Annotated in this window: 132 protein-coding genes and 2 pseudogenes; 68 read left to right on the top strand and 66 right to left on the bottom strand. The window is 55.1% G+C overall.

Going from position 1 to position 162,882, the window contains the following annotated elements; all coding sequences use genetic code 11:
* Window positions 1-104 (top strand): annotated as a pseudogene (locus CFN46_RS17470) (IS5/IS1182 family transposase); the annotation flags it as partial.
* Window positions 105-114: 10 nt separating this feature from the next.
* On the opposite strand, the gene CFN46_RS14440 reads toward CFN46_RS17470, so the two are convergent.
* From CFN46_RS14440 to CFN46_RS14400, 9 genes are all read right to left on the bottom strand, one after another.
* A complete protein-coding gene (locus CFN46_RS14440) occupies window positions 115-2,112 on the bottom strand; it encodes a beta-galactosidase (protein WP_088743884.1) in 1,998 nt (665 codons plus the stop codon).
* A 64-nt stretch (window positions 2,113-2,176) separates the two neighbouring features.
* Entirely contained in the window at window positions 2,177-4,420 is a 2,244-nt protein-coding gene (locus tag CFN46_RS14435; RefSeq protein ID WP_088743883.1) for an alpha-galactosidase, read from the bottom strand.
* Between the two features lie 115 nt (window positions 4,421-4,535).
* Window positions 4,536-5,459: an SMP-30/gluconolactonase/LRE family protein gene (locus CFN46_RS14430; RefSeq protein WP_088743882.1), complete on the bottom strand. Its 924-nt coding sequence runs from the start codon at window positions 5,457-5,459 to the stop codon at window positions 4,536-4,538.
* A 74-nt stretch (window positions 5,460-5,533) separates the two neighbouring features.
* Window positions 5,534-6,148: a 2-dehydro-3-deoxy-6-phosphogalactonate aldolase gene (locus CFN46_RS14425; protein WP_024952930.1), complete on the bottom strand. Its 615-nt coding sequence runs from the start codon at window positions 6,146-6,148 to the stop codon at window positions 5,534-5,536.
* Between the two features lie 27 nt (window positions 6,149-6,175).
* Window positions 6,176-7,213 carry a 2-dehydro-3-deoxygalactonokinase gene (locus CFN46_RS14420; RefSeq protein ID WP_088743881.1) on the bottom strand — a complete coding sequence of 346 codons (1,038 nt, stop codon included), beginning with the start codon at window positions 7,211-7,213 and terminating at the stop codon, window positions 6,176-6,178.
* Window positions 7,210-8,001 carry an SDR family NAD(P)-dependent oxidoreductase gene (locus tag CFN46_RS14415; RefSeq protein WP_088743880.1) on the bottom strand — a complete coding sequence of 264 codons (792 nt, stop codon included), beginning with the start codon at window positions 7,999-8,001 and terminating at the stop codon, window positions 7,210-7,212. Before CFN46_RS14415 ends, CFN46_RS14420 begins: the two co-directional genes overlap by 4 nt.
* A gap of 75 nt (window positions 8,002-8,076) precedes the next feature.
* Complete coding sequence (dgoD, locus tag CFN46_RS14410) at window positions 8,077-9,225, bottom strand: galactonate dehydratase (protein WP_024952929.1); 1,149 nt, start codon at window positions 9,223-9,225, stop codon at window positions 8,077-8,079.
* A 41-nt stretch (window positions 9,226-9,266) separates the two neighbouring features.
* Complete coding sequence (locus tag CFN46_RS14405) at window positions 9,267-10,058, bottom strand: FadR/GntR family transcriptional regulator (RefSeq protein WP_088743879.1); 792 nt, start codon at window positions 10,056-10,058, stop codon at window positions 9,267-9,269.
* Window positions 10,059-10,385: 327 nt separating this feature from the next.
* Complete coding sequence (locus CFN46_RS14400) at window positions 10,386-12,581, bottom strand: cache domain-containing protein (RefSeq protein ID WP_176426484.1); 2,196 nt, start codon at window positions 12,579-12,581, stop codon at window positions 10,386-10,388.
* A gap of 516 nt (window positions 12,582-13,097) precedes the next feature.
* On the opposite strand from CFN46_RS14400, the gene CFN46_RS14395 reads away from it, so the two are divergent.
* Together CFN46_RS14395 and CFN46_RS14390 are read left to right on the top strand one after the other, a co-directional pair.
* Window positions 13,098-13,382 carry a hypothetical protein gene (locus tag CFN46_RS14395; RefSeq protein WP_088743877.1) on the top strand — a complete coding sequence of 95 codons (285 nt, stop codon included), beginning with the start codon at window positions 13,098-13,100 and terminating at the stop codon, window positions 13,380-13,382.
* A gap of 375 nt (window positions 13,383-13,757) precedes the next feature.
* The gene (locus tag CFN46_RS14390) at window positions 13,758-13,931 is read left to right on the top strand and encodes a DUF2970 domain-containing protein (protein ID WP_084488139.1); all 174 of its coding nucleotides are present in this window, start codon (window positions 13,758-13,760) and stop codon (window positions 13,929-13,931) included.
* Between the two features lie 132 nt (window positions 13,932-14,063).
* Here the strand turns inward: CFN46_RS14390 and CFN46_RS14385 are convergent, their stop codons facing one another.
* The 6 genes from CFN46_RS14385 to metH form a co-directional block, all read right to left on the bottom strand.
* Window positions 14,064-14,618: a DUF934 domain-containing protein gene (locus CFN46_RS14385; RefSeq protein WP_088743876.1), complete on the bottom strand. Its 555-nt coding sequence runs from the start codon at window positions 14,616-14,618 to the stop codon at window positions 14,064-14,066.
* Window positions 14,611-16,263 carry a nitrite/sulfite reductase gene (locus CFN46_RS14380; RefSeq protein ID WP_088743875.1) on the bottom strand — a complete coding sequence of 551 codons (1,653 nt, stop codon included), beginning with the start codon at window positions 16,261-16,263 and terminating at the stop codon, window positions 14,611-14,613. The genes CFN46_RS14385 and CFN46_RS14380 overlap by 8 nt, the downstream gene beginning before the upstream one ends.
* Window positions 16,264-16,512: 249 nt before the next feature.
* Window positions 16,513-18,936, bottom strand: a complete 2,424-nt coding sequence (locus CFN46_RS14375) for a bifunctional diguanylate cyclase/phosphodiesterase (protein ID WP_088743874.1) — start codon at window positions 18,934-18,936, stop codon at window positions 16,513-16,515.
* Window positions 18,933-20,195 (bottom strand): ABC transporter substrate-binding protein, encoded by a 1,263-nt coding sequence (locus CFN46_RS14370; RefSeq protein WP_176426483.1) that lies wholly within the window; start codon window positions 20,193-20,195, stop codon window positions 18,933-18,935. Before CFN46_RS14370 ends, CFN46_RS14375 begins: the two co-directional genes overlap by 4 nt.
* A gap of 144 nt (window positions 20,196-20,339) precedes the next feature.
* Window positions 20,340-21,668, bottom strand: a complete 1,329-nt coding sequence (locus tag CFN46_RS14365) for an MATE family efflux transporter (RefSeq protein ID WP_088743872.1) — start codon at window positions 21,666-21,668, stop codon at window positions 20,340-20,342.
* A gap of 318 nt (window positions 21,669-21,986) precedes the next feature.
* Window positions 21,987-25,694 (bottom strand): methionine synthase, encoded by a 3,708-nt coding sequence (gene metH, locus CFN46_RS14360; protein WP_088743871.1) that lies wholly within the window; start codon window positions 25,692-25,694, stop codon window positions 21,987-21,989.
* A 330-nt stretch (window positions 25,695-26,024) separates the two neighbouring features.
* On the opposite strand from metH, the gene nfuA reads away from it, so the two are divergent.
* The 6 genes from nfuA to CFN46_RS14330 all read left to right on the top strand — a co-directional run bounded on the left by nfuA (window position 26,025) and on the right by CFN46_RS14330 (window position 33,757).
* Window positions 26,025-26,615 (top strand): Fe-S biogenesis protein NfuA, encoded by a 591-nt coding sequence (gene nfuA / locus CFN46_RS14355; RefSeq protein ID WP_024952624.1) that lies wholly within the window; start codon window positions 26,025-26,027, stop codon window positions 26,613-26,615.
* Window positions 26,616-26,900: 285 nt separating this feature from the next.
* Window positions 26,901-28,724, top strand: coding sequence for a sensor domain-containing diguanylate cyclase (locus tag CFN46_RS14350; protein ID WP_088743870.1), 1,824 nt, complete (start codon window positions 26,901-26,903; stop codon window positions 28,722-28,724).
* Window positions 28,725-29,025: 301 nt separating this feature from the next.
* Window positions 29,026-29,583, top strand: coding sequence for a diaminobutyrate acetyltransferase (gene ectA / locus CFN46_RS14345; RefSeq protein ID WP_084488111.1), 558 nt, complete (start codon window positions 29,026-29,028; stop codon window positions 29,581-29,583).
* Window positions 29,584-29,843: 260 nt separating this feature from the next.
* Entirely contained in the window at window positions 29,844-31,106 is a 1,263-nt protein-coding gene (gene ectB, locus CFN46_RS14340; protein ID WP_088743869.1) for a diaminobutyrate--2-oxoglutarate transaminase, read from the top strand.
* 120 nt (window positions 31,107-31,226) lie between these two features.
* The gene (locus CFN46_RS14335; protein WP_024952621.1) at window positions 31,227-31,619 is read left to right on the top strand and encodes an ectoine synthase; all 393 of its coding nucleotides are present in this window, start codon (window positions 31,227-31,229) and stop codon (window positions 31,617-31,619) included.
* 263 nt (window positions 31,620-31,882) lie between these two features.
* Complete coding sequence (locus CFN46_RS14330) at window positions 31,883-33,757, top strand: EAL domain-containing protein (protein WP_176426482.1); 1,875 nt, start codon at window positions 31,883-31,885, stop codon at window positions 33,755-33,757.
* Window position 33,758: 1 nt separating this feature from the next.
* Here the strand turns inward: CFN46_RS14330 and CFN46_RS14325 are convergent, their stop codons facing one another.
* Window positions 33,759-34,358 (bottom strand): DUF3833 domain-containing protein, encoded by a 600-nt coding sequence (locus CFN46_RS14325; RefSeq protein ID WP_024950481.1) that lies wholly within the window; start codon window positions 34,356-34,358, stop codon window positions 33,759-33,761.
* Between the two features lie 877 nt (window positions 34,359-35,235).
* Here CFN46_RS14325 and CFN46_RS14320 point away from each other — a divergent pair.
* The 3 genes from CFN46_RS14320 (at window position 35,236) to CFN46_RS14310 (ending at window position 38,744) form a co-directional block, all read left to right on the top strand.
* Window positions 35,236-36,066 carry an ATP-dependent zinc protease gene (locus CFN46_RS14320; RefSeq protein ID WP_088743867.1) on the top strand — a complete coding sequence of 277 codons (831 nt, stop codon included), beginning with the start codon at window positions 35,236-35,238 and terminating at the stop codon, window positions 36,064-36,066.
* Between the two features lie 97 nt (window positions 36,067-36,163).
* Window positions 36,164-37,726 (top strand): inactive transglutaminase family protein, encoded by a 1,563-nt coding sequence (locus CFN46_RS14315; protein WP_024950483.1) that lies wholly within the window; start codon window positions 36,164-36,166, stop codon window positions 37,724-37,726.
* Window position 37,727: 1 nt separating this feature from the next.
* The gene (locus tag CFN46_RS14310; RefSeq protein ID WP_088743866.1) at window positions 37,728-38,744 is read left to right on the top strand and encodes an alpha-L-glutamate ligase-like protein; all 1,017 of its coding nucleotides are present in this window, start codon (window positions 37,728-37,730) and stop codon (window positions 38,742-38,744) included.
* Window positions 38,745-38,832: 88 nt separating this feature from the next.
* Here the strand turns inward: CFN46_RS14310 and CFN46_RS14305 are convergent, their stop codons facing one another.
* Window positions 38,833-39,534 (bottom strand): DUF1826 domain-containing protein, encoded by a 702-nt coding sequence (locus CFN46_RS14305; RefSeq protein WP_088743865.1) that lies wholly within the window; start codon window positions 39,532-39,534, stop codon window positions 38,833-38,835.
* Window positions 39,535-39,765: 231 nt separating this feature from the next.
* Here CFN46_RS14305 and CFN46_RS14300 point away from each other — a divergent pair, with 231 nt between their 5' ends.
* The 9 genes from CFN46_RS14300 (at window position 39,766) to CFN46_RS14260 (ending at window position 46,788) form a co-directional block, all read left to right on the top strand.
* The gene (locus CFN46_RS14300; protein WP_088743864.1) at window positions 39,766-40,236 is read left to right on the top strand and encodes a Fur family transcriptional regulator; all 471 of its coding nucleotides are present in this window, start codon (window positions 39,766-39,768) and stop codon (window positions 40,234-40,236) included.
* A 60-nt stretch (window positions 40,237-40,296) separates the two neighbouring features.
* Complete coding sequence (locus CFN46_RS14295; protein ID WP_088743863.1) at window positions 40,297-41,634, top strand: dihydroorotase; 1,338 nt, start codon at window positions 40,297-40,299, stop codon at window positions 41,632-41,634.
* 76 nt (window positions 41,635-41,710) lie between these two features.
* The gene (locus tag CFN46_RS14290) at window positions 41,711-42,811 is read left to right on the top strand and encodes a metal ABC transporter solute-binding protein, Zn/Mn family (protein WP_024950488.1); all 1,101 of its coding nucleotides are present in this window, start codon (window positions 41,711-41,713) and stop codon (window positions 42,809-42,811) included.
* Between the two features lie 138 nt (window positions 42,812-42,949).
* On the top strand, window positions 42,950-43,780 hold the full coding sequence (locus tag CFN46_RS14285; RefSeq protein ID WP_088743862.1) for a metal ABC transporter ATP-binding protein: 831 nt from the start codon (window positions 42,950-42,952) through the stop codon (window positions 43,778-43,780).
* A 63-nt stretch (window positions 43,781-43,843) separates the two neighbouring features.
* On the top strand, window positions 43,844-44,665 hold the full coding sequence (locus CFN46_RS14280) for a metal ABC transporter permease (RefSeq protein WP_024950490.1): 822 nt from the start codon (window positions 43,844-43,846) through the stop codon (window positions 44,663-44,665).
* 52 nt (window positions 44,666-44,717) lie between these two features.
* Window positions 44,718-45,161, top strand: coding sequence for a phosphoribosyl-AMP cyclohydrolase (gene hisI / locus CFN46_RS14275; RefSeq protein ID WP_035158371.1), 444 nt, complete (start codon window positions 44,718-44,720; stop codon window positions 45,159-45,161).
* A 5-nt stretch (window positions 45,162-45,166) separates the two neighbouring features.
* Window positions 45,167-45,547, top strand: a complete 381-nt coding sequence (yidD, locus tag CFN46_RS14270; protein ID WP_246116547.1) for a membrane protein insertion efficiency factor YidD — start codon at window positions 45,167-45,169, stop codon at window positions 45,545-45,547.
* A 129-nt stretch (window positions 45,548-45,676) separates the two neighbouring features.
* Window positions 45,677-46,078: an MbcA/ParS/Xre antitoxin family protein gene (locus tag CFN46_RS14265; RefSeq protein ID WP_024950493.1), complete on the top strand. Its 402-nt coding sequence runs from the start codon at window positions 45,677-45,679 to the stop codon at window positions 46,076-46,078.
* 128 nt (window positions 46,079-46,206) lie between these two features.
* Window positions 46,207-46,788, top strand: a complete 582-nt coding sequence (locus tag CFN46_RS14260; protein ID WP_248623578.1) for an RES family NAD+ phosphorylase — start codon at window positions 46,207-46,209, stop codon at window positions 46,786-46,788.
* 135 nt (window positions 46,789-46,923) lie between these two features.
* Here CFN46_RS14260 and CFN46_RS14255 read toward each other — a convergent pair whose 3' ends face one another.
* Together CFN46_RS14255 and CFN46_RS14250 are read right to left on the bottom strand one after the other, a co-directional pair.
* Entirely contained in the window at window positions 46,924-47,355 is a 432-nt protein-coding gene (locus tag CFN46_RS14255) for a SufE family protein (protein ID WP_024950495.1), read from the bottom strand.
* A gap of 94 nt (window positions 47,356-47,449) precedes the next feature.
* Entirely contained in the window at window positions 47,450-48,733 is a 1,284-nt protein-coding gene (locus tag CFN46_RS14250; RefSeq protein WP_024950496.1) for a site-specific integrase, read from the bottom strand.
* Window positions 48,734-49,134: 401 nt separating this feature from the next.
* Here CFN46_RS14250 and CFN46_RS14245 point away from each other — a divergent pair, with 401 nt between their 5' ends.
* Complete coding sequence (locus CFN46_RS14245) at window positions 49,135-50,100, top strand: DNA-binding protein (protein WP_024950497.1); 966 nt, start codon at window positions 49,135-49,137, stop codon at window positions 50,098-50,100.
* Between the two features lie 130 nt (window positions 50,101-50,230).
* Here CFN46_RS14245 and CFN46_RS14240 read toward each other — a convergent pair whose 3' ends face one another.
* The 4 genes from CFN46_RS14240 to gorA form a co-directional block, all read right to left on the bottom strand.
* Complete coding sequence (locus tag CFN46_RS14240; protein ID WP_088743861.1) at window positions 50,231-51,631, bottom strand: PhoH family protein; 1,401 nt, start codon at window positions 51,629-51,631, stop codon at window positions 50,231-50,233.
* A gap of 271 nt (window positions 51,632-51,902) precedes the next feature.
* Entirely contained in the window at window positions 51,903-54,482 is a 2,580-nt protein-coding gene (locus CFN46_RS14235; RefSeq protein ID WP_088743860.1) for a TRAP transporter permease, read from the bottom strand.
* Between the two features lie 329 nt (window positions 54,483-54,811).
* Complete coding sequence (locus CFN46_RS14230; RefSeq protein ID WP_211242464.1) at window positions 54,812-55,801, bottom strand: TAXI family TRAP transporter solute-binding subunit; 990 nt, start codon at window positions 55,799-55,801, stop codon at window positions 54,812-54,814.
* Window positions 55,802-56,306: 505 nt separating this feature from the next.
* Entirely contained in the window at window positions 56,307-57,695 is a 1,389-nt protein-coding gene (gene gorA / locus CFN46_RS14225; RefSeq protein WP_024952751.1) for a glutathione-disulfide reductase, read from the bottom strand.
* 283 nt (window positions 57,696-57,978) lie between these two features.
* Here gorA and can point away from each other — a divergent pair, with 283 nt between their 5' ends.
* The 10 genes from can (at window position 57,979) to CFN46_RS14175 (ending at window position 70,660) form a co-directional block, all read left to right on the top strand.
* Window positions 57,979-58,635 carry a carbonate dehydratase gene (gene can / locus CFN46_RS14220; RefSeq protein ID WP_024952752.1) on the top strand — a complete coding sequence of 219 codons (657 nt, stop codon included), beginning with the start codon at window positions 57,979-57,981 and terminating at the stop codon, window positions 58,633-58,635.
* A 694-nt stretch (window positions 58,636-59,329) separates the two neighbouring features.
* Window positions 59,330-60,925, top strand: coding sequence for an ABC transporter substrate-binding protein (locus CFN46_RS14215; protein ID WP_088743859.1), 1,596 nt, complete (start codon window positions 59,330-59,332; stop codon window positions 60,923-60,925).
* A 271-nt stretch (window positions 60,926-61,196) separates the two neighbouring features.
* On the top strand, window positions 61,197-62,243 hold the full coding sequence (locus CFN46_RS14210) for an ABC transporter permease (protein WP_024951745.1): 1,047 nt from the start codon (window positions 61,197-61,199) through the stop codon (window positions 62,241-62,243).
* Window positions 62,240-63,226, top strand: coding sequence for an ABC transporter permease (locus CFN46_RS14205; RefSeq protein ID WP_024951746.1), 987 nt, complete (start codon window positions 62,240-62,242; stop codon window positions 63,224-63,226). Before CFN46_RS14210 ends, CFN46_RS14205 begins: the two co-directional genes overlap by 4 nt.
* Window positions 63,227-63,245: 19 nt before the next feature.
* On the top strand, window positions 63,246-64,286 hold the full coding sequence (locus CFN46_RS14200; RefSeq protein ID WP_088743858.1) for an ABC transporter ATP-binding protein: 1,041 nt from the start codon (window positions 63,246-63,248) through the stop codon (window positions 64,284-64,286).
* Entirely contained in the window at window positions 64,283-65,350 is a 1,068-nt protein-coding gene (locus CFN46_RS14195; protein WP_088743857.1) for an ABC transporter ATP-binding protein, read from the top strand. Before CFN46_RS14200 ends, CFN46_RS14195 begins: the two co-directional genes overlap by 4 nt.
* A gap of 260 nt (window positions 65,351-65,610) precedes the next feature.
* A complete protein-coding gene (locus CFN46_RS14190; protein WP_088743856.1) occupies window positions 65,611-66,537 on the top strand; it encodes a LysR family transcriptional regulator in 927 nt (308 codons plus the stop codon).
* A 110-nt stretch (window positions 66,538-66,647) separates the two neighbouring features.
* The gene (gene pepQ / locus CFN46_RS14185) at window positions 66,648-68,012 is read left to right on the top strand and encodes a Xaa-Pro dipeptidase (protein WP_088743855.1); all 1,365 of its coding nucleotides are present in this window, start codon (window positions 66,648-66,650) and stop codon (window positions 68,010-68,012) included.
* Window positions 68,013-68,218: 206 nt separating this feature from the next.
* Window positions 68,219-69,277, top strand: coding sequence for a hydrolase (locus CFN46_RS14180; RefSeq protein ID WP_088743890.1), 1,059 nt, complete (start codon window positions 68,219-68,221; stop codon window positions 69,275-69,277).
* Window positions 69,278-69,493: 216 nt separating this feature from the next.
* A complete protein-coding gene (locus tag CFN46_RS14175) occupies window positions 69,494-70,660 on the top strand; it encodes a dicarboxylate/amino acid:cation symporter (protein WP_088743854.1) in 1,167 nt (388 codons plus the stop codon).
* 153 nt (window positions 70,661-70,813) lie between these two features.
* On the opposite strand, the gene msrA is transcribed toward CFN46_RS14175, so the two are convergent.
* Entirely contained in the window at window positions 70,814-71,452 is a 639-nt protein-coding gene (gene msrA, locus CFN46_RS14170; protein WP_088743853.1) for a peptide-methionine (S)-S-oxide reductase MsrA, read from the bottom strand.
* Between msrA and CFN46_RS17580 the strand changes: the two genes are divergently transcribed.
* Window positions 71,424-71,981 (top strand): YchJ family metal-binding protein, encoded by a 558-nt coding sequence (locus CFN46_RS17580; RefSeq protein WP_141103664.1) that lies wholly within the window; start codon window positions 71,424-71,426, stop codon window positions 71,979-71,981. The genes msrA and CFN46_RS17580 overlap by 29 nt on opposite strands.
* 108 nt (window positions 71,982-72,089) lie before the next feature.
* On the opposite strand, the gene CFN46_RS14160 is transcribed toward CFN46_RS17580, so the two are convergent.
* The 3 genes from CFN46_RS14160 to CFN46_RS14150 form a co-directional block, all read right to left on the bottom strand.
* The gene (locus tag CFN46_RS14160; RefSeq protein WP_088743851.1) at window positions 72,090-76,184 is read right to left on the bottom strand and encodes a translocation/assembly module TamB domain-containing protein; all 4,095 of its coding nucleotides are present in this window, start codon (window positions 76,182-76,184) and stop codon (window positions 72,090-72,092) included.
* A 59-nt stretch (window positions 76,185-76,243) separates the two neighbouring features.
* Window positions 76,244-78,313: an autotransporter assembly complex family protein gene (locus CFN46_RS14155; protein ID WP_176426481.1), complete on the bottom strand. Its 2,070-nt coding sequence runs from the start codon at window positions 78,311-78,313 to the stop codon at window positions 76,244-76,246.
* Window positions 78,314-78,490: 177 nt separating this feature from the next.
* Entirely contained in the window at window positions 78,491-79,675 is a 1,185-nt protein-coding gene (locus tag CFN46_RS14150) for a hypothetical protein (RefSeq protein ID WP_088743850.1), read from the bottom strand.
* A 557-nt stretch (window positions 79,676-80,232) separates the two neighbouring features.
* Here CFN46_RS14150 and CFN46_RS14145 point away from each other — a divergent pair.
* On the top strand, window positions 80,233-80,817 hold the full coding sequence (locus CFN46_RS14145) for a superoxide dismutase (protein ID WP_024952725.1): 585 nt from the start codon (window positions 80,233-80,235) through the stop codon (window positions 80,815-80,817).
* A gap of 140 nt (window positions 80,818-80,957) precedes the next feature.
* Here the strand turns inward: CFN46_RS14145 and CFN46_RS14140 are convergent, their stop codons facing one another.
* The 3 genes from CFN46_RS14140 to mtnA all read right to left on the bottom strand — a co-directional run bounded on the left by CFN46_RS14140 (window position 80,958) and on the right by mtnA (window position 84,426).
* Window positions 80,958-82,247 carry a nucleotide sugar dehydrogenase gene (locus tag CFN46_RS14140; protein ID WP_088743849.1) on the bottom strand — a complete coding sequence of 430 codons (1,290 nt, stop codon included), beginning with the start codon at window positions 82,245-82,247 and terminating at the stop codon, window positions 80,958-80,960.
* Between the two features lie 3 nt (window positions 82,248-82,250).
* Window positions 82,251-83,135, bottom strand: a complete 885-nt coding sequence (galU, locus tag CFN46_RS14135) for a UTP--glucose-1-phosphate uridylyltransferase GalU (RefSeq protein ID WP_024952922.1) — start codon at window positions 83,133-83,135, stop codon at window positions 82,251-82,253.
* Window positions 83,136-83,307: 172 nt separating this feature from the next.
* Window positions 83,308-84,426 (bottom strand): S-methyl-5-thioribose-1-phosphate isomerase, encoded by a 1,119-nt coding sequence (mtnA, locus tag CFN46_RS14130; RefSeq protein ID WP_035160257.1) that lies wholly within the window; start codon window positions 84,424-84,426, stop codon window positions 83,308-83,310.
* Between the two features lie 276 nt (window positions 84,427-84,702).
* Between mtnA and ubiG the strand changes: the two genes are divergently transcribed.
* Window positions 84,703-85,419: a bifunctional 2-polyprenyl-6-hydroxyphenol methylase/3-demethylubiquinol 3-O-methyltransferase UbiG gene (ubiG, locus tag CFN46_RS14125; RefSeq protein WP_024952920.1), complete on the top strand. Its 717-nt coding sequence runs from the start codon at window positions 84,703-84,705 to the stop codon at window positions 85,417-85,419.
* Window positions 85,416-86,102 (top strand): HAD-IA family hydrolase, encoded by a 687-nt coding sequence (locus CFN46_RS14120; protein WP_024952919.1) that lies wholly within the window; start codon window positions 85,416-85,418, stop codon window positions 86,100-86,102. Before ubiG ends, CFN46_RS14120 begins: the two co-directional genes overlap by 4 nt.
* A 175-nt stretch (window positions 86,103-86,277) precedes the next feature.
* Here CFN46_RS14120 and CFN46_RS14115 read toward each other — a convergent pair whose 3' ends face one another.
* The 13 genes from CFN46_RS14115 to CFN46_RS14055 all read right to left on the bottom strand — a co-directional run bounded on the left by CFN46_RS14115 (window position 86,278) and on the right by CFN46_RS14055 (window position 98,014).
* Window positions 86,278-87,042: a YciK family oxidoreductase gene (locus tag CFN46_RS14115; RefSeq protein ID WP_024952918.1), complete on the bottom strand. Its 765-nt coding sequence runs from the start codon at window positions 87,040-87,042 to the stop codon at window positions 86,278-86,280.
* A gap of 164 nt (window positions 87,043-87,206) precedes the next feature.
* Window positions 87,207-87,968, bottom strand: a complete 762-nt coding sequence (gene ybgF / locus CFN46_RS14110) for a tol-pal system protein YbgF (protein WP_024952917.1) — start codon at window positions 87,966-87,968, stop codon at window positions 87,207-87,209.
* A 139-nt stretch (window positions 87,969-88,107) separates the two neighbouring features.
* The gene (gene pal / locus CFN46_RS14105; protein WP_024952916.1) at window positions 88,108-88,617 is read right to left on the bottom strand and encodes a peptidoglycan-associated lipoprotein Pal; all 510 of its coding nucleotides are present in this window, start codon (window positions 88,615-88,617) and stop codon (window positions 88,108-88,110) included.
* 72 nt (window positions 88,618-88,689) lie between these two features.
* Entirely contained in the window at window positions 88,690-89,982 is a 1,293-nt protein-coding gene (gene tolB / locus CFN46_RS14100) for a Tol-Pal system beta propeller repeat protein TolB (RefSeq protein WP_024952915.1), read from the bottom strand.
* Window positions 89,979-91,208: a cell envelope integrity protein TolA gene (tolA, locus tag CFN46_RS14095; RefSeq protein ID WP_024952914.1), complete on the bottom strand. Its 1,230-nt coding sequence runs from the start codon at window positions 91,206-91,208 to the stop codon at window positions 89,979-89,981. Before tolA ends, tolB begins: the two co-directional genes overlap by 4 nt.
* Window positions 91,209-91,211: 3 nt before the next feature.
* Window positions 91,212-91,658 (bottom strand): protein TolR, encoded by a 447-nt coding sequence (gene tolR / locus CFN46_RS14090; RefSeq protein ID WP_024952913.1) that lies wholly within the window; start codon window positions 91,656-91,658, stop codon window positions 91,212-91,214.
* A gap of 13 nt (window positions 91,659-91,671) precedes the next feature.
* Window positions 91,672-92,349: a protein TolQ gene (tolQ, locus tag CFN46_RS14085; protein WP_035160274.1), complete on the bottom strand. Its 678-nt coding sequence runs from the start codon at window positions 92,347-92,349 to the stop codon at window positions 91,672-91,674.
* A gap of 123 nt (window positions 92,350-92,472) precedes the next feature.
* On the bottom strand, window positions 92,473-92,886 hold the full coding sequence (gene ybgC, locus CFN46_RS14080) for a tol-pal system-associated acyl-CoA thioesterase (RefSeq protein ID WP_051511042.1): 414 nt from the start codon (window positions 92,884-92,886) through the stop codon (window positions 92,473-92,475).
* 17 nt (window positions 92,887-92,903) lie between these two features.
* Window positions 92,904-93,947, bottom strand: coding sequence for a Holliday junction branch migration DNA helicase RuvB (gene ruvB, locus CFN46_RS14075; RefSeq protein WP_024952910.1), 1,044 nt, complete (start codon window positions 93,945-93,947; stop codon window positions 92,904-92,906).
* Window positions 93,948-94,149: 202 nt separating this feature from the next.
* Window positions 94,150-94,764, bottom strand: coding sequence for a Holliday junction branch migration protein RuvA (gene ruvA / locus CFN46_RS14070; RefSeq protein WP_024952909.1), 615 nt, complete (start codon window positions 94,762-94,764; stop codon window positions 94,150-94,152).
* Window positions 94,765-95,067: 303 nt separating this feature from the next.
* Window positions 95,068-95,646, bottom strand: a complete 579-nt coding sequence (gene ruvC / locus CFN46_RS14065) for a crossover junction endodeoxyribonuclease RuvC (protein ID WP_024952908.1) — start codon at window positions 95,644-95,646, stop codon at window positions 95,068-95,070.
* A 240-nt stretch (window positions 95,647-95,886) separates the two neighbouring features.
* On the bottom strand, window positions 95,887-97,671 hold the full coding sequence (aspS, locus tag CFN46_RS14060) for an aspartate--tRNA ligase (RefSeq protein ID WP_024952907.1): 1,785 nt from the start codon (window positions 97,669-97,671) through the stop codon (window positions 95,887-95,889).
* 118 nt (window positions 97,672-97,789) lie between these two features.
* Complete coding sequence (locus CFN46_RS14055) at window positions 97,790-98,014, bottom strand: FmdB family zinc ribbon protein (protein ID WP_024952906.1); 225 nt, start codon at window positions 98,012-98,014, stop codon at window positions 97,790-97,792.
* Between the two features lie 314 nt (window positions 98,015-98,328).
* On the opposite strand from CFN46_RS14055, the gene CFN46_RS14050 reads away from it, so the two are divergent.
* Complete coding sequence (locus CFN46_RS14050; RefSeq protein ID WP_088743848.1) at window positions 98,329-99,384, top strand: NAD(P)-dependent oxidoreductase; 1,056 nt, start codon at window positions 98,329-98,331, stop codon at window positions 99,382-99,384.
* Between the two features lie 169 nt (window positions 99,385-99,553).
* On the opposite strand, the gene CFN46_RS14045 is transcribed toward CFN46_RS14050, so the two are convergent.
* The gene (locus CFN46_RS14045) at window positions 99,554-101,482 is read right to left on the bottom strand and encodes a hypothetical protein (protein WP_024952904.1); all 1,929 of its coding nucleotides are present in this window, start codon (window positions 101,480-101,482) and stop codon (window positions 99,554-99,556) included.
* Window positions 101,483-101,652: 170 nt separating this feature from the next.
* On the opposite strand from CFN46_RS14045, the gene CFN46_RS14040 reads away from it, so the two are divergent.
* From CFN46_RS14040 to CFN46_RS14030, 3 genes are all read left to right on the top strand, one after another.
* Window positions 101,653-102,573, top strand: coding sequence for a ribokinase (locus tag CFN46_RS14040; RefSeq protein ID WP_024952903.1), 921 nt, complete (start codon window positions 101,653-101,655; stop codon window positions 102,571-102,573).
* A 159-nt stretch (window positions 102,574-102,732) separates the two neighbouring features.
* Window positions 102,733-103,686 (top strand): nucleoside hydrolase, encoded by a 954-nt coding sequence (locus CFN46_RS14035; RefSeq protein WP_024952902.1) that lies wholly within the window; start codon window positions 102,733-102,735, stop codon window positions 103,684-103,686.
* Between the two features lie 346 nt (window positions 103,687-104,032).
* Window positions 104,033-105,190, top strand: a complete 1,158-nt coding sequence (locus CFN46_RS14030) for a bifunctional nicotinamide-nucleotide adenylyltransferase/Nudix hydroxylase (RefSeq protein WP_088743847.1) — start codon at window positions 104,033-104,035, stop codon at window positions 105,188-105,190.
* 129 nt (window positions 105,191-105,319) lie between these two features.
* Here CFN46_RS14030 and CFN46_RS14025 read toward each other — a convergent pair whose 3' ends face one another.
* On the bottom strand, window positions 105,320-106,252 hold the full coding sequence (locus CFN46_RS14025) for a LysR family transcriptional regulator (RefSeq protein WP_088743846.1): 933 nt from the start codon (window positions 106,250-106,252) through the stop codon (window positions 105,320-105,322).
* Window positions 106,253-106,574: 322 nt separating this feature from the next.
* Here CFN46_RS14025 and CFN46_RS14020 point away from each other — a divergent pair, with 322 nt between their 5' ends.
* Entirely contained in the window at window positions 106,575-107,984 is a 1,410-nt protein-coding gene (locus CFN46_RS14020) for an aspartate ammonia-lyase (RefSeq protein WP_254918500.1), read from the top strand.
* Window positions 107,985-108,094: 110 nt separating this feature from the next.
* Here the strand turns inward: CFN46_RS14020 and CFN46_RS14015 are convergent, their stop codons facing one another.
* The 5 genes from CFN46_RS14015 to CFN46_RS13995 form a co-directional block, all read right to left on the bottom strand.
* Window positions 108,095-108,547 carry a hypothetical protein gene (locus CFN46_RS14015; protein ID WP_088743844.1) on the bottom strand — a complete coding sequence of 151 codons (453 nt, stop codon included), beginning with the start codon at window positions 108,545-108,547 and terminating at the stop codon, window positions 108,095-108,097.
* Window positions 108,548-108,741: 194 nt separating this feature from the next.
* The gene (locus tag CFN46_RS14010) at window positions 108,742-110,676 is read right to left on the bottom strand and encodes a protein kinase (protein ID WP_088743843.1); all 1,935 of its coding nucleotides are present in this window, start codon (window positions 110,674-110,676) and stop codon (window positions 108,742-108,744) included.
* A 65-nt stretch (window positions 110,677-110,741) separates the two neighbouring features.
* Window positions 110,742-112,481 carry a dihydrolipoyllysine-residue acetyltransferase gene (locus CFN46_RS14005; RefSeq protein ID WP_088743842.1) on the bottom strand — a complete coding sequence of 580 codons (1,740 nt, stop codon included), beginning with the start codon at window positions 112,479-112,481 and terminating at the stop codon, window positions 110,742-110,744.
* 88 nt (window positions 112,482-112,569) lie between these two features.
* Complete coding sequence (locus CFN46_RS14000) at window positions 112,570-113,538, bottom strand: alpha-ketoacid dehydrogenase subunit beta (RefSeq protein WP_088743888.1); 969 nt, start codon at window positions 113,536-113,538, stop codon at window positions 112,570-112,572.
* Window positions 113,539-113,636: 98 nt separating this feature from the next.
* A complete protein-coding gene (locus CFN46_RS13995) occupies window positions 113,637-114,839 on the bottom strand; it encodes a thiamine pyrophosphate-dependent dehydrogenase E1 component subunit alpha (protein ID WP_084488138.1) in 1,203 nt (400 codons plus the stop codon).
* Between the two features lie 613 nt (window positions 114,840-115,452).
* Between CFN46_RS13995 and CFN46_RS13990 the strand changes: the two genes are divergently transcribed.
* Complete coding sequence (locus CFN46_RS13990; protein ID WP_088743841.1) at window positions 115,453-116,700, top strand: dicarboxylate/amino acid:cation symporter; 1,248 nt, start codon at window positions 115,453-115,455, stop codon at window positions 116,698-116,700.
* 134 nt (window positions 116,701-116,834) lie between these two features.
* On the opposite strand, the gene CFN46_RS13985 is transcribed toward CFN46_RS13990, so the two are convergent.
* Window positions 116,835-118,577, bottom strand: a complete 1,743-nt coding sequence (locus CFN46_RS13985; RefSeq protein WP_281284666.1) for an AMP-binding protein — start codon at window positions 118,575-118,577, stop codon at window positions 116,835-116,837.
* 386 nt (window positions 118,578-118,963) lie between these two features.
* Entirely contained in the window at window positions 118,964-120,988 is a 2,025-nt protein-coding gene (locus tag CFN46_RS13980; RefSeq protein WP_088743840.1) for a choline BCCT transporter BetT, read from the bottom strand.
* A gap of 287 nt (window positions 120,989-121,275) precedes the next feature.
* On the opposite strand from CFN46_RS13980, the gene CFN46_RS13975 reads away from it, so the two are divergent.
* Window positions 121,276-121,818: a hypothetical protein gene (locus CFN46_RS13975; protein WP_088743839.1), complete on the top strand. Its 543-nt coding sequence runs from the start codon at window positions 121,276-121,278 to the stop codon at window positions 121,816-121,818.
* Between the two features lie 131 nt (window positions 121,819-121,949).
* Here the strand turns inward: CFN46_RS13975 and smrA are convergent, their stop codons facing one another.
* The 7 genes from smrA to CFN46_RS13935 form a co-directional block, all read right to left on the bottom strand.
* Window positions 121,950-122,585, bottom strand: a complete 636-nt coding sequence (gene smrA, locus CFN46_RS13970) for a DNA endonuclease SmrA (protein ID WP_246116550.1) — start codon at window positions 122,583-122,585, stop codon at window positions 121,950-121,952.
* A gap of 202 nt (window positions 122,586-122,787) precedes the next feature.
* Window positions 122,788-123,879: a PotD/PotF family extracellular solute-binding protein gene (locus CFN46_RS13960; RefSeq protein ID WP_024952888.1), complete on the bottom strand. Its 1,092-nt coding sequence runs from the start codon at window positions 123,877-123,879 to the stop codon at window positions 122,788-122,790.
* Window position 123,880: 1 nt separating this feature from the next.
* Entirely contained in the window at window positions 123,881-124,669 is a 789-nt protein-coding gene (gene potC, locus CFN46_RS13955; RefSeq protein ID WP_051511041.1) for a spermidine/putrescine ABC transporter permease PotC, read from the bottom strand.
* Window positions 124,666-125,547: a spermidine/putrescine ABC transporter permease PotB gene (gene potB / locus CFN46_RS13950; RefSeq protein ID WP_035160254.1), complete on the bottom strand. Its 882-nt coding sequence runs from the start codon at window positions 125,545-125,547 to the stop codon at window positions 124,666-124,668. Before potB ends, potC begins: the two co-directional genes overlap by 4 nt.
* A complete protein-coding gene (gene potA / locus CFN46_RS13945; protein WP_024952885.1) occupies window positions 125,544-126,695 on the bottom strand; it encodes a spermidine/putrescine ABC transporter ATP-binding protein PotA in 1,152 nt (383 codons plus the stop codon). The genes potB and potA overlap by 4 nt, the downstream gene beginning before the upstream one ends.
* A gap of 338 nt (window positions 126,696-127,033) precedes the next feature.
* Window positions 127,034-127,963, bottom strand: coding sequence for an alpha/beta fold hydrolase (locus tag CFN46_RS13940; protein ID WP_217897831.1), 930 nt, complete (start codon window positions 127,961-127,963; stop codon window positions 127,034-127,036).
* Window positions 127,964-128,351: 388 nt separating this feature from the next.
* Entirely contained in the window at window positions 128,352-129,665 is a 1,314-nt protein-coding gene (locus CFN46_RS13935) for a YihY family inner membrane protein (protein ID WP_088743838.1), read from the bottom strand.
* 105 nt (window positions 129,666-129,770) lie between these two features.
* Here CFN46_RS13935 and CFN46_RS13930 point away from each other — a divergent pair, with 105 nt between their 5' ends.
* The 4 genes from CFN46_RS13930 to CFN46_RS13915 all read left to right on the top strand — a co-directional run bounded on the left by CFN46_RS13930 (window position 129,771) and on the right by CFN46_RS13915 (window position 131,883).
* Window positions 129,771-130,130, top strand: a complete 360-nt coding sequence (locus tag CFN46_RS13930; protein WP_024952882.1) for an arsenate reductase family protein — start codon at window positions 129,771-129,773, stop codon at window positions 130,128-130,130.
* A 30-nt stretch (window positions 130,131-130,160) separates the two neighbouring features.
* The gene (gene wrbA, locus CFN46_RS13925) at window positions 130,161-130,778 is read left to right on the top strand and encodes an NAD(P)H:quinone oxidoreductase (RefSeq protein WP_024952881.1); all 618 of its coding nucleotides are present in this window, start codon (window positions 130,161-130,163) and stop codon (window positions 130,776-130,778) included.
* The gene (locus tag CFN46_RS13920; RefSeq protein ID WP_024952880.1) at window positions 130,779-131,186 is read left to right on the top strand and encodes a DUF2069 domain-containing protein; all 408 of its coding nucleotides are present in this window, start codon (window positions 130,779-130,781) and stop codon (window positions 131,184-131,186) included.
* Window positions 131,187-131,409: 223 nt separating this feature from the next.
* Window positions 131,410-131,883 carry a cytochrome c gene (locus CFN46_RS13915; protein WP_088743837.1) on the top strand — a complete coding sequence of 158 codons (474 nt, stop codon included), beginning with the start codon at window positions 131,410-131,412 and terminating at the stop codon, window positions 131,881-131,883.
* Window positions 131,884-131,999: 116 nt separating this feature from the next.
* Here the strand turns inward: CFN46_RS13915 and CFN46_RS13910 are convergent, their stop codons facing one another.
* On the bottom strand, window positions 132,000-132,713 hold the full coding sequence (locus CFN46_RS13910) for a cytochrome b/b6 domain-containing protein (RefSeq protein WP_088743836.1): 714 nt from the start codon (window positions 132,711-132,713) through the stop codon (window positions 132,000-132,002).
* Window positions 132,714-132,985: 272 nt separating this feature from the next.
* On the opposite strand from CFN46_RS13910, the gene CFN46_RS13905 reads away from it, so the two are divergent.
* The 5 genes from CFN46_RS13905 (at window position 132,986) to CFN46_RS13885 (ending at window position 136,437) form a co-directional block, all read left to right on the top strand.
* Window positions 132,986-133,804 carry an AzlC family ABC transporter permease gene (locus CFN46_RS13905; RefSeq protein ID WP_254918494.1) on the top strand — a complete coding sequence of 273 codons (819 nt, stop codon included), beginning with the start codon at window positions 132,986-132,988 and terminating at the stop codon, window positions 133,802-133,804.
* Complete coding sequence (locus tag CFN46_RS13900; RefSeq protein ID WP_024953149.1) at window positions 133,801-134,190, top strand: branched-chain amino acid transporter permease; 390 nt, start codon at window positions 133,801-133,803, stop codon at window positions 134,188-134,190. The genes CFN46_RS13905 and CFN46_RS13900 overlap by 4 nt, the downstream gene beginning before the upstream one ends.
* Window positions 134,191-134,337: 147 nt before the next feature.
* Entirely contained in the window at window positions 134,338-134,988 is a 651-nt protein-coding gene (pdxH, locus tag CFN46_RS13895) for a pyridoxamine 5'-phosphate oxidase (protein ID WP_024953150.1), read from the top strand.
* 140 nt (window positions 134,989-135,128) lie between these two features.
* Window positions 135,129-135,680, top strand: coding sequence for a hypothetical protein (locus tag CFN46_RS13890; protein WP_088743835.1), 552 nt, complete (start codon window positions 135,129-135,131; stop codon window positions 135,678-135,680).
* An 85-nt stretch (window positions 135,681-135,765) separates the two neighbouring features.
* On the top strand, window positions 135,766-136,437 hold the full coding sequence (locus tag CFN46_RS13885; RefSeq protein WP_088743834.1) for an RluA family pseudouridine synthase: 672 nt from the start codon (window positions 135,766-135,768) through the stop codon (window positions 136,435-136,437).
* 136 nt (window positions 136,438-136,573) lie between these two features.
* Here the strand turns inward: CFN46_RS13885 and CFN46_RS13880 are convergent, their stop codons facing one another.
* The 4 genes from CFN46_RS13880 to CFN46_RS13865 all read right to left on the bottom strand — a co-directional run bounded on the left by CFN46_RS13880 (window position 136,574) and on the right by CFN46_RS13865 (window position 142,924).
* Complete coding sequence (locus tag CFN46_RS13880) at window positions 136,574-137,467, bottom strand: glycine betaine ABC transporter substrate-binding protein (RefSeq protein ID WP_024953153.1); 894 nt, start codon at window positions 137,465-137,467, stop codon at window positions 136,574-136,576.
* A gap of 224 nt (window positions 137,468-137,691) precedes the next feature.
* The gene (locus CFN46_RS13875; RefSeq protein ID WP_035160407.1) at window positions 137,692-138,549 is read right to left on the bottom strand and encodes a proline/glycine betaine ABC transporter permease; all 858 of its coding nucleotides are present in this window, start codon (window positions 138,547-138,549) and stop codon (window positions 137,692-137,694) included.
* Complete coding sequence (locus CFN46_RS13870; RefSeq protein WP_024953155.1) at window positions 138,546-139,754, bottom strand: glycine betaine/L-proline ABC transporter ATP-binding protein; 1,209 nt, start codon at window positions 139,752-139,754, stop codon at window positions 138,546-138,548. Before CFN46_RS13870 ends, CFN46_RS13875 begins: the two co-directional genes overlap by 4 nt.
* 263 nt (window positions 139,755-140,017) lie before the next feature.
* Entirely contained in the window at window positions 140,018-142,924 is a 2,907-nt protein-coding gene (locus CFN46_RS13865) for a bifunctional acetate--CoA ligase family protein/GNAT family N-acetyltransferase (RefSeq protein ID WP_088743833.1), read from the bottom strand.
* Between the two features lie 264 nt (window positions 142,925-143,188).
* Between CFN46_RS13865 and CFN46_RS13860 the strand changes: the two genes are divergently transcribed.
* Window positions 143,189-144,235 carry a histone deacetylase family protein gene (locus tag CFN46_RS13860; RefSeq protein WP_088743832.1) on the top strand — a complete coding sequence of 349 codons (1,047 nt, stop codon included), beginning with the start codon at window positions 143,189-143,191 and terminating at the stop codon, window positions 144,233-144,235.
* Between the two features lie 179 nt (window positions 144,236-144,414).
* Window positions 144,415-145,047 carry a helix-turn-helix domain-containing protein gene (locus tag CFN46_RS13855; RefSeq protein WP_024953157.1) on the top strand — a complete coding sequence of 211 codons (633 nt, stop codon included), beginning with the start codon at window positions 144,415-144,417 and terminating at the stop codon, window positions 145,045-145,047.
* A gap of 199 nt (window positions 145,048-145,246) precedes the next feature.
* On the opposite strand, the gene CFN46_RS13850 is transcribed toward CFN46_RS13855, so the two are convergent.
* On the bottom strand, window positions 145,247-146,212 hold the full coding sequence (locus CFN46_RS13850) for a helix-turn-helix transcriptional regulator (RefSeq protein WP_088743831.1): 966 nt from the start codon (window positions 146,210-146,212) through the stop codon (window positions 145,247-145,249).
* The gene (locus CFN46_RS13845) at window positions 146,209-147,183 is read right to left on the bottom strand and encodes a formate dehydrogenase accessory sulfurtransferase FdhD (protein ID WP_024953159.1); all 975 of its coding nucleotides are present in this window, start codon (window positions 147,181-147,183) and stop codon (window positions 146,209-146,211) included. The genes CFN46_RS13850 and CFN46_RS13845 overlap by 4 nt, the downstream gene beginning before the upstream one ends.
* 303 nt (window positions 147,184-147,486) lie before the next feature.
* Between CFN46_RS13845 and CFN46_RS13840 the strand changes: the two genes are divergently transcribed.
* The 14 genes and pseudogenes from CFN46_RS13840 to CFN46_RS13780 form a co-directional block, all read left to right on the top strand.
* A complete protein-coding gene (locus CFN46_RS13840; RefSeq protein ID WP_024953160.1) occupies window positions 147,487-148,086 on the top strand; it encodes a DUF3305 domain-containing protein in 600 nt (199 codons plus the stop codon).
* Window positions 148,083-148,898, top strand: a complete 816-nt coding sequence (locus CFN46_RS13835) for a DUF3306 domain-containing protein (RefSeq protein WP_024953161.1) — start codon at window positions 148,083-148,085, stop codon at window positions 148,896-148,898. Before CFN46_RS13840 ends, CFN46_RS13835 begins: the two co-directional genes overlap by 4 nt.
* Before the next feature lie 418 nt (window positions 148,899-149,316).
* Window positions 149,317-151,356, top strand: coding sequence for a 4Fe-4S dicluster domain-containing protein (locus CFN46_RS13830; RefSeq protein WP_024953162.1), 2,040 nt, complete (start codon window positions 149,317-149,319; stop codon window positions 151,354-151,356).
* A 40-nt stretch (window positions 151,357-151,396) separates the two neighbouring features.
* On the top strand, window positions 151,397-152,083 hold the full coding sequence (locus tag CFN46_RS13825; RefSeq protein ID WP_246116553.1) for a molecular chaperone: 687 nt from the start codon (window positions 151,397-151,399) through the stop codon (window positions 152,081-152,083).
* A gap of 151 nt (window positions 152,084-152,234) precedes the next feature.
* The gene (locus CFN46_RS13820; RefSeq protein ID WP_024953164.1) at window positions 152,235-152,465 is read left to right on the top strand and encodes a hypothetical protein; all 231 of its coding nucleotides are present in this window, start codon (window positions 152,235-152,237) and stop codon (window positions 152,463-152,465) included.
* A 238-nt stretch (window positions 152,466-152,703) separates the two neighbouring features.
* The gene (locus tag CFN46_RS13815; RefSeq protein ID WP_035160409.1) at window positions 152,704-155,550 is read left to right on the top strand and encodes a molybdopterin-dependent oxidoreductase; all 2,847 of its coding nucleotides are present in this window, start codon (window positions 152,704-152,706) and stop codon (window positions 155,548-155,550) included.
* Between the two features lie 165 nt (window positions 155,551-155,715).
* Window positions 155,716-156,378: a formate dehydrogenase FDH3 subunit beta gene (fdh3B, locus tag CFN46_RS13810; protein ID WP_024953166.1), complete on the top strand. Its 663-nt coding sequence runs from the start codon at window positions 155,716-155,718 to the stop codon at window positions 156,376-156,378.
* 9 nt (window positions 156,379-156,387) lie between these two features.
* Window positions 156,388-157,434, top strand: coding sequence for a formate dehydrogenase subunit gamma (locus CFN46_RS13805; RefSeq protein ID WP_024953167.1), 1,047 nt, complete (start codon window positions 156,388-156,390; stop codon window positions 157,432-157,434).
* A 251-nt stretch (window positions 157,435-157,685) separates the two neighbouring features.
* Window positions 157,686-158,030: a DUF1244 domain-containing protein gene (locus CFN46_RS13800; RefSeq protein WP_051511095.1), complete on the top strand. Its 345-nt coding sequence runs from the start codon at window positions 157,686-157,688 to the stop codon at window positions 158,028-158,030.
* Between the two features lie 2 nt (window positions 158,031-158,032).
* Window positions 158,033-158,563: a molybdenum cofactor biosynthesis protein B gene (gene moaB / locus CFN46_RS13795; protein ID WP_024953169.1), complete on the top strand. Its 531-nt coding sequence runs from the start codon at window positions 158,033-158,035 to the stop codon at window positions 158,561-158,563.
* Entirely contained in the window at window positions 158,553-159,848 is a 1,296-nt protein-coding gene (gene glp / locus CFN46_RS13790) for a gephyrin-like molybdotransferase Glp (RefSeq protein WP_088743830.1), read from the top strand. The genes moaB and glp overlap by 11 nt, the downstream gene beginning before the upstream one ends.
* A gap of 248 nt (window positions 159,849-160,096) precedes the next feature.
* On the top strand, window positions 160,097-160,891 hold the full coding sequence (locus tag CFN46_RS13785) for a carbonic anhydrase (protein ID WP_169734545.1): 795 nt from the start codon (window positions 160,097-160,099) through the stop codon (window positions 160,889-160,891).
* 541 nt (window positions 160,892-161,432) lie between these two features.
* Window positions 161,433-161,582 (top strand): annotated as a pseudogene (locus CFN46_RS17870) (hypothetical protein); the annotation flags it as partial.
* Window positions 161,583-161,594: 12 nt separating this feature from the next.
* Window positions 161,595-162,882: Ig-like domain-containing protein (locus CFN46_RS13780; RefSeq protein ID WP_254918493.1), on the top strand; the 1,288-nt coding region annotated here is incomplete at its 3' end.

Genomic DNA, 162,882 nt, shown 5'->3' with positions numbered 1-162,882 from the left:
GTATTGCGACGCGATATGAGAAGTTGGCCCGTAGCTTTTATGCGATGGTATGCGTAGCTTGCATACGCCGCTGTCTACGAGCCGACTTTTCGTACAGAACCTAGTAATGAAAATTCAGCTTGCTCGCCAGATGCTGACACCTGCAGCGGGTAGTTGCTGGCCACCTGTCATATAACTCGCATCCGCTACCAGCTCATCAGGTAGCCAGCGTGCTTCAGGGGCATAATTGAATGCAAAGCATAGCGCGCCACGGCGACGGAAACGTACACCTTGTGGTAGCGCGAAGGTGGCAATGTTTGCCGCACGACATTCCGCCTCAAGGAGTGCCAGTAGGCTATCTTCGTCCAGCCAGGCGGTCAGATAGCTGATACCTTGCTGGTGAGTAATTGCGGGTTCGCCATCATCAAAGCGCATCACAACACTGGCCGTGGTGCGTTGTCTGTCCAGTAGGTCGCGCCATCGCAGTGCATGGCCACGATGACCATTCGCGAGAGTGATGGTGGGATGTGTCGCTGGGCGTAGACCATCCACACGATCCACCGTGACGCCCGTCAACGTCGCAAGCGCTCCTGGTGCTAGCTGCTCGGGAATCTGCAGGTCTTGGGTACGTGAGCCAGAACGTGCGCCGATGACGATCCGGCTGCCGCGATCACGTGCGGCATTCAAGCGAGTCGCGAGCGCCTCGTCAGCGATGACCTGGCATGGCAACACGATGAGCGGATAGTCCATGACTTCATCGCGTGGTGACACGATATCGACATCGAGTCCCAGGCGACGTAGGGCGCTGTACCAGCTGAGGTGTAACTCCAACGCATCAAAATTCTCGGCATGTGGCTGAATCTGACAAGCCCAGATGGAGGCGTAGTCGAACATCAGTGCGACAGAGGCACGTTCAGTCACCGGTGTACTGTGCTGATCCGCTGCATCGTCATGGCTAGCCATCGCTGCTAGCTCGTCGCGTACCTGCAGCAGTTCTGTCCATGCAGATGCCGGTGTACCGTCGCAGCGAAGCAATCCTGCATGCATCTGTTCCTGCGCGAAGGGTGCCTGACGCCAGCGGAAGTAAGAGACCACCTCGGCGCCATGAGCGAAGGCTTCATGACTCCAGAGCCGCACCATGCCCGGCAGCGGTGCAGCATTGCTGAGTGCCCAGTTGACTGGCCCCGGCTGCTGCTCCATCACCCACCAGCGGCCCTTGCACATGGCGCGGTAGAGATCGTGATGGAAACCGGCAAAATCAGGGTGACCTTGCTGGCGATAGAATCCTTTGGTGGCCTCGTCATGGGCACCACGCTCGAGAAAGCCGAGCGGATAGCTGTCCCAACTGGCGATATCGAGATCCTGCGCGACATCGAAGTGATCGAATTCGGTAAACAACCCCATGAAGTTATGCACGATATCGACGCTGATACCCGCCGTACGCAGGGTAGCCACCTGCAGGCGGTTATATTCCACCACCATGTCGGAGCAGAAGCGGCGATAGTCGAGCACGATGGCGGGGTGGGGTTCGGTCACGGTGCCCACTGGTGCTTCGACTTGATCAAAACGAGTGACTTCCATGCTCCAGAATACCGTCCCCCAGGCATCATTCAGCGCCTGTACGGTGCCGTAGCGTGCCTCCAGCCATTCGGGGAAACGCGCACGTGCGGCAGCTGAATAGCTCAGGATCGTGTCATGACAGCCGTATTCGTTGTCGGTCTGCCACGCCATGATGGCCGGATGATGAGCGTATCGCTCGGCCATCAGGCGCACGATGCGCTCACTGAGGGTGCGGTAAACAGGCGAGGAGAAACAATAATGACGACGTGAGCCGTAGCCGCGCACGTCGCCTTGCGCATCAACGGCGAGAATCTCGGGATGTGCATCTACCAGCCATTTGGGCGGTGTGGCCGTCGGGGTGCCCATCACGATTTTCAGGCCAGCCTTGGCGAGCACATCAACCGCCTCATCCAGCCATTCGAAGTGTAAATCTCCACTGGTCGGTTCGAGTCGGCTCCAGGCAAACTCTCCGATGCGAACGATACGAATACCCGCCTCGACCATCTCGAGGGCATCCTGTGCCCAGCGCTCACGCGGCCAGTGTTCAGGGTAATAACAGACGCCGAGTTGCATACGGATCATCCTTGAAAGGTGTCATGAGAGAAGCGTGTAACGCGAAATACGGTATGGCAGAGATTTACATCTCAACTGCGCTTAGTTGTATGAGAATCGTCTGATCAGGATCAAGCACTGGCAGCGCAAGCCCATCACGCAGTAGATATTCCCCGCTGACGGTGATCGTCTGTCCGTCGAGCTGTGCCTGAATCCAGGCGGGGAGCTGCTTCATGCGGCGCTCCGGGTGCTCCGGCAATTCCACCAGCTCAAGGCGATAGTGTATTTCAGGTGTGAGGCCTGCCAGTGGCTGCGGCGCGGGAAGTGCATGACGCGGCATCGCCAGTTGACTGATGCTGAACAACGCCTGTCGGCCATCCGCACTGACCACGCCATGTGCATGTTGATGGGGATCAAGGCAATCCAGCCGCCAGCTGACACCAGCGTGCAATAGTCCGCGCAGTGTCTTGTAGCGTTCAATCCAGACTCGTAGCGCCGTGCGCTCGTTTTGATCGAGCTGGCTGACATCCAACTCCAGCCCGAGATGCCCAAACAAAGCCGTCGAGGCACGGAAGGCCAGCGACGTACGCCGCGAGGTGGTATGCGCATGTTGCGGGCCGATATGCGCTCCCAGAAGCTCCGGAGGCAAGAAACGGCTGGCACCGCGCTGGATATGGGTGCGCTCATGTGGGTCATTGCAGTCCGACGTCCACACACGGTGTGTATGGCGCAGAATACCGTGATCGGTGCGCGCGCCGCCCGAGGCGCAGCTTTCAATTTCCACTGTGGGATGTGCCTGACGCAAGCGCGCCAGCAGCTCATAAAGCGCCTCGACCTGAGCATGAGCGGCCGGCATGCCGATGCGTTCACCTGACTGAGTGGCGGCGTGAGTCAGATCGCGATTCATGTCCCACTTCAGATACTTGATCGGGTATTCGCTGAGCAGTGCATTGAGGCGTGCAAACAGATAGTCCGCTACGTCAGAGCGTGTCAGATCCAGTACACATTGGTAGCGTCCAAGAGGCTGGTCACGTCCCTCAATACCGAGAATCCAGTCGGGATGGGCGCGGTAGAGATCGCTGTCCGGATTGACCATTTCAGGCTCTACCCATAGGCCGAATTCCATACCCTGTGCGTGAACGGCATCAATCAGCGGGCCGAGACCGTCAGGATACTTGGCCTTATCCAGATACCAATCGCCCAGTGCTGCGCGTTCGCCGTCACGACCGACAAACCAGCCATCATCGAGCACGAAGCGTTCTGCGCCGACGTCGCCGGCCGCAGTGACCAGCTCATCCAGTCTGGCGGCGTCATGGTCGAAATACAGCGCCTCCCAGGTATTGACGTGTACCGGCCGTGGCTTATCTTCCGTTGGCCAGTCGAGACGTGCGCGCAGGGTACGATGCATGCGCTGACTGGCTTCATTGATGCCATTGTCGGACCATGCCATCACGACTTCGGGTGTCGTGAGACTCTCACCTGGTGCCAGTGCCTGCTCACCAGGCAGCAGCAACGCCCCCATCTGCAGCTGTGTGCTGCCGTCAAATTGACGCTCGACCAGCAAGCGGTGATTGCCGCTCCAGGCTAGATGCGTGCTGATGACCTCACCGCGTTGCTCACTGAAGCCTTCAGTCCCGACGATCAACGACGGTACGCGCTGATGAGAGCTGCGGCCGCGTCGGTTTTCCAGTGTGAATGCCCCTTCGCTGAGCGTGTGGCGTGTCTCGGTGAATTCCTGTACCCAGCGCCCACCAAAGCTCATGCATTCCTCGAATCGGACCGGTAACGGCAGACAGCAGGCTGCCAGCCATTCGAGACGATAGGCGGCGCTGCCGTGATTGGTCAGTGTCGTCTGCTGGCGCAGTACACCCTCGAGGGTCAACGTCAGTGACAGCACGACCTCGAGTTCACTTAGGCGATCGATGAGTGTCAACCGGGCATGCGCTCCGTGATTGTCTGTCGAGCAAGCGACGGCACTATTCCTGTCGCTCTCATCTCCACGTAGGCGCATGTCGGTGAGCCAATGGTGGCCCGCACGATCTCCCATCACTGCCGGATGGCCGGCAAAGCCCTGTCCAGCGTCATTGAACAGCGTGTTGGGTGGCAGGATGTCGAGACTGGCCTGTGGTGTCGCGGCGCCGCTCATCAGTCGATGCTGCGCGGGGTCGATCACTGTCTGACGGCCAAAGTGCGCCAGCGTTACAAGGCCAGCACTGAGGTCCAGCTGCAACTGTATGCCATCAGCACTCAGGCTCAGCCATTGCTGCTCACTCAACCAGTGTGCATCGGGAGTGACACAGGAAGGTGTCTGTGTGGAAGATAACGACATGATCAATCCTTGATGATACCCATGAGGAGGGTCGCTGAAAGCATTTGTGGAACAAGCACGTGCTGAGCGCGTTTGGTGAAAGAAAGCGTGCTGAAATCGCTTCAGGACAATAGTGTTAACCAAGAATCAGCAGTGGCTCAGCAAGCCCTTTGATACCGGCAGCAGACAGATCACATGCGAACAGGTTGCCGTTCTGCGTACTCTCAGACTGGGATGTTGATAGCGGCATGCCTTCGTAGGCGGTCGTGATATAGAGGATATCGAGTGATTCGCCACCGAGTAGCGGACACGACGGCTGACTGACGGGCAGTGTCACGTGGGCAACCTCGCGCCCCTCGTGATCCAGTCGCGCCACGCGGCCAGCGCCCCACAAGGCGATCCACATATGACCTTCGCTATCGATGATGGCCCCATCCGGATTTCCGCCCGATTCGCGCAGATCAGCCCAGACTTCAGGTGCCTCGTATCTGCCAGCAGCGGAGAGCGGCCAGCCATCGGCATCCAGCATCCAGCGCATCACCTGGCCGGTGGTGGTATCGCTAAAGTAGGCGTAGCGACCGTCGGGTGAGAAGCACAGTGCATTGGGGATGCTCAGGCCACTCATCAGACGCGTCAGCTGCCCACGGTGCAGCCGGTAGAGGCTGCCTGCACCAGCTTCTGCGTTCAGGCCCATGCTCGACAGCCACAGGCTACCGTGAGTATCGACGCGAGCATCGTTGCTGCGCGTCGCCGGAGAATGGTTGGTCTCAAACGGGAGAAAGTCCGCCAACTCACCGGTGGTTGGATCAAAGCGTGACAGCTGATGCTCGGCCACCAGCAGGTAATCACCCTCAGTAGTGAGTGCTGCGTAGGAGGTCTTGCGAGCAAGTGCCGTGATGCGGTGCCGACTGCCATCGGCGGCAGCGTGATGAAGTTCACTGGCCAGAATATTCATCCAGCGCACTTCGTTTGTGTTGGCATTCCAGCCGGGCCCTTCGCCAAGTTCACAATGACTGGCCACGCAGCTAGTGGCCTCGCTCAGAGACGGTGATTGCGTCATCCGGCACTCTCCTTGTCGTTATCGTCTGGTTGTCGCTCTTGAGTTGAGATGCATCTCGTGGTGCTCTTTCATTCTCAGTCTGCAGCTACCCAGGCCGCCACCAGTGCGCGTGCGCGGACACCGACATCTGTCGCCGTCAGGCCAGGTGAGTAGATGGCGGTGCCTAAGCCTGCACCATGCACACCTGCTGCACGCCACTCGGCAAAGTTGTCGGTGCCGATGCCGCCAACGGCATAAAGGTCGGTCCCAGCGGGCAGTACTGCCAGCATGGCCTTCATGTTAGTGATACCCACCTGGGTTGCGGGGAACAGCTTGAGACCCGAGGCGCCGGCAGCGACGGCGGCGAAAGCTTCTGTCGGAGTGACGATACCGGGCATCGAGACCATCTCCAGACGACGACTCTCACGGATGACCTCTACATCAGCATTGGGTGACACGATCAAACGACCGCCTGCGGCATGAACGTCACGCACCTGTTGCACAGTGAGCACGGTGCCAGCACCGATCAGAATCTTGCTGTCGTGATGCGTTTCACAGTGCGTGGCCAGCGCAGCGATACTGATGAGTGGCTCCGGAGAGTTGAGCGGTACTTCGATGCGCGTGATGCCAGCGGCGATGATTTCATCAGCAATGGCGATGACTTCATGCGGTGCAACACCGCGCAGAATGGCAACCAGGGGAAGGCTCATGAATATCTCCAATACAAAGTGAGGGTGTCAGGTGACAGTGCGATTGGCGGGGCGTGCGTGGTGAATCTGTCCTAAGCCGGCCAGTATCATGTCGGCATTGGCAGCGATGGACACGCGGTAGCCGAGGTGCTCCAGCGCACTTTGGTAGCGCTGACAAAGCACGGCATCGCCAATCAATGTGACCAGTGAATTCTCGGGTAGTGAAGCCGTGGCACCCGCGAGTTCGAGACCGAGCACCAGTCCGGATAAGCGCGCACTCAACACTGCCGTACGGCTCGTATCGCTGGGAAGGCGTGTGTCGAGCAGATCACGAGCACGAATCCCGAATAGCTCGGCGGTGATACGTTCGGGGGTGGCGAGTGCTGTGTCGATACCATCGAGATAGGCGCTGCGCTGCGTTTGATCTGTGAGGTCACCGCCAGCAACGGAATGTTTGAGGACAGAGTGTTTAAGGACAGAGTCCTGGCTGAGCAGCTTGTAGAGCTCGCCACTCATGAAAGTGTTGAAGCCGGTAATTCTGCCATTGTCGAGATGTGCCCACTTGGCATGAGTGCCTGGCAGGCACACTGCGCCGCTGTAGTGGGGTTGGCTCGCGACGAGCCCCGCCAGCTGTGTCTCTTCACCACGCATGACGTCGAAGGCAGGCTGGTGCTGGCACACGCCCGGCACGATGTGGACATCCATCCGCGCATCACGGGTCGTGACTGCTGTCAGACGTTGGCCAAGTGCGGCCAATACGTCCTCGTCCGCTCTCAGGGATAGATAGGCGGCTTCGACCCAGCCCTGGCGGGCGCCGGCCATGCCGCAGATCAGTACCGGTATGGCATCTGGGGCAGATGTGGCAGAGGCATCTGACGGCAGCCAGTCGCTAATCAGCACTCGCAGCACATCCTCGAACTCATCCGCGGCCAGTCCCAACATGCCGCGTGAACTGCTCGCCTGAGCGATGACCTTGTGATCGGCATCCAGCGCCCATACGCGTAGGTTGCTGGACCCCCAATCGACGGCGATCCAATTGGGCAAAATACTAAGGGAGGATGAGACGGAGGACGGTAGGGCGCTCACACTCGGCCCCCATCAACGACCATCGGCTGACCTGTCATCATACGAGAGGCGGTAGAGGCGAGGAACAGACACGGGTTGATCATGTCCTCGACAGGAATGGCTTCCTTGAGGCATTGCTGATCAATGCACTCATTGAGGTCCTTGTCATTGACCCACAGCTCGCGCTGACGCTCGGTCATGACCCAGCCTGGAATCAGGCAGTTGACGCGAATGGCATCCGGTCCCAACTCACGTGCCAGCGCCTTGGTCAGGCCCATGATGCCAGCCTTGGCAGTTACATAAGTGGGGTAGCCGCCAAGGCCTAGCATATAGCTATTGGAAGACAGATTGATGATGGCGCCGCCGCCAAGCGCGCGCATATCAGGCGCAACAGCCTGTGCGGTAAAGAACTGTGGGCGCAGGTTGGTGGCGATGGATTCATCCCATTGCTCCACCGTCCAGTCTTCCAGCGTATGGCGGGTATCACGAGCCGCATTGTTGACCAATACGCCAATGGGACCATGCGCCGCGCGCGCCTGTGTGACCGCTGCTTGCAGCGCTTCGATATCTTGAATGTCGCAGGCAATGAAGAGCGGACGACTGGCGTACCTGGCCTCCATTGCGTCACAGAATTCGCTGGCGTCCGACAGACCGACGAAGGCGACCTTAGCCCCTTGCGCGAGGAAGCCCTCGGTCAATGCTGCACCAATGCCGGAGCCGCCCCCCGTGATGAAGACACTCGCGCCGCTGAGGTCTGGATAGCAAAAGTCGGCAAAAGTCGGGGCAGTGGTGGATACGGTCTCAGTCATGAAGACTCTCTCTTTCATTGAGACAGGCCATAAGCGCATGGCCTGTCATATTCAGTGCATGGCGTTCGGTACTGCTTACCACTCGGCGACGGAACCGTCTTCGTGAGTCCAGACCGGGTTGCGCCAGCGGTGACCGACCTTGGCGCGCTCTTCGACGAAGGCCTCGTCGATCTCGACACCGAGTCCCGGACCTTGAGGAATGGCGCAGAAGCCGTCCTTGATCAACAGCGCATCCTTGTCGACCAGGTAATCCAGAACATCGTTGTCCTTGTTGTAGTGGATACCCATGCTCTGCTCCTGGATGAAGGCGTTGTGGCATACCGCATCCAATTGAAGAGAGGCGGCCAGCGTCAACGGGCCGAGCGGACAATGCGGCGCGAGTGCCACATCGTAGGCGGAGGCCAGAGTGGCAATCTTGAAACCTTCGCTGATGCCACCGCAGTGGGACAGATCGGGCTGGATGATATCGACCATGCCGTCCGCCAGCAGGTCCCGGAACTGGAAGCGGGTGTGCAGGCGCTCGCCGGTGGCGATGGGCGTCGAGATACCCTCGGCAATATGCTTGAGTGAGGGTAGATGCTCTGGCGCGACTGGCTCTTCGATGAACATCGGATGGAACTGCTCGAGCTCACGCAGCAGTGCTTTGGCCATGGGGCGATGGACACGCCCGTGGAAGTCGATACCAATCCCGACATCCGGACCGACGGCATTGCGTGCTTCAGCCACGCGCGCTACAGCATCATCAATCTTCTTGTGTGAATCGACGATCTGCATTTCCGGCGTGCCATTCATCTTGAAGGCCGTGAAGCCCTGTTCGACCAGCGCCTTGGCACCTGCGCCGACATCGGACGGGCGATCGCCGCCGGTCCAGGCATACATCCGCATCTTGTCACGCACCGGGCCGCCCAGGAGCTGGTGTACGGGCACTCCCAGATCACGCCCCTTGAGGTCCCACAACGCCTGATCAATGCCGGCAATCGCTGACATCAGGATCGGACCGCCACGATAGAAGCCACCGCGGTACATCACGTTCCACAGGTGCTCGATATTGCGTGGATCCTGACCGATAAGATAATCAGACAGTTCATGCACGGCCGCTTCTACCGTCGCAGCGCGTCCTTCGATGACCGGTTCTCCCCAGCCGTAGCAACCTTCATCGGTCTCGATCTTCAGAAACAGCCAGCGCGGCGGTACTTGCCAGGTCTTGAGCCGGGTGATTTTCATGGAAATATCCTTTTAGTGTGCGGTACGGAAGTCGATGAGAGTCAGTAAGACGGGCTTGCGAGACGTGGATGGTCCTGGCCGAAACCAAGATCACGCGCGGCAGTTTCGAGTACTCGCTCGGCGCAGGTGCGTGCCATATCAGGTTGGCGTAATCGAATGGCTTCCATCACCGCGCGGTGGCGATCAAGACTGGCACGATGATGGCTGTGATCATGCTGTTGCGCCGCTTGCTGAGTTGATTGGATCAGCTGGCTGATGGAGGGGCGCAGCAGGCTGCCGAGCTGTGTCCACACCAGGTTATGTGTGGCGTGATATATGGCTTCATGAAAGGCCACATCGTATTCGGCATGCGCGTCACGAGTGGTGTCGTTGGCTGTCTTGACCATACCCTCGAAGGCGCGTTCCAGGCGTGCGAGGTCCTGTGCATTCGCTTTCATGGCTGCCAAGGCACTGACGTAGGGCTCCACCGAGAGGCGGAAAGCGTAGATCTCGCGCATCAAATCCGGATTGATGCCTTGAAGCCCGCTAATCCAGTGGCTCATCAGCGGATCGAGCAACTGCCATTCACTCATGGTGCGTACTACTGTTCCACGGCCTGCAGTGCGTTCCAGCAAGCCAGCGCTGACGAGCTGGGCAAGTGCATTACGCAGACGATTGCGGCTGGCATCAAAGCGTTGGCAAAGGTCCAGTTCACGCGGAAAGCTATCGCCAGGCCCAACATCGCCGGCAAGAATTTCTCGCGCCATACAGGTTGCAATGGCTTCCATGCTGCTGGGCGTAGCGCTATTTGCCGCCGCGTGGTCAGGAGCAGTGACGGAGGGGGATGTGGTCACGTGTGGCCTCTTTGCCGTCGTTTCGCCAAGCAAATGCCAAGCGCGATAAATGTCTGAACTAACAATAATAAATGTCTGACATTTGAACAAGCACAACAGAATGCAACTTTGGTCTGCTACCTACTTAGCTTGGGTTCATGCGCACGGGGTTTCACGCATCCCGGGAGAGGGGGCTCAGAGGAAGGTGTCGAGCTCGGCGGGTTCGTTCGAAAAATCAATCCTGGAAGGCGGGGGTGTGGAACTCGTGGAATGAGGAATAGCGCCCGTCCTCTTGAGGGGTCAGGTTACCGAGTGCTCAAGAGGGCAGGCGCTAAAGCGAAAGGGATATCAGGTCTTATCTTTGACAAGATGATCAATGCGGGCTTGCCAGTCATGCATGGACTGCGCACACGACAGAGAGTGCCGAGTCATTTCCAGGCGAGCAGTACCCTCCAGCGAGAGCAATAGTGTTTGTAGCGTTTCCTGCGAAGGCAGTGATGGTGAATTACCTGCTGTGGTGTCATCCGTATGCTCGCTAGCCAGCACCATGAAATGGCTAGAGGCAAGGTGGAAGACCTTGAGGGGATAAAAGTAGGCATTCAACTGAGGTCCGAACTGCTGATCCAGTACTGCGGCATCCATCGATGCGCGTAGTCGCAGGTGGTATAGAGTGACGCTCCCCGTCATCGTTACCTGACCGCGTGTCAGCAACATCTCAAGAAAGGCGTCTAGCAGGCAGCGATTGAAGCAGCCGGTGGCGTTGTCTCGCCAATGGAGTGCAAGCCGCTCTATTTGCAGCGGCTTCAGCCGATGATGCGTGGCATCCGATTGAGAAATGGGGTGCTCTGCCATGACTGTGCGGGTCATGTGCAGGACTTCCGCCATGAAAGGCTGCTGAGGACGATGTTCAATCTCGCTAATTGCTTCGGCTGCGCTGAGGTGTGAATGTCTGACCAGCTCCACTATCTGTACGACAAGCGCCAATATGCTTGGACCTGGCGAGACACGCGTACTCGACATTGGGGAGCCAGATACTGTCGCATTGGAAGGCGTGGCACTCATGCTGGGCATATAGCGTTGGCTCGCGCACAGCAAGTCGGCTTCGTAGGGGGCCATCAGTGCATCTGCCAGCAAGCGGCTGCCGATATCGACATGCTGCCGCAGCAGTTGGGCCTGATCAAAATAGAGTTGATGACGTGGCTTTAGCAAGGTATCGGGTAGTGCGAGTTTACCGATATCGTAAAGTAGTGCGGCACGCTCTAATCCAGCAATTTCTTCATCATCCAGTGCCAGTCCCGTGGCAACACGCGTCACGTAATCCGCCACGATAAGGTCATCGCCTACACGCTCTGGACAGCGCTCATTTCTGATGACTTGCAGCGCTGCCACTAGCCTGTCCTCACCCCGTTGTTCAAGCTTTCTCTCCAGAAGATTCATACGCTTACGCATCTTCCTCTGGCGTATACGAAGCTGATGCAGGAGCGTATAGCCGATGCTTAGGCACAACAGCATGGTGACGCCAAGCGTGATGAGGAAGTGCCAACGCTCAAGCGCGTGTTTATCCTCCATGGTGGCTTCATACGCTTGTGATGCTGCCATATTGATATCGTCAAGATAGACGCCACTCGCTACTATCCAACCAAAGGGAGGATAGAGCGCTGCATAGGCAGTCTTGGCTTCCTGCTTTGCGCCCGGATTCTTGGGGAAACGATAATCAAAGAAGACGCCGCTACCACGTAGTACACCGTCAAGCTCTACCTGATAGGGATAACGGCCACTGGCATCGCGGTAGTGGGTGGACAGCAGCGCGCCTTCCGTCTCAGGTAGTAGAGGGTGAATCAAGCGGCGGGCATAATTTTCGCCACCATTGGATTCGAGGATTTCGTTGATCCAGACATAGCGACTCTCTTTCTCATCGAGGCCGGCATGCAGGGACTGTCGAAGTTCGCTCGAAACGAGAAATGCCACCATCTTTGGATCGATGTGTACGAGAGTCCAGCCGGCCGTAGAATGAGTGCGATTACGATGTACATCCCCGCTAGTGTCCGTTCCGCGCTGAATGGGGACGGCAAAAATCAGACCCGTATCAGCGCCACGTAGAAACTGCGGTTTACGATCGCTTGCCTGTAGACGGAGATTCAGGTCGGCTGACCACCACGCAGGAAGTAGATTGGTGGGTAACTGCTCGATAGAGATCCAGTCCGGATTGATGCGCAGATCGGGGAATTGACGTAGTAGCTCAGTGCTGATGAAAGAGCGATCACGACCACTCAGGTGGCTAATTCCCAGAAAGGGGGCGCGCATGGTAGTGATCAGCATACGCTGTAGGCGGTGCTCATAATCCCTGTGCCGTGTAGAGATGACGCTTAGTGTTTGCTCTACCAGCAGGCTTGCCTGATGCTTGCGCTCCTGCAGGATCAGCGTTTGTATCGCCTGCGCATTCAGGGTGTCTAGTTCGCGATTTTCCGACTCTAGAAATACCAGTAGGCCGCCTAGCGACGCGCAGGTCAGTACGGTGAGCCCTAACCAGTGGCGCAGGGGCATGCCCGTCAGATCCATTGGTGCCAACGATCGGCGTTTCGGGTCTGAGGTGTCGATATTGGGTGGGGAGGGATCGCTATCCTGGATCATCACATCACTTCATCCATGAGTTGTACTTCGGCGTCCAAAAACGACGTCTGAGTGCTGATGACCTCGAGCATAGCCTGTCGCCTGTCAGAACGGCAGTGAGATGACAGTATTGTGCAAACGCTACGGATTTTACCCACGCGATGCCAAGCTGGTTTATGCTACGTATAGAGTGGATTGGCCAGCATGACGACAGGCTTGCTAGCAGGCGTTGAAAGGGGCATGATGAGTATGGCTTTCTGTATGGCTTTCAAGAAGATATCTGCTATTCGGGCATATTCCCCTAATATTGCCTGCCTAACACCTTGATTCGAGGTCATCCTGCAGGGTGCCTTCCTACTGACGTTTTATACGTCATGGGGTACACCATTACCTGCAGTGGACTTCTCAGGTCTTCTTGTTGTCGACAAGATCAATAGTGGAAAATCGTGCATGAACCGACAAGATGAAAAAATCATTGCAAGTGCTCGCAAGCAGCGCGCCTTGTTTGATGAACTTGAAAAAGCATTGTCTGAAGAGCTGAATGCTCTTGATCGCTCCTCAAAACCTTCAGCTCCACAAGAGCCGAAAGTGTCTGATGCTGAAGAACGCGCCCAACAGCGGGAAGCGGAATTCATGGCACGTCTTGAGAGCCTGATTGCGGAGTTTGATCTGGATCGCAAGGCAGCCCACACCTGGCTGCGTGAGTTGAGCGAATTCCGTACAACGTCTGACTGACGCTGTGTGATAGACAGACAACATAACGCCCGGCCTTTCTCTCTATGAAGGCTGGGCGTTATGTTGTCTGGCATCTCGTGTTGATTATCAATTAAGTCATTCTGTAGTCCATCTGTGAGCTCCTGTCCTGAGAGCCATGTCTATCCTGGGCATCCATGTATCTGTGCCTGGTATTTATGCTGATTGTGACCAATAGTATGAGTAGGCAAAGGGATGTGTGATCACAGCCCAAGCATGCTAATGATTAGAGCTGTTCATCTGGTGCTTTGCATAGGCTGGATGATGAGAGCTTGCTGGGAATTGGTGTTAGCGTGTGCTTGATCAACTATCAAGTCAGATTATGAGTTGAGTGCGATCACCTGAGGGGAGGCGATCATGATAAATGAAGTCAAATCCGTGCTTGCTGCATTTATTGGTGTGCAAAAGGAAGCTAATCGAAAGCGTGATTTCGAGCAGGGCCATCTGCTTGATTTTCTTGTCATCGGATTGGTAATGGCTGCACTACTGGTCGGCGGTATGGCGCTGTTGGCGACATTTATTGCAGGCTAGCGTGACCGAGGCTCTTGCCAAAATCACTTTCCGGCATAGACGCACAAAAGCCCTCACGATTCGGATGATATATCCGGCCTGTGAGGGCTTTTGTGTGATGAACTATCACTTTGTGATCAGTATGGCCGTGATCTATCCGCGGCGAGCAAACAACGGGGTCTTCTGATCAACGCTAGTCTGGTAGCTCACACTGAAAGATGACAGTGCGTACATGGCGTCTTCAACATACTGGTCATCACGTAGGTGGAAGGCATTGAAGCCACAGCGGGCCATGTAATACAGCTGATCGACCAAAACATCGCCTATTGCACGGATTTCACCACGGTAGTCGTAGCGCTCACGCAGCAAGCGCGCAATGGTATAGCCACGACCATCATTGAAGCCCGGGAAGTCGATTGCCAGCAGCGGAGTGCCTGACAATGCTTCACCGAGTTCTGATGTCAGCTCGGTATCGCTTGGAAGCCATGGCGCCAGTTGCTCATGCGCAGTTCCTGCTGTTACTGATTCAAGCCAGTGCGTCAGTGGTACAAGTGCAGGTTGCTCAAAAGAGGGCAAGTTGCCTTCTTCATCGAGGCGTACGATCTGCCAGGCATCTTCAATCACAAGCTGATCCTGACGAATCACTCCTCCTTGGCGAAGATCACTCAACTCTCTTGTTGGTGTCATTTCCACTGTGACCTCAGGCATAGACCCGCTCCTTGAACGGCTTCATGCCGATGCGGTGATAGGTATCGACGAAGACTTCATCTTCAAGGCGCTGTTCGACATAGACCTGAAGTACCTTGTCGATGACATTGGGCATATCTTCTGCATTGAACGATGGGCCGAGAATCTTGCCGATCGTCGCATTGTCGTCACTACGGCCACCGAGAGATACCTGATAGAACTCCAAGCCTTTCTTGTCGACACCCAAAATACCAATATTGCCGACATGGTGGTGTCCGCAGGCATTCATGCAGCCAGAGATATTGAGGTCCAACGGACCCAGGTCATACAGGAAGTCGAGATCTTCAAAGCGATCTTGCAGTGCTTGAGCAATCGGGATGGACTTCGCATTGGCGAGTGAGCAGAAATCACCACCCGGGCAGCAGATCATGTCTGCCAGCGTGCCGACGGTCGGATTGGCCATGCCGAGCGTATCAAGCGCTTTCCACAGCGTTTCCAGTTCATCGACCGGTACATCGGACAACACGAGATTCTGTTCGTGAGTTACGCGTAGCTCACCAAATCCGTACTGTTCTGCCAGGTCAGCGACAGCGTCCATCTGATCTGCTGTTACATCACCCGGCGCCAGTTCACGCCGCTTGAGGGAAAGGGTGACGGCCTTGTAGCCTGGCACCTTGTGACCCACGACGTTGTTGGTCACGAAGCGAGAAAATGCACGGTTCTCGACGCGCAGTGCTTCATAGGCATTGATCGCATCTTCGCTGACATTACGACGTGCTGGCTCCGGGAAATAGCCGGTAGCATTCGTGACGGCGGAGTCAGTCAGTGTTTCAGGGCCATCCTTGAGATGAGCCCATTCTTTCTCGACACGCGTGCGGAATTCTTCAATGCCTAGTGCCTTGACCAGGATCTTGATGCGCGCCTTGTACTTGTTATCGCGGCGCCCCCACTGGTTATAGACGCGCACGATGGCATCCAAGTAGGTCAACAGATGTTGCCAGTCGAGGTTTTCGCGCACGATATCGCCAACCATCGGTGTGCGACCCAAGCCACCACCGGCAAGAATGGTAGCCTTGACGCTACCGTCATCACCACGAGTCAGGCGAATACCGATATCGTGAACCTGGATCGCCGCGCGATCAGCATTGGCACCCGTCACCGCAATCTTGAATTTGCGCGGCAGGTAGGCGAATTCGGGATGCAGGGTAGACCATTGACGAATCAGCTCACACCATGGGCGCGGATCAACAGTCTCGTCTTCCGCAATGCCTGCAAACTGGTCAGTGGTAGTGTTGCGAATACAGTTGCCGCTGGTCTGAATAGCATGCATCTCGACCTGCGCCAATTCACCAAGAATGGCAGGGACATCTTCAATTTTCGGCCAGTTCAACTGAAGGTTCTGGCGAGTCGTGAAATGACCGTAGGAGCGGTCATAGCGACGACTGATATTGGCCAAGGCACGGAGCTGAACTGCACTCAACATGCCATAGGGAATAGCAACACGCAGCATTGGAGCATGACGCTGAATATAGAGGCCGTTCTGCAAGCGCAGAGGGCGGAATTCTTCCTCGCCCAGACGACCGGCCAGATAGCGATCCATCTGGTCCTTGAACTGAGCTACCCGCTCGTCGACCAGTGTCTGGTCATAGGTGTCATAGCGATACATGTCAGGTGTGTCCTACGGTCGGGCATCAGGTGGGCATCCACTGATGCGAATCTTGTTGATGCTTGGGTCACCTTACCTTTTATTCTTTATTCTTTAAAAGAATAAATCATCATAGTTTTCGACGATCACGTTATGAAGAAGGTGTCCGAAGTGTGCCTCCAGCCTTGCCAAAAGAAAAGACCACCTCGTCAAGAGAGATGGCCTTGTAAGCTGAGGCGGCATGGATACGGAGATTGACCGCTTGTTTTGCTATCCTTTTTGACTGCGTAGCTGGCTAAGGCGAGTGTCTGCAGCAGGGCTAAAGCGTGCTTCAAAGACTTTCTGGGGCATGGGTCGTGCAAAATGATAGCCTTGAAATGCGCGGACACCCATCGCCTGAAATATTTCTGCCTGTCCTCGCTGCTCGATGCCTTCCACGACTATCTGCATTCCCAGAGAGCTGGCCATGTCCACGATCACGCGAGCCAATTTCTTGTCTCTAGGATTGGTTTCCACATTCATGACAAAAGATCGATCAATCTTCAAGGTGCCGAAGGGCAACTCATGCAGATAAGACAGGCAGGAAAAGCCTGTACCAAAGTCATCTAGAGACAGGTTGACTCCCAGCTTGCGTATCTCCTTGAGCTGGTATCGAAGACTCTCCTCATTATCGAGCATGAGATTTTCTGTTACCTCGATCACCAGTTTGGTCGGATTTATCGGGTAGCGCTCGAGTAGCGATTCCAGTTGATGAAGAAGCCCATGATCCCGGAACTGGACAACCGAAGCATTCACTGAGAGATAGCGTGTGCTGAAGCCTTGCTTTTGCCACTCACAGAGAATGACTGCAGCCTCTTCCAGCACCCAATTGCCAATTTCGATGATTTGTCCTGTTTTTTCAGCAGCAGGAATAAAGTCATTGGGCGGTATTAAACCAAGCTCGGGATGTTCGAGGCGAATCAAGACCTCAGCACCCAGTAATTCAGGTGCATCAAGATTTGGGCTATTGGCAAGATAGATAGGTTGGAGGTAGAGGGTAAACCATCTCATGGTCAGCGCTTCACGAATCATGTTTTCCTGGAGAAATAATGCTTCTCCATCCTTTTGATTACTGTCGCGAATACAGGCACGATATTGATTGCCGCTGCCATGCTTGATATCGATCATGGTCCTTTCAAGCATTCGCATAAGTCGACTAGGCGTCTGACCTTCGATTTGTGCCTCTAGCCCGGCCATGCTGAGACTTAGATGAATGAGCTCGCCTGATTTTAGTAATGGGGCCGAAAAAGCCTCCTCAATACGTTTCGTCAGTGAGCGTAATTCGTCAATCTCGCAGGTCATGATGAATTCATCGCCCCCGATACGGCCCATCCAGCCCGAATGGCAGCTTTTGAGGGGCTCACCCGTCTCGACCAAGAGACGATCCCCATCGTCAGGACCAAGGTGATGATTGATGCTATGAAAGCGATCGATATTGATCATCAACAAGCTGAAGATGGAATCTGTTGTAATCAATTGCTGGAGATGCTGATTCAAGGCAAGTCGATTGGGAAGACGTGTCAGTGGGTCAATCAGTTCGTGTTCAAGAAGTCGCTGTTGAGTTATCAGTAATTCGGTAATATCTGTCAACAGCAGCATACTGCCATTTTTATCTTTGCTGTTTGACGACGGAATGACGAGTTGAACCTGGCGATCACCATGATACTTACAGTTTAAGTCCATCACTATGTCATTACAGGATTTACCCTTGCGCAGTGACGTTTCAATTCGCAGAGTATCTACTTTATTTTGACTGCTTAATAATTCATGGAAAGGGACGCCTATAAGTTGATGGCGCGTCCATCCGCTTGTCTCAATGAGTAATTGACTGGCATCTTGAATAATACTCTCCTCGTCAATGACAAGTAATAGTGCGGGTGTGTCACGATAAAAATGCTGATAACGTTGCTCGTTGTCACGTAATTTTTTTAGAATATCAGTAACACGACTTCCGAGTTGATTGAGTTGCAGGATAACACCGTTTATCTCACGTGTACGAGAGAGCTTCATCGGTGAAAAATCACCATCGGAGTTCTCGATCTGATGTAGTCCTTTGACCGCTCGATCGAGCGGCCTCAGTACGTAAGCATGCATTTGCCACAGCAGTAGGAGAGACACACTAGCCACGATGCCGAGTACAATCAGTAATAACCCCAACCCTTCTTCGTTACGTTCATTGAGCAAGGGAGTATAGGTACTATCGATCTCAAGACGCCCCACTGACTGATTGACGAGTGAGTTACTATAAATGAGCATCTGGCTGTGTGTCATCGGGTCGATGGCTGCTATCGGGTCAGTCAGTGACACGAGGAGCTTGCCGCGTGTGTCATAAAGGCGCGTGGCATGGATTGTCGGCTCGGCTTGTAGTGTTGTCAGGTACTTATCTACTACCTCATGATCAAAATTCCAGATAGGGGCGGGTAGTGACAGTGATGCCATCTCGAGCGCCTTGAGATGATTCGTGTGTATCTTTTTCTTTTGCTCGTCGATATGCCAGCTCAGTATCAACAGACCAAGCAGAGCACAGACAGAGAATGCTATCGGAACTAATAACCGAATGATGCGCCAGCGTAATCGAGAGCTACTATGCTCGGGAGTTGGCAAGTGGGGTGGGGGGCTCGCTGATGGATTAGGTGACGGGATATCAATGCTCATGGCGTAATCTTCCCGCGTTCCGTTATGGGTAATGCCAGTTTATCGATGGCACTGCTGGTATATTGATTATTGATCATCAGCTCTAGCACATCGAGAGGCTGAAAATGATACTGCCCTTCGTTTGGACGTGTGAAGTATGAAAAATCAACCAGATCCCAATGAGGGTTCTTGAGTGACGGGCCATAAAATTCCACGTTGTTTCTTGTGATTGCCGTCATTGGAAATATTATCTCTCGAGCTGGCATGTCAGTGGAGTCTTCATAGTCGCGTAACATGACCATTGACCAAGCTCCCGCCATGATATGGCCGCCATCAGTCATCAGCATTCGGCCATCCTCTACCATGTTGATGACTTCTGGACTCCAGTTCATGCCAGAGATAAACACATCCTTACCGGGCGTCAAGCCTGATGCAGAGAGTGCATCTATTGCGCCGATTGCCATAGAGTCATTGGCGGCCCAAATAATATGTGGTGCCTCTCCGTTCTGTTTCATCCATGCGAGGTAGTGAGTTGTCAGACGTTGAGCATCTTGCTGATTCCAGCGAGCTTCAAGCACTCGATCCAGTATCAGGTCATCAGCATGTGCAAAAACATCTAGTACTCCTTTATTCATGGCTATAATACCTGAAGTCGTGTTCTCGCCGATCAGTGCTAGCCCGTGATAAACAGGAGTATCGAACTGCTGGCGTGCTGCCAAGAGTAACCCTCGCGCCGTACGACGGGCAGCGCCTTCCATATCGGGTAATAAAGAGCCTATCCATGACTGATGAGGAGAGCCTGGAATGCCATATTCTCGTTTTTGCTCATCATCCAGGCCATTGACTATCATAAGTAGCTTTATGGAACTTTTATCAATGGCGGGTAGCAGACTAGCAACAATTTTTGCATCATTGACCACTACCAAATAATCAGGTGGTGTTTTGCGCCGAAGAATATCGTTTATGAGATAAGGAATGGCGGCATGTACGCGGTCGGCATACAACACCTCAAGGCGTATATTCAAATCCTGGGCGGCGGCCTGCATCGTAGCGACAATCATGTCCCAGAAACGCTCACCTTTCAGTCCAGGGTTGATGAAAGTCGCTGAAATTGGCGAGTAGATGACGTGATTCGATGACTCCCGATTCGAGGTAGTTGCGGCTTCTATCGCCAAGGCACGAGAGAGGGCCGACAGGCACAGGCCCGTTACCAGTATTAGGCAGCACCAGCGCATGGCTGCAGCATGGCGTGCCAATCGCTTGATACATTGCTGATGCATGACGTCACCTTGTAACATAAAATTACAAGTGTGTAGCATACGCGCAATGACTTATGCTGAGAGCTCCTAGTGCTCATGCAAAGATAAACTTTCTGTCAACGAAGCGCTGCGGATATCTGTCTGTATATCCTCGCAAGATCGTAACTATATCTCGATTTGTTGCCATTTCCGCCGTTGCCATATCAGCGCAAAGAGTAAGGAGTTGAGCAGACGATAGCCCAGCTGCACCCACCAGATGACGAGCAGCCCTCCTGCTTCATGAACACCCGCCCACCAGGCCAATGGCAGAAACACTAGCCACTGCAGAGTGAGGGTGGCCAGCATGACGGTGCGATTGGCCCCCGCGCCCAGTAGCGCCTGAGCGAGGACGATGGCCGTGCAATCCACGAATGTCATCACTACCGTCAGCTGAAGCGGGAGATGGCCAAGCGCGATGAGACTCTCGCGATGAAGAAACATACCCAGGATCTGGTCTGTGGCGAGTATTAGCGGCAGCCCGAGCAGTACAAGGCAAGGCAGGGCGATGCGCACGACATCCCAGCCCCAGCGATAGGCTTCTTCCTGCTGGCCACGGCCTAGCGCCTGTCCTACGAGGCTCATGGCTGATAGTCCCAGCCCTACGCCAGGCAGTATCAATAACAGCGATAGATTGACCAATACGTGGCCGACGGCAACGCTGGCAGCATCAATTTGACCTAAAATCCAGAACAGCACGGCATAACCGGCAGCAAACCACAGTTGCTGGAAGGAATGAGGGGTTGCTAACTTCAAGGTGGCCAGATGGGTGGCCATCTTGGGCCATGTTTGAAGTACACCATGGCCCTTGTCGTGCTTGAGGGTGGCTTTTAGCCATAATCCGAGTCCGACAAATTGCGATACAGTTGTGCCAACGCCAGCACCGTCAGCCCCCATCTGTGGCAGACCCAGTAATCCATAGATGAGCAGGATGCTGGCCACGACATTGACTAGCTGAATGATCAGCATGATGCGCAGATAGATGCCGGTACTTTGGATGCCGTTCCAATAGCCTCGAAAGCAGAAGGCCATCGCAATCGGTAATAATCCGATGACTCGCCATTGGAAATATGTAGTACCAGTGTCACGGACTTCGGGCTGATCATTGATGAGCCCCAGTAACTCATATGACCAGTGATAGCAGATAGCGCTCAGTGGTAAACCTATTACAAGCGCAATGATGAGCCCTGCATTCAGTCCTTCGCCGCACCGTGTGTGGGCATCTTCACCAAGTCGTCGAGACGTCTGGGCTTGCACGCCTGAAGACAGGCCAAACAGCATTGCCGTCACCATGAACATGGCATAGCCGCCGATGCCGACTCCTGCGAGTGCGGTTTCGCCGAGATTACCGACCAGTGCCGCATCAATCAGATTGAGTAAGCTCTGGGAGAGCATGCCACCAATAATCGGCAGTGCCAGCGTAAGAATTCTGATGCTGCGTGCACGATCAGGCAGCATGAGTCGCTCCGTAGAGGGTGGGTAGGCGGCAGGATGAACGGGCATGAAAAGGGCGCAGTAATGACGGCAGCACAGGCGACTCACGACAGCAGAAGAAAGCGGACATGATAGCGTGCTCGGCACTGGGAAAATACGCTATGTGTCTGTACCGCAAGCGGGGAGGGTAAGGCCGTCCTCGAGTGGGCCATTAAGCAGACATGGTGGAGACGTAGTGTCGACCCAATGCAACAATGCCCCACGCCATCAAGGTGTGGGGCATTGTTGCGTATTACGGCAGGGAAGCTGTGTCGTTAGTACAGCATTCACACACTGATGGCATTACCTCGCGTCGGGATCGTAACTCAGCACCGGTGACAGCCAACGCTCCATCTCGCTCATCTCCATGGCTTTGCGTGTCGCCAGCGACTGAACTTGATCACGAGTGATCTTGCCAGTCGAGAAGTACTTGGACTCGGGATGCGCGAAGTACCATCCCGACACAGCGGCTGCAGGCCACATCGCAAAGTTGTCGGTCAGTATCATGCCGGCATTGGTATCAGGCTCAAGCATGCGGAACAGCGTGGCTTTCTCGGTGTGATCCGGGCAAGCCGGATAGCCTGGCGCCGGACGAATTCCACGGTACTTCTCCGCGATCATCGCCTCGTTATCCAATGATTCATCGGCATCGTAGCCCCAGAACTCCTTGCGTACCCGCTCGTGGAGGCGCTCTGCAAACGCCTCGGCAAGGCGATCCGCCAGCGCCTTGACCATGATGGCGCTATAGTCGTCGCCTGCGTCTTCGTATTGCTTGGCCAGCTCATCCGCGCCATGCCCCGTCGTCACGGCAAAACCCCCAATCCAGTCTGGCTTGCCGCTTGCCTTGGGGGCAATGAAGTCCGCGAGGCTATAGCAGATACCATCACGATTCTTGGTCATCTGTTGACGGATATGGTGCAGGTGTTCGATCACCTTTGTGCGTGACTCATCGGCATAGACTTCCAGCGTATCGTCATCAATGCCGTTGACCGGCCAGAAACCGATGACGCCGCGTGCGGTCAGCACTTTCTCATCGACCAGCTTGCGCAGCATCACCTTGGCGTCAGCAAACAGTGCGCGCGCCGCCTCGCCGACCACGGCATCCTCGAGAATCTTCGGATACTTGCCCGCCAGCTGCCAGCTCATGAAGAACGGCGTCCAATCGATACACTCGATCAACTCATCAAGGTTGTAGTGATCGAAGACCTTGAGCCCTGTGAAGCTGGGTGCCGGTGGTGTGTATTGCTCCCAGTCAGGCTGGAAGCGACGCTTGCGTGCTTCGGGATAATCGAGATCCGCTGCCTTGGGCCGGCGCTTGGCATTGCGCTCACGCACCTTCTCATACTCGGCGCGAATCTCGGCCGCGTAGGCGGGCTTGAGGTCGTCGGAGAGTAATCGAGACGCCACGCCCACTGCACGTGAGGCATCGGTGACATAGATGACAGGATGATCATACTGTGGCTCGATCTTGACGGCAGTATGTGCCTTGGAGGTCGTTGCGCCCCCGATCAGCAGCGGCAACTCAAAGCCGCGGCGCTTCATTTCCTTGGCCACATTGACCATTTCATCCAACGACGGTGTGATCAGGCCTGAAAGGCCAATGATGTCAGCCTTCTCGTCGATGGCAGTCTGCAGAATCTTCTCAGCCGGCACCATGACGCCCAGATCAATCACCTCGTAGTTGTTGCACTGAAGCACCACGCCAACGATGTTCTTGCCGATGTCATGCACATCGCCCTTGACCGTGGCCATCACGATTTTGCCCTTGGCCTCGACCTTGCCATTTTTCTCCGCTTCGATGTAGGGAATGAGATGAGCCACGGCCTGTTTCATCACACGGGCTGATTTCACGACCTGCGGTAGGAACATCTTGCCAGCGCCGAACAGGTCGCCGACTACGTTCATGCCATCCATCAACGGACCTTCGATGACCTCGATGGGGCGCGCCGCTTGAATGCGTGCTTCTTCAGTGTCTTCGATGATGTGAACCGTCACGCCCTTGACCAGCGCGTGCTCAATTCGCTTGTTGACCAGCCAGCTGCGCCACTCGAGATCTTCCTTCTTCTCGGCAGTGCTGCCATCCCCCTTGTACTTGTCGGCGATGTCGAGCAGACGCTCGGTACTGTCATCGCGACGATTGAGCACGACATCAAGAACGGCTTCACGCAGTTCTTCCGGCAAGTCGTCATAAAGCGCCAGCTGACCGGCATTGACGATGCCCATGCTCATGCCCGCCTGGATGGCGTGGTAGAGGAAGGCAGAGTGAATGGCTTCACGGACAGGGTTGTTGCCACGGAACGAGAACGAGACGTTGGAAACGCCACCGGAGATCATCGCGTGAGGCAGATTCTCGTGAATCCATCGCGTCGCTTCGATGAAATCGACGCCGTAGTTGTTGTGCTCCTCGATCCCCGTCCCGATGGCAAAGATGTTGGGGTCAAAGATGATGTCTTCTGCCGGGAAGCCGATATCATCGACCAGCAAGCGATAGGCACGCTCGCAGATCTCGATCTTGCGCTGGTAGGTGTCCGCCTGGCCCACATCGTCAAAGGCCATTACGACGACGGCAGCGCCATGACGGCGGCAGACCTGTGCCTGATGCCGAAAGCTTTCCTCTCCTTCCTTGAGCGAGATGGAGTTGACGACCGCCTTACCCTGGATGCACTTCAAGCCCGCTTCGATGATGTCCCACTTCGAGGAGTCGACCATGATCGGCACGCGCGAGATGTCCGGTTCTGAAGCAATCATGTTCAGAAAGCGCACCATGGCTTCCTTGGACTCGAGCATACCCTCGTCCATGTTGACGTCGATGATCTGCGCGCCGTTCTCGACCTGTTCCAGTGCAACTTCCAGCGCTGTGGTGTAATCCTCTTCCTTGACCAGACGGCGGAAACGCGCAGAACCAGTGACGTTGGTCCGCTCCCCTACATTGACGAACAGGGAGTCTGCCGTGATGTTGAACGGCTCAAGCCCCGACAGGCGGCAAGCTCGGGCGATCTCGGGCACCTTGCGGGGCGCGCATTGATCCACCACGCGCTTGATCGCGCGGATATGTTCCGGCGTGGAGCCACAGCAGCCACCGATGATGTTGAGCAGACCATCCGCGGCGAAGGTACCAATGATCTCGGCCATCTCGTCGGGGGTCTGGTCGTACTCGCCGAATTCGTTAGGGAGGCCAGCGTTAGGGTGAGCGGAAACAAAGGTATCCGCCTTATCCGACAGCTCGCGCAAATAAGGGCGTAACTCTTCTGCGCCAAGCGCACAGTTGAGTCCAACGCTCAGCGGGCGTGCATGACGTACCGAGTTCCAGAAGGCTTCGGTAGTTTGGCCCGAAAGCGTACGGCCAGAGGCGTCCGTGATCGTACCTGAGATCATCACCGGCAGACGCGGGTAGCCTTCGTCAAATAATTCTTCAAGCGCGTAGATAGCGGCTTTGGCATTCAGCGTGTCAAAGATGGTCTCGATCAGGATCAGATCCGAGCCACCTTCGAATAGAGCCAACGCCGCTTCGCGATAATTATCACGCAACGTATCAAAGGTCACATTGCGCTTGGAGGGGTCGTTGACGTCCGGCGAGATGGAGCAGGTACGGCTGGTTGGGCCAAGCACACCCGCAACGAAGCGCGCGATACCCGTCTCTGCAGCGACATCATCGGCAGCCTTGCGTGCCAGGCGTGCTGACACGAGGTTGATCTCGTAGACCAGTGCTTCCATGCCGTAGTCTGACTGTGACAACTGGGTGGCATTGAAGGTGTTGGTCTCGACGATGTCGGCGCCGGCTTCAAAATAGGCACGGTGAATGGCTGCGACGATATCGGGGCGTGTCAGTGCTAGCAGGTCATTGTTGCCCTTGATGTCGCTGGGCCAATCGGCAAAGCGCTCGCCGCGAAAGTCGCCTTCCTCGAGGCCATAGCTCTGCAGCATGGTGCCCATACCGCCATCAAGGATGAGAATGCGTTCAGTTAATGCCTGTTCAAGCGCAGGGAGCAGGGGGGCTAAGGCTTTCGCCATGACAGTCTCCAGCAGATAAGGCGTGTCGCGTTGTGTCCTATAGGGTTGCGTGAGACGAGACTCTACGCTGCTACAGGCGCGAACTCATGATTATAATGGCCGGTGGCAAGGAATAACTCCTTCGGCACGGTGGTCGTATCCTACCAGACTACCGATGCTGCGCCATGCTCCGGCGAGCGCTCTACCTCTTGAAACATGAGGAATCCCGTCAGGATTTCTAGCCGGGAGGCGCCAAGATAATCCCGAGTGAATTGCTCAGGATTGCGAGCGCGCTAGCTTTTCCTTAACATGAGGCTATTAGTCACCTGACATCGAGAGAGTCTCTGCGCCATGAGTGAGAGCATCCAGATTACCGATAGCGCCCAAGAGTACTTGGCAGAGCTGCTCGAGAAGCAGAGCGTCGAAGGCATTGGTGTGCGTATTTTCATTACTCAGCCGGGCACGCCCTACGCCGAGACCTGCCTGGCATACTGCCGTCCGGGCGAAGAAGAGCCGACCGATGAGGTGCTGGCACTTCCCAAGCTCAAGGTCTATCTCGACAAGAACAGCATCGCCTTCCTTGAAGAAGCCACTGTCGACTTCAATGCCGATCGAATGGGCGGTCAGCTGACTATCAAGGCACCCAATGCCAAGATGCCCAAGGTCAATGCTGATAGTCCGCTGGAAGATCGTATCAACTACCTTCTTTATAGCGAGATCAACCCAGGGCTTGCAGCCCACGGTGGCGAGATCAAGCTGGTGCAGCTGACCGAAGAGCAAGTGGCAATCTTGCAGTTCGGTGGTGGTTGCCAAGGGTGTTCTGCGGTTGATCTGACCCTCAAGGATGGCGTTGAGAAGACACTGATGGAGCGTATTCCGGAACTGACCGGTGTGCGTGACGTAACAGACCACACTGATACCACCAACGCTTACTACAACTGATTCTTTGTCTAGCGAGCTAGGTTTGATAGTCATGGCTCGCTAGCTCTTCAAGAGTCATAAAGACCCCCGCATTGGCCACTCCATGCGGGGGTCTTTGTCTTTATGGTGTATCAGAACATCCAAGTAACGAGCGGCAGCGTTATTTAGAAGCAGCAAGTACTAGCACCTATACGCATGAGGTATTAGTTTTTCTGGTATCTTGATCAAATATTCTTGCTGTAGGCTCGCTGTGCTGCTGTCTGGAGCCCTATTTCATCGACATCTCAAGCCAAGAGAGCATCACTCATGAAGCTGGCCAATCTTCGTTTTCGTACCATCAATATCATGATCTGCGTGCTATCGGCACTGGCAGGACTGGTGTTATTGACGGTGCTGGCTTTTATTACGCGCAATGTCACCGGGCTTGAGCATGACTGGCAGGAATATCAGCAGGCCCGTTCGGACAAGGCTCGGCTGGAAAGCCAGATCACCAGGTCTCTGGGTTACGGGGGCATGATCCACGATTTCAAGAATTTGATACTTCGTGAGGATGACTCGCTAGTCGCAGAGATTCAGCGCCAGATAGGTGCAACACGCAGCGCCTTGCTGCGGTACCAGAACCTTGGCTTGAGCCAGGAAGAAGAAATGGCCATCACGGGACTGCGTCAAACACTGAGTCGCTATGAAGAGATGGTGACCAAGGTACGTGACATGCAGGCACGGGGGGAAACCGCAGGCGCCATCGACAAACAGGTCAAGGTGGACGATTACCTCGCAGTCAGTGGCTTGAATACACTGCGTAAGATTGCTGAAGCTGAAGTACACAATACCGATGATCTTACTGATACGGGGGCAGGCAAGGCACGGCTGACGGCCAATCTACGTCGCAACATGGGTTATGGCGCCATGATTCACCATTTCAAGAATTATGTGCTACGCGGCGACGCCATCTATGGTCAGCAAACCGACCAGGACATCCGGCGGTTGCGCCAGACACTGGCCGATTATCGGGCACTGGGCCTAAATCAGGCAGAGCAACGTGCGATTCGAGATATCGCCGGCGTGGTGCAGTCTTACAGTGATCGACTGGCGATGATTAGTCGACTGCATGCGAGCACATCAGGCATGTCTTCGCGTGCATTGGATGCGCGCGTCAAGATCAATGACACACCGGCATTAGCCGGATTGGAATCACTGGATCATCAAACCACGCGACGTATCAACCACACCTCTACTGCTGTCGGCAAGACCTTGAAGCTACTGTCCTCTCTGGCACCCATCGTCAATGGTTTGGCGTTGGTGATGATTCTCGTGCTGATCAGTATTTCCATGTGGCTCTTTGCTCGCTATGTTCTGTCACCTATCCGTCGTCTCACTAGCACCATGAATACGTTGGCTGAAGATGATGTCAGTGTGGTGATCGATGGGACTCAGCGTCCCAATGAAGTTGGACAGATGGCGCGTGCGCTCCAGAAATTCAAATACAACATCATTGAAAGCAACAACTATAAAAAGCGTATCACTCAGCTCGCCATGCATGACTCTCTCACTGGCTTGCCGAATCGTCAGCACTTCTATGAGCGTATCAATCATTTCCTCAAGGAGGTTGATGAGAACGGCGGGCAGCTCGCGTGCCTGATGCTCGATATCGACAAGTTCAAGCCCATTAATGATACTCACGGCCACGCTGCGGGTGATGTGGCGCTCAAGGTTATTTCGGAGCGTCTGACGAAGGTTATTCGCAAGAGCGACTTTGTCGCGCGCCTGGGCGGCGATGAATTCGTGGTACTGGTACATAATGCCAATATTCAGGCAAATCTTGGGCGCCATGGAGAATTGGCCCAGCTCGCCCAACGCATCATTGATAGCATTGGCAAGCCGTTCCTCTACGAGGAATACAAGCTGGAAGTCGGGTGCAGTGTCGGCATCGCCATTGCCCCCCAGCATGGCCAGGATCGCGAGCAACTATCTCACAATGCCGATATGGCGCTGTATGCCGCCAAGAATGAGGGCCGTAACTGTGCGGTTCAATTTAGCCGACATGATGAATTAGGTCAGATAGTTGCCACGGCAAAAAAGCGTCGTGAGGCGGTTTCGACAAGCAGCCCTGCATTGAAGCCTCGCAACTAAGCGTGCGTGGCTCCCTCATTAGGATAGAGCGTCTTGCTATCAGGGCTCTCTAGCTTCTCTTTGCTTCATTGCACGGCGCCTCACCGGGGCGCCGTGTGCGTTCCTGCGCACCCAAGACGGCGATGCCACTTCCTGGTCCTGATCCCCCCACTTTTCTGCATGCATCCTGAACGCTCTTTGGATAATCTCCTGTTATCCATGTGCTGCGTGAGAATAACTTATGGTTTGCAAGTTCTATAATCATTTGTTATGGTTTACGGCGAATTCGCCAACTGCGAAACATCAAATGAAAACTATGACAATGACTTCCACGATTCAGGGCTTGGCCCACCATACGCACGATGCCGTGATCAACCGCACCACAAAGCCGTTGTTCATCAGACAGCCAACAACAGATGATGGCTGGGGCATTTATGAGCTGGTAAAGGCATGCCCGCCGCTGGACCTCAATTCAGGGTATTCGTACCTGTTACTCGCGACACAGTTTCGCGATAGCTGTGCGGTTGCAACAGATGAAGAGGGTGAGGTTGTTGGCTTCGTCTCAGGCTATACCCGCAATGATGCCCCCCAGACATTCTTCCTGTGGCAGATTGCCGTAGGTGAGAAGGCTCGTGGCACAGGGTTGGCTCGTCGTTTGATAGAGGCCGTGATGAAACGCCCGGAAATGGCGCATGTGCGTCATCTGGAAACCACCATCACCCCTGATAATGAAGCATCGTGGGCGCTATTCACTCGTCTCTCGGAGCGCTGGCAGGTACCGCTGAACTCACGCGAGTACTTCTCTACCGACCAACTGGGTGGAGAGCATCTGCCAGAGAATCTGGTACGTATCGGGCCGTTTCTTCCGAACGACCTTTAAGTGCCAAGGGCGCTCTTTTCGCGTAGTCACGATGCCTGGGTCAATGTATGAGGGGCATCACGCGAGAAAGCCGCCGATGCGTAGCAGTGACAAGAAGGTTGCTGTACGCCAAGAATGATAGTGATAAGCGTCAGATTTCTTTTCGATACCCATGGGATTTCCCACTCGATGTTCCTGCAGCGTGAAGTATTCTTTGAATAGTGAAGACGCTTCGATGTAGTGGGCGAGTGATGGATATTCCTCACCAGGGAGGTGATAGCATGAACACGCAGATTCTCGAACAGATGGAATCCGAAGTGCGCACTTATTCGCGTTCCTTCCCGACAGTATTCACCAAAGCGCAGAATGCCTACCTATTCACCGAGGATGGCAAGCGTTACATCGATTTTCTCGCCGGTGCTGGTGTGTTGAATTACGGCCACAATCATCCGGTTCTCAAGAAAGCGCTAATCGACTATATCAGCAGTGATGGCATCATCCACGGTCTTGATATGTGGACTGCTGCCAAGCGCGATTTCCTTGAAGCTCTTGATGAAGTCATTCTCAAGCCACGTGGACTGGACTATAAAGTTCACTTCCCGGGGCCGACAGGCACTAACGCCATTGAGGCTGCCATTCGCTTGGCACGCAAGATTTCCGGTCGTCATAACATCGTATCGTTCACCAATGGCTTCCACGGCGTGACCATGGGGGCACTTGCTACCACGGGTAATGCCAAGTTCCGTGATGCCGCTGGTTTGCCGGCACAGGGTGCTCAGTTCGTACCGTTCGATGGTTACATGGGCGAGGGTATCGACACTGTTGCTTACCTGGACAAGCTGCTCAAGGATTCTTCAAGCGGCCTGGATCGTCCGGCAGCAGTACTGGTGGAAACGGTGCAAGGCGAGGGTGGTATCAACCCAGCCTCCATCGAATGGCTGCAACGTCTCGATGCATTGTGCAGAGAACACAAGATCCTGCTGATCATCGATGATATCCAAGCAGGCTGTGGGCGTACCGGTAAGTTCTTTAGTTTCGAGCACGCCAATATCGTGCCCGACATGGTGTGTAACTCCAAGTCACTGTCCGCCTCTGGTGTGCCGTTTGCGATGGTACTGATGCGCCCTGAGCTCGATCAGTGGAAACCGAGTCAGTACAACGGCACCTTCCGTGGTCACGCACTGGCCTTCGTGACGGGCGCCGCTGCACTGCGCCACTTCTGGAGTGATGACAAGTTTGAGCGTGATATTTTGCGCAAGGGCCGTATTGTCGAAGAGCGCTTCCAGAAGATTGCCGCCAAGGCACGTGAAAACGGCTTCGAAGCTCACGAGAAAGGTCGTGGCCTGATGCGTGGTATCGATGTGCGCAGTGGTGAGCTGGCTGATGCCATTACCAGCCGTTGCTTCGAGCAGGGCTTGATCATCGAGACCAGTGGTCACTCAGGTCAGGTCGTCAAATGTCTGTGCCCGCTGACCATTCGTGATGAAGACCTGCTGGAAGCGCTCGACATCATCGAAGAAAATGCGGCTGCCGTTCTTAAGTAACAAGCCGTGTCTTCAGTTCAAGTAAGGCAGGACGTTCGCGCACTTTCTGGTTATCGTGGTGCCATCCTGCGTGTCGCCTAGTCAGCTGCCGGTTATTGGCAGCATACAAAGGAGAACTACATGATCGTTCGTAATCTCGAAGAATCTCGTAAGACAGAGCGTCTGGTGAAAGCTGAAAATGGCAACTGGGACAGCACGCGCCTGTTGTTGGACGAAGATGGTGGAAAATGCTCCTTCCACATTACGCGTATCTTCGAAGGTACCGAGACTCATATCCACTACAAGCATCACTATGAAGTGGTGTATTGCATGGAAGGTGAGGGCGAGGTAGAAACCCTCTCTGATGGCAAAATCTGGCCAATCAAGCCGGGCGATGTTTATATTCTAGACAAGCACGACGATCATTTGCTGCGCGCTACCAAGACCATGCATCTGGCCTGTGTCTTCACGCCAGGTCTTACCGGCAAGGAAAACCATCGCGAAGATGGCTCCTACGCTCCTGCCGAAGCCTGATAGATCGCGATAGGCTAGTGTTGGATGTTGCAATGTTAGAAGTTTAGTTCCACATGACGCCTCGCAGCATATGCTGCGAGGCGTCATGTGTTTTTGTTACAAGAAATAGTATCCGCATGATAGTCAATCATGCGATATAACAACTGGCTATCAACCCTGTAAGTGCTTACGGTAATAGATATGCCATGCTTAAAGTGGCATAAACATGCTCATATTTGCATGTGTCATATTTCTTTCGATTTATGTCCTTGAGGCCGCAGCCGATGGCAGATCCTATCTCAGAAGCATCGCTAGCTCCGGGAGGCCGTCCCGGCTTCAGGCCGGCCGCACCCCACCCACGTGAGCAGGAGCGCATCTGCAGCCTGCACTCTCTCCAGGTGCTTGATAGTAATCACGAAAAGCGTTACGACGACCTGACGCGCTTAGTGGCAGATATCTTCGATGTCCCCATTTGCCTGGTATCGCTGGTGGATGAAGATCGGCAGTGGTTCAAGGCTCATTGTGGGCTGGATGCACGTGAAACGGGCCGAGATATCGCATTTTGCGCGCATGCTCTGCATGAAGAACGTTTCTTCGTCGTCAATGATGCGAGTAAAGATGAACGCTTCTACGATAATGCACTCGTCACTGGACCGCCTCATGTCCGCTTCTATGCGGGTGCAGTGCTGCGTGACAGCAGCGGCTTGCCACTGGGTACCCTTTGCCTGATCGATCACAAGCCACGCCAGCTCAGTGAAGCACAGCTCGATCGGCTCGAACGTTGTGCGGCACTGGTCGAGAATGAGCTCATTCAGCGTGATGCGTTGCTGGCTGAGCGAGCACGCGCCACGCTGCAAGCCAGTATTGACCCCATTACCGGTTATAGCGTTCGCCGTCGTTATCTCCAGAAGCTTTCCAGTTGGCTTGATGAGTACGCATCTGATCAAACGCTACAGGTCATACTGATCAAGGTTCAGGGCAGCGAGCGCTGGCGCAAGCAGAAGGGTAGCGACTTCGTGGACGGAGTCTTGCAGTCACTCTCGACTCAGCTCAATGAAAACTTTGATAGTAACGAGATGCTCAAGGGACGACTGAATCACGATACGCTGATGGTTCTGTTACCCCAGAAGCAAGCAGTCAGCGGCATGCGCTGGTCACGCTTTGTTGATCAGCCTTGGCTGCTGCATCTATCTGCCACTGTGCGGCCCACGCTATTGATCTGTTCGGCGAGCCTTGTGCCTGGTGCGACCACAGCACATGAATTGATTGAAATACTCGAGGAAGAGCTACATAACGCCAGCGACTGGGCGCCACTGCAGAAGGATATTCAGGTCGCGGATCTGACATCGAGTCTGCAGTTGCGTATCCAGCTCAATAATCGTTTTGCCCAGGCGCTACGCGACAACGAGCTGAGTGTGCATATACAGCCCATGTTCAAGTGCGGCACCCTGGCGCTTAGTGGTCAGGAAGTCTTGCTTCGTTGGAAGGAACAGGATCGTTGGGTAACGCCATACCAGATGTTGCGGATAGCAAGCCATGCCGGGCTAACCGAAGAGCTGGATATCTGGGTGCTACGTCAGGCATGTGCCTTGTTGAGCCAGTGGCAAGGCTCAGATGAAGAATTCAGTACCGTTCAGTTGCCGTTATCACTCAATATCGCAGCGACTCGATTACTGGAAGTCGATTATGTGGATGCCATGCGCCGTGTCTTGAGGCTTTATAGAATAAAAGGACAGCAGTTACAGCTTGATATCAGCGGTACTGAGGATTTCATGGAGTCACCTGAATCCCTGGTGGCAGCCATGAAAGTGCTAATTAGCGAAGGCATTTCATTTTGCATTGATAGGTTTGGCCCAGAGAATGACAGCTTGCGACTGTTGAGTCTGTTGCCAGCCAAAAGCGTCAAACTTCATCCGCGCTGGATTGCTCAGCTACAGACAGACCCGCGTCAGGCGCGCCTACTCAAGGCATGGACAGCCGCACTGCATGTATTGGGCCTCGAAGCGATTGCCGTGGGTGTTGAGCATGCTCGCCAGCAGCAGGTGCTTGAAGATCTGGGGTTTGATCAGGTACAGGGGTTTGCGTTCGGTCAACCAGTGCCACCGACAGACAGTTACCAAGAATGGCTGACTAACATTAAAACGGCGATAAAAGGCTAATTCATTGCGGGGGCTTTGCTGTTATCTCGGTCGTGCTTGGCGTACCAGGCTCGCAGGGGCAGCGCTGGAAGGCGAGGGTGATACTTGCAGCTTCGATACCAAGCTTACGCATTGAGGTGCGGTTGATGATGCGTTCGCCGGGTTGCAGGTACATCCAGTCATCCATACTGAACTCCCAGTGGCTATCATCAATGGGCACCTGTAACACGTAGCTCATGTGGAAGGCATTCCCGCTGCTGGCCGCTGTTGCCAGGCCCATGACATCAACGGCAGTCCCTGTCCATTGTCGGTCTCCCGCTGGCGTGAAGGTCCAGCGCCGATTCTGGGTTTCACCATCGGCATAGACGAAATCCTCGTCGAGAATCAGCTTGTTGCCATCTTTTGTGCCGGTGATATCGACTACAAAGCGTCGAGTCACTGTACCGTTATAGTCCTGGACCATACCCCAGCCACGTGTGTGGCCCACGAAGTAGTCGTCGATTCTGAGCTCCGGACCGCTATCAGCATAATCTTCGATCTGCGGGCCACTACACGCAGCAAGCAGGCCTGCAGTCATCAGTAGCAGGCCTGCCTTGAGGCCTGTGGGTAGATGAATCTTCAATATCTGTCTCCTGATGTTGTAGCCACCCTCGAACAGGGGAAGTACCTATCGCAGTCGCAGGAAATTTCTCACGCGGAATGACAGGTTTGTCATGTGGGCAGAAAAATTGTTCAGCCTATAGACAAAGATTATGCAGCATTGGTATCGAAAGCAAAAATCATGCAGAGCAGCAGCGTTGAGCGTCACTCCAGGTTAGTTCGCATAATATATATTATGTTAAATTGGATGATTCCTTCTCTACCCACAGTCAGCACTTCCTGCTTTGGCAATCATGAGTGCCTTCTTCGTTCTACTTGTTCTCTTTATTATCGGTGTCTGCCTCATGTCGGTACATGACGTCAGTCAAACACGCGTTTTAGGCGCATCGTGACGTTCTCAGATGAATCTTTGTCTATCAAGGCGGGTTGGGCATGACCCTGATAAATGCGCAAAGGCTGTGGTGAGAATGTGCAAGCCTAGAAAGAAAGTGTCAAAGTGCCCACAGCGCTTGGTATCGAAATCCCCACTCGCTGCGTCACCGTGTTGAGACACCATTGAAGCGAGAACGGCAGGAATTCCGAATGGTCACAAGCGCAGCGCCCTTTCATACGGGCATCACAGATCGTTGTCATCGCACAGCGACAAAAACTGATCACGCAATGTCGAATCATGTCTTGGCGGTTCAGCGCGCGCCCTGAAACATGGACAGTGACCATTAGGCCTACGTATGATCGGCCTCCTGTGCACCTTTGTACTACGGGGTAAAGGTACACAGGGAACATCCAGGCATCGATAGGTAGGCGTGTTTCTGTGCTGAGTTATCGATGAACAAGAATTGTGCATGCCGGCCGCGCCAGGCGCAGGTCGGTAGCAAGGCTGAACAGGGACCTCCTTCACTATGCTGATCCGCAAGCTGCTGCTGCCTATTACTTTGACTAGCGCCGTCGTAATGGCTGGCTGCGTTCCGGCACAACCTCAGCCTCAGAAACCGGTATTGACGCCTGCCGCATTCTCACAACGTATGGATGCACTGCAGGGACAACTTGCCAGTCAATGTGATGCTCAGAAGCAGCAACTGACAGAACAACAGGCGCTGAATAGCTCACTTCGTCGCGATGTTCGTGAAGTCGGTAGCCAGTTGCGCCGCATGCACGCCGAGATGGAAAAACCGGCAGCGCCACAGACGGTACAAGCCTGCAAGGCTGCGTCTGATAACCCGATCATGGACAAGACGTTACTGGGCCGTGTCGAGTGGGTTGGATTCCCCGCGATTGGTAGCTACTTCAAGGCGCGTATTGATACGGGCGCAAATACCTCATCTCTCTCCGCACGCGAAATTACCGAGTTCGAGCGTGATGGTGACAAGTGGGTCAAGTTCAAGCTTGCGCTACGCGATGATGCCAAGTATTTCGTCGCCGACGTACGTGACAAGTGGGTTGAAGCCAAGGTCAGTAGAACCGTCACCATCGTTCAGGCAGCGGGTCGTGAAGAGCGTCCTGTTGTCAGCATGCTGATGACATTGGGCGATATAAAGCAGCGGGTAGAATTCACGCTGAATGATCGTCGTGATCTGACATACCCTGTGTTGTTGGGCCGTCGCTTCATGATGGATATTGCGGCTGTCGATATTAGCCGTACCTTCATCAATCCCCGTCCTGAATTCTCGGGTAGCGCCCCGAGCGCAGATGCGGCCAAGGATCAGGACCCGAATGAAGGTAACCGGGACTAAGTAACGCCCCGCTGCTATTGATGCTGATTATCCCTACTGACATGACTTGATCATTTTCCGGGTCATGTCAATTGCATAAAATATCTCAAGGACTCCCATGTCGCGTTTTGCTTTTTACCTACTTGTCAGTCTGTTGATGCTGATTGGAGTGGGATTGACGGCCTATCGCCATATCTCGTTCGATGTACCCTGGGTGCCTGGTGCGCAGCAAAAAGTGTGGGATATCGAGGCACAGGTGACCTTTACCGCCACCGGTGGCCCGGTAAAGGCGTCTCTAGCACTGCCTGAAAACCAGAAGGGCTACAGTGTCTTGACGGAAAACACGGCATCGTCAGGTTTCGGACTCTCCTATCTGGATGACCTGCCAGGCCGCCGTGCCGAGTGGTCTATCCGTGAGGCTGCTGGCTCCCAGCTGCTGTATTACACCGTCACCATGCTTGAGTCTGACAATTCCACACCTGCCGCCATCAAGCGCTTGCCGGCACCGCAGGAAGTCTCGTGGGAGCGTCCTTATGATACGGCGGCTGCACAGGTCATCGATCAGGCTCGCGCCAAGAGCGCTGACTCCTTTACCTTTGCCCGTGAGCTGATCAAACAGTTTGATGGCCAGCGTCAGGGTGAGAATGGACGCCTGTTGCTGACCCAATTCGACCGCCCGGATCTGATGCTGCGCTTGCTCAACGAAGCCGGCGTCAGCGCCCGCCTCGTCAGTGGCTTAAGCCTGGAAGATGGACGCCGTCGCCAGAATGTCAGTTTCTGGCTGCAGGTATTTGCTGAAACACCGGAGAACGGTCAAACCGTTGATCTTGATTCAGCCGATGCCGAAGACATCAATACCGACTGGGTACTGATCAATCCTGAAACCGGCAAGCAGGGTGAGCCGGATAATCTATTGCTATGGGAAGGTCGCGGCGCACCAATGCTGGAAGTCGAAGGCGGCGTGAACTCACGCGTCAGTTTCTCGATGATTCGCCACAATGAGCCGGCTGCTGTTGCCGTGCGTAACAAGCTGGCGAATGATGAGTTGCTCAACTTCTCTATCCACTCGCTGCCGCTGGAAGAACAGGCGCTTTTCAAGACGATCCTGCTGATCCCGATTGGCGCGCTGGTCGTAGTGCTACTGCGTGTACTGGTAGGTCTGAAGACCTCGGGTACCTTCATGCCAGTACTGATCGCCCTCGCCTTCATTCAGACCAGCCTTATCACTGGCTTGATCGGCTTCCTGTTGATTGTGGCGACCGGCCTGGTGATTCGCAGTTATCTATCGCGACTTAACTTACTGTTAGTCGCAAGGGTTTCGGTGGTTATCATCATGGTGATTGCGATCATCTCCATCTTCTCTGTCTTGGCATATCGCTTCGGTCTGAATGCGGGCCTGACCATCACCTTCTTCCCGATGATCATCCTGTCCTGGACTGTTGAACGCATGTCGATCCTGTGGGAAGAAGAAGGTCCCAAGGAAGTGCTCAAGCAAGGTGGCGGTAGCCTGTTGACTGCAGTACTTGCCTATCTGGCGATGAATAATCCGTGGGTGCGCCACCTCACCTTCAACTTCCTTGGTCTGCAACTGGTACTGATGGCCTTTATACTGCTGCTCGGCAATTACACCGGCTATCGTCTGCTGGAACTGCGTCGTTTCAAGCCACTGACGGAGGATTGATATGCTCTCGTCATGGATAAATCGCTGGTCACGTAACTGGACCACGCCAGGCTTGCTGCGTGACAAGGGCGTAGTCGGCATGAATCGCCGTAACATTGGTTATATATCGAAGTACAACGACCGTCGGCTCTACCCGTTGGTTGATGACAAACTGCAGACCAAGCTGCTGTGTCAGGAGCATGGACTCGCCTCCCCTGAATTGATCGGCACTGTGACCAGCCAGTTCGAGGTCAGAGGTGTCGTCGATATGGTGCGCGAGAGTACTGGCTTTGTGATCAAGCCGGCTAAAGGCTCTGGCGGTAAGGGTATTCTTGTCATCGAGCATCATGATGGCGAAGAGTACGTAAAACCGAGTGGCGTTCGGATTAATCGTGCCGATATGGAGCGTCATGTCTCTAACATCCTGTCAGGGCTGTATTCACTGGGTGGTTCGCCTGATGTGGCGCTGGTCGAAGGACTAATTTCCTTCGATCAGGCTTTTGCCGAGTTCACCTATGAAGGCGTGCCAGACATCCGTGTCATCGTCTTCAAGGGTTACCCAGTCATGGCGATGATGCGCCTGTCGACATCGGCATCAGACGGCAAAGCTAACCTCCACCAAGGTGCTGTCGGTGTCGGGTTGGATATCGGGACTGGCTGGGCTGTGCGCGGCGTTCAGTACGATCGCCCGCAGTTTGCGCATCCTGATACCGGGCATGACATCTTCTCACTCAAGGTGCCACAGTGGGAGACCCTGTTGGTGCTTGCCTCTGGTTGCTATGAGATGACCGGTCTTGGTTATCTCGGTACTGATATGGTGCTGGATCGCCGACATGGTCCGATGCTATTGGAGCTGAATGCCCGTCCGGGCCTGGCCATTCAGATGGCCAATGGGGAAGGTCTGCGCAAGCGACTTGAACTGATCGAACGTCAGCCAGATGGTGTGCCGGTGGCAGAGCGCGTTGCCTTTGCACGCAAGCACTTTGCACGCAGCAAGGAAGACGTGGCGAATGTGGGTATGGCACCAATCGCTGACTGAGTGCTTCGTTGCCAGCATTGCCTGGTGTAGAGAAAACGCAAAACACCCCGCCTCGGCGGGGTGTTTTGCGTTCAGCGAGACCGGTGCGTTAGCCCGGGTCGAGACTTAGCATCATACGTTTGCCGTTCGGCACGACTGGCGAGCGGTGAATAAGCCCTCGCCCCTCATTGCCCGGCCAGCACTCTCCCTTGAGCAATGCCAGACTACCGAGACGCAACTCTCGAATCTGCTCAGGGTTGATACAGACATCCTGGTGCCCGTATTGGCCATGCCCCAGTGCCAATCGGTCTGCCGCCTCCTCTGGTAGCCACTGCGTTCCAGGCCCTTGATACGTGGTCACCATGCGTACAGGGATCTTGTCGACATGAAAACGTGGGCACATGGCTCGCTGTGTGACTTCCAGGCGCAAGCCGACGTCATCGACCTCGAAGAGCTCCCCCATGGCAGCCCCCAGCAGGCTGATATCGCCAATGATCGCCTCTCCCGCCTCAGGTGCAGGTAGATAGCGTTCCAGCATATGGCATATCTCGCTGATAGGTCCGCGCCATCGTATGTTCAGCGGATAGGAGCCATATAACTGCGCTTGGACGGCCAGCTTGAGTGCAGCATCAATGCGTCGCTGCATGACAGCAAGCGTGATCTCCGGACGAAAGATCTCGCCCAGATCCAGTGCTTGATGGCCGAGGTGCCAATGTCTTGGGGCATCAGCATCTCCAGCGAGGGAGCCAGGTGGTGGCTGATCCTTTGAGAATGGCGGTAGCGTTGATGTGTATAGCTCGCGACACAGCATGAAGGGCTCCTTTGATTGACCATGACAAATATCAATAATGAGATGTTATAACATATCCTTTGGTGCGCGAAATAGTATCATTTAACGTTCCAGTAACAGGATCCCTATGTCTTGCATGTGGCTCAGCGAGGGCAATTTGCCTAGAATAAGGCTCTGGTCATTCAGGCAGACCACTGACAGCACCTAATGCTGCCACTGTGTGTGCTGCCCTCCCGACACTCAGGATTCTTCATGCCCGAGCAATTTTCGCTGATCGACCAGGCAGAACGTCAATGTCTGGCGAGAGGTGCGCGCTTTACTCCGATTCGGCGACGCGTACTGGAATTGATTGCGGCCAGCCATGGCGCACTCAAAGCCTACGACTTGCTTGATCAGCTCGCCAAGGAACATGGCGCAGCACGCCCCCCCACGATTTACCGTGCACTGGACTTCCTGATTGCTCAGGGGCTTGTCCACCGTATCGAATCACTCAATGCCTATCTGGCTTGCCACTGCCCAGAGCATCAGCACGGCTTTCAATTATTGATCTGCCGCGGCTGTGGGCGAGTTGAAGAAATGCATGATGATGATCTCGGTTCACGGTTGGCTGCCAGTGCCAGCGCACATGGCTTCACGATTGAGCGGCAAACGGTAGAACTGGAAGGGCGTTGCGGCGAGTGTATTGCCCAAGGGCTCACCTCAGTGGAATCTTCTGCACACTGAACAGGCCCTTGCGGACAATTTTGATACGTTATAACATTTGATCACCACGGAGGACGTCACATGCTGGACATCCGCATCTCACAGGCACAAGTCGTCAATGAAGGCACCATTTCCACTCTGGATGTGGGCATCAAGAACGGACGTATCCATGACATCGGTAGCGATCTGTCTCATCTGGATGCGCGTGAAGTCATTGATGCCAAGGGACGCCATCTGCTGCCGGGCATGATTGATGATCAGGTACATTTTCGTGAGCCCGGGCTGACCGCCAAGGGCAATATTGCCACCGAATCAGCCGCCGCCGTGGCGGGAGGCATTACCACCTTCTTTGATATGCCCAATGTCAAACCGGCTACGCTGGATAGCGCCGCACTGGAAGCCAAGTTCGCCGTTGCCGCCGGACGTGCGCACGCCAATCATGCGTTCTATCTGGGTGCCAGCAACGACAATCTGGAAGCAATCAAGACGCTTGATCCCAACCAGACCTGCGGCATCAAGATCTTCATGGGGGCCTCTACCGGCAACATGTTGGTTGATGATCCAGATATTCTGGAAGGTATCTTCAAGCATGCGCCGACGCCCATCGTCACGCATTGCGAAGATACGCCGATGATTCTGGAAAACGAAGCACGCTGGCGTGAGCGCTTCGGTGAAGACGTGCCCTTCTCCGAGCATGGACGGATCCGTTCACGCGAAGCCTGTATCAAAAGTTCACGTTTGGCGATTGATCTGGCGACACGCAATGACACCCAGCTTCACGTATTGCACCTGACGACCGCGGAAGAAATGGCGCTGTTTACGCCGGGCCCCATGAAGGGTAAACAGATTACCGCTGAAGTCTGTGCACATCACCTGTGGTTCAGTGATGTCGACTATGACGAGCGTGGCAGCCTGATCAAGTGCAATCCGGCCGTAAAGACCCAGGCCGATCGTGCTGCACTGCGCGCTGCCGTGATGGATGGTCGTATCGATATCATCGCCACTGATCACGCGCCGCATACCTGGGAAGAAAAGCAGAACCCATATTTCAAGGCCCCTTCCGGTCTGCCGCTAGTTCAGCATGCCCTGCTGTCGCTGCTCGATCAGGTCAAGGACGGTGTTTATGACCTGGAGACCCTGGTGCAGAAGACGAGTCATAACGTGGCAGAGCGCTTCTCCATCGTTGACCGCGGCTATATTCGCGAAGGTGCTTTTGCCGATCTCGTATTGGTCGACCTGAATGGCGAAACTCGCGTGACTCGCGACAACGTGCTCTACAAGTGTGGCTGGAGCCCCTTCGATGGCGTGACGTTCAAGGCGCGCATCGATGCCACCTTCGTCAACGGTATCAAGGCTTACGACGGTAAGACCGTCGCTCCGGTAGCCAATGGTCAGCGTCTAACATTCAATCGCGGCTGAGTGAGGCAATAATGTATCGGTCTTGATCGATACACAGCGCCCGCATGATGTCGTGATCTCAAGAGGAAGTTGTTTCATGACACTGCATGCGGGCCATGCCCTTCGTAATGCCGGCCATTTCAATGGCCGCACTCTTCGTCGGACCCTGCGTCCAACCTTGCGGCTACGCCTGACCACTGCGTTGTTGGGGGGGCTAGCTGCACTGTCTGCTCCCTGGGCAATGGCTCAGACGGATGAGCAGCCGCTCAAGGTGGCGGTCAGTATTCCGCCGCTGCATTGGATGGTTGACCAACTGGCCGGTGACTTTGTTGATATCACCACGCTGGTGACGCCTGGCAATAGCCCCGATACCTATGATCCCACGCCTCGTCAGGTTGCAGCACTGTCCAGCGTGCCGCTCTACCTTGCGATTGGCGTGCCGTTCGAGCAGGTATGGTTGCCGCGCCTTGAGCAGAACCAACCTGAAATGCAGGTCGTACATCTCGAGGCAGGTCTCAAGACACGCTTCTTCGGTGCGGGCGAGGCTCACCACCATGATGACCACGCCAATCATGATGAGCACGAAGATCACGCCGATCATGACGAGCACGAAGATCATACCAATCATGATGAGCACGAAGATCACGAGGCACACGCGGCACACGCGGGTCACGATGATCATGGGGAAGACCAGGGTGAAGCTGATCCTCACCTATGGCTGGATCCGGAGCGCATGATGAAGATGATCGAGCGCACGTCAGATGTCCTGGAAGCCCATATTCCAGAGCATGCCAGCGATATTCAGGCCAATGAGCAGCAATTGCTGGCATCCCTTGATGCGCTCGACAGCGAAATCAGTCAGCAGCTCGCTCCGTATCAAGGGCGTAATTTCATGATCTTCCACCCAAGCTTTGGCTACTTCTCTGATCGTTATCAGCTAGTGCAGCATGCTATCGAGACTAGTGGTCGTGAGCCGACACCACGTGAGATGGCGCAGGTGATAGCGCGGGCGAAAAGCGAAAAGATCGGCACCATCTTCGTGTCAGGTCAATTCTCCCAAACTGCTGCCAAGCGTATCGCTAGTTCATTGAATGCCAAGGTTGCTGTGCTAGACCCATTGGCCGAAGACTATCCCGAGAATCTGCGTCAGGCTTCCATAGCATTGCGCAAAGGCTTCGAGCTGACTGATAGTCAGTAATTGAGACGATGGCCGATTAGAGAATTGATCGGATAATTATCGCGCTGGCCACGCAATGTTTGTGGTTAGCCATCTGTTACACCAGACAGGCGGGCGCGTAAGCGTCCGCCTGTGCATTGATCTGAGGTTACCCTCTTCATGGCCATCCCCTCCTCCGCCCGCGTGATTAAGGCGGACAGTCAGTCGGATATTCCGGTGACAGGTCGTAGCGTAGGGCCGGTATTCCGCCCAGTGCCTCCCGATGTGCCCGATGCCATTGATATTCGCGGCGTGACCTTTCGCTATGGCGAACAGGTCATTCTTGATAGCGTCGATTTTCAGGTGGGTGCGCGTGAAATCGTCGGGCTCATTGGTCCTAACGGTGGTGGAAAAAGCACGTTGCTGAAGCTGGTGCTGGGCTTGTTGAAGCCAGTGTCAGGATGCGTGCAGGTGCTAGGTAAATCGCCTAGTGCTGCCGCGCGCCATATCGGCTATGTGCCGCAGTTCGCCAATTTCGTGAAGCGCTTTCCCATTCGCGTCGAAGATGTCGTGTTGATGGGCCGTCAGGGGCGTTCACGCCACTGGGGCCCTTGGCCGCGTGCTGATCGTGAAGCGATCGAAGCCGTACTTGAGGAAGTCGACATCAGTCATCTGCGTCGTCGGCATATCGATGCACTGTCCGGCGGACAGTTACAGCGTGTACTGATTGCGCGTGCGCTTGCCGCTGAGCCGCGCCTTTTGTTGCTGGACGAGCCAACGGCAAGTGTCGATAGTGACGGCGAGCGCTCTCTTTTCGAGTTGTTTCATCGCCTGGCCAATCGCATGAGCGTGGTCGTGATCAGCCACGATCTCGGCTTTATCAGTGATTATGTCGATCGCGTCGCCTGTCTCAATCGTCAGATGGTTATTCATGATACCGAGGCGCTGACCGCTGATTCCATTGAGAAGCTCTATGGTGACCACGTCCACATGATTCACCATCATCACTGAGCAGCGTCATTCACCTTTCATTTTATCCATGGCTCATTCTCGCGAGCTCAAGGCCCGATTCGCATGAACTTCATTACCGCTCTGGGCAGTCAGGACTTCCTGCAAAATGCCCTGTTCACCGGACTATTGGCCAGTATCGCGGCCGGATTGGTCGGGCCCTATGTCGTGGTGCGTCGTATCGGCTATCTTGCCGGCGGCATTGCACACACGGTACTCGCCGGCATGGGTATCGCCTACTTTCTCGGCGCCAACCCATTGATGGGTGCCTTCGTCAGCGCCATTCTCGCTGCGCTCCTGATCGGCTACATCAGCCTCAAGGGCTTTGATCAGGAAGACACCGTCATTGGTGCGCTGTGGGCGATAGGCATGGCGACTGGCATACTCTTCATCAGTCAAACGCCGGGCTACAAGGTTGATCTGATGAGCTATCTGTTCGGCAATCTGTTGCTGGTACCAGCAGAAGCCATCAGCATGCTGGCCTGGGTGGTCGGAGGGCTTGCGCTGGTATTGCTGGTTGTACACCGGCCGCTCACCGCCGTCATTTTCGATGAAGAATTCGCGCGTCTGCGCGGGGTGCCGGTCAAGTCGCTCTATTTATTGCTGCTGGTACTGGTCGCCATTACCGTCGTGCTGCTATTGCAGGCCGTCGGTCTGATCATGGTACTGGCACTGTTATCATTACCTGCTGCCTTGGCGGGCCATCATGCTCGTTCACTGGGCATGATGATCGTGGTCGCAAGTCTGGCGGCGATGGCGTTCACGACTGGCGGTCTGGCGATTTCATGGCAGTTCGATCTGCCTGCTGGCGCCACTATCGTGCTGGTCGCGGGCATCGCCTATCTGGTATCACTGGTCTGGCGCAGTACGCGCGGCCAGCGTCGATAATCGATCTGCCCTGTCTTTATCTATTACCTAACTACTGCAAGGACCTTTCCGGATGGCACAGGATGGACTGCTGAAATCGCTGGAAAATGCAGACGTCGGCGAAAAGCTCGCGCTGGATACGTTGCTCAGTGCCCTGCCCTGGAATGCGGATGGCCTGATCCCCGCCATTGCTCAGCAGCATGACAGCGGTGAAGTCCTGATGATGGCATGGATGAATGCAGAGGCATTGCACGAAACGCTGACCAGTGGTCGCGTCTGCTATTTCTCGCGTTCGCGCAGCAAGCTATGGCGCAAGGGGGAAAGCTCGGGACAGCAACAGCTGCTGGTGAGCACACATCTTGATTGCGATGGCGATACCTTGCTGGTCAAGGTCGATCAGACTGGCCCTGCCTGCCACACCGGCCGCAAGAGCTGCTTCTACTGGCAGTTGGATGCCGAGGGCGCCACGATTACCGATGCTCCGCTGATCGATCCCGCAGATCTGTATGGTAAGTGAATCATATGGCTAGCCCTGATCCTCAACACCCGCTACGGCGCCGACTGGCCAGTGCAATGTCTGCTGTACTGGTCGGCATGTTGCGCGGCTATCAGCTGATCATCAGCCCTTTGCTGGGTCCGCGATGCCGTTTCTATCCCAGTTGCTCAAGTTATGGGCTAGAGGCCATCAAGGTGCATGGCCCTTTGAAAGGTTGCTGGCTGACCCTCAAGCGATTATCGCGCTGTCATCCATTAGGTGGGTCCGGCGGCGTTGATCTGGTGCCTCCACGCAGCGGCTCGGTGTCGGCAAGCTCCGAACGCTCCTGTATTGATCATTCTTGTGCTGATCGTCGTGATGGTACTCCTGTGTTGCGCGATACCTCCTCCGAAAATGATGTGTCATAGCCGCTGCGTATCACCAAGCCGTCATTCAGTAGTGTCGAGTCCCTCATGGCCAATAGATGCCACTACGCAGGTGAAGTGAATTTGTGATAATCTACACATGTGTAGATTATTAGCTTCAGGAGGCTCCCCATGTCCACCGCTACCGCCATTGATCGTGTTTCCCCTACTAACCCCAATGTAGGCCGAGTGGCACTCAAGTCCTTCTTCAATATCATGGAGAAGTGGCAATGTAGTGCTGCCGATCAGCGAGTGCTGTTGGGGGGGATCGGCACAACGACCTTCCATAAATATCGCAAGCTACCGGAAGTACGTCTGCCCAATGACACCTTGGAGCGTATCTCCTATGTGATGGGGATTCACAAGGCGCTACGGATCCTGTTCAGCAATACGCCAGAAATGGCCCATGAATGGGTGCGCCGTGCTAACCGTGCTGCGCCCTTCAATGGTCGTAGTGCGTTGGATTACATGCTGGCTGGCCAAGTGGTGTCACTGGCGGATACCCGCCGTTATCTCGATGGTGTGCGCGGATGAAGTCCTCCATGGTAAGCACGCCACCACCGCTTACCTTGCCACAATGGCAAAGCGCTTGGCGTGTAATCTCGAGTGCTTTCCCGCCTATCTCGGTTTTTGAGGACATCCTCGAGCCTGAGGAGTTGGAGATGGCATTCGTCATCGAAGCCATGACCAACGATCGCCTGCGTGAAGAGGCAGGAGAACTTTCGCGTGTTGCCTCAGAAGACCGTATCAGTGGGCCTGGCTCGACGCCGGTAATGGCAGCCTTTACGCATATCGGTCGTGCATCACGCTTTACTGATGGCAGCTTTGGCGTCTATTACTGCGCCAGTACGCTGGATACGGCGATTGCGGAAACACGCTTTCATATGGCGCGCTTTCTGAGTGATACCACGCAACCGAGTCAGGAAATGACCATGCGTAGTTATGTAAATCAGGTCACTCAAGTATTACATGATATTCGTCAGGGATATGACGCGTTGTGCCTCGCCGATATGAATAGCTATCCGACTGGGCAGGCATTTGCCGCACAGTTGCGAGAAAGCGGTAGCTGGGGGTTGCTGTATCCGAGCGTACGCAATGCCAGTATCGATCAGGAGGCTGAATGTGCTGCCATTCTGCGCCCGCCGGCGGTCAGCATTCCCATCCAGGGGCCACACCTGCGCTATGTATGGGATGGCCAGCATCAGGCCATGACCCATGTCTTGGAGGTCAAGGAGCATCGTTGACGCTGAGGAGCGTGGAAAGAGATTCTCTTATCGTTTGCTCAAGTCAAAAAAACGCCCGTGATCACCGACCCTTTTCAAGGTTAGTGATCGCGGGCGTTTTGATCATGAATCTAGTCGTGGTTCAACAATCAACCATTACGCCTTGGCATGCAGTTCTGCGACACCATAGATGCGCTTGAGCATGGCGTGTAATCCATTGGAGCGCGTCGGCGACAAGTGCTTGTCCAGACCAAGCTCCGCGAGGAAAGTCGGCTGAGTTGCGACAATTTCTTGTGGTGTGCGGTCATTGTAGATACGCATCACCACCGCAATCAGGCCGGCGACGATGGCTGCGTCAGAAGTGGCTTGGAAGTGTAGACGTTGCTCACTTCCCTCGCCTTTTACCTCAGGATGAATCCAGACATTGGACTGACAGCCGTCAATCTTGGTGTGCGGCCCCTTCAGTTCTTCCGGATAAACCGGCAGTGCCTTGCCCATGTCGATGATGTACTGATAGCGGTCCATCCAGTTGTCGAAAAAGCTGAATTCCTCGACCAGTTCCGCTTGCGCCTGCTGGGCCTCGCTCATGCTGACTCCATCTTGTCTGGTGATGCGGATAACGCACGGTACGTAACGTGTAATCATCCCATGATAACGCGCCAATTCGCGTGGCGCACGGCGCTTAGATGTCGTGATCATCAGTCGCTTGCGAACGTGCCCCTAATGAATGCCGCGCCATCTGCTCCTGCCATTCCGAATCTTCGGCATGCAGATAGCGAGATGTCGTATCAAGGCGTGAATGCCGTGCGGAGCGTGATAAAAAGCGCAGCTCCACGCCCGCTTGCGCCTGATGGGTAATGGCGGTGTGGCGCAACCAGTGCGGACTGGCCTTCTCGAGGCTACGCGCCATCAGCTCGCTGGCATCGCCGGGCTGCTCGGCGCGTGCCCGCATGTCTCCAGCTGCTTGGGCAAACGTCTGCTTGATCAATCGATAGAGCTGGTTATCCCCTAATGGAGTCGTGCCATCCAGGCGTGGTATCAGTGGCATGCGCTCATCATCTGCCAATGCCTGCGGTTGATCACTCATGCCACGAACGCGACGCCAGCGACTCAAGGCCTCAAGCATCGGTGGCGGCAGGGGAATTTCGGCCAGCTTGGCGCCTTTGCCAATGACACGCCACCACCACTGCCCTTCTCGCAGTGATATATCACCCATGCGCGCCGCTGCCATCTCGGCAATACGAGGCGCCATGAGGTAGGCGAATGCAAACAGAAAGCGCTGACGCTCTGCCACGAAATGTTGGCGGCGCTCCATGATTGATGCGGCTGTACTATCACCGCTTGGCTGTATCGCTGAGGCCATGCATTGCTGCTCGATACGCTCCCACAGCCAGTCCCAGAGTGGCCGCTCCAGGTAACGCTCAACGTGCTGAGTGCGATTGTCCAGACGACGTTTATCACGCATCAGGCGGAAAGGGTTGCGACTCAGATAACCTGCCTCGACCAACCAGCTATACAGCCCCTGAAGAATTACCAGGCTCTGTCGTCGGCTCGCTGGCGCCAACGGCCCTCGAAAGGGACGCCATTCGGGATGTTTTCGGGCGCGCACGCTGCCAATCCAGCGCTGTGCAGGACGTGGGTCTGCCAGAAAGGATTCAAATTGTTCCAGTCGCGCGCGATCCAGACTCGATAACGTCGCTTCTCGGCCCAGCTCGCCCTCCGCCTTCAGCCATAACAGCAGACGCTCTGCTTCCTTGCGGTACGCGCGCAGTGTTTGCGCGCTGTGGAGGTATTCGGCAAGCCAGGCAGCCACCGCTTCTATATCTGTACGCGCCCGAATTAGCGTGGGCTGAGATGATGCCGAGCGCGCGCTCGTGGCTTCCGTTTTCTGTAGCTCGCCTTCGAGATGATTTATCAGCGTGTTGATACCACCAGCTCCACTGTTATCTGCTGCTTCATACACCATATGGGTGGCGATTCCTGTAGTTGAAGCTCATATCGAGGCGTGTAGACCCTTGTTTTCAGGCAATAAGAGCCCCTTTCGCCTACCGCGTGCTATCCCTGTGTTTATTGTGCTGTTGTACTCATAATTATTCAAGATAAGGCGCGTAATCATGAATTTATATTCGCTTTCGTATCGTAAATTACATATTACGTATAACGTAATTATCTTTATCCTGCACCATCAACACGGTATGATTGACTCAAGCGGCAACGCCATCTGGTCATTGGTCGTCCTGGGGAATGCATAAAGTAGCCTCATGGCGCGATATCGCACGATTCTGGTGCTATTAAGGTGGTAGTCGACATCGCTTCATGGCGTAATGGCCGTTAAGCATTTACTTCAGAATATGGACGGAGATTCCCATGGCGCGCACTGGCGTCCAGTACGAGGATGTACAACGAGCCATCGAGTCACTGATGGCGCGGGGCGAAGCCCCAAGCGTGCAGAAAATTCGTGAGGTGCTCGGCACGGGCAGCTTCACTACCATCAGCGATCATTTACGCGAGTGGCGTCAGCGACGTGCGGAAAAGCGTGATGAGCCCTTGAGTCAGGCAATGCCGGATAGCTTGACCGAGACACTCGCGGTGGTGTGGAAGGAAGCTCAAGGTCTGGCAAATGAGAGCCTTGTCCACTACCGACATGAAGCGGACAAGCAGACGAGTGCTGCCCGCGAATCTGAGGCCCAATCGCAGCGCCGCGCGGAAGATGCTGAGCAGCGACTGAGTGCTTTATCGGAGCAACTGGCGCAGGTGCAGGCGCGGCTTGAAGAACGAGTACAAGCACTTGCAACCCTGACTCACGAGCGGGAGCACTGGCAGCAACACCAGGAAAAGTTAGAAAAGCGTCTGACGCTGGCGCAGGAAGATGCCACAGCGCTGGAACGCTCGCGTGAGCACGATAACGAGCGACATCAGCAGGCGCTGCAAGATCAGGATGTTGAATGGAAAGAACGACTGGTGCAGGAAGAGTCGCGCCATGAGGCGAGTGAGACGCGCTTGATGAAGATGCTCGATGATGCACGCCTCGAGAAGCATGAACTCGACAAGCAGCATCGTCGTCGCCAAGAACAGCTCGAGAAACGCATCGAGCGTCTTGATGCTCAGACGGCAGAGCAGCGTAAGTTGCTGCAGGAAGAAGAGCGTCGCCGCTTTGAAGAGGCGACGTTGCGCCAGCAGCGTGATTCAGAGCTCAAGAGCTTGCGGGCGCAACTAGAGCACTCAACTGCGGAGCAGTCGCGCGTCGAGGCCCAGTTGGTACAGGTCAATCACGAAAATCGCATGCTGCAGGAACGCCTATCGCACGCACCATTGCCGCCATTCGTTTGCTGAGCAGCCCCCTTTCAGCATCATGATTCATGAAGCTCCAGGCGTGCCCGCTACTGGTGGGATAAAGCAAGACGCCGCCCTTATGGGCGGCGTCTTGCTGATTCTCATTGGGCAAAAGATGATCTCTTGCTCGCTAAAGCAGCTCTTCTGCCACTAGTGCCAAACGCGAGCGTTCAACACATTTTAGCGTGACGTGTCCCGCATGTGGCCAGTTGGCGAAGCGTTGCACTGCTACCGCAAGACCACAGGTGTTGGCTGTCAGATACGGTGTGTCGATCTGTCCAACATTCCCCAGCAATACCACCTTGGTATTTGCTCCCGCTCGCGTCAGCAGCCCTTTAAGCTGCTTGGGCGTCAGGTTTTGCGCTTCATCAATGATCAGGAAGGTATCGCTCAGGGTACGTCCGCGCATGAAAGACGGTGAGCGAATCTGCACGCGATTACCGATCCACGCCCGTGTTGCCTCTTCGCTCCATGCACTGGTGCCTTCACCCTCCTTACGCAGCAAGTTGTCCATGTTGTCGTGGAAGGCCCCCATCCAGGGCGACATCTTCTCTTCCTCTGTGCCGGGCAGAAAGCCTATTTCTTCGCCCATCGCAATCGGCGCGCGAGTGAAGATGATGCGCTCGAAGCGTTTTTTCTCGAGTGTCTGCTCAAAGGCTGCTGCAAGGGTCATGTAAGTCTTGCCTGTGCCTGCGCTACCGGCGATCGACACCATGTCGATGCTTTCATCCATCAGTAGATTAAGGGCGAAGTTCTGACGGCTGTCATGAGCATTGACACCCCAGGCACTCCGTTCATTACGGTAATTCTGCAGGACCTCGAGCGTGGCATGATCATGCCCCAGCTCACGCACGATAGCCTCGAAGCTTGCCCCGACATCACAGTCGGCAATCAGCATGCCGGGATACCAGTCGCTCGGCATCTGCCCAGAGAGTTGGTAGAAAGTACGATGATGTTCGCGTGTCACAGTGACATCAAATTTGAGATCATCCCAGACACCTTGACCGTCAGGCCCAGCTTCATGATAGAGCTTGACCCCCTCGATCATGGCATCACTGTCGGTGAAGGCTCTATCGGTCAGATAGTCTTCTACCGCCATGCCCAGCGCAGCAGCCTTGATACGGAGATTGATATCCTTTGTCACTAGGATGACTGAGATACCCTGGCTACGTGCCACCAGGCTTTGAGTTTCTGCAAGAATACGATTATCAGCGCAGGCGTCGCTTTGATCGACAGTCCCAGAGAGAAAGTGAAGATGACCGGAGCCGCTCAGTGTTCCTGGCAGCGGGATGCCGCGCAGGATTTCCTGAGGGGTGATGTCGGCAGTGAGATCAGACAAGGTACGACTGATTTGACGAGCAGTGTGGGCGATCTCCTTATTGCCATTTTTGTGCTTATCCAGCTCCTCAAGGACAGTCATCGGAATGACGACATCGTGCTCGTCAAACTGGAAAATGGCCGAGGGATCGTGAATCAGCACATTGGTATCGAGGACATACAGGCGGTGGGACTGCTTCTCGACTCTTACCATTGGCGACGTGCCTTCCGTTGGAGTGTGCCCTTTGAAACTAGCATGCTGAATATGTCGATTGTGTTTCAAATCACTCGCCAATTTCACGCTGAGACTAATGACAGGTCACGCAACGCAAGCGCATACTTTGTCTCCGCTAACGGCCTGCAGTACTTTCTTCATCGATCATGGCCCCGCCATCCAGATGCCATAAAAAAGCCGCCCCGGCATGCCGGGGCGGCTTTTTGTCATGAACTGCTTGACGGTTTATACCACAGGGTCAAATACCCTATCAGGCGGCAATCGCCTCGCGGCGACGGCGCCTTACCTGTAGCCAACCAATCAACCACAACAGTGCGATGGCAGGCAGCATGGCAATTTCTTTTGGCGGACGTTCAGCCGTCTGTTCAATATCATCAATGGTGAAGTCGAAATCGATACCGGCCTGCTGGGCCACACTACCGTATTCAACCATGCTCACCACGACCTTCTCGTCACTGATATCCAGCGTCAGACCCACATCACTCAGACGTGCCTCGCCTCCTTCGGCATCAGTCACCGGCAACAGCATGGTTCTGGAGACACTGTCACCATCCAGGTTGGTTCCGGAGACATGGATGCGAAGATCAGAATTGGCGGGTGCCTCAGCCATTATCGTTTCGATCTGCTGCGGTGGAATCAGCGTGACTGGCGAGTAAATCATGTCCCACCAATACCCCGGGCGGAACAGCGTGAAGGTGATCAACAACATGGCCACCGTTTCATACCAGCGGGTACGGGTCAGCCAGTAGCCTTGCGTCGCGGCCGCGAAGACCAGCATCGCTCCCACTGCCGAAGCCACGGTGATCGCAAGATGCCAGTAGCTATCAATATTCATCAACAACAGATTGGTGTTAAAGATGAACATGAACGGCAGAATTGCGGTACGAATGTCGTAGGTAAAGCCCTGGATACCGGTCTTGATAGGGTCCGACTTGGCAATTGCGGCGGCCGCAAAGGCCGCTAACCCCACCGGTGGCGTATCATCCGCCAATATCCCGAAGTAGAACACGAACAGATGGACCGCGATCAACGGCACGATCAGGCCATTTTCTGCGCCTAAATTGACGATAACCGGCGCCATCAGCGTCGAGACCACGATGTAGTTAGCCGTGGTCGGCAGTCCCATACCCAATATCAGGCTGATAACGGCGGTAAAAATCAGGATCAGGATCAGGTTGCCTGCCGAGATGAACTCGACGAAGGCGGTCATCTTCAGGCCAAGGCCCGTCAATGTCACGGTTCCTACGACAATACCCGCCGCAGCAGTGGCAACGCCGATACCGATCATGTTCTTGGCGCCAATCACCAAGCCATGAAAGAGATCTTCCCCGCCCAATTGTACCGCAGCTGGGACATTACCTTCCTTGCGGAAAATGGCGACCAGCGGACGCTGTGTGACGGTGATGAAGATCATGAACAGGACGGCCCAGAAGGCAGATAGTCCTGGAGACATGCGTTCGACAGTCAGGCACCAGACCAGCACGACAACAGGCAGCAGGAAGTAGAGACCTACCTTGACGGTCGGGCCGACAGGCGGCAGCTCATCGATGTCGCCATGATCCAGCTCAGGGAAACGAGCAGAGTAAGCAATCAATCCTACGTAGGCAGCCAGCAGCAGTGGCAACACGATATAGACAGCGCTATCACCGGCCATCGTCTTGATCCAGCCAATACCGTAGTACACCACCAGTGTCAGGATGCTCATGCCGATAAAGACGGTCAGGAAGGTAAACAGTGTCGCGATCAGGCTGGTCTTGTGAGTCCGCTTCAGCCCTTCCATACCCGCCTTGCAGGCTTCGAGATGAACGATGTAGATCAGGGCAATATAGGAAATCAGCGCTGGCAGTAGTGCATGACGAATGACGTCAAGATACGGAATGCCGACATATTCGACCATCAAGAAAGCGGCAGCACCCATGATAGGGGGAGTCAGCTGCCCGTTGGTCGACGCTGCCACTTCCACGGCAGCGGCTTTGCTTGCAGGGAAGCCCACTTTCTTCATCAGCGGGATGGTAAAGGTACCCGTTGTCACCACGTTGGCAATTGATGACCCGGAGATGATGCCGGAAAGTCCAGAAGCAACCACGGCTGCCTTGGCTGGCCCGCCACGCATATGGCCCAGCATCGAGAAGGCCATGCGGATGAAGTAGTTACCGGCACCAGCACGCTCAAGCAAGGCGCCAAATAGAACAAACAGGAAAACAAAATCTGTGGATACGCCTAGCGCAACCCCAAAGACCCCTTCCGTCGTTAACCACTGATGCCCTAGCAGCTTGTTAAGACTAGCGCCGGCATGCGCAATGACATCCGGCATGTAAGCGCCGAACAGGCTGTACAGCAGGAAGACGCTGGCAACGACTGCCAGTGGTGGCCCGAGCGCACGTCGTGTTGCTTCCAGCAGCAACGTCAGACCGATGCCCGAGAACACCAGATCTACCGTGGTATAAGCGCCAGCACGCCGTGCCAGCTCATCACTGAATATCAGGACATAGGCAACGCCAGCCACTGCGAAGATCGCCAGCGCCCAATCATATAGCGGGATACGGTTGGCCGGTGCACCCTTGTAAGCAGGATAGGCAACGAACGCCAATGAGATGGCAAAGCAAAGGTGCACGGCACGCGCGGTGTCGGAGTTCAGCAAGGACAATGGTGATGCGTGATACAGCTGGAACAATGACCATGCCAGGGGCACAAGCCACATGAAGTGGCGTCCGAAACCAGTGGGATGACGCCCACCGGTTTCCGACTCCAGCATTTCCAGCACTTCAGCATCATGGTCCGTCTTGGCGCCAGGCGCCTCAGACGTTGCTGCAGTTTGAGTTTTGGTCATTTTATGTGATCCGATCTACGCGAGTCAGGCGATGGTCGGCAATGTCATCTGGAGGTCATGCGTACAAGCCGCGCGACACGGTTCAATACAGGAGTGACATTGCCTAACCACATGCTTATCAAGCTGGTTACATCTTCAGTATGTCCGGCTTGACAGATGTTTCCATTAATTGGCTGAAATCAGGCTTCTTTCCCCTGCTCAAGCCTCGGGCATGGCCCGATCATGCACGGCGACAAACTCTGTCGTCCGCATGCACAGGGACCGCAACGAGTGCGGTCCCTGTGATGAAGCTCAATCAGGCGTGTTGAGTGCTGAGATCAGCAAGTGCATCACTCGCTCAGCAGCCCAGCTTCCTTATAGTATTGCTTGGCGCCATCGTGCAGCGGAGCAGTCAGAGATGCGCTGACCATCTCTTCTTTCTTCAGAACCTGGAAGGCCGGGTGTAGACGCTGGAACTGATCAAAGTTGTCGAACACTGCCTTGACGACTTCGTAAGCCACGCGATCTTCGACAGCAGCGCTGGAGACAATGGTAGCGCGCACACCGAAGGTGGTGACGTCATCATCGTTACCGCGGTACATGCCGCCCGGGATGGTGGCGACGGAGAAGTAGGGCTTCTCTGCTACCAGCTTGTCGACCGCAGCACCGGTGACATTGACGATGTTCGCGTCACAGGTCGTTGTCGCTTCCTTGATAGAACCGGACGGATGGCCGACGACATAGACATAGCCATCTATCTTGTTGTCGCACAGAGCAGAAGACATCTCGGATGCCTTCAGTTCAGACGCCACTGAATAGATGCTGGTGTCCTTGTCTTGAGAAGACAGCAAGGTGTCGATGGTGGAACGCTGGCCTGAACCCGGGTTGCCGATGTTCATGCGCTTGCCTTCCAGCTGATCGAACTCGGTCACACCGCTGTCCTTGCGAGCTACGACAGTGAACGGTTCCGGGTGTAGCGAGAACAGAGAGCGCAGATCTTTGTTAGGACCGAAATCAGCAAAGTCACCCTCGCCTTCGTAGGCATTGTAATGCGCGTCAGACTGGGCAACGCCCATGTCCAGTTCGCCGGTACGGATGCTGTTCAAGTTGTAGCCGGAGCCACCGGTAGACTCGACGCTACAACGAATGCCGTGTTCCGCTTTGCCACGATTGACCAGACGGCAGATCGCGCCACCGGCCGGATAGTAAACGCCTGTTACACCGCCGGTGCCAATGGTGACGAAGGTCTGTTCAGCGGCATTTGCGCCTCCAGCGATCCCCATCAGGCCAAGACCTGCGGCCGCGACCGCTACTGTCAACGACTTCTTGATCATGGTCATGTTGTAACTCCCTTTGCTGGCTTGTTATTGGTCTTACTGTCTTGCACCTGGCACGAAATCCGTACCTGCTTGCTCATGCAGCGGTAAAAATGGCTGAGAAGCGGTTACTTACCTAGGACAAGGTTGATATTTCAGTAACTTGAGGTGCATGACGCTAGGTGCAGACTAGCATAGCTGATCTCTCTGGTACGGGCCTGAAATGCTTTATGCTACGAAAGATGTATGTGCTGGCAGAAACATGTGAGAAGGCTACTTCCACAGTGTATCGGCGTAATAGAAAACTTCGCTTTATTTGCCTTATTCATTCGTACGTCATGTGGTGATTCGTGATTTAAGCTTGCTTGCAAGAGGGAGTCACGTTACTTACAAGTCCCACTGAATAGAGGCACAAAAAAGCGCCTCCCGACATCGTCGTGAGGCGCTTTTTGTAACTTCATGTGAGGCTGTCTCGAGCGTTAGCTCCGTCTCAAGACGGTCATTTAACTCACCATGCGTCGCGTCGTCATCAGGTGCGTGTGACGCTACGCATGGTGACGAACTCTTCCGCTGCTGTCGGATGAATGCCGACCGTCAGGTCAAACTGAGTCTTGGTCAGCCCTGCGCGCACCGCGATACCGATGCCCTGCATTATTTCACCAGCCTCGTCTCCGACCATATGAACGCCAACAACCTTGTCGGTTGCATCGTCTACGATCAGCTTCATCAGGCTACGCTCGTCGCTGCCTGACAGGGTGTGCTTGAGCGGGCGGAAGTCAGCGGTATAGACGCGAATGCTGTCGAAGGTGGTGCGTGCCTCTTCCTCGCTCAATCCAACGGTACCGATGTTGGGGTGGCAGAACACCGCGGTAGCGATAGTGGTGTAATCCAGACCACCGACAACACCATCACCAAAGTGCGCGCGCACCAGATGCATGGCTTCTTCCAAGGCGACCGGTGTCAATTCTGGCCCACCGATGATGTCGCCCAGCGCCAGGATGGACGGCGTTGTCGTTTCGAAGCGTTCGTTGACGCGCACGGTGCCATCGACATTCAGGGCCACATCGACATTTTCAAGGCCAAGACCATCGATATTCGGTTTGCGACCGGTCGCGGCCAGAATGCAGTCCACTTCAAGCTGAGTGCCGTCATTGAGTAGCACGTGATAGACATCACCTTGCTTGTCGATGGACGTGACCGTGGTATTGAAGTGCAGGTTGACGCCCTTCTTGGCCATCTCGTCACGCGTGAATTCACGCACTTCGTTGTCAAAGCCACGCAGGAACAGGTCGCCGCGATAGCTGAGATGAGTCTCGGAGCCCAGGCCATTGAAGATGCTGGCGAACTCAACAGAGATATAGCCTCCGCCAATGACGAAGAAACGCTTGGGGAAGCTTTCCAGATCGAAGATGCGATTAGAGTCTAGTGCATGTTCGCGGCCAGGGAAGTCTGGCAGAAACGGCCAGCCACCCGTCGCGATCAGAATCTTGGCGGCGGTGTGCTGCTCGCCATTGACGACTACAGTGTGGGCATCCGCAATGGTGGCACGTCCTTCAATCAGCGTGGTGCCGGAATTGTTGAGCATGTTGCGGTAAATGCCGTTGAGGCGTGAAATTTCGGCAGTCTTGCGATCCCGCAACGTCGCCCAATCAAAGCGCGGTGCTTCGTCGAGATTCCAGCCAAAACCAGCACTGTCCTTGAAGCTGTCATGATAGTGCGCAGCGTAGGAATAGAGCTTCTTCGGTACACAACCCACGTTGACGCAGGTGCCGCCAAGATAACGGTCTTCTGCGACAGCGACGCGCGCGCCGGTGGCAGCAGCGGTACGCGCAGCGCGAACGCCACCGGAACCGGCGCCAATGACGAATAAATCGAAGTCAAAGCTGCCTGTAGCTGGCTGAGTAGTCTTATCGGACACGGGAATCTCCTTGGTAAATTGCCGACATGGTATCAGGACTCCAGCGCCCTCGGGAGTCCCGTGGCCGGGGTAACTGTTACTCGCCCTTGACGCCGCAGGTTGACCCTATGGGTCATCGCACGGTAAAAACACTAGAGGAGCATGTTAGACAAAAGTTACAACATGCCATTAAAAGTGGCTGTTTGCCTCGCTCTGCGCAGCTTCAATCGGCGCTACGAACAAAGAGCCTCTGTACAAGACTGTTCCCCTGCCCCGTCATCCTGAAAAAAGTGGTCTCTCTGCCATGAGCAATATCGAAAAACTGCTGGAGCAAAACAAGGTCTGGGCTGAGTCCATGACCGAGCGTGACCCCGAGTTCTTCAAGCGCCTCTCTAATCAGCAGAATCCGGACTATTTATGGATTGGCTGCTCGGACTCCCGTGTACCCGCTAACCAGATCATCGACCTTCCGCCGGGTGAGGTCTTTGTTCATCGCAATGTCGCCAACCTGATTCACTACAATGACATGAATGCGCTGTCAGTGATTCAGTACGCCGTCGATGTCCTTAAGGTCGAGCACATCATGATCGTCGGCCATTACGGTTGCGGAGGCGTACGCGCCGCCATTACCGGCGGCGATAACGGCATCGTTGATTACTGGCTACACAGCGTGCGAGAACTCTACAACCTGCATTACGCTGAAATCATGGGGCTGCCACTGGGCGAGCGCGTCGATCGTATGTGCGAACTGAATGTCCGCTCTCAGGTTCAGAATCTCGCACGCACCAAGATCCTGCAGCGTGCTTGGGAACGTGGCCAGAAAATACAGGTTCATGGCTGGGTATATGGACTGTCTGATGGTCGAGTCAACAATCTGGACTGCACGATCAGCGATCTGTCACAGGTGCCGCACCTTTACCGCGTTGACCGCCTCGAACCGCTACCGCTCATTTCTGAATGAATGCACCTTTAGCATTGCGGAGTGTATAGCCATCTAGCATTCAAGAAACGCTCTACGTATAACGCCTCCTTTGTCGGGAGGCGTTATACGTTAAGGCTCCGGTAGGCCCTTACAGACCTAGACTTTGGGATAGGTTTTGGCGTTGCACCACATTGAATCAGCCAGAGAAGAATACGCCCATCAGCGCTGCATATTGAGCGGCCTAACGATATTTGTTCGCAAGACTCGATTAACTCCGCTCAGTGGTCTAACGAGCCTTCTGTGCATGCGCGCAACGCGCTTCCTTCGCCATTAATCGTGAACAATCGACGATAGCGCTTTCTTTTTAATAGGTGTATCTATCTGATAGTTAATGATTTATTGCTATTTAAAAGATCGTGGATGCTTGTCACCATCAAGATCATCCACATGATTCTTGGCTTCTGAAATACTGCCTGTGCTTCTGATGATCCCTTCGTTATTTTGCAAGATTTTCTCTTGTCGCTCAGCGCACCATCCTGGCTAGTGTTGCGTTTCTGTAGACAGGGCTATTCATGACCTGAATCCGGCTACTCAACATTTCGATTGTCTCGTTGCCAAGTGTCTCTCTACTGTTAGGGTGCATCTCCTGTCTTCACCCCGCCGCCATCTCTTGGTGCGGTAGATTCGAAGATAGCTACAAGAACAACCAAACAATACAAGCAAAGGGAAGCTCATGACCCGTCAGAATGCCTTCCAGTCCCTCTTCCAAAAGAAGACCCTGTGCGCGCTGATCGGCAGCGCCACACTGGCCATGACGGCTCCGGCCATGGCCGAAGATGTCACTCTGCGTATGGCCTACGACGCTGATCCGGTTACGCTCGATATTCACGAGCAGCTCTCCGGCGGGACCCTGCAGCTGTCGCACATGGTGTATGACCCGCTGATTCGCTGGAACAAGGAGCTTGGTTTCGATGGTCGCCTGGCCAAGAGCTGGGAGCGTGTTGACGACAACACCATGCGCTTCCATCTGCGCGAAGGCGTCAAGTTCCACTCCGGCAATGATTTCACCGCCAAGGATGTGGTCTGGACCGTGGAACGCCTGAAGAAGAGTGCCGACTTCAAAGCCATCTTCGCACCATTCAGTGAAGTGAAGGCCGTTGATGACTACACGGTAGAGCTTGTCACCGACAAGCCATTCCCGCTGGTCCTCAATGCTGCTACCTACATCTTCCCGATGGATAGCGAGTTCTATTCCGGTGACACTGACGACGGCCAGGCCAAGGATGAGATCGCCAAGGCGTCCAATACCTTTGCTTCACGCAATGTGTCCGGCACCGGTCCTTATGTGGTGACCGATCGTCAGCAAGGCGTTCGTATCACTTTCGATCGCTTTGAGGACTACTGGGATACCGAATCTCCAGGTAATGTCGATGAGATCGTGCTGACGCCGATCAAGGAAAATGCCACCCGTGTCGCGGCCCTGCTGTCTGGCGACATGGACTTCATTGCTCCTGTACCGCCGACGGATCTTGAACGCATTCGCAAGCAGGATGGCGTTCACCTCGTCGAGATGGGCGGTACTCGCATCATCACTTTCCAGATGAATCAGGAGCGTGTTGAGGCCTTCAAGGACAAGCGTGTCCGTCAGGCCGTCAACTACGCCATCAACCAGGAAGGTATCGCTCAGAAGCTGATGAAAGGCTTCGCGACACCTGCCGCCCAGATGTCACCAGATGGCTATCAGGGACATAACCCGGAGCTCAAGCCGCGTTATGACGTGGCCAAGGCCAAGGAGTTGATGAAAGAAGCGGGCTACGAAGACGGCTTCAAAATCACCATGACGGCGCCCAACAACCGTTATGTAAACGATGCCAAGATTGCTCAGGCGGTCGCTTCGATGCTGGCCAAGATAGGCATCCAGGTTGATCTCAAGACGTTGCCGAAAGCGCAGTATTGGCCGGAATTCGATGCACGCTCAGCTGACATGATGATGATCGGTTGGCACTCGGATACTGAAGATAGCGCCAACTTCTTCGAATTCCTGACTTACTGCCCGGATGCAGACAGTGGCGTCGGCCAGTACAACTCCGGCAATTACTGCAACCCGGACGTCGACAAGATGGTGAATGATGCCAATCTGGAGACTGACACCGAGAAGCGCGCCAAGATGCTGCAGGCTGCCGAGAAGGCAGTCTACGACGATGCCGGCTTTGTCCCGCTGCATTGGCAGAACCTGGCCTGGGGTGCACGTGATGGCATCGAGATCGAACCGGTGCTCAACGTGATGAACTTCCCGTACTTGGGTGACCTGGTCATCGAGCAGGACTGATCATTCACTACTGAAAGCGCGATCGGTAAATAGCTCCCGCCTGCCCCGGCGGGAGCTCATGTGCTGACTCTGGCTACCGATACCAGTCGTGGCCACCAAGTCAAAACGATAAATACCCTCCTTTGTGATCCGCCCGCCATTGCCTCTCCGCAATGGGTTGGGGAGCCTTTGCTCCTCGTTGGGCCAGGTGAGCAGGTGGAGTCCCTGACACTCTGCGCAATGTGGCTTGTTGCGCGCTGGAACGTGATGTTCACGAGGAAGGTGGCGATCCATGATTGCCTTTCTGATCAAACGCCTGATGCACGCCGTACTGGTCATGTTCGTGATCAGCATCATCAGCTTCGCCATCCAGGACAATCTGGGTGATCCGCTGCGCGAAATGACCGGCCAAGCCGTGTCTGAAGCCCAGCGTGAGGTCATGCGCGATGAAATGGGCCTCAACGACCCTTTCATCACCCAATATCTACGTTTTGCCGGCAATGCTCTTCAGGGGGATCTCGGCACCTCGTACTTCTACAAACAACCGGCCACCGAGGTGATTCTCAGGCACCTGCCGGCGACGCTGGAGCTGGTGATGGCCTCGAGCCTGATCATCATTTTGCTGTCAGCCCCTATTGGCGTATTTGCTGCCATTCGGCCGCGCAATTGGCTGTCACGCCTGTTCATGGGAACTTCCATCATCGGGATCTCAGTACCGGTCTTCCTGACTGCTATTCTGCTGATTCAGGTATTTGCCATTGGGGTAACAGTTGACTGGTTCCCCAGCGATACCCAGTGGGGCAGCATCCTCAATGGCATGCTATCGACCGATGGTGGCATGCCCTCCTACGGTCGTGGTGAGCTGACGCATGTAGCGGGGAGCTGGAGCAGCGGCTTCTTTACCGCCGATGGCTTGTGGCATTTGGTACTGCCGGCGATTTCACTGGCTTCCATCATGTTGCCACTCTTCATCCGACTGATTCGCGCCGAGATGATGGAGGTCCTGCAATCGGACTACATCAAGTTCGCACGTGCCAAGGGCCTTGGTCTTGGACGCATCTACTTCTTGCACGCACTGAAGAACACCATGTTGCCGGTGATCACCGTCGGTGGTGTGCAGATCGGCACCATGGTGGCCTATACCATCCTGACCGAGACCGTCTTCCAGTGGCCAGGCATGGGATTGATGTTCCTTGAAGCCATCACACGCTCTGACATTCCGCTGATCGTGGCCTACTTGATGATGGTCGGCGTGATCTTCGTCGTCACCAATACTCTCGTCGACCTGATTTACGGTCTGGTCAATCCCACCGTCAAGCTTGCGGGGAAACCAGCATGAGCCAGACGACTCCTTCTGCGGCTACGGCCAGCGCGACAACACCCAAGACCAACTCCATCGTTGTGCCAGGACGCTGGCAGCGCTTCCGCGAGTCCTATCTGATCTACAGTTTCAAGCGTGACTGGATGGCGCAGGTCTGCTTGTTGATCTTCGTGGCCATGGTGATAGGCGCCTTTCTGGCCCCGTTGATCGCGCCGGCGGATCCTTATGATCTCGCCACCATCGACATCATGAATTCTGAGCTGCCACCGGTATGGATGGAAGGTAGCGATCCTGACTTTCTGTTGGGGACTGACTCCCAGGGCCGCGATCTGCTCTCCACCATCCTCTACGGCACACGCGTTTCCCTGTTGATCGGCTTTGGGGCCGTCATTCTGCAAGCGCTATTGGGCGTCACCTTCGGGTTGCTAGCGGGCTATATGGGCGGGCGTGTCGATGCCTTCCTGATGCGCATGGCAGATATCCAGCTGTCCTTCTCGACACTGATGGTGGCCATTGTGGTCGGTGCCATCATCAAGGCGACATTCGGTGGCGCAGTGTTCTCGGACTACGCATTGGTGCTGCTGATACTGATCATCGGGCTGGCGGAGTGGCCGCAGTACGCGCGTACCGTGCGCGCCTCGGTACTGGCGGAGAAGAGCAAGGAATATGTCGATGCCGCTCGTGTGATGGGTTTCCGCTCACGCCGCATCATGTTCCGTCATATCCTGCCCAATACGCTGTCGCCTATCTTCGTTATTTCCACCGTGCAGATCGCCAACGCGATCATCTCGGAGGCAGCACTGTCCTTCCTCGGCCTCGGCATGCCGGAAACTCAGCCGTCACTGGGCTCGTTGATCAAGTCTGGCTTTGACTACCTACAGTCAGGTAGTTGGTGGATCACGCTGATTCCCGGTGGTGTGCTGATTTTGCTGGTACTGGTCATCAACCTGCTGGGCGACTGGCTGCGTGATGTCATGAACCCCCGTCTCTACAAGGGCTGAAGCCACGAGGAACGCTGAAATGGCATTACTTGAAGTCAATAACCTCGATGTTCGCTTCGCCATGCGAGGCGGCGAAGTCTGCGCCCTGCGCGACGTCAGTTTTTCTTTGGAGCGCGGTGAGCGCTTGGGAATTGTGGGTGAATCGGGTGCTGGCAAGTCAGTGGCTGCCTTCACCATCCTCAACTTGATCGCCAAGCCGGGCTACATTGCGGGTGGCGAGATCAAGTTCGATGGCGCTGTGCTCAACACAATGAAGCCCAAGGCGTTGCAGTCCATCCGCGGCAATCGGATCTCGATGATTTTCCAGGACCCGATGATGACACTCAATCCTGTGCTGACCATCGGCGCACAAATGATTGAGTGCCTGAAGGCTCACCGGCGCATTTCGACCAAGGATGCGCGCGCCATCGCCTTGCACAAACTCAATCAAGTCTTCATTCCGTCCCCGGAAAAGCGTCTTGATCAGTATCCGCATGAACTATCCGGCGGAATGCGCCAGCGCATCATCATCGCCATCGCACTGCTGCTGGACCCTGACATCATTGTCGCCGATGAGCCGACTACCGCGCTGGACGTGACGATTCAGGCTGAAATCATGGAGTTGCTACTGTTGCTGTGTGAAAAGCACAACGTGGGGCTGATCCTGATCACGCATGACCTTGGCGTTGTCAGTCAGGTCACTCAGCGCACGCTGGTGATGTATGCCGGACGCGTGATCGAGCAGGGGCCGACCCGCGAGATCATCAACGACGCTCAACATCCGTATACCCAGGGATTGATCAACGCCCTGCCCCAGATGGCGACGCCGGGTAGCCGCTTGAATCAGATTCGCGGTTCGATGCCAACACTGACCAAGATTCCGGCTGGCTGCGCCTTTAATCCGCGCTGCGACTTCGCCAGTGATATCTGTCTGCAAGAGGTGCCGAATTTTGTCGGCTCGGGTAACTGCAAAGTGGCGTGTCACATGGTGGATGCGATGGTCAAAGGTCAGCCCTGGACGCCAATCTTGACTGATAAACCCGTCACAAAGACAGTCCCTCTCCCGGAGGTGAACGCATGAGCCAGGCTATTCTCACTCCTGAGCAGAGACTCGCCACACACGACAGTGCGGCGCTTGGTGAAACATTGGTGGAAATCCGTGATCTCGAGAAGCGTTTTTCGCTGTCGGGTGACTTTCTGGAGCAACTGACCTTTGAAAAGGGTCGCCTGCGTCGCAAGCAGGAATACGTACATGCCATCAATGGTGTGACGCTTGACGTCAAGCGCGGTGAAGCACTGTGCGTGGTGGGGGAGTCCGGCTGCGGAAAGTCCACGGTAGCGCGCACCGTAATGGGGTTGCTCAAGCCCAGCGGTGGCGAGGTGTGCTTCGACGGTACTCGCATTGACAATATGCCGCCGCGTGATCTGCTGCCGTATCGCCGCCGCATGCAGATGATCTTTCAGAACCCTTACGCTTCGCTGAATCCCCGCATGACGATTCAGCAGACACTGGAAGAGCCGCTACGTTTCCATCAGCCAACACTCAATAATGGTGAAATTCGCGACAAGATCGAAGACGTCATGCGCTCAGTCGGGATCGACCCCGACTGGGGCAAGCGCTACGCTCACGAGTTCTCGGGCGGTCAGCGCCAGCGTATTTCGATTGCACGTGCACTGGCGGTAGATCCTGAGTTCATCGTTGCCGACGAGCCCATTTCCGCACTCGATGTGTCGATTCAAGCTCAGGTGCTTAACCTGATGATGGAAGCGCAAGAACAGCGTGATCTAACGTACCTGTTCATCACTCACGATCTGGCGGTGGTAGAACACTTTGGGACTCGAGTCGCCGTCATGTATCTAGGCACGCTGTGCGAGCTGGCGGATACCCGCTCACTCTTCGCCCGCCCACGCCATCCCTATACCCAAGCACTGATGTCAGCCATCCCACGCTTGAATGATGATAAGGCCAATCACATCCGCCTTGAAGGCGAGGTGCCGACGCCGGTCAATCTGCCGCCAGGCTGTGTATTCCATGGCCGCTGCCCACATGCCAATGATCGTTGTCGTATCGAGATTCCGCGCCTGATCACGACAGATACCGGTCAGGTGGCCTGTCATGCGGTAGAGGAAGGACGCATCGACTAAACGTGCCTCATGAACCGACGCAAAGCGATGTATGAGTGGGTTTGCATCTCGGACCCCGGGTAAGGCAACATCGTCACATTTCTGCCAATCTGACTAAATAGTCAGCTTCGGGCCTGTTCTGAGCGTATCAGTGACGTTCAAGATGGGCCCGAGCGTTAGTTGATAGCTGTATCCTGACATTGGGCGCGCGTTATCCGTAGAGATAGCCAGCCTGAGCTCCTGACAAAGCCTGTTTCCAGGCGTCGAGGCAACTTCTATACATGGAAATTCGCTGGCTGGAAGATTTCATCGTGCTGGCCAAGACCCGTCATTTCTCGCGGGCGGCCGAGGCGCAAAATGTCTCACAGCCCACCTTCTCCCGGCGGATAAAATTGCTGGAAGAAGATATGGGTACCACTCTTATCAATCGCCAGACCCTGCCCTTGTCGCTGACCCCTGCGGGTGACGAGTTTCTGCGTCTGTGTGAACAGATTACCGAGCGCGTGCGCACTACGCGTGAACGTTTGCAGGCGATGGCACAACAGCAGGCCAGCAAGATTTCCCTGGCAGCACCGCAGTCATTGATTTCACAGTTCCTGCCGCAGTGGCTTGATCAATATCAGCTACGTGACCAAGTACTGCCCTATCTACGTGCTACCGGTTGGCTGGCAGCGGATTACTTCCACGGCCTCGACCGGGGCGAATGTGATCTTGCCATGTGTTACTGGCCACAAGCCCGACTGGATCTCGGCTTCGAGCTGGAGCACTACCGCTACCTGATTCTGGGTGAAGAAGCTTTCCTCCCGGTCTGCGCGCCGCACAGCGATGGTGCGCCACGTTACGCGTTACCGGGCACGCGCCGCTCGCCTTTGCCGTTTATCAGCCCGCATCCACGCGCTGTAATCGCAGCCACACTCACGGCGCATCTTGCTCAGGTGCCGGTGCAAGCGCACTTGATTACCATGAATGAGAACATCCAGGCATCCAACATCAAGGAGTTGGTGCTGCAGGGCTATGGGATTGGCTGGCTGCCACTACGCCTGGCTGAGGCTGAGCTTGCCAGCGGCCAACTGGTGCGTGCCGGTGATGCCCGCTGGGATGTACCGATTCATATTCGTCTATATCGCCCACGTGAACCACGCCATGACAGCGTCAGTGAGCTATGGCAACACCTGGAAAGCTGCCTTGGCCCCGCGTCAATTGAGTAAGCCGTTATCCGGCGTCAACATCGACTCTATTATCGCCTGTGTTACGCGTTATCACCCCCTGTCAGCAGCCTGTCAGCTGTTGAACAGATCACGACCCGATGGGAATCAGCATGTCCGATATATATCTGAACGACCCCGTCCTCACGCATGCCGATGCGCAGCGTACTCATTTGACTGCGCTACAGCACCGTTATGAGTTAGCCATGCAACAGCATGCGCTGGATGCCATCGTGCTCCACAGCGGCAAACCAAAGCGCCATTTCGCTGATGATCAGGACGCCACCTTCAAATCACATGCGCATTTCCTGCATTGGGTACCGATGGCCGGACTGAGCGATAGCTGGCTGGTCATTCGCCCCGGTGAGCGTCCGTTGTTGTATCTCTATGCTCCGGATGATTTCTGGCATCTATCTCCGACATTGCCAACGCCAGAGGCGGCGCCGTGGTCTGAAGCCTTCGAGATTGTTCATCTACGCAAGCCGACGCTGCCAACACGCCCCAATGGCCGTATTGCGTTACTCGGCGAGATAGCGTTACTGCAGCCGGATGTCGTCGAAGCACTCAATGCTGAAGCCAATCCTGCCGCCCTACTGCGCCAGCTCGATGAAGGCCGTGTCTGCAAAAGTGAGTTCGAGGTCGCGTGCCTTGAGGAAGCCAGTCTGCGCGCAGCGCGGGGGCACCTGGCAGCACGTCGTCGCTTTATGGATGGCGGTGCCGAACTGGATATTCAGCTCGCCTACCTTGGTGCCTCGCGCCAGCGTGAATCTGATGTGCCCTATGGCAATATTGTCGGCCTGAATGAACATGCCGCCGTACTGCACTATCAGCACTACGCGCTTCAAACACCGGTAACTCGTCATAGTTTACTGGTCGATGCTGGTGCCAGCGTGCATGGCTACGCTTCGGACATCACCCGCAGCTGGGCTGGCGATGATGCATTGCCGATCTATCGTGCTTTGGTGGAGGGCGTCGATGCCCTGCAGAAACGTCTGATCGCGGCGCTTGCGCCTGGCGTCGACTACGTGGCACTTCACCTCGAGATGCATCGTGAATTGGCTGAGCTATTACGCACGTTAGGGATCGTTTCACTATCGGCTGAAGCACAGGTCGAACAAGGCATCACCGCTGCATTCTGCCCGCACGGCCTGGGGCATCTACTCGGATTGCAGGTTCACGATGTGGCAGGGCGTATTCCTGATTTCATCAGCGGTGATATGCGTCATCCGCCTGCCGGCCATCCAATGTTACGTTTGACACGCAAACTTCAGGAAGGCATGGCTATTACCATCGAGCCGGGTTGCTACATCATTCCCATGCTGCTGGAGCCATTGCGCAATGATGCGCGCGGCAAGGCTATCGATTGGTCGCTCATCGAAGCGCTCGCTCCTCATGGCGGTGTACGCATCGAGGATAATCTGGTGATTACTGCGGACGGAGCGCACAACCTGACACGTGTGCCGGAGACAGGGCTTTAATCTCGGGTTTAGTCAGTTGATTGTCTAAAAGCCGCCTCGGTCCTGTATCGATGGCGGTTTTTATCGTTTGTTTATCCTTACGTGCTTGGCATCAGCATGCTGCGCTGCAACTAGCGGTTGACGATGGATGATGAAATGATGCGAGTCGTCATCTGATATTGAAGGTCGTTGTGTTCGCTAATCGTTCTGCCTTCGGAGTCATTGCCATGCCTCATTCCATCTTTACTGCCGAGTTCCGACCAGCGTTCGGTTTTGGCAATCGTCATGTTCAGACTTTGTTACCCAGATTCATGTCGCTTGCGCCACTTGCACGATGCACTGAAATCATCAATTTGCCTGACGGCGATTTTGTTGAGCTCGCCTGGATTACCAGCGACGGCGGCAGCCGACATGAACGCCAAACGCCACTGTCGGATGATGCACCATTGTTTGTGTTGTTCCATGGCTTGGAAGGCGACTTGAAATCGCCTTACGCACGGGACTTGCTCAACGCGGCGGCCAAGCTGGGTTGGCGCCCGGTGATGATGCACTTCAGAGGTTGTGGTCAATCTCCCAATCGCTTGCCCCGTGCATACCATAGCGGCGACACAGCTGATGCTTATTGGGTACTGGGTGAGCTGGGCCGACGTTATCCGCATGCCCTCAAGGTCGCCTGCGGTGTCTCACTGGGGGCTAACATGCTGCTCAAGCTGGTAGCCGAGCAAGGTGGAGATGGTCTGGATCTGGCCGGTGCAATTGCCATTAGTGCCCCACTGGATCTCGCTGCCAGTGCCGATGTGCTCAATCAGGGATTTTCACGTGTCTATCAGCGCCATTTGCTCAAGGGGCTGAAGGCAAAGGTAGCGGCGAAATTGGCCAATGGCCCTCTTCCGGTCTCCATTGGTGCGCACCAATTGAACCAGCTCAACAGCTTCTGGGCCTACGACAATGAAGTTACTGCGCCATTGCATGGATTCTCCTCAGCCAGCGATTACTATGCACGATCGTCTGCGGGACGCTTACTCAGTGAAATAGAACTGCCTACCCTAGTGTTGCAGTCTCTGGATGATCCCTTCATGCCACGTGATCTGTTCTCCCGCTTTAGTCAGCCTTCGGAAGCGGTACGCATAGAATTGAGCGACCGTGGTGGCCATGTTGGCTTCATCGAGTGGCATCGTGGTCGCCTTTCTTCGTGGCTGGCAAGACGCGTGGCACGACAACTCGCGGATTGGAGTGGGTTGCCCAAACCGCAAGCCGTTTCCGAGGCGCAAAGCGAAGCTCATTGACCGAAGCATGCGATATGCTTCATTGAATCGTATGATAGCGCGCTCAAAGCTAGTGAGCTGCGCTTCCCCTATGTCAGTCGATGATCACAAATAGATAATCTTGTTGTTATATCTTATTGAAGATAACGGTATACAAATTGATGTGAGGTAAGTCACTGTCGTGACCCACGGAGAATGATAGACTGCACGCCCGATTCAACCGCTAAAGACTTGATAATGAACCTTATTTTTCGTTTGGTGCTTGGTATTGTTGTCGGCATCATGCTTGGCCAGTGGGCACCTGACTCACTGATTCGCGCCCTACTCACCTTCAAGGTGCTGTTCGGTGAGCTATTGGAATACTCCATCCCACTGATTATCCTGTTCTTTATCATGAGCGGGATTGCCCGGTTAGAACGCTCATCCGGCCGTTTACTGGTACTCACCATCGCCTTGGCCTATGCCTCCACCACGCTTGCGGGCCTCATGTCAGCGATCGTAGGAGTGGAGTTGGTACCGCATATTGTGCATCACGGCCAGCTACCTGCCAGTCAAATTGTCGTCTTGCTTCCCTACTTTACGCTAGATATCCCCCCGCTGACGGACGTCAGTACCGCCTTGGTCACGGCGTTTCTGTTCGGAATAGGGATATCTGCAACGGCACATGAAGGCATGCGCAATTTGGCAGATGGTGGTCGCGATATCGTCGAATGGTTCATTGCCAAGGCACTTATCCCTGCCCTACCGTTCTACATCGCGGGGTTGTTCTGTGAAATGACCGTAGCGGGCACAGTAGCCAATACCTTGAAAAGCTTCGGTATGATTTTAGTCTTGGCGTTGGCGCTGCACTGGTTATGGCTGACGCTACTTTATGTCACCAGTGGCATGAGTACCGGTCGTGCACCGGTACAGGCGTTACGCCATATGCTACCCGCTTACTTCACGGCGGCTGGCACCATGTCGTCTGCCGCCACGATTCCAGTGACGGTTCGTCAGTGTCGGATGAACCATATATCGCCTTCCGTAGCGAGTTTTGCCATCCCGTTACTCGCAACCATCCACATGTGTGGCAGCGCAATTACGCTCACCATCTGCGCGATAGGCGTCATGCTGGTAACCCCCGGTTTGCCTGCCCCTGATGTCATCACACTGCTTCCTTTTATTGCGGCACTGGGAGTCACCATCATTGCCGCGCCGGGATCGCCCGGCGGCGCTGCCATGACCTCCGTCGGTGTGCTCCAGACGCTGCTGGGATTTGATGCAGCGGCAGTGGGTCTCATGATGGCGCTTTATCTGGCACAGGACAGTTTCGGAACGGCCTGTAACGTGGCGGGTGATGGTGCACTGGTCCAGTGGATTGACCGTTTCGCCGAGGCCGAACAGGACAGACAGCGCTATCGTTGAGCTTTCCCTATTCACTCAATACCGCCAATTCGACGCCATAAAAAAGCCCCTGACATCCGCATACCTTGCGAAGGTCAGGGGCTTTTCGTTCCAGTGATGCAAAGGGCTTCAATGACTAATGTTTGATCAGCAACATCGATACGCGTAGACGCTTTACCCGATCGGGCAGCTGATACCGGTGCCTTTCAAGCCGCAGTAACCGCCCGGATTCTTGGCCAGATACTGCTGGTGGTATTCCTCGGCGTAGTAGAACTCAGTCAGCGGCGCGACCTCAGTAGTGATGCGCCCCAGACCCGACTGATCAAGCGCCTGCTGATAGTCGGCCAGGCCTTTCTCAATGATTTCGCACTGCGCCTCATCAACATGGAAGATCGCGCTACGATATTGGTTACCAATGTCATTGCCCTGACGCATGCCTTGAGTTGGGTCATGCGCTTCAAAGCTGGCGCGTAGAATCTCCGGCAGACCAATCACCGTCGGGTCAAAGATCACGCGCACGACTTCAGTATGACCCGTCTTGCCGGTGCAAGTCTCTTCGTAGGTCGGATTCGGGGTATGCCCCCCCGCATAACCTACCGCTGTCGCCATCACGCCCGGCAGCGGCCAGAACAGTCGTTCTGCGCCCCAGAAGCACCCTAGTCCGAGCACGATCTCCTCACATCCTGCTGGAAAAGGGGCTACAATCGAGCGGCCATTGACGTGATGAATACCGCTGATCTTCACGGCTTCACTGCGTCCCGGCAAGCTGTCCTGTGCTGTGGGAATGGTCTGCTTGTCTTCCGTTATCCACATGGCTGCCTCTCTCCTGTGTTGCATCGTGCAATTGTCTATAGGTTCAATGATGTCATCTGTGCCCCCCAAGATCTGCCCCTGTCAGCCTGCCATCTCAAGTGCCCGGCGTTATGGCGACTGCTGCCAACCGATACATGCTGACATTTGCTGTGCAGATAGCCCTGAAAGACTGATGCGTGCACGCTTCAGTGCCTTCTGCCTGGGGTTGACCGACTTCCTGATAGATAGCTGGGACACTACCAGCTGTCCATCACGTGCAAGCCTTGAGGCACCGGGGCCAAGATGGCTTGCGCTGGAGGTCATCGAGAGTGAGCAGTGTGGCAATGATGGCATGGTACGCTTTCAGGCGACCTTCTTCGAGCAAGGAAACTTCCAACAATTGCAGGAACTTAGTCGTTTCCGGCATGACGGCCATCACTGGCGTTATATCGATGGGGATGCCACGTGGTTGACACTCGATGTAGGTCGTAATGACGCCTGCTCATGCCAAAGCGGCAAGAAGATGAAGCGCTGTTGCATGACTAAATAGCCACGGGTAAATAGCCACGGCTAGCTGAAGTTGCCAAGCGCTTGCATCCAGAAACGACAAGGCCTCCGTCAGTCATACTGCGGAGGCCTTGTCGTCATCAATGTACCCTCATTGGCGCAGCCGTGGTGCCAGTTCGCTGCGTCCAAAGCTGAAGCTATAAAGCAGATCAACCGCCTGTGCAGCGCCTGATACCGCTTGTACATAGAAATCGCGGAACAGCTTATAGCGTAGCGTCAGTTCAGCAATCGGCGAGAATAGCCCAACGCCATAACTCAATTTCAAGTCCGGTGCGATGTAACCACTGACAACGACCTGGCTATCATCCCCACTGCCAGAGCTATCAAGGCTGAGATCACGGATACCGAAGGTCTGCCCCAACTGACCTACCACTTTACCACTCTGGGCCAGTGACATGCCGATCAGGGCGGATGTCACAGCACTGTCACTACTGCTGCTACCATCCAGGCCTTCACCGCGCAGTAGATAGCTGAGTGCCGAGGACTCATCCATCGCCGGATCAGAGAAGATCTCTACGCTGGGTTGTTCCGCCAGTCCTGTTACACGTACCCCTGCAGTAACATCATCCTCGGTATTGTCCGGATCTCGAATCGCTTCGATGTTCAAACGTGGGCTGGAGGGCGGCCCTGACAGCAGTATCTGCCCTTTTCGGATCTGTAAATCTTGCCCGAAGCTCTTGTAGGTACCATCGACCAAGTTGACCTCACCAAAGACCTGAACACCATTCTTGCCCTGGCGCACGTCCATATCGCCCTTCAGCTTGGTCTCAAGCCCCATTGCCTTGAGCTGCACGTCAGGCCCGATATGCACACCAACGCGTACATCCAGTGACATGCCAGCGTCATTGAGTGCTTTTGCAGTATCACTGCCATCGGCAATGTCAGCTGGATTAGAGGGTGATGGCTCGGTGCGACGCTCGATGATGATCGTATCACTCGAGGGTGATACGGCAGATGGTGGTACCTGATCGACCTCAATACGCGCCCACGGCACCTTCACGTCACCGCGTAGCTTGAGCAGTGAAGGATTGGCATTGATCTCCAGATCCGGCGCTACCCGCAGGCGACCGATACCTGCAATGTTGAGCTCAAGCGGATTTTTGGAACCGTCGAGATTAAGCGAGGCGGTCCACTTGTCCAATGTCGGCCAGGCAGCGTTACCGTCCAGATTCCAACGTGAGCCATTGCCTACGAGGTAGCCATCGATATCGGCACTATCACCAGCAAAGGCCAGCCGGAACTCGGCATCATCCAATGCCAGTGGAAGTCCCTCTCCCTGCACCTTGATAGCCGTCAATGCCAACGGCCCTGTCAGAGTTGGCAGACTGAGGTCACCACCGATATTGACGTCTCCAGCAAGCGTACCTTCAAGCTGTGTCATGCCAGCCACCAACGGACGATAGGGAGAGAGATCAATGTCGCGAATGGCCAGCGTGCCGTCCAACAACCCTTTGCCCGCAGGATCAGTAATCCCTAGCGTCAGGCCGATTCCGCCAGCGCTATCGAGGCGAATCTGAGTATCGAGATCAGCTTTCTCAGGTGTCGCATCCAGTGCCAGTTGCAGGGTGGTTTCCGGTAATGACCAAGCATTGCCATCGGCATCTTCCCCCTCGAGCGTTAACTTTCCGGCGAGTTCAGCGTCAGCGTTCCAGCGCTTGCCGCCTTGCTTCCAGCTTGCCGTGACCTTGCCGCCCGTCGCGCCACCAATCGTCCATTGCTCCGGCATGGCACTCTGCGCCAAATCCAGCGGCACACCTTCAAGCGTCACCACCGCACGCCCTTCATTGCCGGCAGTCAACGGCTCGGCAACACAGAGCTTGCCACCCTGTTCACGACTCAGGCAGAACGGTTGCACCGCGACGCTGCCCTTGGCTAGATTGGCATCAAAGGTTGCCGGCGAATCAAAGGACAGGTCACCGTAATCGGTATTGACGGTCAGCGGCGATAATGCGCCACGATAGTGGTCGCGCGCCTTGTTGAGCCCGCCCTTGAGCATCATGCCAATACGTGAGAGCGGCAGTTCACCGGCCATCTCACTATCCAGCCGCAAGGTATGCTCGCTAAGGAAGCCTTCAAGTACCAGCGCAACCGTCGCAATCTGCTGTCCGCCAGCACGCAACTGGTCTGCATTGAGTGCGAGATTCAGACTCGGATCGTCAATACCGCGCTTTCGCGCATCCAGCCCAGCCGACAACGCCAAATCACCAATGCGATTATCTCCGACATTCAAGCGTTGGGCAGCAAAGTTGCTGATCACCACTGGCTTCTTCAGTGTACCGCTGGCATCAATCTGCCCCTTGAGTTCACCGGCAAGGTTAGGCGCCAGCGTCGAGAGCGCAGGAAAGTCCAGTCGTGCCGCCAGCTTGATGGTATCGCTGATACGACCATTGGCACTCAGTCGGTTATCGCCTTGGCGTAGCTCCAGGGTATTGATGTCCCAATGCATGTTGGCATCACCGGAGAGCGTGCCTGTCAGTGACAACGGACGCTCCAGAAGGCTGCCATGAATATCGAGCTTGCTGACATTGAGCGCCCACGGACCACTGGCCGGCTGCTTGAATGTCGCGTTAAGTCCACCGCTCAACTCGCCCCTGACCGCCTTTTGCCCACCGTCTGCTGGCGCGGGCAACAGGTCTTCCGGGTGCAGTTTATCCAGCATCAACTGAGCGGCGACTTGGATACCTTCCTTCCAGTGAACTTCGCCCTTGGTGGTTGCCGAGCCACGCTTGAGCGCAATCTTGAGTGGCTGCCAGCGGTAATGCTCCAAGTCACCATCACCGACCAACGAGAGTGTGGCTCGCGGAATATCACGCCCTTCAATGATGGCGTCCAGCGTCGTGCTATAGCCGTCTAGCGATCCCTTCGCGACGAGTTCCAGATTCTCGATCAGATAATCCGGACTCGTGGCGGCGGGCGTTTTTTTCACCTCTGACGTCTGCGCTGCCAACGTCGCCGTTCCTGCTGCCGAGGTAGTGAAGGGCCAGGTGATACGACGCGACGTCAGGCGTGCAGTGAACGGAAGCTCTGATGCCAGAACATCAGCGTTGGCTTCCAGCTGTGCTTCAAGTGGGCCCGACGCCTTCAGATTGGCCTCCAGGTCCGCCAGCGAGCCCGCCAGTGTCAATGTCAGCTTCTCATGACGCACTGGCTCAATGAGCGCTTCAGCATTGAGTGTCATCGACAATGGGTAATCACCGCTCAACGTGACCTCAGCGACTAGATCAGCATTCACGTCCCGCGATGCCACCTTCAGCTTCGAGAGCGTGACGTCGTGGCCTTCTGCATGTACCGCCAGTGACAACTGACTGACGTCATACGGACTTTCACCTTCCAGGCGAAAATCCTCGATGGCCAGGTCAGGTACATCAATGGTCAGCGGTAGGTAGACCTCAGGCAAGGCAATGCGTGATGACGAGCCTTTAGTCTCAGCGACCTGTGCATCGATGGGGGCTGTTGGCGTGGCCGTCGGTTTTCCGATCACCGTAGAGTCTGTCTGCGGAGTAGCTGAACCCGCGATAGTGTGTGCCGCCAACTGCGCCTGAGGTGTGATGCTGACACCTTCAAGCGTCAGCCTGTCAGCAGTGAGTGCATCTTCTGTAGCTGCTGACGCCGGGATAAAGCGGCTAGTGACCAGGCGCGTCTCACCCAGCGTGAGTGTGCTGACAGCCAACTCGGCAGACGTATGGAAGTGATCGAAGGTCATACGACTGCCATCGGCCAGCGTCAGAGCGAAGTCATCGACGGCAACCTGTCCGACCGTGATCGGGAATGGCACGACGAGAGGGACTTGCAGCCCTGCACTCTCCTCTTCAGGTTCACTGACGGTACCACTATCACTCAATGCGACATCCAGACCTTCGGCAGTGAGCGTATCAAGGCATAACGATCCCTTGAGCAAACAGTCATCACCCCAAGCAAGAGACAAGGCATCCGCCTTCAGTGCCAGGCCTGGCAGGCTCAGCGAGACATCTTTCAGTGCCAACGCTTCAAGCGGTGAGCCTTGAGCGCTGGAGTAGTCAATGAATCCGCGCGAGCGCGCCTGATCAAGCACTACTCCCGTGCCCCAGGGCGACAGCACGCCCCCGACCAGCAACATCACCAGCCCCGTCAAGAAGACGAGCAGCCATACCAGCAACCGAATCAAAAGGCCGCCCCGACGTAAATAGGGATTAGACAAATCAAGCATCTCCGTATCTTTATCAGCCCATGAGCCAGGCTGACGGTCCTGTACTCGTCTTCAACCGCCTAGAACTCAGGGCCGATCGAGAAGTGAATGCGGTAGTCGTTATCATCGTCATCGAAGGGATGCGCGATATCCAGGCGGATAGGCCCGACGGGTGAGATCCAGCGTACCCCCATGCCAGCTGCCGTATTGAGGTCCTCCGGCGGCCAGCCATTGAAGGCGTCACCGGCGTCATAGAAGGCAGCCCCCCACCAATCCCCTGTGACACGGTAGTCATACTCAAGGCTACCAGTCAGCAAGGAACTCCCCCCTTCCAGATCGCCATCGTCATCTTCCGGCGACAGGCTTTCGTAGGAATACCCCCTCACGCTGTTATCGCCCCCCGTAAAGAAGCGCATCGACGGCGGCATATCATCGAAATTATCCGTCGAGACATTACCGAGGCCCATGCGAGCGACGAAGCGATGGTTATCACCAAGAGAGCGGATGATACTGGTATCAAACTGCGTACGCAGGAAGGTCACGTCGGAGGCCCAGGCTTCGTTGCCGTATTCGATCGTCAGTTGCTGACGGTCTCCCCACATCGGAAACGTCTTGGGCCGCGTACGAGCACGACTCCAGCTGACACCCGGGTAAAGCAACAGGACCGTGCCAGAATCATCGGCCTGAACATAATCTTCATAGGTCGAGCCGAAGAAAACACGCTGCGTCCAACCGTTATCGAACTTCCACTCTCGGGTGAAACGCACGGTCGTTTCGAGGCTTTCCGTATCATCGTCGTCGGTATTCGACATCCCGTACTCAAGTACGTAGCTGTCCTTGAGCGGGTCCGCGAGCGGCATGCGGTACTCCCCCTCGAAGGTCTGCTCTGGAGACGACAGGAAAAGCTTGTTATTGAGGCTGTGGCCGTAGCGATTGACCCACGGCATTGACCATCCAAACTGCAAGCGTGGTCCGACATCAGTGGAAAAGCCGATGCCGGTTTCAAACTTGTGACGATCAGCCGGCACCAGTGCGATATCGATCGGTACCTGCCCTCCCTCAGCCACCTTGACGGCAGCCTCAAGGGCTTCGGTCGTCAGTACTGGCTTGTTCACATCATCATTGCCAGCACCAAGTGTTGCGATGCTCTCGGCTCCCGCCTTCTCGTCCCTGGCATCAGCGTCGACAGCACTGCTATCCAAGGTGTCTGGCTCGGTAGCATTGCCGGAGTAAAAGTCCGAATCGGCGTCATCGCTGGCCAGCGTCGTATCTGAAAGCCAGCTCCCGCTATATCCGGGCGCCTGTGTATAGGGAATTGCGGCATCAGGGCTGGTGGTCTGTAGTACATCATCCTGATTCAACTTGGGCTTGATGGCGACAGAACGGAACCAACCCGCTTCACTGAGGCGCTGGCTGAATTGAGACAGCTTGCCTGCCTCATAGTAATCCCCCACCTTGAACGACTGCATCATCTTGACGCGATCAAGCTCAATCTGACTATTGAGGTAACGGATATCGCCAAAGCGATAGCGTTGCCCACTGGCAAACACAAGGTAGATGGACGCCGAGGACTCCCATGGACGGACTTCGATTCGATGTTGAGTGAAATTTGAATCGAAGTATCCGCGCTCAAGGCTCAAGGTGGTGAGTTTGTTCTTCAGGCTGTCGTAGCGCTGATGACGCAACGCATCGCCTTCATTGAGGTCGGCATCTGCCACGACCTTCTTCATCACCTTGTCATTGGCGGCATCGCCTTCCAGACGTATCACCAACGTCTTGATCAAGACCGGATTGCCCGGGTCAATCGTGACGACGACATCATCTCCACCCAGCAAGCCCTTGGCGGGGTAGCTGAGAGTGATTTTGGCGTCATAGTAACCGTAGGCCTGTAATGCCTCTTGGCTGCGCCTGATGATCTCGTCTTCGTAGCGTTCAGCAGGGGCTTCATTTTCAAGTGTTAGGCCTGCGAGGAAGTTGGCGACGTTGGTAGCCGCTGGCCCCTTGAGCCCTTTGACTTCAGCGTCTAGGGCCAATACATGGGGGGCTAGCCAAAGTCCGCCGCACAAGACCAGCGGCTGGCACCAGCGAAGATAGCGGCGCTCGTTGCCGCATTGCCCGTGCAGCGTCGGCAGATGTTTGTCGCCACTCATTGAACGTCCTTTGTTGAGTGCTTCATTACGTGAGCACTGTCCATCGTTGCCATTTATCATATTTCTACAGCGCTCAATTAATCGCAGGGCATTTACGGCATATTATTCATGACAAGGGTTACGACAAGGTATGCACACAACATGGTATGCGCGGTTCGTCATACCGCCCCGCTCAGCTCAGCGCTCCAGACGTGTCACTCGTTGCTGCAACTCCGACATCTGGCCCAGCAATGAGGCAACACGGCCACTCAATTGGCGCCTGCTAGCGTCCAGAGAGCGAAGTTGGTCACTACTACCATCACTCTGTCCTTGTGCTTCCAGGCCAGCGCTCAACGCGGTCTGCTGACGCCGAAGGTCTCCCACCTGAGACTCCAGAGAGGTCTGTGCCTTGGCCAATGGCGATACACGTGCCTCGATGAGACGATTGACCGCCGTTCTGTCCACTTCTGCAACTGCGTTTGACTGCGTGTCCAACGTCTTGTCAAAACGGTCAAGCAACTGTTGTTGCGACGCAAGGCGTGCCCTGAGCGCTGTCAGCTCTCGTGTCAGTTCACGCTTCAATGCCACCACTCCTTCGCCCGACTCACCATGTTCTGAGGCAAGGCTGTCAAGACGATCAGCGTATTGCTCCACCTTACCTGCCAGTGCCTCAAGCTGCTCAGCGATACGCGAGAGCTGCTGGTCAGTCTGTACATTGACCTCTTCGAGATGTGTCAGCGCATCCGCCTGAATATCGAGCCGTGTCTTCAATACTGCCCTGCCATCACGACCCAATGACTCAATAGCACTGACTGAGCCTTGTAGTGCGGTCAGCAAGGTCTGGCGATTTTCACCCGATTGACGGGCTTCTGCTGCTGAGGCCTTGAGAGTATCGAGCGTAGCGGACAGATCAGCCATGTCAGCACTTCGCTCAGAGAGCCGCTGGTCAAATACGGCCAGCTGTTGCTGTACCTGGGCATGCCGATCTGCAGCCTCATCCACCAGGGCAGCGTTTGCCTGACGAATCTTGGCAAGTGCGGGCAGAACAGCTGTCTCCCATTGCTGACTGAGGCTGTCTATTCGTGAAGATGTCTCCACCTGTGCCTTGGCATTGTCTTGAGCACTATTGTCGAATGCACGCTCTATCTCCGTCACACGCGACGTCAGCCGATCACGCTGGTTTCCACCTGTATCCTCCAACCCTTGGAGCTGCCATTGCTGCCAGCCCACGATGCTGCCCAACAGCAGGATACAAAGCCATAGTGGCCAGCGTCGCGCCTTGGGAGGTGACTGATAATGCGCTATCAATGCATCGTCAGGGCGTGCAATCAAAGCATCACCCGCATTGTCATTGAGAGAAGGTTCAGAGCTTTCAGGCCGCATTCTGGCTCCATGGATGGCGCACGATAATCTGAGAAACACAGCAAGAGACTCGCCACCATTGTCGATGAGGAGAGCTTTTTTACGCCACTGTATAAAAAACCAGTACTCACTAAAACATCGTGCTGCATGCGTCTGGCAATGATTTGAGTCTAACAGGTGACCTCGGCCATCTCATCAGGTTCCCCTGATGTGCTCAATACGCCCACATCCCGTCCTGCACGTATTATTGCAACTCTACTAATGCTGCCATTCAGCAGTCACAACCTTATCCGCACTGTCGTTGGCCTGTCGGTGTGTGGGTGCTATAGTGCCAGCACTGCGATACGCGCAGCCTCTGCCTTCGTAGCTATCTGGATTCACAAGGTTTTTCACGCTTATTGCACATTTTATGCGTTGTTTGATGGCGCTTGCATGGCGTGTGGTGGGTCACAAGATTCCTTTTCCTCGCAAGTCGCCTGACACGAGGAAAAGGAATGGCGCTGGTCTTGAAAGAACTGACCCCCGCCCCCACGAAGTCAGAGAAAGATCATATTGGTGAGGAAAAGGAGCTGACCCCCATGGCATTTGAACTTCCGGCACTGCCGTACGAAAAGAACGCACTCGAGCCGACTATCTCCGCCGAGACGCTTGAGTACCATTACGGCAAGCACCACCAGGCCTACATCACCAAGCTCAACAGCCTGGTTGAAGGTACTGCAGACGCAGAGAAGTCCCTGGAAGAAATCATCCAGAGCGCCAAAGGCGGTCTGTTCAACCAGGCAGCTCAGGTGTGGAACCACACCTTCTACTGGCATTGCCTGTCCCCTAATGGCGGTGGCGAGCCGACTGGACCGCTGGCAGATGCCATCGTTGCAAAGTGGGGCTCAGTGGCCGACTTCAAGGAAGCCTTCAATGCTTCTGCAACCGGCAACTTCGGTTCTGGTTGGACCTGGCTGGTCAAGAACGCTCAGGGCGAGCTCGACATCGTCAACACTGACGACGCCGATACCCCGATCGCGACTGCTGGCCTGACGCCGCTGCTGACCGTCGATGTGTGGGAGCACGCCTACTATGTCGATTACCGCAATGCGCGTCCGAAGTACCTGGAAAGCATCTGGAACATCATCAACTGGGACTTCGCTGCCCAGAACTTCGCGGCCTGATATCTCGTATCGCATTCGGCTCACCCTTTGCGAGTCTGATGATGCCGCAATAAAAAACCCCGCCAATTGGCGGGGTTTTTTATTGCGTAACTGATGGGTCAATCATATATGGCGCTGACAACAGTGCCATACAGTCAGTCTCAGTCAGGTGTCGCACGACGACCGATGCCACGATAGATCAATCCCTGATTCGCGACATAGCGCGGGTCATAGATATTGCGACCATCGAGTATCAGACCAGCACCCAATTCACGCTTGAGACGTTGCCAATCCGGATTCCAGTAGCACTTCCATTCTGTCACCAGCATCAATGCATCCGCCCCTTCCAGCGCGCCATACATGTTGCCATCCACTAGTTCCAGCAACGGATGAGCACCACAGGCCTCGCCCAGTGCCGACAATGCCGCCGGATCATGAACACGCACCTTGACGCCCTGCGCCCACAACGCTTCAAGCAATGTCAGCACAGGAGCATGATCGATACGCGCCGTGCCTGGCTTGAATGCTGCTCCCCAGATAGCCACCGTGCGTCCACGTAACTCACCATCAAAGTGCTGCCACAACTTGCGGAACAGCGTCTCTTTCTTGGCCTCATTGATGTCAAGGACATGCTCAAGCAGCATCGACTCACGTCCGGTCTGGTGCTGAACATCTGCCAGACGCATCAAATCACGTGAGAAATTGGGACCACCGAAGCCACAGCCAGGATACAGATAACCGAACCCGATACGCGGATCAGCTCCCATACCCTGACGAACATACTCCACGTCAACACCAAGAGAGTCCGACAACCCCGCCACTTCGTTCATGTAGCTGATGCGCGTCGCCAACATGCCATTGATGGCGAGTTTCGTCAGCTCCGCGGCACGGCGTGGCATGATCTGGAAGACATCTTCACGACGATTGAAGGCGCGCAGTAGCTCCTGAACCCGTTGCGTTGCGATCTCAGATTCACTCCCCAGCAGCCAGCGCGCTGGCCGTTCGAACGTCTCCAGTGAGCGACCTTCTTCGAGCATGTCAGGCAAGGCGACGGCAAACTGGTCATCACGCGGCAGCAGCGCCTCAAAGCGTTCAGTCGTCCCTACCGGGAAGGTGGAGTTATTGATCACGATCATCGGCTCATCCAGTATCGCCACCATCTGTTCCAGACGTGTCAGCGCGCTTTCACGCTGGTCCGGTGATACGGCGATCCAGTGAATATCGATCCGATGCAACTCATCAGGACTTTCCACCAGCGTCAGGTCTCCCCGCTGCTGATGACGATCAAGGCGCTCACGCAGTCCAGGCTCACTATTCAGCCAGTCGACACGATCAAGTGCCGCCCAATCCATATCTTCATGCGGCCACCACCAGACGCGATGACCCACACTTGCCAGAGCGGCGCTAGCCGTTGCCGCCGCTAGTTCGCTTCCGTGCACCAGCACCTGCATGGCTTATTTCTCCTGGTAGCGAGCAAGAAGCTCACGGAAGCCTTCACCGAACTTCGGGTGGCGCTTGGCAAAGGATATGATAGCTTCGAGATAGCCAAGCTGATGGCCACAATCATAGGTGTCACCCGCCATACGATATGCTGCGACAGCTTTATCATCGCGTAGCGCGTCGATGGCATCAGTCAGCTGGATCTCACCACCAGCGCCTGGTTGAGTCTGCTCAAGTAACTCAAAGATGCGCCCTGGCAACAGATAACGCCCGATGACAGCCAGAGTGGAGGGTTCAGTACCTGGCGCCGGTTTCTCGACCATGCCGGTGATCAGCGCAGACTTGCCCGCTTCTGGTGTTTCGCCATCGATGGCGACGATGCCGTACTTGTACGCCATGTCCTGCGGCACGTTCTCGACCATGATCTGCGCAGCACCGGTGGCCTCATAGGCCTCTATCATACGTGCCAGATCATTCTTCTCGAGGCCTTCACCATCAACGAGTACGTCAGGTAGCAGGACCACGAACGGCTCATCACCGATGACAGGCTTGGCACAGAGCACTGCATGGCCGAGCCCCAACGGCTCTGGCTGGCGAACGCTGATGATCTTGACATCATCGGGAATGATGTTGCGTAACTCTTCGAGAAGCTCGAACTTGCCCTTGGCTTCCAGCGTCGTTTCCAGCTCGAAGTGCTTGTCGAAGTGATTCTCGATGGCATTCTTGCTGGAATGCGTTACCAGCACGATTTCCTTGATACCCGCCGCCACCGCTTCTTCCACCACATACTGGATCACCGGCTTGTCGACAATGGTGATCATTTCCTTGGGGATAGCCTTGGAGGCCGGGAGGCAACGTGTGCCGAGGCCGGCAACCGGCAGAACAGCCTTGCGTATCATGAAGCGTCTTCCTTGTGTCTATGTCATGGCAAAAGCTTGCGAACAGCAATGCCGAGTAACCGCCATCGAAACCATTCGACGACTATCCCTAAATATACGCAGGGATTATGCCAGTTTGAGCCGCAAGTGCGAAATCCCTGCATATCAGCGTGTTAATGACATCTCGATTTTCTCAGCCGCGCATCGCACGGCCCAATAGCGCCCCAACACCGTCGCTATCTGGAGACTCCACAACGCCGTGCTCGGTCACGATAGCATCAATATAGTGATGCGGCGTGACGTCAAACACCGGATTGAAGACTTCAATTTCATCAGGGGCAATCTGGCGATTACCTGCCTGGCGGAGCTCACTGGCGTCACGCGTCTCGATGGGAATGTCATCGCCACTGGTCAGCGTGGCATCAAAGGTCGCCAAGGGGGCAACCACCATGACCTTGATACCATGCGCCCGCGCCTGCACTGCAAGCGAAAAGGTGCCTATCTTGTTGGCAGTGTCACCATTGGCAGCGATACGATCAGCACCAACGATCAACCAGCGCAGCCCCTGCGGTGACTGCACACCTTGCTGCATGATCAATGAGGCAGCACCCTCGACAGCCAGCCGAGCAGGAATCTTTTCCTGGACCAGCTCCCACGCCGTCAAGCGGGAGCCCTGCCACCAGGGTCGGGTCTCATTGACATGCACCCGCGTGATGAGCCCTTGAGCATATGCCGTACGGATGACGCCCAGAGCCGTCCCATGTCCCCCCGTGGCGAGCGCACCGGTATTGCAATGTGTCATCACCTCGCATTGTGTCACGCCATCCTCGAGGGAGGCAGCAATGACCTGCGCGCCAAATTCGGCCATACGCAGGTTATCTTCCAGGTCTTGCTCATGAATGCGTTTGGCCTCGCGCAGCAAGGCGTCATAAGGCGCCTTCGTACTCGAACCATGCGCCTTGATCACATCGCGCATACGCCCCAGTGCCCAAAACAGATTGACTGCCGTAGGACGCGAGGACGCAAGAACATCGCAAGCCGTGGCAAGACGTGTTTGCCAGTCATCAGCTTCACGTAGAGAGACCGAGGCTTCCAGCGCGACACCATATGCAGCCGCAATACCGATAGCCGGCGCGCCTCTCACCACCATGTCAGTGATCGCACATGCAACGCCCTGAGCATTTTCAAGCAAGACTTCCTGCGTTTCTCCGGGTAATAACCTCTGATCAAGCAATGCCAGCCTGACAATGTCACGTTCTAAAGCATTGGAACGTGCTTGCTGGCTAACCCAGCGGATCGGAATCAGGCTCATGACCACTCCCTGTTGATGCACATAATGATGGGAATGCACCGATATCATTCGTGACAGGTGCATAACGTCAACAACGCAAGTCACCGTTGCAACGAGTTTTTTCCCCATACCGCTGACCCGCGACGACTGGCGGATTAGAATGGAGGAATCGTGCCCGAGCGTAGCGCGCCTGTACAGGCCCAGCACGCTCACATGCAGCACTTCCGTGACGGTAAGGATCCGATGATGAGTCATAGCGACGCCAAGCAAGATGCCAATGCCACTACTCCGGATTACCTGGGTAATGTTGATGCCGGTGAGATTGCCAAGTTTTCCGCATTGGCTAGCCGCTGGTGGGACCGCGACAGTGAATTCAAACCGCTACACGACATCAACCCCCTCCGCGTCGACTATATCGACACTCATGCTGGCTTGGCCGGTAAACGAGTGATTGATGTGGGCTGCGGCGGCGGCATCCTGTCTGAAGCCATGGCGCACCGTGGTGCGCAGGTGACCGGGATTGACATGGGTGAGGCACCGCTATCGGTGGCACGTCTTCACCAACTGGAGTCCGGGGTCGAAGTGGATTATCGCCAGACAACAGCGGAAGCCGCCGCAGAAGAGATGGCCGGTCAGTTCGATATCGTGACTTGCCTGGAGATGCTCGAGCATGTGCCGGACCCATCATCGGTCATCGCTGCGTGTGCACGCCTGGTCAAGCCCGGCGGAAAGGTCTTCTTCTCGACCATCAACCGTAACCCCAAAGCCTATACCTTCGCCATTCTGGGCGCTGAGTATCTGCTGAAAATGCTGCCACGCGGTACACATGAATACAGCAAGTTCATTCGTCCGTCTGAGCTGGGTAACTGGGTGCGCAGTGCGGGACTCAAGATGGAAGGCAGCACCGGAATGACCTACAACCCGCTGACCAGGAAATATCGCCTCAATCCCCAAGATCTGTCGGTCAATTATCTGATGCACACGCGACGCCCAACTGTAGAAGAATTGGCATGAGCCTCCCCGCCGCACTGCCTCGCCCAGCAGCATTGATCTTTGATCTGGACGGTACTCTCGTCGATACCGCGCCAGATCTCGCACGTGCAACGAATGAGCTGCGCCAGCATCATGGGCTGCCACTACTCGACTATGACGTCATTCGTGCCGAAGTCTCTCACGGTGGGAGTGCTCTTGTGATGCTGGCGCTTGGCTTCGCACTTGAACATCCTCAGCACGCTGAAGAACGCACACGCCTGCTCGCGTTTTATGCCAATGATGTCGCCGCCGAAAGCGTGTTGTTTCCCGGCTACGATGTCCTTATCGCGGCATGTGAACGCGCTTCACTCCCTTGGGGCATCGTCACCAATAAACCACGCCAATTCGCAGCTCCTTTGATCGAAGCGCTACAGTTGACGCCAGGTTGCCTTCTTTGTGCCGATGACCTACCCGTCAAGAAGCCACACCCAGAACCTTTATGGGAGGCGGCGCGACGCTTGAACGCCGAAGCCACTGAATGCTGGTATCTCGGGGACCACGACCGTGACATGCAAGCTGCACGCGCTGCTGGCATGCTCGCAGTGGCAGTGCGCTATGGCTATGTTCGTATAGGAGATGATGTGGATGCTTGGCCTGCTGATGTCTGGTTTGACACCTCGGAAGAAGTGGTCAATGCAGCCCTGAGAGCTGCCGGACTACATTGAGTCATGAGCGGGTCAACGGTGTCCTCCCTATCATCGCCTAGTAGATTATCAGTCCGCTCGGTGACGTGCCCTTCTTGCTCTGCTTAACAAAAATGCGCCGCGGCAATTGCCGACGGCGCATTTCTATATCGAGGCTGAAAACTTGCAGCCATAGCTCAAGGAATATTGATGCGTCTTAAGCTTTAGGCGGTTGTGCATCAAACATTTCGCCAGTGTGCCCTCGGCTCTCGGGTCCGATCAACCACAAATAGGTCGGTATGATATCGGCAGGTGTCCGTAGTGTTTGCGGATCTTCCGCCGGAAACGCCGACTTTCGCATTGCCGTGCGTGTACCACCAGGATTGAGCGTATTGACGCGCACCTGACTGGTGTTTTCCAGCTCCTGAGCCAGTAATTGGGAAAACCCTTCTGTTGCAAACTTGGAGACGCTATAAGCCCCCCAGAAGGCGCGTCCTTTACGACCCACGCTCGAACTCGTCAGCACAACAGACGCATCACTAGAGGCCTTTAACAGAGGTAGCAGCGCCTGCACCATCCAGATGGGACCGTTGATATTGACCTGCATGACCTGCTCCCACAGGGCAGGATCATATTGCTCAAAGGGAGTGATCTTTCCCAGTAGACTAGCGTTATGCAGTATGCCATCGAGGCGTCCAAATTCCTTGTCCAGCGTTTCTGCCATCTGCTGATAATCTTTCAGCGTAGCGCCTTCGAAGTTAAGCGGATAAATGGCGGGTTGTGGGGCACCTAACGATTCGATGTCATCATAGACTTCTTCCAACTTGGCAATGGTTCTGCCCAGCAATATCACTGTGGCACCGTGGCGCGCATATTCAACTGCTGCTTCACGTCCGATGCCTGACCCTGCCCCCGTCACGAGAATGACACGCCCTTTCAGCAAATCTTCTGGCGCATGATAGTTGATCTTGCATTCTGCCATGGTGATATCCCGTCCTGGCCGCCCGCCTCGCGCACCACAAGGTCGCACAAGCAAGCGGATGTAGTGAATCATGACATGCGAGCACATGTCAGAACGCATAAAGCCCGTCTTGTTAGAATAACGGATTATTCTAACAAGACGGGCTTTATGGAATACATTCTGTCTTACGCACCAGAGGCGAGGAAGTCCTTGGCCATAGTACCGGCCTTGCTGTCCGGATACTGTTTTACCAGAGTCTGGAGCAACGTACGACTTTCCTGCGCTTTACCTTGGCGTGCCTTGACCAGGCCCAGCTTATACATCGCATCCGGCACCTTGCTGGATTGAGAGTACTCACTGATCACTGTATCGAAGGCTTGTGCAGAGGCATCCAGTTGATTCTTGGCAGAATACAACTCACCCAGCCAATAATGTGCATTAGCAGCGAGGTTGGAATCACCATGATCAACCACGAATGCTTCGAAGGCGACAATAGCACCATCAAAGTCCCTGGATTGAACCTTGGCAAACGCATTCTCATAATCTTTCTGAGCATCACCATTACTGGCTGCACTGCTGGCAGTACTCGCGCTACCACTGACCGCTGATGCGGCCTGTGCATCGACGACCTGACCGTTCTCACCGGCAGAATTTCCGCCAGAGACTCGCTGTTCAAGATCCAGATATCGTTGCTGCGACATCTCGGTCATCCGTTTGAACTGGTATTCCAATTCATCGACTCGACCACGAAGTCGTGCAATTTCCTGTGCCTGTTCATCAAGCTGGTTGAGAAGGGTCAGGGTGCCGCCACCACTCAAGCGAGTATTGGCCTGCTGATAGAGGGAGTTTGACTGTGCGGTAAGATCCTCGACCGCGGGTGCGGCCATAACGGATAACGGGAGCAACAAGGCTCCCGCACCGCACAACCATTTCAGGCTGTGTTTCATGCTGTCGGCTCCGCCGAATCATCATGGTATCGCGTGAGCAGGCCCGGGAATCAAGGCAACCTTTTCCCCCGGGCCTGCTCAACACAAGTTCCTAGCGTCTCCTGCCACATCTCAGATGTGGTCAGAGAGAGTGCAGAACTTAGTAGTCGAAGACCACACGACGGTTCTTGGCGTAGGAAGATTCGCCATGGCCCTGAACAGCCGGACGCTCTTCGCCGTAAGACACGATTTCGATCTGTGACGGAGAAACACCCTGGACAGTCAGGAAGCGTGCGACAGACTTGGCACGACGCTCGCCCAGACCCAGATTGTATTCACGAGTGCCGCGCTCATCAGCGTGACCTTCGAGAACAGCATTAGCGCTGGTGTTGGCTTTCAGATACTGAGCGTGACCCATCAGGACACTTTCGAATTCAGGACGGATGGTGTCCTTGTTGAATGCGAAGTAGATAGTGCGCACGTTAGGCATGGACGCGTCGCCCATCTGGTTGCCGCTAGTGTTGGCACCAGAGTTCATACCGGCAGTGTTTGCGCCGCTATTGGCAGAATCCATGTCGCCGTCCTGAGCGCCGCCGCTGCTGGAACAACCGGCCATGACGCTGAGGGACAGGGCAACCAACAGACCTTTTGCATACGGGGTGAACTGCATTGTAAAACTCCTTGCTCTAATGGGTACGAATGCCAAGCCTTTCTTTTAGTGGCTCGGGTGCATTCTAGTGGTTTAGTTCAGGTACGGCGACCACGCAGGTTCACGCACATCGCCTTGTGGTGACGGCAGGGAAAATTGAGCCCTTCCGTCTGCCGACACCTCGCCCAGGACCCCTCGGGTTCCTTGCTGAGTGGCATATATCACCATAGTACCATTCGGTGCAATACTTGGTGATTCATCCCACTGAGTTTCTGTCAGGGATGTCACCCGGCCGGTCTTCAGATCCTGCTTGGCAACCTGATAACCATTGCCTGAGCGGTTGATCATGAATAGGGTTTCTCCATCAGACGTCAGGCGTCCGCGAGAGTTGTAATTGCCAGTGAACGTCAGGCGTTCAGTGCCGCCGGACAGATCAAGACGGTAGATCTGTGGCGATCCTGCACGGTCAGACGTAAATACCATACCGCTACCATCTGGCAGCCAATCCGGCTCGGTATCGATGGCAGGGTTATTGGTCAAACGCTTGAATTGGCGACTGGCAATATCCATCACATAAATTTCTGGCTGGCCATCCTTCGAGAGTGCCATCGCAAGCTTGCGGCCATCAGGTGACCATGCAGGAGCACCATTGATGCCGCGGAAACCCGTCAGCTTGGCGCGACGTCCACTGCCGAGCTCTTGGACATAAATGGCAGGACGCTCAGACTCGAAACTCACATAAGCCAATTTTTTGCCATCAGGCGACCAGGCCGGAGACATGATCGGCTCATCAGAAGCAAGAATCTCTTGGCTATTATGACCATCCGAGTCGGCAACATACAACGCAAAGCGGATATTGTCACCTACTCCATTGGCGGTAATGTATGCGATTTTTGTAGAGAAAGCACCGCGAATCCCAGTAATTTCTTCAAAAACTTCATCACTAATGTAGTGACCACGCGCGCGCAATTCTCCATTGCTACCGGTGATGACTTCACCAAGCATACGCTTGTTGCCTAGCACATCCATCAACTCATACTGGATGCTATAGCCGCCGTTGCTAGCGGACTTAACCTGGCCAACCACTATATAGCTGGCGCCTAGACGCTTCCAGTCATTGACAAAGACATCCTGGGTCGTCCCGGGCAATGCCACAAGATTATCGCGCTTGATCGGTTCAAACTGGCCACTGCGCGCCAGGTCATCCGAGACAATGCGCGCCAAATCCTGAGGCAGACTCCCACCGGTCAGATTTTCGAACGGCACAATTGCAATCGGCGTAGCACTGTCATTGCCCTTGGTAATTTCAATGGTCAGGTCAGCCCTTGCCATACTGGTGACTACCAGCAGAGCGGCCGCCATCATCCATGTGGTCAATCGTCTCATCGGCCCAGGTCCTCTGGATTGAAGTACAGATCAAAGTTTCGGAACTTGCTTCTCGCTCCCGAAGGTAGCTGCTGCAACTCCGTAAACGGGGCGGCTTTTTGTACCGCTTGAATCGCTGAGCGATCAAAGACGGAATCACCACTACTCTTTTTTACCGCAGCCGAGACCAGCTCACCCGTCGGTAATAATGAAACCCGAAGAGTTACCGTCTTGCCAGGCGTAGTGCCCGACGGGCGGCTCCAGTTCTGGCCAACATATTTCTTGACCAGGTCTACAAAGCCATTGGCAGCCTGGGCTGCCTGCTTCGCGCCACTGATAGCATCACTTTCGTTATCGATAAGACTGTCGAGCGAACCTGCGGATGCCTGAGCTGCCTTTTCCGCTAATGCTTTTTTGCGCGCAGACTCTGCAGCTGATTTCTTACGCGACTCCTCAGCAGCCTTTTCCTTGGCAGCCTTCTCTTTCGCCGCTTTTTCAGCTGCGGCCTTGGCGGCTTTATCTTTCTCAGCCTTTTCCGCAGCGGCTTTTGCCTTGGCTGCCTTATCGGCATCTGTCTTCTTGGCTTCAGCGTCGGCCTTGGCTTTAGCAGCCTTATCAGCATTCGCTTTCTTGCGCGCCTCCTCAGCAGCCTTCTCCTTTTTGGCCTTTTCTTGCTCGGCCTTGGCTTTGGCAGCTTTCTCAGCGTCGGCTTTCTTCAGCGCCTCTTCCTTGGCCTGCTTTTCAGCTTCAGCCTTCTTGCGATCAAGTGCAATCGCCTTGGCTTCTTCAGCACGACGCGCGGCATCAGCCTTGGCCTGCGCAGCAGCTTCTGCTGCCGCCTTCTGCTCGGCTTTCAGCTGCTCAGCAGCCTCGGCCTGTGCCTCTGCTTTCTCCTGCTCGGCAGCCTTCTGTTGCTGTGCCTTTAACTCAGAAGCTTTTTCAAGAGCAGCACTCTTTTGTTGCTGTGCTGCCAGCTCAGCTTCCTTCGCCGCCTTTTCCTTGGCGCTTTGCTGCTCATTGGCCTTTTCTGCAGCATCACGCGCCTTGCTGGCCTTGGCCTGCTGAGCTTGGTTAGTCGTGGTTTCGGTACTGACCAGCGTGGCATTGACGATGGTATTACTGGTCTGTTCCGGCTCAGATTCTGGCCAACTTACCAAGGTCAGAATCAGGATCACCAGATGCAGGCCTACGGCCAGCACCACTGGTAGCCCTAACCCGACCCGTTGCTCGATTTCCGGCTGACTCATGCATCAGCCCTCATTCGGTGGTTCTGAAATCAGCCCGACATTGGGTACACCTGCGCCCTGAAGCGTACTCATCAGCCCCATGACATCTCCATAAGGTGCCGTTTTAGCACCCTTGACCAGCACCGGCGTCTTGGGCTTTTCAGCCACAATCGCCGCAACCTTGCTACCCAGTTCATCCAGTGCTACCGGAGAGCGCTTGTCTTCATCAGAACCCATGTCGATGTAGTAATTACCACTATCATCGAGTGAAACGATCAGTGGCGTGACATCATCCGGATTATCGATGGGCTTGGAGGTCACCTTGGGGAGTTCGACTTGAACGCCCTGCGTCATCATGGGGGCCGTGATCATGAAAATGACCAACAACACCAGCATGACGTCGATGAAGGGCACCACATTGATTTCTGAGGACAGCTTACGCTTGTGTCCTCTGCTATACGGTCCTTTCATTGCCTACCTCCTTTCAAGCGTCGTTGCTGCCACGGCTGTGCAGATTACGATGCAGAATGGAGTGGAGTTCTTCTGCGAAGTCCTCATAACGCCCCAATAGTTGATCAGCACGGCTGGCAAGACGGTTATAGAAGATGACTGCAGGAATCGCCGCGAACAGACCCATGGCAGTCGCCACCAGTGCCTCTGCAATCCAGGGTGCCACCGTGGTCAGTGTCGCTTGCTGAGCAGTACCCAGCGCCTGGAATGAGCCCATGATGCCCCATACCGTCCCGAACAGGCCCACATAAGGGCTAACAGAGCTGACTGTCGCCAGAAACGGCAAACTGATGTTAAGGCGCTCTTCCTCGCGTGACAGCGTGACACGCATGCTGCGCTGCACACCGTCCATCACGGCTTGTGCATCATCCGATTTTGGCTTGAGTCGGCTATATTCGCGGAAGCCGGCACGGAACACGCCCGCAGCACCGGGAGTCGCTTCTTCATCACTAGGCAATTCACGATAAAGGTGATTCAGATCAACGCCTGACCAGAAGCGTTTTTCGAACGCTGTATAAGCCTTCTTGGCGCGCGACAAGGCCATGCCACGTTGAAAAATCAGTACCCAGGAGGCAATGGAAGCCGCCAGCAGTATCACCATGACTACCTGAACCACCAGACTGGCGTTCACGAACAGCGAAATGATCGACATCGAATCTTCCACGGAATTCCCTCTTTACTTGGTTCAGTGAGTGCCACTGACTCTCAGTGACACCATTAAAAATGGGCTGAAATACTTATCTCGCACTAGCGAGTTCTGCATCTCTTGCTTTCTTCAGACCTCAAGTGCACTCAGCAATTCAACTGGCCAGCGACGCGGCCTGAAGGAGGCAGCATCAACACAGACAATCACTACCTCGGCTTCACACAATAACGTGCCTTCTCTGAGTGATTGCTGCTGAAAGGTCAAGCGCGCACCATGAAGCTCGCCGGCCAATGCGGTAACTGTCAGAAGGTCATCCAGATACGCCGGACGAAGATAACGACTTGTGACACTGTGCACTACCAACTGGATCCCTTTTTCAAGCAATGCTTGCTGAGAGAAACCACGCTCTCGCAACCATTCACTACGGGCACGCTCCATGAAGCGCAGATAGTTCACGTAATAGACGATGCCGCCAGCGTCAGTATCCTCGATATAGACACGCACAATGTGACGAAAACATGGAGCATCACTGATTAACGACATTTTCTCGTTCCTGGATGTCATGACGCATCACATCCGTCCTGAGACAGGCGCGACTGGTCTTCGCGAGGCGTGATACCAAAGTGCAGATAAGCAGAACGCGTGACAAGACGCCCACGCGCCGTGCGCATCATGAAGCCTTGCTGAATCAAATACGGCTCAAACACATCCTCGATTGTGTCACGCTCTTCGCCAATGGCGGCGGCGAGAGAGTCTACGCCTACCGGCCCACCATCAAATTTCTCTATCATGGCGAGCAGCAAGCGACGGTCCATGTTATCCAATCCGTGACTGTCGACATTGAGCATATTGAGCGCTTTATCGGCCACTTCAAGCGTCAAACGTCCGTCTGAACGCACCTCGGCGAAATCACGCACACGCCGAAGTAGACGATTAGCGATACGCGGAGTACCTCGTGATCTGCGGGCGATTTCAAGCGCACCGTCCATCTCGACTTCCATTCCCGATAGCTTGGCGCTCCGCGCCACTATGCTGGTCAGCGACTCGATATCGTAAAACTCAAGACGCTGAACGATGCCAAATCTGTCCCTCAACGGCGCCGTCAGCAAACCCGCGCGGGTGGTTGCACCCACTAGCGTGAATCGTGGCAGCTCCAGCTTTATCGAACGTGCAGCAGGGCCTTCACCAATCATGATATCAAGCTGATAATCCTCCATCGCGGGATACAGCACTTCCTCGACCGCCGGTGACAGACGATGAATTTCGTCGATGAAGAGAACATCACCTTCCTGAAGATTGGTCAGCATGGCAGCCAAGTCCCCTGCCCGCTCCAGCACTGGTCCTGATGTCGATTTGATATCGACATCCATCTCGCTCGCAATAATGTGCGCCAGCGTTGTCTTGCCAAGTCCGGGCGGTCCGAATACCAAGGTATGGTCCAGACTGTCGCCACGTTGACGGGCTGCGCTGATGAATATCTCCATCTGCTCACGCACCACCGGCTGTCCGATGTACTCACTCAACGTACGCGGGCGATTGGCACGGTCTACCCGTTCTTCCGGGTCATGCGTCGCTGCAGAGATCAGTCGGTCCGACTCCATCATGATACTTGCTCAACTCCTGATGCCCCATGTTGCATGTATGGGACAGTGACGAGAGACGGATGGCAGGGAGCGTGCAACGATCTTGCGCTTTAACGTCAGAGCGCGCACTTTCTATCCCACTTATCCGTCACTCCCTAGTCAATAAAACCAATCACATTGCCTGCTTTCTCAAAGCAAAACTATCAGCCACATAATATGAGGCCTAGCTGGCCATCTTGCGTGCCAGTGCAGCTTTGATCAGGGCTTCCGTAGAGGCACCTGATTCAAGCCCGGACAGCATCTTGGCTGCTTCAACGGGCTTGTATCCCAACGAGACAAGCGCGGCTTCGGCATCCGCCAGTGGGTGCGTGATCGGCGGCTGAGGCTGCGAAGCGCGCTCCATCTCATTGAGACCATCATCTGTCGACACGGTCCAATGTTTGAGACGGTCACGCATTTCAATGATCAGACGATCAGCCGTTTTCTTGCCGACACCCGGCAAGCGCGTCAGTGCACGGCTATCTTCGTCATGAACGCAACGAATGAAATCACCTTGCTCCATGCCAGAGAGAATGGCGAGCGCCAAACGCGGACCGACACCAGAAATCTTGATCAGCTCACGAAAGAGACGGCGCTCTGGCTCCTTGCCAAAGCCATACAGCAACTGAGCATCTTCACGCACCACAAGATGCGTGAAAAGCTGGCAGTCTTGACCTACCGGCGGCAGTCCCAACAAGGTATTCATCGATGCTTCAAGCTCATACCCCACACCGTGCACATCAAGCACCAGATGAGGAGGCTGCTTTTCAAGCAGTCGTCCGGTTAGACGTCCAATCATGTTTCAGTCAGTCCTTTTCTACAGTGATGTGTACTGGGCATATTTCCCAGCCCCCCTTCACTGCTCTGATGATGACATTGCGGGCAAGCCTACCAAAGATGAAGCGTCGGCGGCATGTCCGAGTGTTAAGACGATTTTGTCGCACGATCATGACAGTCAGCAGGAACACTCTCCTGACGCTTCATCATTATCGTATCAACAAGCGGCGCAATTCTCTGCGCACTATCACGGCAGCAGGCTTACAAGTGACTGAATAAATGGCATTTATTGAGCACAATATCGTATTTATACCTGATAGGCACATTACTTGTCTGGCTCGAATCCCCGCCAGCTACTACTACGTCGTATACGTGAGCCCTTGCGATTGCCAGTGGCACCCAGCCCTAACGTCTCTAGCTGAGCACTACTCGGCGTGAGACGACGACGGGCAAAGCAATGCGTCAGAGCAATCGCCAAGGCATCTGCAGCGTCTGCCTGCGGCGTGGCCGAGAGCTTCAGCGTATGTGTGACCATGTGCTGTACCTGTAGCTTGTCTGCCGCTCCAGAGCCGGTCACCGCTTGCTTTATCTGCCGCGGTCCGTATTCGGAGACAGGTAAACCATGATTGGCAGCACAGACAATGGCAGCCCCGCGTGCCTGACCTAGCTTGAGCGCAGAATCTGCATTCTTTGACATGAAGACCTGCTCGATGGCGAACTCGGCTGGACAGTGCAGAGCTATCACTTCGCTGATACCGGCGTAGATCTGCGCGAGGCGCTGATCAAGACTGACCTGCGACATCCGGATACATCCACTGTCCACATAGCGTGGTTGCGCTGCCGACACGTCCAGCACGCCATAACCGGTCAAACGCGAGCCAGGGTCAATTCCAAGAATGATCATGCGACGCTCTCGTCAGTCGAAGTCACTAAAATCTCCTGCAGTTGCTCATAACATCTTCCCAACAACTGTTCATATAACCAGCCACCATGCCATAAAAAAGGCGGTGCAACACCGTTATCCCAGCATTCTCTGCCAGGGCTCAGTATCACACCGCCTATGGGCTTTGAACCCAACGGTATCGCGGACGACCACACTACCCTTGGACTTGCCCGCGATATCGTATGACAGACCTGCTAGATATCAGGCCTGGCCTTCTTCTTCTACCTTCGCTTTCTGACGCAGGCGGATGTTCAACTCCTTGAGCTGCTCACCGCTGACTTCACCCGGTGCGTCAGTCATCATGCAGCCGGCGCTCTGGGTTTTCGGGAAGGCAATCACTTCACGAATGGTCTTCGCGCCAGTCATCAGCATTACCAGACGGTCGAGACCAAAGGCCAGACCACCATGGGGCGGCGCGCCAAACTTCAGGGCGTCGAGCAGGAAGCCGAATTTCTCTTCCGCTTCTTCTTCGCCGATACCCAATACTTCGAACACGGTACGCTGCATGGCTTGGTCGTGAATACGGATGGAGCCGCCACCCAATTCGGTGCCGTTGATGACCATGTCGTAAGCGCGTGACAGTGCAGTTTCCGGATTTGCCTTGAGCTCTTCCGGGCTGCAGGACGGCGCCGTGAACGGGTGATGCAGCGCGCTCAGGCGGCCGTTGGCATCGGCTTCAAACATCGGGAAATCAATGACCCACAGCGGCGCCCACTCACAGGTATACAGGTTGAGATCTTCACCCAGCTTGACGCGCAGCGCGCCGATCGCTTCGGCAACGATATTGGACTTGTCAGCACCGAAGAACACGATGTCGCCATCGACGGCGCCACAGCGGTCCAGCACTTCATCAACCACGTCTTCCATGAACTTGACGATCGGCGATTGCAGCCCCTCGATGCCCTTGGCGCGCTCATTGACCTTGATCCATGCCAGACCCTTGGCGCCATAAATACCAACGAACTTGGTGTAGGCATCGATTTCCTTGCGCGACAGGCTAGCACCGCCCGGAACACGCAGCGCCGCGACGCGGCCCTTGTCATCCTTGGCCGGACCGGAGAAGACCTTGAAGTCCACACTGCTCATCAGGTCATCGACATCGACCAGTTCCAGCGGAATACGCAGGTCCGGCTTGTCAGAACCGAAGCGCTGAATGGCTTCAGAGTACGGCATGGTCGGGAACTTGCCGAAATCGACACCCAGCACTTCCTTGTAGAGGCCACTGATCATGGTCTCGGTCATGCCCATGATGTCCTGCTCGTCGACAAAGCTGGCTTCAAGGTCAATCTGGGTGAATTCCGGCTGACGATCGGCACGCAGATCTTCATCACGGAAGCACTTGGCAATCTGGTAGTAACGGTCAACGCCCGCGACCATCAATAGCTGCTTGAACAGCTGAGGAGACTGCGGCAGTGCAAAGAAGTTGCCGGCATAGGTGCGGCTCGGCACCAGATAGTCACGTGCACCTTCTGGCGTAGCGCGCGTCAGGATCGGCGTCTCGATATCGAGGAAGCCAAGTGCTTCAAGCTGGGCACGCACACTGTGGGTAATGCGTGAACGCAGACGCAACTTCTCAATCATGTCGGGACGACGCAGATCGATGTAGCGATACTTGAGGCGAACTTCCTCACCGACCTTGTTGTGGTCGTCAAGCTGGAACGGTGGAGTCTGTGCAGTGTTGAGCACCTCAACATCCTTGGCCAGCACCTCGATCATGCCTGTCGGCATATTCGGGTTCTGGGTACCTTCCGGCCGCATACGGATACGGCCCTTGATACGCAGAACATACTCGCTACGCACTTTGTCGGCAGTGGCGAAGGCATCGACGGTATCAGGATCGACAACGATCTGGGCGATACCATCACGGTCGCGCATATCGAGGAAGATGACGCCACCGTGATCGCGACGGCGGTGCACCCACCCGCACAGAGTGACATCCTGATCGATCAGGGTCTCGTTCAGTTTGCCGCAATAGTGGCTGCGCATGTTGTTTCCTTGTTGCTCAAATTCGTGATCGATACGCGCACTGCGTACCTGTCTCAGTGGCCGTTGGTAATGACGTCTGTGATAACTGATTTCCATCACTGACTTTCAGAAAGTGCTGTCACGAAGCGCTGTCATTACCACCGGCCAGATTCTTCTTGTTGCCGGACTTGAAATCCGTCTCGTACCAGCCACTTCCCGCGAGACGGAAGCCGGCGGCAGAAATCAGCTTCTCAAGCTGATCTGCCTTGCATTCCGGACACTCCGTCAGCGGCGCAGCGCTGATTTTCTGCAACTTGTCCATCCGATGGCCACAGGCCTTACAGTGGTATTCATAGATCGGCATGGTTTTTCTTTCCTGACAATACTGGGCGAAAACTGCAGGGGCAGCTCACACACCATGACAAAGTTATGCCTTGCGGCGTACCTTAAGCTTGAGTGCGCCGCGAATGCCCCAATGTCGCAACATTCACGGGCGATGCCTCTAGCACACGTACATAAGGCCAGTTGAGCGGCTTTCAAGTCAAAGCGAAAGGGGCACATTATAGCGTGCTCGGCCCCGTGCGGGGCAACACCCTCAGACAATCCCTCACAAGGCATTGTCTGCTAGGTCTCATTGCCGACTCTATCCTGCAACCTCACCTAGTCACGAGGAACAAGATGTCTGATCAAAATCGCACTTCTCAGGTAGATTCCACTCCGTCCTCCAGCCTGACTTCTCCTCTCCCGCAAGCGGTAATGCTCGATGCAGCCTCACTGGGTGATGGCATGGACTTCAGCCAGTTGCAGGCAGGCGTGAATGGGCTGATCTGCCATGAAGCAACTCAGCCCGATGAAGTGGTTGAACGTCTGACAGGCGTACCTATCGTGTTGGTGAACAAGGTACGCCTGGAAGCACATCATCTTACGCAGTTACCCGAGCTTGAATTGATCGCTGTCATGGCGACAGGCACCAACAATGTGGATATCGCTGCCGCTGAGGCGCAGGGAATTCGTGTGATGAACGTCAATGCCTACGGCACAGCATCCGTGGCCCAGCACACATGGATGCTGTTGCTGGCACTGGCGGGGCGCTTAGCCAGCTATCAGACAGATGTCGCGGAAGGTGACTGGCAACGTAGCGCCACGTTCTGCCTGATGCACCGCCCAGTCATCCAGTTGGCTGGCAAACACCTGGTCATCGTCGGCAAGGGCGAGCTTGGCAGTGCTGTCGGCAAGCTGGGTGAGGCCTTCGGCATGCGCGTGACCTTTGCCGCTCGCCCGGGTAGTGAGCCGACAGCCGAGCGGCCCAGCGTTGCAAGTTTATTACCCGAGGCAGATGCTATCAGCTTGCATTGCCCGTTGACGCCAGAAACCCGGCACCTGATTGATGAAACGGCGTTGTCGCAACTGAAGCCCGGTGCATTACTGGTCAACTGTGCTCGTGGTGGCATCATTGACGAGTCAGCAGCCCTTGAAGCACTGAAATCTGGTCGACTGGGGGGGCTTGCAGTGGATAGCCTGCCGGTAGAACCCCCCAAGGAAGGCCATGAGTTGCTGTCAGCGCTTGCAGACATGCGTCGCGATCAGAGCAAGGCGCTGAATTTGATCGTTACACCACACAACGCATGGATCAGCCAGGAAGCCCGTCAGAACATGCTGAATCTGAGCCTGGCCAACATTGGCACCTATTTGCGTAACAAGGCGTCTGGCGAGAACCTGAAGCAAGGAAAGTGAGTGGTCTGAATCAGGTAATAACGCATAGAGAGTAAGGCCGGCCAGAAGGATAGTTGTTGGAACGTCGACAGCAAGCACGACTCACATTCACATGTGTTGAGTCGTGCCCCACCCAAATACTGGGCCATGTCGGAAAGTGCACTGTTCTGATATTACGTCTAGCACATCTCTACGAGGACACCGGCCGTAGCCGAACACTCTGATCAATAAGAATATGCATGCCTGCCGCCTTGAGCGGGCGCCTCTCGGCATCCCATGATACTACGCGCCCTCGAGAGCTAAGCAGTACCCAGCACGTCTGATCCTCTTCGACTTCTTCCTCGAACGAAAGTGCTGGCTCTTCTGCGGGCAATGCGACTTCGACGTTGTCTGCCTCATCACTGATCGAGGCGCTATTAGCCACCCCCATATCTTCAATATGCTGCAGATCTTCCTCCCTCGGGGCGCGCATTCGATACTGACATTCAAAACTTTCGCCAAAAGTAGTGAAAACCTTATAACGCAGCATATGCACCCCTTCAAGATCTTCAGGGTGTATCAAACGATCAAAATCGATCTCACGCATGACCAAAGGTTCATGACCACTGGCACCCAACATCTTCCAGAGATTCGGATGGATACGAATGATGCGCTCGGGAATATCCATCTCCCACAGGCTGTCGCCACTGGCTTCCAAGGAATCCAGCAAACGTCTTTCACTAGCCTGCAATTCCTTTTGCGTGTGTCGCAAGCGCCGATACATCTCTTCCGCAGTGCTATTGGCTTCATCGAGCTCGACAAGGCCACTGGCACCCGCTGACTCGACCTCTGCCCCTAGGCCGATGCGATGTAGGCGATCACACAACTCTGCCAGCGGCACTGAGAGCCGACGGCTGATGTGGTGAGTACGCCAACTCATCAGAATAAAAAAACTAAAATAGAACAGGATCAGTCCACCGACCAATGCCATACCAACCAACTGGAAGTTACGCCCAATTTCGGCAGTACGCGAAAACACGGCATCTTCTGCCACCATGCTAAGCATGATCCAGTTATTGCTCTCCAAATGTTCCCACGCCACTTTATAGGGCGCGCCTTCCACCAGGACACTGCTTGAGCCACGCCGCTGTGTCAGAATTTCCGTCGCAAGATTCGCGAAGACGACATGCTGCTCCAACTCCAGCTGCGCGGGACGAATAACATCCTCTTCCAGTACCCCTTGAACATCGGGCCGTTCAATTGGCATCAACGACAGCAGGCTTTCGCCTCGCTGAGGTACTGCCAATGAACGCCCATGTTGATCAAACAGCATGGCGAAGCCGCTCCAGGGCAATTCCATCGCGAGTATCTGATTGACGATGACATCCAACGTCATGTCGACACCCGCGACACCGAGGAAGTGATCATCGACATAAAAGGGGGTCACGGCCGATGTCATCCAGCCATTCCCGGCCGGATCTTCATAGACATCAGTCCAGATGGTCCTGCGGGCAGCATTCTCATCAGGTGCAGCACGATAGAAAAAAGAGAAATTGCGACAATCGTGATTGGGCGGCACGAGTTCGGCCAGGTTCACATAGGGATAGATCCGCACATAACAATCGGCCAAGGTCGTGAACGTCTGCACGACTGAAGAATGCGAGGACACGATATTGCGCATGATGGGATCAATGCCCGTCATTCTTAGTGCCAGCGGAATATCCTGAGTTGACTGTGGCAAGCGCGGATAATAACCGCTGGCCTGGTTACCATTATTGCCTTGTGTCGCCCATACCCCATTGGCGCGTGCGGCGTGACGTGCCAACTCAGCAGGCGCGATGACAACATCCATATCGACTGCAATATCGCTTGCCTGTGAGGCCATGCTGCTGGATAGATTCTGAACATGCTCCAACTGACGATCAAGCGATCCGGCCTCTCGTAATACCGCCAGATTGAGTTCGCTACTGGACTGCGCCTGTAGATAGCTGAGGTTGGCATCGCGAATTTCATCATTCGACAGAAAATACACCCCGACCAGCGCCATCTCTACCAGAAATAACGGGATCATGGTACTGGTAAAGAGCGCACGCCAAACCCACTTCTTGATTGTAATAGTGGAACGTGTCGGTGCCTGCATGGGCCAATATCCTGAGTCCTGCTGCGATAGAAAGAGTATGCGCTTTCCCTTGCGTTCTGAGAGTCTACTGACTTCAACGCTCAAACATGACCAACAGGTCAGACATTGGTAACAGGACTGGGGACAGGCGGCCAAGGCTTTGCTAGGATGCTCGACCCCAAGGAGGCTGCATGCTTTACAACTACGGTTCTATCAATATTGATCACGTCTATCGGGTATCCCACCTTGTGCGGCCCGGTGAAACCCTAGCGAGCCTCTCCTACCGTCAGGTACTGGGCGGCAAGGGTGCCAACCAATCCCTTGCGCTCGCACGGGCCGGAGGAGGCGTCACTCACTGGGGCCGTCTCGGCAACAGCGATCGCTGGGCTCTTGAGTCATTGGAAAGCGCAGGAGTCATCACCTCACAGATAGAGCTCAGTGCCAATGCAAGTGGCCATGCCATCATTCAGGTTGATGACCACGCCGAGAACAGCATCATCCTGCATCCGGGCGCCAATCACGGCTTTATCGATGAGCACTTGAACACGCTGTTCTCAAGTGTGGCGCAAGGCGATTGGCTGCTACTGCAAAATGAATGCAACGCGCTTGGCACGGTCATTGAATTAGCACATGCCAAACAGATGAAAATCGCTTTCAATCCGGCCCCGATGGGCGCAGAGGTACTGCGTTTACCGTTAGAACACTGCCAGGTTCTCTTCCTCAATCGCGGCGAAGCGGCTCAACTGGTCGAACTTGAAGAAAGCGCGCCGGTCGACACCCTGCTCAACGCTCTGCATTCACGACTCCCTAATACCGAGGTCGTGATGACACTTGGCAGTGAAGGCGTCTGCTATCAGCTAGGCGAACTGCGCATTCAACTTCCCGCACATCGCGTGAAAGCCGTCGATACCACGGCGGCTGGCGACACGTTTATTGGCTATTATCTCGCCAGTCAGATTGAAGGATTGAGCATCGAGGATAGTCTGCGCCGTGCCAGTACCGCCTCTGCTTTATGTGTCAGCAGAGAAGGTGCTGCACCCAGCATTCCTGTCGCCAGTGATGTTGCTGATGCGCTGGCCGAATGGCCGGCACTGGATATGCTAACTCATTGACCGCCTGGGCAATTGAAAACCTGAGCAACTAAACAACGCCCTGCGAGCCAAGTGCCACTGACTCGTTTCGCATCTTTTCGTTGCAATTCATCTGCAGCGGGGAGGTACCGCTGCCAGACATACTGCCAAGATGTGCAGATCCAATTTAAAGAGGACATCATGAACACTCCTATTATCTTCGATACCGATCCGGGCGTTGATGACGCGCAAGCCATTGCTATCTGTCTGGCACATCCAGACATTGAATTCCTCGGCATGACGACGACCTTCGGTAATGTCACCATCGAAACAGCCACCTCAAACGCTCTGCTGTTGGGCGAGTTGGCAGGTCAGAGTATTCCTGTTGCACAGGGTGCCTCTCAGCCGCTGGTCAAGGATAAGTTCCCGGCACCCGCACACATCCATGGTGCCAACGGCTTGGGCAACATGGATATCCCGACACCCAAGGGCAAGGCGCTTGCCATCAGTGCACCGCAGTTCATTGTTGAACAGGTCAATGCACGTCCCGGTGAAATCACGCTCGTTGCTGTCGGTCCGCTCGGCAACCTGGCGACTGCTCTGCAACTAGACCCAAGTATCATCAGCAAGGTCAAACAGGTCATCGTCATGGGGGGCTCCATCCGTGAAGGTGGCAATGTTTCTCCTGTCGCCGAAGCCAACATCTTCAACGACCCCCATGCTGCCAAGAAAGTGCTGACCGCTGGCTGGCCGCTGACCATGGTCGGTCTCGACGCCACTCATCGCTGCATACTCACGCCGGCACATGTCGAGCGCATTCGTGTCGCACAAGGCGCGCTGGGTGAAGTGCTCTCTGGCAGCTATCAGTTCTACAAGGCCTTCTATAAGGAAGCGCGTGGCATCGACGGCTGCTGCCCACACGATAGCTGCGCCTTGGCCTGGCTGATGAAGCCGGAGATGTTCACTGTCGAACGTGGCCATCTAAATGTCGAAGTTGAAGGCTTGGCAGAAGGCCAGACCCTGTTCGCCCCTGAAGGACGCGAATTCCTGGGCAATCAGTGGTCTCAGACTCCACTCGTCGATGTCTGCGTCAATGCACAGGGCGACAAGGTGGTCGAATGGATCACTGACGTTCTGACCGCAAAAACGGCTTGATCGCTACCATGATGATCGCCGTTTATTGATATGACGGTCGCACTCCCCGAGCAAGTGCTTGAATGGCTTGCTCGGGGGCCCTTCGTGCATTGATGAATCACTCTTTCTCATTGCCCCCTCGCACATCCCTAATGTTGCAGCTTTCGCATAATCACGATGACTTAAGCACTCTAATAGATTGAGTATCTTTCCACTGCAAGATAACGCTATAAATAACGAATCGAGATAGTGACTCGTCAGCAGGATTCAATGTCGTTCGTCGCATGCAGATAATCTGATACGCTAGTGATAACCTGCGACTCTACGCGAGGCCGATTTTATTCCCTGCACGGTTACGGAGCCTCATATGCCATCGTCCTCCATTCTGCCTGCAACACATCACCAGTCATCGGTCAGTACGGAGGATCACCCCAGATCCAAGAACTATCAGTATGATTGTCTTGTCTTCATTGGACGTTTCCAACCTGTTCACTACGGACATGTCGCCGTCATGGAGGAGGCACTACGTATCGCTCGGCAGGTGATCGTTCTGGTGGGTTCGGCCTGGCAAGCGCGTTCATTGCGCAATCCTTTTACCTTCGATGAACGTACCCGTATGATCCGGAGCTGTTTCAGCGATTCTGCCAATACGCGCCTTGAAATCGTCCCGCTGCTGGATGCGCTCTACAACGACGATGTCTGGGTGCGCGATGTACAGCGCAAGGTGCGTGACATTGCCCGCCCTCAAGCCAATCGAATGCCGCGCATTGCGCTGATAGGCGCTAATCGGCACGACAGCAGTACGCAATCAAGCTATTACCTCAGCCTGTTTCCTCAGTGGGAATCCGTCGCCGTATCACTGCGCGAAGGCATGGTGGCCAGCCGTATTCGTGAAGTCATCTTTACCGAACGCGCACGCGCCGAAGACTGGCTGAACAACGAAGGCTGTGAGCTGCTGCCAGCCTCAGTTGCTGAACACTTGCACGGTTTTCTACACGAGACGGCATGGCAAGGACTGGTCGAAGAACGACGCTTGTTGGAGCAGTACAGGACCGCTTGGAGCGATGCGCCCTACCCGCCATTATTCATTACGGTCAACGCTGTCGTCGTACAGTCAGGGCATGTCTTGCTCACGACTCGCCGTGCCGCCCCTGGCAAGGGGCTTTATGCCCTCCCCGGCGGTTTTGTTCAGCCGCAAGAACGCCTGCTGGATGCCTGCCTACGTGAGCTGAAAGAGCGAGTGCGCCTAAAGGTGCCAGAGCCTGTCTTGCGGGGTTCTCTGCGTGGTCAGCGCATGTTTGATGCACCGCATCGCAGCTGGCGAGGAAGAACGCTGGCAGAAGCCTTCTATTTCGCACTAAGACCAGAGCAGCAACTGCCGAGACTGCGCAGTGGTGGTAAAGAAAGCGAGGAGCAAGCCCGTTGGGTCGCGCTAGCAGATCTAGAGCCAGATACTCTGTTCGAAGACCATTTCTTTATCATTCAGAACTTTCTCGGGCTACATGCTGGCCAGACAGGATTTTGACTTCAAGCCTTACACCGCGACACCTTGCATGACGGCTCTACACCTTATGCGGCACCAATAGAAATGGTAGGCCAATGGCCTACCATTTCTATTGGTGCATGGTGACCCATACCGGCGAGATCTACATCATCAAGCTTCCAGAAAGTCACGCGGCAGATTCATCAGCTGCTTCCAAAGCTTGTCAATACCGGGCTTGTGGACCAATGAGCAGCGATAAAGGCGAATCTCCAGCGGGATATCCCATGCTTCATTGCCAGCACGCACCAGCTTGCCACTCGAGAGCTCATCACGAATACAGAAGTCCGGAATCCAGGCCATTCCAACACCTTGCAGCGCCATGCCCTTCAGTCCTTCTGCCATCGCCATCTCAAAGACGGTACGTAACCGCAAACGTAACGGATCGTTCTTGAGCAACATCTTCACGCTGCGACCCAGAAATGCCCCTTGGGTGTAAGACAGCAGTGGAATCACGTCTTGGCTGGTGTCGTCCTGCCCCGTCAGTGGAAAGCGCGGGGCGCCATTCTCAAGAGGAGCACAGACCGGCAGCATGTTGACTTTCGCCACCGAGAAAGACGGGAAGACCTCCGCGTCGAGCTGCATGCTGGCATAGGGATCGTAATAGGCCAGCATCAGATCGCAATTGCCCTCGCGCAACGAGTGAATGGCATCCCCCACATTCATCGCCGAGAGCCTCGTCGGCAACTCGCCTAGACCCTGCTGAAGTCGAGATATCCACTTTGGGAAGAACGCTAAAGCCAACGAATGCGCTGCTGCAATGTCCAGTGTCTCATTGGCCATGCTCAGCCCTCGCAGATGCGCGAGACACTCCGAAAGCTGCTCTGTGAGGTTGCGCGCCGTCACCAGAAATAGCTGCCCCTCCGGTGTCAGGCTGACAGGCGTGGTAGAGCGATCCACCAGAGTGGTACCTACGGCCTGTTCAAGTGCCCGAATTCGGCGACTAAATGCAGGTTGGGTGACATGACGCTGACGCGCCGAGGCAGAGAAGCTGCGCGTATTGGACAGCGCGACGAAGTCTTCCAGCCATTTTGATTCCAGATTCACCCAAACTCCCATCTATTTCGAACATGCCGGATAAGATTCCACAGGCCGAGCATGCAGGGTCTCATGACTGGTGGTTGACGGTACTTCCCGTGACACCACCTTCGTCTTATGCGTTTCGCGTATACGGCAGCAGTGAATGGCATTGGTCGGCGTGGTGCTGGGCTGGTTACCCTTGACCACCTCAACCGCCATTCAAGCGCAACAGTGTACTTCAGCCAGGAGTTCCGCCCAAGTGAACAGTCTTCCGGAAGCCACCCCAGTCTCCAATGCCAGCACGACTTCATCATCGCTCACAGACCTGAACTATGCCGAGCGCGAGGCACTGGCCAACGGCTTCCGTCTCGAAAAGGATCTGCTCGGGCGTGAACCTGTGCCATCTGATGCCTATTACGGCATCCAGACGCAACGCGCACTCAATAACTTTCATTTATCAGGCGTGCCCCTGTCACACTTCCCACGACTGGTCGAGGGCTTGGCACTGGTGAAAGCTGCCGCCGCCGAAGCCAATCACGCACTTGGCTATCTTGAGACACGCGAACACGATGCTATTCAGCATGCTTGTGCTCGCCTGATGAACGGCGATCATCATAACCAGTTTGTGGTTGATATGATCCAGGGAGGGGCCGGCACCTCTACCAACATGAATGCCAATGAGGTAATCGCCAATCTTGGCCTGGAGTACCTTGGCCTGGAAAAAGGAGACTACCAGCAACTGCATCCCAACAATCACGTCAATATGGCGCAGTCCACTAACGATGCCTACCCCACCGCTATTCGCGTGGGACTGCTGCGCAGTCATTCGATGCTGGTCGATGCCCTGAGCGAGCTGGCCAACGCCTTTGCCACCAAGGCACTGGAGTTTGACGATGTGGTCAAGATGGGCCGCACTCAGCTGCAGGATGCAGTGCCGATGACCCTGGGTCAGGAGTTCCGCGCCTTTGCCAACACTCTACGCGAAGATGTCGAGCGTATCGCCAACCTGAATGAGCTATTGAAAGAGGTGAATCTAGGCGGTACCGCCATTGGTACCGGAATTAACGCTGATCCACGCTACAGCGCACTGGCCATCGAAGCGCTCGCACGCCGTTCCAGTATCGACTTCCGCCCAGCATCTGATCTGGTAGAGGCTACCAGCGACATGGGAGCCTTTGTACTGTTCCACGGCATGCTCAAGCGCCTGGCGGTCAAACTGTCCAAGATCTGTAACGACCTGCGTTTACTGTCTTCCGGCCCGCGCACCGGCTTTAACGAAATCAATCTACCTCCGCAACAGCCGGGCAGTTCGATCATGCCAGGCAAGGTCAACCCGGTGATTCCAGAAGCCGTCAACCAGGTCGCCTTCGACGTTATCGGCAACGATACCGCACTGACCATGGCGGCAGAAGCGGGCCAGCTACAGCTCAACGTGATGGAACCACTGATCGCCTATAAGCTATTCGATTCTATCCGACAGCTAAGTCGCGCCATGACAATGCTCAGGAACCGCTGTGTCATTGGTATCACTGCAAATCGCGATCGCTGCGCCGAATTGGTCAATAATTCTATCGGCTTGATCACCGCACTCAATCCGTATATTGGCTATGACAATGCGACGCGTATCGCCAAGGAAGCTCTTGTCAGCGGCCGTAGTGTACTAGAACTGGTACGGGAAGAAGGTCTGCTTGATGACGCACGACTCGAGGCGCTTCTCTCACCGCAGGCCATGACACGCCCTCGTCAGATGAAAGACTAATGTCTTTCGACGACTTATCTCCATGTTAAGTCACACACACAAAAACGCCGCATCAGCAGTGAGCTGATGCGGCGTTTTCTGATACCAATCCTCACACTACCGAGAAACGACTACTGACTGGCACTTTTCTGTGCAGCGAAGTATTTACGTGCCCGTTCAGCTTCTTCCTGCGTAGGCGTATAGGTGGTCCACTCGCCACCCTTTTCGCTTCGATAACGTACCACGCCCTGATCGTGGTCAATCTCATAATAGGGATAAACTTCACGCAAGTTAAAGAACGCTCCCGGTGCAAACAAGAGGATGTCGAGTGCCAGATAACCACCGTTGAACTTCAGCGGTAGAATGCCGTACATCGGTGCCTTCTGCTCATCCATCACTTCAAATTCATAATTACCAAAACTAGTGGTCGGCAATTCTTGCTGAACCGTGGACTGGTTACGACTGACATCCTTGAGATTAATTTTCGCGGTTTCGGATGGGCTACTGATCGTCGTATTGGCGCTACAGCCAGCGAGAAGGCCTCCTAGCAAGATCGCTAGTGATACACGATTGAACAAAGTCATAGACGTTCCCTGTTTTATAGGTATAGATGTAAATGTGTCGAACGATATCGACAGCTGCGATGCTATATTAATATCGACCTACCTACCAGATAACCTTTACATCCCTAACGAGAAGTCATGCACAGTATTATTTATTGCATCAATAATTCTCTGACATCCTCCTCCCTCTTATTTCTAAGCATGACCTCATCCGACTACTGTGCCATCTCACGTGGATCACGTGGATAGAAATCCTCTGGCTGCGACTCAACGTGATGAAAATGTTTAGTGTTCTTGTAAGGCATTTTCATGAAGCCTGATATACCAAGCCCCGAAATCAGCGGCACTGCGTCCAGTATCGCTGCCAGTAGGCGGGCGAAATCGGCCTCGCGTGCTGGATCCAGCAGTCGATAATAACTGTGAATCTTGAGGTGATGTGGCAAGGCCTCAAAAATGAGCATGCCGGTGTGGTGAATCTGATTGAGCTCCGCCAGCGCGCTCATTATCTCGCCAGGCAATGCCAATAGCTCTTCAGGATCTGGCCCATCCTCGAAGTACGAATGAATGCGTGACTCGTCCTCAAGTTCTGGTACGGCACTGACTTCGTAGGGCAATCTCGGCATCGCATTACCAACCGAATACTGGGAGAAGACAAAAGCGGTATCAGGATCTTCACGTTCAAGATGCAGCGTGTCGCGGGCATTGAAGAGGCACGCCTTGAACACACCTTGCCGATAAATAGCGCGTGCCAATGCCACCATGTTATTGATCGCGACGACAAAGGCAGCCTTCAATGTGGGGTCATGAAGATGCAGGGCCGTGTCGATATAAATGCCCTGTGGCTCCCAGCGAATCGCCAATCCACCAACGATGGGATACTTTCCCAGTCGGCTGACCGCGGCAAGAAAGGCTTTTTCCGTTTCTCCCATGCCCTGCATGAAATTCTTGTAATAACGATCTAGTTGCACATCATTAACGTCATCGAGCACATTATTGCCCTGATAACCTGCCGGTTCAAAAGCCTCCCGCAAAAACGACTTGCGAGAGGTGTAGACAACCGTATCAATGTCACGCACTGCGGGGCGCACCCAGACCGGTAGCAAAGGTTGCGATGAGGGTAAACCGAGCTCTGGCATGACAAGCCGGGCCAGCCTGGGCATCTCACGCAAAAAATAGTCCCCAGCCTGCATTCGTTGCGCGGGGATATCTGACAGCAAGCTATCCAACAGACGTGCAAACTCTCTCGGCAACCCAAGTGAGACAGCTGGTATAGCCTGTACGCCAAATCGACATGACTGTCCGGATGCGAGTGCATAGAGCGTAGCTGCGACACCCTGTTCATCGAAGCGCGGCGAGGAGAGTGCGCCTCCTAGCTGCTCCTCGCCGATGAAGTAGACATCACCTAACCGCGCATTGGTCTGCTGTAGGTTGTCCGACATCAGCTGCATGACGTTTGTCGTGACGAACTGCAACCGCTCATCCAGCTGAGCGAACACTGAACTTCCCCAGTCAATCAGCGCGACCTGCTCTTGCTCAGCATCAAATACCAGGTTGGAAGGTTTGATATCACCGTGTACCACAGGACGACTGTTGTGAGGCGTACTCGACGCCGCGCCAACGCCAGAGCGACTTCCTGGGCCAGTCCCGCGCAGTGATTTGAGAATATCCGCTAGCTGACTGGCAATCTTGACCACCAATCTTGGTGACATTCGGCCATGACGCAGCGAGTATTCTTCCAGATTGATCCCCGGCGCGCGTTCCATCACCAGAATCGACTGGCGACGTACTCTCTGATAACTGATCAGGCGTGGAATACGCGGATGCGCGACCTGATCCAGCATATAAGCCTCTTCCTCGAGGCGGTCCTGTAACGCTTGTGGCAATGTTACCCGCGTGAACTTGAAGACGTGCTCCTCACGGACACCTTCATCATCCCTGCCACCCTGTCCACGCCAACCGGCAAACACGAAGCCATAAGCGCCTTTGCCAACCAGGTGGATATCTCTGTAGCCAAGCCCTTCCAACTGGGCAACACATAGTGCCACCCAGTCTTTCAGTTTCTTGGCATCATGATGCGAGAGCAGATAGATGGACTGCTCTTCTGGGATGTAAAACTGCTGCAGCCGCTCGTGGGCGCGGGCATCGCTCATACGGTCAACTCGCGGATCAGAGGGTGGCTATCCAGCCGTCGATAACGGGATGTCTGCATCAATCATTACGCCAATGACAGCAACATCTCATCAGGATGCTCAAGATAATGCTTCCACAGGTTACTGAAGCGCGCGATGGTACCGCCATCAATAATGCGGTGATCACCCGCCCAGGTGATGGTCATGATGTCACGGGCACATACCTGCCCCTCGGCATCAAAGCGTGGTAAACGCTGCGTGCGTCCCAGCGCAACAATCGCCACTTCAGGTTGATTGATGATCGGCGCCGCATAGGTACCGCCCAATGCGCCGATATTGGAAATCGATAGCGTACCGCCCTTCAAGTCTGCCTGGGCCACTCGTCCGCTACGCGCTGATTCAGTCAATCGTCCTACCTCACGCGCAATGTCGAGAATGCTCAACCGCTCGACTCCCTTGACGTTAGGCACCATCAGTCCCGCGGCGCCATCGACAGCCATGCCGATATTGCAGGAATCCTGATAATGGATGGACTCACCATCCTCACTGAGTCGTGCATTGAGCACAGGCTCTGCGATCACAGCCAATGCCATCGCCTTCATGATGAATGGCATGAGCGTCAGACGAACGCCCTCTTGTTCCGCACGTGGTTTTAGGCGCGCCCTCAGCAGCAGCAGGTCCGTGACATCCAGCTCATCACCATAATGGAAATGCGGAATCTGGGTGCTGGACTGCACCATTCGTCGGGCCATCACGGCCGCCACACCCTTGAGAGGAACACGCCGAGCCTCAAGACGTACGGGAGCCGTCTGTCTGATGTCATCGCGTTTCTCATGGTCAGGTGACGAATCATCACGCTGGTTGCCTACTGACGCTTGGGTAAAGGATACGCTTGCGTCTCCAGCGGCCTCCTCTGCTCGAGCCAGATAAGCCAGTACATCCTCTTTCAGTACACGCCCCTTGCGACCGGAGCCCGCGATGACAGTGATATCTAGAGCATGCTCACGCAGCAGACGACGAACAGCAGGCGTGGCAGGAATCCGAGCCTGATGAGAGGTCACGGGTGTCGCGCCTGAGTTGCCGGGCTGACGTTCACTATCTTGCGGAGCACGGCTTGAATGAGACACCGCCTCGGCGGCACCATCATCACATTCTCCGAGTTCCTCTGCCTCGGAGATGTCATCTGGTACATATGCATAGAGCGGCGTATGCACTCGGGCATTTTCTCCCTGAGCATAATGGAAGCGTACAATGCGGCCGGACTCGGAGGCGGTGATTTCCACCAGTGCCTTGTCGGTCATCACGTCGACGATCGTCTGATCTTCTTCTACCGTATCGCCTTCCGCGACGTGCCAGGTCACCACCTCACACTCGACAATGCCTTCACCGATATCCGGCAAAATAAAGTCTCGCGAGCGACGCTCAACAATAGACGTATGAATCTGGGATTGAGCCGTCGATGAAATGGCAGCTTCGGGCGCTTGAGTCTGTCGCTGCCCAGCCATTACAGCAGTATCACTCTCGTGATCGGCACTCTCGTGATCGGCACTCACGTCAGCTTCACTCTGGTGTGTCTCGTCACTTTCCCCAACACCATCATCCACCGCAAACAGCGGTGAATGAACACGCGCAATCTCACCTTCCTGACAGTAAAGGCGGACCACGATACCGGCATGCGGCGCCGGAATTTCCACTAGTGCCTTGTCTGTCATGACTTCAGCGACCGGCTGGTCTTCCTCGATCCGATCACCTTCCTTGATTAACCACTTGACCAGCTCGCACTCGACAATGCCTTCGCCGATATCGGGCAGGATGAAATCATTCATGGCGCACGTCACTCCCTGGTACTTTTCACGAAAACATAAGCTGTCACTCAAGCATGAGCATTGCTCAACAGATTGGATGAACAGACTGTCAGTAGCTCAAGCTTTGCTTGATGGCCTCGTAAATCTTAAGCTCGTCCGGTAGGTGCTCCTTCTCGAGCACTAGCGGAAACGGTGTATCGAGGCCAGTGATGCGACGTATCGGAGCTTCCAGATACAGGAAGCAGCGTTCTTGGACTGTGGCCGCAATTTCGCTGGCAAAACCACCTGTCAATGGCGCTTCATGACTGACTACCAGTCGACCGGTCTTGAGCACGGACTTACATATGGTTTCGATGTCCCAAGGCAAGATACTGCGCAGATCAATGACCTCACAGTCGATACCATCACGCTCAGCCATGACGGCGGCCTTTTCTATGACTTCCATCTGCGCGCCCCAGCCTAGCAAGGTGATATCGCGCCCTTCGCTAATGACCTCCGCCACACCCAGTGGTAGCTCATAGTCACCCTCCGGCACTTCACCGACCGAGGCGCGATAGAGGCGCTTTGGCTCCATGAACAGCACTGGATTTGGATCACGAATCGAGGCCAGTAGCAGCCCCTTGGCCTGGTGCGGGTTGCGCGGAATCACGACCTTGAGCCCGGGAGTATGTGCAAAATAGGCTTCCGGTGACTGGGAGTGATAGAGCCCACCCGCGATACCGCCGCCGTAGGGAGTACGGATGGTCAACCCGCCAACATTGAACAGATCCCCAGAACGATAACGGAACTTGGCCGCCTCATTCACGATCTGGTCAAAGGCAGGGAAGATGTAATCGGCAAACTGGATTTCAGCGACTGGCGTTGACCCCTGTGCTGCCAAGCCATTGGCAAAGCCAATGATGCCCTGTTCAGTCAGCGGGGTATTGAAGCAGCGATCACGGCCATATTTGTCTTGCAGGTGACTGGTGGCGCGAAAGACGCCGCCGAAGACACCAACATCCTCACCAAACAGGACTACCTGTGGGTTGGCGTCCATCGCGATATCAAGCGCATCATTTATCGCCTGCAACATGTTCATCTTCTTGCTGCCAGTCCCGCTGACGGGCGAAGTATTCCCTTCTCTCGCAGCCCCAGCGGCCTGCTCTGCATTAGCAGATGACATCGCCTGTTGTTCGCTCATGACTGCTCGCCTCCTTGCTGCAACTGCTCATGCGTCTTGCGACTCTGTTCAATCTCCTGAGCACTAAATCCCATGCTACTGGCGCCCTTGGGATAGGCATGAGGATATTTGCGTATGTGTTGCTTGAGGTCTTTCAGCTGTTGCTCAAGTAACGGCGGCGGCATGTCATAGACATCTGAGATCAAGGAGTCCAACGGTGGTGGCGCCAGTTTCTCGGCACGCTTCATCGACTCCAGTACCTCGCGACGCAGTTGATCACCGGCTGCCTTTTCCTCTTTTTCACTCCACCAGCCTTGAGCCTCAAGCCAGTGCCGCATGCGCAGAATGGGGTCCTTGTCACGCCAGATAGCTTCCTCTTCCTTGCTACGGTAACCAGAGGGGTCATCAGAAGACGAGTGTGCGGCCAGACGATACGTCATAGCTTCAATCAGCACCGGTTGGTTAGTCTCAACTGCGATCTTGCGCGCAGCGCACGTGGCCTCATAAACGGCAATCAAGTCATTACCATCTACACGAATGCATTGCATGTGATACCCGAACGCACGCGGAGCAATACCGTCAGCCGCGAACTGTTCGCTAGACGGTGTTGAGATGGCATAGCCGTTATTGCGACACAGGAAGATACACGGCACTCGATGCACGGATGCCATGTTGAGCGCGGCATGGAAGTCACCCTCAGAGGCAGCGCCTTCACCGAAGATGGTAATTGTGCAACGGCCTTTACCGGCCAGCTTCTGGCCATAGGCGTAGCCGGTTGCCTGGGGAATCTGCGTTGCCAAGGGCGAGGAAATCGTCATGTAATGCAGGTCACGTGAGCCGTAATGGATCGGCATCTGACGGCCCTTGCCATAATCGAGCTCATTACCAAACATCTGATTCATGAACTCGTCACAGCTGAAACCACGCCACGCCAGCGCGCCCTGCTCACGATATTGCGCCATGATCATGTCATCGTCTTCCAACGCCGCAGCGCTACCAATGACAGTGGCCTCTTCACCGGTGCACTGCATATAGAAGCTCAAGCGCCCCTGTCTTTGGGCCGCCAGCATGCGCTCGTCCAACACACGGGTGAACAACATGGTGTGATAGATCTTGAGCGCCTTGTCGCGCTCAAGACTGACTTCATCTCCCTCACGATAGAGAGTGCCGTCCTGACGCAGACGCTTGAAGATGGGAATGGTCAGCTCATCTCCGGTCATGAAGGCAACACGATGCAGTACATCGGCGCTGTCAGGTGACAGCTGCTGGGCAGTGGGAGTCGCAGTCAACTCGTCCACTGAACGCGTCGCCGAGTCAGGAGTGCGTGTCTTTGATCCACTTGTCTCGGATCCTGTTGTTCTTGTATCGGACATGCTCATCATCCCCTTTACCGATCAGGTGCTTGAGGGTCCTGCCAGCCCCTTGTGAGGACGGGCAGGCAGATGGTCTGGCGGTAGCAACATCATGCCAACAGATCCGAATAGGCATCTGTCATCTGTCATCTGTCAGCGTAGTTGAAGTTGTCACGACAGGGTTAGAAGTTGACGTTAACGTAAAAGACACCCAAATGCAGTGAATAGTCCTGCTGACTTACTACATCTTTGGTTGAACCTTTTGCGGCATGGGGGCATGCAACATTGGCATGATCATCAGAATTTGCGTTAAACAAGCAAAATTTAAGACTAAAGGTGCAGATGGCGTCAGTGAGTGGACTGGTAACCTTCCCGCACCAAATCAGTGCCTCAAGCTTTTGGGCATTTCATATCCAAAAGCGCTCGGGTCATCCTGTGTGCAATAGCGACTGACATCGCCTCCTCGAGTAAGGACAGTCCCATGAGTGACTCTTCCCGCCCTAATCTGTGGCGTCGCCTGCCGTTGTGGCAGAAAATCCTTGGTGGTCTCGCGCTCGGTATTCTGGCCGGTGCTTTGATGGGCAAGGATGCTAGCGCCTTCAAGCCGCTGGGCGACATCTTCATCAATGCCATCAAAATGCTTATCGTACCGCTGGTATTTAGCACATTGGTCGTGGGTATCACGTCAATGCGCGACCCGCAGAAGATGGGCCGTATCGGCGGTAAGACCATCGCGTTGTATCTGCTGACCACGGCCTTTGCCATCACTATTGGCATGCTCGCATCGAGCATCTTCCAGCCGGGTGCTGGTGTGGACTTCAGCTTTGAGAAAGGCATGGATGCCAAGGAAGCCCCTTCCCTGGTGCAGATCCTCGTTGATCTCGTCCCCCGCAATCCGATTGATGCCTTGGCCAATGGCAACATCATGCAAATCATCGTCTTTGCCATTGGTATCGGCATTTCATTGATCATGATTGGTGACAAGGGCGAACCTGTCGTGCGCGTTTTCGATAGCTTTGCGGAAGTCATGTATAAGCTGACTGAATTCGTGATGGCCTTTGCTCCGTTTGGCGTCTTCGGCCTGATGGCGCATGTCTCCGGCAATTACGGCATGGATGTACTGCTGCCGCTAGCCAAGGTGATCGGCGTTGCGTACCTTGCCAGCATCTTGCATGTACTGGTGGTGTATTCCGGCCTGCTGGCATTGCTGGGCAAGCTCAATCCGGTGCGTTATCTACGCGGCATCCTTGATGCTCTGGTCGTGGCATTTTCCTCTGCTTCCAGTTCCGGCACCTTGCCGATCTCGATCCGCTGTGCACGCAAAAATCTCGGCGTCTCTGAAGGGGTATCTGGTTTCGTGCTGCCCGTCGGCGCGACCATCAACATGGATGGCACCGCGATCTATCAGGGCGTCGTCGCACTCTTCATCGCTCAGCTGACCGGCATTGAACTGTCGATGATGGATTACGGTATGATCGTGCTGACTGGCACGCTGGCATCGATTGGTACTGCAGGCGTCCCGGGCGCTGGCCTCATTATGCTATCCATCGTACTGAGCCAGGTCGGCCTACCACTGGAAGCCATCGCAGTGATTGCAGGTATCGACCGTATTCTCGATATGGCGCGTACGACCGTGAACGTGGCAGGCGACCTAATGGTCACCACGTTGGTCGGTAAATCCGAGAAAGAGCTGGACTTCGAAATCTACAACGCGCCGCACAAGCAGTAATTACACGGGTACCGTCTTGTGTCATGAAGATGGTTGGATATGAAAATGCCCCGCTCAATGAGCGGGGCATTTTTTATGGTCAAATATCAGGCCAGTCGGTATCAAGGGCTCCGGTGTCATCCACCAGAAGTCGTCTAATGTTCAACATCTTCGGGAGGAGAATCACGTAACTCACGCCTCAGCACCTTGCCGACGTTGGTCTTGGGGAGCTCATCTATGAATACGACATGACGCGGTACCTTGTAGCTAGCCAGTTCCTTGCGTGACCAATCGCGCAGTGTCTCGGCATCCAGACGGCTGCCATCCTTGAGCACCACATAAAGCTTGATGGCCTCACCACTTCGTTCATCGGCAACGGAAACGGCGGCTGTCTCCAGCACCTCAGGATGACGCACGATGACATCCTCAACTTCGTTGGGGTACACATTGAAGCCAGAGACAATGATCATATCTTTCTTGCGATCGACAATGCGCATATAGCCATCGTCCTGGAAGACTGCAATATCACCGGTGCGCAGGAAACCATCGTCAGTAAAGCTCTCCTGCGTAGCCTGCTCACGCTGCCAGTAGCCCTTCATCACCTGCGGCCCCTTGACGCATAGCTCACCAGGCTCACCCATGGGCACCAACCCACCTTCCTCATCATAGAGTCGTACCTCAGTAGAAGGCATTGGCCGACCGATGGTACCGAGCTGAATGGCATCCAGTGGATTAAACGACACGATAGGAGATGTCTCTGTCATGCCGTAGCCTTCCGAAATATCACTGCCCGTCACACGCTTCCACTCCTCTGCCGCCTTACGCGTCAGCGCGACCCCACCAGAGGTGGTGATCTTGAGCTTCGAAAAGTCCAGCGCCTGAAAACCAGGATTATTGCAAAGTGCCACAAACAACGTATTGAGCCCGACGAACATCGTGAAATCAGCACTCTTGAGCGTCTTTACGAAGCCGGGGATATCGCGTGGATTGGGAATCAACAACGAGTGATTTCCCTCACCCAACATACAGGCCAGATGAATGGTAAAGGCGTATATATGATAAAGCGGCAGCGGCGCAACCAGCGTTTCCTGCCCTGCCACTAGCCCCTGAGTTAGCGCCATGCGCCCTTGCAGCATGTTGGCCAGCAGATTGCGATGCGTCAGCATCGCCCCCTTGGCAACCCCCGTCGTACCGCCGGTATATTGCAGCACAGCAACATCATCAAGCGCTAACGTCGGGCGCTCCCAGCGCTCAGCCTTGCCTGAGGCAATCGCCTTGCGTAGCGGAATCGCATCCGGCAGATGATAGCTCGGCACGAGTTTCTTGACGTGCTTGACCACCGTATTGATCAACAGACGCTTCACCGGTGGGTGCATGTCACCTAATTCACAGACCAGCACGTACTCCAGTTGAGTCCGGGCACGTACGCGCTCGACCTTATCGGCCATATTGGCCAGTACCACGAGGGCACGAGCACCTGAGTCATTGAACTGATGCTCCATCTCACGCTCGGTATACAGCGGGTTGGTATTGACCAGCACCAGCCCAGCACGAATGACAGCAAAGGCTACCACCGGGAACATCAGCGTATTGGGCAGCTGAATCGCAACGCGATCACCAGGCTTGAGGTCTGTCTCATGCTGGAACCAGTCCGCCAGCTGGCGGCTGGTCGCCTCTAGCTCAGCAAAGCGCATGGTACGATCCATGCAGGTAAAGGCCGGGCGCTCAGCATGCTCATGGCAGGCACGCTCAAGCATGTCCATCAGCGAATCAAGACCTGTGAAATCAATCTCGTCCGGCGAACGTATGCAGGACTTTCCATCCATGGTCTCGGGCTCCATGCGCGCATCCTGTGTCGAGTTGTCTTCGGGAGATGAGGCGTCGCTGGCGTTATGCATGGCAAGTCTCCTATATCAGCGCGTGGCCTCATCCGAGTGATGATGCCCGCCACTTTATTGTTTTGAACAAGAGGCATGATTCACAGACATGTGACGCAAGCATAGCCTCAAACCTGCATCAAACGCCGTTGGCTGATTCAGCAGCTTTGTTATCACATTGAAACATACGACTGTTTCATGCCGCCTTGCGACCTTGGTGTCAGGCGCAACTCTGGAGTGCACAATAGGAAACAAGATAAAACTCACACCATGAAACGCAGCATGCCCCACAGAAGACTCTGCAGGGCATGTTATTTTGGCGAGGCGTACCGTTCACAACCTGCTGATGTTGACCCGCTAGTGATAGCGAGCGATTTATCACCAGCGATGGTAGCCAGTCTCAGACCTTAGCTGTTCGTGTGGCTCAGACGCAGCTGATGCAGATAATGCATGTGTCGCTCGTACTGCTCGAGCAAGTCATTGATAACCTGATCTCTGCTATACCCCATCAGATCATAGGACTGGCCACCTTCCTTGAGAAATACCTCGGCACGACAGTAATCCTCTTCATCGCCTTCATCTTCCTGGTCCAGCCCAAGGTCCGGACGCAGGTGAGAACGAATCCGCACTCCATAGATGAAATCATATTCTTCGCCATGACGCGCCTTGAAGTAGACGCGGTCTCGACTGACCGTCACCTCAACCTCAAGCCCCTGACCGCGCAGCTCTTCAGCTAATTCCTGCATCCCCTCAGCGACGGTGCCACGCACAAAGCCGCGGACCATCGTACGCGTTGGGAAGCTCATCAGGTGTTGAGCGCGCTTGCGCCAGTTGCCCTTCTCGCCCATCGGCGTGGCCGCAGCGGTATTCACCGACAGCGAACGACGCTTGACCGACTCAAGATTAAGCTGGCGTAACAGCCCAAAGATGGATGCCAGTAGAATCACGCCAAAAGGTAACGCTGTCGCAATGGTCGCGGTCTGTAGCGCGCCCAATCCACCCGCCAGCAATAACACGATCGCCAGGACACCTACCGCAAAGGCCCAGTAAATTCGCTGCCAGGTTGGCGTATCTTCGCGCCCTCCCGAGGCCAGCATATCGACGACCATCGAGCCTGAATCTGCTGAAGTGACGAAGAATACAATGACCATCACCAGTGCGATTACAGAGGTAATGGACGATAATGGCAACTGCTCCAGGAAGGTAAATAGTGCCAAGGAGTAGTTATCGTTAACCGTATCCACTAGTGCAGTGACGCCATGATCGAGAATCATCGAAATGGCAGTGTTACCGAAGATAGTCATCCATAGCAGAGTGAAACCTGCCGGAACAAACAATACGCCGATCACGAATTCACGAATGGTACGCCCGCGAGAAACACGTGCGATAAACATCCCCACGAACGGCGACCAAGACATCCACCAGCCCCAATAAAGTAGCGTCCAACCACCGATCCAGTCATTTGGCTCATAGGCATAAAGCTCAAAGGTCTTACCAACAATATCGGCCATATAGAAGCCGGTATTCTGGACAAATGCCTTGAGCAGGAATGCTGTCGGACCCAGCAGCAGCACGAACAACATCAACACTACCGCCAGCCCAAGATTCAACTCGGACAGGATGCGAATGCCCTTATCGAGCCCAGTCACCACCGAAATGGTCGCAAGACCAGTGATGATGACAATAATCGCGACCTGAGTAATATCGTTGTTAGGCAGTCCTGTCAGATGCGAGAGCCCAGAATTGACCTGCGCGACACCATAGCCCAGCGTGGTGGCAACACCACAGACAGTACCCACGATTGCAAAGATGTCGACCGCATGCCCGATCGGGCCATAGATACGGTCACCTATCAGTGGATATAGCGCACTACGCAAGGTCAGCGGCAGCTCATGGCGATAGCTGAAGTAAGCCAGGATCAGCGCAACGATGGCATAGATAGACCAGGCATGCAGCCCCCAATGGAAGAAGGTCAGCTTCATGGCTTCACGTGCAGTCTCTACCTGTTCGGGAGTTCCCGTTGGCGGATTCAGGAAGTGCATGACGGGCTCGGCTACACCGAAGAACATCAGGCCAATCCCCATGCCTGCCGAGAACAGCATCGCGAACCAGGTCACGTTCTTGTAATCAGGTAGAGAATGATCTGGGCCCAAGCGTATCTCACCGTGACGTGAGAACCCGACATAAACGACAGAAACAAGCACAATGGCCACACACAGGATATAAAACCAACTGACAGTCTCAGTAATCCAATGCTGGACTGATTCAAACATCGATACGGCAGTTTCCGAGAAAAAAGCCGTAAATATCACCAGCAGCAGGATAATAGCATTGGCACTAAAGAAGACGGGCGGGTTGACCTTGGCAAACACGCCACTACGCAGCGGGGCATTGGCGGGGTCGCCGCCACCCGCAGCAGGGGTAGAACGCATGGAAATATCCTTGTGAGACTATCAGGAAGACGAGGCGCAAGAATTCTCTGCACATCGTATTAGCAGCAAAGAAACCATCATTTTTGGCGCGGATAGTACCACCTTATGTATCTACAACCAACGCAGTAGACTCGCTTGCTTTCCATGTCCTTGCATCTTCTTTTTCAGCAACCTTCACTTCCTCCCTTCTCATCCCTGAGATGACGTTTCTTTCCCTGCTTTTTACACACTGCCACTCTATCCAAAGAACATAATATGACGACATGCGTTTTAGAGGAGGTGTCAACATGGCCACAAAAAGCACAATCCGCTCGCTAGGAATATCCTTGGTATTGGTCGCCGCCCTCCCCATGTCTCCAGCCATGGCGGAACCAGGCCGTGGCGGATTTTACGAGCACGGTATTGTGGGGCCAGGCATCGTGATAAGACATGGAGGACCAGGCAGAGCAGCTCACTGGGCACCAGGAGGCCCGGGGCATGGGCATGGCCTACCTGGCAACGCGCGAGGTATCTGGGTCGGTGCGACTCTCTTCTTCCTGGCCGCCGGCACCTACTATCTTTGGGACGCGAGTCAGGAGCAATATCTTCCAGTTCAGGCACCGGCACCCGCGACGTTGTCAGCACCGGCAGTGGATGTCATTGCCTACCCCTCCAAAGGCCAACACGAAGACCAGATCGCTCGTGATCGCTATGAATGCCATCGCTGGGCCAACCAGCAGAGTGACGCTGAGGTTAACTCGGTAGCCCCACCTGTTACCGCAGGCAATGCCGATATCTACCGCCGTGCATTAAGCGCCTGTCTGGCCGGTCGTGGGTACAGCGTTCAGTAGTCGCACGCAGTACACGCTTGATGAGTCGGCATGAGCCAATAAGACACAAAAACGCCCGCCACGAGCGCCATGTAACGAGCGTTTTTGTTCCGCTGGCCTCAAGAATAGAAAGACCTCACTGGTCGTCATCACTAACCGCGACGTTTCTGGTGACGCTCACGGTTGGTGTCGCGCGCTGAACGCGACTTGCGCAACATGATGAGCGTGGCACCCAACCCACCATGACGCGGCGTAGCACTGCACCATGCCTGCACTTGAGGGATCTGCTCTAGCCAGTGCACCAGGTAGGCGCGGATGAGGGCTGCGTGAGACTCGCTATCGCGCCCTCTGCCATGAATGACTAGCAACGAGCGTAATTCGCTCTCCCATCCATCACGGACAAAGCGCTGTACTTCTCGCCGACATTCGATCAAAGGCCGGCGTATCAAGTTCAGCTGCGCCTCTGGTGGATAGCCGCCGTGGCGGAGGCGTTCCAACACCCCCACCTGAATGCCATCACGACGATACTCGATGGGGTCGTGGGGTGACAGATGCTCCACATAGCTATCAGACAGTCCATCGAGTTCATTACCGAGCGATTTCTGAGCGTCCTCACGACGCACAAGCTGCGCATTGCTAGGCCCCTGAGACCTAGCAGCAACATCTGCTCGATCAATGCCGCGCGTCAGTGGTGTGACATCGAGCATCTCACGCCGAAATAGGTCATCCACCTCGGCACCACTCACTTCGCGCGACGCAGATATCATCACCGGGGAAAAACGAGACATGGCACCCTCCACGATCGATCAGGATGAGGGGTCGCTACTGGCAATAGACTTCGGTGTGCGGGAGTCGCTCCGGAAGCGCACTTTCCTGCCGCCCCCTGCTATCCACTTGTCATTGTCCATACACAATAACGCCCCGAAACAAAGCATGCCTCGGGGCGTTGGTCAGACTCAAGTCATTGACCGTATTTTGTCGTACTGATACTTAACGACCGGTCTTGAGCTTTTCCCAGTACTTCTGATAAATCGGCAAGGCATCTCCCACATCAGTCTGGAACTCACCACGCTCAAGATCTGCCTGGGTCGGGAAGACGACCGGATTGTCCCGCACTTCAGGAGCCATCAATTTCTTGGCTGCCAGACTCGGCGTGGTATAGCCAACATACTCACTGATTTCCTTGCTGACTTCCGGGCTGATCAGGTAGTTCATGAATTGATACGCCGCCTCTACGTGGCGTGCATTGGACGGGATGGCCATGGTATCCATCCACAGGATGATGCCTTCCTTGGGATAGACATAATCCACTGGCACGCCTTCCTCATTGGCCTGATAGACCTCACCGTTCCAGATCAATCCTGCATCGACCTCACCCTGCATGAAGGGTACCCGCGCAGCGTCAGAATTGAACGCACGCACATTCGGCATCAGCTGGGTCAGCTTCTCGTAAGCTGCCTTGATTTCGTCAGGATTAGTGGTGTTACCACTGAAGCCGAGACTTGCCAGTGCGACGTGGAAGACTTCACGCATGTCATTGGACAGCAACAGCTTGTCGCGATACTTGTCATTCCACAGATCATTCCAGCTGCTCAGCTCACCCGTCTCGACGTAATCAGGGTTATAGCCGATACCGGCACTGCCCCACATATAAGGCACGCTGTACTGATTGCCCTTGTCGAACTCACGATCGACCAGATTCGGATCGAGATCCTTGAAGTTGCCCAGCTTGCTGATATCCAGCTTCTGAAGCAGCCCTTCTCGTGCCATCTTGTCGATGTAATAGGTCGACGGGAAGATGAGATCATAACTGTTGTTGCTGTCCAGCAGCTTGAGCTTGGCATACATCGCTTCATTGGAATCGAAGGTCGAGTAGATGACATCAATGCCGGTCTTTTCCTCGAAACGCTCGATCACCTCATCAGGCATGTACTCAGTCCAGTTATAGACATACAACACCTTGTCACTATCATCGGCGATAGCCTGGCTTGCACTACCCAGCGTCATGAAGGAGGCCGTTACCGCTGCTACAGCAGTGACTAGCGCAGTACGGGGAGCGATACGGGAAGACAGAAATTGCATGTTACTTTTTCTCCTTGATCAACAACTGGGAAACCACCAGCAGGCATAACGACAAGCCCAGCAATAGGGTCGCCAATGCATTCACTTCAGGCTTTAGCCCCAGACGTACCATCGAGTAGATGCGCAGCGGTAGCACTTCGAAGGTTGGCCCGGTCACAAAGGTCGAGATCACCACATCATCCAGCGATAGAGTAAAGCTAAGTAGCCAACCGGAAGCAATGGCAGGCAGCAAGGCTGGCACTAGCACATGCCATACCGCACGCGACTCACTGGCTCCGAGATCTCGCGCTGCCTCTAGCAACTGCGGATTGATACCCGACAGGCGTGAATAGACCGTAATGACGACGAATGGCAGACAGAACGTGGCGTGAGCGACGAGCAACGAGAAGTAACCCAGCTGAATGCCAAGGGCGATGAACAGCGCCAGAAATGCAATCGCCATCACGATGTCCGGCATCATCATTACCGTGAACAGCATGCCATTGAGCAACGGCTTGCCCCGAAAACGATAACGATGAAGTGCCGTCGCGGTCAGCGTGCCGATCAACGTCGCCAACGTCGCGGCAGTCACTCCAAGCCATAGCGTATTGACTGCCGCCTCCATCAGATTGCTATTCCCCAGCAACTTATCGTACCAGCGCAGGCTAAAGCCACCCCACGCAAACGGATTCCGTGAGTCGTTAAACGAAATCCCGATCAGCACCAGAATGGGTACGTACAGCAGTGTAAAGATCAGCGTCATGTAGCAACGACTGAACATGCGCAGGCTCACCGCATTACGCAAGCTCATAAGGTCGCCTCGCGCTTGAACAACTTCACACTGCGATAATAGGCCAGCAGCAGGAAGGCCATTATCATCGTCAACATCACGCTGATGGCAGACCCGAAGGACCAGTTGTTGGCCTCCAGGAATTGGCCCTTGATGATGTTGCCGATCAGCGGATGGCGTGAGCCACCGAGCAAATCGGAGACGTAGAACATGCCCATCGCCGGCAGGAAGACCAGTAGCACGCCCGCAATGATGCCCGGCATGGTCAACGGCAGTACGATATGGCGGAAGGAGGCAGCTCCATTGGCGCCCAGATCACGCGCAGCTTCAAGGGTTGCGCGACTCAACTGCTCAAAGACGGCATACAGCGGCAGAATCATGAACGGCAGCAACATATAGACCAGTCCGACAATCACGGCCTCTTCGGTATACAGCAGCCGTAGGGGGGCATCGATCAACCCAAGACTCATCAACACGTCATTGAGCAGACCACGCGTAGCGATCAGGGTACGCAAGGCATAGATCCGGATCAGCGAGTTGGTCCAGAACGGAATGATCACTAGCAGCAATAACAGTGGCTGCAGACGCGGGCTAGCGCGTGAGATCATCCAGGCAAACGGATAGCCGAGCACTAGGCATATCACTGTCGTGATCAGGCCGATCCACAACGAATGACCAAAGACACCGATATAGACCGGACTGATCAATTGACCGTAGTTACTAAGGAAACCTTGCCACAGCACTGCTGGACTCAGGTCAGAGAAATTCAACTGCCCTGTACTTTCCGGCATCAGACTCACCAGCACCACCAACAGCGTAGGTGCCAATACCAGCAGAATCAGCCAGCCCCAGATGATGGTCAGCGTGGCAGTCTTGAATGGGTTGCGCACCAGACTCATGCACCCGCTCCTGTCGAGGCGGGAGATACGGGTCTAGCGGGCGCTTCATCGTCCGGAAGAATGATCTCCCAGTCAGGCACCCAGCTGACACGTACCCGCTCACCGAGCCGATAATCAAAGTCCGGATCATCTTCATCAAAGAACTCACTGGCGAGCATCTGCTGGCCACTATCGAGCTCCAGCACAGTATCCAGTGTCATCCCCTTATAGTTACGCTCAATGACGCGCGCGGGGAAACCTTCCGTAGCATCGACGAGTTTCAGGCGCATGTCTTCAGGGCGCAACAGCACCTGCACGGCCTCACCGCCTGCATACTCACGGCCATGACTGCTGAGCTCAAGGCGCTTGTCCAGCACTTGAATCTCGATACGCCCCGCGGGTAGTGGTCGAATGATCTGCGCCGCGAGCTGATTGATCTCACCGACAAAACGCGCCACAAATAAAGTATTCGGTGATTCATACACTTCACGCGGTGTACCAATCTGCTCAATACCGCCTTCGCGCATCACCACGACGCGATCTGACATCGACAGTGCTTCTTCCTGATCATGTGTCACGAAGACGAAGGTAATCCCCAGCCGGCGCTGCAGACGCTTGAGTTCATTCTGCATCTGCTTGCGCAGCTTGTAATCCAGAGCCGACAACGGTTCATCCAGCAGAAGCACGCGCGGACGCTTGACCACAGCGCGGGCAATGGCCACACGCTGCTGCTGACCACCAGAGAGTTGATCCGGGCGGCGATCCGAGAGATGCGCCAACTGAACCATTTCCAGGGCTTCGCGCACCCGCTCATGAATCTCGGCCTTGGCGACCTTTTCCATTCGCAGGCCAAATGCCACGTTGTCATAGACATTCATGTGCGGAAACAGCGCATAGCTCTGGAAGACCGTATTGACTGGGCGCTCATGAGCGGGCATGTCATGAAGGACGCCACCCTCGAGCGTGATACTGCCCGAGTCAGGATCTTCAAAGCCGGCGATCATTCTGAGCACGGTCGTCTTGCCGCACCCAGAGGGACCTAGCAGCGTTACGAACTCACCATCATTCAAATCCAGATCCAGGTTATCAAGTACCTTGCGATCGCCAAATGTCTTGGAAATGGAACGCAGCTTGATCAGAGGGGCAGGCGCAAGAGCAGAACTTTTCATCGGCAGGCTGTCACCTCCAAGGGGAAACGCGAGCGCCTCCCTGATACATGAAAGGCGCGCCGATCAAGGCGCGCCCATACGCAAACTTTGTGCTATTCCTGTCAACACCACTGCAAGGTCTGGTGCTACCTGAACGGCTTATGTGCAGTGAATATTATCATGACCATCAGTCACCTGCGAGAAAGGATACCGCAGGCGTTGCGCGCAAGAAACGTGCTGATATCTCAGCCATGAGAGGGATGCAATGCGGTAGCGATAGCACATGACAAAAAGACGCCGATGACTCTTGGCCACTGGCGTCTCTCATCAAGGCCTATCAATCACGATATATCAGAGGGTCATTCTACTTTCGGCAATCTGTTCATGAAGTCAACGATATACTTGGCGATTTCGACGGGCTTTTCCTCAACCGCAAAGTGCCCTGCCTCCAACAAGTGCAGCTCAGCATTGGGAACATCTTGCAAATAGGCCTCCGCGCCTGCCGCGATAAAGGCAGGGTCATGCTTGCCCCATACAATCAAGGTCGGAGGTTGACGCTCACGCAAATAAGCTTGCCATGCAGGATAATCAAGTAAGTTATTATAATAATCCTGAAGTAGTTGCACCTGAATCATTCTATCACTACGCGTTTCCAGGAAGTGCAAGTCGTGTGTCCAACTATCGGGACTCATCACATGAGGCATCGTGGGCACATCCCGCAGATATTGTTTTTCAACAATGGCTTGCTGTCCAGTGAATGCATAGAGCATGTCGCGTTGAGCCTGTGATGTGTCTTGATGAGCCCTCTTGAAGAAGGCTTGTCTGGCAGGCGTCAGTCCCGCCAGATAGGCATTGCCATTCTGTACGATTAATCCCTGTAGCTTATCAGGGTCATTGAGCAGCATTCTAAAGCCGACGGGTGCACCGAAGTCCTGGATATACAGGCTATAGCGCTCGACGCCCAATGCCTTGAGCAACCCCTCGGTATATCGCGCAAGACGGTCAAAGGTATAGGGCTGCTCTTCAGGATCAGGACGATCACTATAGCCAGACCCCAGATAATCCGGTGCGATGACATGATAGCGGCCCGACAGCAACGGAATCAGCTCTCGATAAGAATGTGAAGAGGCAGGATACCCATGCAGTAGTACGATCGTTTGAGCATGTTGCTCACCCGCTTCGCGATAGAAAAGACGCTGCCCTTCTACCATGGCATATCTGTAATACGTCTTGGTAGGCCAGACAGCATCAGTAGACTCAAGTACATCCGCTGATTGACCACCGGCCAAGGGGCCTGCCTGGGTCGCGTCATTCGCCCCAGCCACTGGCACCATCACAGCACTGAGTGACATGATGACGGCGGCGCACAATATCGCTGACGAGCGCACTGGATAACGGCTCCGTAACTTCCCGGTAGCCGCGGTATATCGTACCGCCGGAGTACTCTGCGTAGATAACATCATGGACGTCTTCCTGAAATGAAATGCCTGTTGGTATTGTCCTCTATCGGCAGGCTTGTGGTAGGCGCACCCGATGACTGACATGAAAAAGGCCCAGCGAAGCCGCGGGCCTTTTTCATGTCGGTGCTATCGACCATGTCTCAAGAATGATGCAGTCGCTGACCACGAAACCCTCTGTTCATTACGAACAGACATCTCAAAAAGATGCAGTCCTGTTCTAGCGGTGCATGCTGGTCTTTGCATGTCTGGTTGCCGATTCACCCAACGGATCTGACTCACCCGCAGCTAATGCTTGCGTCATTTCAGACTCGACATCATTGACTCCCGGCAGCACCTCCGTCAGACCACAACTCAACCGTGCCTTCTCAGCCTCACGCGCCATCGCCAACGCTTCACGCAGTGGTTCAAGGCGCGGATGTGGTGCTTCTCCGGCATCTCCTGCAGGTAAATCCCAAGGTAGCGCATGCGCCAATTCCCAGAGGGAGTAGATATTGAGATCACGTCCCAGCACCCATTGGCCATCTTGCGTCTGACTGGCAATATTCTCGGTAATCAGCGGTTTTAGTACTCGACGATAGCGACTGCCCAGTACGTCGGTCAGGCTATCATCTGATAACGGCTCACCGCGTTCGTGGGCATCCTTGAGCAACATCACCGCCCCGAGGGTCTGCCAGAACGGCGGCCAGCGATGCCAATCAGCATGCGAGCGTTCCCCCATCCATGCAGCCACTTCTGCCCCTAGCAGTACAATGCACCACGACAGGAAAACCCATAGCAGAAATAGCGGCACAGCAGCAAAAGCACCATAGATCGCCTGATAAGACGGGAAGTGCGTCACGTACATCGAGAAGCCGCCCTTGGCCAACTCCAGTGCCAGCGCAGTGGTCAGTGCTCCAACCGCTGCATCTCGCAAGCGCACCTTGCAGTTAGGCACCGCGGCAAATATGAAGGTAAACGCCGCAGCACTCAGCAACGGTGGCAACAAACGCAATAACACTGCCTTTCCTCCCAGCAGTGACGCCGCCGAGTCAAAGAAGGACAGTGATGTCAGGTAGGATGAAAGCAAGAAGCCTGAGCCCAGCATCAGCGGACCCAACGTCAATACGGCCCAGTACATCAAGAAACTCGAGAGTCCCTTGCGCCCTTCTGGCACCTGCCAAATGGCATTGAAAGCACCTTCAATGGTGATCATCATCAGCACCGACGTGACGAACAGAAAGATCAACCCGACTGAGGTCAGGTTGCGTGCCTGACCAGAGAATTCGTTGAGATATTGCAGTATCGTTTCGCCGGTAGACGGCAGAAATTGAGCAAATACGGTGGTCTGGAGCTGATCGCCCACACCATCAAAGCTCGGGATCACAGCAAACATCGAATAGATGACCGTCATCAATGGCACCACGGCGAATAGTGTGGTGTATGTCAGTGCCGATGCTGTTTTCTTACCGTCATGAAAGTTGAAACGTGACACCAACTTGAGTACTACGCCGATAGCGAGCATCACCCGCTGCATCCCTGGCAGTTGTGGCATTCTTGTGCGCCCCTCTACAATGCGTGCCTAATTCTTAAGCTGTCGTAGGTCTCAGCCCATGACGCTTTCATTCTGCCATTAGCCTGTCCGAAAACGGAGACAGTCATGCCAATATTGAAACTCTACCACAACCCGCGCTGCTCCAAGTCACGCGAGGCTCTAGCACTGCTGGAGTCTCGCCTCGGCAGCGAGGGTTTCGAGATCATTCGCTATCTGGACAACCCACTTGATCGAGAACAACTGGCGGCACTCGCCACGCGCCTGGAGGGTGGGGCTCGTGCACTCACTCGTGAGAACGAGTCCGAATGGAAGGCATTGACGCTCACTGATGCCAGCGATGCGCAACGACTGGATGCCATCTCCGCAACACCGAAGCTGATGCAACGGCCCATCCTGGATACCGGGCGCCGGGCTATGATCGGCCGACCACCAGAGGATGTCCTTGCCCTCCTCGATGATGCCTGAAGTCTGTTCACCTGATCTGAAGGGATATCCATGTCAGTCATAACACCTTACGTACTGGTGCTTTACTACTCACGCCACGGTGCAACACAAACACTGGCCGAACAAATCGCGTCGGGTATCGAGTCAGTGGGCGGCATCGAAGCCCGCCTGCGTCGAGCCCCCGAGGTATCAACCACCTGCGAGCAAACACAGGCAGAGATCCCTGACAGCGGCGCGATGTATGTCGAGCTGGACGACCTACGCCACTGCGCCGGTCTTGCCCTCGGTAGCCCAACCCGCTTTGGCAACATGGCGGCGCCACTCAAGTACTTCCTCGATTCCACCAGTGAGCTGTGGATGAATGGTGCACTGATCGACAAGCCCGCCACCGCCTTCAGCGCCTCAAGCTCATTGCATGGCGGTCAGGAAACCACGCTGATCACCATGCTGATTCCGTTGCTGCATCACGGCATGGTCTATGCGGGCGTGCCCTATAGCGCCACTGAGCTACTCGAGACGACTCAAGGCGGAACGCCTTACGGTACGACACATGTCAGCGGCAAGCGTGGTGACAATGATGTCGATCAACATGAGTGTCGACTGGCCCACGCACAAGGCAAGCGTATCGCACGCTTGGCTCTTTCCATGCTGCCCTTGAGGGAGAAATAGATGCGCGCCTGGCTTGAACGAGTAGAACGCGAAAAAGGACTTGAGTCCTTGGAAGCACAGAGTCGCCGCGGAGTCATCTTCAGCTTTACTGCGCTAGCGATCCTGCTGTTAGTGGGAGGAATTCAATTGATGATGCAAAGCGACAACAATGGCCTGTTACCGCTATTGATTCGCTTGCTGCCTATTGCGCTATTTCTGCCGGCCGTGTTGACACGTCGCGCACGCGGTCACGTCTGGTTGGCTTTTGTCAGCCTTCTCTACATCATGCAAGGCGTCATGCTGGCCAGTGTGCCAGGCCATGCTGTGATGGGCGTACTGGAAGCACTCGCCGCGGTGGGCTTGTTCGTTTCCAGCGTGGCATATGCGCGTTTTCGCTCTCGCCACCAGAAGCGTCTTCGCCAGTCATGATGCGCTCTGCTTGATAATACATCTCTGATGCGCTAAGCCACATTGCGTGGTGATACCTGATTATTTATCCCCTTGGATGCTTCGCACCACTCCTGCTTGTCCAGCATTCACTAGACTGGCAGGGGTAGTGCGCCACACCTGCGCGCGATTGCAGCACATGAGATAAAGACACAGGGTAAGACTGCCAAATAAATAACAATCAATTATAAAAGAGAACTCCGATATGACTGACCTGATGACACGTCGTTTCCCCTACTTGCCCCTTGCCTCCACATTACTCTTGACGGGCCTACTGCTTTCAACAACCGCCAGTGCTGATAGCGCGGAAGATGCCATTCAATATCGTCAATCGGTATTCCACACACTTGCTTGGCAATTCAGTCCTATGGGCGCAATGGCCAAAGGCAAACAGGACTATGACGCGACTGAATTCCAGACCAGGGCCGAGCGCTTGGCATTGGTTGCGCAACTACCTTGGGAAGGCTTTATCGAAGGATCATACGACGGGGATACGGATGCACTCAGCAAGATCAGCACTGATAAGGCAGGATTTGAAAAACATGCGCAGGCATTGATGGATGAGAGCCAGACATTGTCAGAGGTCGCGGCCACGCAAGATTTTGCGAAAATTCGTGAGCAATTTGCCGCCACTGCCAAGGCCTGCAAAAGCTGTCACCAACAGTATCGTGCAGACTGATCGTGTCCTCTTGTTGCCCCTCTCTTAGCAACTGCTCCAACTACACGTCTTATCAGTTCGGTATATTGAATAGTCGCCAGTGTCTTTAAACAGGTGCTGGTGGCTATGCGGCCTCGCTAACGAGTCAGCCAGATAACGCCGCCTACAACCCCTATCATGAATACCGCCAGTAACAGCGGCACCATCGGCATACGTCGCTGATATCCCCTCCCTACATCATGGATATCTTGCACTGAAGTGAAGGGTTTCTTCCCTGTCAGCATCGCAGCAATCAATCTCTCGCCGCGTAAGGCATGCCACATTACCGCCAACAAATGTATCGTGATCAATCCCCACAACACGGTAATGTTGTTGTGATGCAGCCAGTTGAACGCGGTCAGCAATGCAGGCGTCCCCCATTCCCGCAGCGGTCCATCAAACAAGATATCGTCCGTAGCGAATAGTCCACTGATGGCCTGGACCAGCAGGGTCCACAACAATGCAGCAACCATCCAGCCACCAAGCGGATTGTGGCCCGCATAACGAGGCTGGCGCTTTGCCAAAAAAGCGCTACCGTAACGCCAGGCATTTACTGGTGACACCATGAAACTGGCGAAGCGCGCATGGCCTGCCCCTATCACGCCCCAAATCAATCGAAACACGACCAATCCGAGTACGCAGTAACCCAGGCGAGCATGCCACTCCATTGGGAAGTCCAATCCTGTGCCGAATTCGACGGTATACCACAGCCCGGCAACGGCCAGAATCAGCGCGAGGTGGAACAGACGTACTGCCCAGTCCCAGACAGGTACGTAACATGTGAGAGGTGGCTTTTCATCATTGTTGGACATCGGGATATCTCCGTGACTGATCCATCACACCATCATCGCTGCCCTACTGACGATTACTCCTGCCCCATCGTCATGGCATAAGCGGATTACTTCATGAAACCACACTAGCGCCATATCAATAGGCACCATGGAATTCATTTTTCAGAGAGATTCACTGCCTACTGCCACTTTGGCCGCATCGCATATCGCTCAAGTGCATTATATGCTGACATTGATTAACACAGGCTTTTGCCCGTAGTGCTGTCTGGAATCCACTGAGCCTCATGCCACCAATGCCCACCACAACATCTATTGCGCCTGGCAAATCGTCTGCCGACGCTGACTGCAGTATCCAAGCCGTACCACGTGATAATCGCGCACTGTGGCGCCAAGCATTGCGGCAGACATTGCCAGTCATGTTTGGCTACTTACCACTGGGGGCAGCTTTTGGTGTGCTCTTTACCCAGCTGTCTCTTAGTCCGTGGCTTGGCCTGTTGATGTCATTGGTCATTCTCGCGGGGGCAGGCCAGTTTCTCGTCGTAGCCTTGCTGGGTGCGGGCGCCGGCGTCACTGAACTCGCCATTGCCACCCTACTACTCAATTCACGCCACCTCTTTTACGGGCTATCACTGCTGGAACGCTTTCGGGATGCGGGTATAGCAAAGGTCTATCTAATATTCGGGCTAACCGACGAAACCTACTCACTATTGGCTAGCTTGCCCCGCAGTGGCGATCGCGATGACATCCATGCACGCCGCGAAGATCAACGACTTATGCTGCGTATTACCGCACTTAACCAACTCTGGTGGGTATTGGGCACTCTGATGGGGTTAGCCGCCGCACAGCTCAACTTTGACAGCAACGGTATCGAGTTCGCACTGACCGCGTTGTTTGTAGTACTGGGGATCGAGCAATGGTACGCCCTGCGTGAACGCTGGCCTTTCGTGCTAGGCCTCGCCGTCACCTTTACGGGGCTATGGATACTGCCCAACGATCAGTTGTTGTTAGGCAGTATCGCTGGGGCCTGTCTGTTATTGCTTGGGCATTATGCCGTTCATAAGCGCCGCACTGCGATGGCGTCAACACATACCCCGCGGAGCCCGCACTCATGACCACGACGCATGCACTGATCCTGATTATCGTCGCAGCGCTGGCAACGTTTGCCACTCGGGTGACGCCTTTTCTATTTCTGTCTCGCCATTCCGCACATCCACTGATCTTGCACATGGGCCGTTATCTGCCCGCCATCGTGATGACAGTGCTGGTCGCTGTCTCTTTATCAGCGATGACATTACCCGTATTTGAGGTCTCAACAGATGACCTGCCAACTGCGTGGCAGCATTGGCTGATGAGTGCCAAAGGCGCAGGCATGTTGATCTCAGCCATCTGCGTGGCAGGGCTGCATCTCTGGCGGCGGAACGCGCTGCTATCGATTGCCGTAGGAACCGGCATCTACATGGCTTGGGTGCAAATCGGTACGCCAGCGGTGGTCGGATAAATCTTCAGGTCGAATAACCCTTATATTGCACACCTGCTGCACACAGAGGCTTGACACACCATCTCATCTCGCCAGTGGCTTGCGATATTTAACAGGACGGTACACAGTCTGTGACAATACATGAGCAACTCATTAAGGGAGCCCGCGATGAATCGCGATATTGCCGACGTGCGCAGAACCTATTCCGGTGATGGTCTGAACCTTGCCAACACGCCCGAGATCCCCTTTGATCTATTCGGAGAATGGTTGACCAGTGCGCTATCGGCAGATGACAACGATGCCAATGCCATGACGCTGGCAACTGTCGACAGTCAGGGCAAGCCACATGCGCGTATCGTGCTACTCAAGGGATACGATACAAACGGCTTCATCTTCTACACCAACTATCAGAGCCACAAGGGCAGCGAACTGGCCAATGTACCTCACGCAGCGCTCACTTTCTGGTGGCCTGCGCTACAACGCCAGGTGCGTATCGAGGGTAGCGTCGAGAAGGTCGAAGAATCCCTTTCAGACCAGTATTTCGCTTCTCGACCCAAGGAAAGTCAACTAGGGGCCTGGGTCTCACAGCAGAGTGTCGAGATTCCGGATCGTGACTGGCTCGGTGAACGTCAAGGACGCTTCGAGCAGGTATATGCCAATAGTGAGATTCCGCGTCCGGAGCACTGGGGCGGCTATCGAGTCGTACCAGAGATGATCGAATTCTGGCAAGGCCAGCCATCACGTCTGCATGACAGGGTACGTTACCAGCGTCCGGATTCGGAGATGGACGACTGGCACAAGATATTACTGGCACCGTAATGACTAACAGGCCTCGCACATGCGGGGCCTGTTGCATTATATATTCCGTTATCGGTAGCCCGCTTGCCCTCGCCTGCGACTGATACGACAATAGCGCCTCATTTTTTCGTTTCTCATCTCGCGAAACACAAGGAGCCTCGATGGCCTGGGACGACAGTGCAACCCCCAAGGTGGCGCGCCAAGTACTCGTCGATCGCCTGCTGGCGGGCTATCTTCCGTCAGACAGTCACGGCATCTCGCTGGTAGACCACACAGTCGTCGGGAATGTGCTGTATACCGTACTGGAGCATCCACACGGCTATACCTTCATTCGCCAACATCTCATGCAAGCACCTCAGCATGGCGACCCGACGCGCTGGGATTACCACATTCGCGACGAAGGGACGGCTGATATCCCAATCCAGTGTCCGGAGAAGCTTCTTGCGCAGTCGACAGCCCCCGGGGAGCTTGCAGCCCAATGGCGTGCTGATACGCGTGCGGCACGTGATGATCAGGCAGCCCGCAAGCGCAAGATCAAGAAGCTCAAGCGTAGCGAGCGACTGGCAGCGATCGATGGTAGCGAGGTGGTCTTCCTGCGCGCCTTTACGGCCAGCGTGTTTATCGGTCGCGCGCCGGACGACGCAGAAGACGATGAGTACGAGTACCTCTGGGAAGATATCGACCTGCAGGCGTCACCGCTACCAGAAGACTGACGCTCCTGTATCGCGTCATCATCGCCACCTGCTTTTTATGGCGTTTTTCTTGCGTTCTCCGCACCACCGCCACAAATGAGTTCTCATGCAGCCTCAAGCCGACCCGTTCATCGTTCCGCTCTGCCACGATACCTACCGTGTATTGTACGCCGATGACGATATTCTATTGATCGACAAACCGACGGGCCTGCTGAGCCTGTCAGGCAAGCACCCGCTCAACCTGGATTCGTTGCATCATCGGCTGGTGAAAGAGTATCCAACGGCAAAGCTACTGCATCGCCTCGACTTCGGGACCTCTGGCATCATGCTGGTTGCGCTTAACAAACCGGCTAATGGTAATCTGACCCGACAGTTTCAGGACCGCACCATCAGCAAGTCCTATACCGCAATACTCCACGGTCATCTGGCCGAAGATACTGGGCGTATATCGCTACCGATTGCCAAGGATGTCGATCACTTTCCGCTGCAGAAGATCTGTCATGACACGGGCAAGACCGCCATCAGTGATTTCCGTGTCATCGAGCGTCTGGAGGCACCCCAACGGACGCGCGTCGAATTCACTCCGGTGTCGGGGCGCACTCATCAGCTGCGAATCCACAGCCAGCAGATTGATCATCCAATCCTGGGCTGCGATCTCTACGCAACTGATGAAGCCTTCTTCATGGCCGAGCGTCTGATGTTGCACGCCGAGATGATCGCCTTTGATCATCCTGTCAGCGGAGAGCGCATGGAAGTGCGTAGTCCGTGCCCTTTCTGATCACCCAGTGAAGCGAAGATACGGGCAGCGCGGCGGGATGAACATCACGAAATGAAACGCCCCCACAGGCAAGCCTGCAGGGGCGTTTTCATGAGAGCTATCAGTGCATCAGTGCAAAGACAGCTCGTCCGTTCGCTTACTGAGCCGTTGCCGGCAACCAGCCTTTGACGATATCCGGATGACTATCCACCCATGCCTTGGCATTCTCGTACGGGTCGGCGTCTTTCTCCTGATTCTTGAGCATCACCTGCCCCATCTGCTCCGGCGTCCAGTGGAAGTTGTCCAGAATGCTATAGACCTCTGGCATGTCTTCCTTGAGCCCCAGACGCGCGATGGTGTGGATCTGCTCGGCGCCGCCATACACATTTTTCGGGTCATCAAGGTACTTGAGATCCCAGCGCGCAAACATCCAGTGCGGCGTCCAGCCGGTCACCACGATATCGCGCTTGCCCTTGATAGCATTGTTGAGCGCAGCGGTCATGGTCGCGCCACTCCCCGTCCTCAGATCAATGTCTTCCAGGCCGTAATCCTCAACCACTTTTTCCGTCAGACGCGTCAGGCCTGCACCCGGCTCGATACCGATGATACGGTCATCAATATCATCGCCTTGAGTCTTGAGGTCTTCGATGGAATTCAGCTTGCTGTAGGTAGGTACAACCAGCCCTAGCTTGGTGCCATCCAGATTGACGCCGAGATCTTCAATCTTGGCGGAGACCTTCTTCATGTAGTCTTCATGAGTCGTCGGCAACCATGCAGCCACCATGCCGTCGGCATCGCCGAAGGCTACAGCCTGCCACATGGCAGCAGCAGACAGCGACTTGAGTTCGACGTTATAGCCTTGCTCTTCCAATACCGCCTTGACCACATTGGTTGAGGCTACTTCAGAAGACCATTCGACATAGGCCAGAGTGACATCGCCTTTATCACCTGCGGCGTAAGCCCCACCTGTTGCTGATAGTGCCGCGCCCAACAACAATGCCTTGGCGGTGGTCGATGTCGCGCTTGCGAAGGTATATCCCTGCTTATTCATCACTTTCCCCTTTTGTGCGTATGTGCTTGTCACTAAACATCTTCGTGACAAGGCGTGCCCCAAGAACTTGAACATGTCGATGAAGCGTGGGTTAGGTGTAAAGCCTTGCCTGCCGTGACACCCGCTGGCACTCATTGTGGCCAAGGGAGCGACCGGCCCACTATCGCCTGACAGGGTATGCCAGGCGATAGTGATAGCGCCTCACGGCGCGCAGTCATACCTGATCAAGAACGCGGTTTCTTTTCTTTGCTAAACGTCTGGGTCAGGCGATCCAACAGCATGGCCAGAATCACGACCGCAATACCGGCCTCGAAGCCATCACCTGGACGCAGGCGTTGAATGGCTTTCCAGACTTCATTGCCCAAGCCATCTGCCCCGATCATGGCCGCGATCACAACCATCGACAACGCTAGCATGATGGTCTGATTGATACCGGCCATCACGGTAGGCAGTGACAGCGGGAGCTGCAACTTGAATAGCTTCTGACTGCGTGTGGCGCCAAAGGCGTCAGCCGCTTCGATCAGATCGTTAGGCACCTGGCGAATACCCAATGTCGTGAAGCGAATCGCAGGCGGCATCGAGAATATAACTGTCGCGAAGATGGCCGAGACAGACCCGATCCCGAAGAATGGAATCGCCGGAATCAAATAGACGAAAGCCGGCATGGTCTGCATGAAATCAAGTGTTGGCATGATGACCTTGTAAAAACGGTCCGACAGCGCAGCCAATATTCCCAATGGCAGCGCAATGACAACGGCCACCAGTGTCGCAATGACAACCAGTGTCAGAGACTCGATCATCGGGTCCCACAGATCGAGATTCCAGATCAGCCCTAACCCAAGGACAGCGCCAATAGCGAGACGTGTCCCTGATAGCCGCCAACACAGCAGCGCAACCATGGCGATCATTGCCCACTCGGGAAGCCACATCAGAGAGTCATTCAGCACTCCGATGCCAGTTTCAGTGAACTTGGAAATACCACGCGTGATGCTGGAATAGTTATTGGTCAGGTAATCCAGACCTGACTCGATCCAGTCTCCCAATTCAATCTTGGGGATAGTAAAGCCTGTTGATTCACTCATGCGTTTGCCTCCCCTGCTTCAGCCAGCTCAGCCAGTACGGACCCCTTCACCACAACACCCATCAGGCGCGACTGCTCATCTACCACTGCCAGCGGATGATTATGTCCGGCAAACAGCGTGAACAGATTGTGTAGTGGCTCTTCTGGCGAGATCTTGCAGCAGTCAGAATGAATGAGTTCAGTCAGGTCCGTCAGATTTTCACGCACGGCACGCTCAGCATCTTCTGCAGTGACAATGCCAAGCAACGTACGATCACGACGCACGACAAACAGACTGTTCAGTCCGTTCTCACCCATTTTGCGCAGCGCAGTGCGCGGGCCATCATCATCACGTGCCGTCGCACGCACATCAGTCATCGCGGATTGAGCCGTCAGAATACGTGACATGTCCACACCCTCGACGAAGCGAGCCACATAGTCGTTGGCAGGATGGGTAAGAATACTTTCAGGAGAGCCTATCTGTACGACCTCGCCATCCTTGAGCAGGATGATGCGATCCCCGATGGAAAGCGCCTCATCAAGGTCGTGAGTAATGAAGATGGTGGTCTTTTTCATCTTGTGCTGCAGAGCTAATAGCTCCTGCTGCATATCCTTGCGAATGAGCGGATCAAGCGCAGAGAAGGCCTCATCCATCAACAGCACGGTTGAGTCGTTGGCCAATGCTCGCGCCAGGCCCACACGCTGCTGCATTCCCCCCGAAAGCTGACTGGGGTACGCATCCTCCCAGCCGTCCAGCCCCACTTGTTTGAGCGCATCACGCCCACGTTGGAAGCAGACTTCCTTGTTCTCGCCGCGAACTTCCAAACCAAATTCAGCGTTCTGCTGCACAGTGCGGTGTGGGAACAACGCAAAATTCTGGAAGACCATCGAGAAATGCTTACGACGGCACTGCAGCAACGACTTGTCATCCAGTTTGGCTACGTCCTGACCATCGATGATGATCTCACCCTCGGTAGGCTCTATCAGACGATTGAGGCAGCGGATGAGCGTCGATTTCCCTGAGCCGGAAAGGCCCATGATCACAAGCAACTCGCCTTCCATGACATCGAAATCGACACTGGAAAGCCCAAGTGTCTGGCCGGTCTTCTCTAGTATTTCTGGGCGTTTCATTCCCTGGTCACGCAATGTAAGCGCTTTGTCTGGCTGATTGCCGAACACTTTGCTCAGATTGCGCACCCGGATCTTCACATCGCGAGTGTCAGTCATTGGCTTTCCTGTTGTCTGTGCACAGGAAGTGACCACTACGCCAGCCAAGCACGCACCACTCTTTCGCATCACCAAGAGCAATGCTTATAAGTATTACGCACCAACAAAACGTGGCGTCATCCCCTGCGCCAATTCCTATAAAGGATTCTTATATTTGTAATGATGATACAGAGTTATTGATACTCACTCAAACCCAAACAAACTATTATGCGACGAAGGTAGAATACCTAAAGACTTCCCGACCCACCATTTTCAACATCAACTCACGCCTTGGACTCCAAGCGTAAGCGCTGCCAGTCATTCATCGGCTCGTTGAGCCGAATGCTTGCATCAATCACCTGCTCTTCCATGTTGTACCGACACGTAAATCCAAGGTGCTTCATCAATGCACGCATGGGGTGGTTATCGATCATGATCTTGCCCACCATTTCCAACGTGCCCAGTGAGCGGCAGTAACGCAGCATCTTCTCCATCAACAATCGACCTATCCCTTCTCCCTGCAGATCATCACGAATGATGACCGAGAATTCGGTACGAATATTGTCTGGATCGTTCCACACACGCACCACTCCGAGCATTTCCCGCCGCGCTACATCGCTGGAATGATCCTGTACGTCTCGCTCGGCAATGAATGCCATCTGACGGTCGTAATTGATCTGCGCAAGCAGCGACAGATCGCGTTGACTGAGATCAGCCTTGTGATGGAAGTAGCGGAAACGAATGCTTTCCTCCGATAGCCTGGCATGGAAGGCCGTAATCAACGGCGCATCCTCGCCTCTTATCGGACGTACCTCGACCTGCATGCCACTCTCGAGCTGAAATGATTCCCGTAATTCCTCTGGGTACGGCATGATCGCGAAACGTGCCGGTTTACCGAGATCCAAAGTGAAATCTACAGCCACAGCTTCATCGCGATTGAGCAATAACGGATTGATTTCCAATCCACGAATGTCAGGCAAATCTGATGCCAGTTGTGCCAACTTGACCAACAAGGTGCATAAACGTAAGAAATCGCGCTCTGGGTCAGGTGAATGCTCCGCAATCAGTCGTGAGGCATGACTGCGTGAAATCAGCTCCCGCGCAAGTGTCATGTTGAGCGGGGGAAGTGCGACCTGTCGGTCTGCCAGCACATTGACCTTGTAACCACCAAGACCAAACACCACGATAGGCCCAAATTCGTCATCGCGAGTAATACCCGCACTCAATTGCAACGAATGCTTGCCTCGCTGCATCGGCTGTAGGCAGAACTCGTGGATATGGGTTTTCGCGTTGCCACTGCGCCCTCGCTCGATATCGCGCTCCGCCACCTTATTCGTGATACGCCGAATGGCCAGTGCGATATCTTCAGGACCAGAGAGATCCTGTACGACGCCAGAAGACAAGCGCTGCGGATAACGCCGATAACGGAATGGCTGACTGTTATGTTCATGCACGACACGCAGCGCGTAAGGCCCATTGCGCACTGGAAGATCATCCTGCTGAGCACTGCGCTGCAGCTCAAGCACTGCTCTCGCACCTGCCGACGCATCCGTCACATAACGACTCGGTGCAGTGGCAATGCCATAGGTCTCCAGCACATGAGCCGTCTCTGAGTGCGTCAGCCATTCGCGCCCCGCTCGACGCGCGCTATGCACCAGGTCGTGCGCGCGGGCCCGTATTTCGGCAGTCGTCGAGAACGATAAGCTCGGCGGCGTTTGTTGCAGTAGTGATTGCACGCGGTGGTAATCAACCATCTGCAAGAAGGCTTTGACGCCCTTCTCAGGTGAAAGATAAGTGGGAATTCCCGCGAGATGGCACTCATGGCGTGCTGCCAGCGCCTGCTCCAGCCCCATCCAGCTGGTCAACAGATTGCGACGAAATTGCTTGCGATGGGCAATCAGTGCCTCAGCAGTGGCGCGAGATGGTGCAAGGCGAGTCGGTGCATGCACCACGAGCACCGCGTCCACCCCGTGATCATTGGCGACGATATTCACTGCAGCCAAAAAATCTTCCGGTGTGGCATTACCCCCGAGGTCGACCGGGTTTCGCCCTGGCAGGCTCACATCCAACTCACCCTTGAGCAGTGCCTGGCGACTCTCTTCGCTCAACTCTGCTAGCTTGCCACCACCCGCCATCAGCTTATCGATAGCAAGCAACGCTGGGCCCAAGCCATTGGAGACAATCGCCAGTCGGTCACCTCGCAGCGGCTTCATGCGATTCAAAGTTTCCAGTGCATCAAACATGTCTTCACTATCATTGACGCGCACTACCCCGGCACGAGCCAATGCCGCATCGACAATACGATCGCGATTGGGAACACCAGGAGTGACATGCGTACCGAACAAGTCGGCCTCAGGCGTACGACCACTCTTTATCGCCAATACCAAGCGGTTACGTGATGCTTCACGCAAAGCCGTCATGAAGTGCATTGGGTCGTGGATACGCTCGAGGTGTAATAGTAGTGCTTGGGAGGGCCCGTACTGATTCAGATAATCGATCAGATCCGGCAACATGACATCGACACTATCGCCCAACGTCACCAGGTGAGAGAAGCCTATCCCGCGCCCTGCCGCCCAGTCGATCATCGCATTGCCCAACATGCCGGACTGACCGAGATAGGCAACCTTGCCCTTGGCTACCGGCTGGCCACTGAAAGAAGCATTAAGATGGCTATTGGGCGCACAGATTCCCATGCACTCAGGGCCTAGAAGGCGAATCCCACTGGCACGCGCTGCCTTTAGCAGGCGGCTGTTCAAATCTTCCTGTTCGGAATGAATTCGCAGCGTCTCTGGTACAGGTGACCGTGAGTCGCGACGCGTCAGCATCTCCAGCCCTTTCTCGGTCGCTCGGGCAAATGAGCTGACGGGCGTAGGGGCAACGCCGCCTGAAATCAGCAGCGCGGCCTTCACGCCGAAGCGTCCGAGCCTCTCGACCATTTTCGGCAGAGTCTCTGCGGGAGAACATAGAATGGCAAGATCCGGCACTTGAGATAGATCACTCACACGCCGCACACAGCTCACGCCATGCACCGTCTCATATCCCTTGGGATTGACGACCTCAAGAGTGCCCTTGAACCCTCCTTCCAACAGATTCCTGAGTACCTGCCCGCCAATGGAATGCGTCTTTTCCGAAGCGCCAATGACCGCCACGCTGCGGGGCTCGAAGAAATTGCGCAGAAATCGCGTGCTCATGTGCTTGTCCTATCAGACCTGCGTAGTGAATACCTTCATCTCAGCATGCCGCGAACGATGTTCCCTGAACAGCCACATGCAACGGATAAATCTATTCGATACATCGCACCCTACCGCAACACGCAACGAATAACGCAGCTTCTCCCTCTTAACAGCAAGAACGTCCTTCGCTAGACCATCCGCCACTATCTTGCATGGCGCTCGGCTCTTAATGTAATGCCTATACTTTGCATTATGACAAACGCTTTACCAGCGGGCATGCCGATGATCACCTCATACATTTCTCATAGCGACTGCGCTAACCACTTCATGGGGCCAACACACCCGGAAAGTCCGTTGCGCCTGCAGGCGATCGAACGACGTCTAGCGCTGAGCGGAGTGATTCAACACGTTCAGCAATACAACGCCAGACCTGCAACGCTCGAGCAGCTTTCGCGTGCGCACCCTCTGCGCCATCTACAAGCACTAGAGAAATGCCCACCGCAGAATGGTCAGTTACTGGCCCTCAATGACGACACGCTGATGTGCTCCGATAGCCTGATAGCAGCACGCTTGGCAGCCGGTGCAGTCGTGCGTGGAGTAGACCAGGTCATGCGCGATCAAGCTGATAACGTCTTCTGTGCGGTACGCCCCCCTGGCCATCACGCAGAACGTGCCGATGCCATGGGCTTCTGCTTCTATAACAACGTTGCAGTAGGCGCATTACATGCACGCCAACACTACGGCGTGAAACGTATCGCCATTCTTGATTTTGATGTACATCAGGGGAATGGCACGGTAGATATCTTCAAGCACGACTCGGACACTCTGGTCTGCTCATCCTTCCAGACCGCCATGTATCCTTGGCGTTATCTGGAAAGCAGCTGGGACCACATCCACAATACACCGCTTGAAGAAGGCAGTGGCTCCCTCACTTTCCGACGCGCGATAGAAACTCAGTGGTTAAAGCGACTCGACGACTTCAAACCGGAGCTGATAATGATATCCGCTGGCTTTGACGCACATCGCGAAGACCCGATGGCAGAATTGTGCCTTGAGGACGATGACTATTACTGGGTTACACGCTTCGCGATGGACATCGCACGACGCCATTGCCACGGACGTATCGTCTCGGTCCTGGAAGGCGGCTACTGTCTGGACGCGCTCGGCCGCAGTGCCGAGGCCCACATCAAGGCGCTGGTGGGCTTACCGATGGAAGATGGCCTATCCACCACTTCACGCCTCACCCCCAAAACGAGCCATGCCTCCACCACCAATGCTGATCATGCGGCTCGGGGCACCGACAGTGATCGTGAGCACCGACTGTTCTGACCCGTTTCCTTCTTGCAGGAAACATCGGTGGCTTCCCGAGCAGCATTCACGCTGTCGCTGATAGCAATGCACATGACTTGTCGAGACTCTGTGTGGTTTTCCATTCGTGATAAGCTGGCGAAAAAGTTTCCTATAGTAAACATATGGCCGCCAGTGCCCCAGACGACAGCGAAGCCCTCATGAGCACACCCACTGACAAGGATGCAGCCGTCCGAATCGCCTCCGGCCGCAAGCCCTTCGTAGAACCTCTAAAGCTTGGCGAGCGCGTCAAGCAAATTCGTCTCTCCAATCACTGGACCCTGGAAGATGTCAGCCAACGTACCGGGCTGGCTCGCTCTACGCTGTCCAAGATCGAGAATGAACAGATTTCGCCGACATTCACCGCAGTGCAGAAACTGATCAGCGGCCTCAACATCGATCTACCCCAGTTACTGAGCCCGCCCAAGCGTCAGAGCGGCACTCTCGGACGCCGAGACCTCACCCGCGTGGGAGATGGCAAGAGCCATCCGACGCCTACCTATGAGCACGAACTGCTCTCATGGCAGCTGGCTCAGAAGCGAATGATTCCCTTCAAGACTCGTGTACGTGCTCGTAGCTTTGATGACTTTCCGGACTGGGTACGCCACGACGGTGAGGAATTCCTGATGGTGCTGGAAGGCAGCATTCAACTCTACTCGGAGTTCTATGAGCCACTTGCGCTGGGTAATGGCGACAGCATCTATTTCGACTCCGATATGGGTCATGCACTGGTTTCCACCAGTGAAGATGACGCCGTAGTGCTGTCCGTCTGTACGCGTACCGACACTGACTAGCCATTATCTACTGATAGCTTTTGGCTAAACCGTTTTAAATATTTATTGCAGCATAGAGAATATTTTACCAACAAAATCATGATAATGAGATTCTAGGAACAAGAGAATAAAAAACGCCTATTAGCGATTAGCTAGTAGGCGTTTTTGTTCTTCATTCTCTGACTTGACGCTCAGTCCTGAAATCTCATCGATTTCACACTCAGTCATGCTGTGTCGCATCGCCACGCCAGATCAACTGACCGCATTCGCGAAGATCGTACCCACCCAGTGACTGAGCTAGCTGGATGCCATGCGGCGTCATGAGGTAACCAAGCATGCCTTGAAACAAATCACGGAAATAGACGTTCCGCGGTACGACAAGATCAAATGCCTCTTCACAGACAGGCACGAAGCCAAGACCAAACTCATTGGCAGCGGACAAGGTACCAGGGCCGACATCAACCTCGCCACGCGCCACCAGTGAAGCAACCTCACGTTCCGAGTAGGCAATCGCGAGCGTGTTGAGCTGTTCGGGACGCATTTGATGGCCTGATAACCATTCCTGCAAGAAACGCTGCGAACCGGCACCCTCCTGACGCACCGCCCAGCGCCGCTGAGCGCCGAACAGCCCGCCCGGATCGACTGGCAAGTGGCGATCTCCATTACGAATGATCAAGCCCTGCGTGCGCCGCGCCAACCTGACCAGCACCCATTGCCGATAGCCATCATGTCCGCGAATCAATGCCGGATGGCGCAGCGCGGCCTCTTCTGCTCGCCCCCAGTGAATGGCGCAAACATCGGCGCGCCCCTGACTGAGCAAGTCCAGCCCAAGCCGCGTCCCCGTCACACTCATGCCATAGAAAGCACTGCCACCATGCTGCTGATTGAGGCGCATGGAAAGTGCAGCCAACAGTGGATCATCACTGCCGGTAAGCATGAGCCGATCAGCTAGTACGCCGTGATGACTGGACTCCAGTATCCATTGCTCTACCAGACGGCGCGGAAATAGCCACTTGCCCGTCACCTTGGTGGCCGGCATGGTACCGTCACTCGCTAACTGATAGATCTTTTTCTCATTGAGGTGCAACAGCCTGGCGACTTCCTGCACCGTCAGGAATGGATTGTCATGGCCAACGGGCGTAGCGGAGGAAGCTAGGGGCGATGTCGGTGCAACGGGCTGATTCATGGCTTGCCTCTCTGCTCCTTGGTGGCATAACTATTGGCGCCCTTTCCAGAGTCTTTCATGACGTCAGCCGCCCGCGGGGCCGGAATGGCATCCAGTACCAGTCGGCCAACAGAATCGATGGCCTGAAAATGCTTGCCCTTGGCACGTGCGATCAGCAGCACGCCAAAGCGCTCTGCCAGCTCAACGCCCTTCTGCGTGACGCCTGAGCGCGACACCAGCACTGAAATGCCGGCCTGAGCGACCTTGAGCACCATTTCCGATGTCAAACGCCCAGTGGTATAGAAGATATTGGCACCTGTGTAGTCCACCGAGCCAGAACCGTCTATTGATCCAAAGCTGTCAACCGATCGAGAGGTCTCTGTCAGTGCTCCACGCAAGGGAGACAGCCAGCTTAATCCTGCCAATGTATCGACCGCATTGTGACGCCCGACATCCTCAATGAAGGCCAGCACCTCATCATCACGACATAACGCACAGCCATGCACGGCACCCGCCTTGCGATAGGTGGCATTATGCGCCGTCAATGCATCGAGCAATCGATAGAGCAACGCCTGACTGAAAGGCCGTGAATCAAGCGCAGAGAGCGACTGACGTTCAAGAAGATTGCCGAAGACCGTACCCTGACCACACCCTGTGGTGACGGTGCGCTTGCCAAGCCGCTGCTCGATATCGTCTGGTAGATGACGTGTCACTACCGATGCACTTTCTACTTCCCAGTCCACCTGGAGGGCTTCAAGGTCTTCAAGCTCACCCAGCAGCCCTTGGTTGCGCAGATAACCGGCGACCAACGCTTCGGGCTCAGCGCCCAGAGTCATCAGCGTGACTATCTCACGCCGATTGAGATATATGGTCAGTGAGCGTTCTGCTGCAATGGATTGCTGATATCGCTGACCGCGCTCATCCATCACTTCGATATCCAACGTGGTAGGCAGCTTGGCATGACTGATCGCAGGCTGTACGGAAGTGTTCATGACGTTGGGTTCTCCCTCATCGAGCCTGATTCACTACACGGCGGTACTGCCGAGCATTTCTAGAGCCACCTTCCACAGCTGTTCAGTAGACTGCGTCATCAGTAGAAGTGCAGCAGTACGGATAAGCGCAGGATACCAGTGTCCTTATCTCAGTGTCTTTTCGCGATATAGACCGATCACAGCACTGCCAACCACGGCATGTTTCTTGCAGCCAATACAGCAGCCATTCAAGACACACCGCCGCGGCGCCATTGCCTTTGATCTATGGTACTCCGCGTCGGACAGCACTCCATGAGATACGCCATGACTCAAGATTCTGACTCGCTTATGGGCGCGAATTCCGACCCACAGACCTCTCCTCGACCACATGTCATGTCTCGTAGTGATGATACGCGCTGGATAAGCATTTCACTGGCACCCACTACCCAGCGACTTGGCCGCTTCAGCATTGACACCTGGTGCATCGCCGAACTCGCGCCAGCCAACGCGGAACATGCTCATCAACACCAGGATGACAGCCCGTCACCCACGGTCGTGAATCACCGTACGCTAGCACTCCAATTGCACCTTACCGAGCGCACCGATTATCGCTACAACCTGCGCTGTGATCAGCCACGACTATTTGTGCTCTGCGAGGAGCGTGAAGACGATGGTATGCAGCCGCGCGTCGTGACGGCCTGCCAGGAAGTCGCCTCTCAATGGATGGATGGTGATCAACTGGTGCTTGACGCCCCCATGCCACCTGCACTGATGGTCTGGCTAGAAGGCTACCTGGCACGCCGTGGCGAACGCATTGATGAAGGCAAGAAGAAAAAACGCAAGGGAGCAGGACGTGCAAGTCAGTCTGGACAACCCCATCAGAATTCTCCGGATGCTCCCCAGCCAGCGGATGACAAGCAATGACCCACAGGCCTGATGACACTGCTGACAAAGGACAGGAGAGCCTTCTGTCACGCTGGTCACGCCGGAAACAGCATACCGACCAAGCGCGAGAAGATGCTCCCCCATCAGCGCTCAAGACGCTGCCACGTACACCAGCGACTCCAGGCATGAGTGCGAACACGAGTGCAGCGACCGCACTCAGCGATGAGGCATCAGCGAGTCTGACGGATGATCAGCCACACTCTGCTGTCGATCAGACCATCGAGCCACACACGAGTGATCAGCTCGCACAAGACTCCGTTGGGCAAGATATAAGTGAGCACGGGACTGACGAAACGCCCGCGTTCGAGCTACCAGATCCCGAGCTGCTTACACCCGACGCCGATATTAGCGCTTTCATGCAGCCCGGCGTGGATCCTGCGTTACGCCAACGTGCATTGCGGCGTATTTTCATGGGAGGGGAGCATTCTCTACGCGATGGATTGGATGATTACGACCAGGATTTTTCCAAGATGCGCCCACTGGCAGCTGGCGTAGCTGAGACGCTGAGACGCTGGACTCACAAAGTCGAGGAAAGCCTCGAGGCACTGGACGAAGAAGAACTGAAGCCACTTGAGGCAGATACGGAAGAGCAAGACACAGCATTGGAAACGAAACACGAAACACAGCAAGAGCAGCAAGAGCAGCAAGACAAGTCACATAATGAGACCAGCACACCTGACAGTACCGAACCTCAGACTGAGGCCACACACGCTGTTGATTCGGATCATCCCACAACCGCCGCCCACCTCACTTCTAACGACACTTCACGGCCATCCATACTGCCAAGATGACACGCTGCGCACTCGCCATGAGTCAATATGACCCAGCTCACCATCCTGACAGAGCATTCGAGGTCAGCCCTATGGCTCATGAGTCACTATAGCGCGCATCAATGAGGCGCACTGTCTGCAATGCACACGCTATATTTTGCATGACGTGCGTGTCTGACGCGTTTCGTACTCTGCTGAGCTATCGGGTACACCTGACAAACGCCCATGACATCTGCCTGCCTGAACTATCCTTCTGGGGCGTCCTGACCGCCTGATAGCGCAGCGCAAAGCATGTCATTGACCACCCACTGAATGACTGTTGACTGCTGACCGGGCATTTGCCTTGAGAATCTGCGGCGACAGGGTCCTGCGACAGCCTTCTGCCACCTGACGGCAGCGGCGACCGACAGGACCGTATCGACCGAAAAGGATGAGCAAGATGACAGCGAGCTCCTCGCACCCGCAGCCGCGTGATCCAGCAGCGCACGGCACGCCCTTGGCCGTACACGCCAGTACCGGCCTGAGCATTGAAGATACCCAACGCTTGCTGAATCAACAGGCTCGCCAGCGCGCCATGTCTTCCACAACTGGCGCTGCAACCACGAGCAGACACGCCACCAGCTTGCCATTGCTCGCCAGCGATGCCGGTAGTGCCCCGATCCGCTATCGCAGCCAGGGCCGTACGCTTCTCGTCGGAACCGAAGCACGCGTTCGCGCATTGGCCAGCCTGTTTTCGCAGCTACCAACAACGCTTCAATTGCCGTTGGTACTGTTGATCAGTGACCAGGACAACAGCGCGCTAGTCTCGCTCGATGAACAGCATTTCACGACCAGCGAAGCATTGCCGTCGCACAGCGCCACACGTGATCTACTCAGCCTGAAGGGCTATCTGGGACAGTTCACGCTGACCAGCGATGGCGTCAACCTGGCCTCCGCCCTGCTGCCGGCAATCTCTGTCATGCAGCCTGATGGCCAATCCAGCCTTCAGCATGTGGCGCATTTTGATCTGATTGCAGACCTGGCAGCCCAGCCTCTCAATCAAGCAGAGCTTGCACCGCCCGGGTATCTACGCGCGACTGAAGCCGTACTTTCTGAACTTGATCGCCTGGCTAGTGATGCGCAACTCGATGCCATAACGCTGCCAGCATTGACGGAATGGGCTGCTCAATTCAGTGAATTGGTCGGCAGCTTCGACAAGCCAAACTATGTCAGCGTCAATCTGGATGTCTGTGCGCATGCCAGCGCTGGCAGCATAGGCTGTACACGCTGCCTGTCTTCCTGCAGCGCTGATGCAATCTTCTCCGTAGTGGGTCGCCGCAATGCACATATCGAAATTGATCCCTTCCTGTGCCATGGCGCGGCCAGCTGTGTCAGCGCCTGCCCAACTGGCGCCCTGAGCTTCACTCAGCCGCCCTTCGAGCAACGCATGGAACAGATTCAGCGGCTTCTGGAACGCTATCAGGATGCCGGCGGCATTTACCCATTGCTGCGCTATCGTCTTGATACCGATGAGGCTGGTTCAGCGGCTGGCTCAGCGGCCGTTTCAGTTGCCGACCAGGAACGCTGTCTCGACATCACACTTGATGAGATCACCGCAACCAGCCATGACGAATGGCTCGCCGCGCTTGCGTTAGGCGCTTCTCAAATACTCGTCGAACTGCCGAGCACTCTTCCGGCTGGCCAACGCCAGCAGTTAGAGCAGGAACGTCGCCTGACGCTTGCCCTGTTGGATAGCATGCAACTAGCCACTGATCACCATGACACCTCACGTCTGGTCTTCATCTCCTCGTCTGTCGAGGGAGAGTCCGCTGAGGATAGTGCCAACGCACTACCGCTGATAGCGCCGCTGTGTGTAGCACTCGCACCGGGTGCTGATAGTGAAGAGGAACATCAGCTCGGCCTGCCCATTGCACGTGATTGGCTGCTAGGCCGACCTGATGAGCGTCCCGGCAAGCGTGAACGCCTCAATCGTGTGCTCGATCATCTGGCGGGCCTTACCGCGGCTGATCTCGCGGAAGAGTCTGTGGCGGTGCCTGAAGGTGCCCCCTTTGGCAGCCTCGCTATCGATACTGATGGCTGCACCCTGTGCCAAGCCTGTGTCGCGGTCTGCCCAACGACTGCGCTGAGCGCTAACCGCACGTCTCCGGCATTGTCCTTTACCCAAGGTGACTGTGTGCAATGCGGACTCTGTGAGCAGTCCTGCCCAGAGCAGGTCATCACGTTGACACCGGGCTTTGCCCCCCAACCTGATGTACGCCGCGAACCGCAGCTCCTCAAACAGGATGTGCCTTTTCCCTGCATCAGCTGTGGCACGCCCTTCGGCTCAACTGCCACCATCACGGCCATGCAGACAAAACTAGCCTCACATGCCTATTTTCAGGGTGATGGCGCCTTGCGTCTCAAGATGTGCAGTGACTGTCGCGTGAAAGACATCTGGCACGAAATGGCACGTAATCCTGATGCCCAACTCAAGGTCTGAGCCAATGACATTCCCAACGGCCTCTGGAGAGACTCCGCCCATGGCGCCTGACGATGAATCAGTGATGAGCCACAGCGTCGAACAGCAGGCATTGCGCTCTGACCTCTATCGTTTGCTGGCACGCTTGGTACGTGCTGCACCCGACGAGGAGCTCATCGCTTTCCTTGCCACGCTCGAACACGATGCCATGACTCTGCCGGGGGCGGATCAGCAGCAATTGCCGAGAGCCCTGGCATCATTGTCTCTGGCCGCGCGCGTCAGTGAACCGCGTCGATTGGAAGACGAATACTTCCAGGCATTGGTCGGCGTGGTGCAAGGCGAGGTAGTGCCTTATGCCAGCTGGTATCTCACCGGCTCGCTGATGGAGATGCCTCTGGTGGCGCTTCGCCAGGACCTCAAGCTCCTAGGATTTGAGCGTCAAAGCGATGTGCATGAGCCAGAAGATCATCTGGGGGCTCTGTGTGAAGTCATGGCCATGCTGATTGACGAACTACCCTGCGAGCAATCCGGCTTCTTCCGTCGTCATCTGGCGAGCTGGGGTGAGCGCTGCTGTGCTGATCTTGCGCGCCGCGAGAGCCCGTTCTACGCCGCTGTCGGCTATCTCGGCCAGGCCTTCCTCAATGCTGAGCGCTTGAATCTCGGCGAGTCCATCGCCGTCAATGCACAACCGGCAGGTGTGGAGACGAATAACGCAGGCGAATGGCAAGGGATTCGCTTGCCCTCGTGAGTCTAAGCAGCGGCAGCTGAACATCAGCAATGCAGTGAACTGAACATGAAAGCGATCCACAAACGTGTGATCGAAGACAGTACTCAAAGACAGCCACGGTCAAGGCGACGTGAATACGCTACGTATCGCCTTTGCCAAAAGGGAGATCAGCATGAAGACTGATGATGACAAGAAAGACACGCACAACCTCGCTCGTCAGGGACGCCGCAAGTTCCTGCGCGTACTAGGAGCCAGTACCGTCGGTGTTGCTGCAGCAGGATCACTGGCAGGCGCCGTCATCCCCGACCAGGCAACCCCTGAGGCCAAGGCCGCTGACAAGAGTTCCGATCGCTATCGCGAGAGTGACCACGTCAAGGCGTTCTACGCCACGCTGCGTGATTGAGTCATGCCGCAAGGTGTGATCATGCAGTGATAGATAGACAGCGCCGGCAGCTGTGATTACCGCAATACTGCCAGCCTGACACGGGCAGCGCGGAGTTTACTCCGCCCGCCATTGACAGCGATAAGCCGGCACAGGTCGAGCACGATGCTCAGCCTGCAAGACCGCCGCTCCCGACTCTGCCCCCTGACTCGCTCACGCGGCCTGGGCAGTGATTCGGGTGACGAGGAGAGATGATGTCATGCGACTGACCCCCACCCCCTCTGCCACAGAGACCTCGGGACTCGGTATCAACCGCCGCCAGTTCCTGAAACGCAGTGGTGTTGCGACCGGCGGCCTGGCCGCTGCAAGCTTCATGGCTGCTCCGATGATGAAGCGCGCCGAGGCCAAGACCGAGGTGTCCAGCGCCCCCGTCGAGACCAAGCGCACCATCTGCTCCCACTGTTCAGTGGGTTGCGGTGTGTACGCCGAAGTCCAGGAAGGCGTCTGGACCAAGCAGGAACCGGCCTTCGACCACCCGTTCAACCGTGGCGCGCATTGCGCCAAGGGTGCATCGCTGCGTGAGCACGGCCACTCGGACCGTCGCCTCAAATATCCGATGAAGCTTGAGGGCGGCAAGTGGAAGAAGCTGTCCTGGGAACAGGCCATCGAGGAAGTCGGTGACAAGGTGCTTGAGCTGACTGAAGAGCACGGTCCTGACAGCATCTACTGGCTTGGCTCGGCCAAGTTCAGCAATGAACAAGCCTACCTGATGCGCAAGTTTGCGGCCCTGTTCGGCACCAATAACGTCGATCACCAGGCGCGTATCTGCCACTCCACCACGGTGGCAGGTGTTGCCAACACCTGGGGCTACGGCGCGATGACCAACTCGTTCAACGACATGCATAACTGTCGTTCGATCCTGTTCATCGGCTCCAATCCGTCAGAAGCGCATCCGGTTGCCATGCAGCACATCTTGCTGGCCAAGGAGCGCTCCAACGCCGAGATCATCGTCGTTGATCCGCGCTTCACACGTACAGCAGCCAAGGCTACCAAGTTCGTGCGTCTACGTCCGGGGACTGACGTAGCCTACATATGGGGCCTGCTGTGGCACATCTTCGAGAATGGCTGGGAAGATGAAGTCTATATCCAGCAACGCGTCTATGGCATGGATGAAGTGCGTGCCGAAGTCGCCAACTTCCCGCCGGAAGAGGTCGAGCGTATTACAGGGGTCGGCGAAGCCGACATGCTCGACGTGGCGCGCCGCCTGTCCCAGAACCGCCCGGGCTGCGTTGTCTGGTGCATGGGGGGCACTCAACACTCCACGGGTAACAACAATACCCGCGCCTACTGCATCCTGGAACTTGCACTAGGCAACATCGGCAAGTCCGGTGGCGGCGCCAATATCTTCCGCGGCCATGACAATGTTCAGGGCGCGACGGATCTAGGGCTGATGTCCCATTCTCTGCCGGGCTACTACGGCCTCTCGGAAGGCGCCTGGAAGCATTGGTCCAAGGTCTGGAACGTCGATTACAACTGGATTCAGAATCGCTACGACCAAACCGAATACCATGACGGCAAACCGATGCACACCAATGGCATTACGGTGTCTCGTTGGGTCGATGGTGTACTGGAAGATCCTGATCGCATCTCTCAGCGCACTGCGCTGAAGGCAATGTTCTATTGGGGCCATGCCGTTAACTCCCAGACTCGTGGGCCCGAGATGAAGCAGGCAATGGCCAAGCTGGACATGATGGTCGTCGTTGACCCATACCCGACTATCGCCGCTGTCATGCACGACCGAACCGATGGCGTCTATCTGCTGCCAGCTTCCACCCAGTTTGAGACACGCGGAAGTGTTACCAACTCAAGCCGTTCATTGCAGTGGCGTGATCAGGTTATCGAGCCGATGTTCGAGTCCAAGCCTGATCATGAAATCATGTACCTGATGGCGAAAAAACTCGGCTTTGCTGACGAGCTGTTCCGCAACATCAAGGTTGAAGGCAGTGTCCCGCACGTCGAGGACATCACGCGCGAGTTCAATGCTGGCATGTGGACGGTGGGCTATACCGCCCAGAGCCCTGAGCGCATGAAGGCACACCAGCAGAACTGGCACACCTTCGATTTCGAGACGCTCAAGGCACGCGGTGGCCCGGCAGATGGCGACTTCTACGGCATGCCGTGGCCGTGCTGGGGCACGCCGGAGATGGGGCATCCAGGCACCCCGATTCTGTACGACACCTCCAAATCAGTGGCAGAAGGCGGACTTAACTTCCGTGCCCGCTTCGGCGTTGAGCATGACGGCACCAATATTCTGGCCGAAGGTTCCTGGTCCAAGGGGGCAGAGATTGAAGATGGCTATCCGGAGTTCACCGACAAGCTACTCAAGCAGCTTGGCTGGTGGAACGACCTGACTGCAGAAGAAAAGCAGGCAGCAGAAGGCAAGAACTGGAAGACCGATCTTTCCGGCGGTATTCAGCGCGTGTGCATCAAACATGGCTGTGCACCCTTCGGTAATGCCAAGGCGCGCGCACTGGTCTGGACCTTCCCTGATCCAATTCCCAAGCACCGCGAGCCGCTTTACACCGCGCGTCGTGACCTGGTGAAGGACTACCCGACCTGGCCGGATTCAGAATCCATCTATCGCCTGCCGACACTCTATGCCTCCATCCAGAACAAGGATGTCAGCGCCAAGTACCCCATCACGCTGACCTCCGGTCGCCTGGTGGAATATGAAGGTGGTGGTGAAGAAACACGCTCCATCCCGTGGCTGGCCGAGCTTCAGCAGGAGATGTTCGTCGAGATCAACCCGGCGCTGGCCAATGATGAAGGTATCAAGGACGGCGATATGGTGTGGGTCGAAGGCGCCGAAGGTGGCCGCGTAAAGGTTATGGCAATGGTCACGGAGCGCGTCGGACCGGATGTCGTGTTCATGCCCTTCCACTTCGGGGGTGTCTACGAAGGCGAATCGCTTGAGTCGCGCTATCCGGAAGGTACTGTGCCCTACGTGCTAGGTGAGTCGGCCAACACTGCCACGACCTATGGCTATGACCCCGTGACACTGATGCAGGAAACCAAGGTCACGCTGTGTCGTGTCAGTCTCGCCTGATCCTGATCAACAGCCGAGCCTGACCAACGACAGCAGAATGACAGCGTGGCAGATGTGCTTTCAGACGGGCACCTCTCGCAGGAAGTGCATCACCTGAATCAGTTACCAGAATCATCCGGCCTGTTGACCGATAAACCCGGTGACAGGCCGTGAAGGAGAAGCAGCATGGCCCAGATGAAATTTCTCTGTGATGCAGAACGCTGCATCGAATGTAACGGCTGCGTCACGGCCTGCAAGAATGCCAACGAAACAGAATGGGGCATTCAGCGTCGTCGTGTCGTGACCCTGGATGACGGCAAGCCCAGCGAGGTTTCGATCTCGGTGGCATGCATGCACTGCGACGATGCACCGTGTATGGCTGTCTGTCCCACCGAATGTTTCTACAAGACCGATGACGGCATCGTGCTGCACGATAAAGACATCTGCATCGGCTGTGGTTACTGCTTATACGCCTGCCCGTTCGGTGCACCGCAGTTCCCACAACAAGGGGCATTCGGCGAGCGCGGCAAGATGGATAAATGTACCTTCTGCGCAGGTGGCCCGGCAGAAAGCCCAGAAGAAGAGTACGAAAAATACGGTGCCAACCGTATCAGCGAAGGAAAACTACCGCTGTGTGCCGAAATGTGCTCCACCAAGGCACTGCTGGCCGGTGATGCTGAGACAGTTTCGGACATCTTCCGTCAGCGTGTGGTCTACCGCGGTCACGAAGACGGTGCATGGTCACCGGTCGACAAGGCGAGCCATCCAGATACCTCGGCTAACCTGACCACCAGCAGTGTGACTCATCAGGCCGATAGTCTGGCCTATGACGCAGCCCGCAAGGGGTAAGGAGGCGACATGCGCGCGCACTTTACAACGTCACGGTTGCTTGTCGTGATCATGTTCCTAAGCTTGATGGTTGCCAGTCTGTGGCTGGCACCTCATGCCATGGCTGCCGACCCCAGCGCCGAGATCGGTCAGGCGGTCGGCACGGTAGATGCCGACACTTGGCGTCAGGTCAAAGATGGTGATAACTCCATCGATAGTCGTCATGACTCCAACTACAACCTGATCAATCAGAGTGGCGAAACCTGGCGTCAAATCCGTAATCGCTGGATATCACCGGGCGGCCTGATCGCGCTCGGAGGTATGCTTGCGGTACTCGCGATCTTCTATCTGCTCGTGGGCCGTAATGACCTCGACCATCCACGCTCCGGCAAGCTGATGCTTCGCTGGACAGCTCTCGAACGTGCCATGCACTGGACGCTGGCAACACTATTCCTGATCTTGGCAATCACCGGTATCAACCTGCTGTGGGGCAAGTTCGTGTTCCGCAACATTTTCGGGGATGTGTTCTGGGCCAACATGATCATGGCCACGAAACTGGCACATAACTATCTCGGCCCACTGTTCTCGATCATGCTGATTCTGGTGTTGGCCAAGTGGCTGTCACTGAATCTGCCCAAGAAGCACGACTTCGAGTGGTTCCGTCAGGGTGGCGGCATGATCAAGGGCAAGCATCCAGACGCCGGCTTTGCCAATGGTGGCGAAAAGGCATGGTATTGGATTCTAGCCAGTGTCGGTCTCGTGGTGATCGTCAGTGGCTTGGTGATGGATTTTCCGATCTTCGGACAAACGCGTGATGTCATGCAGTGGACGAACGCATTTCATGGGATTGCCTCACTGATCCTGATCGCCGTGTCTTTCGGTCACATCTATATCGGCACTGCAGGTACAGAAGGTGCACTGGAAGGTATGAAAACAGGCTATGTCGATGAGACATGGGCAAAGCAACATCACAATCTGTGGTATGACGAGGTAAAGCAGGCAGAAGCAGCCGATCCTCAGTCAGACCCTGCCACAGCACCGGATGATGCCTTGGCACGACAGCAACGCCCCAATTGAGCCAATGGCCTTACGCCTGTCGCTTTGAGACTCAATTGAATACTCGCCCGGACAGGTTCACCTGCCGGGCGTTTTGTCACCTGTACCCTTGATACCTATACGCTCCCCCACTGGCAACGCAGGTGTCTCACTCCACTAGTTCACAGCTCGTCATTTGTTGCGTAAAGTCAGTGAGATAGCCGCACGATTTCTTGAGGTGCGCCAATATTCATAGCGACAAGCCCCCTCACTTGTCCTGTCAGGAGACACTTATGACTGATCAGAATAGCTCTTCAGTTCAGAAAATCAGTGAACTAGATGAACAGGCACGTACCGAGCTTGAAGCCGCTGCCTTTCGCCGCCTGCTGAAGCACCTTGATGACAACAAGGATGTGCAGAATATCGACCTGATGATTCTTGCCGACTTCTGCCGCAACTGCCTGTCAAAATGGCTGGTAACCGCAGGCGAGGAACGCGGTATTACCTTCGATTACGAGGCCGCTCGTGAGCACGTCTATGGCATGCCCTATTCCGAGTGGAAAACACATCATCAAGGCAAGGCGACTCCAGAGCAGCTGGCCGCACTCGATGCCCGTCAGCAAGCGAAGAAGGATTGAACATGAGCAGCAACGACGCACAGATAGGACTGGCTATCGCGATATTGACCGTCTCCGACACGCGGACGGCAGAGACTGATCGCTCCGGCGACTCGCTCGTCGAACGCCTCACTGCGGCCGGCCACCAGCTGCATGAAAAGCGTATCGTGCCAGATGATATCTACCAGCTGCGCGCAGCCGTCAGTCAGTGGATCGCCGATCCTGACGTTCAAGTCATTCTGACAACGGGCGGCACCGGCTTTACTGGGCGAGACTCCACTCCTGAGGCCATTCGCGTTCTGCTCGATAAAGAAATACAGGGCTTTGGTGAACTCTTCCGGCAATTGTCGTATCAGGAGATCGGCAGTTCGACCATCCAGAGTCGCTGCCTGGGTGGTCTCGCCAATCGCACCGTCGTCTTCTGTCTACCGGGCTCAACCGGCGCATGTCGTACCGCATGGGACGGCATTCTAAAAGAGCAGCTGGACAGTCGACATCGGCCCTGTAACTTCGCCAATCTGGTCATTCCGGAGCGCGGTACTCATGCCCACTGAGCCTCCCTCCACTGAAAACGACTCATGTGGCTGTGACAGCATTCCCGCAAGTGCAGCATCGCTTGCGCCACTGGCCAGTGCCCTCGAAGCGCTGCGCGCGCACTGTATCTTGATGGAAGTCGAGAACATCCCGGTGAGCGAGGCCAGTGGGCGCGTACTGGCTGAAGATGTCCTGGCTCAGCTTGACGTACCACCTGCCGACAACTCTCAGATGGACGGCTATTGTGCTCGCGTCGCGGATATCGGCGATGGCTGCTGGTTACCGATCAGCCAACGAATTGCCGCAGGGTACGCGCCACAACCTCTTGGCCACAAAAGCTGCGGACGGCTATTCACTGGTGCTGAAATTCCAGACGGAGCTGACGTGGTGATCATGCAAGAAGAGGTCACGTTGCGCGACGGCTCCGATGGTACTCCCGAAGCCTGGCTACCCGGTCCACGTGCTCAAGGTGACAATATCCGTGCTCGTGGCCGAGATGTCGTGTTGGGCAACCGCTTGTTGGCCGCTGGCATGCGTCTGGATGCTGCGGCACTTGGCCTATTATGCGGACAAGGGCTCAGTAATGTGACGGTACGCCGTAAGGTACGGGTGGCACTATTCGCGACCGGTGATGAGCTGATAGAACCAGGCCAGCCATTGGCGCGCGGTCAGATCTATAACTCGAATCGCGTCATGCTAAGCCAGATGCTGAACGATTTCGGTGCGGATGTCGTCATTGCGCCTCTCAAGGTGGCTGACACCTTTGAAGCGACTCGTGATGCGTTGGCCTCCGCTGCTGATCAGGTCGACCTGATCGTGACCTGCGGCGGTGTGAGCGTAGGGGAGGAAGACCACGTACGCCCAGCGATTGAGTCACTTGGTAGCATTGATCTATGGCGTTTGGCGATCAAACCGGGCAAGCCGCTTGCGTTGGGGCGCATCGACACGCTTACCGGAAATGCGATACGTGTGGTTGGCTTGCCAGGCAATCCGGTTTCCAGCTGGGTTGGGGCGTGGCTATTTCTGCGTCCACTACTTGGTGAAATGACAGACTGTCATGCACTGCGTGAACTGCCCCGCCTTAATGTACGTGCCGCTTTCTCAGCCAAGACAGCTACTCGACAGGACCACCTGCGTGTGAGGTTGGCTCCAGGCCGTGATGGTCAGCTAGAGGCTCATGCCTTCCCTGACCAGAACTCGGCTGTCTTATCGTCCTGTGCCGGCGCCGAAGCACTGGCCATCATCCCCCCCGAAAGTCGAGTAGCCGCCGGTGATTCCGTCGAGTGCCTATGGCTCACACACTGAGTGCAACACCAAGCCTCCCTGATTGACATTCATCATCACCAGCTCCCGCTCATTCTTTGGGCAGGCGCTGCTGCTTAGTAGTATGGCGCTGGATGGCGACAACCACTGTACCTCTCCAGCGTCGTCTTGACCTCGCTAGTGAGTCCGGCACACTGGATCCCTTTGTACTGCCAGATACGTCACCTCTCCATGTGGGCAGGTTCGCTCTATCTGCACTGCCCAAGAGTCAGTCTCGCAAGGAACCCCTGATGCCAGTTGCCCCATCGTCCGCTCTCATTTCACTCCGCCCACTCGTTGCTGCTGTGCTCATCGCCACTTCTGCGCTTTCTGCCACAGTGCAAGCCAAGAGTAATGAATCCGTGCCTGCGCCGGGCACCTCAGTCACAGAGTGGAGTTATGCCACTGAGGACGAAGGTAACGAAAATGGTCCTGAGCACTGGGGGGAGCTGACGCCGGGATATGCAGAGTGCTCAAACGGCCAGCAACAATCCCCGATCAATATCGATAGTCAGAAACGAACTCTGGATGAAGATGGGCCAAAGCTCGACTATCACTCCCCCCTGCTCGTCACCCGTGATACCGGTCACACGCTGCAGATCGAAGGGGCCAGCGGCAATACCATGACGCTGGAAGGTATCGAGTACACGCTGTCACAAGTCCACCTCCATATACCTTCTGAACATGCCATCGATGGCAAACGCTTTGCGATGGAGATGCACCTTGTTCACTCAACGCCTGAGGGCAAGTTGGCCATTGTCGCTGTCATGGTCAAGCCCGGACACCAGAACCTGGCGCTCAGCCGCCTCCTGAGCCGTCTTCCGCAATCAGGCTTATCAGAAACGCTGACCAGTGGATTGTCGGCTAACCTGCTGCTCCCGCGCGATCACTCAGGCTGGCAGTATTCAGGTTCACTCACCACGCCACCCTGCACCGAGTCCGTCAATTGGTATCTCATGAAAACACCCGTCGAGGCATCGCAATCTCAGATAGATGCCTATCTAGAATGGCAAGGTGGGGAGAATGCTCGACCACTCCAAAGATAAATATTAACTTTCAAAATGTTACGCAGAAAACGCCATCCTTCGGGGTGGCGTTTTTTATGGACCATTCATTAGTTCATCCGGACAAATTTTCCAAGCAACATAACCTCAACGATAATTAACCCATTTCTTCGTTTAAAAATCGTCTTAAGAAAGCATAAGCGTTTCATGTTGAGCAATCATGATGGTCATCAAAATGATTCAGATAAAAAGCAATGTTAATAAGCACATATGTCTATTTTCCATCCAGATTAGTAAAATAGCACTCAAAGTATGATCCAAGTGATTCACGCGAGCGTTGTTACCTTGAGAAAGAAGAGTGTCAACAGATGTCCAACGACAGCACATACACGACGAAAGGATTAGGCGCGACACGCGACAAAGGATCTTAAAAACAAAAGGAAAAGATTAAACGTTACTCAAACTATAAACGTTTAACATCTGGTACTAGAAAATTGATCTACGCCATAATATTGTTGTAACTATTGATTAATAAAGAAAACGACAGGGTGTCGTACTTAATGGGTACTACGGGGGTAGTCCAATGCCAGTCAACGCTAAAGTCGCTACGCATGGGCAGCTTACTGACCAGAATACAATTCTTCGACAGGTTGATAACATCCAACTAAACCAGGTATCTGATGTCAGCTTGGACCTCAAACCTCGTGATATAGAGACAATGACTCGCCAAGGTAACGACCTTCTCGTGACACTAGAAAATGGCGACCTTGTCTCAATAGAAAACTTTTACGCTGATCCAAATGAATTGAGTCACCTCTATCTACAAGGTGATGAATTTGCAGGCGATATTTTTCAAGTTGGCTTAGCGGATACCGCAGCAGGCACTGTCCCCTATACCACGGCACCTGTCCTCACGACGGCTGAATCTGCTCTTGGAGCAGCGGCTACCGGCGCAAGCCCAGCCACGGGCGGCGAGCTAGGCACTGCAGGCTCTGGAGTAGCAGGCTCTGGACTAGGTGTTGCTGGCGTGGTCGCTGGGGGCCTAGCAATAGCGGGAGGCGTTGCAGTAGCAGCAAACTCTGGCTCAGGGTCATCTTCTAACACTAATTCTGACACCTCCTCCCCGGATGCCCCGACAATCACCAGCGTCAGCGATGATGCCGGTGAGGTCACTGAGGAGCTGAGCAGCGGCGACAGCACCGACGACACCACCCCGACCATCTCCGGCACTGCCGAAGCCGGTAGCAGCGTCGGCCTCTATGATGGCGATACTCTACTCGAGACGGTCCAGGCCGATGCTGATGGCAACTGGAGCGTCGAGCTCAGTGAGCCACTGGCTGAAGGCGAGCATAGTCTGTCAGCCATCGCCACGGATGCCGCGGACAATGCCAGCGCACCTTCCAATATCATGGCACTGACGGTTGATACCCAGGCCCCTGAAGCACCGGTACTCGAGGATACAGACGGGACGACGCTCACCGGGACCGGTGAGCCAGGCTCAACCATTACCGTCACCAATGCTGAGGGTGAGGCGCTGGGCGAAACGACGATCGATGACGATGGCAACTTCACTCTCGAGCTGTCTCCTGAGCAAGAAGACGGGACTGAGCTGACCGCCACCGCCACCGATGCCGCCGGCAACGAAAGCGCGCCCTCCGCTGCCATCACGGTACCGGTCGATGCTGATATCACCGCACCGGATGCCCCGATCATCACCAGCATCAGCGATGATATGGAGGCCGTCACTGGTACCCTCACCTCTGGCGACAGCACCAATGACAGCCTGCCAACACTGACCGGCAATGCCGAAATCGGCAGCACCGTCACGGTCATGATCTACGGCCAGGCGATTGGCACGGCGATGGCTGACGCTAATGGCGCCTGGACCTTTACCCCCGAGACTGAGCTAGCCGACGGCGAGCATGTCTTCACGGTCACCGCGACCGACGCCGCCGGCAATATAAGCGTCCCGTCAGCCGAATTTGCGCTGATCGTCGATACCGCCGCCCCGGAGGCGCCGTTGCTCGACGAGA

This window comes from Cobetia sp. QF-1, assembly GCF_002213105.1.
Classification (GTDB): Bacteria; Pseudomonadota; Gammaproteobacteria; order Pseudomonadales; family Halomonadaceae; genus Cobetia; species Cobetia crustatorum.
This window is presented reverse-complemented; position numbering and strand designations above follow the sequence as displayed.

Coding starts and splice junctions, on each gene's coding strand:
- CFN46_RS14440 (WP_088743884.1), bottom strand. CDS start 2,112: ATGCAACTCGGCGTCTGTTATTACCCTGAACACTGGCCGCGTGAGCGC.
- CFN46_RS14435 (WP_088743883.1), bottom strand. CDS start 4,420: ATGTCGTTATCTTCCACACAGACACCTTCCTGTGTCACTCCCGATGCA.
- CFN46_RS14430 (WP_088743882.1), bottom strand. CDS start 5,459: ATGACGCAATCACCGTCTCTGAGCGAGGCCACTAGCTGCGTGGCCAGT.
- CFN46_RS14425 (WP_024952930.1), bottom strand. CDS start 6,148: ATGAGCCTTCCCCTGGTTGCCATTCTGCGCGGTGTTGCACCGCATGAA.
- CFN46_RS14415 (WP_088743880.1), bottom strand. CDS start 8,001: ATGACTGAGACCGTATCCACCACTGCCCCGACTTTTGCCGACTTTTGC.
- dgoD (WP_024952929.1), bottom strand. CDS start 9,225: ATGAAAATCACCCGGCTCAAGACCTGGCAAGTACCGCCGCGCTGGCTG.
- CFN46_RS14400 (WP_176426484.1), bottom strand. CDS start 12,581: ATGCCCCTGCGCCACTGGTTAGGGCTCACCGTACTGACCTGCGCGTCG.
- CFN46_RS14395 (WP_088743877.1), top strand. CDS start 13,098: ATGAACCGACAAGATGAAAAAATCATTGCAAGTGCTCGCAAGCAGCGC.
- CFN46_RS14390 (WP_084488139.1), top strand. CDS start 13,758: ATGATAAATGAAGTCAAATCCGTGCTTGCTGCATTTATTGGTGTGCAA.
- CFN46_RS14385 (WP_088743876.1), bottom strand. CDS start 14,618: ATGCCTGAGGTCACAGTGGAAATGACACCAACAAGAGAGTTGAGTGAT.
- CFN46_RS14380 (WP_088743875.1), bottom strand. CDS start 16,263: ATGTATCGCTATGACACCTATGACCAGACACTGGTCGACGAGCGGGTA.
- CFN46_RS14375 (WP_088743874.1), bottom strand. CDS start 18,936: ATGAGCATTGATATCCCGTCACCTAATCCATCAGCGAGCCCCCCACCC.
- CFN46_RS14370 (WP_176426483.1), bottom strand. CDS start 20,195: ATGCATCAGCAATGTATCAAGCGATTGGCACGCCATGCTGCAGCCATG.
- CFN46_RS14365 (WP_088743872.1), bottom strand. CDS start 21,668: ATGCTGCCTGATCGTGCACGCAGCATCAGAATTCTTACGCTGGCACTG.
- metH (WP_088743871.1), bottom strand. CDS start 25,694: ATGGCGAAAGCCTTAGCCCCCCTGCTCCCTGCGCTTGAACAGGCATTA.
- nfuA (WP_024952624.1), top strand. CDS start 26,025: ATGAGTGAGAGCATCCAGATTACCGATAGCGCCCAAGAGTACTTGGCA.
- CFN46_RS14350 (WP_088743870.1), top strand. CDS start 26,901: ATGAAGCTGGCCAATCTTCGTTTTCGTACCATCAATATCATGATCTGC.
- ectA (WP_084488111.1), top strand. CDS start 29,026: ATGACTTCCACGATTCAGGGCTTGGCCCACCATACGCACGATGCCGTG.
- ectB (WP_088743869.1), top strand. CDS start 29,844: ATGAACACGCAGATTCTCGAACAGATGGAATCCGAAGTGCGCACTTAT.
- CFN46_RS14335 (WP_024952621.1), top strand. CDS start 31,227: ATGATCGTTCGTAATCTCGAAGAATCTCGTAAGACAGAGCGTCTGGTG.
- CFN46_RS14330 (WP_176426482.1), top strand. CDS start 31,883: ATGGCAGATCCTATCTCAGAAGCATCGCTAGCTCCGGGAGGCCGTCCC.
- CFN46_RS14320 (WP_088743867.1), top strand. CDS start 35,236: ATGCTGATCCGCAAGCTGCTGCTGCCTATTACTTTGACTAGCGCCGTC.
- CFN46_RS14315 (WP_024950483.1), top strand. CDS start 36,164: ATGTCGCGTTTTGCTTTTTACCTACTTGTCAGTCTGTTGATGCTGATT.
- CFN46_RS14310 (WP_088743866.1), top strand. CDS start 37,728: ATGCTCTCGTCATGGATAAATCGCTGGTCACGTAACTGGACCACGCCA.
- CFN46_RS14305 (WP_088743865.1), bottom strand. CDS start 39,534: ATGCTGTGTCGCGAGCTATACACATCAACGCTACCGCCATTCTCAAAG.
- CFN46_RS14300 (WP_088743864.1), top strand. CDS start 39,766: ATGCCCGAGCAATTTTCGCTGATCGACCAGGCAGAACGTCAATGTCTG.
- CFN46_RS14295 (WP_088743863.1), top strand. CDS start 40,297: ATGCTGGACATCCGCATCTCACAGGCACAAGTCGTCAATGAAGGCACC.
- CFN46_RS14290 (WP_024950488.1), top strand. CDS start 41,711: ATGACACTGCATGCGGGCCATGCCCTTCGTAATGCCGGCCATTTCAAT.
- CFN46_RS14285 (WP_088743862.1), top strand. CDS start 42,950: ATGGCCATCCCCTCCTCCGCCCGCGTGATTAAGGCGGACAGTCAGTCG.
- CFN46_RS14280 (WP_024950490.1), top strand. CDS start 43,844: ATGAACTTCATTACCGCTCTGGGCAGTCAGGACTTCCTGCAAAATGCC.
- hisI (WP_035158371.1), top strand. CDS start 44,718: ATGGCACAGGATGGACTGCTGAAATCGCTGGAAAATGCAGACGTCGGC.
- yidD (WP_246116547.1), top strand. CDS start 45,167: ATGGCTAGCCCTGATCCTCAACACCCGCTACGGCGCCGACTGGCCAGT.
- CFN46_RS14265 (WP_024950493.1), top strand. CDS start 45,677: ATGTCCACCGCTACCGCCATTGATCGTGTTTCCCCTACTAACCCCAAT.
- CFN46_RS14260 (WP_248623578.1), top strand. CDS start 46,207: ATGGCATTCGTCATCGAAGCCATGACCAACGATCGCCTGCGTGAAGAG.
- CFN46_RS14255 (WP_024950495.1), bottom strand. CDS start 47,355: ATGAGCGAGGCCCAGCAGGCGCAAGCGGAACTGGTCGAGGAATTCAGC.
- CFN46_RS14250 (WP_024950496.1), bottom strand. CDS start 48,733: ATGGTGTATGAAGCAGCAGATAACAGTGGAGCTGGTGGTATCAACACG.
- CFN46_RS14245 (WP_024950497.1), top strand. CDS start 49,135: ATGGCGCGCACTGGCGTCCAGTACGAGGATGTACAACGAGCCATCGAG.
- CFN46_RS14240 (WP_088743861.1), bottom strand. CDS start 51,631: ATGGTAAGAGTCGAGAAGCAGTCCCACCGCCTGTATGTCCTCGATACC.
- CFN46_RS14235 (WP_088743860.1), bottom strand. CDS start 54,482: ATGACCAAAACTCAAACTGCAGCAACGTCTGAGGCGCCTGGCGCCAAG.
- CFN46_RS14230 (WP_211242464.1), bottom strand. CDS start 55,801: ATGACCATGATCAAGAAGTCGTTGACAGTAGCGGTCGCGGCCGCAGGT.
- can (WP_024952752.1), top strand. CDS start 57,979: ATGAGCAATATCGAAAAACTGCTGGAGCAAAACAAGGTCTGGGCTGAG.
- CFN46_RS14215 (WP_088743859.1), top strand. CDS start 59,330: ATGACCCGTCAGAATGCCTTCCAGTCCCTCTTCCAAAAGAAGACCCTG.
- CFN46_RS14210 (WP_024951745.1), top strand. CDS start 61,197: ATGATTGCCTTTCTGATCAAACGCCTGATGCACGCCGTACTGGTCATG.
- CFN46_RS14205 (WP_024951746.1), top strand. CDS start 62,240: ATGAGCCAGACGACTCCTTCTGCGGCTACGGCCAGCGCGACAACACCC.
- CFN46_RS14200 (WP_088743858.1), top strand. CDS start 63,246: ATGGCATTACTTGAAGTCAATAACCTCGATGTTCGCTTCGCCATGCGA.
- CFN46_RS14195 (WP_088743857.1), top strand. CDS start 64,283: ATGAGCCAGGCTATTCTCACTCCTGAGCAGAGACTCGCCACACACGAC.
- CFN46_RS14190 (WP_088743856.1), top strand. CDS start 65,611: ATGGAAATTCGCTGGCTGGAAGATTTCATCGTGCTGGCCAAGACCCGT.
- pepQ (WP_088743855.1), top strand. CDS start 66,648: ATGTCCGATATATATCTGAACGACCCCGTCCTCACGCATGCCGATGCG.
- CFN46_RS14180 (WP_088743890.1), top strand. CDS start 68,219: ATGCCTCATTCCATCTTTACTGCCGAGTTCCGACCAGCGTTCGGTTTT.
- CFN46_RS14175 (WP_088743854.1), top strand. CDS start 69,494: ATGAACCTTATTTTTCGTTTGGTGCTTGGTATTGTTGTCGGCATCATG.
- CFN46_RS17580 (WP_141103664.1), top strand. CDS start 71,424: ATGGTCTGCTTGTCTTCCGTTATCCACATGGCTGCCTCTCTCCTGTGT.
- msrA (WP_088743853.1), bottom strand. CDS start 71,452: ATGTGGATAACGGAAGACAAGCAGACCATTCCCACAGCACAGGACAGC.
- CFN46_RS14160 (WP_088743851.1), bottom strand. CDS start 76,184: ATGCTTGATTTGTCTAATCCCTATTTACGTCGGGGCGGCCTTTTGATT.
- CFN46_RS14155 (WP_176426481.1), bottom strand. CDS start 78,313: ATGAGTGGCGACAAACATCTGCCGACGCTGCACGGGCAATGCGGCAAC.
- CFN46_RS14150 (WP_088743850.1), bottom strand. CDS start 79,675: ATGCGGCCTGAAAGCTCTGAACCTTCTCTCAATGACAATGCGGGTGAT.
- CFN46_RS14145 (WP_024952725.1), top strand. CDS start 80,233: ATGGCATTTGAACTTCCGGCACTGCCGTACGAAAAGAACGCACTCGAG.
- CFN46_RS14140 (WP_088743849.1), bottom strand. CDS start 82,247: ATGCAGGTGCTGGTGCACGGAAGCGAACTAGCGGCGGCAACGGCTAGC.
- galU (WP_024952922.1), bottom strand. CDS start 83,135: ATGATACGCAAGGCTGTTCTGCCGGTTGCCGGCCTCGGCACACGTTGC.
- mtnA (WP_035160257.1), bottom strand. CDS start 84,426: ATGAGCCTGATTCCGATCCGCTGGGTTAGCCAGCAAGCACGTTCCAAT.
- CFN46_RS14120 (WP_024952919.1), top strand. CDS start 85,416: ATGAGCCTCCCCGCCGCACTGCCTCGCCCAGCAGCATTGATCTTTGAT.
- CFN46_RS14115 (WP_024952918.1), bottom strand. CDS start 87,042: ATGGCAGAATGCAAGATCAACTATCATGCGCCAGAAGATTTGCTGAAA.
- ybgF (WP_024952917.1), bottom strand. CDS start 87,968: ATGAAACACAGCCTGAAATGGTTGTGCGGTGCGGGAGCCTTGTTGCTC.
- pal (WP_024952916.1), bottom strand. CDS start 88,617: ATGCAGTTCACCCCGTATGCAAAAGGTCTGTTGGTTGCCCTGTCCCTC.
- tolB (WP_024952915.1), bottom strand. CDS start 89,982: ATGAGACGATTGACCACATGGATGATGGCGGCCGCTCTGCTGGTAGTC.
- tolA (WP_024952914.1), bottom strand. CDS start 91,208: ATGAGTCAGCCGGAAATCGAGCAACGGGTCGGGTTAGGGCTACCAGTG.
- tolR (WP_024952913.1), bottom strand. CDS start 91,658: ATGAAAGGACCGTATAGCAGAGGACACAAGCGTAAGCTGTCCTCAGAA.
- tolQ (WP_035160274.1), bottom strand. CDS start 92,349: ATGTCGATCATTTCGCTGTTCGTGAACGCCAGTCTGGTGGTTCAGGTA.
- ybgC (WP_051511042.1), bottom strand. CDS start 92,886: ATGTCGTTAATCAGTGATGCTCCATGTTTTCGTCACATTGTGCGTGTC.
- ruvB (WP_024952910.1), bottom strand. CDS start 93,947: ATGATGGAGTCGGACCGACTGATCTCTGCAGCGACGCATGACCCGGAA.
- ruvA (WP_024952909.1), bottom strand. CDS start 94,764: ATGATTGGACGTCTAACCGGACGACTGCTTGAAAAGCAGCCTCCTCAT.
- ruvC (WP_024952908.1), bottom strand. CDS start 95,646: ATGATCATTCTTGGAATTGACCCTGGCTCGCGTTTGACCGGTTATGGC.
- aspS (WP_024952907.1), bottom strand. CDS start 97,671: ATGCGCAGCCACTATTGCGGCAAACTGAACGAGACCCTGATCGATCAG.
- CFN46_RS14055 (WP_024952906.1), bottom strand. CDS start 98,014: ATGCCGATCTATGAATACCACTGTAAGGCCTGTGGCCATCGGATGGAC.
- CFN46_RS14050 (WP_088743848.1), top strand. CDS start 98,329: ATGTCTGATCAAAATCGCACTTCTCAGGTAGATTCCACTCCGTCCTCC.
- CFN46_RS14045 (WP_024952904.1), bottom strand. CDS start 101,482: ATGCAGGCACCGACACGTTCCACTATTACAATCAAGAAGTGGGTTTGG.
- CFN46_RS14040 (WP_024952903.1), top strand. CDS start 101,653: ATGCTTTACAACTACGGTTCTATCAATATTGATCACGTCTATCGGGTA.
- CFN46_RS14035 (WP_024952902.1), top strand. CDS start 102,733: ATGAACACTCCTATTATCTTCGATACCGATCCGGGCGTTGATGACGCG.
- CFN46_RS14030 (WP_088743847.1), top strand. CDS start 104,033: ATGCCATCGTCCTCCATTCTGCCTGCAACACATCACCAGTCATCGGTC.
- CFN46_RS14015 (WP_088743844.1), bottom strand. CDS start 108,547: ATGACTTTGTTCAATCGTGTATCACTAGCGATCTTGCTAGGAGGCCTT.
- CFN46_RS14010 (WP_088743843.1), bottom strand. CDS start 110,676: ATGAGCGATGCCCGCGCCCACGAGCGGCTGCAGCAGTTTTACATCCCA.
- CFN46_RS14005 (WP_088743842.1), bottom strand. CDS start 112,481: ATGAATGATTTCATCCTGCCCGATATCGGCGAAGGCATTGTCGAGTGC.
- CFN46_RS14000 (WP_088743888.1), bottom strand. CDS start 113,538: ATGAACATGTTGCAGGCGATAAATGATGCGCTTGATATCGCGATGGAC.
- CFN46_RS13995 (WP_084488138.1), bottom strand. CDS start 114,839: ATGACCGGAGATGAGCTGACCATTCCCATCTTCAAGCGTCTGCGTCAG.
- CFN46_RS13990 (WP_088743841.1), top strand. CDS start 115,453: ATGAGTGACTCTTCCCGCCCTAATCTGTGGCGTCGCCTGCCGTTGTGG.
- CFN46_RS13985 (WP_281284666.1), bottom strand. CDS start 118,577: ATGCATAACGCCAGCGACGCCTCATCTCCCGAAGACAACTCGACACAG.
- CFN46_RS13980 (WP_088743840.1), bottom strand. CDS start 120,988: ATGCGTTCTACCCCTGCTGCGGGTGGCGGCGACCCCGCCAATGCCCCG.
- CFN46_RS13975 (WP_088743839.1), top strand. CDS start 121,276: ATGGCCACAAAAAGCACAATCCGCTCGCTAGGAATATCCTTGGTATTG.
- smrA (WP_246116550.1), bottom strand. CDS start 122,585: ATGTCTCGTTTTTCCCCGGTGATGATATCTGCGTCGCGCGAAGTGAGT.
- CFN46_RS13960 (WP_024952888.1), bottom strand. CDS start 123,879: ATGCAATTTCTGTCTTCCCGTATCGCTCCCCGTACTGCGCTAGTCACT.
- potC (WP_051511041.1), bottom strand. CDS start 124,669: ATGAGCTTGCGTAATGCGGTGAGCCTGCGCATGTTCAGTCGTTGCTAC.
- potB (WP_035160254.1), bottom strand. CDS start 125,547: ATGAGTCTGGTGCGCAACCCATTCAAGACTGCCACGCTGACCATCATC.
- potA (WP_024952885.1), bottom strand. CDS start 126,695: ATGAAAAGTTCTGCTCTTGCGCCTGCCCCTCTGATCAAGCTGCGTTCC.
- CFN46_RS13935 (WP_088743838.1), bottom strand. CDS start 129,665: ATGCCACAACTGCCAGGGATGCAGCGGGTGATGCTCGCTATCGGCGTA.
- CFN46_RS13930 (WP_024952882.1), top strand. CDS start 129,771: ATGCCAATATTGAAACTCTACCACAACCCGCGCTGCTCCAAGTCACGC.
- wrbA (WP_024952881.1), top strand. CDS start 130,161: ATGTCAGTCATAACACCTTACGTACTGGTGCTTTACTACTCACGCCAC.
- CFN46_RS13920 (WP_024952880.1), top strand. CDS start 130,779: ATGCGCGCCTGGCTTGAACGAGTAGAACGCGAAAAAGGACTTGAGTCC.
- CFN46_RS13915 (WP_088743837.1), top strand. CDS start 131,410: ATGACTGACCTGATGACACGTCGTTTCCCCTACTTGCCCCTTGCCTCC.
- CFN46_RS13910 (WP_088743836.1), bottom strand. CDS start 132,713: ATGTCCAACAATGATGAAAAGCCACCTCTCACATGTTACGTACCTGTC.
- CFN46_RS13905 (WP_254918494.1), top strand. CDS start 132,986: ATGCCCACCACAACATCTATTGCGCCTGGCAAATCGTCTGCCGACGCT.
- CFN46_RS13900 (WP_024953149.1), top strand. CDS start 133,801: ATGACCACGACGCATGCACTGATCCTGATTATCGTCGCAGCGCTGGCA.
- pdxH (WP_024953150.1), top strand. CDS start 134,338: ATGAATCGCGATATTGCCGACGTGCGCAGAACCTATTCCGGTGATGGT.
- CFN46_RS13890 (WP_088743835.1), top strand. CDS start 135,129: ATGGCCTGGGACGACAGTGCAACCCCCAAGGTGGCGCGCCAAGTACTC.
- CFN46_RS13885 (WP_088743834.1), top strand. CDS start 135,766: ATGCAGCCTCAAGCCGACCCGTTCATCGTTCCGCTCTGCCACGATACC.
- CFN46_RS13880 (WP_024953153.1), bottom strand. CDS start 137,467: ATGAATAAGCAGGGATATACCTTCGCAAGCGCGACATCGACCACCGCC.
- CFN46_RS13875 (WP_035160407.1), bottom strand. CDS start 138,549: ATGAGTGAATCAACAGGCTTTACTATCCCCAAGATTGAATTGGGAGAC.
- CFN46_RS13870 (WP_024953155.1), bottom strand. CDS start 139,754: ATGACTGACACTCGCGATGTGAAGATCCGGGTGCGCAATCTGAGCAAA.
- CFN46_RS13865 (WP_088743833.1), bottom strand. CDS start 142,924: ATGAGCACGCGATTTCTGCGCAATTTCTTCGAGCCCCGCAGCGTGGCG.
- CFN46_RS13860 (WP_088743832.1), top strand. CDS start 143,189: ATGATCACCTCATACATTTCTCATAGCGACTGCGCTAACCACTTCATG.
- CFN46_RS13855 (WP_024953157.1), top strand. CDS start 144,415: ATGAGCACACCCACTGACAAGGATGCAGCCGTCCGAATCGCCTCCGGC.
- CFN46_RS13850 (WP_088743831.1), bottom strand. CDS start 146,212: ATGAATCAGCCCGTTGCACCGACATCGCCCCTAGCTTCCTCCGCTACG.
- CFN46_RS13845 (WP_024953159.1), bottom strand. CDS start 147,183: ATGAACACTTCCGTACAGCCTGCGATCAGTCATGCCAAGCTGCCTACC.
- CFN46_RS13840 (WP_024953160.1), top strand. CDS start 147,487: ATGACTCAAGATTCTGACTCGCTTATGGGCGCGAATTCCGACCCACAG.
- CFN46_RS13835 (WP_024953161.1), top strand. CDS start 148,083: ATGACCCACAGGCCTGATGACACTGCTGACAAAGGACAGGAGAGCCTT.
- CFN46_RS13830 (WP_024953162.1), top strand. CDS start 149,317: ATGACAGCGAGCTCCTCGCACCCGCAGCCGCGTGATCCAGCAGCGCAC.
- CFN46_RS13825 (WP_246116553.1), top strand. CDS start 151,397: ATGGCGCCTGACGATGAATCAGTGATGAGCCACAGCGTCGAACAGCAG.
- CFN46_RS13820 (WP_024953164.1), top strand. CDS start 152,235: ATGAAGACTGATGATGACAAGAAAGACACGCACAACCTCGCTCGTCAG.
- CFN46_RS13815 (WP_035160409.1), top strand. CDS start 152,704: ATGCGACTGACCCCCACCCCCTCTGCCACAGAGACCTCGGGACTCGGT.
- fdh3B (WP_024953166.1), top strand. CDS start 155,716: ATGGCCCAGATGAAATTTCTCTGTGATGCAGAACGCTGCATCGAATGT.
- CFN46_RS13805 (WP_024953167.1), top strand. CDS start 156,388: ATGCGCGCGCACTTTACAACGTCACGGTTGCTTGTCGTGATCATGTTC.
- CFN46_RS13800 (WP_051511095.1), top strand. CDS start 157,686: ATGACTGATCAGAATAGCTCTTCAGTTCAGAAAATCAGTGAACTAGAT.
- moaB (WP_024953169.1), top strand. CDS start 158,033: ATGAGCAGCAACGACGCACAGATAGGACTGGCTATCGCGATATTGACC.
- glp (WP_088743830.1), top strand. CDS start 158,553: ATGCCCACTGAGCCTCCCTCCACTGAAAACGACTCATGTGGCTGTGAC.
- CFN46_RS13785 (WP_169734545.1), top strand. CDS start 160,097: ATGCCAGTTGCCCCATCGTCCGCTCTCATTTCACTCCGCCCACTCGTT.